Raw genomic sequence first — 175,958 nt, forward strand, 5'->3', positions numbered from 1 at the left:
GCATCCGCAGCCCGGCCCAGCCCACCCCGATGCGGCGCTGCGGCAGCCTGCCCGCGAGATAGGTGATCACCACGGGTGCCTCGGCGGGCTCCACGCGGCTGAGCAGCCGGGCCAGGGCGGCGACCTTCTCCGAGCGGGCGGAGGTGGCCGCGACCTCGCGGGAGGTACGCGCGACATCGGCCAGCAGCATGGCTTCAGCCTCGCTCTTCCCGCCCGTCACCGCACCCCGGCCGCGCACCCCGGCCGCGTGCGGTAAGCGCGGCCCCGCCATACATTGGGCATAAGCACGCGGCTCCTACCGCGGGCGCGGCGTGGCAGGGCACGAGCAGGGAGCAGGCCACGGGACAGCAGATCGACTACGAGGCTCTCTTCGAGGCCACTCCGAGTCCGAATCTGGTGGTGGGTCCCGATCTGGTCATCGTCGCGGTCAATCGGGCGTATCTGAAGGCCACCCGGACCCGGCGCGGTGACCTGCTGGGCCGCCATATCTTCGACGCCTTCCCCGACAACCCGGCGGACCCGCAGGCCACCGGGACCCGCAATCTGGGCGCCTCCCTCGAACGGGTCCTGGCGACCGGGGAGCGGGACAGCATGGCGCTCCAGAAGTACGACATCCCCGCACCCGGCGAAGAGGGCGGGGCCAGGCGGGGCGAGGGGCGGTTCGAGGAGCGGTACTGGAGCCCGATCAACATCCCCGTCCTCGGGCCGGACGGCTCGGTGCAGATGATCATCCACCGGGTGGAGGACGTGACGGACTTCGTCCAGGGGCGGGCGCAGGTGCCGTTCACGCACACCGAGGCGATGGACGCCGACCTCTACACCCGCGCGCAGGAGCTCCAGGAGCTGAACGAGCGGCTGCGGGAGGCCCATGCCCGGGAGCGGGCGACGGCGCTGGCCCTCCAGCAGGCCATGCTGCCCGCGCTGGTCCCCGGGCTGCATCTGCGGGTGGCGGTCCGCTACCGGCCCGCCGTCGGCTCGCTGAATGTGTGCGGCGACTGGTACGAGGTGTTCGAGCTGCCCGACGGCCGGATCGCGGCGGCGGTGGGTGATGTGGTGGGCCAGGGGCTGGAGGCCGCCTGTGTGATGGGGCAGCTGCGGAGCGCGCTGAGCGCGGCGATCCGGGTCGTGGAAGGACCCGCCAAGGCGCTGGAGGCGCTCGGTCTGTACGCGGGCTCCATCGAGGGGGCGCTGGCCGCGACCGCCGTGCAGGCCGTCATCGACCGGTCGAAGCGGACCATCGCCTACAGCTGCGCCGGCCATCCGCCGCCGCTGCTGCTGCGGGCCGAGGGGGATGTCGTACAGCTCGACCAGGCCACCGATCCGCCGCTGGGTGCCCGCCTCGAGCTCGAGCATGTGGAGCGGCCCGAGGCCGTTCTCCCGTACACCCCGGGCGGCATCCTGGTGCTCTACACCGACGGGCTGATCGAGCGCCGGGGCGAGGACATCGACGCCGGGATCGGCCGGCTCGCCGAGAGCCTGTCCCGGAACGGGAAGCTGGAGCCCGAGGCCCTGGCCGACGTGCTGCTGATCGACCTGGGGGTCATGGGCGGGACCGTGGCGGATGACACGGCGCTGGTCGTCATCGCCCTGTGACCCGCGGGCCCGGCCCTTACGGCTGTCCCTGAGGTCCCTGCGGCCCCTGAGCCTGCGGCCCCTGCGCCTGCGGGCCCGGCCCCTGCGGCCCCTGCTGTCCTTGCTGCCCCCATGACGACTGCGACTGTGCCTGTCCCTGCGGTCCCTGCGGTCCCTGCCGTCCTCCCCACATCTGTGCCTGTGCCGCCCGCTCGGCCGAGCTCGGCCCCGCGCACAGCGCCCAGATGACGAGGGCGTCCAGGATGAGCAGCGTCACGGCCCAGACCGGGTAGTAGGGCAGCCACAGGAAGTTGGCGATCAGACTGAGCCCCGCCAGCACCACGCCGGTCACCCGGGCCCACATGGCACCGGTGAACACGGCCGCACCGGCGATCACGGCGACGGCGCCGACGATCGCGTGGACCCAGCCCCACCCGGTGAGGTCGAACGCGAAGGCGTAGTGGTGCGTGACCACGAACACCTGGTCGTTGCGGATGGCCGAGATCCCCTGGCCGAGGGCCATCAGCCCCGCGAAGATCAACATGATGCCACCGAAGACGAGCCATCCGCTCGCCGCCGCCCGGTGGTGCGCACTGGGCGCGGCCTGCGGCTGAACTCCACCGACGTGACTGGCCATTGTTGGGCTCCTTCGTCCCTGCCGACGGTCGGCCGGATGGCCGATGATTTGCGGCATATGTAGCTATTTACCCCTTTTCAGGTTTGCATAGGCCGCCAGGGTCGGCACTTTCAGGGCGCGAGGTGGCTCGCCTTCCGGGAGGACGCGGTGTAGATGTAGGGGTATGGCCCGGTATATGGGCCGATCGTGGGCACTGGCTGCCCGCATGTCCCCCGGTCGGCGCCCACGGAGTCGGCGGCGTGAGCGCCCAGAGGCGGCAGGGCGGCGCCCTGGGTCCTGGCTGAGCGCGCGGAGCGTCGCCGGCCAGGTCTTTCTGCTGCAACTGGTGGTCGTCCTGCTGCTGGTCGCCGCCGCGTCCATCGCGCTGGTGCTCCAGGTCCGGCACGACGCCACCAACGAGGCCCGGCACCGCTCCCTCGCCGTCGCCGAGACATTCGCCGACTCACCCGGCATCGCCCCCGCGCTGCGCTCCTCCAACCCCACCGCGGTGCTCCAGCCGCGGGCCGAAGCGGCGCGCAAGGACGCCGACGTCGACTTCGTCGTGGTCCTGAACACGAAGGGGATCCGCTACACCCACCCCAACACCGCGAAGATCGGCCGGCACTTCCTCGGGAACTACCGCGCCGCCGTCCAGGGCCACACCATCACGGAGACGTACACCGGCACCCTCGGCCCCTCCGTACGGGCCGTGGTGCCCGTCACCGACAGCCACGGCAAGGTCATCGGCCTGGTGGCCTCGGGCATCACGGTCAGCAAGGTGAGCGGTCTGGCCAACCGGCAGATCCCGATCCTCGTCGGCGCGGCCGGCGCCTCGCTCGCCCTGGCCACCGGCGGCACGGCGCTGGTCAGCAGGCGGCTGCGGCGGCAGACGCGCGGCCTGGACCCGGGCGAGATGACGCGCATGTACGAGCACCACGACGCGGTGCTGCACTCCGTACGGGAGGGCGTGCTGATCGTCGACGGGGACGGCCGGCTGCTGCTGGCCAACGACGAGGCCCGCCGGCTGCTGGCCCTGCCCGAGCACCCGGAGGGCCGGCCCGTCACCGAGCTCGGGATGGAGCCGCAGATGGCCGAGGTGCTGGCGTCGGGACAGATCGTCTCCGACGAGGTGCTGGTGGCCGGGGACCGGCTGCTGGCGGTCAACAACCGCCCCACGGACCGGGACGGCGGCCCGCCCGGCAGCGTGACCACCCTGCGGGACTCCACCGAGCTGCGCGCGCTGTCGGGGCGGGCCGAGGAGGCCCAGATCCACCTCAAGCTGCTCTACGACGCCAGCGTGGAGATCGGCACCACGCTCGACGTGGGCCGGACCGCCGAGGAGCTGGCCCGGGTCGCGGTGGACCGCTTCGCCGACTTCGTCACCGTCGACCTGGCCGGGCCCGTGCTGCGCGGCGAGGAGCCGCTGGCGGTGGGCGGCATCGAGATGTCCCGCGCGGCGGTCCACGGCATCCGCGACGACCACCCCTTCTACCCGGTGGGCACCCGCTTCTCGTTCGTCGCCTCCACCCCGCAGGCCTGGGGGTTCGGCAGCGGGCAGGCGGTGGTCGAGCCGGACCTGCGGGAGGCCGACGGATGGCGGGCCCAGGACCCCGGGCGGACCGGTCTGGTCGTCGACTACGGCGTGAGGTCGCTGGTGACGGTGCCGCTGCGGGCCCGGGGCGTCATGCTGGGGATGGTCAGCTTCTGGCGCACGGAGAAGCGCGACCCCTTCGAGGAGGACGAGATCTCCCTCGCCGAGGAGCTGGCCGCCCACGCCGCCGTCTGCATCGACAACGCCCGCCGCTACACGCGCGAGCACACCATGGCGGTGACGCTCCAGCACAGCCTGCTGCCCCGCGCCCTGCCCGAGCAGAGCGCGCTGGACGTGGCGTACCGCTATCTGCCCGCGGAGTCTGGGGTGGGCGGTGACTGGTTCGATGTGATCCCGCTGCCAGGGGCGCGGGTGGCGCTGGTGGTGGGCGATGTGGTGGGGCACGGGCTGCACGCGGCGGCCACGATGGGGCGGCTGCGCACCGCGGTGCACAACTTCTCCACCCTCGACCTGCCGCCCGACGAGATCCTCTCCCACCTCGACGACCTGGTCGCCCGGATCGACCAGGACGAGGGCGACCCGCCCCCGGAGGGGAACGAGGGCGGCGGCGCGGGCATCACCGGGGCCTCCTGCCTGTACGCGATCTACGACCCGGTGACCCGGCGCTTCACCATGGCCCGGGCCGGACATCCGCCGCCCGCGGTGGTCTCCCCGGACGGCGTGGTGGAGTTCCCCGAGGTGCCCGCCGGGCCGCCGCTGGGCGTGGGCGGCCTGCCCTTCGAGACGGCCGAGCTGAAGCCGGCCGAGGGCAGCCAACTGGTGCTCTACACCGACGGGCTCATCGAGGACCGCAGCCGGGAGATCGACGCCGGGTTCGCACTGCTCCGTGACGCCCTCGCCCACCCCGGCCGCAGCCCCGACGAGACCTGCGCGGACGTACTGGACGCGGTGCTGCCCGCGCGCCCCACCGACGACATAGCGCTGATCGTGGCCCGCACCCGGGTGCTGGCCGCCGACCGGGTGGCGAGCTGGGACGTCCCGTGCGAGCCGGCGGCGGTGGCCGAGGTGCGCGCCGAGGTCATCCGCCGGCTGGCGGACTGGGGCCTGGAGGACGTGGCGTTCACGGCGGAGCTGGTGCTCAGCGAACTGATCACAAATGCGATCCGCTACGCCGCGGGCCCGATCCGGGTGCAGCTGCTGCGCGACCGCAATCTCATCTGCGAGGTCTCGGACACCAGCAGCACCTCGCCGCATCTGCGGTACGCGGCGACGACGGACGAGGGGGGCCGCGGGCTGTTCCTGGTCGCGCAGTTCGCGGAGCGCTGGGGCACCCGCTACACGGCCGACGGCAAGGTCATCTGGGCGGAACTGGCGCTGCCCTGACGGCCGCTTCGTCCTGACCGCGGGTCAGCCCGTCTCCGGGGCGAACTTCTCCACCAGGAGGTCAAGTCGTACCCCCTGGTACTCGGCCGGCATCCGCGCCCCGTGCACCAGGACGGCGATGCCGTGCAGCGAGCCCCAGAACACCTCGGCGTACAGCCCCTCGCCCTCGCGCGGCCCGACCACGGCGACGATCTCGGCGAAGGCGGCGCGCAGCGCGGAGGGCGTCTCGCTGCTGGCGAAGGGCAGGTCGGTCGGCATGATGAACATGGCCTCGTACAGCGCGGGCCGGTTGGCGGCGAAGTCGAGGTAGGCCCGGCCCACCGCGCGCAGCGCCTCCTTCGGGGAGATCTCGCCCAGCCGCGCCCGCCGCAGCTGGGCGGCGAGGTCGTCGAAGCCCTCGAGGGCCACCGCGCGGACGATGGCGTCCTTGCCCTTGAAATGGCTGTAGAGGACGGGCTGGCTGTACTCGACGCGCTCGGCCAGCCGGCGCGTGGTGACCGCGTCCCAGCCCTCGGCCTCGGCCAGCTCGCGGGCGGAGGTGATGATCAGTTGATGGCGGAGTGCTCGTTCGCGTTCGCGACGCTCGGTGGATGACATGCCCTGATTCTAGCAATGCTAGGTGCACTAGCGTCGGCAGGAACACGCCGTGGGGTGGACGTGCGGACCCGGAACGGCTCATTCTGGTTTGCGGCGTTCGGCGACGGTTCAGGGGTCGCCATGCGGGGGCCAACCGGGGTTTACTTCTCGGTGCTGACGGGATGTCAAGGTCCCGATTGGCGAACGGGCCGGTCAAAAGCGTGTGTGCGGTACTACGATGTGCCGCCCATGGCTTGAAACCGACCTCGTCCCTCGATCACGCCCCTGAGGACCTGAGAGATGTCAGCACATATATCCAGCCAACCCGTCAAAGGGCTCCCCATGACGCGGCAGGCCCTGACCGTACCGCTGCTGGCGGCCGTCGTTCTCGGAGGCATCGGGGCTTGGGTGACGGCCGAAGTGCCGACCGAGAGCCGGGCGTCCGTCGGACTGTTCTCCGCGGTGGTCGTCATCGTGTCCTGCGTGGCCGGCGCGCTCGCCGCCGCCCGCGCCCAGGACGTACGGCGACTCCGGGAACGCGTGGCGGCCGTGGAGGCCGAGGCCGCGCGGCGTACGGCGGTGATGGAGGCCGAGACCACCAGGCTCGCCGACGAAACGATTCCCCAGGCGGTGAACCGGCTGCGCGAAGGGGACACGATGGACACCGTGATCGCCTCGCTGGGCTCGCCCGCCAACCAGGCGCACGGCCGGGTCCTGAACACGCTGGTGCGGGAGGTGGCCACCGGAGAGCGCATGCGCGCCTCGGCCATGGCCGCCTGCGCCAACGCCGCCGGCCGGGTGCAGGCGCTGGCCACCAGCATGCTCGCCGACCTCCGCGAGATGGAGAACCGGCACGACGAGGCCGTCCTCGGCGACCTGCTGAAGCTCGATCACACCACGGCGCAGGCCGGGCGCATCGCGGACAGCATCGCGGTCCTCACCGGGGCCCGCTCCGGGCGCCGCTGGACCAAGCCGATCGTCATGGAGAGCGTGCTGCGCGGCGCGGTCGGCCGGATCAGCGCCTACCAGCGGGTCCGGATCCACTCGGCCAGCACCGCCGCGGTCGCCGGGTACGCGGCCGAGGGCGTCATGCACGCCCTCGCCGAACTCATGGACAACGCCGCCACGTTCTCGCCTCCCACCGAGGAGGTGCATGTGTACGTCCAGGAGACGCACACCGGCGTCGTGGTGACGATCGAGGACGGCGGTCTGGTCATGGGACCGGCCGCGCTGGCCCGCGCCGAGAAGGCCGTCTCCTCCGAGACCCTGGACCTGACCACGCTCTCCGGCACCCGGCTCGGGCTCGCGGTCGTCGGGCAGTTGGCCCGTAAGCACAACCTGACGGTCTCCTTCCGGCCCTCCTCGCGCGGCGGCACCGGCGTGGTCGTCCTGATCCCGCAGCAGCTGATCACCCACGCGAGCCAGGACTCCGTGACGGGCCGCACCGCGGGAGCCCGCCCGGCCGCCGCCCAGACCGCCACCCGGTCCGCGAGCCCCTCCGGCACCATCTCCTCCCCCCGCTCCACCCGGACCGCCGCCCCGGCCCGTAAGACCGCCCCGGCCGCCGCCCCGCGCGGCGCGAACGGCGGCACGGAAGGCGAGGCGACCGGTGAGGTGAACGGCGCGCTGCCCAAGCGCCGCCGCGGCGAGACGCTGGCCGCCGCCGCCCGGCCCACCCCCACCGAGGCGCCCAAGGAGCCCTGCGACCGGCCGCGCCCCGACGCCACCCGCTTCGGCGCCTTCCGCCAGGCCACCCGGGGCGGCTCCACCGCCACCCCCGCCTCCGACGCCTGCCCCCTCCCCGAAACGTCTCCCGAGAACGACCAGCCGTGACAGAAGGAACCCCGATGAACACCACAGATCGCAGCTTGGACTGGTTGCTGGAGAACCTGCTGAAGAAGACCCCCGGCGCCCGGCACGCGCTGGTGCTCTCCAGAGACGGTCTCAAGCTGTGTCTCACCTCCGGCCTGTCCCTCGACCAGGCCGACCAACTGGCGGCCATCGCCTCGGGTATCCAGAGCCTGTCCCACGGCGCCTCCATCGAGTTCGGTGACGGCAGCGGTGGCGTCCGGCAGTCGATGACGGAGTTCCACGGCGGAATCCTGTTCATCGTGGAGGCCGGCGAGGGCGCCCACCTCGCGGTCATCGCGGAGGACGAGGCCGACGTCGGCGTCATCGGCCACAACATGAACGAGCTGGTCGAGCAGATCGGCGACCATCTGCGCGCCGCGCCCCGCGTGGCCGCGAGCGGCAGCGGAGGGGCCACCGCATGATCCGAGGGGCCGTCGACAGCGAGGATCCGGACCGGCTGTACATCGTCACCGGCGGCCGCAGCCGCGTGGACGAGAGCGTGTTCGACATGGTCACGCTCATCGTCAGCGAGAGCGAGCCCAGCCCCGGCATGCAGTCGGAGCACGCCAGGATCCTCCGGATGTGCCACCGTCCGCTGGCGGTCGTGGAGATCTCCTCCTATCTGGGGCTGCCGGTCAGCGTCGTGAAGATCCTGCTCTGCGATCTGCTCGACATGGGAAAGATCACCGCTCGCCATCCTCAGGTGGTCCGCGCCGACACGCGGCTGCCCGAACCCGAGATGCTGAAGAAGGTGCTCGTTGCACTCCAGAACCTCTGACCGCCCCGAGGGCGCGCAGCCGGGCCAGGACGCACAGCTGAGCCAGAGCGCGAGCGACGGTCTCAAGATCGTGGTCGTCGGGGGCTTCGGAGTCGGCAAGACGACCATGGTCCGTTCGGTCAGCGAGATCCGCCCGCTGAGCACCGAGGAGACCATGACCCAGGCGGGCGTGGGGATCGACGACGCCTCGCAGGTGCGGGAGAAGACCACCACGACCGTCGCCTTCGACTTCGGCCGCATCAGCCTGGACGAGCAGATGGTGCTCTATCTGTTCGGCGCCCCCGGCCAGGAGCGGTTCTGGTTCCTGTGGGACCGGCTGTTCATGGGCACCCTGGGCGCGGTCGTGCTGGTGGACACCAACCGGGTGTCCGACTCCTGGTACGCCATCGACCGGCTGGAACACCACGGCACGCCGTTCATCGTGGCGCGCAACAACTTCGGCGAGCCGAAGCACACCCTGGAAGAGGTGCGGGCGGCCCTCGACCTGTCGCCCGACATCCCGATGGTCGACTGCGACGCCCGGGAGCGCGAGTCGAGCAAGGCCGTGCTGATCGCCCTGGTGCGCCATCTCTACTCCCTGTCCACCACCTCAGTTCCCCGGGAGAGCACCGCGTGACCACCCCGGACCCCACGCCCGTACCCGAGGACCCCTTCGCCGCCGGGCCGCCGCAGGGCTGGCCGGAGCAGCCGGACGCCGTGGTGCTGGACGCCGACGCCTTCCGGCACAGCCAGGACGATCTCTACCGGCGGCTCCGCCGGGACCACGGCCCCGTCGTACCCGTCCTGCTCGAGCGGCAGATCCCCGTCTGGCTGGTGCTCGGCTACCGGGAGATGGTGCGGGTCACCACCGACCCCAAAACCTTCGCCCGCGACTCGCGCCGCTGGCACTCCTGGGACAAGGTCCCGGACGACTGGGAGCTGATGACGTTCGTCGGCTACCGGCCCACCATGCTGTTCACCGAGGGCGCCGAGCACGAGCGGCGGGCCGAGGCGATCATCGACAGCATGGAGGTCGTGGACCCGTTCGAGCTGCGCGCGCTGTGCGAGCGCGTCGCGGACGATCTGATCGACGACTTCGCGGGCAGCGGCAGCGCCGACCTGATCGCCGACTACGCCTGCCGGATCCCGCTGCGCGTGCTGAGCCGCATGTACGGCCTGGACGGGGCCGAGTCCGAGGAACTCCAGCAGATCACGGTCGACCTGGTCAGCGGGGTCGGCGGACCGGCCGCGCACCAGAAGATGGTCGACCAGATGGTGGGCCTGCTGGCGCAGGCCCGCGCCAACCCGGACCGCAAGAACATCTCCACCGTCCTGGCGTTCCACCCGGCGGGGCTCACCGACGACGAGATCATCAACGACCTGCTGGGCAACGTCTACGCCGCCCACCAGCCCACCACCGACCTGATCGGCAACGCGCTGCGGCTGATGCTCACCGACGAGCGGTTCGCGGTCACCATGTCCGGCGGGCGGCGCAGCGTCGGCCAGGCGCTCAACGAGGTGCTCTGGGAGGCCACCCCGGTCCCCAACTGGATCGGCCGCTGGGCCGCCGAGGACACCATGCTCGGCAACCGCCGCATCAGGAAGGGCGACTGCCTGATGCTGGGCCTCGCCGCGGCCAACGCCGACCCCGACGTACGCCCCGACTTCCGGGCGGGCGCGGCCGGCAACCAGGCCCACATGGCCTTCAGCCACGGCACCCACGGCTGCCCCCCGGTCGCCCGTGAGCTGGCCGAGGCCATCGCCATGGCCGCGATCGAGGTCCTGATCGACCGGCTCCCGGATGTGTCCCTGAGTATCGCCCCCGAGGAACTGGAGTGGCGCTCCGGGCTGATGATGCGCGGCGTGTCCGCCATGCCGGTCGAGTTCAGCGCCACCTCCCACTGACCCGCTGACGAGTCGGGCCCGCGCGGCCCGCTTCCGTACCGCCGCCCCTCGCCTGGCCCGCGGGCCGGGCGAGGCGGCCGGCCCTGGCCGGCCTGAGGCGGGTCGGGGCGGGAGCGCGGGGCCGGGAGTCAGGAGGCGGCCTCCCAGGCGAATCCGTCCGGGTCGGTGAAGGGGCCGGCGGCGCAGCCGAGGACGACGCGGTGCGAGCCGGTGCCCTCGGCGGGCACACCGAGGTCCTTGGCCAGGCCGCGGCGCTTGTACAGCGCCAGCTTGACGGGGCTGGACTCGTCGGAGGCGAACTCGGCGTACTTGCCACCGAAGCTCTTGGCCACGGTCAGGCCCCGGCCGACGTAGAACTGCTTGCTGCCCTTCACGTCCTCGACGCCGAGCAGGAGGACCATCTCGTCGATCTCGCGGGTGGCCGGGCCGGTGTCCTTCTTCGCCGAGGTCGCGATCTTCCAGATCGTCCCGTCCGGGGCCTGGACGACGCCGCCGTAGCCCCACAGCGACTTCGCGGCGGGCTTCAGCACGGTGGCGCCGGCGTCCACGGCCGCGTCGACGAAGCCGTCGACGGTGGCCGGCCCGGACACCGTGAGAGCCAGGGTGAAGCCGCGGAATCCGGTGGAGTGGGCCTCGGACGCCCGCAGACGTATGCGCGTGTCCACTCCGAAGGCGGTGTAGAAGCGGCGGGCGGCCTCGGGGTCGGCCACCTCAAGGGTGACGGATGCGATGGATGTGACGGATGCGATGGATGCGGTGGAAGTGGTGTTCGTCATGACCATCACGCTACGGGGCTGCCCGGCGACGGGGCTTCTCGATTCCTGACCGGTCTTGTCCCCCCCTCGCGGGCAAGCGCAAGGCGCCCCTCCCGGGGGGAGGAGCGCCTCAAGAGGTGACGCGCGCGGGGCGCCCGAGAAGTGGGCTACGACACGGGTTTGGCGCCGCGCTTCTTCAGCATGTCGTTCATCAGCAGGATCTCCGACTGCTGGCCGTCGACCATGCCCTGCGCCAGGCGCTTGACCGTCGGGTCCTTCGCCAGCTTGACCGCTCCCTCGGCCATGTCGATCCCGCCCTTGTGATGGGCGATCATCAACCGCAGATACATCACCTCGGCGGTCTTCCCCTTGGCCTTCCTCAACTCGTCCAGCTGGGTGTTGGTGGCCATGCCGGGCATGAGGGACCCGTCGTGCGGCTTGTAGGCGCCGTCCTTGCCCATCGAGCCGTGGTCCATGGAGCCCATCGAGTCATGGTCCGTGGACCCGTCCGACGAGAGGTCCTTCATCCAGGTCATCGGGGGGTCTTCGGAGGTCTTGGAGAGCCCCCACAGATCCAGCCAGCCCAGCATCATCCCGCGCTGGTTGGCCTGGGTGTTGATGATGTCGTACGCGAGGCGGCGCACATCCTCGTCGTCGGTGCTGTCGCGCACGATGAACGACATCTCCACCGCCTGCTGGTGGTGGATGGACATGTCCCGGGCGAACCCCGCCTCCGCAGAGGTGTCGCCCGGCTTCGACGGTCCGGTCGTGCCGTCCGAGCGGTCCGCGGTGAGCCACAGGACGCCCACCGCCACCAGCACCAGCAGCGCGAGCGCGGCGGAGACGCCCGCGATCAGCGGCTGCCGTCCCGCGCGGCCGGTGGTCGTCACCTGGGCGGTGTCCGTCATTCCGACTTACCTCCGGTGCAGGCGGCGCCCGGCTCGGGGGTCTGCTTGCCCTGCACGTAGTCCTTGAAGAACTTCTCCACGCGCGGGTCGGTCGCCGAGTCGACGTGGAGCTGGGTGCCCCAGGCGGTGAGGATGATCGGGGCGTCCTGGTCCTGGTAGGGGCTCATCAGCGAGTACGGGGTCTGCTTCACGCGCTTCTCGAGTTCGGTGACGTCCTTGGCGGGCGCCTTGTCGGTGTAGGTGACCCACACGGAGCCGTGCTCCAGGGCGTGCACCGCGTTCTCGTTGGCTATCGGCTTCTCGTAGACGTCGCCGTTGCAGTTCTGCCAGACCTGGTTGTGGTTTCCGCCGGCCGGCGGCGACATCGCGTACTTGACGGAGCCCTCGACGTGCGTACGGCCGAGGTTCTTCCAGGTCTTCATGCCCTTGAAGGTCCCGGTCTTGACGGTCGACATCGTCACCGCCTGGGCCTTCTCTTCCTTCTCCTTGCTGGCGTCGATCATGAAGTAGCCGCCGACGACCAGCCCGACGACGATCACCGTGCACGAGACGATCGTGATGATGCGGTAGCGGCGGTCGCGCGCCTTCTCGGCGCGGCGCAACTCCTCGATCTTCTCGCGGCGCGCGGCCGCCGCGTTCTTCGTCTTCGATCCCTTGGAAGCCATGGCTTGTCCTTGTCCTTGCACTGGAGGAATGAGTGATGTGCGGATGTGGATACCGGCGGCCTAGGTGCGAAGCACTTGGAGCTGGTGGAGGCCGGGGGCGCGGATGGCGCGGTCGGGCGGGGCCCGGGTGGCATCCGTGTCGTGCGGGCGCTCGCGCGGCGGGAAGTCGGCGAGCGCGGGCGGGGGGACGGGCGCGGGCACCAGGCCCTGGCTCACCCCCCGGGGGCCGGCGACGCAGTTGTCGCCGGCGCCGCCCGCGCTGTGCGCCCCGGTCGGGGGTCCGAGGGAGGCGGGGTCCGGGCACGCGCGGCCGGGCGCGGCCACGGGGGCCGTCGCGGGGCGGGACTCGGGGCGGGACTCGGGGCCGGACGGGGGGTGTGCCGAGACGGAGGCGTGCCGCACGGCGGACGTGTGTTCCGCGGCCGGGTGGAGGAACGAGGGTGCCAGCCAGAACGCGATGGTGCACAGCAGGACGGCACGCCGAAGGACCGAGGGCACGGTGGCTCGCACCGTGCCGCCCGGTATTCGGACCGCGTCGCGCTGTCTACTCATCGCGCCAGATCGTAACCACTGGGCCTGCCGCGGCTGAATGGGCAAAGGCCCGGCGGGGTGCCGGTGCCTTCGCCCATCGCCCGTCGGCTGTGGGTCAGCCCGCGGGTCAGCCCTTGCCGAGGAGCTTGTTCATCTGCGTGATCTCCTCGTTCTGGGTCTTGATGATGGCGTCGGCCATCGTCTTGGCGGGTCCGTACGCGCCCTGCTTCTTCTCGGTGCGGGCCATGTCCACCGCGCCCTTGTGGTGTTCGACCATCATGGTCAGGAACGCGGTGTCGAAGGCCGCGCCGGAGGCCTTCTTGAGCTCCTCCATGTCCTTGGAGCTCATCATGCCGGGCATGCCCTCGTGCTGGGAGTGATCCATGCCGGGCATCGCCTCGGGGACCTTCTCGCCCCACGCCTCGAGCCAACCGGACATGGTGCGGATCTCCGGGTCCTGCGCCTTCTTGACCTCGGCGGCGAGCTCCTTGACCGCGCCGGAGGAGGCCCGGGTGGCGGCCAGGTCTGCCATCTCCACGGCCTGGCGGTGGTGGGGGATCATCCCCTGCGCGAAGCTCACATCGGCGTCGTTGTGCTTGCCGGACGGGGCGGACGCGCTCGCGCTCGCGGTGGTCTTGGTCGAGTCGTGGCCGGAGCCGGAGTGGTCCTTGCCGCCGCCGTCGCTGCCACAGGCGGTCAGGGTCAGGGACAGCGCGGCCGCGGCGGCGGCCGCGGCGAGGGCGGTACGGCGGGTGAGGGAACGCATGGGGGAACTCCTGAGGAATTTTTCGGTGGTCTTCGGGACATGCCGGGGTGAGGCGCCCGGCCCGCCCCGAGTGGGGGTGGGCGGCGCCGCGAGGGCGGGTCCTATATCCGCAGGAGCTGGAGCTCGGCCAGGCTGGGCGGCGCGCGCCCGTCGGCCGGGGAGGGGGCCGTGCCGCGCCGGGCCGCCGTGAGGTCGTGGCCGCAGACGGCGACGGGGGCCGCCGGGGGAGCGGACAGCGTGGGTCCGCCGCCGACCGCGGGTGAGGCACAGGTCGGATCGGCGTGGTGGAGGTGCGAGCCGCCGCACGCGCCGTCGCAGCCGCTGTGGGCCGTGGCGCTGGTCGCGACGGTCGTCATGGCGGTCATGGCCGTCGTCGAGGTGGCCGTCATCGTGGCGGCGGGGCGCTCATGCGTACGCGGCATCAGCCCGCCGGAGGGTCCGAGGGCGTGCATGCCCAGCAGCCCTGCCAGCACCCCCAGCACGAGCAGCGCGCGCCACCGCCACGCGGGCGGGGACGGACGGTACTCGGCGGTGCTCGGCACGGGCTCAGCTTACGAGAGCGCTCGGCCGGCCGCGGTGGGGGCTGCCTGATCCACTCCGACGAGAAACGGCCAACACGGCCAATGAGGCTGTTAGCGTGGGCCGTTGAGGGATGGGGGCGAAGGCGGCGGATGGCATCGGACACGTTTCGTATCGGCGGGGACCTGGAGGTAGGGCGGCTCGGGTTCGGGGCCATGCACCTGCCGAACGAGCCCGCCGCCGACCGCGAAGCCGCTCTCGCGGTCGCCCGACGAGCCGTCGAGCTCGGCGTCACGCTGATCGACACTGCCCATCTGTACGGCGGGGGCGCCAACGAAGAACTCCTCGCCGAGGCCCTGCACCCCTACCCCGCCGGGCTGCTCGTCACCACCAAGGTCGGCGTCGCGCGAACGGGTCCCGGCGGCGAGTGGAGGCTGGACGCACGTCCGGCCGTCCTGCGCGACCAGGTCGACCATGCCCTCCGCCGGCTGCGGGTCGAGCGGATCGAGCTGCTCCAGCTGCACCGCATCGACCCGGAGACGCCGCTCGCCGACCAGCTCGGCACGTTGCGGGAGCTCCAGTCCGAGGGCAAGGTCGGCCGGCTCGGGCTGTCCGAGGTCACCGTCGCCGAACTCGGCCGGGCGCGGGAGATCGTCGACGTCGTCAGCGTGCAGAACCGCTACAACCTGCTCGACCGCGAACACGAGCCGGTGCTCGAGGCCTGTGCGGCGGCGGGGATCGCGTTTCTGCCCTGGCGGCCCGTCGCGGCGGGGGCGTCGGGGGCGAGGGCGGAGATCGCCGCCGTCGCGGCCGAGCTGGGCGTCACCCCCACGCAGGTCTCGCTCGCGTGGCTGCTCGGCCACTCGCCCGTCGTCCTCCCGATCCCCGGCACCGCCCGGATCGAGCATCTGGAGGAGAACCTCGCCGCGGCCCGCCTCGCCCTGACCCCGGCTCACCGCGCCCGCCTCGACCGGCTGGCCGAGTAGCCGTAGGCCTCTTACGAGAGGGGCGGCGTACATCGACGTGGTGTCGGTGTACGCCGCTGCTGATGACCATCGGCAGCACCACCATCGGCACCGCCGTCTCCGTCTCCATGGACATGGCGGAGAACTGCCCGGTGACACCGATCGCGGCACGCACGGCCTGCGGGTCGGCGGTGAGGTCGTGGCCGCCGATGTGGGCCTGCCCGCCGTCGGCGGTGATGAGCGTGGAAAGGATCTTCACGGCGGTGGTCTTGCAGGCTCGGGTCAGAGGCTGCGGGCGGTGATGTCGCCGTAGGAGGTGGCGGCGCGGATGTCGAGTTCGGGGGTGCCGTCGTTCTTGAGGGCGTTGCTGATGCGGCCGTAGTCGGTGCCGGCGTCCAGGGCGGCCGAGACGCCGGCGGCGGCGCCGACCGTGATGTCACCGGACTGGGTACGGAGTGTGAGGGCGCCGCGTACGGCCTCGGTGATCCGGATGTCGCCCCTGGCGGTGCTGATCTCCGCGGGGCCGCTCAGCCGGCCGACCTCGACGTCACCGTCGAGCGCGGTGAGGCGGACGCTCGCGGCCTCGTCGATCTTGATCCGGCGGTATGCGCCTTCGAAGGCGACGTCGCCGAGGCGGCCCACGACGCGGAGCTCGGAGCCGGACGCCTTGGCCTCGACGCGGGAGCCGACGGGCAGCTGGACGGTGACCTCCAGGGATCCGGAACCGAGGAGCTGGTTCTTGGGCTCGGAGGTGCGGACCCGCAGGATGCCGTCGGCGTAGGCGACGGTGGTCTGCTCGGCGGTCTGGACGTCGCGGCTCTTGGCAGGGTTGGCGGGCCGGATCTCGACAGTGGTGTCGGCGCGGTCGGCGGCGATGAACTGGACGCGTCCGGCGGGGATGTCCAGGTCGACGGTGACCGGGGCGGGGGTGTCGAACTTCTGCATCGTGCGTTCCTTCGGCTCGTTGTTTCCGATGACCGAAACACTACGTTGCGTTCAGGGATCCAGCAACGGAATCGTTGCGCGTAATCTCCATCTGTGCAGGTAGAAGAGCAGGAATCGTTGCAACGGTCCAGAATCTAACGCAACAATCCCCCTCCGGATCGTTGCAATGAATGAAAGTGAACGCTATGTCGGGGGCGGGCTCACGCGGTCACCTTGTCGAAGAACGCCGCGACGTTCGCCACGGTCCGCGCGATCTTCTCCTCCAGGGTCAGCGACTCCTGGATCCGGCCGTCGGCGCCCGCGCTCTTCTTGCCCCGCACGTAAAGCGAGCAGGCGAGGTCGCTACAGATGTAGGTGCCGACCGAGTTGCCCTGCTGCCCGGCCTGCCGGGCCTTGGGCGCGACCATCAGGGAGACGCCGCCCGTGTGGGAGGTCAGGCATACCGAGCACATGCCGCGCCGGATCTGCCAGGAGGCCGGGCTGGGGCAGCGCAGTCGGAGGCCTTTCGGGCGGCCGTCCAGTGCGGTGACGAGGTAGGCGCGCTCGGGGGCCTGGGGGTCTCGCCAGCCGAGGAAGTCCAGGTCGTCCCAGGGTCGCTCGGCCAGGTCGCGGGGGACGGAGAGGCGCTTGGCCTCGCCCTTGGTGCAGTTCACGAAGGCGGTTCGGATCTCTTGCTCGGTCAGTGGCTTCATAAATCTGAGGCTAATTTGCCTAAACCTTTTAGGCAAACGCATAATAAGTACTGTCGAGGGAGAGGAAGGGCATGCCACACGCAGGGCTGACCACGGAGCGCCTGACCCGGGCGGGGGCGGAGCTGGCCGACGAGGTCGGCTTCGAGCAGGTGACCGTCTCGGAGCTGGCCAGGCGGTTCGACGTCAAGGTCGCGAGTCTCTACTCGCACCTGAAGAACTCCCAGGACCTCAAGACCAGGATCGCCCTGCTCGCCCTGGAGGAGCTCGCCGACCGGGCCGCCGACGCCCTGGCCGGACGGGCCGGCAAGGACGCCCTGGCCGCCTTCGCCAACGTCTACCGCGGCTACGCCCGGGAGCACCCCGGCCGCTACGCCGCGGCCCAGCTCAGGCTCGACCCGGAGACGGCGGCCGCCAGCGCGGGCGTCAGGCACGCGCAGATGACGCGGGCGATCCTGCGCGGCTACGACCTGCCGGAGCCGGACCAGACGCACGCGGTCCGGCTGCTCGGCAGCGTCTTCCACGGCTACGTCAGCCTGGAGCTGGGGGGCGGGTTCAGCCACAGCGCGCCCGATACGGAGGAGACCTGGGCGCGGATCCTGGACGCGCTCGACGCCCTGCTGCGGAACTGGCCCACGCCCTGACGGCCCCGATCCCCGCGCCGCCCGACCCGGCTCAACCGGCCCCGACGCGCGCCGCCTTGGCGAGCGCCGCCCGCGCGGGCAGCACGCTCGCCGCGAGCGCCGGCACCAGGCAGCCCGCGACCGCCGCCGCGACGGGCGTTACGGGCACGACCAGCCGGACCGGGACGCCGAGGGTGCCGCTGAGGCCGGCGCGGAGGCCGAGCAGGGAAGGGAGCGCGGTCAGGGCGCCGAGGACGGAGCCGAGGGCGACCACGAAGGCGGTCTCGGCCGCGACGGTCCACAGCACCTGACGGGGCGTCGCGCCGACCAGGCGCAGCAGGCGCAGGTCGGGCAGCCGGTCGGCGGTGGACATCAGGAGGGTGTTGGCGACCGCGACACCCGTGCATCCCGCCGACATGGCGACCAGCAGCAGCGTGAAGATCTCGACCAGCCGGTCCTCCTCGGCGTCCGCGCGGCCCGCGTAGGCGGCCACGCTCACCTCCTCCGCCCCGAGCCGCCGGAGCGCGGCGGGTGAGGGGGCCGGGCCGCCGGTGCGGTAGACGACGTCGGTGAGCGCGTTCGGGTCGTGGGCGCGGACCACCTCCCGGGGGAGCAGCAAGGCGTACGGGGCGGGGGCCGTACGGTCGGAGAGGACCGCCACGATCCGCAGCCTCTCCGTGCGGCCGTCCTCGAAGGTCACCCTCGTGGTGCCGTGCCCGCCCAGCGTGGCCAGCGCCGACTCGGTCACGGCCACTGTCCCGGGGCCGCGCAGCCGCGCGAGCGATCCGGAGACGGTCCGCAGCCGGTGGTGGACGTCGGCGAAGGCGGCGGGGTCGACGCCCGCGGCCCGCACGGGGGTCTTGGCCGCGCCCCCGTAGACGGTGGTGGCCAGCAGCCCCGTCCCCGGGACGGATCCGGCGGCGGCGTCGGACAGGCCCGGGGTGCCGTCGCGGGCGACGACCGCGGCCTCGGCCCGTACCGACACGGTGTCGCGGGTGGCGTAGGAGTGCACGGAGGTCTGGGTGTTGCCGGTGATCAGGACGACGAAGCCGACGGTCGCCAGGACCGGGGCGGTCGTCGACGCCGTACGCCGCACCGCCGTCAGCATTCCCTCGCGCACCAGCATGCCGAGCGCACCGCCGCGGCGGCCCAGCGGCCGGGAGACGGCGCGTACGAGCGGGGGGACCACGGCCGGGACGAGCAGGGTCACTCCGGTGACCAGCCCGACGGCCGTGCACAGGGCGAGGGTTGTCATATCGGCCGGGTCGGCGAAGGCCGTTCCGGCGGCGGCCGCGCAGCCCAGGGCGGTGAAGGCGATGCCGGTCAGCGCGCGGGCGCGGGTCATCGGGCGGTCGTCCGCGGCGGCCTCGCGCAGCGCCTCCAGCGGCCCGGCCCTCGCGGCCCGCCGGGAGGCGGACCACACGGCGGCCAGCGCGACCGCCAGTCCGGCGGCGAACGTCGCGGCGAGCACCCACGCCTGACGGTGGACCGCGAAGCCCGGCGGCAGGAAGCCCGCGTCGGTGAGCACCCCGCCCAGCGCGGGGGCCAGCGCCGCGCCGAGCAGGGCCCCGGCCGCCGCGCCTGCCGCGCCGACGGCGAGCGCCTGCCCGTACAGCAGGCGGCGCAGCTGGCGCCCGGTGGCGCCGACCGCGCGCAGCAGGCCGAGTTCGCGGCGGCCTCCGGCGACGCTGAGGGCGAACGTCGAGGCGACGACCAGGACCGTGGCGAAGGCCGAGAGCGCGCCCATGGCGGTCAGCACCTGGCCGCCGATCCAGCGCGTCTTGGCGTCCTGGGCGGGGGCGAGGCCGCTGCGCGCACCGCCGCTGAGCACCTCGCCCGCGCCGTTCACGGCCGAGCGGGCCGCCGTCGCGACCGCGCCGGGGTCCGCGCCCCGCTCGGTCAGCAGCCCGATGACGCGCACCCCGCCGGACAGGGCGGCCGCGCGCTCGTCGGTCAGGTAGTAGCCGGGCCCGTCGACCGTGCCGGAGACGGTGAACCGCCCGGCCCCGGCCGCGGTCAGCAGCGTGATCCGCTCGCCCGGCCGGGCCCCGAGTGCGCGGTCGAGGGCCACCTCGTCGGCCCGCTGCGGGGCGCGGCCCGCGGTGAGCCGGTACGGGGCGAGGGCCGCGGCGGACCAGCCGTGGCCCAGCCGGTCCCCCGCCCGCTGCCGGCCCACAGGCGCGCCGCCCGAGACCGCCTGCGCGGAGAAGGACCGGTCGGGCACGGCGCGCCGCACCCCGGGCAGGGCGTCCAGCGCCCGCGTCAACTCCTTCGTCCGGTGGGCGGACCAGGGGGCCCGCTCCAGGAACACCCCGTCGGGGCCGGTGCCGCCCTGCGCGCTCCGTACGAGCACGGGGGCGCCCGCGTACCGCCCGGGCACCCCGCCGTTCCCGGACAGCAGGATCAGCGCGCTCATGGTGAGGACCGCGACGCCCAGGCACAGCGCGGCGAACGAACCCGCGAAGGCCGTGCGGCGTGCCCGTACGGTGGCGAGGGCCAGGCCGAGCATGCCGCCCCCGCCCCCGCCCCCGCTCCTGCCCGCCGTCATGCCGCCGCCTCCAGCACCGACATCCGCGAGGCGATCGCCTCGGCCCCGGGCCGGTCCGCCATCTCGTCGGCGATCCGCCCGTCGGCCAGGAAGACGACCCGGTCCGCCCACGCCGCCGCGGCCGGGTCATGGGTGACCATGACCAGCGTCTGCCGATGGCGGTCGACCAGGCCGCGCAGCAGGCCCAGCACGGCGCGCGAGGTGGTGATGTCCAGCGCGCCGGTCGGCTCGTCGGCGAAGAGCACCGCGGGCCGGGCGATCAGCGCCCGCGCGATGGCAATGCGTTGCTGCTGGCCGCCGGAGAGCCGGTCCGGGCGGTGTCCGGCGCGGTCGGCCAGGCCGACCTCGGCGAGCGCGGCGGCCACCTGGGCGGGGTCGGGGCGGCGGCCCGCCAGGCGCAGCGGGAGGGCCACGTTCTGCTCGGCGGTCAGGGCGGAGACGAGGTTGAAGGACTGGAAGACGAAGCCGATCCGGTCCCGGCGCAGCAGGGTCAGGGCGGTCTCGTCCAGCTCCCCGGTCTCCGTGCCGCCGATGACGACGCGCCCCGAGGTCGGCCGGTCGAGCCCCGCCGCGCAGTGCAGCAGCGTGGACTTGCCGGAGCCGGAGGGGCCCATCACGGCGGTCATGGTGCCCTCGGCGAAGCCGAGCGTGACCCCGTCGAGGGCGGTGACGGCCCGCTCCCCCGTCCCGTACCGCCGGGAGACGGCGCGCAGTTCTATGGGGTGGGGGACGGGGTGGGCCAAGGACGTGGTGGTTGTGGGCATGGAGCCGAGTGAACCGGCGCGGGGCGGGGCGGCACACGGGTGGCCGGGCTAGTCCCGATACTCCACCTGGCACTACTGTCCGCGGCCCGCCGCGCGGCTACGGTCGAGCGGTGATCCCCCGAGACCCCCTGGAAGCGCTCACCCGCGGACCCGTCGGTTTCCTCCGCTCCTCCTGGCCCTGGCGGTCCGCCGGCTATCTGCTCGCGGGCGGGGTGCCGGGGGTCGCGTGCGGGGTCGCGGTGGCGGGCGTGGCCGCGTCCTGGGGGCGGATCGGCGCGGCGGCGGCCGTGGTGTGCGCGCTGCTGGTGCTGGGCTGCGCCACCGTAGCGACGCGCCCGTGGGAACGGCGGCGGCTGCGCCTGGTCGCCCCCCACACCACGCCGCACAGCAAGACGTACGCCAAGCCGTACGCGCGCGAGATCGGCCACGGCGCGCTGTCCGTGCTCGTGCTCGGCTGGGTCGATCTGGCCGTGGTGCTGGTGTCGTTGGGGATTCCGGGCGCGCTGCTGGCCGCGCCGCTTCAGCCCGAGGCCCCGCCGTGGGCCCGGCTCGGCGGCCCGCTCGCGGGCGCGCTGCTGCTGCCGGTGGCCGCGTACCCGATCGCCGCCTGGGCGGGGGCGCGGGCGGCGGTGTCGCTGGCCGTACTGGCCCTGGGCGACGCGGAGCTGACGGAGGTGCGGCGGTCCCGGGCGCGCCTGGTGGACGCGTACGAGGCGGAGCGGCGCCGCATCGAGCGGGATCTGCACGACGGGGCCCAGCAGCGCCTGGTCGCGCTGACCATGAAGCTGGGCCTGGCAGGGCTCGACCTGCCCGCCGGGTCGCGCGCCGCGCGCGAGGTGGCGGAGGCGCACCGGATGGCCAAGGACGCGCTCGCCGAGCTGCGCGAGCTGATCCGCGGGGTGCATCCGCAGGTGCTGACCGAGCGGGGGCTGCCCGCCGCGGTGCGGGACGTGACGACGCGTTCGCCCATGCCGGTGGACCTCGATGTCGACCTGGAGCGGCGGCTGCCGCCCGCCGTGGAGGCCGCGGGCTACTTCGCGGTGTGCGAGGCGCTGGCCAACGCGGCCCGGCACAGCGGCGCGGCCCGGCTGCGGGTCGGCGGGCGGCTGCGCGGCGGGGTGCTGGTGCTTGAGGTGGCCGACGACGGGCGCGGGGGCGCGGACCCGGCCGCCGGGACCGGGCTGACCGGGCTCGCCGACCGGGTGGCGGCGGTGGACGGCAGAATGCTGCTGTCCAGCCCGGCAGGCGGGCCGACCCGGCTGCGAGTGGAGATTCCGTGCGGCGACTGAGCGTGGTGATCGGGGAGGACGCCGTGCTGCTGCGCGCGGGCCTGGTGAGCCTGCTCGAGCGGTTCGGACACCGCGTCCCGGCGGCCGTCGGGGACGGTCCCTCGCTGGTCGCGGCCGCCCTGGAGCACGAGCCGGACGTCGTCATCGCCGATGTGCGGATGCCGCCCGGCTTCACCGACGAGGGGCTGCGCGCGGTGCGCGAACTCCAGGCGCTGCGGCCGTCCCTGGCGGTCCTGGTGGTCAGCCAGTACGTCGAGCAGACCTTCGCCGAGGAGCTGCTGGCGGCCCGTCGCGGCGCGGGCACCGGCTATCTGCTCAAGGACCGGGTCGGCGACGTCGCCGAGTTCACCGACTCGCTGGCGCGGGTGGCCGACGGCGGCACGGTGATCGACCCCGAAGTGGTGCGGCAGCTGCTGGCCCGCGGGCAGGACCCGCTGCGCCGGCTCACGCCGCGCGAGCGCGAGGTCCTGGCGCTGATGGCCGAGGGCCGTTCCAACTCCGCGGTGGCTCGGGCCCTGGTGGTCACCGAGGCGGCGGTGGCCAAGCACATCGCGAACATCCTGCTCAAGCTGGATCTGCCGCCCGCCCCCGACGACCACCGCCGGGTGCTGGCCGTCCTGGCGTACCTACGGGGCTGAGCCGGGGCCGACGCGGCATGGTTCAGCTGGTCCAGGGGACGGTGGGAACGGTGTGGAGCCGCCCCGCCCCGTGCCGGCCACGACCCGCCGGGAGCGTCACGACGGGCGCGCTCGCGGGGACGGCCGGGACCTCGCGCGCGGTGTCGGCGGGGTCCGGGGCCGGGTGCGTCTCCAGCGCCCGGAGCCGGTCCAGCATGACCCCTTCGCGCAGCGCCCAGGGGCAGACCCGCAGCTGCTCGATGCCCAGGACGTCCATCGCGGCCTCCGCGACGACGGCACCGGCCAGGGACTGGTGGGCGCGGGCGGCGGAGATGCCTTGCAGCCGGGAACGCTCGGCCGCGCTCCGGGCGGCCAGCCGGGGCACCCAGGCCGCCAGCCGGTCCCGGTCCAGGACCCGCTCCGCGTACGGGCCCGCCTTGGCCTTCGGCGCGCCGGTCAGCCTGGCCAGCTGGGCGAAGGTCCTGGAGGCGCCGACGTGGGTGCGCGGCGCGGGGCGGTCGCGCAGCCCCTCGGCCGTCTCGCCGATGACGGACCGTACGAACTGGCGCAGCGCCTTGACGTCCCGCTTCCGCACCGGCGCGGTCTCGGGCAGATGGTGGCGGGTGAGCCGGCCCGCGCCCAGCGGGACGGACAGGGCGACGGCGGGCTCGGCGCGGCCGCCGCAGGCGATCTCCAGGGAGCCGCCGCCGATGTCGAGCAGCAGCATCTCCCCGGCCGACCAGCCGTACCAGCCGCGCGCCGCGAGGAAGGTGAGCCGCGCCTCCTCCTCGCCGGTCATGAACGTCAGCCGGATGCCGGTCGCGTCCTCGACCTCGGCGACCACGACCGGCCGGTTGGCGGCGTCCCGGATCGCCGAGGTGGCGAACGGGACCAGGGTGTCGACGCCGTGGGCCTCGGCGGCCGCCGCGGCCTCGGTCGCGGCGGCGACCACCCGTTTGATCGCCTCCTGCTCGATCACGCCCTGCCGGTCGGTGGCCTCCGCCAGCCGCACCGCCCGTTTGAGCGAGGTCACCGGGACGGGGGCACCGCCCGGTGTGAGGTCGGCGATGTGGAGATGGGCCGACTGTGAACCGATATCGAGCACTCCGAGACGCATGGAAGCTGACTGTCCGTTTCCTGGAATTTCACTCATCGTCGCCTTCCCGTCGGAAAGTTACCGGCCAAGCGGCCCATCATGCCGGTTGTGGTGCGGGTCGGCCGGGAGGGATCAGCAGGGCGGGTGGTGCACGGCGACCCTGTTCAGGGGCCGGTGACGGCCCGTCGGACAGAACGTGGAGAGGCCGGTGTGCCGGTTGACAACGGATTCCGGCCCGGAACCAATGGGGGGATCGGGCCGGAATCACGCCGTCCCGCGACCGTCCACAGCGAGAGGCAGCGAGACACAGCCATGAGCGATTCGATTTCCCCGGGTGCCCTGGCCGTGCGCTACCTGGGAGGGCCCACGGCCACCCTCGACATCGGTGGCGTACGACTGCTCACCGACCCCACCTTCGACCCGCCCGGGGACTACCCCATCGGCGAGCGCAAGCTGGTGAAGACCGCGGGCCCGGCCGTCGCGACCTCCGGCCTCGGCCCCGTCGACGCGGTGCTGCTCTCGCACGACCAGCATCCGGACAACCTCGACCGCGCGGGCCGCGCCTACCTGGACCATGCGGACCTGGTGCTGTCCACGGCGTCCGCGCGGGAGCGGCTGGGCGCGACCGTGACGGCGCTGCCGAACTGGCAGTCCTTCGAGCTGTCGCGCCCGGGCGGCGGCACGCTGCGGATCACGGGCGTCCCGGCCCAGCACGGCCCGGACGGCACCGAGCACCTGGTCGGCGAGGTGACCGGCTTCGTGGTGTCGGGAGGCGGGCTGCCGACGGTCTACATCAGCGGCGACAACGCCTCGCTCGACGTGGTGCGCGCGATCGCCGCGCGGCTCGGGCCGGTGGACGTGGCCCTGCTGTTCGCGGGCGCCGCCTCGACCCCGCTGGTCCCCGGCGGCTTTCTGACCCTGGCCAGCGAGCAGGCGGCCCAGGCGGTGGAGATCCTGGGCGCGCGCCAGGTCGTCCCGCTGCACTTCGAGCACTGGGCGCACTTCACCCAGGGCGCCGACACGCTGGTCGACGCCTTCGAGGCGGCGGGTCTGACGGGGCGGCTGCACCTGCTGAAGCCGGGCGAGCGGATCGAGCTCCAGGACCTTTCCTGAGCCACCTGAGCTTTCCTGACCGGCGTTTTCACGCAACGTTTGCCGGACGGCAGGCTCAGGGCCCTTGTCGGTCCATATCTACGCGCGTATTTTTGGCCAGGATTCCAAGTCGTCGCATATTCCCCGCATTTCCCCCGCTTCTTCCTCGCACCGCCCCTCGCGCAAGAAAGAGTCCCATCGTGCCCGAACACATACCCGCGGCCCTGCGTGGCCGTGGTGCCAAGGTGGCCGTCCTCGTAGCGCTTCCCGTCGGTCTCGTCGGATCACTCATCGCCCTCCCCCTCACCGCCCAGGCCACGCCGTCCCCGGACGCCGTCATCTCCGAGGTCTACGGAGGCGGCGGCAACTCGGGCGCGTCCCTCACCCATGACTTCATCGAGCTGGGCAACTCCGGCACCGGGTCGTTCGACCTCAGCGGCTGGTCCGTCCAGTACCTCAGCGGTTCGCCCAGTTCCACCACCAAGTGGCAGGTGACCCCGCTCACCGGCAGCATCCCCGCGGGCGGCACCTACCTGGTCCAGGAGGCCAAGGGCACCGGCGGCGACACCGCCCTGCCGACCCCCGACGCCACCGGCACCATCGCCATGTCGGCGAGCAGCGGCACCGTGGCGCTGGTCCACTCGACCACCGCGCTCACCTGCCTGACCGCCGAGGACTGCGCGGCGGACGGCGCCATCAAGGACCTGGCCGGCTTCGGCACCGCCGCGGTCCGCGAGTCCGCCCCCGCCACCGGCGCGGGCAACACCACCTCCGTCGCGCGTGACGCCGGGTTCCACGACACCGACAACAACGCGGCCGACTTCACCGGCTCCGCCCCCAGCCCCCGCAACACCACGGGCACCGGCGGCACCCCGACGCCCGATCCCACCCCGGAGCCCACCGACACCAACCCCGGCCCGCTCCGCGTCCACGACATCCAGGGCACCACCCGGATCTCCCCGCAGAACGGCAAGACCGTCACCAATGTGCCCGGTGTGGTGACCGGCGTCCGCTCCACCGGCTCCAAGGGCTACTGGATCCAGGACCCCGAGGGCGACGGGAACGCGGCCACCAGCGAGGGCGTGTTCGTCTTCACCGGCTCCGCCACCCCGCAGGTCAAGGTGGGCGACTCGGTGCTGGTCTCGGCCAAGGTGACCGAGTACTACCCCGGCGGCAAGAACAGCGGCACGCAGTCCGTCACCGAACTGTCCGCGCCCACGGCCGTCGTGCTCTCCTCCGGCAACAAGCTGCCGGACGCGGAGGTCATCGACGCGGCCACGCTGCCCGAGGCCTACGCGCCGCAGGCGCAGGGCGGCAACATCGAGTCCCTGGAGCTGAAGCCCGATGCCTACGCGCTGGACTGGCTCGAGGCGCACGAGGGCATGCGGGTGCGGATCGGCGACTCCCGGGTGGTGGGCGCCACCAACACCTACGGCGAGACGTGGATCACCACCAAGCCGAAGCAGAACCCGACCCCGCGCGGCGGCACCGTCCTCACCGGCTACGACAACCCCAACTCCGGGCGCCTCCTGATCGCCTCGCTCACCGGCGACCAGCTCAAGGCCAACGTCGGCGACACCCTCACCGGCACCACCGAGGGCCCCGTGGACTACGCCAACTACGGCGGCTACAACGTCCAGGCGACGGCCCTCGGAAAGGTCACCTCCGGCGGCCTCACCCCGGAGGTGGCGAAGAAGGGCAAGGCCAACGAGGTCTCCGTCGCCACGTACAACGTCGAGAACCTCGACCCGACGGACCCGCAGAGCAAGTTCGACCGGCTCGCCGAGGGCGTCGTCAAGAACCTGGCCACCCCGGACATCGTGAGCCTGGAGGAGATCCAGGACAACAACGGCGCCAAGGACGACGGCACGGTCGCGGCCGACAAGACCATCGCCCAGTTCATCGACGCCATCAAGGCGGCCGGTGGGCCCACCTACGACTGGCGCTCCGTCGACCCGGTCAACGACCAGGACGGCGGCGAGCCTGGTGGCAACATCCGCAACGTCTTCCTCTTCAACCCGCAGCGCGTGAGCTTCGTGGACCGTCCGGGCGGCGACGCCACCACGGCCGTCGAGGCGGTCAAGGACGGCAACAAGGGCGCCAGGCTGTCGATCTCGCCGGGCCGGATCAACCCCACTTCCGACGCCTGGAAGAGCAGCCGCAAGCCGCTCGTCGGCGAGTTCACCTTCCGCGGGGAGAAGCTCTTCGTGGTCGGCAACCACTTCAACTCCAAGGGCGGCGACCAGCCGGGGCACGGCGCCTTCCAGCCCCCGACGCTCGGCTCCGAGACCCAGCGCACGGCCCAGGCCAAGGAGGTCAACACCTTCGTCTCCGGCCTGCTCGCCAAGGACCGGCAGGCCCGGGTCGTGGTCCTCGGTGACATGAACGACTTCCAGTTCTCCAAGCCGCTGGCCACGCTGACCGAGGGCGGGGTCCTCACCGACCTGATCAACACCCTTCCGGTCGGCGAGCGGTACAGCTACGTGTACGACGGCAACGCGCAGACGCTGGACCACATCCTGGTCTCGCCCGCCATCAAGAAGCCCGAGTACGACGTCGTCCACATCAACGCCGAGTTCTCCGACCAGACCAGCGACCACGACCCGCAGGTGGTCCGCTTCAAGTAACCGGCCCTGACCGGGTCGACGTTTCGTGTGGCGTGCACATCATGTGCACGCCACACGTGCGTTGTGGGCAGGGGACGGAGAACACCGCCTGCCTACCGCGTGTCGCAGTGGTGGCCGTTGAGCGCGAGGTCGGTGGGCGTGGCGTTTCCGGAGTCCCAGCTGCCGAGGAAGCCCACTTCGAGGGCCTCCCCGGCCCGGGCGGTCTCGTTGTACTCGGCCGGGGTGACGGTCACCTTGCTCCCACGCTGCTCGAATTCGCCGTTCCACATCTGCGTGACGCGCTGCCCGCTTTCGAACTCCCAGCTCAGCCGCCAGTTGTGGACCGTCTTGCGGGGCGTGAGCGTGACCTTGGCCTGGAAGCCGTCGGGCCACTCGTTGTCCAGGGTGTAGCGGGCCGTGCAGGTCGTCCCGGCGGTCTCGGGGTCCTTGGAGGGATGCTTCTTGGACGGCTTGTCCGGGGACGCGTCATCGTCCGGCGAGGGCTTCCCGGTCGTCGGCTTCGACGGGTTGGTCCGGTGCCCGATCTCGCTCGTACCGGACGAGGGCGGGGCATGGGAGTCGCTGGGGCCGCCCGGCGACGGAAGGTGCGTGGGGCCGACCGTCGGCAGCGCGCCGGGCCCCGAGTTCCCGTCGGGCGGAAGCCCGTCGTCCTGGTCGGCGTCGGTGTTGGTGTAGGCGATGATGGCGATCACGGAGACCGCGGCGGCCGCGGCCAGGATCCCCGCCGCCCTCGTCTTCCGGCCCTTCCTGGGCCTGCGCCGGCGGCCTCCGCCGCCCGCGCGCCGCCGGCCGGCCTCGCCGCGGGGGCGGATCACCCCGGTGGCGCCGTAGGCACTCGTGGTGCCCGCCGCACCCGTCAGATCCGCCGCGTCGAGCGTGCCGGTGGCGTCGAACGGGTCGGTGGCGCTGGTCGTGCCGAAGGGATCGAACGCGTCGAAGGGGTCGTACCCGTCGAACCCGTCAGTCGCATACCCCGTGTTCCTCGGCGCGGCCACCCTGCCGAACGCGTCGAACGTATGGCGCGCTTCGGCGGCCGTACGAGCAGCCGGCGCGGGCGTGCCGACGGGCGTGCTGGTGGGCGTGCCGGCGGGCGTCCCCGTGGGCGTGCCCGCAGGTGTCCTCGCGGTCGCCGCCGTGGCAGCCGCCGCACTGCCCGCGCGCCCCATGCGGAACCGGCCGCGCCCGCCCCGCATCCCCTTGACGCGCTCCCACAGCGGCGGCCCCACGCTGCGCGCGAGCGTGCCCAGGCGGCTGCCGCCGGTGTGCTCGGCCGCGACCCTGCGCCGCCGCTCCAGGTAGGGCAGCCCGCCCCAGCCGAGGACACCCCCGGCCAGCGCCCCGGGCAGCCCGCTGCCGTGCAGATACAGACAGGCGGCCGCCTCCTTGCAGTGCATGCAGCGGGCCAGGTGCTCCCACAGGTCCTCGGGCGCGGCGGCGTCCGGCGAGCGGGTCGCCGCGTCCAGCAGCCCGGAGTAGCTGCGGCACTCCTCGTCGGTGAGCGTGTCGACGTGGTTGCGCTGGCACAGCTCGCGGAAGCGGGCGCGGACCCGGCGGATCTCCTCGTCGGTGTACGCGTTGTCCCAGCCCAGCCGGCGGGCGACCGTGGTGAGGGAGTGCGACTCCACCTCGACGGACCACAGCAGCTCCGCGTCTCCCTCAGGGAGGTCCCATAAGCCGCGCAGCGCGAGCGGCTGCTCCCGGCGCGGGTTGGCGTAGCGTCTGGCCCGGTCGGAGGTCAGCCAGATGCGCAGCGCCGGGTCGAGCCGCTCACCGGCCTGTCTCGCCTGCCAGTCGGCCGCTGTCTTCCGTACGGAGCTCAGGAGCAGTGGGAGCCAGGGCAGGCGCGGCCCCCATGCCCGCGTCCGCGAGTTGCGGGTCTCCCGGATGCCGCGCCGGAACGCCTCGGTGGCCAGCCGCATTCCGTCCTGCGGGCTGATGGTGCACAGATTCGCGTAGTCGAGCACCGCGTCCCAGTATTCGGAGAGGAGAGCGGTCTCGGATATGGCGTCATGGGATGACTGGTGGGGCATGGAGGTGGTTTCCTCACTCACGAACAACGGCGCCCCCGCCGGGCAACACTCTTATCAGGCCGGGCAGCGGCTGGCCAAACAGCCAGCGTCTTTTCGGAGTTGGGGGATGTGCCTTTGTGGTACCGCCCGAGCCTTTCACGCTTTCGACACAAGTGGCAAGACAGCCAGTCAGGTGAGTTGAGCATCTCTCTACATCGTTCGGCGGCGGCATGCGGCGAATGTCCCGGAGGCGACGAAACCCCCGGCCAGGCCGGGGGTTGGTCTGTACCTGATGTGGCGTCAGGCGGCCCTTGAGGCTCTTGCCGGTGCCCTTGCCGGAGTGTGCGTCAGAGCGTCAGATCGACGTCGTACTGGCGCAGCCAGGCGTCCAGCCCGAGGACCACCTCGATCGGCTGCCGCGCGTCCTCACTCCCCTCCTCCGCCGCGTGCCGGGCGGCATCCGTGTCGAGCAGCGGGCGGACCGGGGCGTCCGGATCGGCCAGCAGCTCGCGCAGCTCGGCGCGCACGGCGTCGGAGTACCGGGGGTCCTGGGTGCTGGGGTACGGGCTCTTGACGCGCTGGGCGACGGAGTCGGGGAGGACATCGCGGGTGGCCGCGCGCAGCAGGGACTTCTCGCGGCCGTCGAAGGTCTTCAGCGACCAGGGCGTGTTGAAGACGTACTCGACCAGCCGGTGGTCGCAGAAGGGCACCCGCACCTCCAGGCCCACCGCCATGCTCGCGCGGTCCTTGCGGTCCAGCAGGAACTGCACGAACCGGGTCAGGTGCAGATAGCAGATCTCCCGCATCCGCCGCTCCGCCGCCGGGTCGCCCTCGCGGTACGGGACCTCGGACAGCGCCTCGCGGTAGCGGGCGGCCTGGTAGCCGTCGAGGTCCAGCTTGGCGAGCAGCCCCGGGTGCAGCAGCGCCTCGCGGCCGCCGGTGGGGCTGCCGGTGAAGCCGAAATCGCGGAACACCGAGAGCCAGGGGAAGGTGTCGGCGGCGACCGCCCGCGGGTCGTGGAACCAGGAGTAGCCGCCGAAGACCTCGTCGGCCGACTCCCCGGACAGGGCCACCGTGGAGCGGTCGCGGATCGCCTTGAAGAGCAGATACAGCGAGGTGTCGCTCTCGCCGGAGCCGAACGGCAGATCGCGGGCGGTCAGCGTGGCGCGGCGGTGGGCCGGGTTCATGAGGGCGGCGGTGTCCAGGACGATGTCCTGGTGGTCGGCGCCCACATGCTCGGCGAGCGCGTGGGCGTACGGGCTGTCGGGGGTGGCGCGCAGCGCGTCGGCCTTGAAGTGCTCCGTCTGGCCGACGAAGTCCACGGCGAAGGAGCGCACCGGGCCCCGCCCGGCGTCCTTCAGCCCGCGGGCGGCCAGCGCGGTGATCGCGGAGGAGTCGAGCCCGCCGGACAGCAGGGTGCACAGGGGCACGTCGGCGATCAGCTGGCGGGCCACGATGTCGTCCAGCAGCTCCCGCACCCGGTGGACGGTGGAGCTGGTGTCGTCGGTGTGGTCGCGGGCCTCCAGGGCCCAGTAGCGGTGTTCGGTCAGGCCCTGGCGGCGGACGCGGAGGACGTGGCCGGGGCGCAGCTCGTACATCCCCTTGTAGACGGCGTGGCCGGGGGTCTTGGTGAAGGCCAGCAGCTCGGCCAGGCCGTCGGCGTCGACGGCGGGGCGTACGGCGGGGTGGGCGAGGATGGCCTTCGGCTCGGAGCCGAAGAGCACGCCGTCGGGGGTGGGGTAGTAGTACAACGGCTTGATGCCCATGCGGTCGCGGACCAGCAGGAGCTGCTGTTCGCGGGGGTCCCACAGGGCGAACGCGTACATGCCGTTGAGGTGGTGGGTGAACCCCTCGCCCCACTCCAGGTAGGCGTGCAGGGCGACCTCGGTGTCGCTGCTGGTGCGGAAGGCGTGGCCGCGGTCGATCAGCTCGGCGCGCAGCTCGCGGTAGTTGTAGATCTCGCCGCTGTAGGTGGTCACCAGCACGGTGTGGCCGTCGCGCTCGACGGACATGGGCTGTTTGCCGCCCTCGATGTCGATCACGGCCAGCCGGCGGTGGCCGAGGGCGGCGTGGGTGTCCGTCCATCGGCCTGCCGCGTCGGGGCCGCGGCAGGCCATGGTCGCGGTCATGGCGTCGAGCGTGTCGCGCTCGGTGGCGCCGGTGAGGTCGTTGTCGTACGAGATCCATCCGGTGATGCCGCACATCGCGGTGTCGCTCCCTCCGGTCGGGTCGCCCCGGCGGCCGGGGCGCGGCTCTGCCCTGTGTTGGGTGCGTCATGTGCTGCTGATCGGGTCCCTTGACGAGTCTCAGATCAGCTCTGATCAGCTCTGATCACCGTACGCCGAAGTGATTGCATTCACCACCGGTAGCCTGGGGCAACGATAATTTCCGGCCAGTGCGGGCTGGCGGACCGCCTCAGCCCGCCCGGCTCTCGCGCCACTCCCGTACGACGCCGTCCACGTCGTACGGCACCAGATTCAGCGGCGGGCCCTCCGGCGGCCGGCGCAGCGCCTCGCGGATCCTGTCGTTGATGTCCGACAGAATCCGCCGCACCTCGCCCTCGGACCCGGCCCCCCGCGCCGCCGCCAGCGCGTCCTCCGCCTCCTTGCGCAGCACGAGCGACGGGGGCAGGAAGGACAGGCCCTCGCGGTGCATCTTGTCCTTGACCCACCACATCGCGTCGTACGGCCCGTCCAGGCCCCTGAGCGGCTTGCCTCTGCCGGGCAGATCGTCGAAGTCGCCCCGCGCCTCCGCCTCGCGGATCTGCCGGTCGGCCCACGTCTCGAAGCTGATGCCGGGCGGCTTGCGCTCGGTCACGGTGTGCTCCTCCCTCGGATGCCTGCGGTCACTCCCATGGTGCCTAATGTTGCGCCCCGGGTGGCATCGACCGGGACCGGAACACGTGGCGGTAAGTCTGCGGCGAGATGCTGGTCAGCCGCCGGAAGTGTTGACCTCCTCCATCGGCCTGACGGCCGAGGATTCTCCGTCTGACGGTGGCGTTTCGGAGTGAGAGGCCACCGGCTTCGGGCGGGTTCCTGCTTCCTCCCCACCTGGATGGGGGTTGTGCGCACTGCCAGGGCACCCCCTGGTCTTAACGGCGCTCCACAGGCGTTTACCCGTGCCGTTACCGGCGCAGGGCCCCAGGTCCTGGGGTGGGTGGTGCTGTCGTGTTGGCCGCGAGGATGCGACGGCCTTCATCGCGGACGTTCCGCCCGGCATTCCAGTCTCGATCGTGCCGCGTCCGGCACTGCGGGCATGTCCAGGTACGGACGTGCAATGCCTTGGGGCCATCCCGGTGTCCGCAGGCGGAACATATCTGGGAACTGGGGAAAGCCCGGGCCGCTTTGACGAAAGCCCGGCCTCGTCGGGTCGCCTTGTACTCGCAGAACATCACGAACTGGGACCAGCCCGCGTCGTGCACGCTCTTGGCCAGTCGGCCGCGTGCCAGTCCTCGCACATTCAGGGTCTCTGCGAAGACGGCTTGGTTCTCGCGCGTCAGCCTGTGAGACCACTGATGGTGGAAGTTCCGGCGCGCGTCCGCCACGGCGGCATGGGCGCGGGCGACCTTGATCCGGGCCTTGTCCCGGTTGTTGCTGCCTTTCTTCTTTCGCGACAACTCCCGCTGCCGCTTCTTCAGCTTCTTCTCCGCCCTCCGGAGATACTTCGGCGAGACGATGTGCGAGCCGTCGGCGAGCACGGCGAAGCGGGCCAGGCCCAGGTCGATGCCCTGGTCCCCATCGGTCGGCGGGAGGATGTCATCGGCCGGGTCGGTCTCCACGACGAAGGACACCCAGTACCGGCTGCAGCGGTCCTTGACCAGCGTCACCGAGCTGGGGTGCCGGTAAGAACCGTGTCACCAGCCGCAAACGGCGGTGATCTTCCGAGGGTGTCACCCGTGTGGGTGAGTCTCGGGCCGTACGGCTGCGGTGAGTGAGGCTCTGCGGGGACGATCAGCGATCGTGGCCCGTACTCCGTTGGACCTGGACGAGTTGGTCGAGCACTGGACGCTGCTGAAGGACGAGCAGGCGCTCGTGTCCGGCAAGCGCGGTGTGACGCGACTGGGCTTCGCTGTGCTGCTGAAGTTCTACACGCAGTACGGCCGGTTTCCCCGGAACCGGGCAGAGCTGCCCGGTGAGGCCGTGGAATTCGTCGCCCGGCAGGCGCAGGTTCCCGCCTCGGAGCTGGAGTCCTACGACTGGACGGGCCGTACGGTCGAGTACCACCGCGCGCAGATCCGGGGCCATCTCGGCTTCCGTGAGTGCAGCGTCGCGGACGCGGAGAAGCTGACGGCGTATCTGGCCGAGCACGTCGCGCTCAAGGAACGCAGGTCCGAGCAGGTACGGGTGGAACTGCTGGCGCGTTGCCGTGCTGAGAACATTGAGCCGCCCACGCCGGGCCGGTGCGACCGGATCGTCGCGGCTGCCCTGCGGGCGGCCGAGGAGTCGCTGACGGCCCGGATCTCCTCGCGGCTGACCGCGGAGAACGTGGAGCGGATCGTGGCTCTGGTGGCCGGCGGCGCCGACGAGGACGACGACGCCGGAACCGACGGTGGCGGCACGGAGGGCGTGGACGCGCCGCCGGTGCTGGGGAAGATCAAGGAAGCGCCGGGCAACGTGAGCCTGGAGACGATGCTTACCGAGATCGACAAGCTCCTGGCGGTGCGGGCGATCGGCCTGCCACGGGATCTGTTCATCGACGTCGCGCCGAAGGTCGTAGCCAGCTGGCAGGCACGGGCCGCGGTCGAGTCGCCTTCCCACCTGCGGACGCACCCGGTACCGCTGCGGGTGACCTTGCTGGCCGCTCTGCTGCACGAGCGGGAGCGGGAGATCACCGACACGCTGGTGGAGCTGCTGATCTCTACCGTGCACCGGATCGGGGCGCGGGCGGAGAAGAAGGTCACCGAGCAGCTCATCAACGCGTTCAAGAAGGTATCGGGCAAGGAGAACATCCTCTTCAAGCTCGCCGAGGCGTCGCTCGGCGCCCCGGAGGGGACGGTCCGCCAGGTCGTGTTCGCGGCGGTGTCCGGGGGCGAGGCGACGCTGCGGGAGCTGGTGCACGAGTTCAAGACCCGCGGGCCGATCTACCGGCGCACGGTGCAGACGACGCTGAAGGCGTCGTACACCAACCACTACCGGCGCGGGCTGATCAAGCTGCTGGACGTGCTGGAGTTCCGTTCCTCCAACCATGCCCACCGGCCCGTGATCGAGGCCCTGGCGCTGGTGGCGCGGTACGCGAACGCGGGGAACACGACGTACTACCCGCTGGGCGAGACGGTGCCGGTCCACAAGGCGATGGGCGGGGACTGGGCGGAAGTCGTGCACCGCACCGACAAGCGCGGCCGACGCCGGGTGGTGCGCATGGTCTACGAGGTCGTGGCCTTCCAGGCCCTGCGCGATCAGCTCAAGTGCAAGGAGATCTGGGTGGTCGGCGCCGACAAGTGGCGCAACCCCGATGAGGACCTGCCCCAGGACTTCGAGGCCCGGCGGGCGGAGAACTACCGGGAGCTGCGCAAGCCCCTGGACGCCGCGGTGTTCGTCGACGAGCTGCGCGAGCAGATGACGGCCGAGCTGACCCTGCTCAACGACAAAATGCCGAAGCTGTCCTGGCTGGACATCGCCGAGCGGAAGTCCGGGGCGATCCGGCTCACGACGGCCGAGTCCCAGCCCGAGCCGCGCAACCTGCGCAGAATCAAGGCCGAGGTACAGAGGCGTTGGGGCATCGTGCCGCTCGTCGACATGCTGAAGGAAGCGGTGCTGCACACCGGCTGCCTGGACGCGGTCACCTCCGTCTCCGGCGGCGGCAGCCTCTCGCCGGAAGTGCTGGCGGAGCGCCTGCTGCTGGTCATCTACGCGTACGGCACGAACACCGGGATCAAGGCCGTGGCGTCCGGCGGCCACGGCCACACCGAGGACGAACTCCGCTACGTACGCCGCCGCTACCTGTCCGCCGAAGCTGCCCGCGCCATCGCCGTCCAGATCGCGAACGCCACCTTCGCCGCCCGCAGCACCGAGCTGTGGGGCCAGGGCTCGACCGCGGTCGCCTCCGACTCCACCCACGTGCGCGCCTACGACCAGAACCTGTTCACCGAGTGGCACTCGCGCTACGGCGGCCGCGGGGTGCTCATCTACTGGCACGTGGAGAAGAAGTCCCTGGCCATCCACTCCCAGCTGATCAACTGCACCGCCTCCGAGGTCGCCGCGATGATCGAGGGCGCGATGCGGCACGGCACCACCATGGACGTGGAGGCCAACTACACGGACTCGCACGGCCAGTCGGAAATCGGGTTCGGCATCACGAGGCTGCTGAACTTCGACCTGCTACCGCGTATCAAGCGGATCAACAAGGTGAAGCTGTACCGGCCGGTGGCCGGCGAGCCGGACGCCTACCCGCAGCTGACCCCGGCGCTGACCCGCCCGATCCGCTGGGAACTCATCGCCCAGCAGTACGACCAGATGATCAAGTACGCCACGGCGATCCGTACCCGTACCGCGTCCACCGAGGCGATCCTGCGCCGCTTCACCCGCAACGCCTCCCACCCCACCTACGCGGCGATGATCGCCTACGGAAAGGGCGGGGAGATCGCCTCGAACCGGCGCGACGAGCAGGAGATGTTCGTTCTGTGCCTGCGGATTCTGCAATCGGCTCTGGTCTACGTAAACACCCTCATGCTCCAAGACGTCATGGACGAGCCGGAGTGGGCCGACCTGCTCACCCCCGCCGACCGGCGCGGACTGACCCCGCTGTTCTGGTCCCATGTGCGCCCGTACGGCGAGGTCAACCTGAACATGGCCGCCCGCCTCAACCTCGCCTCGGCCTCCGTGCCGGGCCCCCGCATTGCGGAAGCCGCCGGCCACGGGCTAGCCCACCAGACGGCATAGCCGGGGCTTGACGCAGCAGCACAGAGGCCACAGCTGCGGCCGGTCCAGCAGATCGTCCCGGGCCCGCGACGCCTGCGCGCACGCTCGCTGCATTGGCGAAACGCCAAGTACATCAAGTACGAGGGCGCTCCGCTGCTTATGACCGCACGCGGCGGGCGCCGGGCGATCCGGCGTGACCTTCGGAGCAGGCCGGGCCGTCAGTCCGCGGTGATGCTGTCCAGCACGTCAAGACGGGCGGCCCGGCGAGCCGGCCATTGGGCGGCGGCCAGGCCGACGAGAACGGCGGCCAGCAGCATCAGCAACAGCTTGGGGTAGGGCAAGACCGTGCGGAGCTCTGGCAGGGTCACGGTCATGGTGGTACCGGCCGCCCAGGCCAGGAAGACGCCGAAGGCCATGCCGATCGCCGCGCCGAAGACGGAGATCAACACCGATTCCAGCCGTACCATCCGCTTGACGCCGCCGCGGTCCAGGCCGATCGCCCGGAGCAGGCCGAGCTCGCGCCTGCGCTCGAACACGGCCATTGCCAGCGTATTGACCACTCCCAGGGCCGCGACCAGCAACGACATCCCGAGCAGTGCGTAGAGCAGGTTGAGGGCGAAGGTGATGGTGCGGTCGAACCCGTCCCTCAGGTCCTGCTTGTTCTCGACCTCGATCACAGGGCTTTTGCCGGTGGCGTCCTTGAGAGCCTGTTTGAAGGCAGGGGTTGCCCCGTTCGCGCCCTTGACCAGGATCTGCTGCGCCGGCGCGTACGGCTGGTGTGCGGCGACCACGCCGCCCGGCAGGAGCACGGGGGCGAGCATCCGGCTGGGTGCGAACACCCCGCCGACGGTGAGGCGGGCGCCGGTCCCGCGCGGGGCGCCACGGTCACGGTGGAGCCGACGGCCAGTCCGTGCCGGCCCGCGAAGTCGGAGTCCACCAGGATCTGACCTCGTTTCAGTGCCGTGGCCGCCCCCTGACTCATGCTCGGCCGGACCAGCTGATCGGCACTGTCGGCGTCTAGGCCCTTCGCCTCGGTCCGCACGCCGGCTATCCGCCACTCCACGTCGGTAACCGGGCTGGAGGCGACCACCCCGGGGGCCTGGGCGACCGATGTCGCGATGCTCGGGTCCAGGGTGCCGGTGAGCGTGGTGACGGCGTAGTCCGCCGCCATCTCGTTGGTCACGGCACGGTCGATCGCATCCGAGACCGAGGCGCCGATCACGGTCATCGCGGTGACCAGGGTGAGTCCGATGGTCAGGGCGGCGGCTGTACTCGCGGTGCGGCGCGGGTTTCGGATCGCGTTGAGTGCGGCGAGTGAGCCGGGGGTGCCGCAAAGGCGGGCGAGCGGCGGGCGGGCCAGGGCGATCACCGGGCGGGACAGCAGCGGCAGCAGCTGCACGACCCCGAGGACCGCGAGGAGCGCCCCCACCATGAGCGGCAAACGCGCCGTGGCGCCCCTCTCGGTGCTGCCCAACAGGACCAGGCCGAGGCCCCCGGCGGTGGTCAGGGAGCCGAGGACGTTGCGAAGAAACAGGCTTCGGTGGGTGGCGGGTTGCTCGCCGCTGCTCAGCGCGGCGACCGGGGGGATCCGGCAGGCGCGGAGGGCGGGCAGCGCGGCGGACAGGACAGTGACCAGGGTGCCGACGAGCAGGGTGATCAGCACGGTTGTCGGGGTGATGACCACGCCGGCTCTGGGGAGGTCCGCGTCCAGGGACTTCACTCCCGCCGCGAGACCGGCGCCGATGCCGATGCCGAGGAGCAGTCCGGCGGCGGAGCCGCTGAGACCGACAAGGAGCGCCTCGATCAGCACGGAGCGGGTGACCTGGCTGCGCCCGGCGCCGATGGCGCGGAGCAGTGCCAGCTGCCGGGTGCGCTGGGCCACCAGCATGGTGAAGGTGTTGGCGATGAGGAAGATGCCGATGAACAGCGAGATCCCGGCAGCGGTGGTCAGCATGGTGGCCAGGCTCCTGCCGCTCTGGGCCAGCATCTCGGCCTGCTGCGCGGCCAGCTGCGCGCCGGTCTCGGCTCGGAATTGGTTGCCGCCGGGGACCAGCGGAGTGACGGCGTGCAGCAGTGCGGTCTCGGAGGTGCCGGGGGCGGCGGTGACGTCGATGCTGCTGTACTGGTCCGGCGCCAGCGACAGCACCCGCCGGGCGCCCTGGGTGTCCAGCAGGGCCAGCGGGTTGCCGGACCGGACCGCAGGCGCGTCGGAGGAGAAGACGCCGGTCAGGGTGACGCTGATGGCAGGGCCGTTGGCGGCGATGCGGACGGTGTCACCGAGCCGGTAGCCTGCCTTCTCGACGGTGCCCCGGTCCAGGGCGACCTCGGTCGCGGTGTGCGGTCCTCGGCCCTGGAGCATCGGGTAGCGCGCATCGTTCCCGGCGGCATCCGGCACGAAGTTGGCGCCCGTGCTTCTCATGATGTCGCCGATCATGTTGCCGTTCTTGTCCGCGATGGCAGCGGTGCCGCTCACCACCGCGCGGGTCCCGGCGACTCCCGGCAGCGCGGCAATCCGACGGACGGTCGCCTCTGTGAGCCGGGCGGAGCTCTTGGTGCTGTTCTGCCTGGCGCTGGAGGGAAGTCCTGCGGTGTCGTCGGCAACCTGGACCGAGATGCCGGTGAAGTCCTTGCTGCGGCTGTTGTTCGCGGCTTGGTGGATACTGTCGGAGAAGATCATGGTGCCGGTCATGAAGCCGGTGCCGAGCAGCACGGCCAGGGTGGTCATCAGGAGCCGGCCGCGGTAGGCCAGGACATTGCGCAGTGCGGTACGGAACATGGGTGACAGCCCCCGTCAGCCGACGCGGTCGAGCCGGCGCATGCGGTCCAGCACACTGTCGGCGGTGGGCGATCGCAGTTCGTCGACGATGCGGCCGTCGGCGAGGAAGACCACCCGGTCCGCGTGGGAGGCGGCCACCGGGTCGTGGGTGACCATGACGACGCTCTGGCCGAAGTCGCGCACGCAGGATCCGAGGAGCGCCAGGACCTCCGCGCCGGCGTGCGAGTCGAGGTTCCCGGTGGGCTCGTCGGCGAAGATGATCTCGGGCTTTCCTGCCAGGGCGCGGGCGCAGGCCACGCGTTGCTGCTGTCCGCCGGACAGTTGGCCGGGGCGGTGCCTCAGCCGGTCGGCCAGGCCCACCGCGTCGACGACCCGTGCCAGCCAGTCCCTGTCGGGCCTGCGCCCGGCGATGTCCCCGGGCAGCGTGATGTTCTCCATGGCGGTGAGCGTGGGCATCAGATTGAAGGCCTGGAAGATGAACCCGATCCTGTCTCGGCGCAGCCGGGTCAGCTGTTTGTCCTTCAGGCCGGCCAGCTCCACATCGCCGATCGTCGCGGAGCCGGAGGTCACGCTGTCGAGCCCGGCCATGCAGTGCATCAGCGTGGACTTGCCGGATCCCGAGGGACCCATGATCGCGGCGAACTCGCCGCGCGGAAACTCCACGCTGACGTCGTCCAGCGCCAGGACCCGGGTCTCCCCCTCCCCGTAGACCTTGTGCAGCCCACGGGCTCGGGCAGCCGCCGCGTACGTGGTCGTCGTCATCGTCTCCATCACCATTGGAGTCCTCTCGGTGGAGCTCGGAACGCCGTCCACGCTCGCCCAAGCCGGGTCCTGGGGGCGTCCGGCCCTCAGCGGACCCGTTGGGTGGTCCGTAATGCCGCAGGCGTACGCCTGTAAGGCGACGCGGGGAGCCGGGTGCACGCCTACGCTCGGCCTGTGGAAGAGATCAAGCCCCGGCCGCCCCTGCTCGGACGCATCCCGCCAGGCGCCTGGCCGGTCCTCACCTGGTGCGCGGCTCTGCTGTTCGCACTGGCGCTGTGGCTGCTCGAGCAACAGGGCGGGCCCGAGGCCGCCCCCTTCCTGCGGGGCCCCTGGGCCGGCCTGGCGCTGGCCGTCGGCCTGGCGTTGCCGCTCGTAGCGGCCCGACGCCGACCACTGCCGGTCCTGGGCCTGGTCCTCACCGAATCCCTGGCGGCTGCGGCGCTCGCTCCCTGGGCGTGGGCTCTGCTGCTCCCGACGGCGGACGTGCTGCTGCTCTACATCGCCGCCACCGCCGACCGCAGCCGTCGCACCACTGCCATGGCGGCCGTCGCGGTCCTCACGGCGCAGATCAGCGGCTGGCGGATCACGAACGGAGGCTGGGCGCACGGTGTGACCGAGGCCGCGGTGCCGATCGCCTCGGTCGCCCTGGTCTCCTGGACGCTGGGCAGCTCGATCCGCCAGCGGCGCGAGTACGCCGAGCGGCTGCGTGAACAGGCCGCCGCCCAGGCGGTGCAGGCGGAGCGCCTGCGGATCGCCCGGGAGCTGCACGACACGGTCGCCCACAGCATCGGAGTGGTCGCCATCCAGGCCGGCGCGGCCAAGCGGGTCATCGAGACCCAGCCCGAGGGAGCCCGCAGAGCGCTCGACGCGATCGAGCTGACCAGCCGGGAGACCCTCGTGGGGCTCCGCCAAATGCTCGGCACGCTGCACCGGACCGAACCCGAACCGGTGACGGGCATGGCAGGCGTGGACCGGCTGACGCAGGGCACCGCCACGGCCGGACTCCACGTAAAGGTGCGCTGGCAGGGCACGAAACGTCCGCTGCCACCCGACACGGACCAATCGGCATTCCGCATCATCCAGGAGTCATTGACCAACGTGGTCCGCCACGCGAACGCCCGCCACTGCCAGGTGAACGTCGACTACCGCACCGCCGAGCTGGCCATCGAGGTCGTCGACGACGGCACCGGCGCGCCGCCCGATGCCGCGACCGACGGCACCGGCTACGGAATCACTGGAATGCGCGACCGAGCAGATCTGCTGGGCGGCGAGTTCAGCGCCGGGCCGCGCCCCGAGGGCGGCTTTCGGGTGACAGCCAGGCTGCCGGGATGACCGTACGCATCGTCCTCGCCGACGACCAGCCTCTCGTACGAGCCGGCCTTCGCATGGTCATCGCCGACGCCCCCGATCTGGAGATCGTGGGCGAGGCCGGAACCGGCACGGAGGCAGTCCGGCTGGTCAGGGAACTCCGGCCCGACGTCGTCGTGATGGACATCCGGATGCCCGGCATGGACGGCATCGAAGCCACCCGGATGATCACCGCCGATACCCCGGCACCGCGCGTGCTCATGCTCACCACCTTCGACGACGACAACAACGTCTACGCCGCGCTCCGGGCGGGGGCCAGCGGATTCCTGGTCAAGGACATGGCGCTGGACGACATCCTCACCGCCACCCGCGTCGTGGCCGCTGGAGACGCCCTCATCGCGCCGAGCGTCACCCGTCGCCTGATCGAGGAGTTCGCGAGCCGTCCCGCCCCGGCTGCCGTCCCGCCGCAGCGGCTCGACGGCATCACCGAGCGGGAACGCGAGGTGCTGACGCTCGTCGGGCGCGGCCTGTCCAACAGCGAGATCGCCGCCGAACTGTTCATCGGCCACGCCACCGCCAAGACCCATGTGGCGCGACTGCTGACCAAACTCGACGCTCGCGACCGTGTCCAGCTCGTGATCATCGCTTACAGAGCGGGCCTGGTGCCGTCCTCACCATGACCCGGCAGCAAGCAGGTCACCCCAGGTCTGCGATCTGGCCCATCGCCGCTTACGACAACGAGGACGCCTGCGGGCCTGGCTGTTCTCGATCGCCCCGGCCACCGGGGACCTCAACCAACGCACTGATGACCGCCGAAGCGTTCCCACTTTGCTGTGGCGTGCAGGAATCGACCGATTGATGAGCAAGATCGGTAAGCGGCGGCGCACAGTCGGATCGGCACCGGATCATGCCCATAAAACGGTGTCAGAAAGTCGATGTGCTCAAGAACTTGAGGAGCACCGATTTCTGTACGATCTGGCAGGTGCAGCCACCCCAGGACGACGACACCGCCGATCTCCTCGCACCCGTTCCGGCCGTACGGACCGGCAGCCTCGTGGGATACGCACGCGTGTCCACCAAGGGGCAGTTGCTCGACCGGCAGATCCACGCACTCACCGAAGCAGGGTGCATCCGGATCTTCTCCGACAAGAAGTCCGGCAAGAACGCCGAACGCGAGGAACTGTGGAAGGCCCTCGACTACCTGCGCGAGGGCGACACCCTCGTCGTCCCGTCGCTGGACCGGCTCGGCCGCTCTCTCCAGGACCTCATCGCCATCGTGTCCGGCCTGCGGAAGCGCGGCGTCGGCTTCACCTCGCTGCACGAGGCGCTCGACACGACGACGCCCGGCGGGCGCCTGGTCTTCCATGTCTTCGCGGCCCTGGCGGAGTTCATCCGCGAACTCATCGTCCAAGGCACCAACGAGGGCCTGGACGCCGCCCGCGCCCGAGGTGCCCGCCTCGGCCGCCCGCCGGCCATGACCGACGAACAGGTACGTCACGCCCGCGACCTGCTTGCCCGCCCGGAGAACACCGTCACCTCGATCGCCAAGCTCCTCGGGGTCTCCCGCAACACCATCTACAACTACGTGCCCGAACTGAAGGGCGGCCGTCTCGCGCTCGCCGAGTCGACCAACACGGCAGAACTGCCCCGACCCTCCAGGTCAAAGGACTGATCACCGCCGTTTGCGGCTGGTGACACGGTTCTTACCGGCACCCCGAGCTGGGCCCGGATGGCAGGTCGCGGGTCCAAGTGACCCGCACATCACCGATCTTGGGAAGGCGGAGCATGCCGTCTTCGAGGATCGACCAGCGGTCGGAACGGGTGAACCGTGCGGTCTGCCGGGTGTCCTTGCGGCTCTTGAACCTTGGCGTGGCCACCTTCGGTCCCTTGCGCTTGCCCGTCTTGGAGTCCTCGTGCGCCTTCCACGCCGCGTCCAGATCGCGGAGGGTCTGCTGCATCACGCCGACCGGACAATTCGAGAGGAACGCCCGATCCTCGGTCTTCTTCGCCACCGTGACCAGCGTCTTGCCCAGCTCGGCGTTCTTCGGGATCGACTGATACGGGCCCTCAGCGATCCGGTCCTTTGGAGGGCCGAGCCGTTTGTTCGACGCCTTGCGTTGCTTCTGCATCGCCAGCGCGTCGTTCCAGACCACGCGCCGACACCCGAACACCCGGGCAGCGCGGATGCGCTGCCCGGGTGTCAGGATGACGCGATACTGGAAACGAAGCTGCATGCCAGCATCGTACGAACGTTGCTTTTGGTCGAGTGCCGAGAGATCAGAACAGGCGTAAACTGCCCTTTCTTCTTCATATGCTTGGTTTTCGTTACGAAGTACAGGCACAACGCGTTCGCCGAACCAGTAAAAGCCGGGGTCAGGACAGCCTTGAGAAGCGATTCCCTACCAGGCTGAATCCTGGTACTCCCTCGCTAGATCTCGGTGGCGGAAACAGGCTGAACGCACCCAGCCGCCGGGCCCCCGGTGTCCCGCGTTCCGCTTGGCGGGTACGGTGCCGATCAACGGCCGGGAGACAGGCCGCTGCGACTGTTGCACGGGGGTAACTGCGCGTGGAGCTTGGAGACTTCATACCGGATGGCATCGAGGACTGGGTCGATGACCGGGTCGAGGATGTCGGTGGGGCGATCGACGAGGCGGGGGACTGGACGGCGGATCGGCTGGATGACGTCGGCTGGCAGAGCGGTGCGGACTGGGTCCGGGACAAGTCGGATTCGGCGGCGAACGCGCTGGGAGCGGCTGTCGATGAGATGCAGCTGGGTGAGAGCGAGGATGCGAAGAAGCTGATCCACGGCAGCCCGTCCAAGCTGCGGTCGACCGCGAGTCATCTGAGCGACTTCAAGACCGCGTTCAACAATGTGGGCAAGGGGTTGCGGGGGCTGGGTTCGGGGTCGTTGAAGGGGAAGGCGGCGGACGCGTTCCGGGAGAGTGTGTCGGTCGAGCCGAAGAAGTGGTTCGCAGCGGCGGATGCGTGTGAGAAGGCGTCGGGGGCGCTGGAGCGGTTCGCGGGGACGGTGGAGTGGGCGCAGGGTCAGGCGGAGGAGGCGATCCGGCGCTACAAGAAGGGCAAGAAGGCCTCGGACGACGCCCGCTCGGCGCACAACGACACCGTGTCCGCGTACAACAAGGCGGTGGACGCGTACAACGGCCTGCCTGCGGACAAGCGGGACCCGTCCTCGCTGCCGGACAAGCCGGGGGCGTTCCAGGATCCGGGGGCGGCGGAGGTGAAGGCCGCGCAGGAGTTGTTGGCGGAGGCGCGGCGGCAGCGGGATGAGGCGCATGGGGTGGCGAAGGCGGCGGTGGAGGGGGCGCGGGACGCCGCGCCGAAGAAGCCGTCGTACGCCCGGCAGGTGGGCGACGGGCTGGAAGGGCTGAACCTGGACGCGAGCCATTTCCTGGGTGGCGTGGTCAAGGGGACGGCGGGCCTGCTGAACTTCGTCCGGCAGGTGAACCCGCTGGACCTGTACAACATCACCCACCCCGCCGAATACGTCACCAACCTCAACAACACGGCTGCTGGTCTGCTGCGGATGGCCAATGATCCGGTTGCGGCGATCAAGGGCATGTGGGGCGCGTTCCAGCAGGATCCGTCCGAGGGGCTGGGCCGGTTGGTGCCGGAGCTGATCGGTACCAAGGGCCTGGGCGGTGCGAAGGCTGCCGTCACCGCTGCGGAGCGGCTGCCCGCCACCGTCGCCCGGGCTGAGAGGTCGGGGTTGCAGACGCTGGCCAAGGACGGCCCGGCGCCGCATGCGACGCCGGACGTTGCGAAGACCGCGGATGGTACGGATCCGGTGGACCTGGCGTCGGGGCGGATGTATCTGCCGCAGCGGGATGTGGTGCTGCCGGGGGCGTTGCCGCTGGTGTTCGTGCGCCGGGCGGAGTCGGGGTACCGGGCGGGCCGGTGGTTCGGCCCGTCATGGTCGAGCACCGCCGATCAGCGGCTGGAAATCGGCGCACGGGGCGTGGCGTTCGTCGCCGAGGACGGACTGCTGCTCTCGTACCCCCACCCGGCCCCCGGCCTGCCGACCCTGCCCGAACTCGGCCCGAGGTGGCCCCTGGAGCGCACGGCAGAAGGCGATTACACGCTCACCGATCCGGACACGGGTCACACCCGCTACTTCACCGGCCCGCAAGGCGGCGGCGACGGCGAGGCCCTGCTGGCGGAGCTCAGCGACCGTAACGGCCACCGCCTGACCTTCGAATACGACGCGCAGGGCGCCCCGACCAGCATCGTCCACAGCGGCGGCTACCACCTCAAAATCACCACCGAAGAGGGCCGCATCACCGCCCTTCACCTGACGGGCGCCGACCAGCAGCTCATCCGCTACGCGTACACGGACGGGAACCTCACCGAGGTGGTCAAGTCCTCCGGTCTGCCGCTGCGGTTCGAGTACGACACCGAACGCCGGGTGATCGCGTGGATCGACACCAACGAGCGCCGTTACGACTATGTCTACGACAACCGGGACCGCTGCATTGCAGAGGGCGGCACCGAGGGCCACATAGCGCTGCACATCGACTACGGCCCGGTCGATGAGCGCACGGGCCACCGGGTCACCACGGTCACCACCGCCGAGGGCCACACGACCCGTTATCTGGTGAACGACCGGTGCCAGGTCATCGCCGTGACGAACCCGCTCGGCCACACCACCCGCACCCGTCGCGACCGCTACGGCCGGATCCTGTCCCGCACCGACGCGCTGGGCCGGACCACCGCCTACACCTACGACACGGCCGGCCGGCTGACCTCCGTGACCACCCCCGACGGACACCGGCGCACCGCCACCTACAACACCCTGAACCTCCCCGTGGAGGTCACCCACGCGGATGGGGCCACCTGGCGCTACGCGTACGACGAGCGGGGCAACCGCACGACGGCAACTGACCCGTTGGGCCACACCACCCGCTACACCTACGACGACCACGGCCACCTGGCCACGGCCACCAACGCGCTCGGCGACGCCGCGCGTGTGCGCTGCGACGCGGCCGGGCTCCCCGTCGAGATCACCGACCCCTTGGGCGCGGCCACCACCTACCACCGTGACGCCTTCGGCCGCCCCACCATCATTACCGACCCCCTCGGCGCCACCACCCACCTGGAGTGGAGCGTCGAGGGCAGGTCGCTGCGGCACATCGCCCCGGACGGCACCGAGCAGACCTGGACCTACGACGGCGAAGGCAACCCCACCACCTACGTGGACGCGAGCGGCGGCCTGACCCGTTACGAGTACACCCACTTCGACCTGCTGGCTGCCCAGACCGGCCCGGACGGGGCCAGGCACGAGTTCACGTACGACACGAGGCTGCGCCTCACCGAGGTCACCAACGCCCAGGGCCAGACCTGGACCTACACCTACGACCCGGTCGGCCGGCTGCTCGCCGAGACGGACTTCGACAGCCGCAGCCTCACCTACGCCTACAACGCGACGGGCCAACTGGTCTCCCGCACCAACCCCCTGGGCCAGACCACCTCCCTTGAGCGCGACGAGTGCGGCCGAATCGTCAGCAAGAACGCCGACGGCCGGGTCACCACCTTCACCTACGATCCGGCCGGGCGGCTGGTGGAGGCCGTCGGCCCGGAGGTGGCGCTGACGTACCGGCGGGACCGGATGGGCCGCATCACCTCGGAGATCGTCGGCGACCGCGTCCTCACCCGCGCTTACGACGCACTGGGGCGCACCGTGCGCCGCACCACCCCATCCGGCGCGAAATCCAGGTTCACCTACGACGCGGCGGGCCGCCGCACCACACTGACCACCTGCGGCCACACCCTCGACTTCACGTATGACGCGGTAGGCCGGGAAACAGCCCGCCAACTTGGGCCTACCGCCAATCTCGCGCAGATCTGGGACCCGGCCGGGCGGCTGTCCGAGCAGACCCTGACCGGCCCGGAAGGCGGAAGCCTTCAGCACCGCGCCTACACCTACCGCCCCGACGGCCACCTGACGGCGGTTGACGATCAACTGCGCGGCCCCCGCACCTTCGACCTGGACGACGCGGGCCGGGTCACCACCGTCCGGGCCGAGGGCTGGACAGAGACCTACGCCTACGACGAGGCGGGCAACCAGACCCACGCCACCTGGCCACACGAACAGCCCACCCCGGAGGCCACCGGCCCGCGCACCTACACCGGCACCCGCATCACCCGCGCCGGACGCGTCCGCTACGAACACGACACCGCCGGCCGCCTCACCCTCCGCCAGAAAACCCGCCTGTCGAAGAAACCCGACACCTGGCACTACACCTGGGACACCGAAAACCACCTCACCACCCTCACCACCCCCGACGGCGCCCTCTGGCGCTACCTCTACGACCCCCTCGGCCGCCGCACCACCAAACAACGCCTAGCCGACGACGGCCAAACCGTCCTCGAACAGACGGACTTCACCTGGGACGGCCACACCCTCGTCGAACAGACCACCACCACACCCGACCTCCGCGACCCGACCACTCTCACCTGGGAACACGACGGCTTCCGCCCCCTGACCCAGACCGAGCGCACCACCGACGCCGCGACCCAGCGCGAGATCGACCGCCGCTTCTTTGCCATCGTCACCGACCACATCGGCACCCCCACCGAACTCATCGACGAAACCGGCGACATCGCCTGGCAAGGCCGCACCACCCTCTGGGGCACCACGACGGAAGAACGTACGGGGCAGACCCACACCCCCCTGCGCTTCCCGGGCCAGTACTTCGACCCCGAAAGCGGCCTCCACTACAACCACCACCGCTACTACGACCCCACCACCGCCCGCTACCTCACCCCCGACCCTCTCGGCCTCACCCCCGCCCCCAACCCGGTCACCTACGTCCCCAATCCGCACCGCTGGGTCGACCCCCTGGGGCTGGCCCCCTATGAGGACGGCATTGATTGGGACCAACCGCGGAGCACGCTGGGACCACGCCCTGACGGCGAGCTTGTATTCGCCGGTCATGGCGGGATCGAGACCGACCTTCCGACGTTCGAGGTGCCCGAGGGCACGAGGGTCGCCGTGTACGCGGACGACGGCGAGCCCCTGATGGGCTGGCAGGCGGATGCTGTCATCGACGGGGATCCGCGCATGGTGCCGGTGTGGACCTACGAGCCGGGAACCATGATGCCGGACTACATTTTGGGTCCGCTGGAGGACGGGATCCCCTACGGCACCGCCATCGTCACGGAGAAGAATCCGGTTCGTCTGTCGTTCATGCTGGATCCGCATATGGGCCGCGTGCACTGGGCGGCGTGCCTGAAATTCTTCCGCCCGGAATGAACGGCCGGAACGCGCACAAGGAGCACACGACATGACCGACCCCGTCGAGCTGGTCTGGCCGACCGCCCTGGACGAGGGGCTGCTGGCGAGGACGCACCGGATGATCCACGCCGTCACCGAGACCGGCGGGGCCATCGGCTACCTCACGCCGCCCGACCGGGCGGAGACCGACGCCTGGCTCCACGGGGTCCTGGCCGACGTACGGACCGGGGACGCGGCGCTCGCTCTGGCGACATCGGCGGACGGGTCGGACGAGGTGCTGGGCTGCGCGCTCTGGCGGCGGCGCGCCGCCGTGGCCAGCTACCGGCACAGCGCCGAGATCCAGCAGGTCATGACCCACCCCGCCGCCCGGGGCCGGGGCATCGGCCGCCTCCTGGTGTCCGCGCTGATCGACGACGTGCGCGCGGCCGGTCTGGAGTTGCTGATCCTCGGCGTCCGCGGCAACAACCATGGCGCGATCGCCCTGTACGAGGACCTGGGCTTCCGGGAGTGGGGTCGGCTGCCGAGCGGGATAGCCGTCGGCGACGAGCGCTTCGACGACGTCAAGATGTATCTGGAGCTGGGCCGCCCGGACGGCGTCGCGGTCCACGGCTCGGCGGCGGTCGGCGCGGGAGCCTCGGCGCGCCGCGCGTGAGCGGGGCGGCCGAGCCCCGTTATTGCTAGGGGATCCTCGGGCAGGGGATGGTCGGCCGGATCCGGTTCGCGCTGCATGCGACCACGTGGACGGAGGCGAACCCGGTCCCCCGCAGGTACCAGCCGCCGACGACATCCCCGCCCCAGCTGAGCCGGTCGTCGGCGGCCGCGAACCGTTCGGCTTGCCGGGTGGGGTTCTTGTCGTGGTCGGTCATGAAGGCGGGGGTCAGGTCGGTGACCTGGTCCCGGTACCAGGCTGAGGCTTTCTCCGGCTCCTGGAAGGTGGCTTTGATCATTCTGGCCGGGCGCAGCAGCCAGTGCGGTACCTCCAGGGGCGGCACCTCGCTGGCCATGAAGGCGGGGGCTGGCGGCTGTGATCTGTTTCCACTCGTGGGGCGTGATGTCGTGGACGACGAGGTGTGGTGGTCGGCGTGTGGACTCGTCGTCGTAGGTTCGGCGTTCTCCGGTCCAGCGGTAGCAGTGCCAGTGTGACGCAGTCATGAGGGTGGCTCCTGCGTGGTGGGAGCGGCCCCGCGGCGGGGGCGGGGCCGCCATTTGGCTAGTGCGCGTATTCGCGTCCGTCGTCGGAGTCGCCGGGTGTCTGGCCGCCGGGGGTCGGGGCGTCGGTGTCCGGCATGGTGTCGCCGCTTTCCGGGTCGTGGCGGGAGGCGTGCTGTAATCGCATGGGCTGCTCCTGTGTCCTCGCGCGGTTGCGCGGTGCTCGTCCCGGCCACTGGCCTGCAAGCGGGGGCCGGGGCGAGGCTTTGGGCGGGCGTACGCCGTCGAGGGCTGGATTTGTGGTGAGTTTGAGACGGCGACACGCCGTCGCTTCGGCGTGTCGCTGTCTCAAACTCACCACAAAGTCACTGGCAGAGGCCCGCCGGTCTAGGTGGCATCTGCCTTCAGGGCCTCGATGGGCGGGGTCTGGTGGCAGCCGCAGTCACAGCGGACGGTGAAGATGAGCGCGCCCCGGGTCGCGGGCGGTACGGGCGCCGCCCGGACTTCGCCCGGTCCCTTGCAGAATGCGTGGATCTCGGCGGGTGTGGTGTCGGGCTCGGCGGTGTACATGGCGCAGTACGGGGACAGACGCCGGCCGCCGGCCGGGGCGGTCATGTCGCCTGCCTGTCGCGCTGCAAGGTGATCAGCACCTCGTACAGGTCGGCGTCGGGGTGCGGCCGTCGGCGGTTGCAGTCCGGGCACAGGTGGCGCAGGCAGCCGGGCCCGGACGCCGACGCGCGCAGCACGGTGATCGGCTCGCGGGTGGACTTGTCGCAGCGGTAGCAGTACTCCGTCACCGGGCGGCCTCCTCGCGGGGCCCGAGCGCTTCGCGGGTCGCGGTCTGAAGCGCGGTGAGGAGGGCCGCCGGATCGGTCAGGTGGCAGTCGTATCGGGGCGGTACGCGCCAGTGGACGCCAGGCCCCGTCGTGCGAGCTGCGGGAGGTACCTCGATGTAGGCGGTCGCTCCCCACACCTGGACGGAGGGCAGCAGGCTCATGTCCCACTGGGCGGCGGCGCCCGGCTCGATGAGCCAGTACAGCATCCTGTCGATCGGGTTCTCGATGACCGCGCCCGTCGTCGCCCCCAGTAAGCCGAGGGTGCGTTTGCCGATGCCGATCGAGAGGGGAACGCGCACGACGTCCCACGATCGGCCGGCGGGCCGCAGCTCCGCGCTCTGCCCGCTGGGCGGCGTCCACGACAGGACACGGTGGTTGCTCGTCGTCTCCACAGGAGCCCCCGACGTCATCGGTGATCAGGTGATTACCGACCGTAAGAGCGCCGGGGGCGGGGAGGGGGCAGAGATTCTGCCCCTCGAACGCGGGTTCAGGTGGCCAGTACGCCGATCTTCACGGCCAGTGCGGCCGCACGACGGCGACGCTCAGGAGACTTCGCCTCCGTCTCTTCCAGGACGATGCGGCGCGCGTAGCCGTTGTAACGAATCGTCTCTGGGGCAGCCTCGTGCGCCTTGTCCAACGTTGCCAGCGCGGTCTCCGGCTGCCCGTCAAGCTGGTAGCCCCGGGCCTCCTCGATCCTGTGCCGGGCCAGCCGAGGTCGTGAAGGGATTGTCTCTGTGTCGGCCTTCGCGGCCTGCCGTACGGATTCCGGGCCCGCGTGCAACTCGACGGCGACCGTGACCGCGTGCGCCCCCATGATGGCCCGGGAGAACGACGTCATGAGGTGGTAGTAGTCGGCGGGGAGCCGCTTGGCCATCTTGCTTGCGGTGTCCCAGTAGCTCCACGCGGTGCCGGTGTCTCCGCGGCGTGCGGCGGTGTATCCGGTCTCGAACTGCAAGGCGCCCGCGATGGCGCGCACATCGTCCGGCGCGTCCGGCAGGAGAGGCATGAGGTAGCGCAGGGCCTCCAGGGTGACTGCGTCGGCTGCGTCGAAGTGGGCGGGACCGCTCTCGCGGTGGGCCTGGGCGGTGAGCCAGGCGGCTACACCGATGGCGTGCGGGTCCTCGCTCTCCTGGGCAGCGACCATCGCGCGGTCGACCACGCGCCAGTAGAGGGCGGAGTCCGGCTGGTACGCGATGAAGAACTGGCTGAGGCCGTAGACCTCGGCCAGCACCGCTTGAGCCGCTCGCCGGTCGGGGGCGCGGTCGGCCTGGCGTACGGCGAGCTGTGCGTCCCGGATGAGGTTCGGCAGGAGAGTGCCGATCACATCGCGGTGGTTGGGTGCGGAGTGGCGGGCTGACCAAGCGCGTTCGAGGCATGCCCTCAGGTGCGTGGCCGAAGGTGCTTCGCGATCGTCGGCGACGGGGAATGCGTCAATCGCGGCTCGCACCGCAGGCAGCTTGGCGTGACCGGGGCCGATGAAGAGATCGATGGGCATCGTCTGGTCGCCGGTGAGCTCAGCGAGGTTGCGGACGCGTAGGACCTCGGCGATGCGCAAGATCATGGGAAATCCGGGAGTGTGGAGAGCGCCGTTCTCCACCTGCTTCACCCAGCTCGGGGACTTGTCGAGAAGACCGGCGAGGACGGTACGGCTCATGCCCCGGCGTGTGCGGAGGACTTGCATCCGCTGGCCGAAGACCAGCGGGTGGTCCAGCGGGTTGGGGGTAGCGTCAGATGGCATGGCCTTGCCCCTCTCTGTCCAGCTCGTCGCTGCCAGGGTATGAGGCAAGGCCCCTCTGGTGTGAGGCCGTTCACTCCCAGGCATGGCGAACGCTGTGCCCCCGGGCCGTGGCCGGTGTCCGCTGTAGCATCCGGAGCCCGCTGAGCACATGACGAGGTGAACGCGATGACGACGATCGCCGTGACCGGGCACATGGACCTCACCGAGGACTCCGTGCCGCTGGTGCGCGAGGAACTGGACAGGATCCTCGCCGCGTATGAGCCCTCCGACCTGGTCGGTGTGTCGTGCATCGCGCGCGGCAGCGACAGCGTGTTCGCGGATGCGGTGCTGGCCGTGGGCGGGCGGCTGGTCGTGGTGGTTCCGTCGCGGGATTACCGGGAAGCGAAGGTGAAGCCGGACCACGCAGCGACCTTCGACCGGCTCAGGGACGCGGCGGACGAGGTGCTGGTGATGCCGCATGCCACGGCGAACCGCGCGGCGTACGAGGCGGCGAATGCCGTACTGCTGGAGCGTGCCGACCGCCTTGTGGCCGTGTGGAACGGGCAGCCGCCGACCGGCAAGGGCGGGGGCACGGCGGACGTGGTGTACGAGGCGCGCGACGCGGGGCTGCCCGTGGATGTCGTCTGGCCGGACGGAGCGTCCCGCCGGGTGTGACGAAAGCCGGACCGTGCGCGAGCGCGGCGGGCGAGCCTCCGCCGGACGCCTTCCGCGCTCGCCGGCCTCAGCCCGCGGCGCGTTCCGCGAGTGGGCGGCGACGCAAGGCGGTGTCGGTCAGTGAGCGCGGGGGGAAGGAAGTGCTGGGGTTGTACCGGTTCACCCCGGGCGGCACGATTTCGTCGATCCGGTCGAGGGTCGCATCGTCCAGGGTGAGCGCGGCGCCCTTGAGGAGATCCGCCAGCTGCCCCATGGTCCGCGGTCCGATGATCGCCGAGGTGACGGCTGGGTGGGCCACGGTGAAGGCCACGGCGAGCTGCGGGAGGGTGCAGCCGATGCTTGTCGCGAGTTCGATGAGCTGTTCGACGGCGTCGAGCTTGGCGGCGTTCTCGGCGATCGCGGGATCGAAGAATGCCGGGCGGAGCGCGGCACGGCCGGCTGCCAGGTCGATGGGCCGGCCCTTGCGGTGCTTGCCGGTGAGGAATCCGAAGGCGAGGGGGCTCCAGACCAGCACCCCCATCCCGTAGCGCTCGCAGACGGGCAGGAGCGAGGCCTCGATCCCGCGGGCCAGAATCGAGTAGGGCGGCTGGGCGGTGCGGAAGCGTCCGAGGCTGCGCCGCTCGGAGACGTGGTGTGCCTCGACGATCTCCTCGGCCGGGAAGTTCGAGCAACCGAAGGCGCGGATCTTTCCCTGGCGCACGAGGTCGCTGAGTACCGAGAGCGTCTCCTCGATGTCCGTGGTGTGGTCGGGGAGGTGGACCTGGTAGAGGTCGATCCAGTCGGTGTTCAGGCGCCTGAGGCTGTCCTCGACCGCCGTGAGGATCCAACGCCGCGAGTTGCCACTGCGGTTGCGGCCCTCGCCCATCTGGAAGTGGACCTTGGTGGCGAGTACGACGTCGTCACGGCGCCCCCGCAGCGCCTTTCCCACGATCTCCTCGGACTCGCCCTGTCCGTACATGTCGGCGGTGTCGACGAAGTTGATGCCCTGGTCGAGGGCGGCGTGGATGATGCGGACACAATCGTCGTGGTCGGAGTTGAAGCCGTCCTGGAACATCATGGTCCCGAGGCAGTGGACGCTGACCTCGATACCGGTTCTGCCGAGGGTGCGATAGCGCATGGTGATGCTCCCTAACTAGGTCAACCGATCACGCGGAGCGACAGAAGCGTCGATCGCACGAGGCACCCTAGGAACTAGACCCGGCTCTAGATCAAGCCCCCGTTACCCTGACCGGCATGGCTGAGATCACGGCGAATCTGAGTATCGGAGAGGTCGCCGAACACACCGGTTTGAGCGTTCACGCGCTGCGCTTCTACGAGCGCGAGGGCCTCTTCGTCAACGCCGTGCGACGCGGAGCCGGCGGGCGCCGCGTCTACAGCGAGGATGACGTGGACTGGCTGACCGTCTGCATCATTCTCCGCGCCTCGGGCATGCCCCTGCCCACGCTTCGCCGATATACCGATCTGGTCAGAGACGGCGCCGGTAACGAGGAAGAACGGCTGACGCTCATGCGCGAGCATCAGGAGAACGTCACCGCCCAGATCGGCAGGCTCAGTGAGTCCTTGGACCTGATCAGGTTCAAGGTCGGGGTGTATGAGGACCTTGTCGACCAAGGCAGCGCCGCCACCCGTCAATGTCACGCCCCATCCGCTTCGGCCTGAGTCCGTCAACGTGTGAGAGGCAAGAGATGGTGACACCGCTGCCCGATGGGCTGGCCACGCCGGCGCTCGTGGTCGATCCGGATGTGCTGGACAGAAATATCTCGCGGATGGCTGAGGCTTCGCGGGCTCAAGGGTTCGCCCTGCGTCCCCACGCCAAGAGCCACAAGTGCGCGCAGATCGCCGACCGTCAGCTGCGGTCCGGCGCACGCGGGCTGTCGGTGGCCACGATCGGCGAAGCCGAGGCATTCGCCGGGGTCGGCGTGGACGACCTGTTCATCGCTTATCCCGTGTGGCTCGATGCCGACAAGGCACAGCGGCTGCGCCGGTTGGCGGACGACGTGGCCCTGAGAGTCGGCGTCGAGTCGGTCGAAGGCGCGCGGCGGCTGGGGGAGGCCGTGCGCGGCAGCGCCCGGACGGTCGAGGTGCTCGTCGAGGTCGACAGCGGGAGCCATCGCACCGGAGTGCAGCCTCATGCCGCTGGTGAGGTCGGGAAGGCGGCCGCCGACGCGGGACTGAATGTTGTCGGCGTGTTCACGTTCCCGGGACACGGCTACGGGCACGACGCGCGGGCACGCGAGCGCGCCGCACGAGATGAGGAGCGCACGCTGGGCGAGGCCGCACAGGCGCTGCGGGACCTTGGGCTCGGCGCCCGTGTGGTCAGTGGCGGGTCGACTCCGACGGTGGGGCAGTGGCAGCCGGGTGCGGTGAACGAGTTGCGGCCGGGTGTCTACGTCTTCAATGACGCCACCCAGCTGGCCATCGGCACCTGCGGGGTGGAGGATCTCGCACTGGTCGCCGCGGCGACGGTGATCAGTGTTCCCGCCCCGGATCGCTTTGTGCTCGATGTCGGCAGCAAGGTCCTCGGCTCCGACCGGTCGTCCTGGGTGACGGGCCATGGCTACCTGCCCCAGTTCCCACAGGGATCCATCACCGGGTTGTGGGAGCACCACGCCGTGGTCCGGCTTCCGGAAGGGGTGCGGGGACCACGCCTCGGGGCGTTGGTGGCTGTCGTCCCCAACCACATCTGCACGCCGGTGAATCTCGCCGATGAGCTGCTGGTCGTCCGGGACCGCGAAGTGATCGACCGCTGGCAGGTAACAGCACGAGGTGCCAATGCCTGAGCGGACGTTCTTGAGGGCGTCGATCGGTGTGCGGCGCCCCCTGGCCCGGCGCGATCAGCAGGGCCAGGGGGCGGCGTGGGTGCGCGTCAGTCGCCCTGGCCGATGCCACCCATCGGGCCGACCTTCACCGAGGAGCCGGAACCGTCCGTGACGGGCAACGTGGCGGCGCCCGGCCAGTCGAGGGTGACCGACTTCGTCTCGTTCGGCGGGGTCACCACGAGCCCCGTGACGCGGACGCCGGAGCCGCCCGAGTCGTTGTCCGGGTAGGTGATGCCGAAGTACGTCGACTTTCCGTCCTTGAGGACGATCGGGTCGGCCTGCTCACCACTGCGCTCCGCGGACACCGTCCCCTCGCTGGTCTTCAGGTCGACGCCCGCGAACCCGGAGAGCGTGCAGTCCCGGCCGCCACCGTTCTTCAGCGTCACCGCGACGGTGCGCTCGCCGTCGCCGTCGATGGTGCGGTCCGCCGCCGTGATCTCCAGCTCGTCGGTGCGGCACTTGTCGGCCTTGCTGTTGTCGTCGGAGCCGCCCGAGCCCGAACCGCCGCCCGACGAAGACGCTGCGGACGAGGACGACGGCTTGCTCTGTCCCGTGCCGTCATCGTCGTTCTGGCAGGCCGTGAGCGAGAGACCCGCGACAACGGCCAAGGTGGCGAAGGTGAGTTTGGAGACGCGCATCGTTGTTCCTCAGTATCGGTGGGGGGTGTCGCTGCTCGGTACGAGTCGGTACGAGCGAGCGTTTCTGGGCACCAAGATTGGCCCCGCCGACAAGCTGTTCCGTCCAACCACCCGCTAATACATCCCTGTTACACACGCAGCCGGGCACACCCCGCCCGCACCCGCTGCTCCCGCACCCCTCCTCTGCCGCCATCCGGAGCGGGAAACAGGGCCCGAACACGGTGCGCCGCATGCGCCGCACCGCGCCAGGGCACGCCGCTGGAAGGCGGTCTCGGCCACGGTCCGTTGGGACAGACCCGTAACGTGGCGGATCTTGACCACAACCGGTGGCATGTGCCGATCAACCCGCCTGGCCCGCGCGCGCCCGGGGCCGGCCGCCCGGCGGATTGACAACGGCGACTTACCCGATGGCCTCCAGCACCGTCGCGTTGGCGAGCCCGCCCGCCTCGCACATGGTCTGGAGGGCGTACCGCGCGCCGCGCTCGCGCATGGCGCCGACCAGGGTGGTCATCAGCCGGGCGCCGCTGGCGCCGAGGGGGTGGCCGAGGGCGATGGCGCCGCCGTTGACGTTGACCTTGCCGGGGTCGGCGCCCGTCTCCTGCTGCCAGGCCAGCACCACGCTGGCGAACGCCTCGTTGACCTCGAACAGGTCGATGTCCGACAGCGCCAGCCCGGCCCGGCGCAGCACCTTCTCCGTGGCGGGGATGACGCCGGTGAGCATGAGCAGCGGATCGGAGCCGGTGACGGCGAAGCTGTGCAGCCGGGCCTTGGGGCGCAGGCCGAGCCGGGCCGCCGTCTCGCTGCTGGTGATCAGCAGCGCGGCGGCGCCGTCGTTGACCGGGCTGCTGTTGCCCGCGGTCACCGACCACTGGATCTGCGGGAACCGCTCGGCGAACCCGGGGTCGGCGAAGGCGGGCCGCAGCCCGGCCAGCACCTCGGGCGTGGTGCCGGGGCGGATGGACTCGTCGGTGTCCACCGTGCGGTCGTCCGCCCGTACCGGGGCGAGCTCGGTGGCGAACCGGCCCTCGGCGGTCGCGCGGGCCGCCTTCTGGTGGGACGCGGTGGCGAAATCGTCCATCTGCTCCCGCGTGAGGGACCACTTGGCGGCGATCAGCTCGGCGCTGATCCCCTGCGGCACCAGCCCCTCGGGGTAGCGGGCCGCGATGCCCGGCCCGAACGGATCGGCGCCCGCGGGCACGTTGGACCACATGGGGACCCGGCTCATGGACTCCACGCCACAGGCCACCACCAGGTCGTACGCCCCGGAGATCACTCCCTGCGCGGCGAAGTGCACGGCCTGCTGCGAGGAGCCGCACTGCCGGTCCACGGTCGTCGCCGGGACGGAGTCGGGGAATCCGGCGGAGAGCCATGCGTACCGGGTGGTGTTCATGGCCTGCTCGCCCACCTGGTCGACGCACCCGCCGATGACGTCGTCGACCAGGGCCGGATCCACCCCGCTCCGCTCGATGAGCGTGCCCAGCGTCTGGGCCAGCAGCTCCACGGGATGCACTCCGGCGAGCGCGCCGCCCGGTTTTCCCTTGCCGATGGGGGTGCGGACGGCTTCGACGATGACGGCGTCGCGCATGGCGATCGCCTCCTCTTCCAGCGAGTTCCAGCGAGGCGGGGTGAGTTTGTTTTTCCAACGCTCCTGGCTACTGAAGAGTAGCAAGGGGGGGCGGGCATCACAAGGCCACCGCCCCCTCGGGTGGGCGGTGTGGGGTGTGCGGTGTGTCGGCGAGGGGCGACAACCGGCCTGCCCGGCCGATTGGTTACGGTCGGGCAACGCGAGGGTGAGGCCCGGGGAAACCGGGGGAAGATGGTGGTGTGAGCGTGGCGCATCGGGCCATGGAGCGATTGCGGGACTGGCCGGACCTCGACGTGGGCCCGGCCTGCTGTGGCGCGGGCCGCGCGCTGCGTACGGCGGAGTGCGAGATCGTGCACTTCCACTCCGACCGGGACGCTGACCTGCACCTTACCGAACCGGCCATCCGGCACCTGGCCGTCCACCTGGGGCGGTCCACGGCGATCCGGCTGGTGCCGGACTCGCAGTGGGTGACCGTGCACCTGGACAACGAGCGGGACGCGGATGTGCTGCTGTGCCTGGTCAGTGTCGCGCTGAAGGCGCATGCGCGGTGTTCCGGGGCCCCGGCGCACCGCTGCAACCTCAACCGGGTGACGTTCCCGGACCGGAGAGACCACCAGATGTGCTGAGAGGCGGCCGTCGTCCGGCCGTCATCCGGTGGTCGTCCGGCCGCCGGTCCTGCTCCTCAGCGGATCTCGACCCTGCCGCCCTCGTCCGCCTTGTCCGCGCCGCCCTCGGGTGAACCCAGGCTCCGCCGTACCGAGTCCAGGATCGTCAGGCCCTGCCCGACCAGGCCCGCCGCGATCTCGCCCAGGCCGTCGGCGCCGTTGAGGACGTTGACGTTGGCCCCGGAGAGCCCGTTGGCTGCCTCCTTGACGATCTGCGGCAGCTGGTCGATGAGCATGCGGTCCAGCGCCACCCGGCCGTGCGAGGCCGCGGCCTCGGCCTGGATGCGCATCCGCTCCGCCTCGGCCAGCGCCAGCACCCTGATCCGCTCGGCCTCGGCCTCGGCGGGCTTCACGATCTCGGCGACCAGCTGCTGCTGGCGCAGGTCGGCCGCGCGCTGGGCCAGTTCGGTCCGCGCGGCGAGCACCTCCTGCTGCGCATGGGCGTCGGCCAGTGGTCCGGCCTGGGCGGCCTGGGCCTGGGCGCGCTCGACCTCCGCCGAGTACTCGGCCTGCACGATGGCGGTCTGCCGGGCGTATTCGGCCTGCTTACGCGCGGCCGCCTGCTCCGCCTCGGCCGAGGCCTGCGCGGCCTGGGCCTGGGCGATCTGGGCCTGGCGCTGGATGGCCGCCTTGTGCGGGGCGGACATCGCCGCGATGTAGCCGGTGTCGCCGTCGTCGATGGACTGGATCTGGAGGGAGTCCACGATCAGACCGATCTTCGCCATCTCGGTCTTGGAGGTGTCCAGGACCTCGGTGGCGAGCTTCTGCCGCTCGGTGATGATCTCCTCGACGGTCATCGAGCCGATGATCGCGCGCAGGTGTCCGGCGAAGATCCGGCCGGTCAGCACCGACATCTGGTCCTGGTCGGAGAGGAACCGCTGGCCCGCGTTGACGATGCTCTCGGTGTCGTTGCCGACCTTGAAGGCGATCACGGCACGGACCGTCAGGACGATGCCCTGCTTGGTGACACAGGTCTCGGCGACCTCCGACTCGCACATCGCCAGGGTCAGGAACCGGGTCTTGCGGAAGACGGGGATCACGAACTTGCCGTGGCCGGTCACCACCCGGAACGGCGCCCCACCCTGTCCACGCCTGCCGCCGGAGATGAGCATCGCCTGGTCCGGGGCGGGAACGCGGTAACCGAACATGTTTCGTCTCCTCAACCGGCGCTGCCGGCCTCGCCGGGCAGCGCGTTCAACGGATCAGCCCACTCGATGACGTCGACGTGGCGCGCGCCACGGCAATCGATCACGAGCACGGATGTTCCTTTGGGCAGGGGGACGTCGGACCAGGCGAGGAAGGTTTCGGAGCCGCCTCTGATCCGTACCAGGACCTCACCGGGGCCGGTGGATCCGCGGGTGCCGATGACCAGCACGCCGGTGCAGCCGCGTACGGCGTCGTCCGTCGCCATGGATGGCCACGCCCCCCTTGTCTCGCTGATGCCGAGGCTCGGACACTAATGCCACGGCGTCAACGTTTCGGACCGGGGTCGGTGGAGTCCGGGTCGTGTGGCCGGGTGCACAGGTCCACGAGCCGGGCGCGGTGTGCGGGGTGGGCCGAGAGCCAGCGGCCGAGCTGGTGGTCGGCGCCGTCCAGGACGAGCTTGGCGAACCGGGACTTCGTACGGAGGGCCTGCTCGATCCCGGCCGTGACCTCGGCCGGGATGATGTCGTCGCGTTCCGGGACGACGAGGACGGCGCGGCCGGTGAAGGCGCCGAGCACGTCGAAGACCGTGCTGGGGCGCCAGCTCTCGGGCCGGCGGATCAGCTCGGTGAACCCGTCGCCGAACGGCAGTGGCCATGCCTCGGGCGCGTACGCCGCCGGGGCGCACAGGCAGATCGCCGCGACCCGGCCGCCGAGGTGGGCGGCCAGATCGGCGACGGTCTGGCCGCTCATGCTGAAGCCGACCAGCGTGAGCGGGTCGCCGTCGGGGGCGAACGCCTCTATGACGTCGAGCGCCTGACGGTACCTCCGCTCCAGGCTCAGCTCCGCCGGCCGCCCCGAGCTGTCCCCGTGTCCGGAGAAGTCGAACGCGAGGGAGGGGTGGCCCGCGGCGGCGAAGTCGCGGGCGAGCGGGATGGACCGCTCCTTGCTGCCGACCCCGGCCCCGTGCATGATCACCACGCGGGTGCGGCCGGTGCCGGATGGCGCGGGTCCGGCGGTTTCGGCGGCGGGCTCGAAGGTGGCACAGCTCAGGGATTCGCCGTCGGCGTGGTGGATGAATTCCACGGGCACTCCCGCTGTGGTCGGATGTGGCGGCATCGCTGATTCGGCGAGAGCGTACTGGAACGCGAGCGGGCCCCGTCGACCGCGTTCGGTCGGCGGGGCCCGCTGGGGGAAGTCGGGGCTCAGGCCTTCGCGGCGCCCGCTTCCTTGACGAGGCGGGCGAGCACGTCGTTGAGCTGGCCGGTGACCTCGGCGTCGTTCTCCGGGTGCAGCTCGGCGAAGCGGGTCACGGAGCCGGGGATGGCGAGCTTGATGTCCTCGACGACGGTGCCGCCGGCGATGCCCACGGACTTACGGGCGTCGTCGTGGGCCCACACGCCGCCGTACTGGCCGAAGGCGGTGCCGACGACGGCCACCGGCTTGCCGCCGATGGCGCCGACGCCATACGGGCGGGACAGCCAGTCGATCGCGTTCTTCAGGACGCCCGGCATGGTGCCGTTGTACTCGGGCGAGAACAGCAGCAGGGCGTCGGCCGCGGCGGTCGCGGCACGCAGCTTGGCGGCGGCCTCGGGCACGGACCCCTCGACGTCGATGTCCTCGTTGTAGAACGGAATGTCGGCCAGGCCCTCGTGAATCTGGATCTCGACACCCTCGGGGGCGAGCTTCACGGCGGTCTCGGCGAGCTGACGGTTGTGCGAGCCGGCGCGGAGGCTGCCGACCAGGGCGAGGATACGAACAGACATTTCTTCTCCAAGATCGATAAGCGCCCGCGGTGCGGACCTCATTAGTTGAAGGTTATACCAGATAACCGGACCGCGGTCCACTTTAATCCAAGCGGACCGCGGTCCGCTAAGCTTGCTCATCATGACCTCGTCAGCGGCGTCCCAGCCCCCGCCCCCTCCCGCCTCGTCCTCCCAGGACGCGGCCGGGCGGTCGCTGCTGCCCCTGGCCGGCCAGGCGCCGCCCATGCGGGCCGACGCCGCGCGCAACCGGGCCCGGCTGCTGGAGGCCGCCGCGCGGCTGGTCGCCGAGCAGGGCGCGGACAACCTGACCATGGAGGCGGTCGCCTGCGCCGCGTCGGTCGGCAAGGGGACGGTCTTCCGGCGCTTCGGCGACCGCACCGGTCTGCTCCAGGCCCTGCTCGACCACTCCGAGCAGGCATACCAGCAGGCGTTTCTCACCGGCCCGCCCCCACTCGGGCCCGGCGCCCCGGCCGTCGAGCGGCTGGAGGCGTTCGGCGTGTCCACCCTCCGCCAGATGTCCGCGTATCTCGACCTCTACCTGGCCGGTGATCCGCCCGCCGACCGCCGCCTGGTCATCGCCCCGCGCCAGGTCCGGCTCACCCACATCACCATGCTGCTCCGCGAGGCGCGGGCCGACGGCGACGTGGAGCTGCTGGCGGAGACGCTGATGGGCTGGCTGGAGCCCGCCCTCATCCACCATCTGACCCGGCAGCGCGGCATGGCGCTGGAGCGGCTGGAGGCGGGCTGGCGCGACCTCGTCGCCCGTGCGGTCGGGCCCGCCACCGCCTGAGCCGCCCCGGACCTTCCCGCGGTGCAGATTTGCGGCTCCGCCGCGTGGGGGGCTTTGCCCCTGGACCCCGGGGTCTGGGGCAGCGCCCCAGTTTCGGGAAGGGGCGGGGTGGGGCAGTGTCCGAGCGGCGGTCGATTTGCGGCTCCGCCGCGCGGGGCTCCACCGCGTGGGCCCGCCGCAGGCGTCAAGATCCGCCGGACACGGCCTCGGGCCTGCGGACCCCGCGTCGCCGTCCGCCGCCGCCCGCCGCCCGCCGCCCGCCGCCGCCCGCTGTCGGCGACGCGCGAGTGAACCGTATGGCGCCACGGCCCGTCCTCCAGGGCGAGTTCGGGGTAACGGCTCGCCGCAGGGCCTAGCATGACGCGCTGTCGAATGTGCTGAACGTGCCGAAGGTGCAGGGAGTAGCCGTTGAATGGTTCGCCGGGCCGGGGAGGGTCGAGGTGGCTGGAGGGGGCACCTCCCGGCGGTCGATGGGGGAGCGACGAAGGGACTCATTCCGTGCAGCGCTGGTCGGCACGGCTGGCCCTGGCCACCGCCGCGCTGGCGGTGCTGCTGCCGCTGATCTTCGCCGGGTCCGCCAGCCTGGTGCTGGTCCTGGTCGGGCTGGTGGGCATGGCGGTCACCGCCGCCGCAGTCTGGTGGGTGCTGACCCGCCGCGGCGCGGTCCGGATCGCGGCGGCCGTGCTGGCCGTCGCGGCGCCGGCCACCGTGATCGGGTTCTACGACGCGCGGAATCTGCTCTGGGTGGTCATGGTCGCCCTGGGGCTGTGGGCGGTGGCGGTCTGGTCGGGGCGGGCCGCGATCCGCAGCACCGGCTTCGGCGCCATACCGGTGACGGAGCATCAGACGCCCGCCCCGGAGCGCCCCTTCCTGATCATGAACCCGCGCTCGGGCGGCGGGAAGGTGGCGCGGTTCGGGCTGAAGGAGAAGGCCGAGGGTCTGGGCGCGCGCGTGGTGCTGCTCGACCCGGACCATCCGCAGGACGTGGCCGCCCTGGCCCGCGAGGCGGCGGACGCGGGCGCCGATCTGCTGGGCGTGGCGGGCGGTGACGGCACCCAGGCGCTGGTCGCGGCGGTCGCGGCGGAGCGCGGCATCCCCTTCCTGGTGATCTCCGCGGGCACCCGCAACCACTTCGCCCTGGACCTCGGTCTTGACCGCGAGGACCCGTCGACCTGCCTGGACGCGCTCTCCGACGGCGTGGAGCTCTGGGTCGACCTGGGCTTCGCGAACGAGCACCCCTTCGTCAACAACGCGTCGTTCGGGGCGTACGCGGCGGTCGTCCAGAGCCCGGCGTACCGCGACGACAAGGTGCGCACCACCCTGGAGCTGCTGCCCGACCTGCTGACCCGGCAGCGCGGCCCCGTGCTGATGGCGCAGGCCGACGGAATCCGGATCCCCGCCCCCCAGGCCCTGCTGGTCAGCAACAACCCGTACCGCACGGGCGACCCGGCCGGGCTCGGCCGCCGCGAGCTGCTGAACTCGGGCCGGCTGGGTGTCCTCGGTGTCAAGGTCGACAACGCCGCCCAGGCCGCCGGGCTGCTGCGCGGCCGTAAGGCCGCGGGCCTGACGGTGCGCACCGCCCGCGAGGTGGTGGTGGACGCCGACCGCCCGGAGATAGAGGTCGGGGTGGACGGTGAGGCGATGGTGCTGTCGGTGCCCGTGCGCTGCCGTATCGCGCAGGGGGCGCTGCGGGTGCGGGTGCCCCGGGTCCGGCCCGGGGTTCCGGTGGTGAAGCCGCGCATGGACTGGCGGCGGCTGCGCAAGCTGGGGGCGGTCGTGGGCCGTACGGCGGTCGGCGGGCGCGGGTTCTGAGGGCTCGTACGCCTTCGGCGCCGCTGCCCCCGGCGGGCCGCCTCAAGCGCGAGGCCGGGGCGATCGCGGCGTCAAGGCGACTGGCTAACCTGACCCGGTGACCACCGAGCTGACCCTGCTGTCGCGGGTCTCGTGCCGAGGCCGCGAGATCAACGGGCCCCGGCTGCGCGGACTGCTCGCGCTCCTCGCGGGCGACCTGCGCACCGGCTGCGGCACCGCGCGCCTGGTGGACGGGCTCTGGCCGGAGGAACGGCCGGAGGAGCGGCCCGAGAACCCGACCAAGGCGCTCCAGATCCTGGTCTCCCGCGCCCGCTCCCAGCTCGGCGCCGACGTGATCGCCAGCACCCCCACCGGCTACCGTCTCGCCCTGCCCGAGGACCGGGTCGACAGCTCGGCCGTCCTGCTCAGCGCGGCCGAGAGCGCGCGCCACGCCCGCGCGGGCGACCACGCCGCCGCGCTCGCGCACGCCGAGGAGGGCCTCGCGCTGTGGGAGGGCGCCCCGGGCGGCGAGGCCGACGGCGCGGCGCGGGGCGCGGTGGCCGAGGACCCGGTGGCCGCCCTGCGCGCCGAGCGGGCCGTGACGTACCGGACGCTGGCGCGCGCCCGCGCGCTGGCGCTGTCCCGGCTCGGCCGCCGGGCCGAGGCGGCCGAGCCGCTGGCCGGCCTGGCCCGCGAGCGGCCACGGGACGAGGAGGTGCTGCTGGAGCTGTTGCGCTGCGAGGCGGCCACGCTCGGCCCGTCCGCGGCGCTGGCCAGGTACGACACCTACCGCCGGGCGCTGCGCGACGAACTCGGCACCGACCCCGGCCCCGCGCTCCAGGCCCTGCACGAGGAGCTGCTGCGGGGCGAGGAGCCGGCGGTGCGGCACGGCGTCCCGTACGAGCCCAACCCGCTGCTCGGCCGCGACGAGGACATCGCCGCGGTGGCCGGGCTGCTGGACGCCTCCCGGGTCGCTTCCGTCGTCGGCCCCGGCGGCCTGGGCAAGACGCGGCTGGCGCACGCCGTGAGCCGCCGGGCCGGGCGGCGCGCCGTGTACTTCGTCGGGCTCGCGGGCGTCACGTCCGACGACGACGTGGTCAGGGAGGTCGCGTCGGCGCTCGGCGTCGGCGAGGCCCCGCCCGGCGCGGTCGGCCATCTGGGTCTGCCGACGGATGTCCACAGCGGCATCCTGGCCGCGCTCGGCCCCGGGCCGGTGCTGCTGGTGCTGGACAACTGCGAGCACGTCATACGCGGCGCCGCCGAGCTGGTGCGCCATCTGGTGTCCCAGGCCCAGGACCTGCGGGTGCTCACCACGAGCCGGGCCCCGCTCGGCCTCTCCTCGGAGGCCGTGTATCCGCTGCCGGAGCTGAGCCTGGCGACGACGGTCGAGCTGTTCGGGCAGCGGGCGCGGGCCGTGCGCCCCGGCGCCGACCTGCCCGCGGACGCGGTGGAGGAGCTGTGCCGCCACCTGGACGGGCTGCCGCTCGCGGTGGAGCTGGCGGCCGCGCGGGTCCGGGTCATGTCGGTCGCGGAGATCGCCCGCCGCCTGGAGGACCGGTTCACCCTGCTGCGCGGCGGCGCACGGGACGCCCCGAGCCGCCACCGTACGCTGCACGCCGTCGTCGACTGGAGCTGGAACCTGCTGGATCCGGCCGGGCAGGCGGCGCTGCGCGCGCTGTCCGTGTTCCCCGGCGGATTCACGGCGGACGCCGCGTGCCACCTCCTCGGAGAGGAGGACGACGTCCTCGGGGTGCTCGCGGACCTGGCCGACCAGTCGCTGCTCAAGGTCGCCGACACCGCGTCGGGGGCACGCTTCCGGATGCTGGAGACCGTACGGGAGTTCAGCACCGCCCACCGTGAGGCGGCCGGGGAGACCGACCGTGTGATCGGCCGTTTCCTCGCGTGGGCCCGCGACTTCGGCGTGGCGCACCACGACTCGCCCCACGAACGCGACTTCTTCGCGCCCCTCGAGCGGATCCGGGCCGAGCAGGACAACCTCGTCCACGCGCTGCGGCACGGGCTGGCCCGCGCCGACGGCCCGGCGGTCGCGGCGACGGCCGCCGTGCTCGCGTCCTTGTGGACGGTCGAGGGCAACTACGCGCGCGTCGCCGCGCTGGCCGAGGAGACCAGCAGGCAGCTGTCGCACTTCCGGCCCGAGCGGGGGTCCGACCCCGCGCTCGTCGAGGTCACCCGGACCGCCGCGGCGCTGTTCACCGCGAACACCTTCACCGTCGTCGGGCTGCGCGCCGGCCGCCCGCTGGCCACCCTGCGCCGGCTGCCGCCCGCCCCGCCCGACACCCTCGTACGGGCCATCGCGACCGTGATGGCCGCCGCGCCCGAGGTGCTGGGGCCGGATCCCGCCCCGCTGCGCGCGCTGTGCGACAGCGACGAGCCGCTGCTGGCGGTCGTCGCCAACTCCCTCGCGAGCTATGCCCTGGAGCGGCAGGGCGACGTGGACGGCGCGATCCGGGCGGCCGAGGGGATGCTGGACGCGTTCCGGGGCCGGGGCGCCGACTGGGTCGAGGTTCTGGCCCGCACCCGGATCAGCGAACTGTCCCTTCAGGCCGAACGGGGCGAGGAGGGCCGGCGCCATCTGGCCGCGGCGCTGCGGCTGATGGAGGGGGGCATGCTGTGGGGGGACATCACCGGCATCAAGGCGGCCCTGGTCCTCGCCAATCTCCAACTCGGCGCCGTCGACGAGGCGGAGCGCTGGCTGCCGCTGACGACGCCCGAACGGCAGGCGGAGACGGAGACGGTCGGCGCGCTCGCCTTCGGCCTCGGCATGCGGGCTGAGCTGCTGCTCGCGCGCGGCGAGGCCGAGGCCGGCTGCCACGAGTGGCGGCGGGCCGTCAAGGCGCCGGAGAGCGGCGAGCGCGCGCTCTACCGCACCGATCCGCCCGGTCTGGAGCCCTGGACCCTGGAGATCGAGGCCGCGGCCGTGGTCGCCCACGCGCACCACGGCCGGCTCGGCCTGATCGAGGAGGCCGTCGGCGTACTTCCCCACAAGCTGTGGACGATGCTCAGCCACCCCGTGGAGAAGCCCCCGGCCTACCTGATGGACCTCCCGGTGTGCGGCGCGCTGCTGCTGGCCCTGGCCATGGTGGAACTCGACCGCGCGGAGCGCACCGCGGACGCGGCGGCCAGTACGACCGGCGCGCGGCTGATCGCCCTGGCGGAGCGGTTCCGCTTCCTGCGCGGCTTCCAGCCGACCATGTCCTCCGCCCGCGCCCGCCGCGCGGCCGAACAGGCCGACAGGGCGGCGTACGCGGACGCGGTGTCCTCGTACGCCGCCCTGGGGCGGGAAGAACTGCTGGCCACGGCCCTGACGACGATCGAGCCCCTGACGCCCGCCCCGCGCGAGTACGGCGGGCACGGCAGGCACGGCGAGCGCTGCCGGGCCCGTTAACGCCGGGGCTCCCGCTTGAACAGCGCCCGCGCCCAGAGGAAGCCGAGCAGCGTGAGCCCCACGCACCAGACCACCGCGATGACCCCGCTGTTCCCGATCTCCGTGCCCATCAGCAGCCCCCGCAGCGTCTCGATGATCGGGGTGTAGGGCTGGTACTCGGCGAACCAGCGCAGCGCGGTCGGCATCGAGTCCGTGGGGACGACCGCGCTGCCGAGGAGCGGCAGGAACTGGAGCGGCATGGGCGCGTTGCTGGCGGTCTCGGGGGTCTTGCACGCCATCCCCATGGCGGCCGCGAGCCAGGTGAGCGCGACGGTGACCAGTGCCAGGAGGCCGAGCACCGCGAGCCACTCGACGGGGGTGGCGTTCGGCCGGAACCCCATGAGCAGCGCGAGCCCGATGACCAGCGCGATGGCGATCAGCGTCTGGAGCACACAGCCGACGACGTGCCCGATCAGCACCGACGACCGCGAGATCGCCATGGTGCGGAACCGGTTGATGATGCCCGCGGTCATGTCGACGGAGATGGCCACCGCCATCGCCAGCGACCCGGAGGTCGCCGCCATCAGGATGATTCCGGGGGCGGCGTAGTCGATGTAGTCCGTGTCGCCGCCGCCCGCCCCGCCCATCGGGCCGACGCCGGTGCCCAGCGCGCCACCGAAGACGTACACGAACAGCAGCAGCATGACGATCGGCATCGCGACGACGGAGATCGTCATGGCGGGGAAGCGCAGCGCGTGCCGGAGGTTGCGCCGCAGCATCGTCATGGAGTCGGTCAGGGGACGGGACACGGCGCTGCTCATCACGCGTTCACCTTCTGTGCGGTGGTGGTCTGGTTGCCGGGCTTCTCGGTGAGGGCGAAGAACACGTCGTCGAGGTCGGGGGTGTGCACGGACAGCTCCTCGGCCTCGATCGACTCGGCGTCCAGCCAGTCGAGCAGGGACCTCAACTCCCGGACACTGCCGTCACTGGGCACCTGGAGGGTGAGCGCGTCGTCGTCGCGCGACACCTCGCCGAAGGCGCGGGCGGCCCGTTCGAGATCGCCCGGCACGGTGAACCGCAGCCGGACGTGCCCCCCGGGAATCCGCCGCTTCAGCTCCTCCGCGGTCCCCTCCGCGACCAGCTTCCCGCCGTTGAGCACCGCGATCCGGTCGGCGAGCTGATCGGCCTCGTCCAGGTACTGCGTGGTCAGGAACACCGTGACCCCGCCCGCCACCAGGTCCCGGATCAGCTGCCACATGGTGTGCCGGCTGCGCGGGTCGAGGCCGGTGGTCGGCTCGTCGAGGAAGATGATGCGCGGCTCGCCGACCAGCGTCATCGCGAGGTCGAGCCGCCGCTGCATCCCGCCCGAGTAGGTGGCGGGCGTCCTCTTCGCCGCCTCGACCAGGTCGAACCGCTCCAGCAGCTCGGCGGCCCGCCGCCGCCCCTCCCGGCGGCCCAGGTAGTTCAGGTCCGCCATCAGGAGCAGGTTCTCCTCGCCGGTGAGCAGATGGTCGACGGCCGAGAACTGCCCGGTCACCCCGATCGCGGCCCGCACCGCGTCGGGGTCCTCGGCCGGATCGTGCCCGGCGACGCGGATCTCGCCGCCGTCGGCGCCGATCAGCGTGGACAGGATCTGGACCATGGTGGTCTTGCCCGCGCCGTTCGGCCCGAGCAGCGAGAAGACCGTCCCCTCGGGGATGTCCAGATCGATGCCGTCGAGCACCACCTGCTCGCCGAACGCCTTGCGCAGCCCGGTCGCCGTGATGGCCCGGGGGGATCGGGAATTCGTCATGCCCCAGAGCGTGCGGGCGGCCGGGTTCACGGCGGTTTCACGGCGGTTTCATGCCGTCCGGGACAACGGCTACGGCGTATGGGCTAGCAGCTTTGGCCCGCTGCTTCCACGCCGATCACGATGGCTGCGAGGCGTCAGCGGAGAGGGATACCCATGGCAGGTGGCGATCACGTTGTTCGCGGCTACTTCGGTCTCGGCGACGAGGAGCACGTCGTTCGTGTGACCAGCAGTGCCGACTTTGTCCTGCACATCTGGGCGGCGAACATCGACACCTTTCCAGGTGGGGTGGAAGTCCTCACCCCGCCGAGCCAGTTTCGGGGACACGGGGCGACGGGGCCACAGGACGGCCTGACCCTCGACGTCCCCGCACAGACGTCCATGCATCTTGGATGCCTGGGGGCACAGGGCGGCGAGACCCTGGAACTCTCCAGTGCGTTTGGTGCCAGAGTCGTCGTCTTTCTCACGGTCACCACGGCCGAAGGGGCAACGGTGACGATGATCGGGGAATGAGCGGAACACCGGGCTGGGCTGATCAGCGTGGCGGGGCGGGCACTGCCCCGCCGTAGAGTTCGTCGACGCCGATGAGCAGCACACCGTCGCCGCCGCGTGCCGCCTCGCCGCGCAACGCATCGCTGAAGCCCGCGGCGCTGAAGCAGGCCAGCCGGCACTGTCCGGTGTCCATGCCCCGCCCGGCGAGGAGTTCCCGCGCCCGAGCGAGGCGCTCCAGGCGGACCGGGTCCGGTCGGCCACGGCCTGCCAGGCCTCGACCGGATGGTCTTCGACGTCAAGGGCGCGACGGGCAAGGTCGGCTACCACGTCGGATACACGGCGAAGTTCCGTCAGAGCGGCACCGGTGACCAGATCCCGGTCAAGGGCGGCGCCATCCTGGAGATCGTCGTCAACGCTCCGAGCTACAACCCGTCGAACCCGGCCCAGAAGACGTATGCCGGTAAGCCCGGAAAGACCCTGCCCGGTGTGGACGTCACCGGCTACAAGACGTTCCGGGACACCAAGTTCGGGTCGAGCATCGAGGGGCAGACCCAGGTCGGTCTGGGCGTCCGGACCAAGCTGCCGTTCCGGGTCCAGCAGTCCGGCGACAAGCTGATCGTGGACGTCGCCCACACCAGGTAGTCCAGCGCGGCACCCGCCCCGCCCCCATCAGAGAGGCGCAGTGCCTCCGGCGGGTGCCATGAGCGCGTCGGCCACCGCTGTGCGCGCGTACAGCACCGAACGGCCCGCCCGGTGTGCCGTCACCAGGCCCGCTCCGCGGAGCGCGGTGAGATGCTGCGACACTCCTGCCGCCGACATCCCGAAGTGCGCCGCGAGCCGCGTCGTCGACGCCGGTGTGTCCAGCTCCGCGAGCAGCAGCGTGCGGGACCGGCCCAGCACCGCCGCGACCGCGTCGATCGAGCCCGCGTCCCGTGGCTCCCACAGCGTGCCGATTCCCCGTGCGGGGTAGGCGAGTTGCGGAGGGTCGGGCGGTACGGACCGGGTGAGCACCCGCGGCCAGGCGAAGGCGGAGGGCACCAGCAGCAGCCCTGCCCCGGCCTCGGCCCGGCTCAGCCCGCAGTGCCGGCGCACCAGGCGCAGCGTGCCGTCGTCCCAGCGCACGGTTTCGTGCAGCTCGCCGAGGACGTGCCCGGCGCCGTGCTCGGCCACCTGCCGGGCCCGGTGGAACACATCCGCCTCCAGCAGCTGCCGGATCCGGTCCCAATACGGTGCGAGCGCCAGCTCCCAGTACGTCTCGATCTCGGCGGCGACCTTCCGCAGCGCCGCTTCAGGGGCCTCCCTGAGCAGCCGGATCCGTGGCTGCCGGCCCAGGTCCCGTTCGGCGCCGAGCATGTTCAGTTCGGTGCGTACGCGCTCCGCCGGGGTCTGCCGGATCGCGTCGAGTTCGGCGGCGAGCGTGGGGAAGGGGGTCACCGGGGTCGGGTTGAGGAAGTCCGCGAGATAGCCGCCCTCGGGAATCAACGCGGCCAGCCAGCCGCGGTCGAGCCCCGCCTCCGCGAGCCGCGGCCGTACCTGTGCCGCCCACCGCCGGTGGGGTGGAGGCTCGCCTTCGGCGCCGCGCAGCAGCCGAAAGCTGGTGACGACCTCCCACATCGGAGAGACCGCGAAGCGGGTCTGTGCCAGGTCCGCGGCGGAAAAGCTGAGCCCGGTCTCCATGCGATCTCCCTGCCGACGACGCTCACTGCCCCCATGGATTCGGTCTCACCTTAATCAATGGCAAGGGTGCTGGGTGACCGCGCACTCTTCCGGCATGCTCTCCACATTCCGCGGCCTGCCGCCCGTCGTCTGGACCGTCTTCGCCGGCACGATCGTCAACCGGCTCGGTTACCTCGTCACCCCCTTCCTGGTCTTCTTCCTGGCGGCGCGCGGCGTCACCGGAGCCGAGACCACCTATGTCCTGGGCGCCCTGGGCGCGGGCAACCTTGTCGGGCCGGCACTCGGCGGCCTGCTCGCCGACCGGATCGGCCGCCGCTCCACGATGCTGATCGGCCTCCTGGGCGCATCCGCCGCGCAGGGTGCCCTGTTCGCGGCGCCAGGGGCGCTGACGATGGCGGCCGCGGCCCTGCTGCTCAGCGCGGCGGGCGCGTTGATCAGCCCGGCCGCGTACGCGCTGCTGGCCGACTCCGTGGACGCGGACCGCCGGCAGCGCGCGTACGCGCTCTTCGGCTGGGGCGTCAACATCGGAACGGCCGCGGCCGGCGTTCTCGGCGGCTTCCTCGCCGCACACGGCTACTGGCTCCTGTTCACCGTCGATGTCGTCACCATGCTGGTCTACGCGGTGATCGTCGCCACCCGCCTGCGGGAGACGCGCCCCGCCGGGAAGGACAAGGCCACGACGGCGGACGGCATCGGCTACGGCGTCGTCCTGCGCGACCGTCTGCTACTCGCCCTGCTCCCGCTGTTCGGAGTCCAGCTTTTCGTCTACTCGCTGACCGAGGTCGCCCTGCCGCTGGCCATCCGCGACAGCGGGCTCTCACCTGCTGTCTACGGCGCGATGGCCGCGGTCAACGCGGTGTTCGTGGTCGTACTCCAGCCGGTCGCCACGGCCACTCTCGCCCGGCTTCCGCAGCTGCCCGTGCAGGCGGCGGGCAGTGTGCTGATCGCCGCGGGCGTGGCGCTGACCGGTGTGGCCGACAGCGTCGCCATGTACACCGTGTCCGTGGTCGTCTGGTCCCTCGGCGAGGTCGTGGTCGCGGGGATCGCCGCGTCGATGGTCGCCGGCCTCGCTCCGGCTCACGCCCGCGGCCGCTACCAGGGCGCCTTCCAATGGACCTGGGGAGTGGCCCGGTTCGGCGCCCTCACCGTGGGCGTCACCGTCTACTCGTCCCTGAGCCCCGCCGTCCTGTGGTGGAGCGCCCTCCTCGCCGGCGTTCTGACCTCGGCCGTGACCCTGGCGCTCCGGTCCCGGGTCGACCGGCGCATGGAGCACGACCTGGCCGCCTGATGCGGGCTTCAGGAGCGGTGTGTGGTGCCGCAGAAGCCTGCCTGATCACCGCGGTGTCACGGGCGCCGGGTCCAGGCGGGCCCGGCGAAGCGGGCCAGCGCGCGCTCGACTTGGGCGGCGGACTCCCGGAGGCCGGTGGCGGACGCTCCGCAGTGGGTGACGACCACGCCGCCGGACCAGGGGCGGAAACAGCCGCCCCAGCGCCATCGGGGAGGCACCTCGGCCCCGTCCAGCGGCGCCGAGCCCCCCTGGAACCAGCGACCTCAGCGAAACGAGCATAGCGAGCGACCTGGCGATCCGTCCTCTGTCGCGTCTTTTGCCAAGTCTTGTGCACCCGTTTCCCGCCGCGTGGCCGACGGAGCGGCGGGCGGTCATACGATCAGTCCGCCTCGGGAGGGGAACGCGCTCTCTGGCCGCGTTCGTCCGCATAGCGGGCGGTATTCGTGCTGCCGTTGTCCGGCCGCTTCTCCCTGTCCGGGTGCGAGTCGATCCTTCACCGACAGGAGACCCGAGTGTTCGCTGCCCAGAAGCGGGAGGGGCGGGGAAGGCGGGTGCGCAGAGCCCTTCCCGCCGCCGCCGTCGCGATCGCCGCCGGCTTCGCCGCCGCCCTTCCCCTCGCGCCCGCCCATGCCTCGCCCGCGCCGGTGACGACGGGCCGCGACGCGGTCCCCTCGCACACCGAGCTCCTGGCCCGTATCAAGGGCGCGCTGAGCGCTGATCAGGGGCAGGCGTCGACGGAGTCCAAGCCGTCCGCGGGCGCGGCGTCTTCGTCGAGCGCGAAGCCCTCGGCGGGCGCCACCTCGCCGTCCGGCACCGTCGATCCCAAGATCATCGGCGGTACGGAGACCAGCATCACCACGGCCCCGTGGATGGCCCAGCTGTGGTACTCCGACGACAAGGGCACCGCCGACACCTCGGACGACATCGGCTTCTTCTGCGGCGGCACGGTCGTGTCCCCCACGAAGATCCTGACCGCCGCGCACTGCGTCAAGGGCTACGACTGGAACGCCAACGGCGCCGTCATCACCGGCACCGCCCAGCAGCCGACGGACAACAGCGACGGCTCGGTCGATGTGCACGGAGGCACCGTCTCCGGCGTCTGGCGGCAGTGGAACCACCCGTCGTACAGCGCGACCACCATCGACAACGACCTCGCGGTGTTGACGCTGCCCAGCCCCGTCACCGCCAAGCCCGCCCCCATCACCACCTCCAACGACACCGCGTCGTACGCCGCGGGCACCGAGGCCACCCTCTACGGCTGGGGCCGCACAAGCTCCACCAGCCAGGACATCTCCGAGACGCTACGCACGGCGACCCTGCCGATGGTCTCGGACACCACCTGCGCCACCACCTACGGCAGTCAGTTCATCAAGGGCCACATGGTCTGCGCGGGCCAGCCGGCGACTGGCTCGGACACCGGCACCGTCTCCGCCTGCAACGGGGATTCGGGCGGGCCGCTGATCGTCGGCGGCAAGGTCGTCGGCGTGGTCTCCTGGGGCGCGACCGACTGCGTGGCCGAGGGGTCGTACAGCGTGTTCACCAAGGTGAGCACGTACGTCGGGGCGGCCTATCCGCGGATCGACGACACCAACCTGAACGGCGACGCCAGGGCCGACCTGTTCGTGCGCCGCTCCTCGGACAACACGGGCTACGAGTACGACTCCAAGGGCACGTCGTTCGCCACCAGGGTGTCCTGGGGCTCGTACAGCGACAAGAACCTCGTCCTCCAGACCGACCTCAACCGGGACGGCTACCAGGACCAGATCATCCGCCGGGCCTCCACCGGCGCGGTCTACTGGCGGCACTACGTCCCGGCCAGCGGCAGCTGGGCCACCACCCTGGTCTTCGGCAACTGGTCCACCCGCACCAAGGTCGTCGCCCCGGGTGACGTGACCGGCGACCAGCTGCCGGACCTGCTGTCGGTGACCGCGAGCGGCACGCTGTACATCTACCCGGGCAAGGGCGACGGCACCTTCGCCTCCCCGGTCGCGGTCGGCAGCGGCTGGAACCAGTACAACCGGCTGCTCGGGCACGGCGACTTCACCGGCGACGGCAAGCCCGACCTGATCGCCCGGAGCAGCAGCAACTCGTACGTCTATCTCTACCCGGGCACCGGCAAGTCCGGCTCCGGGGCGTTCGGCACCCGCATCCACGTCCGTACCTGGAGCCAGTACGACGCCTTCGCCACGGTCGGCGACATCACGGGTGACGGCAAGGCCGATCTGGCCGCCCGCACCCCCGCCGGCATGCTCTACCTCTACCCGGGCACCGGCAAGGCCACGTCCGACCTCTTCGGCACGCCGGTCACGATCGGCACCGGCTGGCAGCAGTACAACCTCTTCGGCTGACCCTGGGTCGGCCGAAGAGGGCGCTACGCGGGAGCGTCCGGCGGGTCGGCCGCCTCCGCGTGGGCGGGCAGGGTGACCGTCACGGTCAGGCCGCCGCCCTCGCGGGGGCGGGCCGTGACGTCGCCGCCGTGGGCGCGGGCGATGGAGCGGACGATGGACAGGCCGAGGCCCGCGCCCTTGGCGGTGACCAGGCGGTCGGTGCCGAGGCGGCGGAAGGGCTCGAAGAGCGCGGGCAGCTCGTAACGGGGCACGGCCGGGCCGGTGTTGCGCACCTCGACCTCGACCCGGCCGTCGTCGCGGGCGCGGCAGGCGACCCGCACCCAGCCGCCCCCGTCCGGGGTGTTGTGGCGGATGCCGTTCTCGACGAGGTTGTGCACCAGCCGCTCCAGCAGCAGCGCGTCGCCGGTGGTGGGCGCCGGGGCGGTCTCCTGCTCCACCGTGATCCCGGCCCCTGCCGCCTCCGCCGCGGTCTGTCCGGCCACGTGGTCCACGATGTCGGACAGATCGACCGGCAGCCGCTCGGTGATCTCGTTCTCCGAACTGGCGAGCAGCAGCAGCCCGGTGATCAGCCGCTCATGGCGGGCGTTGATCTCCAGCAGGTTCTCGCCGAGTTGCTTGACGTCCTCGGAGGCGGTTCTGCGGTGCATGGCCACCTCGACCAGGGCCCGCCCGAGGGTGAGCGGGGTGCGCAGCTCGTGCGAGGCGTTGGCGACGAAGCGGCGCTGGCCGTCGAAGGACCGGTCGAGCCGTTCGACCATCGTGTCGAAGGTGTCGGCGAGGTCCTTGACCTCGTCGTCGGGCCCGCGCAGGGCGATCCGCTCATGCAGGCCGCGATCGGCGGCCGGGGCGCTCGCGATGCGGCGGGCGGTGTCGGTGACCCGGTGCAGCGGGGCCAGCACCCGGCCGGCGGCCAGCCAGCCGAAGCCGGCCGCCGCGCCGCCGACGACCAGGAGGGCGAGCCCGCCCTGGGTGATGAGCGAGGTGGTGGCGGCGGCGTTCACCCGGTCGCGTTCGTCCTTCATCCACTTCTGCGCCGACTTGTCGGTGAGGACTTCGCCGTCCCCGGTGATCACCTGATTCCGGGGCGGGCCCGAGGCGGGGCCGTCGGTCTGCACGCTGCGGGCGTAGATCTTCAGGCCGCCGCCGGCGAGCTGCTGGTTGAACAGCGCGTACGTGACGCCGAGCAGCACCACGCCGGCGGCGAGGAACAGCCCTCCGTAGATCAGGGTGAGCCGGGCCCGCAGGCTGATCCGGCGCGGCAGGAACCGGCGCGGCGGGAATCTCAGGCGGCGCTTCATGCGATCCGGTACCCCACGCCCGTGACGGTCTCGACGACCGGCGGCCCGCCGAGCTTGCGGCGCAGCTTCAGCACGGCCAGCCGTACCGCCCCGGTGAACGGGTCGGCGTGCTCGTCCCAGGCCTTCTCCAGCAGCTGTTCGGCGGAGACCGCGCTCCCGTCGGCCCGCAGCAGCTCGGTCAGCACGGCGAACTCCTTCTTCGACAGCGGTACGTAGCGCCCGTCCCGGAACACCTCGCGGCGGGCCGGGTCCAGGGTGATCCCGGCCCGGCGCAGCACCGGCGGCGCCGCCGGGCGGCTGCGGCGGCCCAGGGCCTGGACGCGGGCGGCGAGTTCGGCGAAGGCGAAGGGCTTGGTGAGGTAGTCGTCGGCGCCGAGGGTGAGCCCGGCGACGCGGTCGGCGACCTCTGCGGCGGCGGTGAGCATCAGCACCCGCGCCGTCGCCCCGGCCCCGGCCAGCTCACGGCAGACGTCGTCGCCGTGCACCCCGGGGAGGTCCCGGTCCAGGACCACCACGTCGTAGTCGTTGACGGTCAGCCGCTCCAGCGCGGCGGTGCCGTCGTACGCGACGTCGACCGCGTGCGGCTCGTCGCGCAGCCACTCCGTGATCGCGTCGGCGAGCAGGGGTTCGTCCTCGACCACCAGCACCCGCATCCGTCCCCTCCCCTTCCTGCCGGCAGCCCCCTGCGGGCGAGGCCATCGTGCCCGGTCCGGTGTTTCCGCGCCGTTAGGGGCCACCGGCCGCCGCCGGAAACGTGGGGGAAACGCGGCCTGCTCTTGCATCCCTCTCGTACGTACCGATCGAGCAGAAGGAGACGACGCCATGAGCAGGCGGATCCTCGGCATGGCGGCGGCCGTGCCACTGGCGCTGACCCTCGCCCTGTCCCTGACCGGATGCGGCTCCGGCAGCGGCGGCGACGACAAGGTGGCCTCGGCCGACGGCGCGAAGAAGGACGGTGGCGGCAGCTCGGCCCCGAGCATGGACCCGCAGGAGATGGGGGCCAAGTTCGCGCAGTGCATGCGCGAGCACGGCATCGACATGGAGGACCCGGAGCCCGGCCAGGGGATCAGGATCGAGATCCCGCCCGGCACCCCGAAGGGGACGGTGGAGAAGGCCCAGGAGGCCTGCCGCGAGTACGACCCGGTGCAGAACGGGGGCGGCCGCAAGCCGGACGCGAAGGCGCAGGAGAACATGCGCAAGTACGCCAAGTGCATGCGTGAGCAGGGCGTGGAGAACTTCCCCGACCCGCAGACGGGGGGCGGACTCCGGGTCGACGGCTCGGTCATGGACGACCCCGACTTCTCCAAGGCGGAGAAGGCCTGCAACAAGTACATCGGTGGCGGCGGCACTCTGAACCGGAACGACGGCTGATGGGGGACATCGCCGTGGACAGCGTGCGGGGCCAGGACTCGGACCAGGAGTCGGACCGGGAGTCGGAGGCGGCGCGCACCTCGGTCCCGGAGCCCGCGCCCCGCCGCCGCAAGGGCCGCCGCCGCGGCATGAAGGCCGCCCTCGCCGTCCTGGTGCTGGTGGCGGGCGGCGCCGTCGCCGTCGCCACCCTCGGCCCGGTCGGCCGCGGCTCGGGCGACAAGGCCGCGACCGAACTGCCGCCGAGCACCGTCGAGGTGACCCGCCGGACGCTCCAGGACACCCAGAGCGTCGACGGACAGCTCGGCTTCGGCCCGGCGACCACCCTGTCCGCCCGGCGGCCCGGCACGGTCACCGAGGCGCCCGAGGCGGGGGACCGGATCACCCGCGGCAAGGCGCTGTACGAGGCGGACGGGCGCCCCGTGACGCTGATGTACGGTTCGACGCCCGCGTACCGCGCCCTGAAGACGGGGAGTGAGGGCGCGGACGTACGGCAGCTGGAGCGGAACCTCAGGGCACTCGGCTACTCGGGTTTCACGGTCGACGACGAGTACACGGCCACCACGGCCGAGGCGGTCCGCGCCTGGCAGGAGGACCTGGGCCTGCCGGAGACCGGGACCGTGGAGCTGGGGAGCGTGGTGTTCGCGCCCGGCGCGGTCCGCGTGGACAGCGTGGCGGCGCGCAAGGGCGACACGGTCGCCCCCGGCGGCAAGGTGCTGTCGTACACCGGCACCGACCAGGCCGTCACCGCCGAGCTCGACCCCGCCGACCAGCAGTTGGCGAAGGAGGGGAGGGACGTCGAGGTCGTGCTGCCGGGCGACCGGACCGTCAAGGGCACCGTCAAGGACGTCTCCACGGTGATCGAGCCGGGCAACGGGCAGGGGGAGGAGGCGAAGACGAAGATCGAGGTGGTCGTCGCGCTGGGGGACGCGGCGGCCCGGAAGGCCGCCGAGGCCTACGCGCTGGCCGCCGTCCACGTCGACTTCACCTCCGAAACCCGTAAGGACGTGCTCACCGTGCCGGTCGGCGCCCTGCTGGCGCTCGCCGAGGGCGGCTTCGGCGTGGAGGTCGTCAAGGGCTCGACCAGCACGTACGTCCCGGTCACCACCGGCCTGTTCGCCGACGGCCGGGTGGAGATCTCGGGCAAGGGCATCTCCGAGGGCACGAAGGTGGGGGCGCCGAAGTGATCTCCCTGACGGATGTCACCAAGACCCACCCGGGCGGGGTCACCGCGCTGGACGGCGTCAGCCTGGACATCGGGCACGGCGAACTCGTGGGCATCGTGGGCCCGTCCGGCTCCGGCAAGTCGACGATGCTCAACATCCTCGGCACCCTCGACCGGCCCACCAGCGGAAGCGTGCTCATCGACGGATACGACATCGGCGCCCTCTCCGACGCCAAGGTCTCCGCGCTGCGGGCGACCCGCATCGGCTTCGTCTTCCAGCACTTCCACCTCGCCACCGGCACCTCGGCGCTGGACAACGTCGCCGACGGGCTCCTGTACTCCGGGCTGGCGGCCGGCGAACGGCGCCGCCGGGCCGCGCTGATGCTGAACCGGGTCGGCCTCGGCCACCGGGTGCACCACCATCCGCACGAGCTGTCCGGCGGCGAGCGCCAGCGCGTCGCCATCGCCCGCGCGGTGGTCGGCGAGCCCGCGCTGCTGCTGGCCGACGAGCCGACCGGGGCGCTCGACTCCCACTCCGGGGCCGAGGTGATGCGGCTGCTGCGGGAGCTGCACGCCGCGGGCACCACCGTGGTGATCATCACCCATGACGGGGAGATCGCGGACAGCCTGCCCCGGCAGGTGCGGATGCGCGACGGGCGGACGGTGTCGGACTGATGGCCACGGACACACACCCCGGCCGTACGGACCGCCCTGGCCGTACGGACCGCCCTGGCCGTACGGACCGCCCTGGCCGTACGGACCGCCCCGGCCGTACGGACCGCCCCGGCCGTACGGACCGGCGGCGCGCCGACGCCCTCCGCCCCGCCCGGCTGCGCCCCCGCGATGTGGTCAAGGTCGGCGCGGTGGGCCTGCGCACCCGCCCCATGCGGGCCTTCCTCTCCGCGCTGGGCATCGCCATCGGCATCGCGGCGATGGTCGCGGTGGTCGGCATCTCGTCCTCCTCCCGCGCCGATCTCGACCGCACCCTCGCCGCGCTGGGCACCAACCTGCTCACCGCCTCGCCCGGTTCGACGATGTCCGGCGGCCAGGCCCGGCTCCCGGAGACCGCGGAGCAGATGGTGGCGCGGATCGGCCCGGTGCACTCGGTGTCGGCCGTCGGCAAGCTCCCCGGCGCGAAGGTCTACCGCACCGACAAGATCCCCGAGGCCGAGACCAACGGCATCGCCACCTACGCCGCCCGTACCAGCCTGCGCGCCGCCATCGGCGCCGAGCTGCGCAGCGGCACCTGGCTCAACGCCGCCACCAGCCGCTACCCGGCCGTCGTCCTCGGCGCCACCGCCGCGGAACGGCTGGGGATCGGGCAGGTCGGCCCCGACACCCAGGTCCTGATCGGCGGCCGGTGGTTCACCGTCGTCGGCGTCCTCGAACCCGCCCCGCTCGCCCCCGAGCTGGACACCGCGGCCCTCGTCGGCTGGGCCGAGGCCGAGGCCGATCTGTACTTCGACGGACGCCCCACCACGATCTACACCCGCTCCGAGGAGTCCGCGGTGGAGTCCGTGGCCTCCGTTCTGGGCGCCACCGCCAACCCCGAGGCGCCCGGCGAGGTCGAGGTCTCCCGCCCCTCCGACGCCCTCGCCGCCCAGCAGGCGGCGGGCGAGGCGTTCACCGGGCTGCTCCTCGGCCTCGGCGCGGTGGCGCTCCTCGTCGGCGGCGTCGGGGTGGCCAACACGATGGTCATCTCCGTGCTGGAACGCCGCGCGGAGATCGGGCTGCGCCGCTCCCTGGGCGCGACCCGGGGCCAGATCCGCGGCCAGTTCCTCGCGGAGTCCCTGCTCCTGTCCGCCCTGGGCGGAGCGGGCGGGGCGCTCCTGGGCGCCGGGGTCACGGCCGGCTACGCGCTGTCGCAGGGCTGGCCCGTCGAGGTCCCGCCGTGGGCGCTGCTCGTCGGCCTGGCCGCGACCCTCGCCATCGGCGGCCTGGCCGGCCTCTACCCGGCGATCCGCGCCTCCCGGCTCTCCCCGACGGAGGCCCTGGCCACGCCCTGAACGGACATGCCGTGAACGGGCCGAGCCGCCCGCCCGGTGCCCACGTGGGGCCGGGCTGGCGGCTCGCGGCCGTGTCGGTCCGGCATGGTTGGATGGCCGACTGGACGAGGTCCGGGGCAAGGAGGGGGCATTGAACCTGTCACGGCGCTCGTACGCGCTGATCGCGGCGCTGGTCGTGGGCGTGCTCACCCTGGTGTACATGGGCACCCGCGCCTCAGAGGACGCGGCCGGAGAAGGCGTACCGTGGCGCGCCGACGACCCCTGCATGAAGGACGCGCCACACCCCTCGGTCTGGGATGAGAAGGAGCCGCGGCTGGTCACGCTCAGCCACGGATACTCCTCGAAGTCCCCGATGGGTGGCGGCGACATGCACTTCACCATCGGGGCGAGCATCAACGTGGGCCGTAACCCGCTCGTCCTCCACACGCCCCTCGCACGCGGCGGGGTGTCGGTCCGCTTCTGTGCTCCGCACGGGAAGGGCCTGATGGCGGAGGCCAAGGGGCTGTCGCCGAAGTCCGTCGAGACACCCGCCGCCAAGGACGGCGCGATACGCGTCACCCGCGAGGAGCCGCTGCACTTCATGGTCGAGCTGCCGCCCTCGGCGCTGCGGAACGGCTACTCGATGTCCGACCTCATGAACTCCAGCCCACCCCGCAGCAACGACGCGGCCGACTATCCGGTCCTCGTGCTGACCGTCTCCGACCCCGGCCTTGACGCCCCGCTGGTGGCGGTCTCCTTCAAGCCGGACCCCACGCCCACCGCCCAGGCGCTCGGCGCGCCGCCGGCCGTACGGAGGCAGATGGCCGCGCGGCGGCCGGGGTGACCCCGGCCGGACGCGCGGGGAAGCCTCAGGACTTGGCGTCCTCGGGCTCCGCCTTCTCGGGCTTGGTGTCCTCGGGTTCGGCCTTCTCGGGCTTGGCGTCCTCAGGCTCGGCCTTCTCGGGCTCGGCCTTCTCGGGCTTGGCGTCCTCGAAGTAGGCGTCCAGAACTGCGTCGAGTTCCGTCGTCCACTCCTTGAGCACCTTCTTGGACGACGCCGCGACATCGGCCGTGTACCAGCGGCGGGCGGTCGTGTAGACGGTGACGGAGAACCGGCGTCCGAACCGCGGGGTGTCGATCTCGACCGCGCCGATCTCGCTCCAGTCGAACTCGGCCGTCTCGCCGTCCAGCCGGAGGGTGACGCCGCCGCGGCGTGCGACGATCGAGCCGCGGTGGTCGGCGGCCTCGAAGACGGGGCCGCCGTCCTCGTCCTCATCCTCGCCGGCCGTCTCTTCGGCCGCGTCCGCGGCCTCGGCCTCCGCTTCGGCTTCCGCGTCGGCTTCGGCTTCAGGTTCCGCGTCGGCTTCTGTCCCAGCCTCGGTTTCGGCGTCCTCGAGCGGCTCTTCTGCCTTCTCCGCCTTTTCCTTCGGGGGTTCCTCCTCCGCTGGGCGTGGGGCCGTGAGGCCGGGGATGTACGCCGGATCGAACCCGGCGGCGGGCACGGGCGGGGTGCTCGGTCCTATGCGCTGCTCCACGGCGGGCAGTATGGCCGATAAACCTGTGCCGGGAACAGCCTCACCGGCCGTGCCCGGACAACGAAACGGACAAGATGACGCGGAGAGCCGCGGTAAGGGAGCGGGGATGAAGCTGCGCTGTGCGGTGCTCGACGACTTCCAGGGGGTGGCCCTGACCAGTGCAGACTGGGCCCCCGTCCTGGACCGGGTGGAGGTCGTGAGCTTCACCCGGCACTTCGGCACCGAGGACGAGCTGGCCGCGGCTCTGGCCGACTTCGACTTCGTCGTCACCCTTCGGGAGCGCGTCGCCTTCCCCGGCTCGCTGTTCGCCCGGCTGCCGAGGCTGAAGCTGCTGATCGCCTCCGGCATGCGGAACTCGGTCATCGACTACGCGGCGGCCGAGCGCCACGGCGTGACGGTCTGCGGCACGGCCAGCTCCCAGGCCCCGCCGGTCGAGCTGACCTGGGCGCTGATCCTCGGCCTGGCCCGGGGCCTGGTCGCCGAGAACACCGCGCTGCGCACGGGCGGGCCCTGGCAGAGCACGGTCGGCGCGGATCTGCACGGCCGTCGGCTGGGACTGCTGGGCCTGGGGAAGATCGGCAGCCGGGTGGCCGCGATCGGGCTGGCCTTCGGGATGGAGGTGACGGCCTGGAGCCAGAATCTGACGAGGCAGCGGGCCGATGAGGTCGGGGTGGCGCTCGCCGGTTCCAAGGAGGAGCTGCTGGCCTCCAGCGACGTGGTCTCCGTCCACCTCGCGCTGAGCGACCGCACCCGCGGTCTGCTGGGCGCGCCCGAACTGGCCCTGCTCAAGCCGACCGCGTACCTCGTCAACACGTCCCGGGCCGCCATCGTCGACCAGGAAGCGCTGATCGACGCCCTGCGGCGGGGCGCGTTCGCCGGGGCGGGGGTCGATGTCTTCGACGTCGAGCCGCTCCCGGCGGACCACCCCATGCGCACCCTGCCCCGGCTGCTGGCCACCCCGCACCTGGGCTATGTCTCCCAGGACAACTACCGCAGGTACTACGGCGAGGCCGTCGAGGACATTCAGGCCTTCCTCGCCGGCTCCCCCGTACGCGTCCTGGGCTAGGCCGTGTCCGGCGGATCTTGACGCCTGCGGCGGGCCCTCCCCGCCCCTACCCCGGGGGGGGCTGGGGCGAAGCCCCAGTCTCGGGAAGGGGCGGGGTGGGGGCTGCGTCGATTTGCTGCCCCCCTGGGCGCCACCAGCCCACTCCGCGCCCACCCGCCCCCGTCACGCGTCGCGGAAGCGCAGCGCCGCCCAGCCCAGGGCCACCGCCGCCCCCGCCCAGGCGGCGAGGACGCCGAGGCCCGTCCAGGGGGCGAGGGGGGCGGTGCCGGTGCCCGGGAGGGTGGTCTGGACGGCGAGCCCGGCGCTCATCGGCGAGACCTTCTGGACCACATGGAGGGCGTGCGTGGACATCGGGACGACCTTCGTGGCCAGAAACGGCCCGTACAGCAGCGCCGCCGTGGCCCCGACGGCCACCCCGCCGTGCCGGAGCACCGCGGCCACCCCGGCGCCCAGCAGCGCGACCAGCGCCAGATAGAGCAGGGTGCCGGCGGCCGCCCGCCACACCGCCGGGTCGGACAGGGCGGCCGCGGCGTGGCCCTGCCCGGCCGACACGGCCCGCCCGGCCAGCAGCGACCCCAGCACCCCGGGGACGCCGGCGCCGAGCACCGCCGCGGCCACGACGGCGGCCTTCGCGGCGAGGACGCCGGTCCGTCCGGGGTGCGCGGCCAGCGTCGTACGGATCACCCTCGGCTGGTACTCGGAGGCGACCAGCGCCACCCCGACCGCGACGGCGGCGAGTTGCGCGAAGTAGACGCCCGACAGGGCGAGCGCCGCCGGGTCCGCCGGGGTGTCCCGGGGGCGCCCCTGGCCCGCGGCGGTGAGCGCGGTCACGCCCGCCATGACCGCGGTCAGGGCCGCCAGCGTCCACAGCTGGGACGGCACCGTGCACAGCTTGGTCCACTCGGCGCGCAGGGCCCGCCCCGCGCGCCGCGCCTCACGCATCGCGCCTGCCCTGCACCCAGAACGCGGCGCCGAGCGCCACCGCCGTGTATCCGCACAGGACGGCGAAGCCGCCCCAGGGGCTGGTCGAGTCGCCGAGCAGGTGCATGGTCTGGCGGATGGCCAGCCCCGCGATCGGCGTGGCCCGGTTGACCCAGTTGTTGACGTCGACCGAGCTGACCTGGGCGACGATCGGCACCACCAGGAACACCCCGAAGAGCAGGATCACCGCCCCCGCCGTACGCCGCAGCAGCACGCCGACGCCGAGCGAGAGCAGCGCGACCAGCGCCAGCGTGGCCGCCGTGCCGACGACCGCGCGCAGCACCGTGGGGTCGCTGAGGGAGGGGTCGGGGTGGACCGGCGGGCCCATGCCGTTGCGGCGCTGGATCGGCCGGGTGAGGAGGAGGGTGGTGACGGCCGCGGCGAGGCCCATGGGGAAGACGGTGCCCGCCAGCACGACGGCCTTGGCGGCCAGCACCCGGGCGCGGCGCGGGGAGGCGCCGAACGTCGTACGGATCGTGCCGGTCCGGTACTCGGAGGTCATGGCGAGCACGCCCAGCGCGATCGCCGCGATCATCCCGAACTGCGCCCCGGAGAGGCTGTCCTTGACCCGGTCGAAGCCGTGGAGTTCGCTGCCGACGCCCGCGATCCCGATGCGGCCGAGGTCGCCGCTCCCGGTGACGGTGAAGGTGCCCCCGGCGCGCCGCAGGGTGCCGGGGCTCTCGGACGCGGTGCGGATCTCGGCGGGCGGGCCATGGGTCACGGGTGCCTCGGCCACGTCCGTCAACGTCCAGTCGTCCGGCGCGGAAGCCCCCGCCGGGGCCAGGGTGACGTGGTCGAACACGGCCTGGCCTGTGGTGGGGCGGAAGCCGCCCACGATCTCGCCGGGGCCCACCAGACGCTCGTGCAGGCGCCCGTGGGAGGCCACGAACAGCCCCGCCTGGGCCCGCGCCGGCAGCGCGCGGGCGGTGAGCGTGCCGACCTTCCGCCAGGCGCGGCCGTCGGCGGACGCGTACCCGGTGATCTCGCGCCCCGCGCGGGTCAGCCGCAGCCAGACCGGTGCGGCCGTGTCGCCCTCGCCGGTGGCCTCGGTCTTCGCGTCGGCCAGCATCCGTACGCCGTGGTCGGGGGTGACCATCAGGGCGACGTACGAGGAGCCGCTGGCCGTCGACGCCTTGATGACGACGCCGGACTTGGCCCAGGGGGCGCTGTCCTTCTGTTGTGCGACGCGCGCGGTGACGCTTCCGTCGCCGCTGAGTTCGCGGTGCACGAAGCTGAAGTGGTCGACGGTCCGCGGAGCGTCGTTGGCGTTGCCGTGGCCGCCCTGCGCGGAGAGATAGCCGATGAGCACGGTGAAGGAGAAGACGGCGAGCAGGGCGACGGCGGTGCTGCGCACCGACATCAGCTTGGTCCACTCGGCGCGGATCGCGCGTATCACGAACCCTCCCGCGCGCGGAACTCCCCGGCATCCCGGGTCAGTTCGAGATAGGCCTCCTCCAATGAGGCGCGATGAGCCGCCACCTCAGAGAACGGCACCCCGCCCGCGCCCAGCAGGGCCACCACCCGCTCGGCGGGCAGCCCGTCCACGGTGAGCCGGTCGGGCCCCAGGACCGCCACCTCGGCCCCGGCCCCGGCCAGTGCCGTCACCGCTTCCGCGCGGCGCGGGGTGCGCAGCGTGACGCGGCCCTTGGACGCGGCGGCCAGCAGCGTCGCCACATCGGTGTCCGCGAGCAGCCGGCCGCGGCCTATGACGATCAGGTGGTCGGCGGTGTCCTCCAGCTCGCTCATCAGGTGGCTGGAGACCAGCACGGTGCGCCCCTCGGCGGCCAGCGAGCGCAGAAAGCCGCGGATCCACTGGATGCCCTCCGGGTCGAGCCCGTTGACCGGCTCGTCCAGGATCAGCACCGGCGGATCGCCCAGCAGCGCCGCCGCGATGCCGAGCCGCTGCCGCATGCCGAGCGAGAAGCCCCCGGCCCGGCGTCGCGCGGCGGAGGCGAGGCCGACCAGCTCCAGCACCTCGTCGACGCGCCGGGCGGGCAGGCCGTTGTACCGGGCCAGCCACAGCAGATGGCTGCGCGCCCGGCGGCCGGGGTGGACGGCCTCGGCGTCCAGAAGTGCCCCGACGACCTTCAGGGGCTCGCGCAGCGAGGCGTACGGGCGGCCGCCGACCAGGGCGGTGCCTCCGTCCGGGGCGTCGAGCCCCATCACCATCCGCATGGTCGTCGACTTCCCCGCGCCGTTGGGCCCGACGAACCCGGTGACCAGCCCGGGCCGCACCGCGAACGTCAGCCCGTCCACGGCCGCCGTGGGCCCGTAACGCTTCCGCAGATCGTGGGCCTCGATCGAGAGGCCCGTCATGGTTTTCGCCATGCCCAGGGACGCTACGCAGCGCTGCCCGGCAGGCCGTCACGCCGGTGGGGAATCTTTCCGGCCCGGGTGTCCCCCGCACGGGGGACGGCAGGGCGCGCCGGCCGCCGCATAATGACCGGCGTGAGGTGGAGAAGGCCCCGGGCCGGTGCGGCCGGTGCGGCCGGTGCGGCCGGTGCGGCCGGTGCGGCCGGTGCGGCCGGTTCGGCGGGTGCGGCCGGTGCGGCGCGTGCCGCGGCCGGGCGCGGGGCGGCGGCGGTACGGCGGCTCGGCCGCGCCCCGGATCTGCCGCTCGTGGCGGCCGCGGCGCTGTGTGCCGCCGGGCTGCTCCAGGCCGTCGCGGAGATCGACGAACGCAACCGCGCCGACATCCCGCTCACCCTGGCCCTGGTCCTCGGCTCGACCGCGCCGCTCGCCTTCGCCCGCACCCATCTGCTGCCCGCGGCCACGGCGGTGACGGCCGCGGTCCTGCTGACCCCGCTGAGCGACCGGCTGCCCTGTGTGGCCGCGCTGCCCGCCCTGGCCGCACTGCTCCATCTGACCGGGTTGCGCGGCTCGCCCCGCACCACGCTGCTGTTCGCCGTCCCCTTCGTGGCGTACGCGGTGGGCCCGGCCGCCTCGGCGGCCGGCGGCAAGCCGCTCGGCGTGGCGCTGCTGGCGGGCGCCGCGGCCGCGCTCGCGGCCGGGGCGGCGCGGCGGGCCGGCGGGGAGGCGGCCGCCCGGTCCGCGGCCGACTGGGAGTACGCGCACACCGTGCTGGAGCACGCGGCGCGCGGCGAGCGGGCCCGGATCGCCCGGGAGCTCCACGACGTCGTCGCCCACCACATCTCCACCCTGTCCGTGCAGGCCGAGACCGCCCGGCTGACCACCCCCGGGCTGCCGCCGTTGGGTGCCGAGCGGCTGCTGGCGATCGGCGACACGGCCCGGCAGGCGCTCACCGAAATGCGCCGTCTGCTGGGCGTGTTGCGCGACGACGCGTCGTCCGGCCCGCCCACCCGCCGGCCGCAGCCCGGCCTCGACCAGCTGCTCACCCTGGTCGACGAGGCCCGCGACGCCGCGGGCGGCGGCGTCCGGCTCGTCGTACGCGGCCGGATCGCCCCCCTGGAGCCCGGCCTGGAGCTCACCGCCTACCGCATCGTCCAGGAGGCCCTGACCAACGCCCGGCGGCACGCCCCCGGCGCGCCGGTCGACGTCGAACTCCACTACGCCGAGGGCGCGCTGCGCGTCACCGTACGCGACATCGGCCCCGTCACCGGCCCCATGAGCCCCGGCCCGGCCCCCGGCGGCGGCCACGGCCTGCTCGGCATGCGCGAGCGCGTCGCCATGGCCGGCGGCACCCTGCGCACCGGGCACGGCCCGGCGGGCGGCTTCGTCGTCGCGGCCGAACTGCCGCTGCGGGCGGCGGCGGCCGCATGACCGTACGCATCGTCATCGCCGACGACCAGGACGTGGTGCGCGCCGGGTTCGGCGCGCTGCTGGACACCCAGCCCGACCTGACCGTCGTCGGCAGCGCGGCGGACGGCGCGGCGGCGGTCGGGATCTGCCGCGAGACGCGCCCCGACGTCGTCCTCATGGATGTGCGCATGCCGGTCCTGGACGGCATCGAGGCCACCCGCCGCATCGTCGCCGGGGCGGGAGTCGGTGGCGGCCCGCGCATCGTCATGCTGACCACCTTCGACCTCGACGAGTACGTCTACGACGCCCTGGCCGCCGGCGCCAGCGGCTTCCTCCTCAAGGACATGGCCGCCGAGCGGCTCTTCGAGGCCGTGCGCGTGGTCGCCGCCGGGGAGGCCCTGCTCGCCCCGACCGTCACCCGCCGCCTCATCGGCGAGTTCGTCCGGCTCCGCCCCCACACCGCCGAGCCCACCCCGCTCGCCCTCCTGACCCCGCGCGAGACCGAGGTGCTCCGCCTCATCGCGGAGGGCCTGGCCAACGCCGAGATCGCCGCCCGCCTCACGGTGAGCGCCGAGACCGTCAAGACCCACGTCAGCCGGGTCCTGGCCAAACTCGGCGCCCGCGACCGCGCCCAAGCGGTGATGCTGGCGTATGAGTTCGGTCTTGTCGTGCCGCGTTCGGGCGGGCCACGCATCTGAGACGGCGCCGCTACTTCGCCACGAACTGCGTCAGGATCGCCTGCACCTCGTAGATGTCGACACCCTTGGTGAAGGTCTTCTCGATCGGGGTGGCGTTGCTCGAGATCCAGATCTTGAGCTCCGCGTCGAGGTCGAAGTGGCCGGCGGTCTCCACCGCGAAGTGGGTGATGCTCTTGTACGGGACCGAGTGGTACTCCACCTTCTTGCCGGTGATTCCCTGCTTGTCGACGAAGATCAGCCGGCGGTCGGTGAAGAGGATGGTGTCCCGTATCAGCTGGTACGCGGCCTGTATCTGCTCGCCCTGCCCCAGCAGCTTCGCGTAGTCCCGCTGCGCCGACGCCGGGTCGACGGTGTGTGCGTTGCCGAAAAGTGCCATGACAGCCCCCATTTGTCGTCGTTGTGCGATCTCCGTATGTATATCGCCTACTGGGCGGGGAGCGAAGTAAGCGGACTGAGATACTCCGGCCATGGATGCCGGGATGACGGGATGACGGGGAACGGGACGCGACCGGACACCGCGGTGCGCTGGGCGCTGCGCTCCGCGGCGATGGCGGACGTCGAGGCCGTCGCGGAGTTGCGGGCCGCGGTCATGCGGGCGGATCTGGAACGGCTCGGACGCTACGACGAGCACCGGGTGCGGCAGCGGCTGCGGGACTCGTTCTCCACGGAGTACACGTCGATCATCATGGTCGGCCGTGAGCTCGCGGGATGCGTCACGCTCCGGCCCGCCGACGGCAGGCAGTGGCTGGAGCACTTCTACCTGGCGCCGCACCAGCAGGGCCGCGGGCTCGGCTCCGCCGTCCTGCGCACCGTGCTGGAGCGGACCGACGCGCAGGGTGCGGCCGTGGCGCTGAAGGTCCTCCAGGGCAGTGCCGCCCGTCGGCTCTACGAGCGTCACGGATTCGTCATGGAAGCCCAGGACCCGATCGACGTCCTCATGGTGCGCCCGCCGTCCGAGCGGAGACGATAAAGGACCCGGCAGGGGGGCGTCCCCCTGCCGGGTCAGTGGGTCAGCCGCACTTGCGGCCGCTGTTGATGCAGCTCACGGCCTGCTTCATCAGCTTCTGCGACATCACGTTGATGAAGTCGCCATGGTCCGTGACCGGCTTGTGCAACTGCTCGGGGAAGCTGTCCACGGCGAAGTTCGAGGCGCCGGGGGCGAGCTTGTAGGTGATCCGCTGGACCAGCTGCGGAATGGCCTTGAACCCCTTCTGGCACGAGCCGTCGGCGGCGGCGAAGGCCACATGCGTACGGTGGTTCGCGCTGTCCGCGTTCTTGCCGTCCCAGCAGCTCTGGAAGTTGAACGTCCGCACCACGTTGCTGCCCTTCGGGCAGATCGGGTACTTGTCCTTCAGCTGGCGGTTCTCGAAACCGGTGCAGCTCCAGGACGCGTTGGCGTTGGCCGTGCCGTTGGTGAACGCCTTGGCGTCACCGGTGATGATGCGCAGGAACTTGGGCATCTCCACGACCTTGGAGACCGGGCTGCCCTTGAAGGTGAGCTGTACGGAGGTGGGCCGCAGGATGCGTCCCACGTTGCCCTCCGTGCCGCCGCCCGGGGCGCCCGCGTCGAACTCCTTCGTGCCGTCCTGGAGCCGCAGGACGGGCCAGTAGTGGGTGGACCGGTCGCCGTTGGTGCAGGTGGTCCCGGCGGACTCGAGGGTCTGGTTGGACGCGAAGGCGTCGGTCTTCTTGTTGCCGACGTAGTCGTGCATGTGGTGGGCGCCGTTGCTCACGCCGGGGGCCACGATGACGTTGTCGGAGTTGAAGTGCTTGTTCTCGTTGCGCCCGCAGCGCGAGGAGAAGGTGCCCTTGGAGCCCTTGCCCTGCACGCGGGGGGCCTTGACGTTGGGCTTGACCTTGCGGATGTCCACGAAGTCCGCCCGCTGGGGGCCGGACTGCTGCTGAGCGCCCGCGGCCGGGGTCGCGCCCCCCGCCGCGGGGGTGCCCGGCGCCGCGGTCTGGGCGCCGGCGGCGGCCACGGCGGCCGCTTCGTCCTGCTTGACCGTGCAGGACGCCAGCGAGTCCAGGCCGGACGGGCGGGGCTTGACCTTCTCGATCTCCGTGGCGATGCGGTCCAGGGTCTGCCGCCGCTCGGAGTTCAGCGGGTCCAGCACGCGGGTGCGCACCGACTCCTGGTCGGTCTTGCCGCCCTGGTCCACGAGCCGCTGGTAGGCGGTCGCGACCTGGCTGTCCATCTTGGCCAGCTGGTCGTTCACGGCGGGCCGCGCCTGCTGTGGCACGTCCGACAGGCCGGTCGCGACATCGGGGCACTTGATGGTCATCCCGGCTCGCGCGGCGGCCTGCTGCGCGGGGGTCTCCTTGGCGGCCGACGCGTTGTTGTCGGTCATCAGGAGCGCTCCGCCCCCGACGGCCAACGCCGTCGCACCGACCACGGACATCGCGATCACTCGGGACCGCTTATGTCTCTTCCTGTTTTTCACCGGGCCGCCCCTCATCGGTTGTCGTCGCATACCGAAGAGATACGTAAGCGGGGGCGGTTCTTCTCAGTGGGCGTCCGCGTCCCGCCGTCCACCGGGGCTGACCAGCCCGGTTTCATAGGCGACGACCACGGCCTGGACACGGTCGCGGAGCCCGAGTTTGGCGAGGATGCGGGCGACATGGGTCTTGACGGTCGCCTCCGACAGATGGAGTCGGGCGGCGAGTTCGGCGTTGCTGAGCCCCTGGGCCAGCAGCCGCAGGACCTCCGCCTCGCGCGGGGTCAGCGCGGCCAGGTCGCGGTGGAGCGCGGCGGTGTCGGGGTCCCGGCGGGCGTAGCGCTCCACGAGGCGGCGGGTGATCGCCGGGGCCAGCAGCGCGTCGCCGGAGCGGACCATGCGGACGGCGGCGACCAGATGCTCGGGGGTGACGTCCTTGAGGAGGAAGCCGCTGGCCCCGGCGGACAGCGCCGCGTAGACGAAGTGGTCGAGGTCGAACGTGGTGAGGATGATCACGCGGGGCTCGCCGGGGGAGCCGCTCAGGATGCGCCGGGTGGCCTCCAGGCCGTCCATCTCCGGCATCCGGATGTCCATCAGCACCACATCGGGCCGGGTGCGCCGGACGGCCTCGACGGCCTCGCCCCCGTCCGCCACCGCGGCGACCACATCGATGCCGTCGGCCGCCAGGATCATGGTGAAGCCCGTACGGACGAGCGCCTGATCGTCGGCGACCACCACGCGCAGCGGCCCGGTCACATCTCCTCCAGGGGGCATGTCTTTTCCAGGGGGATCTCTGCCTCGACGCGGTAGCCGCCACCGGGGCGCGGCCCGGTGTGGAGGGTCCCACCGTAGACGGACAGCCGCTCGCGCAGGCCGATCAGCCCGCGCCCGCCGCCGGTCGCCGCGGACGCGCCGGGCGTGCCGCCGGTGTCGGTGACCTCCACCCGCAGCCTGTCGTCGCCGTACGCGACGGTGACCGCCGCCGTCGATCCGGCGGCGTGCTTCACGGTGTTGGTCAGCGCCTCCTGCACCACGCGGTACGCGGCCAGGCCGACCCCGGACGGGACGGGGCGCGGCGTCCCGGACACGGTCAGCTCGACCGGCAGCCCGGCCTCCCGCACCCGAGCGACCAGCGCGTCCAGCTGGCCCAGGCCCGGCTGCGGTGCGAGGTCCGGGGTGGCGGCTCCGCCGGTGCCGGTGGTGTCTTCGTCCATCGTCAGCAGGCCCATCGCGTGACGCAGTTCGGCCATCGCCGCCCGGCCGCTCGCCTCCACCGCGAGCAGCGCCTCGCGGGCCCGGTCGGGGGTGGTCGCCATGACCTTGCGGGCGGCCCCGGCCTGGATGACCATCACGCTGACGTTGTGCGTCACCACGTCGTGCAACTCGCGGGCGATACGGGCGCGTTCCTGCTCGGCGGCGCGGCGCAGCTCCTCGGCCCGCTCCCGTTCCAGCGCGGACATCCGCGCGTCGCTCTCGCCCGCCCGCAGCTTCCAGGTGCGCAGCCCGTTGGCCGCCACCACGATCGGCACCAGGATCAGCAACGGGATGTACTCGTTCTGGACGACGGGCAGCGTGCCGTCGGCGAGCCTGCTCAGCGCGAACACCGCCACCGGCAGACTCGCCAGCGTGGCCACCCGGTAAGGGCTGTACGCCGCGGCGCCGTAGGCGGCGATCACGCAGGCGTACGAGGTGATCCTGGGCGCGCTCGTCGGCGTCAGCGAGACCGCGACCGTCACGATCCACAGCACGGCGAGCGGATACCGGCGGCGCAGCGCGAGCGGCGCCGAGGCGGCGACCGCCAAGGCCACCGGGAGGAGCCAGCCCGCCAGCCAGCCCGGGCCCGGGGGCGGCCCGTCCGGGAGCGGCGGCGGCACAGGTGGGGGCGCGGGTTCGGACGGCTCGGCAGGGACCCACGGTTCGACCACGCCGTCGACGGCCGTCTGGACCCGCCCGTCCCAGTGCTCCACGGCGTACTGGACGCTGGCGATACCCAGGGCCAGCGCCAGCGCCACGTCGAAGACCATGCCTCGGCGGGTGGGGAGGGGCAGCGGGCCGGTCGCGCGCTTCAGCAACTCGGTCAGTTCGCGCAGCCGGGCCGGCAACGGCACGTTCATCACCGGCTCATTCTCGCCACCGGACCAGGCCCGGAACATCCTCCCGCCGGTCTTCGGGGCGCCCGCCCCTACATCGCTCGCCTACATCGTTGGGATGACACCGGCCGCCCTCATCCCGGAGCGGTACCGGAAATGCCCCGGCCGGGCGACGTGCCCCGGAGACGTCCGCGCCTAGCGTCCAACCGCGTCACACGCATGGACCTAGGGAGACGAGCATGACCACGCCGGTGATCGAACTGCGGGATGTGAGCCGCGGATACGACGGGGGGCCGCCCGCGCTGGACGACGTGTCGCTGACCGTGCGGCCCGGGGAGGCCGTCGCGATCCTCGGGCCGTCCGGCAGTGGCAAGTCCACGCTGCTCAACCTGGTCGCGGGCCTGGACCGGCCGGACGCCGGAACCGTCACCGTCGACGGCGTGCGCGTGGACACCCTGGGCGAGGCGGCGTCGGCGCGTTTCCGGCGCGCGAAGATCGGCATGGTCTTCCAGTTCTTCAACCTGCTCGACGACCTGACCGTCGCCGACAACGTCGCCCTGCCCGCCCGGATGGCGGGGCGGTCGCGCGGCGCCGCCCAGCGCCGCGCGGCCGAACTGCTCCAGTCGCTCGGCGTCGACCGGCACGCCGACGCCTACCCGGGGCGGCTGTCCGGCGGCGAGCGGCAGCGCGTCGCGGTGGCCCGGGCCCTGGTCAACCGGCCCGCGCTGCTGCTGGCCGACGAGCCGACCGGCGCGCTGGACACCGCCGCGGGCGAGGCCGTCCGCGAGCTGCTCACCGAGCTGAACGCCGCCGGGCAGACGGTGGTTCTGGTGACCCATGACCTCGCGCTGGCGCGGTCCTGCACGACGCGTACGGTCCGGCTGGTCGATGGCCGCATCGCGGCGGAGGGGCACACCGTCATGGCGGAGGAGGCCCGATGAGCGCCCTGGGCCGGGTCGTGCGCTCGGGGGTGCGCCGCCGCCGGGTGCAGAACGCCGTGATCGGGCTGGCCACCACGATGGCGGTGACCGCCGCCGTCCTGTGCGCCTCGCTGCTCGTGGCCTCCAGCGCGCCGTTCGCCGACGCCTTCGCCAAGCAGCGCGGCGCGCATCTGTCGGTGCGGTACGACGCGGCCAAGGCCACGGCCGCGCAGCTGGCCGGGTCCGCGGACGCGCGCGGGGTCACGGCGGCGGCCGGGCCCTTCCCGACCGCGTCGGTCACCCCGAGCCTCGACGGCGAGCAGCTGGTGCCGATGTCGGTCGTCGGCCGCGCCGATCCCGGCCGCGATCCGGTCGACCGCGTCACCCTGACCGAGGGGGTCTGGGCCACCCGGCCCGGCCAGATCGTGCTGTCGCCCGGGGCCGGCGCTCCCCCCGTGTTGGGCCTGAAGCTCAGCTTCCCCGATCTGCCCGGCGACCCGACGCTGACCGTGGTCGGCGTGGCCCGCTCGGTCAGCCGTACCGCCGACGCCTGGGTGGCCCCCTCCCAGATCGCCTCGCTGACCGCGCCCGGGGCGCGGGCGGGCTATCAGATGCTCTACCGCTTCGCCGACGCGGACACCGGCGCCCGGATCGCCGCGGGGCGGGCGGCGGTGAAGGCGGCGGTGCCGGCCGGGGCGCGGGTCGGCGACCAGTCCTGGCTTTCCGTCAAACGGGAGGCCGAGCAGGAGACCGCGGTGTTCGTGCCGTTCCTCGTCGCCTTCGGCGTGCTCGGGCTGGTCATGGCCGTGCTGATCGTGGGCAATGTGGTGGCGGGCGCGGTCGGCGGCGGGCTGCGGCGGATCGGCGTCCTCAAGGCGCTCGGGTTCACCCCCGCCCAGGTCGTACGGGCCTATATGGCCCAGGCCCTGATCCCGGCGGCGTTCGGCACCGTGGTCGGCGTCGTCGCGGGCACCCTCCTGACCCGTCCGGTCCTGTCCGAGGCCGAAGAGGCCTACGGGACCGCCGGGTTGATCATCGCCCCGTGGGTCGTGGCCGCGGTGGCCGCCGGGGCGCTCGGCCTGGTGGCGGCGGTCGCGTGGGCGAGCGCGGCGCGGGCCGGGCGGCTGCGGGCCGTCGACGCGCTCGCCGTCGGCCGCTCCGCGCGCCCCGGCCGCGGCCGGGCGGTGGTCCGGCTGACCGGGCGGCTCCCGCTGTCCCGGCCGCTGGGCCTCGGCCTGGCCCGCCCGTTCGCCCGCCCCGCCCGCGCCGCCGCGATGGTCGCGGCCGTCGCCTTCGGGGCCACCGCCGTCACCTTCGCCGTGGGCCTGGCCGCCTCGCTGAACCGGGTGCAGGACGCCAGGGAGCACGACAGGGCCGATGTCACCGTCGACCCCAAGGCGGCGGCCCTCGGACCGGACGGAGGACCGGACGGAGGACCGGACGGAGGGCCGGACGGAGGGCTCGGCCCGCACCGCAGGGGCCCGGGCGGCCCGCCGCGGATCACGGCCGACCCCGCCGCGATCACCGCGGCGATCAAGGCCCAGCCGGGGACCCGCGCGTACTACGCCACCGCCGCCACCCAGGTGACCATCGCCGGGCTGACCGGCTCCACCGAGCTCCACACCTTCGCCGGGGACGCCACCTGGGCCAACTACCGGAAGGTCTCCGGCAGATGGTTCGCGGAGCCCGGCGAGGCCGTCGTGCCGTCCCAGTTCCTCGCCGCCACCGGCACCCGGCTCGGGGACACCGTCGCCCTGAACCACGCCGGCAAGACGGTCCGGGTCCGGATCGTGGGAGAGGTCTTCGACCCCCGGAACCAGGGCATGAACGTCCTCACCGACGCCGCGACGCTCGCCCCCGCGAGCCCGCCGGCCGACAGCTACCGCATCACCCTCAAGCCCGGCACGGACGCGGCCGCTTACGTCACCGCCCTGAACTCCGCGCTCGGCTCGCTGGACGTCACCGCGCGCACCGGCCCCTCCGGGGGCGAGAGCGAGGTGATCCTCGTCCTCGACGCGCTGGCCGCCCTCCTCACCCTGATGCTCGTCGCCGTTGCGGGGCTTGGCGTGCTCAACGCGGTCGTCCTCGACACCCGCGAACGCGTCCACGACCTCGGCGTCCACAAGGCGCTCGGCATGACCCCGCGGCAGACCGTCGCGATGGTCCTCGCCTCGGTCGTCGTGGTGGGGGTTGCGGGCGGCGCCCTCGGCGTCCCGGCGGGCCTGGCCCTGCACGCGGCGATCGTCCCCGCCATGGGCGAGAGCGCCGGACTCACCCTCCCCACCGCGGCCATCGACGTCTACACCCCGCCCGAGCTGCTCCTGCTCGGCCTCGGCGGCCTGCTGATCGCCGTCACCGGCGCCCTCCTCCCCGCGGGCTGGGCCGCCCGGACCCGCACGGCCACGGCGCTGCGCACGGAGTAAGAGGGGGAGAGGAGAGAGGGCGGGGCGGGCGCGGCGGGGCGTCCGCCCCGCCTGCTTCGCCCCGCTATCGCTTCTGGGCCCGGTAGCGCTTGAGCAGCGCGGTGATCTTCGTCTGGTCCGCGTCGCCGTTCAGCTCGTCGAGCAGCTCGTCCGGGCAGAGTTCGTAGTGGTCGCCCCACCACCGGCGCGCCCGGTTGTCCCAGACGCGGTAGCCGCCCGGCACGCCTCGGGCGACGTACCGCCGTCTACTCACGCGGGGAGCTGGTCGTCGGGGACGTCGGGCCGTTCGGGCTGTCCGCCGAGCTGTTGTCGGTCGAGAACCAGGCGATGCCGATCAGGACCGCGGCGATGAAGGCCACGGCACCGGCGATCGCGCTGGCCACCCTCGGCCGACGCCGGATGAGCGCGCGGGCGCCGGGCCGCTGGGCGGGGGCCTGCCGGCGGCCACGGTCCGGGCGCGGGGCGGAGGTGGGGGCGGGGGCGGCCTGCGGCAGGCGGTACGTGGCGACGGAGGGCGGCTCGGGTGTGCTGGGCGCTCCGGGCCGCGCGGCCGCCGCACCGGCGGCCGACGTGGTCCCGAAGACCTGGGCGCGCGGGGGCGGGCCCTGCATGGGCGCGGGCGCGGGCGCCGGGGTCGGCTCCGGCATGGGCTCCGGGTGGCCCTGCCAGGCACCCGAGCCGAACCAGTCGGCCACCTGCTGGGCGGCGGGGCGGTCCTCGGGCTGCTTCGCGAGCATCCCGAGCAGAAAGTTCTCGAACGCGGGCGGCAGCTGGAAGCCCCGGCTGCGCGGCGGCACCGGCGCGGCGTCGATGTGCTGGGCGAGCGTGGCGGCGGAGGTGTCGGCCTGGAACGGCGGGGCGCCGGTGAGCAGCTGATAGAGCAGACAGCCCAGCGAGTACACGTCGGAGGCCGGGCTCGCGGGCCGCCCCAGGGCCCGCTCGGGGGCCAGGTAGAGGCTGGTGCCGATGATCTGCCCCGCCGTGGTGAGCGCGGTGGCGGGGTCGTCGACGAACCGGGCGATCCCGAAGTCGCCGATCTTGACCGTGCCGTCGGCGTCGGACATCAGGTTGCCCGGCTTGATGTCCCGGTGGACGATCCCCGTACGGTGCGCGGACGCCAGCCCGGCGGCCGCCTGGGCGGCGATGACGGCCACCCGCTCGGCGCGGAGCGCGCCCTGGGAGGTCAGCTCCTGGGCCAGGCTCTGGCCTTCGACCAGCTCCATCACCAGATAGAAGCGGCCGTCGCGGGCCCCGAAGTCGAACACCCCCACGATGTTGGGGTGGCTCAGCCGGGCCGCCGTCTGGGCCTCCAGCCTGAAGCGGGCCGCCGCCTGCGAGCCGGGGTCGTCACCGAGCAGCAGCTTGACGGCCACCGTCCGTCTCAGCACCTCGTCGGTGGCTCGCCAGACCTCGCCCATACCGCCGCGGCCAATGGGTGTCTCCAACCGGTACCGATCCGCCACCAGCACGTGTGCACAACCTCGATCCTGATCGACCCTGAGCAATCCAAGACGCCGACGGACAGCAGCACCGTACGAGGAGGTAGGTGGTGGGGGGACCGCGACAGATTCAGGGTACCGACGCGGATAGCCTCCTGGTATGCGAGCGGTGGACAGAACGGACCTGACGGGGCGGGCGCGGCTGCGGGAGGCGGCGCTCGAACTCTTCGCGGAGCGTGGGTTCGAGGCGACGTCCACGCGGGCGGTGGCGGCCGCCGCCGGGCTCTCCCCGGCGCTGGTGACCCGCCACTTCGGCTCGAAGCAGGGGCTGCGTGCGGCGGTGGACGAGTATGTGCTCGGCCGGATCGGCGAGGCGCTGGGCGGCCTCGACGCGGAGGGTGCCGACGGCGGTGCGCTGATGGCCTCGCTGGGTGAGGTCTCGGCGCGGCTGTTCGGGGCCGATCCGGTGCTGCGCGGCTATCTGCGGCAGGCGCTGCTGGAGGACAGCGAGGCGAGCGCGGTGCTGTTCGGGCGGCTGCTGCGGGGGGCGCGGCGGGAGCTGGAGCGGCTGCGGGAGGCGTCCGGCGGGGCCACGGACCCGCGGGCGGACGAGGAGTGGGCGCCGTTCCAGCTGCTGTGCCTGATCCTCGGGCCCCTGCTGCTGGAGCGGGTCATGCAACCGAACGTCAGCGACCCGATGTTCGCCCCCGAGGTGCTGGCCCGCCGCAGCGCCGCCAACCAACGCCTGTTGCTCCACGGCCTGTTCGGCCCCGACGGCACATAGGCCCTGGCCGTCGGGGGCTGGCCCGAAGGCCGATACGGGGGACAGCCCTACCGCGCGAGTGTGCACGTGTACACCATTCTCAACACATGAACACCAAGCCTTCTGTTCCACCCTCCCGGCTCGCCTGGCTGGACAACCTCCGTATCGCCGTGACCGTCCTCGTCGTGGTCCACCACGCCGCCCAGGCGTACGGCCCCGACGACTGGTGGTACGTCGAGGGGCGGCCGCGCTCGGGGGCGCTGGCCGCGCTGTCGGCGCTGGACGGGACGTTCGCGATGAGCCTGTTCTTCTTCGTCTCCGCCTACTTCGTGCCCACGTCGTACGAACGCCACGGCGCCCGCGCGTTCCTGACCTCCCGGCTGCGGCGGCTCGGCATCCCGCTGGTCGTCGGGGCGCTGACGATCGTCCCGGGGCTGATGTACACGTACTACGTCCACTACCGCGGCTACGCCCCGATCTCCTTCCCCCGCTACTTCACCGACGTGTATCTGGGGCTGGGCGAGAAGCCGGCCGGCTGGAGCGGCCCGTCCTGGCCGGATCTCCAGTTCGCGCACCTGTGGTTCATCCAGAACCTGCTGGCCTACAGCGCCCTGTATCTGCTGTGCCGGCAGGCCGCCCGGCTGCTGCGCCGACGGCGGCGTGAGGACCAGAACCCCGCGCGGGTGCCGGGGCACGGCGCGCTGGCGCTGCTGACCGTCGGGCTCGCGGCGGCCACCTACGCCGTGCGGCTGCGCTACCCGCTCGACTCCTGGGTGCCCTTTCTGGACTTCCTCCAGGTGGAGCCCGCCCGGCTGCCGCTCCAGGCGAGCTTCTTCGTGCTCGGCGCGGTGGCCCACCGCTACGGCTGGCCGGCGCGCTTCCCCGCCCGGACCGGCCTGATCTGGCTGGCGGGCGGGGTCGGCGGGGCGGCCCTGCTGTTCGCCGTCGGCCCGGACGCCGACTGGTTCGCGCCGGGCGGCGCCGGGTGGCGGTCCGCGCTGTGGTCGCTGTACGAGAGCGGCCTGTGCGTGGCGCTGTGCGTCGGGCTGCTCACGCTGTTCCGCGAGCGGTGCGCGGGCTCGGGGCGGCTGCGCCGCGAGCTGGCGGCCGGTTCGTACGCCGTCTACATCATCCATCTGCCGATCGTCGTGGCCGTGCAGTTCGCCCTGGGGAGAGATGCCCTGCCCGCGCTCGTCGCCTGGGTCCTGACGGCCGTTCTCGCGCTGGGCGCGGCGTTCCCGGCTGCCGCCGGACTGCGCCGGCTGCCGGGGTTCCGCTCGGTGCTTTGAATCCTCCCCTCCCTGAAGGGAGGGGATTCCTGGCTCAGGCCGCCTCCTGGAGCAGCGCTCCGGGAGGTCTTCTGCCATCGGCACCAGCCGGGTTGAGACCAGCCCGGACGAGCATCACGTGTGCGGAGTTCTTGTCCCGTGGGGACATGGTTCCGCATGCGGTGCAGGTGATAGGTGCGCTCACCCAGCGGCAGGCGATGCTTGGCTCTCGCATCGCACTGCGCGCAGTCCATCGTGGTGTGCGCGGGGTGGACGAGGCGGATGTCCCGCCCGTGCTTGCGGCCCATCTCGATCAGGGCGGCCTTGGTGGCGCCGAGAGCGGCGTCAGCGGCCTTGCGGGCCATGGTGGTCTTGGCGAGGAACTTCGGGCGGAAGTCCTCGACAGCGATGGCGTCGTGGTCGCGATCTCCTTCACGCCCCGGTCGACACCGAGTACGCGGCCGGTCCCAGGCAGGGGCGCAACCTGGGCGGGTACGACGAACGAGCAATACCAGTGCCCGAGGCTGTCCTGATACACGCGCACTGAGGACGGCTCAGCCGGCAGTTCCCGCGACCACACCACCGTCACGACGATGCCCCCGGCCAGGCGCAGATGCCCGTCCTGCAACCGGAACCCGCGCCGGGTGTAGTTGAGGCTCGGCAGCGCCTCGCGCCTGGTCTTCCACTTCGGCATCCCGGCCCGCCGCCGTATCGGCAAGCGTGTTGTGATGTCCTTCTGTGCCTTGGCGCGGGAGCGGCCGAAGTCGCGGATGATCTGCTGCTGAGGGACCGACGAGCCCTCACGCAGCCATGGTGTCGTCTTCCGCGCCTCGGTCAGCATCCTGTCGAGCTGAGCCGGGCCGCACGTGGCCCTCTGGCCGGTGGCCTTGTTGCGCAGGTACACGGCCCTGGACTTGGCGACGCACTCGTTCCACACCCACTGGCAGCGGTCCCACTCCGCCGCCAGGGCGGTACGGGCGGTGGACGACACGCGAACCCGGTAGGTGTACCGAGCATGCCCGGCCTCCGCAGCCGCCCTCACCTGTGCCATCCCCCTCACAGTCCCCGGCCGGGACGCCATGCCCCGACTCTCCGAAAGACCATACGCACGGCCGCCGTACACACGTGCCCCGATCCCGCCACCATCACCCCGTCCAGCGATCACTGGCGCACGCGTTCGCATCACGCTGGCGATGCCGACACGGCAGTGGGCCTCGCGCACTGAAGCGGATACGGGGATGCTCCGCGTCGCAACACGGATGCGATTCCTTCCAGGGGCAAACGGGGGGAGCCTCCTCGCAAGACATCAGGTGACGCCGCCCCCCAGGCGGCCCGTCTGCCCGCCGTTCGCCCCCTCCACCCCGTAAGATCAACTCAGTTGAAGGGTGAACGGCGGGCAGCGCAGAGTTGGAACGTGACATGGCGGACCAGACCGTCGCACTCAAGGTGCGCACCCTCGCGGAGCGCTCCCGCCGGGTTGTCGACTCGCGCTGGTTCGGGGTGCTGGTCTTCGGCGTCATCATGGCCAACGCCGCCGTCCTCGGCGTCGAGACGTACGGCGGCGCCGTCGAGCGCTGGCACACCGAGCTGAAGGCCCTGGAACACGTCTTCCTGGCCTTCTTCACCGCCGAGATCCTGTTACGGGCGGCCGCCCATGCCGACCGGCCCCGGGACTTCCTCCGCGACCCGTGGAACCTGTTCGACGTGGTGGTCGTGGTGCTCGCGTTCCTGCCCATCGCGCGCGAGAACGCGACCGTGCTGCGGCTGCTGAGGCTGGCCCGGGTGCTGCGGGCCGCGCGGTTCCTGCCGCAGGTGCGGATTGTGATCACGGCCGTCGGCAAGAGCCTCCCGGGCACGCTGAGCTTTCTGCTGGTCGGCACCCTGCTGCTGTATGTGTACGCCATGGTCGGCTGGGTGTTCTTCGCCGACGACGACCCGGAGCACTACGGCTCGATCGGGCGGTCCGGGCTGACCCTGTTCCTGCTCATCACCCTGGACGGGCTGGGCGACGCGGTGCGCGCGGGGCTCGAGATCTCCCGCTGGACCATCGTCTACTTCGCGTCGTTCGTGCTGCTGGGGTCCTTTGTGCTGGTGAACCTGCTCATCGGCGTGGTGATCAACTCCCTTGAGGAGGCCCGCGCGATGGAGGAGGAGCAGCCGAACGGGCGGCACGCGGCCGCGCAGCCCGCCGTGCCACCGGAGGGGGATGCGCTGCGGGAGCGGATCGCGGCCGCCCGCCGGGCGCTCGACGATCTGGAAGCCGGCCTGGAGGCCGACCGGGGAAGCCGGGACGGGGTCAGCGCGGAGCGGTGCCGCCATTGACGTTGTGGTGAGTTTGAGACGGCGACACGCCGAAGCGACGGCGTGTCGCCGTCTCAAACTCACCACAAGTCCATGCCGGGTCATGGCCCCAGGGCAGCGGCTGCGTCCTGATGTCCTCGCGTATGAGGAACGTGAGCGGCAGCGGCGGCGGGAACTCCGGCAGGAGCGCGAGGCTCGACAGGAACGGGGTCCCGTGCCGATGCTGGCCCTCGGTGGCATCGACACCGTGCCCGTGTGGGTGGCGCGGTGAGGGCGATGTTCGGCCTGCGGCTGCTGCCGTGGTCCGGCCCCGATGGCAAGCCGTGCTATCTGGCGACGGACGACGGCAACAGCCTTCTGAGCCGCAGAGCGGACGAGATCGAGGCGCTCCAGGTGTCGATGGGGAGGGAACTCCTCGCCCACGCCCGCGCGCTGCTCGCGGACCGTGAGGCGGGCGCTGGGGAACTCCGCTTCCTGGCGGCTCGGTTGTGTGAGGCGCTGTGCGACGTGCTGCGGGTGGCCGAGAGCAGAGGCGGGCGCCTGCCCGCACCCGACGAGGACGGCGTGCATGGGCTGGACCCTGAGCGTGCCCGGGAGTTGTCATGACCGGCTGGCGGATCTGGCCCGTTCCCGGGTGGGGCCTGCGCCGTACGCACGAGGGGGAGCTCGCGCTGCCACTCCAGATCAGCAGCGGCGGGCAGCATCGTGCCATCGCCGAACTGGAGCTGACACCCGTTGAGGCGGAACATCTGCACGCGGCCTTGTGCTACGCGCTCGACGGGCGGCATCCGCCCGTCGGCGCCCCCGAATGCTGTCAGCCGGTCCGCTACCCGGGCGGGCGGCAGCGGTACTGAAAACGGCCGCCCGCCTCGGGTCAGCGCGGAGCGGTGCCGCTGCCGGGGTCGTTCTCCGTCCGGGATTTGATGACGTCGCCGGGCTCGGCGCGGATGACACGGTTGCCGGATCCGTCCTGGGTGACGGACGGCGCCTCGTCGGACTTCATCGCCTTGGCCTCGCTCTTGAGGATGCGGGCCGACTTGCCCATGGAGCGGACCAGGTCCGGGAGTTTCTTGGCCCCGAGGACGACGATGACGACGATCAGGAGCAGTGACAGTTCGCTTATGCCGAGCATCGGTGCCTGCTTTCTCTGTGGGGTGGTGGGCTTGCGCTGGGGTGCGGGTGGCCGCCGCCGTCAGTCTTCCCCCGATGAGCGTCGCACGGAGAAGTCCGGGCTCGCATAGTCGGGGCTGGAGAAGTCAGGGCTCGCGTAGTCGGGTTTGGCGCGATCGGGATGCGCTCGGTCGGGGGTCGCGTAGTCCGGGCTGGCGTAGTCGGGGCTGGCGTAATCGGGGGCCGCGAAGTCCGGGCTGGAGTAGCCGAGGCGCGGGCGGCGGGCGGGTTCCGGGGGCCGCGTGGGGCCGTTCCGGGGCAGTCGCTCGCGCAGATACGGCAGCACGCCGCGTTCGAGGAGGGCCCGCCGCCAGGCGCCGCGCGCCGCGGCCACCCGTTCGTACTGCCGCTCGGGTGGCGTGGTGCGGTGCCGTGCGGCGGTGGTGAACAGCCAGACGACGCCGGAGACGGTGGTGACGGCCGCGATGACGGCGGTGGTCCAGGCGGCGGTCAGCAGGGTGTCGGCGAGCCGCTCCTGGGAGTCGCTGAGCCCCATGAGGTAGCCGAGAAGCAGGAAGACCGCGGTCGCGGTGGTGGCCAGCACCGGCGTCAGAACGGCCAGCGCGGGCAGCAGCCCACGCCCGCCCGGCCCGTTCCCGGTGGTCGCCTCGGAGGTTTCTTCAGAGAGTGCCGAGGGGCGGGCCGCCGCGCGCAGCTGGACGTAGTCGCGGTACTCGGCCGCGGCCGCCGCCGCGATGGAGGCGGCGTCCGCCAGGGCCTGGGAGTGCAGCTCTTCGAGGCCCGGGCCCTCGGCGGAGCCGTTCCGCAGGGCCGCGCGGATCTCCGCGGCGTTCAGCGCCTGGCGCAGCACCTCCTCGAAGTCGGATCTGTCCTCCCGCTGCAAGGCCTGCGTCGCGTTCGGGCCGGTCATGTCCGTCCCCTCGATGAGTTGGAGCCAGCCGGTGGCGCCGCTGCCGGGCCGGGGCACCCGAGGGCCCGGCCCGGCAGCGGCGGCGGTGCCGGCGGCAAGGCCGGCGGCAGGGGCCGTGTCAGATGCTCACGCCGAAGTCGGAGGCGATGCCCGCCAGGCCCGAGGCGTAGCCCTGCCCGACGGCGCGGAACTTCCACTCCGCGCCGTGGCGGTAGAGCTCGCCGAAGACCATGGCGGTCTCGGTCGCCGCGTCCTCGCTCAGGTCGTAGCGGGCGAGTTCGGCGCCGTCGGCCTGGTTCACCACGCGGATGAACGCGTTGCGGACCTGGCCGAAGCTCTGGCCGCGGGACTCGGCGTCGTGGATGGAGACCGGGAAGACGATCTTGGAGACATCGGCGGGCACGCCGGCCAGGTTGACCTTGATGCTCTCGTCGTCGCCGTCGCCCTCACCGGTGAGGTTGTCACCGGTGTGCTCGACCGAACCGTCGGGGCTGGTGAGGTTGTTGTAGAAGACGAAGTGCTGGTTGGAGGGGACCTTTCCGGACTCGTCGACGAGCAGGGCGCTGGCGTCCAGGTCGTAGTCGGTGCCCGTCGTCGTCCGAACGTCCCAGCCGAGGCCGACCAGGACCGCGGTCAGACCCGGTGCCTCCTTGCTGAGCGAGACGTTGCCGCCTTTGGACAGGGAAACTCCCACGATCTCCTCCTGTGTTTCGGTTGGCCCGGAGCCGGGCCCGGACTCAAAATCTACAACACTGTAGAAGAATCGTGGGGGGCTGTTCGAAGCCGCCGAGGATGTACGGTCCTGTGGCGGCGCAGCGGAGAGAGGAGACGGTGTGAGGGACGACCCCTTGAACCCGGACGAGCACGGCCCCCGCCAGCGTTCTCGGCGGCGCGGGCAGGGCGAGCTGGAGGCGCAGGTCCTGGACGTGCTGTGCCGGGCGGGCGGCCCGGTCACGGCGGCCTGGGTGCAGGAGCGGCTCGAGGGCGACCTGGCGTACACGACGGTGATGACGATCCTGTCCCGGCTGCACACCAAACAGGCCGTGGCGCGGGAGCGGGTGGGCCGGGCGTTCGTCTGGCGGGCCGAGGCGGACGAGGCGGGCCTGGCCGCGCTGCGGATGCGCCGGGTGCTGGACGGCCAGGACGACCGGGAGGCCGTGCTGGCGAGTTTTGTGACGGGGTTGTCGGCGGACGACGAGCGGCTGCTGCGGGACCTGCTGAGCGAGGCCGCGGAGGAGCCGGAGAACTGACCCATGGGCTTGTTCGTCTTCCTCCCCCTGATGCTGCCGCTGACGGCGCTGCCGATCGCGCGCCTGGCCGAGCAGCATCTGCATCCGCGGGCCGCCACCCGACTGCTGTCGCTGGTCGGGGGCGTGCTCGCGCTGTGCTCCACGCTGTGCCTGGTGCTGCTGGTCGTCGTCGGCACGGCCCAGCTGCCGGGCAATCCGCTCCCGGACGGCTGGTCCGACCCCGAGGTGCGGGCCGCCGTGCCGTACGACGAGGTGGCCGGGAAGGCCGCGATCGGCGCGCTGGCCGTGGTGGCCGCCGGCTGCACGGGCACCCTGGTGCGGCATGTGACGGTGCGGCGGCGGGCCCAGGCCGCGCTGGCCGGTATGCCGGAGTCGCCGGTCGCGGTGCTGCCCGACGGCAAGGCGTACGCGTATGCCCTGCCCGGCGGGCCCGGCGCGTGCCGCGACCGGGGGCGGGTCGTGGTGTCCACCGCGATGCTGGACTGTCTGAACGCGCGCGAGCGCAAGGCGCTGATCGCCCATGAGCGGGCCCATCTGACCGGACGGCACCATCGCTACCTTCTGGTGGCCCAGCTGGCGGCGCGGGCGAACCCCCTGCTGTACGCGCTCCAGGCCGCGGTGGCCTACTGCGCGGAGCGGTGGGCGGACGAGGAAGCGGCCGGGGCGGTGGGGGACCGCAGGGTGATGGCGCGGGCGGTCGGCAAGGCGGCGCTGGTCTCGCAGGGCACGCCCGCCCCCACGCTGGCCGGATTCGCCGCCCCCGGGCCGGTGCCCCGGCGGGTGGCGGCGCTGCTCGGCCCGGTGCCGCCCGCCCGGTGGTGGCCGCCGGTGGCCACCGCGGCGGGGCTGGCCGCCTGGATCGCGGCCGCCGGGACCGCCGCGTCCGCGCTGTCCTCGGCGAACGCGGCGGTGGCGCTGTTCCTCGTCCTCCATGCGGCCACCCCGCTGTGACCGGCGGGCCGCCTGTGGCGCTTACCGGTCGAATTACAGGTCGAACTCGGCCGGCGGCAGCTCCAGGGCGAAACAGGCCTCACGGACGACGGCCTGCTCGGTCTTGTCGAAGTCGCCGTCCGCGCCGCCGATGACGATGCCGATCTGGATGACGGCCCGTGCCTCGGCGGGCTTCTTCTTCGCCTTGGCGACCTCCTGGAGGAGGCTCACCTTGCCGAAGTCGAAGTCGGCCATGAGCTTGTTGAGGTAGTCGTTGAAGCGGCGCTGGAGGTCGTCCGCGGGGAAGTTCTGCAACACCTCGTTGGTGGCGATGAGCTGGGCGACGCGCTGCCGCTCGGACGGGTCGACGCTGCCGTCGGCCGCCGCGACCAGGGCGCACATCGCCATGCTCGCGTCGCGGAACGCCCCGCTCTTCAGGTCGTTCTTCTTCGCGACGAGCTGGGTCTGCATCGTCTGGGCGGAATCCTTGATGCGATCCCACAGGGCCATGAGAACTCCGTACGTGTGTTGTCTCTACAGTGTTGTAAAAGCTAGCAGGGGTGTTTGGCGTGGGTTGTGGCGGCCGGTCCGGCCGTGGACTCAGTCTTCCTCTTCGTCCTCGAAAGCGTCACCGATCTCGTCGACGACCTCGGCCGCGACCATGCCGCCGACGATGCCGACCGCGACCCCCGCCGCGACGCCCGCGACCACGGCGCCGGTGCTGGGGCCGGAGCGGCGGTGGCCGTCGTGCCCGTGGCTGTCGTGCCCGTGCTCGCCGTGTCCGTAACCCCCGTGACCCCCGTGACCGTGTCCGTACCCGTCCTGGTGGCCGTAACCCTGTCCGTAGGGTGCGCCGTGCGCGCCGCGGCTGTCGACCATCTGCCGCACCCAGGCGTCGACCTCGGCCGTCCAGTCGCGGTGCTCGGCCCCCTCGTGGCCGACGGTGAAGCGGTTGAGGGCGTCATGGCCGCCGGAGAACAGCCCGCCGCGCTTGTCGGCCTCCAGGACGACCTCCATGCCGCCGGGGTGGGCGAGGAAAGTGACCTCGATCTCGTTGACCGCGTGGGCGTACTGCGGGGCGGGGGTGAGCTCGATCTCCTGGTAGAACGGCAGCGTCTGGCCGGTGCCGCCGATGTGCCCCAGCTCCAGATCCGCCGACTTGAAGCCGAAGCCGAGCTGCCCGAACGCCTCCAGGATGGCCTCCTGCGCGGGCAGCGGGCCCACGGTCAGCTGGTCCAGGTCGCCCTTGTCCTTCGCGCCGGCCACCGCGAGCTCGGTGCGCACGCCCATGATGATGCCCAGCGGCTGCCCGTACAGCTCGGTGACGGGCGTCTCCCACGGGATGTGGACGGAGAAGGGCACGCTCATGTGCTCCCCCTCGGCGAGCCGGAACCCGCCGCCGACCGTGAAGCGGTCGAAGGCGACGACGCCCTCGCTCTCCCCGTCCTCGTGCTCGGCCTCGACCCGGGCCACCAGTTCCAGGGTGATCTGCTCGATCTGGAAGTCCGAGGACCCACCCTTGAGGTGGACCTGCCCGCTCAGCACGCCACCGGGACGGACCGGCCCGCCCTCGAGGACCGTGTCCACGGTGGGGCCGCCGACACCGAGCGAGCCGAGCAGTCGTTTGAACACCATCGCGGCGTTCACTCCTTCACAAGTATTCTGGTCCCCGTCGTTTTTCTACACGCATGTAGAAGCATAGAGCGGGCGCCGCCCCCCGGGAATGCTTTACCATCTCTTTACGCTGAATGAGGGACGATCCCTCCCCGAACCATGAGGGCCTACCCGGCCCACCGAGCGAAGAAAAGGAGCGGCGGACCCGCCATGGGTGAACCTCCCAGTACCGGCCGTGCCATACCCCTGCGGCATTCGAGCGACGCGCGGGGGGTGGCACGGTGACCGAGGTCCTGCTGCTCCTCCTGGCCCTGCTCCTCACCCTGGCCTGCGCGGTCTTCGTGGCCGCCGAGTTCTCGCTGACCACCGTCGAGCGCGGTGAGCTGGAGCGCGCCGTCGAGGCGGGCGAGCGCGGCGCCGAGGGCGCGCTGGCGGCGGTGCGCCGGCTGACCTTCCAGCTGTCCGGTGCCCAGCTGGGCATCACCGTCACCTCCCTGGTGATCGGCATGCTCGCCGAGCCGTCCCTGGCCGCGCTGCTGCGCGGTCCGCTGAGCGCCGCCGGCCTGGGCGGGGCCGCCTCCTCGGTGGCCACCGTGCTGGGCGTGGCCCTGTCCACCGTGGTGCTGATGGTGGTCGGCGAGCTGGTCCCCAAGAACTGGGCCATCTCCCGCCCGCTGGCCGTGGCCAAGGTCGTGGCCGGCCCCCAGCGCGGCTTCACCGCCGCCTTCTCGCCGTTCATCCGCCACCTCAACAACGCCGCCAACCGGTTCGTACGCCGTCTCGGCCTGGAGCCCGCGGAGGAGCTGGCCGGCGCCCGCACCCCGGAGGAGCTGGTGGCCCTGGCCCGCCATTCCGCCGCGCAGGGGGCCATCGAGCCGGACTCGGCCGAGCTGTTCGTCCGCACGCTCCACCTGGGTGAGCTGACCGCGGAGAACGTGATGACCCCGCGCGTGGACGTCCGGGCCCTGGAGGCCCACGCCACGGCCGCCGACGCCGCCAACCTCACCTTCGCCACCGGCCTGTCCCGCTTCCCCGTCTACCGCGACAGCCTCGACGAGGTCATCGGCACCGTCCACATCCGCGACGTCCTCGCCCTGGACGCCGCCAAGCGCGCCGCCACCCCCGTCACCGACCTGATCACCCCGCCGCTGCTGGTGCCCGACACCCTGCCCGTCGGCACGCTGCTCCAGCGCCTGCGCGCCGAGCGCGTCATGGCGGTGGTCATCGACGAGTACGGCGGGACCGCCGGGGTGGCCACCGTCGAGGACATCGTCGAGGAGGTCATCGGCGAGGTCCGCGACGAGCACGACCCCCTCAACCCGCCCGACCTGCTGCCCGCGCCGCCCACCGACGACGGCCGCGCCGTCTGGGAGGCCGACGGCGGCGTCCGCCTCGACGAGCTCGCCGCCATCGGCCTCGCCGCGCCCGACGGCCCGTACGAGACCCTGGCCGGGCTGCTCGCCACCCGCCTGGCGCGCATCCCCGCCGAAGGCGACACCGTCCACCTGGACGGCTGGGAGCTGACCGTCCTCGACGTCGACCACCACCGCGCCGACCGCGTCACCATCACCGCCCCGGCGACCCCCGCCACCGAGCTCGCCACGGACGAGGTCACCGACAGGGGCACAGACAAGATCACAGTCAAGGAGGAGGCCCGATGACCGTCCTACAGCTGGCCATCGGCGCCTTCACCCTGCTCACCAACGCCTTCTTCGTCGGCGCCGAGTTCGCCCTGATCTCCGTGCGCCGCAGCCAGATCGAACCCGCCGCGCAGGCGGGCGGGCGGCGCGCCCGCACCGTGCTGTGGGCGCTGGAGCACCTGTCCGCCCTGCTGGCCACCGCCCAGCTGGGCATCACCATCTCCTCGCTGGTCCTGGGCGCGGTCGCCGAACCGGCCATCGCGCATCTGCTGGAGCCCGGCTTCGACGCGGTGCACGTCCCACAGGGCCTGGTGCACCCGATCGCCTTCGTGGTCGCCCTGACCGCGGCCACCTATGCGCACATGCTCATCGGCGAGATGGTCCCCAAGAACATCGCCCTCGCCGCGCCCGAGCGCACCGCGCTGCTGCTCGGCCCGCCCCTGGTGGCCGTCACCCGCGCGCTGCGCCCCGTCGTCTTCGGCATCAACGCCTTCGCCAACACGCTGCTGCGGCTGCTGAAGGTCGAGCCCAAGGACGAGGTCGAGTCCGTCTTCACCGACGCCGAGCTGATCCGGCTGGTCCGCGACTCCAGCGACGCGGGCCTGCTGGACCCCACCGGCAGCGAGCGGCTGCGCGACGCCCTGGAGCTGGGCACCCGCCGGGTCGGCGACATCCTGGTGCCGCTGGACGAGATGGTCACCGTCGGCCCCGAGGTCACCCCCGACCAGCTGGAGCGCGCCGCAGCCGCCTCCGGCTACTCCCGGCTGCCGGTCCTCGCCCCGGCCGGGGCGGTGCTCGGCTATCTGCACATCAAGGACACCCTCGGGGCGACCGACCGCGACAAACCCTTCCCGGGCACCGCGCTGCACGCCGTCACCCGGGTGCGCGCCGACACCCCGCTGGACGACACCCTCACCGCGATGCGCGCCGCGGGCACCCACCTGGCGGCGGTCACCGGCGACGGCGGGGCCGTGCTCGGCTTCGTCACGATGACGGATGTCCTGGACGAGCTGGTGGGCCCCGAGCCGTCCGCCGTCTAAACGCGGGAGCCGTCTAAGTATGTGGACACTGTCTTGCATACGAGACAGCGAGTCTGGAGGATGAGCCGACGGCACACGCGGGCATGGGCGGCAGGAGCGGGGAACTGGAGATGGGAATCGGCTCCTCGGCACTGCTGGTGTCGGCCGGCGTGGCCTCGGGGCTCGCCGGCTCGATCGCCGGTCTGGCCTCGCTGTTCAGCTACCCGGCGCTGCTCGCGGCGGGGCTGCCGCCGGTGGCGGCCAATGTGACCAACACGGTCGCGCTGTTCTCCAACACGGTGGGCACCGCGGCCGGGTCCCGGACCGAACTGCGCGGTCAGCGCGACCGTCTGCTGCGGCTCGCGGTCCTCTCCGCGCTCGGCGGCGCGGTGGGGGCCGCGCTGCTGCTCTCCACCCCGTCCTCGGCCTTCGAGGCCGTCGTGCCGTGGCTCATCGCGCTCGGCTCGGTGCTGATCCTGGTCCGCGACCCGCTGCGCCGCCTGGTGACCTCGCGGGCGCACGCCCTCGGCTCCGCCGCCCGCCCCACGCTCCCCATCGCCGCCGCGGTCCTGCTGGTCGGCCTGTACGGCGGCTACTTCGGCGCGGCCTCCGGCGTGCTGATGCTGGCGGTGCTCTCGCTCACCGCCGCCGCGGGCGAGCCGCTCCCGGTCACCAACGCCGTCAAGAACATCGCCACCGGCGCGGCCAACATCACCGCCGCGGTGGCCTACGCCTTCGTCGCGCCCGTGCACTGGGGCGCCGCCGTGGCGCTCGGCGTCGGCGCCCTCCTGGGCAGCTGGGTGGGCCCCGTGATCGTACGGCGGCTGCCCGAGACCCCGCTGCGCATCGCCATAGCCCTGGCCGGCCTCGGCCTCGCGGTCAGCCTCTGGTACCAGGGGTAGGCGAGTCCGAGGCCTCACTCGAGGGCTCACCCGACGAGGGCTGGGCCGACAGCCGGGCCGAGGGCCGGTCCGCGCGCACGGAGAACGCCGTGTACCCGGCCGTGGCCACGATCTCGTCCTTGACGAGCATCACGCTCGGCGGGACGGCCACACCCCCGACCCCGACGTCGTTCAGCGCCGTGATGCGCCACGCCTCCGCCCCGGTCCTGGTGTTCAGCGCCAGCAACCGGCCGAAGCGGTTGGAGAAGTACAGCTGTCCGTACTTCTCGGACCTCACCGGCGCGGACAGGCTCTCGACGTCCGTCGACCTCCGCCACAGCCTCCGGCCGGTGTCCGCGGACACGGCGCTGACCGCCCCGTTGTCCTGGACGAAGTAGACGACGCCGTTCAGCACGGTGGCCGAGCCGTACATGGTGTGGGACAGTGCGGTCCGCTCGGTCTCGCCGGTGCGCGGGTCCACGCGGATCAGGGCGTTGTACGGCCGCACGTACCCCTCGTCGTACACGTCTTTCGCGGTCTGCGGTACGAGGAACACGGGCTGGTCGCGGAAGGCGCCGAGGAGCAGCGACTTCTTGGGGAGGGTGGCGAGTTCGTGCGGGGTGCCGTCAGCGGGGTCGAGGCGCAGCAGGGTGTACGGGCCCTCGACGGCCAGGCCGGAATCGTCGATGGGTGAGCAGAGGGCGTACGGGACGCCGCCCAGCACCGTCGGATCGCAGAACTTCCCCGCGAGCGCCGGCGACCGCCACAGCTGCCGACCCGACGTCCCGTACGCGATGAACTCCTGTTCCCCGTCCGCCAGCGTCAGCACCCCGCCGGGGAACAGGACCGCCGATCCGGACCCGCTCATCTGCTGTGTCCACCGCTGTTTCTTGGTGTCGGCGTCCAGCGCCACCACCTGCCGGCCCCGCCCCCCAGACTCCCGGTAGGCGTAGACGACCCCGTCCCGCACCCCGATCGGCCGCGCCTGCTGCGGGGAGTTTCCCCACCGCCACCGGACGCGACCGGTGGCGGCGTCCACCGCGGCGATGGTGAAGCCCGTTCCGCCGCAGTACAGGGTGGTGGCGTCGGACACACACCCGGACTTCTGGTAGCCCATCTGGGGGCCGGACGTGGTGACGCTCAGCGACGTGCGCCAGGGTTGCCAGCCCTTGGGCAGCGCCGCGGATGGCGTGGACGCGGTGGGCTGCGTCGTGTCCGGCGAGGGCGAGTCCGTCGCGAACATCACCGCCGCGACGGTCAGCCCGGCGAGGGCCAGGGTCGCGCCGATGACCGTGAGGATCAGCCGTCGGCGCCGCCGCCCGGCGGCGGGCTTGCCGGGGAGCGGGGGCGGTGGCGGCGGGGCCTGGAGGGCGCCTTCGGCGTCCGGGCCCTCGGCGTTCGGCCTTTTGACGGTCGAGCGGTCCGCGGCGGGGAAGTCGGGCAGCGCGTCGAGCATGCGGTGCAGCTCGGTCAGATCGGGCCGCTTCGCCGGGTCCTTGTCCAGGCAGCGCTCGGCGATCGCCGCGAGCGGCCTGGGGACCCCGGCCAGCGTCGGGTGCTCGTACATCACCTGATAGCCCGACACGTACGGGCTGTCGGAGTCGAACGGCGCGGTGCCCGTGACCGCGTACACCAGCAGCGACCCCAGCGAGAACACGTCCGAGGCTGCCGTGACGCCCCGGGGTGTGCGCAGTTGCTCGGGCGACATGAAGGGCGGGGTGCCCAGCACCCTCCCGACGGTGACGGTGAGCGTCTGGTTGTCGGCGGCGCGCGAGATGCCGAAATCGATGACGCGCGGACCGTCCCCGGCCATCAGGATGTTGGAGGGCTTCAGGTCCCGGTGCACCACCCCGACCTTGTGGATGTCGCGCAGCGCCTCGACGAGACCCAGCCCCAGCCGCCGCAGATCCCGCCCGCCCAGCGGGCCTTTCTCGCGTACGACCTCGCTCAGGGTGGGGCCGGGCACGTACAGCGTGGCCATCCAGGGCCGCGCGGCGTCCGGATCGGCGTCCACCACCGGGGCGGTGAACGCCCCGCTCACCTTGCGGGCCGCCGCGACCTCCTGCCGGAAGCGGGTCCGGAACTCCTCGTCCTGCGCGTACTGTTCGTGCACGAGCTTGACCGCGACCTGCCGCCCCGAGTCCGAGCGCCCGAGATAGACGACGCCCATGCCGCCCGCGCCGAGCCGGTCGGTCAGGGTGTAGCCGCTTATGGATTCAGGGTCCCCGGCGCTCAGCGGCATCGCTCGCCCATCCTCTTTCTCCCGTTTCGTCCCGCCCGAACGGCTTTGCCAGGCAACCAGGTTAGGGCCGGCGGGCCCGCGTGACCGGTCGGCCACGCCCGAACCGCCGACGTGCCGCGTCAGTGAGGCGTTAGTGAGACGTTAGCCCACTGCGCTCGGCCGGGGGTCACCCCCTGTTCGGACAGACTCCCCGCCGAGACCTCCGGTGCCGCGCCGACCCCACCCACCCCACGAAACGGCTGGTGGCGCACGTTAAGGTAAGCCTTACCTAATGCGAGGAGGGGTTTGTTGTGCGTGTGCGCAGAGCCGGGGCCAGGGCCCTGCCGGCCGTGGCCGTGACCATGGCCGTGACCGTCGTGGGCGGACTGCTGGCCGGGTGCTCCACGGGCGGTGGCGGCGCGGACGGCACCGACAAGGGATCCCGCAACCTGGTGGCGGGCGCGTCGACCGGCCCGACGGCCGCCCCCAGCCGACTGGCCCCCGGCATGGGCGCCGAGGAGCCGGACGGCACCTTCCCGCGCACCGTCAAGCACGTCGTCGGCACCACCGAGGTCAAGAAGGCCCCCGCCCGGATCGCCGTCCTGAGCACCGGGCAGCTGGACGACCTGCTGACCCTCGGCGTCACCCCGACCGCCGCCACCCGCGCCGAGAACGGCGGGCTGGTCCCCGGCTATCTGCGGACCGCGTTCCCGGACCGGCGCGAGCGGCTGGCCGAGATGACCGACGTCGGCACGCGCAACGCGCCGAACCTGGAGGCCCTCTCCGCGGCCCGCCCGGATCTGATCCTGGCCAACGCCAGCCTCAAGGCGCTCTATCCGAAGCTGTCGAAGATCGCCCCCACCGTGCTGACCCAGGGCCAGGGCATCAACTGGAAGCGCGACCTGCTGCTGGTCGGCGCGGCCGTCGGCAAGGGCGAGCGGGCGCGGAAAGTCCTGGACGCCTACGAGAAGAAGGCCGCCGCGGACGGTGTGTCCGGCGCGGCCGGCGTATCCATGGTTCGCTTCACCGCCGACCGGACCCGGATGTTCGGCGTCTCCTCCTTCACCGGATCCATCGCCGTGGACATGGGCCTGTCCCGGCCCGCGTCCCAGCGGTTCCGGGCGATCTCACAGGACATCAGCGCCGAGCGGATCGACATCGCCGACGGCGGCTGGATCTTCTATTCGGTCCAGGGCGACCCGGCGAAGACGGACGCCGGCAGCGTGCTGGCCGGGCCGCTGTGGAAGTCGCTCAAGGCGGTCAAGGCCGGACACGCGGTCCGGGTCGACGACGACGCCTGGTACCTCAACGCCGGTCCCACCGCCGCCCGTCTGGTCGCCGACGAACTGGCCGACTCGCTCGGCGGCACGTCCGAGTAGCGCCCAGTGGCCCCTCCTCTCCGTACCCGGCCCGTGCGTGCCCGGCCCGTCCGTACCCGCCTCGGGTGGCTGCTCGCCGCGGGCGCGCTCACCCTCGCCGCGGTCACCGCCAGCATCGCCGTCGGCACCCGCCCGATCCCCCCGGCCACCGTCTGGGACGCCCTGCTGCACGGCGGCGCCACCCCCGACGCGCTGGTCGTACGGACCCTGCGGGTGCCGCGCGCCGCGGTCGGGGTCACCGCCGGGGCCGCGCTCGGCCTGGCGGGCGCCGCGCTCCAGGCCATCACCCGCAACCCGCTCGCCGACCCGGGCATCCTCGGGCTCAGCCAGGGCGCCTCGGCCGGGGTCGTGCTGGCCATCGTGTCCGGGCTGGCCGGCGGCTTCAACGGCTATGTCTGGTACGCCTTCGGCGGAGCGATCGCCGCCGCCTGCCTGGTGTACCTGGTGGCGCTGCGCAGCCGGGGCGGGGCCACGCCCGTCAAGCTGGCGCTCGCCGGGACGGCGCTGTCCGCGATGGTGGCCGGCGCCACCTCCGTCCTGCTGACCGCGGACTCCGCGACCCTGGACCAGTACCGCTTCTGGCAGGTGGGTTCCCTCAGCGGGCGCGACAGCGGGACCGTCACCCAGATGCTGCCGTTCCTGGCCGTCGGCGCGTTGATCGTCGTCGCCCGCGCCCGCGGCCTGGACGCGCTCCTCCTCGGCGACGAGACCGCCCGCGCGCAGGGCCACCGCGTGGGGCTGATCCGCGTCACGGCGGCGCTCGGCGCGGCCCTGCTGACGGCCGCCGCCGTGGCCGCCGCGGGCCCGGTCGCCTTCGTCGGCCTGGCCGCGCCCCATCTCGCCCGCCGCCTCGCCCGGGGCAGCGGCGGCGGCTACGGCTTCGTCCTCCCGCTGTCCGCGCTGCTCGGCGCGAGCCTGCTGCTGGCCGCCGATGTCGCGGGCCGCGTGGTGCTCGCCCCGGCGGAGGTCCCGGCCGGGGTGATGACGGCGCTGGTGGGGGCGCCGGTGCTGGTGGCGCTCGTACGACGCAGGGGCGTGGCGGGGTGAGCGGGGAGAGCGGGGTGAGCGCGGCACCGGGGACGCGCCGCGACCCGGGGCCAGGCCGGGCGAGCGGAACGCTCGTGCTGCGCCGCGGCCCGTACTCGATCACCCTGCACCGCCGCTCGCTGCTGGTCGCCGCCATCCTGCTGGTGCTGCTTGCGGGCGCGCTGGTCGCGGCGGCCTGCGTCGGTCAGCCGTTCGTCCCGCCCGGCGAGGTCTGGCGGATCCTGCGCGGCGAACCCAGCCGGGACGCGCTCGTGGTCGGCGAACTCCGCGTCCCCCGGGCCGTGCTGGGCGCCCTGGTCGGCGCCGCGCTCGGGCTGTCCGGAGCGCTCATCCAGAGCGTCACCCGCAACCCGCTGGCCAGCCCCGACGTCATCGGCGTCAGCCACGGCGCGGCGGCCGCCAACGTGACCGCGCTCGCCACCGGCCTGGTCACCTCGCCCGGCGCCCTCCCGCTGGTCTCCGCCGTCGGCGGGCTCGCCGCGGCCGCCCTCGTCTACGTACTCGCCTGGCGCGGGGGAACGGCGCACTCGGGCCGGTTCGTGCTGACCGGGACGGGGATCGGGGTGGCGCTCTCCGCGGTCGTGCAGCTGTACGCGAGCGAGAGCGAGCCGTCCCAGGCCGAGCAGGTCAAGCTCTGGCTGACCGGCAGTCTCAACGGCCGTGGCTGGGCGGAGGCCGAGCCGCTCGCGCTGGCCCTGCTGCTGGCGCTGCCCGCGCTGGTGGTCGCCGCCCGCGCGCTGCGGGTGACCGGGCTCGACCCCGACACGGCCGCCGGGCTCGGCGTCCCGGTGGCCCGCGTCCGCCTCGGGCTCACCGCCCTCGGCGCCCTGCTCGCCGCGGCGGCCGTGGCGGCGGCGGGCCCGATCGGCTTCATCGCCCTCACCGCCCCCCAGCTCTCCCGCCGCCTCACCCGCACCCCCCACCTTCCCCTCGCCACCTCGGCCCTGACCGGCTCCGTCACCCTCGTCCTCGCCGACCTGGCCGCCCGCACCGCGCTGCCCCCGCTGGAGATCCCGGCGGGCGCCCTGACCGCGGCGGTCGGGGGCCCGTACTTCCTATGGCTCCTGACCCGCCGCTGAACGGCAGAAGCGGCAGCCGTCCCAGTACGGCAGGGCGCTCAGCACCCGGTGCGGTACGCACGAGGCGACCGCGGCTCCGTCCGGCCCGGGGAAGACACCGCCATGGCCGCGTACGGCGTCGGCCGGGTCGAACGCCTCGACCATGGCCCTGAACCGCCGCAGATACCCCTCCGCGAACGGCGGCTCGTACCCCAGCTCGTCCCAGCGGTGCCGGCGCAGCGCGAGGTCGACGACGCGCCCCACGAAGTCCTTGGCCCGGGCCCGCTCGGCGCGGGTCGCCCCCCAGTCGATCTCCTCCAGGTCGAATCCGACGGCGCCCCGCCCCATGACGTTCTGGTCCTGAAGGGTCAGGAGGGCGGCGAAGCGGAAGTCCCACGGGTCGCGCGCGAGATCGGAGACGGCGAGTGTCAGGACGTCGAGGAAGACATCCGTCCCCCCGTTGGACAGCGAGAGCCCGCCGCCACCGCCGCCCCCGAACCCCCCGAACACGTTGCCCACCCGCGCCACGGTACGCGGCGCTCAGGGGTGCATACGGGCCCCCTTGAGCACCTTGTCGACCGCGTTGCGCGGCCCGTACACGGCGAGCCCCACCAGATCCAGCTGGTCCTTCGGCACCGCCCGCACCGCCGCGCGGTTGTCCCGGTCGTTGCCGGTGGCGAAGAGGTCGGAGGTGAACACGGCCCGGGGGAGCGCGCGGGACAGGGCGCGGGTGTGCGCCGCGGTCAGCGTCTCCTTCGTCCCCTCGAAGACCAGGACGGGCTGGCGGAACATCGGCAGGTAGGCGGTGCCGTCGGCGTCGGCGTACGGCTCGCCGATCACTTCGGGCAGCTCCGAGCCGAGGCCGCTGACCAGGAACGCGGTCACATTCAGCCGCTGCCAGGTCGGCAGGTCCTCCCGCAGCACCACGGCGATCTTGGTGTCGAATCGTACGGGCGTGGTCTCAGTCGTCATGGTCGTCATGCTTGTCGTGCTCGTCATGCTCCGAGGCTGCCGAGCACCCCGCCGTACCGTCTTGTACGTTTCTTGCATGGTGTCCCGGCACGAGGTGTCCGCGTGGCGCCCGCGGGTGCCGGGCGTCGTGGAGGTCTTCCACGCCCACTTCACCGAGCACGCGTACCCGATGCACGTCCACGACGTGTGGACGCTGCTGATCGTCGACAATGGCGCGGTCCGCTACGACCTGAACCGCCGCGAGTGCGGCACCCCGCACGACACGGTGTCCCTGCTGCCCCCGCAGGTCCCGCACAACGGCTCGCCCGCCACCCCGCAGGGTTTCCGTAAACGCGTCCTCTACCTGGACCTGTCCCAGCTGGACGAGGGCCTCATCGGCCCGGCGGTGGACCACCCCGACATCGTCGACCCGCTCCTGCGCCGCCGCATCGGGCAGCTGCACGCGGCGTTGACGCGGCCCGGCGACGAACTGGAGGCGGCCAGCCGTCTCGCCCTGATCGGCGAGCGGCTGCGCGGACACCTGCTGCCCCGGCTCGCCGCCACCCCGCCCGACTCCGACCCGGGCGTGGCCCACAGCCTGCGGGAACTCCTCGACGAGCGGCTGTTCGACGGCATGACCCTGGACGAGGCGGCCACGCTGGTGCCCGCCCACCCCACCCATCTGGTCCGGGCGTTCAGCACGGCCTTCGGGATCGCCCCGCACCAGTACCTGATGTCCCGGCGCGTCGACCACGCCCGACGGCTGCTCCTCGACGGCCGACCGCCCGCGGAGGTGGCCACCGCGGTGGGCTTCTACGATCAGTCGCACCTGACCAGGCACTTCAAGCGGTTTGTGGGCGTCACCCCGGGCCGCTACGCCCGGAACGCCGTCGTCACGACGGTCATCCGCTGACCGTCAGGCTGGAGTTCCCACTGCTCTGATAGCCCTCCGTCGCGAGGATCATGTAGTACTTGAACGTGCCGAGGCCCATTCCGGAACGGGCCCATGCGTCGAAGTGGTTGCCCGTGGTGATGGTCCCGCCCGTGCGCTTCGACTGCCGGACGCTCCAGTACTGGTTGAAGGTCCGAGTGCCCTCGACGGAGGGCGCGTTGTAGCGCGTCGTCTGGTAGATGTCGTACGTACCGCCGTCACTGGTGACCGCGCCCTTGTACGTGCCCGTGGGCCGATAAGTGCCCCAGCTGTCGACGACGTAATACTCCACGAGCGGATTCGAGGTCCACCCGTAGAGCGCTAAATATCCATTGCCGGACGGATTGAAGCTGCCCGAGTAGCTCACATTCCTGCGTCCGCCGGTGCTCCAGCCCTTACCGCAGACAAAATTGGAGCAGTTGGTCCACGAGGTCCGGTAACTGCCGCCGGACGCCAGGGTCATGGAGACCGAGCCACCGCCGTCGGTCCAGAACGAATAGTAGAAGCCGTTGTTGGTGCCGGTCTGGTTGGTGGTGATCGTCGTGTCGGCGCGCGCGGTGCCCGGGACCATCAACCCGGAGGTGACCAGTGCCAGGGCGCCGGCCCGGCCGATGAAGCCTCTGCGGCTGGTCGGGCGGGCGGGGGCGTCGTCCTCGTGCATGATGCTCCTCCTCATGAAGCTGACGGGCCGTTGATGCCGACAGTGTTGAACCGGCTCCATGGGGTGTCAACAGTTTCCGCAAGGGTTCCGGAAGGCCGGACTTGATCAGGGATCTTCTGAAAAAGCATTTCACCTGGTGGCGGGGTCGACACATTGATCAATTCAAGACGAATAACGAAAACCCCAGTGCCGTGGGCCAGGATTCGAGCCGATATACCGAAAACTTTTCGGAGATATTCCGGATCACGCTGTCCGATCACAACGGGGCGGAGTCCCTGCCCCAGACGAAGACCTCGGAGCTCGGCTGACGTTCCGAGAACCGGCCCGCCGGGGAGGCCGCCCCCAGCAGTCCGCGCAGGTCCGCCTCGAACGCATCACGGCGCGTGCCGAACAGATGCGGAGCCGAGAAGGACATCGAGAACACCCCCGCGACGACATCGTCCGGCGTGCGTTCCAGCGCCTGCCCGCCGGGAACGACCACGCGCCGGGGACCGGAGAACCCCGCCCGCGCGAGCACCGCCGCCTCGCCACCCGGCGTTCCCTGCGGCAGCACCCCCCGGCCGGCCCGTCGGACCGGCCCCAGATAGCGCCTGACCAGTTCGTCGATCGCCGCATAGGGCACCGCGGGATACGGGAGACCGTCCACGCTGCGGATCTCCGTCTTCAAGTCCGAGACATGCACCAGCGCCCCGCCCGGCCGGAGCATGCCCCTGACGGTCGCCGCCACCAGGTCGCGATCCATCCAGTGGAAGGACTGCGCGAAGGTGGCCACGGTGAAGGAGCCGAGATCCGCGGGCAGATCCTCGGCCCGGATCCGCACCCACCGCGCCTTTCCGGCCACCCCCGCCTCGGCGGCCCCGCGCCCGGCTTCGTCGATCATCCCGCGGTCCGGGTCCACCCCGACCACCTCATGGAACACCTGCGCCAGACTCAGGGCCAGGGTGCCCGGCCCGCATCCCACGTCGATGAGGCGCCCCCGCCCGTCGAGCCGCAGCACCTCGGCGAGCACGTCCGCCAGCCCGGGGGCGTACGGGAGCCTCCCGCGCCGGTAGTAGGCCGCCGTGCCCGAGAACAAGGTGTCGTCCCACTCCCAGCCGTCCATCACGTCCATCACATCTGAGGGGCGTGCCGAGCCTGGTAGGCCGGAAATCGCACGAGGTCGGTGAAGTCCTGGTCGGCGTCGGGCCAACGGCCGCGCAGCAGGGCGGCGATGCGCTGGAGCCAGGCGGTGAGGTGGGGCAGGGCGCGGTGGCTTCGAGGGTGGCGACGAGCTGGGGGCGGCTGCGGTCGCCCGGTGGGCGGGCGTCCAGCAGGGCGAACCGCTCCAGGCGGAGGCGGGCGTCGGCCGGGCCGGAGGCATGCAGAAGGACGTTGTTGGCTTCCGCGTCCCCATTGCCGAGGGCGAGAAACGGCCCCGGGGCGGCCAGCTCATCCACCACCGCGCCGATCTCGGTGGCGGGTCCGGCCTCCAGCGGCACCCCGAGTCCCACGGCGTGCTCGATCCCCCTGTCGCGGTACGGGGCGAGCCGCCCGGCCCGGTCGGCCGCGGGGTCGACCGGCCCCAGCCCGGCCCGGCGCGCGTAGTAGTCCTCGGCCCGCCCGGCGGTGGCCGCGCCCAGCTCACCGAGGGCACGGGCGAAGGCGGCCAGCCGGTCGCCGTGGGCCGCCGCTCCGTCGCGCCGCAGCAGCCGGTCCAGGGTGGTGCGCGGCGCGAGGTCTTCCAGGACCACGAACCCGGCCGCCGCGTCGGCGGCGATGACGCGAGGGGCGAGGGCGATCCCGACGTCGTCCCGGAGAAACCGGAGCGCGGCCACCTCGGTACGCAACCGCCACCCGGCGTCACGCCCCTGGACGGGTCCGCCCTCGGCCCACTTGACGACAACGGAAGGCGCCACATCCGCACCTCGAACCCGCACCCGGGCCACGGCCCAGGGCTCCAGCCGCTCCCAGCGCTCGACGCCCAGCAGCTCCCTCAGGGCTGCGGCGCGGGCGCTGTCGCTCTCGCTCTCGCTGGGCTCGGGCATCCGCTCAACCTATGCACCGGCATCGCCGAACGCGACCGAATTAGCGGCGCGTTAGCCGGGCGGCAGTAGATCGTCAGCGCCGCCGAACAGGCTTGTTGTCACGGCCCCTGAAGGACGGGGATGAAGCCCGCGACAACAGGGGGACACATGTCATGCCATGCCGAACTCCGCCACCTCCGTAAGGTCGCCGCCGCCGCGGTGGTCGCCACCGTGGCAGCGTTCGCGCTGGCGGCATGCCAGGACACCGCGACCGCCAACGACGCGGCGCCCTCCGCCATCACGGTCGACGCCGTCGGCGGGGGCAAGTAGCGGGCGCGATGGCCACCGATGGAGATCTGGCCCGCGACCTGGACACGGCACCCCCGGCAGACTGCTTCCAGTGCTGCCGTTCTTTGAGGAGTTGCCATGCAGGTCGCCGTGGTCACCTTTGACGGGTTCAACGAGCTCGACAGCTTCATCGCCTCCGCGTTGATCAACCGCTGCCGCTCGACCCTTCGCGACAGCTGATCGGCGCGCAGTGCTCGGGCGCGCTGGTGCTCGCCCGGCTCGGGTTGCTGGACACCATGCCCGCCTGCACGGACATCAAGAGCCGGCCCTATGTCGAGGCTTGCGACGTCACCGTGCTGGACGCGCCGTTTCACGCCGAGGGGAACATCGCCACGGCGGGCGGCTGCCCGTCGTCCCAGTATCTCGCCGCGTGGGTGATCACCCGCACCCTCGGGGAGGCCGCCGCGCGCGACGTCATCGACTACGTGGCTCCGGTCGGCGAAAACCAGGAGACCGTCGAGCGCGCCATGCGGGCCCTGTCCGGCGGGCTCGTCACCGCCGGACAGGGCCGCATCCGCTCAACGCTCTGATTGCGGGTTACTGGTCGGTTCCGCCGTCGTAGGGGACGGCGTCCGCCGCGTCGGTGTGCCAGTTGGTGACGATGGGCTTGTCGACGGTGATGGTGTCGACGGGCAGGGAGACGGGGTTGGGGTCCTTGGCGCCGATGGCGACGATGATGCTGTTGAGTTCCTTGCCGCCGTTTTCGTTGGTGGTCTTGGGGTTGACCCCGGCGTAGGCGGTGGTTCCCTTGCCGAGGGTGACCGCTTCGCCTACGGCTTGTTCGGCGGGGCCGGCTTCGGTGCCGTCCGATCCGAAGGCCACGGTGGGGAGTTCGGCGGGCAGGACGCAGGTGATCCCGGGCTTGGCCTTCGCGATGATCAGGATGTATCCGCCGGCCTGCGTCTCGGACCTGGTGCTCCAGGAAATGTCGTTGGCCCCGCACTCCTGCCCGACTGCGGCCTTCTCGCCGTTGCCGACGTCGGCGCCGGAGCCGTCGCCCTTCGTGCCGGAGGACTTGCCGTTGCTGTCGCTGTTGCTGTTGCCTGCGGTCGATGAGCCGGAGGCGGTGTCCTTGCCGGCCTCGGCCTCGGCCTTGGCGGAGGAAGACGAGTCACCCGACTGACCACTCGCGTCGTCCGAGTTCTGACAAGCGGTGGCGAGCATCGCGGCAGCCACCAGCAGACTGGCACCGGCGAACGTACGGACTCGGGTGCGCGTGGTACGCATGGGAAGACTTCCTTGTCATGAGTGGAACGGTGCGCCCGGCGACGTTTCGCTCGGTCTGGTAGTCAGCTTGCCGACGGCCGCTATCGTTTCGTTGGCGTGCCGCTAACGCAGCGCTGCCGCGGTGGCAACGGGCGTACCTTCATGATCATAAGGCGGAGCGATGGTGCTCTGAGCGGGGCTGCCGCGGTGGTCAGGTGAGGCGGCGGAGCGCGTCGGGGGTCAGGTCGGCGAGGGTGGGGTAGCCGTCGACGGCCATGAGCAGGTCGGCCTCGGCCAGCAGGGAACGCAGGACGTGGACGACGCCGTCGGTGCCGGCGAGAGCCAGGCCGTAGAGATAGGGGCGGCCGACGCCGACCGCGGTGGCACCCAGGGCGAGGGCCTTGATGACGTCCGCCCCGGTGCGGACGCCGGAGTCGAACAGGACCGGCAGACCGTCGGCGGCCTCGACCACCTCCGGCAGCGCGTTGAGCGCGGGCAGGCCGCCGTTGGCCTGGCGTCCGCCGTGGTTGGAGCAGTAGACGCCGTCCACGCCGCCGTCCTTGGCGCGACGGACGTCGTCGGGGTGGCAGATGCCCTTGAGGATCAGCGGCAGGTTGGTGATCGACCGCAGCCAGGGCAGGTCGTCCCAGGTGAGGGGGTTGCCGAAGATCGTCGCCCAGTGCATCACGGTCGCGGTCGGGTCGTCCTCGGGAGCCTTGGCGAGCCGGGAGCGGAAGACCGGGTCGCTGGTGTAGTTGGCCAGGCAGTGGCCGCGGAGCTGGGGGAAGTTGCTGGCTGCCAGGTCACGGGGCCGCCAGCCGGGGATCCAGGTGTCGAGGGTGACCACGATGGCCTTGAAGCCCGCGGCCTCGGCCCGGTGGACCAGGCTCTCGGCCACCTCCCGGTCGGAGGGGGTGTAGAGCTGGAAGAAGCCGGGCGTGTCGCCGAACTCGGCGGCGACTTGCTCCATCGGATCGACGGTCAGGGTGGAGGCGATCATCGGCACGCCGCTACGGGCGGCGGCGCGGGCGGTGGCGAGGTCACCGTGGCCGTCCTGCGCGCACAGACCGACCACGCCGACCGGGGCCATGAGCAGCGGTGTGGGCAGGTGCATCCCGAACAGGTCGACGGACAGGTCGCGCTGGGTGGGGCTGACCATCATGCGGGGGATGAGGCCCCACTGCTCGAACGCGGTGACGTTGGCCCGCTGGGTGTATTCATTGCCCGCGCCGCCGGCCACGTAGGAGCGCACCGCGGGCGGCATGGCCGCCTCGGCCAGCGGCTCCAGATCGTCGGAGGTCATGGGCAGGTTCGGCAGCACCCCGCGCAGCCCGTCGAGGTAGATCTCGTTCTGGTAGTCGGCGAAAGCCATGATCCCGTCCTCCTGCACGCCCGCCGGGTGCGGGCTCTCGAAGTCCACAAGGGGAGAGTGACGCACGAGGGCAGCGCAACGCGGGTTTCTGGCTCAGATCTGAGAGGAAGACCCTGGTGGACCACTCGAGATGTCGCCCTGTTTGTTCGCATTTAGGGTGAGTCTCGTGATGCGAATACACAAGATCATCCCGTTACTGACGGTTGTCGTCTTTGTGTTGTTGCATGTCTTCGCCTATCCAGGCACACGCTTCTCCAATGACTCATACCGCTACGCCCGCTCAGCGTACGAGTTCTTGGGCGACCCCTACCGGAAAGCCCAGGACAAAGCGTTGCGGGCCTACTGCGCGGACACGGCGGCCATGCTTCAGCGAAACCGCATGCTGCATCAGATCGAGTTCCGGGCCCCGGTGCGCAGCTATGAGTTCCAGGATTGCCTCACTGAGCACGCGGATGGCCTCAACCCCAGCAATCCGCGGTACGAGGCGCTCTTCCATGCTCGCCTCGCCTATCCACTGGTGGCCGCGCCGTTCGTCCGGCTCTTGGGGGCCAAGGCGGGGCTGACGGCGGTTGCCCTGGGTTTCACGGCGCTCGGAGGGCTGCTGGTCCTGGTGCTCCTGCGCGCGCTGCGTGCACCGCCTCCGGTGGCATGGCTCGGTCAGTGCCTGTACTACGTCACGCCGATAGGGCTGTGGGGCAGCCGGCCCATGACGGAGGGGCCGATGATCGCCCTCATGGTGGCCATGCTGCTCGGCGCGGTGTGGCTGTGCCAGGGGCGGCGGGTGGCGGGGGCTCTGCTGTCCGTGGCGGCCTTCGCGCTGGGTTTCGCGGTCAAGTACTCAAGCTTCGCCCTGGTGGGGCCATGCCTGGTGGCGGCGAGCGCGTTGGCGCTGATGTTCGTTCCACAGGCCCGGCACAAGGGCACGCGCTGCCTGCTCATCGTCTCGCTCTTCGAGTCCCTGGTCGCCTTTGCGATGAGCCGGGCGCTCCGGTTGCCCGGATTGGAGGATTCGCTCCAGGACACCTTCTCCCTCCACTGGACGTATGCCGAAGTCGCCGACCCATGGCGCCGACTGGCCCGGCTCGATGTCAACTACTGGTGGCAGTGGCTACAGGGAGAGGCGTTGGCTCCCTCCCTGCTCTTCCTCCTGGCATTGGGCGTCTGGGGCGCGATGAGCCGCTCGGTGCCCATCGCGCTCTGCCTGATCGCCGTGGGCGGTACGGGCCTGCTGACGTCCGTTGCCCACCCGGTGGCGATGGAGGGCGACAGGCTCTACGTGCAGGTGTGGCTGATAGTCGTCGTCGGGCTGCCCCTCCTGGTCGAGCGGCTGCGCAGGAGCGGCGGGGCCCCCGGCGCGCCGCCTGTGCGAAGTGATCCTCTGCTGAAGAGCAACGGGCGTCGGCGAAGAACGGCTCGTCTCGAGCGACTGCCCCCGACCTCCCGACTGGAGGGGGTCGACATGCGCCCCGATACGCATCCCGGCTGAGGTGCGCACGCTTCGGCGCCGCCCACCCGATGAGGGCCGGGCGGCGCCGGTTGTGGTCAGGAGCAGGGCTTGTAGAACTTGGCCCAGCCGTTGCTGGGCATGGACGGCGGCTCGCCGGTGGACCCGAACGCGCCGTACTTCGTCTTCAGCTCGTAGTCGAAGTCCCCTGGGCCGCTGTTCGGGTCCGTCAGGCGCACGTCCCGATCCAGTTGCCCGTCACCGTTGTTGTTGAGGATCGCGAGGTCCGGGTAGGCGTCGCCGCCGTAGTTGGCGATCCGAAGCTGCTGGACCTCGCCGTGGTCGCCGATGTCGGAGTGCCGGGCGTGGGCGGAGCTCAGGTTCGCCCGCTTGAGCGGGCCGGGGCGGTATTGCGCGACGCGCGCTGTCGAGGGGTCGTCGATGCCGGACGGCTTGACGATGTTGACGACCATGTCCAGGGTGCCGTCCTTCTGGAAGTCGGCGACCGCGGCGGACGCGACCTCCCCCGTCTTCGCGCCCAGGAGTTTGCTGACGGCGTGCTTCGTTCCGAACGAACCGTCCGCGGTCCCCCACTGGATCGTCATCTTGGTTCCGGTGTGCCCCGGATTCGTGATCTTGTCCGGGCGACCGTCACCGTCGAGATCGCCGACCAGCGTCGTGGCGCCGGCCAGGCACGGGCCCGTCGCCTTGGCGGCCATGCCGGCCCGCTCTGCGCCGCCCGAGGGCGACGACCCGGCCGCAGCGGCCTGGTAACCGGCGACGGTCAGGGACAAGGCGACCGCCGCGATCGGGGCGGCGATCAGAAGTGAGCGTTTGCGAGGCATGTACGAACTCCTAACGTTGTTGCTGCGAGGGAGATGCTGGTAACGCCGGCTGAACGAAGCCTGAAGCGCTCATGGGCAGCTACGGCAGCTGTCGTTGGGTTACTGGTCGGTTCCGCCGTCGTAGGGGACGGCGTCTGCTGCGGAGGTGTGCCAGTTGGTGACGATGGGCTTGTCGACGGTGATGGTGTCGACGGGCAGGGAGACGGGGTTGGGGTCCTTGGCGCCGATGGCGATGATGATGCTGTTGAGTTCCTTGCCGCCGTTTTCGTTGGTGGTCTTGGGGTTGACTCCGGCGTAGGCGGTGGTTCCCTTGCCGAGGGTGACCGCTTCGCCTACGGCCTGTTCGGCGGGGCCGGCTTCGGTGCCGTCCGATCCGAAGGCCACGGTGGGGAGTTCGGCGGGCAGGACGCAGGTGATCCCGGGCTTGGCCTTCGCGATGATCAGGATGTATCCGCCGGCCTGTGACTCGGACCTGGTGCTCCAGGAAATGTCGTTGGCCCCGCACTCCTGCCCGACGTTGCCACGCTCGCCGTCGCCGACGTGGGCGCCGACACCATCCTGGGTTCCTGTGTCCTGCGCGACGAAGGTCTTGATCGATGCGCCAGAGCCGGTGTCCTGGTCAGCCGCAACCGCAACCGCAGCCACGGCGGAGGCCGACGAGTCACCGGACTGACCACTCGCGTCGTCGGAGGACTGCCAAGCGGTGGCGAGCATCGCGGCAGTCATCAGCAGCCCGGCACCGGCGAACATACGGACTCGGGGGCGGGCGATCAGCATGGGAGGACCTTCTTCGTCATCAGCGGAGTAGTGCACACAGCGACGTATCGCCCGGTGTGGCACTCACCTTGCCGGTGGCGGCTACCGTCCCATTAACGCGCCACTAACGAAGCGTTGGCGCTCCCGCGTGGGCCGACTCGGTGGGGGTCTGGTTCGCATCCATCGGTCGTTTACCGGCGCCACGTACGGTGACAGCTTCACTCGCGTAACCATGGTCGGGGGACGGCATGGCGCTGCGTATTCAATTCAGGTGCTCGGCGGCTTCGCGCCTGCTAGTCGCAGGGGCAGGCTAGATGGAGAGAGCCTGTCCATACTCGGTCGCATGGATGAGACAGCGCACGGCAAATCCCTCCTCGGTGAGTTCCTGTCCCGGCGCCGGGCTCAGTTGAAGCCGGCGGACGTGGGGTTGCCGGACTACGGCGACCGGCGGCGGGTGCCGGGGCTGCGGCGTGAGGAACTGGCCCAGTTGGCCGGCGTCAGCGTGGCCTACTACATCCGGCTGGAACAGGGGCTGTCGCTCAACGCCTCGCCGCAGGTCCTCGACGCGCTGGCCACGGCTCTGCGGCTGGATGACGCGGAGCGGCGCCACCTGCACACCTTGTCCGGTGACGTCCGGCAGAGCCGTCGCCGGCTCCCCGCCGAGCGTGTCACCGCGGCGATACGCCAACTGGTGGATGCCTTCGGGGACTCACCCGTGGTGGTCCTCGGCCAGCGCTCGGACGTCCTGACGTGGAACCGCACCGGGCATGCGTTGTTCGCCGGGCATCTGGCCCCGGACAGCCCGGATCAAGCGGCCACGCGACCCAACACCGCCCGGATGGTATTCCTGGACGCCCACACGCGGGACCTGTACGTGGACTGGCCCAGGAAAGCACGGGATGTGGTGGGCAAACTGCGGCAGGCGGTCGGCAAGTATCCGGACGATCCGCATCTGGCCTCCCTCGTCGGCGAGCTGACGATGCGCAGCCCGCATTTCGCCACGCTGTGGGCTCAGCACCGGGTGCGCGCCTGGGGCTTGAACGAGTACCGGATGCGCCATCCGATGGTCGGGGAGCTGGACGTGTGTCAGCACTCGCTCCCGGTGCCCCGGGGGCAAGGGATCCGGCTGGTGGTGGTGACGGCGGCGCCCGGCTCCGCCGACCAGGCGGCACTGCGATTGCTCAACCAGACCCTCCAGCCCGCCGCGGACATGTCGGCGACCGCCCGCCCTGCCGCCGGCACCCCCGCACACATCGTTCCTGCCGTACACCCCTGATCCGGCCGTATCCGGTCATCTGGCCGTCACAAAGCCACAGTCCGCCCGACATCACCCGACAGCCTCCGGCCCGAGGCTGTCGGGGAGCGCCCCGGGGGCCTCGTCACGCACGCTTTCCGGCCGCCGATGACACTGCCGCCCCTCTTTCCTCTCCCCTGTGTCCCCGCCCGCCGGCATCACGCATTCGGCGCTCGCACGCGATGGGCGGACACACGCCGACATTGATCTTGGGCGGGGCGCGTAGCCGGCTCCCCCCTTCCATCGCGGAGAACATCCGCAGAGGCCCGCACAGTCACCCTTTGACCCCTCCTGGAGGTTCCCCATGTCCACCACACCCGTCACGGCTTTCGCCGGGGTCATCGACACCATCGCCCACCTGGTCGAGGCCGTGGAGGAGGAGCAGTGGAGCGCGCCCACGCCCTGCACCGACTGGAACGTCCAGCAGATGGTCGACCATCTGCTGTTGGGCCAGCACACGTTCGCCGTCGTGATGGGGGCGCAGCCGCCCCGGCCGGCGCTCGACCCCGCTCCGGAAGCGCTCAAGAAGGCGTTCCGGACATCGGCCGCCGCCCTGGTGGCCGCCTTCGAGCGGCCGGGAGCGCTGGAGCGCACGGTGCGGGCCCCGATCGGTGAGGTGCCCGGCGCTGTGGCACTGCATCTGCAGACCATCGAGCACCTGGTGCACGGCTGGGATCTGGCCCGGGCCATCGGCCAGAAGGCCCTGTTCGACGAGGCCACGGTCGAGCGGGAGACCGAGTTCGCCCGCGGCCTCACGGCACAGATGCCGTCTGGACCGGGCGCTCCGTTCGCGCCGTCCCGGACCGCTCCGGAAGACGCCCCCGCACTCGACCGGCTGGCCGCACTGCTCGGACGCGACATCACCGAGTGACCCTCACGCAGGTCACCGCAGTACACGCCGGCCGCAACCCTCTCGAGGAACAAGGACAACAATGAAGAAGACGAAGCTGAACATCGCCATCGCGAGCGCAGCACTTGTCGCTGCCGTGGCCACCGGAACGGCGTTGGCCGCGAACGGTTCGTCTGCCGGATCCGGCTCCACATCCGGCGCCGAGCAGACCCGGGCCGAGCAGGCCGAGCAGAAGAAGCCCAGCGCCATCAAGGCCGACGGCTCGAACGTGTTCCCGCACTCGCTGGACTTCGACGCGCGGTCGAACACGTTCCTCGCCGGGTCGCTGAAGCGCGGCACGGTCTCCGCCGTCAGTCCTGACGGAAAGGTGCGCACCCTCATCGACGACCCGGAAATGGTGTCGGCGCAGGCCGTCCTCGTCGACCGCGAACGGGACCGCATCCTGGTCAGCAATGTGGACTACGGCACTGCCGACCGTTCCAGGAAGAACGCCCCCTTCCGCGTCGCCGGTGTGGGCAGCTACGACCTGGAGAGCGGGAAGCAGGACTGGTGCGTCGATCTGACCGCGGTCACCCTGGACGGCAAGCAGCACCTGATCTCCGACGTGACGGTGGCGCCCGACGGCACCGCGTACGCCGTCGACGAGCTGACCCCGACGGTGTTCCGCATCGACCGCAAGGGCCGCGCCTCGGTATTTCTGCAGAACGACCTGCTCAAGGGCACGCTTGACATTCCCGACTTCCTGAACGATGTGGGCATGACAGCGGTGGAGTGGGTGGAAGGAAACCACCTGATCATCGCCATGGCCGACGGCTCCCTGGTACGGGTGCCCGTCAAACATCCCGAAAAGGCGCAGGAGGTGAAGCTCTCCGCGCCCCTGGGGTCCCCCACGGCCGGCATGCGGCTCCTGAAGGACGGCTCGATCGCGGCGGTCAGCAGCGGTCTGCTGACCGGCAAGCCCGCCCAGATCCAGCGTGTGGAGCCCCGTGACGGCTGGAAGAAGGCCACGGTGAAGGTCACCGACACCGTCGAGGATCCCGTCACCAGCGACGTGACCGCGGGACCGGACGGGACGACGTACGCGCTCAGCGGCGGGCTGGCCGACCTCCTTGCGGGCAAGCCCAACGACGGGTTCAGCCTGACCCCCGTCAAGACCGATTGAGCCGGCAGCCGTTCCCCCGGACGACCTGCGGTCGCCACTCCCACGACCTGCGGTATCAGGACTTCCGCGTCGGATGCGAGACGGTGCCATGCGGCGTCGTTGCGGGGCGAGAAGATCGGCATCACACGGTCATCACCGCGTGATGGCCGCGCGGCGTACTCCGTCTCCCCACCACAGCAGGAAAGTACGCAACGGAGCGATAGTGCTCTGAGCGGCGGCTTGTTCAACTGCGCGGTCGAGGTGCTCGACGAAGGAACGCAACTGGGCGGGGGCGATCTGGGCAACCGCTGCCCGGAGTGCTGCCGGAGGGAGCGCCGGCATGGGGCTCAGGGGCCCGTCGGGGGCAGGGGGCTGCTCGGTCATCGGAACGTCTCCTGGCGGGTGGTCTACGTGGTCATCGTGAGCCTGGCCGTTGGTACGGACGCTGGGCTGGGCCTACGCCCGCGCCTCGTTCGCCACACAACGCCCGACGCGTCTCGATCGCTCTGGCCCAAGCGTGATCGCGTTGGGGTGGGTTCTGGTGCGTTGTCGCGAGTCGCCAGAGGGGCCAGCGGCCCCGAGCAACGGCAGAGCCCCGGGCCGATGGCCTGGGGCTCTGCCGTGTGTGGAGCGGGTGACGGGAATCCAACCCGCGCTCTGAGCTTGGGAATCACGGGGCCGTCAGCACGGATTATGCCGTTGACCAGCGCGAATGGGCGCTGTGGGCAAGCGGCCACGCCTGCCGCAGTACCCGGCATTGACCGCTGTTTACCGCTCCATCTGGTGCGCTTCTGGTGCGGAACCTGGCGCACTGCCGATCAGTCCGCGCTGGGGTCCAGTCCCTCGAAGCGAGATCTGTTCACCCGCTAAAGATCGGAGAATGGGGGGATCACTCGCGTGATCGCGATGAGGCGCAGACGGGGGAGGGGCAGCGCGTAGAACCAGCCGTCGACGAGCAGGGGGATGCGCCGCACTCCGCCTGGCACACCCCGTCGCGGTCCTTGACCGAGATCCGTGACGTCAACGCCGACGTCGGCCAGTGCAACCATCTCTCCCGCGAGGCGCTCAACCTCGGCGACCACCTGCGGGGGCAGGCCCGACACGATCTCGGCGTCCGGGTCATACTCCCAACGCCATTGGTCCCGGTCGCTCACGCTGCTCCCTGCTCCTGGTCGATGCCGGCTTCAGCGCATGCTGTGTCAAGGATGCGACCGATCTCCGCCGCAAGTTCGCGAGCCTCGTGGATATCGTCGGTCTCGGCCGCACGGGCTTCCAGCGCCCGCAGGCGGGCGGCTCGGGCCGGGTGGCGCTCGACGGCCACGTAGACGGCCCACTGCCCGACGAAGCGACGCATGGGTGCCGCGCTCACCTGCTCTCGGGACTGCCGGAGTGCCGCGGCGCGCTCGGCATCAAATGTCGGCAGTGCGTCCGGGGCGATCAGCGCAAGAGCAGCGCGCAGTTCCTCAGGCGTGCTGGCCGGCTGGGCGATGCGGTGAGCTTCCGGATCACTGTCGGCGATGTCGTGCATCGGATGTTCGGGCTGCGTGGTCATCGCGGTCTCCAGTGAGGATCGGCAGGTCCGCTGTGCGCCCTACGGTACGTGTTCGTCCCTCTCGTGCGCATGGAGATGGTCCGCTTCAGCTCACTCGGCGGGCTGCTGACCGCCGCCACTTTAACGGCGGCAAGCCGTCTTGGCTGAGAGGGGGAGGAGTCGGCCCGGCAAGGCGACCGGTCGGCATGCCTAGCGCCTGATCTGGCACGCAACGGGCACGGGGGCTACAGAGAGGTCTAGACAACAAGCAAGGCCCGGGTCGCTGACCTGGGCCTTCGTCGTGGAGCGGGTGACGGGAATCGAACCCGCGCTCTGAGCTTGGGAATCACTGGGTGATCAGCCCTAAGCACGTCGCTGACCTGCGTAATCTGGTGCCGTCGGCTGTTCGGTAGGCCCACCAGGCACCCGTAATTGACCGCTGTTGACCGCCGTATCTGGTGCGCATCTGGTGCGGCGGACGCTTTCCCGGCCGGGCTGCGCCGCACCTGCCCTGGCTCGCCTTGCGGCAGCCAAAGGCCGATCGCATGCAGGCTTGTGCCGTAGCGACTGATCAGCCGAGCCATGTGACGCGAGTGATCACAACCAGCTCGAGGCGTTCCAGCGCCATGAACATGAAGAAGCCACGTCCTCCGAAGATGTCCTGTGTCCGCAGACCTCCGCCGTGCGCATTTCCGCGGCCGACATCGACTGCGTCGCGGCCCAGGACCGTCAGCTGCTCAGCCAAACGCTCTACCTCGGCCACGACTTCGTGAGGCAGGCCGCCTACGACATGCTCAGCATCGGGGTCGTAGTCCCAGGTCCAGGTATCGCTCACGCGGAGATCTCGTGGTGGGCCAGGTCTGTGATCTGGTGGATCTCGGAGAGTGCGGAGCGAAGGGTCTCGCGGTCGGTGGCTTCTTGCGCTACGGCCTCCAGCTCGCGAAGGCGTGCGGCGCGGGCCGGGTAGCGCTGAATGGCGACGAACTCGCCCCACCACTGCAAGAAGGTGCGCAGCGGAGCGATGGTGCTCTGGGCGGCGGCTTGTTCGACCGCGCGGTCGAGGTGCTCGACGAAAGACGGCAGCTGGGCGGGGGCGATCTGGGCGACCGCTGCGCGGAGTGCTGCTGGAGTGAGCGCTGGCATGGGGATCAGGGGCCCGTCGGGGGCAGAAGGCTGTTCGGTCATCGAAACGTCTCCTGGGCGGCGGTCTGCGTGATCATCATGAGCCTGGCCGTTGTTGCGGTCGCTGGGTTGAGCCTACGCCCGCGCCTCGTCCGCCACACAACACCCGACGCGTCTCGATCGCTTTGGCCCAAGTGTGACCGCGTTGCGCCTGGATCGAACCCGCGCTCTGAGCTTGGGAATCAATGACACTCTCCGGGGCTGTGGTGCGGCTGACCAGGGAAAACGTGGCCAAAAGGGCGTGTGCGCGGGGCTTGGTTGCGCCGTTTTTGACCGCTGCTGACTGCTGCTAAGGGCATGGATAGGGCACGAGGCCAGCGGATGCGCAGAAGGTTCTTCGTTTCCGTCGGTTCAGCGGGATGCATCGCCTGCAAGCCCACCCGGCCCGAGGCCGGCCTTGCAGAGGCAAACCCGAGCGCCGCGTCCAGCTGCCGTGGCTGTCTCCGCGCCTGGGTGCCCAGGGGCGAACGCTCCGGTAGCCGCTGAGACCAACGCTGGGGGCCGAAGCAGCGTCGGGGCGGGTGCGGTGGGGTGGGGCGAGGCCGCGATGAGCCCCTGTGGGGGCGTGGCGTCGGGCCACCACGCCCCGCCCGCGGAGCCAGGGGGGAACCTGCTGGTCATGCTTACACCGTGACGAGATGGTCGGCGGTGCCGCCGCACCACTCGATCAGGAGGAGCGTCGCGTCGTCGGTGGTGACCCCGCCGCGTTCTCGCATCAGGGTGTGGGACAGGCCGCGTACCATTTCCTGTACGCCTTCGCCCACGCACCCCGCGCGGTCCACGAAGTCGAGCAGTCGCTCCTCGCCGAACTGCTCTTCGCCGGTGCGGTGCTCCTCAATGAGACCGTCAGTGAAGAAGAGGATCCGGTCGCCGCGGGACAGCGCCTGGTCGCTGATCTGCGGGATGGCGCCGCCGAAGCCGACGGGCAGGGTGCCCGGGCTCTCCAGCGCCTGGACGACGTGGTGGTCACGGATCAGCAGGGGTGCCGGGTGCCCGGCGTTGACCCATTGCAGGTGGCCGGTTCCGATATCGAGGCGCAGCATCTGCGCCGTGACGAAGTGGTCGGGCCCGAACTGCTTGTCGATGGCCGTGTCCATGAACATGTACAGGTCGGCGAGGCCGACGTCGGTGCGTCTGGCGTGCCGGTAGGCGCCGATGGCGACGGTGGCCAGCACGGCGGCGTCCAGCCCGTGACCCATGGCATCGATGATGGCCACGTGCAGGATGTTGTCGTTCAGGGCGTAGTCGAAACTGTCACCCGCGACGTCGTAGGCGGGCTCGAGGATTCCGGCCACCGCGACCTGCGGGGTGACCATGGTCAGCGGGGGCAGCAGCGACCATTGGATCTCCGCGGCCAGGCTCATCGGCTCACGGCGCCGGGCCTGGAAGAACTGATCGGTATAGCTGTTCTTGGTGACCAACATGTCGGCGACCAGGCCGGCCAGGCGCCGCAGCAACCGCCGGTCGTCGTCATCGACGGTGCTCAGGGTGACGGCCAGCACCCCCACCACGTCGCTGCCGTCCAGGAGCGGCAGGAACATCCGTACGCCATCGGCCTGCGGCTGTTCCACCATCGCCGCGCTGAGAAAAGCCCTGCCGGCCTGAGAATCGTCGATCCGCTCGGGCTCCCCGACCACGAGTCTCATGCCCGGCAGGGGAGCCAGCATCAGCTGGTCGTAGTCCTGAAGGAGGATCGAGACGTCCCGCCCGCCGATCCTGCCCACTTCCTCCGCGACCAGCGGGGCGATCAGCTGGGGCGGCATCTCGTGAGCCCGGTCCAGCAGCACACCCAGCAGCCGCTCACCGAATCCCTCTGACCGATCCACGGTGACTTTACGGAAGTCCCGTTCACCTTCCGTCATAGCGACCTCGTTTCGCCGCAGCGCCTCACACAGAGGCGAGCCTCAGCGCTGTTCGCCGCATTTCGGTCCTGCTGCCTCCTCCACCCCCAGCATCGCGCACATGAGGGTCTGCGACACCTGCCGCCAGGTCGCCGTAGCGCGACCGGTGCCTGAGGCGGCCGAAGAGCAATGCGCGCGCCCCGCCGGAGGCGCCTTGCCGTGGTTACCGCATCAGCCCAGCGACGCACTCTGAAGATCGCCGTGAGCTGCACAGCCATCGGCACCGTGTCCTGTTCCTTGGCCTGTAGAGGTGCTCGCACCGTCGAGGCGCAGGCAGAGCGAGGATCACCTCGTGGATATTGCCCTGCTCCCTGCCGTCGCGCCGGCGGCGACACAACGGCCCCGGCGTAAACACACCGGGGCCGCCCTTTCGGGACGGTTGCACGTGAGAGTGCACCGGCCCACTCACCATGTTATGCCTGGGGTGTTTTTCCGGCATCGCAGACTTTTTGGGTAATGCGGCGCCTGGGCGGAAGGCCCCCCGCCCCCGTCAGCCACGTTCCTCCTCCTCTTCGCCCTCCATCAGCCGGATCCCCTGGTGCGTCAGTGTGGCCATCGCGGGTGTATTTCCTCGTGCCCAGTCGACTGTGATGAGCCCCTCGCCCGCCAGGTATGCGCAGGCGGCCGCCAGATCCTGCTCAGGGACCTGGAGCTCGTCGCGCAGCTTCGCCCCGGTGATGCCGAGGAGGCGATTGCCTTCCACGGCCTCGTACAGAGCCTTCATGATCGCTTCGCGGTAGTTCTTCCGCTCGCGCAGTGTTGCCATGGTTGCCGTCCACACGTGCAGGGCACCGACGAGGAGTGCGAGGAGTGCATGGACACGGGGCGGCGGTGCCCTGCCCGCACCCGTTGAGGGGCATCGCTTCAGACTTCATCCGTCTGCGTGCGGTCTTGTCCGGAGGACTGACTTGCTAGCAGCCAGGACCGCGCCGGCCCTGCCGTGTGCCTGGTGTCCACGGTGAGATGGAGCCGGGTTCCGCCGTCGGCGCCGGCAGGGTAGCTGCGCTGCTCGGCGCCGGCGAAGCAACGACGGAGTACCTCGGCGACCTGACGGGCGGCCTCGGGGGACGCGGAGACGATACGCACCTCGGCGCGCCCTGGCGAGGGTGATTCGGGTGGCTGCATGGTGACCTCGTTTCATCAGGAGGACCTGGCGGTGGGCGTGGGGCCACGCTTCGCACCCACCGGCCCAGGCCAGGAAAAGGTCATGCATCTTGCGCGGCCCCGTCGCGGTGTTCGAGGTGAGGCGGTGACGACGGGTGATCCGGCGGGCTTGCCGGCTGTCGGCTCTTCCGGCTCCGTGTAGTGGAATGCTGCCATCCGCTCGTTGTGCCGGTCATTGAGCAGATGGATCGGCCGCACTCCTCTGACGGTCATGGCAGTGATCACGGACCCGCTGAAGACGGTCTCCACGTCCTCACCTCCCTTCGGCGGAACTCAGGAGTCCGGTCGGGTTCGGCTGCCGGCCGCCATAGGGGCGGGCCCGCCATCGGTCTCCCACTCCTCCTCCCGGGTGCGGGTCTCCCGGGCGTCACGGGTGGCGGTTTCGTTCGCCATCAGACCGCTGGCGGTGAGGAGGCTGCCCGGGGTGGCTGCGGCGGCCATCAGCCGGGCGGCGGCGGCCGCACTCGTCTCCGGCGGGATCACCAGAAGGTCCCAGCGGCCTGCGGTGTAGGAGAGCAGAATCAACTTGTGCGGGTCCTGCTCGTCAGTGAACCAGCCCACGTGCACCGTGTGCCCGGTCACAGGCACCTCGCGCGGGATCACGGGCCAATGGGCCGGGTTCACGGACACGCGAGTGATACGGCCCCAGCGTGCGTCCAGCACGTCCGTCAGGGCGGGCAGCTCACGGAGGAGATCCCGGGAGCGAGGCCACCACGCACCGTCCAGAAGACCTGGAACCGGGCTCACCGGAGTCAGGGACAGGCGGGCCGGTGGCGAGGGCGCGCGCTCATGGTTGGTCGTACGGTCGATGGTCACGGTCATGGCGCGGACCTGTCCCCGGGCGCATCTTCAACGTCCCGGTGTTGTTGCTCGCCGAGAACGACACCCGCGCGTGTAAGCCGGTGTACGAAGTGCTCCCGGTGTTTTCACTGTACTCCGGGCGTTGGGCCGCTGAGCCCCCGTGTGATCAGCGACTTCTTCAGGAACCCGGGTCTGTGTCCGCAGGGCGTGGGTGAGCCTGGGCGTGCGCTCGGAGTACGGTGAAACCGGCGGCCCACCGAACCTCGCAGAGGGTGAACAGACCATGTCCGACGCAGGCTCTGAGCCAGATGCGGATGCCTGACTATGAGACCTGCATCGAGGTCCCCAAGTCCTCGATCACGGCCCTACTGGAGGAGAACAGTGGACCTGATCAGCCCAGCGTGACGAGCTGTTCAACAGCTTCGAGCGCGACGCCTTCCACCTGGAGCTGAGGGACGACTACGGGTCTCCCATCGAAGACACGCCCTATGCACGGTGGCAGAGGGGCGAGCCCGATGACTAGGCATGGCTCAACCCCTGGATGACCCTCATGAAGCGTGTCACGGGTGAGGGAAAGACCGTCAGGCGCGTGCGTGTCGTCACGGAGCCTCACTCCCAGTACGTCGGCTGGGAGCACTCATTGACCCACCTCAACCTGGAAGCCGCCGAGGACATCCGATGGCTTCCTCGGCACCAGTTGCCGCAGGAAGTGACCTTCCCGGTCGACGGCAACGACTGGTGGTTGTACGACGATCGCCTTCTTGCCGTCGGCCACTTCGACCCGGAGGGCCGAGTGCTGGGGTCGGAAATCATCGAAGATCTGGACATCGTGGCCGACTGCATCCGCGTGCGTGACCTTCTCTGGTCCGCCGCCATCCCCCACGCCGAGTACAAGCCCTGACCCATCAGTGAGCAACCAGGCACAAGAAGCACGACAAGCGCTGGGCGCCCGGCTCCGCGGTTTCCGCAAGGATGCGGGATTCGCGAGCGGCCGGGCGCTCGCCCGCGCGCTCGGCTGGCAGGAATCGAAGGTCTCACGACTCGAAAACGGAAAGCAGAACGCCAGCGAGGACGACATCAGACTCTGGTGTACGGCGACAGGGCGGCAAGACCACATTGATGACCTAATCGCGACCGTGCGCCACATCGACGAACTCTGGCAGGAATGGCGCCGACTACTCCAGACAGGCGCGGAGAAGCGACAGAGCCAGGGCCTTCAGGTCTACGCCAAGACCAAGGTCTTCCGTATCTGGCATCCCACAGTCGTGTGGGGGACGCTCCAGACAGCCGACTACGCCGCAGAGACCTTCAGACAGGTTGTCGACTACTACGAGATCCCCGACGACGCGGAAGCCGCCACGGCCAAGCGGCTTGAACGACAGCAGTACCTGTATCAGGGGAGTCGGATCTTCAACGTGTTGCTCGGCGAACAGGCTCTCTACAGCAACCTTGGCGGCCCGGAGGTGATGAAGGGGCAGCTCGACCGCCTGCTGGCTGTGATGCGGCTAGCTGCGGCCGCCGCCGCCCACGACCGGCACCATCGTGTACGGCTCAAGCCACGACTCCGGCAATGCCCAGAGCAGCGTTCTCTACCTCAGGTGCGTCTGAGAATGGCTCTTGTGCACGGGCGCCAGTCCGCCAGCGCCCGTGCACAATGCCCGAATGAACCCTGCTGAGGCCAACGCCACCCACTGGTCACTGTCCAAGGAGGCAACCGGTCGGCTCATCACCGCGGCCGATCAGAGTGCCGGCCTGCGAGACGAGCAGCAAGAACGCTTCGCGGCCTGGGAGATCGATGCGCCAACAGGCCGGGCCCTCACGGAGACCCTCATCCCCAGCCGCTGTTGTGGCCGGGGGAGGCCAGGCCAAGGACCTCTTCGGCGGTGTCGAGGGCCCGCTCGCAGGCTCGGAGGTCGCCAAGGCCCGCGTATGCCTCGGCCTGCACGGCGGCTACCCAGTGGCGGGCTGGCAGCAGACCATGGACGACGCCCTGAACTCCTGACGCGTCCGTACGCCCTCGCCTGAAAGGATCCGGCCGGTGCCGGACAGGACGGGTTGTGGAATCCATGACGGAAGAGGAGTCGCGCCAGAGGCGGCAGGCGCGCTTCGAAAGATTGGCGCACGTGGTGGTGGAACCGTTGCACCGGTATCTGTTGCGACGGACGAGCGCCGACATGGTCGACGACATCCTGGCGGAGGCGATGCTGGTGCTGTGGCGCCGTATTGACGACGCCCCCGGCCTGGGGCCGGCGCCAGGTTCCCTGCCCGACCCCGATGACGTGCTGCCGTGGTGCTACGGGGTGGCGCGGGGCTGCTTGGCGAATGCCCGCCGTGCCGACGGGCGCCGACTCCGGCTGGTGGAGCGGTTGATCCGGACGCAGGAACAGCAGCTGGCTGGGGTCGCCGACCACAGCGGTCTGCACGCCGCGCTCGCCGCCCTCGGGGCGCTGGACCGCGAGGTGGTGCGGCTGTGGGCGTGGGAGGAGCTGGCACCCCGGCAGATCGCGGAGGCGACCGGGCTGACGCCCAACGCGGTGAGCATCCGGCTACACCGGGCGAAAAAGAAACTCGCCGATCAGTTGGGGCGAAAGCATGACGAACCATCCGGACACAAGAGGGATGAAGGAAGGAGCGGTCAGTGAATGACGACGAGTTGCTGGCCCGGCTGAAGTCCGCGGACCCGGCGCTGACCCCGCATGCTCCGCTGCCCGACATCGACCGACTTGTGGAGGACATCTTGACCACCGACACCGCGCTCCAGACCGGCAATACGGCCCCCGCGAAGACCGCTGCGCGACGGAGCCGCCGTCAGCTCTTCGGACTCGCGGCAGCTGCCGGTCTGCTTCTGCTCGGCGGCGGCATCGCCGGAGGAGTCATGGCGAACAACGACAACGGGCACTCGGACTCGGCCGGCCCATTGACACTCACCACCCACAGCGGCTTCGGCAGCCAGAAGTGTGTGACACCCAGTCCCGACACCCTGCGCGGGTACCCGACCCTCTTCGTGGGAACGGTCACCTCCATCAAGGGCTCCACGGTCACCTTCCGCGTCGACTACTGGTTGAAGGGCGGCGACACGGCGACGGTCGTGCTCGACAGCGACGCGAGCCGGCCGGAGGCGCTGACGTTCTCGAAGGGTGAGCGCTACATCGTGGCTGCCGAGAACGGCGTCGTCCCGGTGTGTGGCGCGAACGGGGCCTCGGATGAGACCGTCGACGAGTTCCGCCAGGTATTCGGGAAGTAACGGAAAGCAGCTGCACGGACGATCCGAGCCCACCGACGGTCGCGGTGGGCTCGGGCCGGTTCGGGAAGTCGGATCGAGAGCTGATCTACCCCACCTGCCGCGCTACTCGTCATCGACTTCCAGCTCGTGGAGCCGCTCCGTGATGTCGTCGGCCCACGACTGTGCCCATCTGCGCAGTTCGGCGGTGGCTGCTTCGTCGAGGCCGTACGCGGCGAACTCGGCGTCGTCGATCCAGTCGATGCCGGTGAGCCGGGCCTGGAGGTCGTCGAGGTCGAAGGTGTCGCGGGCATGGCGTCGGCCGAGTGTCTCCAGTTCAGTATTACTCCAACGGTCCGCCGCAGCTCGGACATCAATCAGGTCGCGGGCGAGCCCGCGGTCGGCCAATGCGCGCACCTTGGTACCGACCACGTCTTCGAGGGAGAGCACCAGACCGTGTTCTGTCTTCACAGGCGGGCGCCAGAGTGCTTCTTTGAGGATGTCGACCTCACACTCTTCGCCGCTGCCGACATCAGTGACGATCAGCCGCGCGGACAGTGGATCGGTTTCCAACGCCCGGACGTGCCAACCGCGTTCTTCCAGTCCCGCGCGTACCGTCCGAGCGATGTTTGTCCATCCGTTCCGGATTCTCTGTAGCGACGTCCAGATCCTGGCTGAGCCGGTCGACCAACCCATGCGCTTGCACCGCGTAGCCGCCGGTGAGGACGAGCGGGTAGGCACCTCCCACGGCAAGCACATCTGAGAGCAGTCGACGGTGCAGGTCTGTGAGGTTCACGCGACGGCCTGGGCATGGTGAGCCAGCTCGGGAAAGGTGCTCTCCCAGGCGTCGCGGATGTCGCGACTGATCAAAGTGCGGAGGACGGGCCACATGCTGACCAGCAGGTCCTGGTTGAGGTACTGCACCAGATCGTCGTGCATCCCCTCGGCCAAGGCGATCCGGTAGAAGCTCATCCTCAGCCGGGGCTGGTCAAGATCGAAGTGAGTTAGCCCCGACCATGCCATGTGCAGCGGGAGGCCGACGATGCCATGGGCCGGGCCTGCGAGCGCCGAGAGCTCGGCGGGGAGCCGCCGAGTGAACTTGCCGCGGTGGGCCTCGGAGGCGCTGGGCGTTGATGCCATGTCTCGATTATTCCGCAGGGCAAAGCCGCTGGGGGCCTGCTGGAGAGAAGGGCTTGGTCAACAAACAAGGCCCGGGTCGCTGACCTGGGCCTTCGTCGTGGAGCGGGTGACGGGAATCGAACCCGCGCTCTGAGCTTGGGAATCACCGGCCAAAACGATCAGGATGTGTGCCTGACCTGCACGAACGCCTCCTCGGCCGGTTGCTCCGCGAGCTTTGTCATGGCCGCTGTTGTCCGTGGTTCCCCGAGCGTTCTGGCACGCATCTGGCACGGTCATGCTCCGGCTGAGCTCTGGGGTGGTTCCCGCACGGGTTGGTCGATGACTGCCGCGGAATGGGCGCCCAGCGGCTACGTGGCAGGGTCCATGTTGGTCGCGTACAATGCAATGTACATCACCAACATCGCGGGAGGTGCGGCATGTCCGTGACGCAAATCGATATCGATGATGACGCTCTGCAGCGGGCTATGGAGCTTTCCAAGGTGAGAACAAAGAAAGAAGCCGTCAACCTCGCACTCCACTTCTACGCCGAGCAACAGGAACGGGCGGCCCGTATCACTCGGCACTTCGAGCGGGCGCGTGAGTGGGGTGCCGTCGACGATGCAGAGGCGCTGCATGAGGCGGAGAAGCACAGTCGATGATGTATCTCCTCGATACGTCGGGTCTCGTCCGGCTGCTCCGTGAGCCAAAACTGCAGTCGGCCTGGTACGACGCGATCGATGCCGGGACCATTGCGTCCTGTTATCCCCAGCGTGCGGAGTTCTTGTACAGCGCCCGGAACATGCGGGAGTACAACGAGATCACGGAGATGTTCACCGACCTCTACCCTGACGTGTCGGTGCCAAAGAACGCGGGGCGCTGGATCGGCGCGGTACAGCATCGCATGGCCCAGGCCGGGGAACACCGCAGCGCCTCACCGGTGGACCTGATGATCGCCGCTACGGCAGCTCACCATGGTTTGGTCGTCCTGCATGACGATGCTGACTACCGCGTTGTCGCACGGCACGCATCGGATTTCGACGAGCACAGCATCCTGGGAACGGTATGACGTGGGCTTACCGTGGACTTGTTGTTGACGACAGGCCGCAGGCAGGTCGCGACCACTGAGCAGACCGGCGGGCGAGCACCGTCGGCGGCGGTGAGGAAGTGTTGGCGCGTAGCCGTACCGTCGGCGAGAAGCGCCGCGCAGCAGAGTGCCGGGATGAGCTTCGGGGTCACCCCTTACCTGACGGGATGTGGCCGGCTCTAGCCGATCTCAAAATCAGGGAGTGCAAGTGAGCACGGTCAGTTGGGAGGAGACCAGGCGCAAGGCACGCGAGCGGCGCGAGGCTGCCGGGCTGCCGGTGCGATCGGCGCAGGAAAAGCAGGCAGCGATGGACCGGCTGAACCGCAGAGGTACGCGCTCACAAGCTCGCAGAGGTCCGGCGTGAGCAGGCGCTGACTCAGCGCCAAGTTGCCGCGCCCCTGGGAGTCTCCACGTCCCGGGTGTCGAGGCGCTGGGCGGTCGGCTTCGTGTGGCCGCGGACTTCGGGGATGCCGAGTACACCGTGGCCGGAGAACGCGTCGGCCCCGGGCATCCGTGTACAGAGACGTGAGTCGGCTCCAGCGGCACGGGAACGCAACGGGCACGAGACGCTTGGCGAGGTCTAGACAACAAACAAGGCCCGGGTCGTTGACCTGGGCCTTCGTCGTGGAGCGGGTGACGGGAATCGAACCCGCGCTCTGAGCTTGGGAATCACAGGGCCTGGCGCGGCGCCAAACCTGTTCTGACCTGCTGGAACGGGCCATCTGGCCTGCCACGCGGGGCTCATCTTCGCCCGTGATTGACCCTGGTTCACCGCCCCATCGGGCACACAACGGGCACGCCGGGGGGTCACGCCCTGGATGCGGAGGACACGGCGGTATGGACACGTCCGAGCGTCATGGCTGGTGTCGGCGCGAAGCTTGCCGGGGCGGCGTCGGCGTGGTCCGCGGCGGGAGCGGATGGCGGGTATCCCGCAGATCAGTGGCTTGAGGGCGAGGCTGTCGTAGGTGTTCGCTGCGGACACGGCGACGGCCAGCGGGATGCCCTGGGCCTCGGACAGCACGTGCAGTTTGCTGCCCTTCTTGCCGCGATAGACCGGATTCGGCCCGGTCAGCGAGCCCCCTTTTCGCCCGCACCGACGCCGCGTCGACGATCGCGGAGGTCCAGTCCAGCTCGCCCCGGGCGCCGAGTTCGTCCAGGACCGCCCGGTGCAGCCGCCGCCACAGCCCTGCTCTCGTCCACACAATGAACCGGTGGTGCGCGGTGGCGGGCGAGACGCCGAACGTCTCCGGCAGATGCCGCCAGGAACACCCGCTGGTCAGGACGTACACCACCGCCGTGAGCACAGCCCGCTCGTCTCGCGGAGCAGTCCCGCCGCCTTGCGGACGGGACTTGAACGACGGCCCCACCGCCGGGGTCGCCCGTCCAACCACCCGTCAGGTTGGAAACGGCTCCTTGTATGTGCAGAGATGCGAGAGACAGCCAACACGCAACGGGGACTGGCAATAGTCTCGGCCCATGGCGACCTTCAACCAGCAGAACCAGACCGTTTACGGCGGCCAGAACAACGCCGAGACCATCAATCAGGTCCAGTACAGGACAGAAGGCATCACTCTGGAAGCAGCTCGTGAACAGCTGGACGAGGTCATCGATGTCGCGTGCGCAGAGGACTCCCAGCTTGACCAACTAGGGCGAGACGAGCTAATTGCGGCCCGTCAAGACCTGGAGACAGGCGACACCGCTACCGCAAGGCGGCGCCTTGAGCGTGCACGTGCTTGGCTCGCAGATTCTGTTGGGTTGGCGACACTGGCAGCAACCGTCGGCCAGATTGCCGGGGGCTTGAGTGGCTGAAGCAAGTTTCAATCAGAGCCGACAAAGCGTCACAGGAAACCAGTACAACGCTGAGCATATTGTTTTCGGGGCGACGGGCGGGCTGGATAGAGTCCGCCATGAGCTGGTCCTTGATATATACGCAGAGGGGAATACCCTACTGGACGACTTCTGTCGCACCGTGAGAGAGGTGCCGTTTCTGCATCTCGCCGACTGGTCAAAGAAAGTCGAATACCCTAAAGAATTCGAGTCGCGGTGCGATTCACTGCTGCGCCTACTACTGAAGGCCAAGGCGCTCGGCGTTCAGACACGCGACTCCCCGCTAGATGATGTCCTCTCGATCCTACTCACCTGGATCAGGAGTATAAGAGAATTTATCGCTGGTGACCCGACGATTCAGCGAGCAACCGCAATGGAGGCGATCTTGGCGTACATGTATTCTTCGGAACATGAAGAAGATGCGCCTACAACCGGGGATCTAGTGGAATTGATGGCGGGGGACAAGATTCTATTGGGGTATAGCAATGTGGTACTCAGGAAATCAGTAACAGACGCCCTAGACATGCTGCGACATGCTGAATTTGGCGTCTGGTGACGCCATCGCAGACCTGACGACGGGCCGGCCGGTACATCGAGATGGCGTCGCGCCCCCGAACCGGCCCTGCTCGATCTCGCCGCGCTCGCGATCTATGGGTGGGTGAAGCGGTAGGCAGCGGTTGTCAGTGCCGTATGGGATGGTGCGCTTCAGACCTGACTACTGGGAGGGGCCATGAGTACTTCGGACCGTCGTTCATACATAAGAGGATGTCTCACGTGGGCGTTCGCTGATACGGCATGATGTTGGATCGTGGGGGCTGATCTGTCGCGTCGGCTTGTGCCGGACGAGCTGTGGGAGCTGACCGCTCCGTTGTTGCCGAGATTCATGACGACGCGCTCTGTCGGCGGCAGAGATCTTCCTCCCCAGGCTGGATCCGATGTCGGCGACAACCGCTTTAGGAGTTCGGTCCGGCGGGCTTAGGGGTCGGCTGGTACGGCGTCTGACCTGTTCTCCTGGGTCGTCTGGATTCGCTGGCGTCCGGTCTCGTTGATGTCAGCCGTTGATGTCAGTAGCGGCCCGACGGCTCAAGGACGCCTACTCCGTTACACCACGCGGATCCGCAGGCCGGTTCCGTCACTTCCGACCGAGACGGCTTGGTGGGGTCCGCTTGCAACCGTACCTGTGGCGACGGTCGCCCATGCATCGCGAAGTCGGTGAGCCCTTCGCAGGTAGGCACTCATTCTGCCCTCACGAAGATTTTCGTACATCCCCTTTTCGACGCCTCTGAAAATTTCAAGTGAGGCCCCATTGGGGAGTGGCATGGAATACTTGAGGCCAACGAACGGGTGTGAATCGATTCTAAACTCGGATCCTACAGTGAAACTCTGCCAGTCCGGGGCCGGATCGTCTAAGGGTAAGCGCTGGTAATCTTCGGCTCGTGGGGAGGTGAATTGCGATGCAGAAGTATTGTCGCCCGCGAACCGCAGAACAGAGTGGGCTGCGCTTCTCGCTAGAATTCGGAATAGCCACTCTTTCCCACTCTCGGGCACCTGGAAAATAGTGGGAAGTTCCTCCAGGCTTGCCTCGTACGCGGTGTGCGCGGTCGCCAATTCGGCATCACTAGGCTCGAATTCTCCAACTCCGAGAAGTTCTCGCTGCCGTGCATGGAACTGTTCGAAGGTGGGCTTTCCTGACGTCCACTGCTGAGGGCCAGGGTCCTCGGACAGTAACGCATCGAGTTCTGCAGGTTCTCCCTCCCATAGGTCGTCATTTCCAGGCGGATCGAGTACGTCAATGGAGACGCCTGATGTGGACAGGCGAGATGCTACGATTAGGCTTGGCAGGGTTCGAGCCGCTACCTCAACGGAACCTACTTGAAGAGAAGCTGTGGCCAACTGCTTCCTAGAATGGTAGGAATTACCGTGCGTGCCTTTGCACTCCAAGACGTACACCTTGCACCCTGAATTTCCGCCTCCGGCGCGACGGCCGACTAGGAAATAATCTGGGCGCATTGTTGCTTTGTTCTTCTGTCTGACTAAGCCTACTCCTTCAATAAAGCCAGCTGCGAGGGCGACGTCCACGTCAACGCCCGAAAACAGCCATCCGGGGTGTTTTCGCTCAAGGATTCTTTTCGCCACTACAAGAGCCAAGCCAACCCCGAGTTGTTCCGACTGTGCCACCTTGTGATGGTGGACTATGTCGGAGCCTGCCTGAGTTAGGGACAAGATCTGCTTTTGATTGCTCACAAGAGTGGCGCAGTAGCGTACGTGTGCCCAGTGGCGCGCTATGTCGGCGAAAGGTGAAGCAGTAATGAATGTAGTGGCCAACCCTAATTCGCGCAGTACTTCCGCCGGGCTTGATTCGATCCCGGTAAATAACTTGGACGGGATTGCGTACACTGGCTTCCGATAGAGGCTGGAAGCACCGCGCTTTGGACCGACGCGTTCCCGGGCTTCTTTTTCGACCTCTTCCGCTAATTCCGGTGTGGAGCTCACAATGAGCTTGGAAGGCGTTCCCAGCGCGCGCACTAAGGCGCTAAAGTCAAGTTGCACGCTTCCCCCTAGTGCGTAGCACTACTTGGCAGATCGACGGTAGATGCACAGACAGGCCGGCACAAGACCACCTGCCGCGACGCAAGCATGGTGTGTGCTGGAGCCGGGGGCCGTGTTGATGGTCGTCCGCTTCCAGTGGGCCTCGGTGCGCTGAGATACGCCCGGCCCGCTGAGGTGACCGCGGATCTAGCCCTGCTGTTCAGCCACTTGACGGGGTGTTCGCTGAGGTCGCCTGTTGCCGTGAGGCATATCCGTGAACAGCAGACTTGCAACCCGACATCCCTCACAATGGGTTCATGGACGTCAAAGATCTGCGGCTCCCGGACCGATTTGAGCGACTTCGCGACCTTGGTGATGAAACGCTGACCTCGATCATCGTCCCGGTCGAACCGATGCTCGAGGAGCTGGACGAGCGTTTCATGGACATGCGTGCTGCCGATCGGGGGTCGCTCATGATCCTCCGAGGCACGTCCGGGGCAGGGAAGTCCACCTTTCTCGACACCGTCGGCTTCTTTCGTCAGCGTGTCTCAACTCGCCGAGTTGCCCGGGATGTAGATGTCGCCCAAGCTCTCCGTGAATCCTTAAGTGCAGATAATACCGTTATCGTACTTGAGGGCCGTGAGGCCCTAAGGGATGTCTCCGGGGCTGAGATTGAATCCGCCATGCATGAGATCAATCAATTCGTTAGGTCGGAGGCGGGGAAGCGTTCTCTCGTTGTCTGGCCGACTAACCGCGATGATCTCGCCGAGTTGCTAGTCGGCATTGGGGAGAGTCTGGGGCGAGAGGCCCTTTTCGGTATTTCGAACCCTGTTACTTCTTTTAAAGGGCCACCTAAAACAGAGTTTGCAAGGATTGCCCAGCAGACCGTCTCTGTTCTGAATGAGGGTGCGTCGCTCGACGCTTTGGGTATTTCTGTGGACTTGGCCAACAATCTTGCAGAGCAGTCCGATACCATCGGCAGCTATCTCGCCAGGATTCGAATGGCTGCGGTCCGTGCTGGTGCTCGGGTCGAGAAGCTTCTTGCAAAGGAGCGTTATCGAATGTGGACTCTAACCGTATCTGGGAATGACGTGGAGGGCGACGTTGCGGCGCTGACTCGAGGAGGATTCTCCGCCGCTGACGTTGATCGGCTTTTGAGTTCCACTGGCGCTAATGTCGTTAGTGATCTTAAGAAGCATCCAGAACAGACGGGTATTCTCGGCACTGTCCTTGATGCGCGCATCGTGAACATGGATATGGTTTGCATGCTCGCTGCGACCAGAACATACGGCAGCCCTGAGCTACATAAGGTCATGCAATCCAAAGACATGATCACGGCGCGAGATGGTAGCGCCGCGCGTCGGCTCCTTGAGAGTGATCTAGGCATCCTGCTGCAAGATAATCCCTTGGGGACGCGAAAGCGTGGTCCCAAGCCGGGTTCTAATACCAAGGATGCGTTCGCGAAGCTGGTGGAGATCTCCAGGACTAATGATGGGCTTCTGAACGATGCGCTAGGGCGGGGTTTGGTTGAAACGGGGCTCATCGACAGCTACGAAACTGAGCGGAATCTCGGAACAGACCTCGTCTTCAACAGTGACATCTACTGCCTTAAAAACGGAGCGCCGATTCGCCTGGAGTTGATGTGGCGAGCGAAGACGGGCCGAGCGACCATCGCGAACTACGTACTTGGAAAGATCAACAACTACGGGAAGGCGATCGGAGTTATCAAGTAGCGGCGGCTCCGAAGCGAGGTCGGTGGAGCGGCTTTGGGGTGGCGCTGCTTTGGCGCGAGTGATCATGGCCCCGTAAGCTTCCGGCGCGTCGGGCAGTCTGTGGACCTGCCCGGTAAAGCACGACGTTGGGGCCATGATCTTCGAGGCTCGCGCCAAAGTGGCTCCGTAAAGCCGTGGAGCCGACCGCCCCAGCCACTACGCACCCCTTCTCTGACATCAGCGGCTGATTGCTGTGCGCGCGGCACGGGCGGCGGCCGGGCTGGAGCGGGGCGGAGACAGGAGCGCAGGCCCGGCCGGGGGCCGGGCCGCGCGCGGCGAGCGGATGCGAGCCGACTTGAACCCGTAGAGAAGGTTGTAACTCACTGCTTGCGCTTGGCGTTGTCCGATCCCGGTAGATGCTTGGCGCGTTCGTGCTCGATGTACTTCATGACGAACTGGGCGCCCTCAATGATCCGTTGAAGCTTGTCGAGCACGTCTTCGCGGGCCGTCTGCATGAGTTGTTCCGGTGATGGGGTGCCCTCGCTGGTGTCGGCTGGGGTCCAGAAGGTCTTGTGACTGCGGTCGCGGACGATCTGCTGACACGTGCGGATGACCCAGTTCATCGCCACGGTGATCTCGTCACGGTGGAGCTGGTCCATCTCCCAGCCGTCGTTGCGGCCCGAGGTCGGTGGGGTGGTCATCCGGCCCCTCCTTGTGGGGCGAGTGCGGTTGGGGTGAGGAGTTCGGCTGTGACTGTGCGGCCGTGTTCGTCGCCCGTGATGCCGAGGTGGTTGGCGAGGGCCATGACGATGCTCAGGCCCCGGCCGTGGGTGGCGTCCTGGTCCGGCTCGATCGGGTGAGGCTTCCCCGGCTGGCCTCCGGCGTCGGTCACGGAGATCGCGACGACTTGTGCGGACAGGGCGAGTGCGACGTGGAAGGTCCCTGTGGGCTTGCCGCTGGCGGTGTGGGTCACGGCGTTGGTGCTCAGTTCGCTGACGATGAGCGTTGCCATCTTGGCGCATGGGTGGTCGCTGAGGATGTCGCGGGTCCAGCGGCGGGCGCGGCCGATCTCTTCTGGGAATCCTGGGCAAGTCAGTCCCCAGGCACGAACGCTACTCATATACTCGTGCATACAAGTTCCTCTATGCTGGTAGGGGCCATAGGCCATGGGTCATGGGTTCGTGCTAGATGAGTCGAACGCCGTCGTGGGCGCGGACGGCCGGCGGGGTCGTGTGGTCGAGCGCGTCCAGGACGCGGATCGCGTACGCCTCGTCGGCCAGCTCGATGACCTCTTCGCGGGTGGCCCAGCGAAGTGCCCGGGTCTCCGCTCCGGTGGTCGGGGTGCCGTCGATCGCCTCGCAGCGGAAGACCATGGAGACGATCAGGCGGGCCATGTTCTTGTAGACGCCAGTGAGGGTCGCGGGGAGCGCGATCTTGATGCCGGTCTCCTCGAGGACTTCGCGCTGAAGTGCGTCGGGGATGGTTTCTCCGGGTTCTAGCACTCCACCGGGCGGTTCCCACTTACCGTTGTCCCGTCGCTTGATCAGCAACGCGCGGCCAGCGTCGTCGACGATGACTCCGGCGACGCTCACGGAGTGCGGGCGATCAGTGCTCACGTTCCTCTGCCCTCCCGGCTGGCTAGGCTCTCCACCGTAGCAACCAGGGTCAGCCGCTCGTCTAGACACCTAAAGGAGTAGAAACACATGCCTTCTCTGACTTCCGTCCTGGGCGCGCTGGACCCGACCAGCGATCGGGCCGTGTTCCGGCAGATCGCCGACCGGCTGCGCGAAGCGATCGACAAGGGCCGCTTCAAGGAGGGCGACAAGCTGCCCTCGGAAACTGAGCTCGTCGAGCACTTCGGCGTCTCACGGATGACCGTCCGCAACGCGCTGGCCCTGCTCCAGCAAGAAGGGCTCGCCGTCTCCGAGCACGGCAAGGGTGTCTTCGTCCGGCCCCGGCCGCCCGTGCGGCGCCTGGCCTCGGACCGTTTTGCGCGGCGTCATCGTGATCAGGGCAAGTCGGCGTTCACGGTGGAGGCGGAAGCCGCGGGAAGCCGCCCCGAGGTGGACAGCCTGGAGGTCAAGGAGGAGCGGCCCTCGCAGGACATCGCCGCCCGGCTCGGCTCGCCACGGAAGGTGCTCGCCCGTCGGCGCCGGTATCTGCTCGATGGGCGGCCGGTGGAGTTCGCCACCTCGTACCTGCCGCTCGATCTCGCCCGGGACACCCCGATCGCCCAGCCCAACCCCGGCCCCGGCGGCATCTACGCCCGGCTGGAAGAGATGGGCCACCACCTGGACCACTTCGACGAGGAGATCCGCGCCCGGATGCCCTCCCCGCAGGAAGTCCGCACGCTGCACCTCGCCTCGGGCGTACCGGTGATCCACCTGATCCGCACGGCCTACGACTCAGAGGGGCGGGCCGTGGAGGTCTGCGACACCGTGATGGCCGCTGACGCTTACGTCCTCTCCTACCAGCTGCCCGCCACCTGACAGGCGGGCCGGATGGCGCGCTCGGCGGCTGCGGTGGGCCGCTTCTCTCGACTCGTACACACCAAGACACATACTCGTATAGACGAGTGGGCAAGTTGTGTGGCATGGTGGTCCCCGTTCCCCGCCCGTTCGGGTCGGAGGGCAGCAACTCATCTAGATGACTAGATGGTTGAAGTGTGAGAGAAGGAGAAGCAGTTGCGTTCCATCCGTGTTGACGTGTCTTCCGCGACGATCCTGCTGACTGAGGCACCTGAGCCGAAGGTGAAGGACCGGCAGACCGGCGAGATCGCAAAGGATGCCCAGAGCGGTGAGGCCCTGATGCGCTTGGGAGTTGTCTACATCGACGGCGGGGAGTCCTCCCTGCTTCAGGTGACCGTGCCGGAGAGCGGGGTGACGGACGGGCTGGCGCTTGGTTCGCCGGTCACGCTGATCGGGTTGATTGCGCGGCCGTGGGAGAGCGTGTTCAACGGGCAGCAGCGGCACGGCATCGCCTTCCGGGCCGACGCCATCGCCCCGGCCGTCATACCGGTCGGTGCGGGGGCCTGAGCCTGATGACCGATGTGACGACGCTGCTGGAGGTGGGTGGTCCCGTTGCCGCGACGGTCGGCGGGGCCGCCTACCTCCGGGCCAAGCATCCGGCCGCGTACTGGTCGACGGTCGGTCTGCCGGTCTCCACGGTGAAGCTGCTCGGGTCGTACGGGGCGGTGATGGACGCTTGCGGGCTGACCGTGCCGCCGTCCCGGCTCCGGGCCTGGGCCATACAGGCACTCACCCGCCGGGAGGTCCGGCCGGTCCCGCCGCGACGCGGGATCATCCGGCCGACATCGACCGGGCTGCGGGTCCGCCTGCGGCTGGCCCCGGGACAAGAACCCGCCGACGTGGCGGCCTCGGCCGAACGGCTCCGGCACGCCTGGGGCGTCCACGGCGTATACGTCGAGGAGATCAAGCCGGGCGTCGTGGAGCTGAGGCTGATCGGCTTCGATGTCCTGCGGAAGGTCCGGATGCCCCGTAAGACGGTGGGCGGCTTCCTCAAGGTGCCGGTGGCGCTGCGGGAGGACGCCACGCCGTTCGTACGGGACTACCGGGCCATCCCACACCAACTCACCCTCGGCGCCACGTTGTCGGGGAAGTCGATGTTCCTGCGGCACCTGATCACCGGCCTGGCGCGGCAACCGGTCGCGCTGGTCGGGATCGACTGCAAACGGGGTGTGGAACTGGCGCCGTTCGCCCCGCGACTGTCGGCGCTGGCCACCGATCCTGTGCAGGCGGCCGAGCTGCTGCCGGTGCTCGTTGAGTTGATGGAGGACCGGTACGACCTGATCAAGGCCCGGCAGGGCATCGCCCCGAGCACTCCGGACGAGGAGATCACCTCCGACATCTGGGGGCTTCCGGAGGATGAGCGGCCGGTGCCGGTGGTGCTGCTCGTGGACGAGGTGGCCGAACTCTTCCTCGTCGCCACGCGGAAAGACGAGGAGAGGCGGGACGAGATGGTCACCCAGCTCATCCGGCTCGCCCAACTCGGCCGCGCGGCGGGCATCTACCTGGAGGTGTGCGGGCAGAGGTTCGGCGCCGAGCTGGGCAAGGGCGCCACCATGCTGCGGGCTCAGCTCACGGGTCGGGTCTGCCACCGCGTGAACGATGAAGCCTCCGCCAAGATGGCGCTCGGCGACATCGCCCCCGAAGCGGTCGGCGCGGCCTGTGCCATCGCGCCCGAACGGCCCGGCCTCGCGGTCGCCGGGGACACCTCCGGCGGCTGGTCCCGCATCCGCACCCCCTACCTGTCACTCGCAGACGCTGCCGCCACCTGCCGCGACAACGCGCACCTGGTGCCCGACCTGCCCGCGCTCGAACCATTCCGGCTCGCCGTGCCGGCCGTCCCGGCGAGCGCTCCGACGCTGGTCAAGCCCGTTCCGGCTACCGAGTAACCCCTTCATCCCACGGTCGGCGTGACCGTATCGCGCCAAGTCCCTACCCCCGCCATGCCTGAACCCGGAAGGAATCGACCATGTCCCGACCCTCGATCTCCGAGGTCTCCGCCCTCATCGCTGACCTGGCCAACTACCGCAAACACAGAGTCGGCGACCTCGCTGACCTGATGAGCCGCAAGGCAGACCTGTTGGAACGCATCGCCGCCGACAGCCCTGGTGACACCGAGGCTGCTGAGGTCGCCGCCATTGCCCGCGACAGGGCCGACGCGCTCAAGGGCGCCGACTGAGCGGGAGGGAAGACTATGCGTGCTCATCTGGCGCGTGTTGACGCGGTGCTCGTACAAGCGGTCATCGCCGCCGCGCTGTCCTTCGCTCACCTGCACGACCTGGCCTCGGCGGCCGGACAGGACGGGTGGAAGGCGTGGGCCTATCCGGTGTCCGTGGATCTGCTGCTCGTGGCGGCTTGGCGGCGGTTGCGGTCCGGGGCGTCCAAGGCGGCGGGCTGGTGCTGGTTCGTCGTCGCCCTGGCTGCGTCGCTCGGGGCGAACGTCGCCACCGCCGGGCTGCTCGACCTGGCCGACGTACCGGCCTGGCTGCGCATCCTCGTCGCCGGATGGCCCGCCGTCGCCTTCCTCGGCGGGACCCTGCTCGCCCACACCGCGCCCGCTGCCGAACCCGCGCCGGTGGCTGTCGAGCGGGAAACCGCGGGTCCACCCGCCGAACCCGAGAAGCCGCAGCTGCCTGTCCCGCATGTTCCGGCCGCGCTCGTCACCCACGCGCGCAAGCTCGCCGACGAACACCACGCCCGCACCGGCTCACCCATCGGCCCCGACACCCTGCGCGCCCGCCTCGGCGTGCCCGCGCCGCTCGCCGACGCCATCGCCGCCCGTCTCTGAGAGGAGTCCCCATGTCGCTCCGCCGCTTCCGCAACATCGCTCGCATCGGCCCTGTCCGGGTCGGTACCGCCTACGACCAGCGGGGCCGCGAGAAGCACACCGCCGTATGCACCGCACCGCGCTGCGACTTCTCCGCTGACTACGACACTCGGGCCGCCGCCGAGCTGGCCGCCCGTACGCACCGCTGCCCTGTCCGCTGAAAGGAGATCCCCGTGATCGTTAGCCTGCCTCTGATCTTCGTCCTCGGAGCCATCACCTGGTTCGCGATCAAGTTCCTCGGCGTCCGAGTCTGGGTCGTCGTCGTGATCGCTCTGTTCGGCTTCTGGCTCTCCCACACCGTTCTCGCCCCGGTCATTGAATCCGGCACGCGCTCCGGCGTGGACGTCGTCAACCGCTAACACCACTCACCTAGACGAGTAGCTGAGAGGAGATGCATCGTGTTCCGACCCAAGTTCCCCGAGGCCCCCGCCCTGCCCTCCACCCACGTGATCAGCCCGAGCGTCCCGGCCGTCCAGCACGGGCACGCCCCGGCCTGCTCCTGCCAGCACACCGCCCCCGCGCCTGCGCCCGCTCATCGGATGGTGCCCGGGTTCAGCGCTGGGACCGTCGCCGCCGTGGTCACGGTCGGCATCGTCCTGACGGCTCTGCTCGCTGCTGTCGCCGTCACGGCTATCTCCGTCGCGGTCGCTGCCGTCGTCATGCGCTCACTGCTCGGCAACCAGCGGCGCCGCTGAACCGCAACACGACTGCCGGGGCGGCCTCGATACCGCCAAGCATCCGCCGCCCCGGCAGCCCAACCCCTCCCGACCAGAGTCGAAAGAGGAGAAACCCATCATCACCCGCACCACCCCGCCACCGCTGCCCGAACTCGGCAGCCTGGCAGCACTCGGCACCATGCCCGCCCTGCTGCGCCAACTCTCCGGCCTTGGCGGCTGCACGCACCCCATCCGCCTCGACGGCCACCGCACCGAGCACGAGGTGAACCGGGGCACCGGCGAGATTGGGCGCGTCCTCCGCCACCTGGACTCCGCCGAGCTGCCCGCCGGGCATCTGCTGGTCCGCTGCAACAACCGCCGTGTCACCCGCTGTCCGGCCTGCGCTGAGGTCTACCGCCGCGACACCTTCCACCTGATCACCGCCGGACTACGCGGCGGCAAAGGCACCCCTGAGGAGGTAGCCACGCACCCGCGCGTCTTCGCCACCTTCACCGCCCCCAGCTTCGGCCCGGTCCACAACCGGCCCACCGGCCCCGTCCGGCGCTGTCGCTGCGGCGTCTGCCACGACCAGGACGACGATGCGCTTGGCGCTCCACTGAACCCGGACACGTACGACTACGAATCCGCGGTGCTCTGGAACACCCGCGCCGGGCCCCTGTGGCGACGGTTCTCGATCTACCTGCGGCGGGAGGTCGCCAAGCGGGCCGGACTCACGCAACGGGCCTTCCGGGACCACGCCCGGCTGTCCTTCGCCAAGGTCGCCGAGTATCAAAAGCGCGGGGCTGTGCACTTCCATGCTGTGATCCGGCTCGATGGCCCGGAAGGCGGTGACACCCTCCCGCCGGCCTGGGCCACAACCGAGCTGCTGGCTGATTCGATTCGCGCTGCGGCAGCAAAGGCAGAGGTGAAAGGGCCGATGATCGACGGCCGGGCTCACCGCTTCGTCTTCGGCCGCCAGCTCGACGTACGGCCCATCCGTGGGCCCGAACTCGACGGCGGAACGGCGCTGACCGATCGAGCTGTCGCCGCGTACATCGCCAAGTACGCCACCAAAGGCGCCGAGACGGCGACCGGCGCTCTCGACCGGCCGATACGGCTCATCGCCGAACTCGCTCAGATCGACGTTCCCGAACACACCCGCCGCCTGATCCGCACTGCCTGGGCCCTCGGCGCTCGCAAGGATCTGGAACCTCTCCGGCTCCGTGCCTGGGCTCACATGCTCGGCTTTCGGGGCCACTTCTCTACCAAGTCGCGTCGGTACTCAACGACTCTCGGGGCTCTTCGTGAGGCCCGCGCCGCATGGCGACGGGTCCAAGTCGCCGCCGAGCTGGAGCAGGAAGACACCACGCTCGTCCTCGCCCACTGGGTCTATGCCGGAACGGGCCTGACCCCTGCCGAGGAATGGCTCGCCGCCACCATCACCCCCGCCCCCGGTACGGAAGGAGAACCGACACATGCGTGACCGGTACCTCAGCGTCAGAGAGGTCGCCGAGCTGCTGGGCACCACCGATCGCTTCCCTCGGCGCTTGGTCGCCGAGCGGCGCATCGCCTACGTCAAGGTCGGTCGCCACGTCCGTATCCCGGCGAGCGTCATTCAGGAGTACATCGACGCCAACACCGTGCGGCCGGTACAGCCTCGGCGGCGTCGCCTCGGGAGGGCTGCCTGATGGGGAACAAGAAGGGCAACCGGCGCCGCTTCGGCTCGGTCCGTCAGTACCGCTCGGGGCGCTGGACAGCGAGCTACCTGGCGCCGGACGGGCAAGAGCAGCGTTCGCCGGAGACGTTCGACACCAAGAAGGATGCTGAGGTGTGGCTGTCTCAAGTTGAGGCGGACCTGACGCGCGGGGACTGGCAGGACCCCGACGCGGGCGCCGTCAACTTCGAGGAGTACGCCTTGCGGTGGGTGAAGGAGCGTGGGCTTTCTCCCACCACCGAGGAGTTGTACCGGCGACTGCTGCGGCTGCATATCCTGCCGACCTTCCACGTCTGGGACCTGGGCGAGATAACGCCTCCACGCGTCCGCACCTGGCGCGCTGAGCGTCTGGAGACGATCGGGGCCACGACTGTCGCGAAGTCGTACCGGCTGCTGAAAGCCATCCTGGAAACGGCCGTTGAGGACGAGCTGATCCGTCGCAACCCGTGCCGGATACGCGGTGCGGGCAAGGAATCCGCCAGCGAACGACCCATAGCCACCGTTGAGCAGGTGGACGCCCTGGCGGACGCGATTGGGCCCCGGTGGCGGCTCATGGTCTACATCGCCGCGTACGGCCCTGCTCGCCCCGAGGAGCAAGCCGAGCTGCGGCGGCCGGACGTGGACCTCGATGCGGTCGGGGTGTGGGTGCGCCGGGCCGCGCCTGAGCTGACAACCGGTCGGCGGGTGGTGGGCGATACGAAGTCCGAGGCGGGGAAGCGGTTCATCGTGTTGCCCGGCTTCATGCGCAAGGACCTGGAGCGGCATCTGAAGTGGTTCGCCGAGAAGGAGCCCAACGGGCTGCTCTTCGTCGGGGAGAAGGGGGCGCCGTTCCGTCGGTCTTCCTTCGGGCGGAAGTGGCGACGGGCGCGGGCGAAAGTCGGACTTCCCGACGACTTCCGTTTCTACGATCTTCGTCACACCGGGCACACCCTCTCGACCCAGTCAGGCGCGACGCTCAAGGACGCCATGGTCCGCGCCGGGCAGTCCTCCGAGCGCGCCGCGTTGATCTATCAGCACTCGACCACAGAGCGGCAGAAGGAGGTGGCCGCCGGGATCGATGCCCGGGTGCGGGCCGACCGGCAGAAGGCCGCCGAGGCGGCATCTGGTGCGGATCTGGTGCGCGACGCTTAGAAAGCGCTAAATAGGTCTAGACAACAAGCAAGGCCCGGGTCTGTGACCTGGGCCTTCGTCGTGGAGCGGGTGACGGGAATCGAACCCGCGCTCTGAGCTTGGGAAGCTCATGTTCTACCATTAAACTACACCCGCGAGAGACACTGTCCGTCCGTGTCGCATCGTCGCACACTGTACCCCATGCCTGACCCCCGGCGCATTCGCCGTGGGGTTTTCGCGTTGTTCGGGAGAGTTTGCCCGTTGGGCGTGGGTGTGGGGTGGGGGTGGGGAAGCGGCTAGGGGGGTGGGGGAGTTGGGGCGTACGGTGGGGCGGAGTGCCGCGTGGAGTGGTGGGTGGTTGATCCCCTAATGTGGCTTTTGTCGTCCACGTTCATGGGGAAGGGACTCAATGGAGCGCACCGTCGTCCGTTGTGCCGAAGGGCACGTGTTCAGCACCGCTTCGTTCCCGATGCAGCACCTCACCGTCGACCGGATCGGTCCCGGTCGGTTGCTGCGCTGTCCGCGTTGTGCGCGGTTGCGGCAGGCGGTGCCGGTGGGTGCCGGCGGGAAGCGTTAGGGCTGTGACCGCGTCCTGACTGTCGCGACGGGGGCCCGGTCCGATTGGGCCGGGCCCGGAGCACGGGGTTCGTTTGCGTATCCTCGTTGCGTGCTTCTCTCAGACAAGGACATCCGGACCGAGATCGACGCCGGACGGGTACGGATTGATCCGTTCGATCCGGTGATGGTGCAGCCGTCGAGCATCGATGTGCGGCTGGACCGCTTCTTCCGGGTGTTCGAGAACCACCGTTATCCGCACATCGACCCGGCGGTGGAGCAGCCGGATCTGACGCGGCTGGTGGAGCCGGAGGAGGATGACGCGTTCATCCTGCACCCCGGGGAGTTCGTGCTCGCCTCGACATACGAGGTGATCTCGCTGCCGGACGACATCGCCTCGCGGCTGGAGGGGAAGTCGAGCCTGGGGCGGCTGGGGCTGCTGACGCACTCGACGGCCGGTTTCATCGACCCGGGGTTCTCGGGGCATGTGACCCTGGAACTGTCGAACGTGGCGACGTTGCCGATCAAGCTGTGGCCGGGAATGAAGATCGGGCAGCTGTGCATGTTCCGGCTGACCTCGCCGGCCGAGCATCCGTACGGATCGGCGCATTACGGCTCCCGCTACCAGGGGCAGCGCGGGCCGACGCCGTCGCGGTCGTACCAGAACTTCCACCGGACGAAGGTGTGAGCCGGGGTGAGTGACCAGCGGGAGAACCTGACGTACGAGCGCTTCGGCACCGCGGTGCGGGAGCTGGCGCAGACGATCGCGGACGACGGGTACGAGCCGGACATCGTGCTGTCCATAGCGCGGGGCGGGGTGTTCGTCGCGGGTGGGCTGGCGTATGCGCTGGACTGCAAGAACATCCACCTGGTGAATGTGGAGTTCTATACCGGCGTGGGGACCACCCTCGATATGCCGGTGATGCTGGCGCCCGTGCCCAACGCGATCGACTTCTCCGACAAGAAGGTGCTGATCGCGGACGATGTCGCGGACACCGGCAAGACGCTGAAGCTCGTCCGCGATTTCTGCGCCGACACGGTCGCCGAGGTGCGCAGCGCGGTGATCTACGAGAAGTCGCAGAGTCTCGTCAAGTGTGAGTATGTGTGGAAGCGCACGGATGACTGGGTGAACTTCCCCTGGAGCGTCGCGCCGCCCGTCGTGCGGCGCGGTGGGCAGGTGCTTGACGCCTGACGACCCCGCCGGGGAGGCGGAAAGGTGGAGGGGCCCTGGTGGGCCCCTCTCGGCGTCTTACAGCGTGCCCAGCTTCAGCAGCGACAGCAGCGCGATCAGCTGGATCGCCGACGCGCCCAGCGCCTTCTGCCAGGGCAGGTCGTGCGACTTGCTCACCATCGAGGTGAACAGCGCGCCCGCCGCGAGCCAGGTCGCCCACCCGAGCACCTGCACCGTCGGGCTGTCCCCGCCCAGGAACAGGGCGAACAGCAGGCGCGGCGCGTCCGTGATGGACATGATCAGCATCGACAGGCCGATGGTCGGGGCGTACGAGCCGTCGCCGCCGAGCTGGCGGGCCAGGGTGTGGGTGACCGCGCCCAGGATCAGGCCGCTGATCACGACCGCGACGCCGGTGACGAGGATCCACGGGATGCTGTTGCCCATCGAGGCGTTCAGCACGTCCGCGCGGGCCTGGTCGAAGCCGAAGACCACGAGCAGGCCGTAGACGAACGTCACGATCAGGGCGGGGCCCCACATCGCGTAGTCGCGCATCTGCCAGAAGGTGGCCGAGGGGCGCAGCACGATGCCGCTCAGCAGCTGCTTCCAGGGCAGGCGCGGGCCGGCGGGCGGGGCGGTGGAGGCGCCGGCGCGGTAGGTGTTGCCGTAGCCGTCGTCGTACGAGCCGGGGCCGGGGCCGTAGCCGGGGTCCTGGCCGTACGGGTCGTAGGCGTCGGGCGCCTCGCCGACGCTGAACTGCTGGGTATGGCCCGGATTGTTGTTGCTGTACGAGCCGCCGCCGCCCTGGCCCTGATGCGGGTCGTAGTACGGGTCCTGGCCGCCGAAGTACTCCGGCTCGCCGTGTGAGGCGGGCTGCTGCCACTGCGGCGGCTGCCCGCCGTGCGGCGGCGGCTGCCGGCCGTACGGCTGCTGCTGCGGTGGTTGCTGCTGCCCTTGTTGCGCGGACCGGGAGTCCCGTCCGCGTCCGATCCTGAATCCAGCCACGAATCGAACGTACCCGGTCGTCGGGACTGGGGTGCCGGACCTCTCATATCAGGTCCGGCATTGCGGCCGAGCTGTGACATCCCTTAGGGGGACCCTGGGGGGTTTTCCCCCGCAGGGGGCGGGGGCCAGCCGGTCAGTGGGTGTCAGTCGGTGTCGGCGGCGAAGGGCTTGTCGCTGAACGCGGTCTTGTCGGCGGTGCCGTCGGTGATCCACCACCACTCCGGCCGGTCACCGTACAGGGCGAACACGGGGTCGCGGCCCCAGGCCAGGACGGCCTCGTCCTTGCCGTCGTGGTCGTAGTCCCCGGCGCCGTGGAGCCGGGCGGCGCGTCGGTCCTTGCGGATCTTCTCGCCGTCCACGCGGGCGGGGGCGGTACGGGTCAGGGTGTGGCGGCGCGCGATGTCGCCCGGGGAGTCCGGCCGGACGGTGATGATCTCGACGCCGCCCGCTTCGAGCGCGACGGCCAGCTCGTCGGTGCCGTCGCCGTCGGTGTCCGCGGCGGCCAGGCCGCCCGCCATGTTCGCGATCTTGATGGGTATGTTCTTGAAGGTCTTCTTCGTGTAGACCGTCAGTGTGTGGTCCACGTCCGGCGCCTCCGTCTCGTAGCCCGGCTCGTTGTTGCGGGTGCCGCTGTCGCCGACCGCCACATCCCGCAGACCGTCCCCGTCGAAGTCGCCGAAGGCGATCGCGTTGCCCTCGCGCAGCTTGTGACCGGTGCGGGCGAGGCCGCCCGGGCCCGCGGCCAGCAGGACGGAGGCGGACTGATCGTCGTCGTTCATGGCGTGCACCACCAGATCGGTGGGCCGGTCGCCGTCGACGGTGTCCGCGATCAGCTCGCTGATGTCGCCGCCGCTGTCGCCGCTGCCGAGCGGGGTCTCGTACGGCACCGCCCTGGCGGCCTTGCCGTCCCGGCCGAACGGCCCGTACAGCACGAGGAAGGACCCGCGGTCCGCGCGCACCAGCGCCAGGTCGTGGTGGCCGTCCCCGTCGAAGTCGCCCACCGCCGGCCGCCGCGCGTCCACGCTGTCGTCGGGGCCGGTCAGCGTGGCGCGGGTGGCCTTGGCGCCGCGCCGCGGGCCGTCGGCGTCGCCCCAGGTGATGTACGGGACGGTCCGTACGGTGGTGTGGAGGCGGTCGGAATCGGCCTCGCCGAGCCGCTCGTTCACCGGGGTGACCAGGTCGGCGTAGCCGTCGCCGTCGAGGTCGGCCGTGGCGACGTCGGTCGGGGGCACGGCCGGCGTGTCCGCGTCGCGGGCGGGCAGGCCGAGGTCCTCGGGGGTGAGCACGGTGCGGGTGGCGGGGTTGAGGCCGCCCGGCGAGCCGTGGACGAAGGCGAGGAGGGTGGGACCGGTGTCCTCCTCGTTCGCGAAGAGCGGGAGCGCGAGCTCGGGATAGCCGTCGCCGTTGAGGTCGTCGGGCAGTTCGCTGCCCTTGCCCCGGGGGACGGGCGCGGTCGCGGTGGGGGTGATGACCGGGGCGCCGGTGCGGGCGCCGCCGGGTGCCGAGGTCTGCCCGTTCTTCGACGCCTTCTTCGACGCCTTCTCGTCCTTCGGGTCGCCCCCGCCGTCGCCGCCCGCACCGCACGCGGTGAGCAGCGCCAGCGCCGCGGCGCAGGCCAGCGTCGCGGAGCGGCGGCGGGGGAGGGGCGAGGGAGATCGGCCATGGTGGCTGTGCATGTGGCGGCTGTGCACGTGGGGGCTCCCAGGGCGGGTTTCGGGGTGTCAGGGGTGCCAGGGGTGTCAATGGGGGGTGTGGGCGCCGGGCCCGTCCCACGGGCCCGGCAAGCCCCGGTCAGCCGCCCAGCACCGACCCGAACTCGTTGTTCGTGTACGTGAAGCCGAACTTCGGCGCGCTGAAGGACGTGGCCCCCGTCGTCGTGATCCCGCCCCGCGCCCCGCGCAGCGACCACACCGCGCCGTCCGCCGTCGCCCCGGGGGTGACGTCCTCGCCCCTCGCGCTGATGGCCAGGTCCGCCCTGCCGTCGCCATTGATGTCGGCGGCGCCGAGGGCCGAGCCGAAGTGGTCGTCCTTCTCGCCGACGCCCGGGACGCCCGCGGTGTCCTGGTGCACGGCCTGGGCGCCGGTGCCGGTCAACCCGCTCGCGCCGCCCTTGAGCAGCACCACGGACCCGACCCCGGCCACCCCGTCGACCTCCTCGCCGGGCAGGCCGACCGCGAGGTCCGCGTAGCCGTCGCCGGTCACATCGCCGGCCGCGAGGGAGGCGCCGAAGTGGTCCACGTACTCGTTCACCCCGGGCACGCCCGCCGTGCCCTGGTGGATGAGTACGGGGCGGCGGCCGCTGCCGAGGCCGTTCTGGGCGCCGTAGTAGACGGTGATCTGGCCGGCGGACTCGGACGGGTCGTTCACCGAGTCGGGGCAGCAGTTGGTGCCCGAGCCGGTGACCAGGTCCGCGCGGCCGTCCTTGTCGAAGTCGCCGACCGCGGCCGACTCGGGCACGGCCGAGGCGCCGTCGGCCAGTTCACGCTGGAACTCGACCCCGGCGGGGCCGCCGCTGTAGACGGCGGTCCAGGCGCCGCTGGTCTCGTCCGTGTCCTGCGAGCCGTAGACGACGATGTCGCTGCTGCCCGATCCGGTGAAGTCGCCCGTGGCCAGGGCGTGGGGGTTCTCCCGGATGGAGTCGGTGACGGGCATGGCGGCAGAGGGCGCGGTACGGGTGAAGCCGTCCGCGTACGGGACGAGGCTGCCGCCGGTGAGCACGATGAGGTTCTGGCCCTGGTCGCCGTCGATGTCGGCCACGGCGACGTCGATGCCGAACGGGTCGCCGACCGGAACGCCCGCCCGGTCCGCGGGGACCGCGGTGCCGCCGTTCTTCAGGCCGTTCCGGCCGCCCCAGATGACGGTGACCGAGCCGGTCCGGGTGGTGGTGCCGTCGGTGGTCTTCTCGCCGCTGGAGGCGACCACGAGGTCGTCGTAGCCGTCGCCGTCCAGGTCGCCGCTCGCCACGTCGGAGCCGAAGGCGTCGCCCGCCTCGGGGGTGCCGGGGACGCCGGCCGTGGCCTGGGTGAGGGTGGTGGAGCGGGACGGGGCGACGCCGTTCGCCGAGCCGTAGAGCACCACGACGCTGCCGGCGCCGGCCCGGCCGTTGACGGGGGCCTTGGGGGTGGCGGTGACGAGGTCGTCGTAGCCGTCGCCGTTGAAGTCGTGCTGCGCGGAGGCCGCGGCGGCGCGTGCGCCGGACGCGCTCGCGCTCGCCGTGGGCGAGACGGAGTCGGCGGGTGCCGCGGGGGCGGCCTGGGCGCCGAAGGTGCCGGCAGCGACGGCCGCGACGGCGATGGCGAGGTTCCGTAGACGCGAGGTCGGCACAAGAGCTCCAAGGGTGGGGCGGGACGGTGGGGTGGAGCAGGGAGCTCCCGCCGGTGTGACTCGCGGGGCGTGCGGAGGGTTGCGCGTTCATGCTGCGGGGGTGTTGTGAAGGTGAACGGACGGGGGACGTGGGTCAGTTGTCGTTGTGTCGGGTCGGGGAGAGTGGGGTCCGGGCGCCCTTTGGCTCAAAGGCGCGGTATTCATGTATCAGCACCTTCCAGGGCATTTCAGTTTCGGAACATCTGCTTGGCTGTAGAGATGACTTATGGTGCGGAAGGGCTGTTCAGGACATTCCTGTGCAGAGGTTTGGGGCATGATCCTGTAGAGATCCGCAACCTTGTTGTGAGAAGCGTCATTTCGCGGTCAGGATCGAGTCATGTTCGGAGCGGTTGAGGCGGGGGCGGCCATGGTCGTACTGCACGGCATGCGGGTGGTTGTTGATTCGAAGAAACGTTCATGGGGGGAGGGGGTGGGTGGAGCGTAGTCAGATGTCCGATGCAAGTGGTCGGCCGGCCGCGGCGGATGCCGCTCGCCCGCCGGAGGACGAGAGCGGCGGAAGCGGCGACGGCGGCGGAAGCGGCGACAGCGGCGGAAGCGGCGACAGCGGCAGACGCGGAAGCACGGCCAGATCGTTCGGTCTGTCCCGGGTTCCGTCGGCCCGCTCGCTGAGCGACCGGCAACGGTCGGCGGAGCCACAGCCGTTACCGCCGCCCGGCGGCCCTGAGCCGGCCTCAGCGCCCACGGGCCGCACCCGCGAAAGCCACGAGTCCGGCCCTGACTCCGGCCGTGAGTCCCAAGGCCGCGCCGCCCGGACCGCGCCCACCGCCCGGCCCACCGGGCCGGTCCGGCCCAACCGGCCCACCCAGCCGGCCCGGTCCGCCCGATCCGTACGGCGCGCCGTGCTGCGCCTCACCCGTACGGTCGCCAGCCAGGTGTTCTTCCTCCAGGTGGCGGTCGTGCTGCTGCTCGCCGTCGCCGCCGGGGCGGCCCTCGTACTCCAGTCCCGGCACGACACCGACCAGGAGGCCCGCCGCCGCTCGCTCGCCGTCGCCGAGTCCTTCGCGAACGCCCCGGGCATGGTCGAGGCGCTGCGCTCCCCCGACCCGACCGCGATCCTCCAGCCGCGCACCGAGCGCGCCCGCCACCGGGCCGGCGTCGACTTCATCGTCGTCCTGACCACGGACGGCATCCGCTACACGCACCCCGAGAGGGAGCAGATCGGCCTGCACTTCCTCGGGAGCTACCGCGCCGCCGCGGAGGGCGGCACGGTCACCGAGACGTCCACGGGCGTCCTCGGCCCCTCCGTACGGGCCGTGGTGCCCGTCACCGACAGCCGGGGCAAGATCGTCGGCCTGGTCGCCGCCGGGATCACCGTGGAGAAGGTGAGCGGCGCGGTCGACAAGCAGCTGCCGATCCTCCTCGGCGGCGTCGCCGCCGCGCTCATCCTGGCCACGGGCGGCACGGCGCTGGTCAGCAGGCGGCTGCGGCGGCAGACCCACGGCCTGGACCCGGGCGAGATGACGCGCATGTACGAGCACCACGACGCGGTGCTGCACTCCGTACGGGAGGGCGTGCTGATCGTCGACGGGGACGGCCGGCTGCTGCTGGCCAACGACGAGGCGCGCCGGCTGTTCGACCTGCCCCCGGACGCCGAGGGCCACCCGGTCACCGAGCTCGGCTTCGACCCGAGCACCGCCGAGCTGCTGGTGTCGGGCCGCCCCGCCACCGACGAGGTGCACAAGGCGGGGGAGCGGCTGCTGACCGTCAGCCACCGGCCGACCGACCGCAACGGCGGGCCGCCCGGCAGCGTCGCCACGCTCCGCGACACCACCGAGCTGCGCACCCTGTCCGGCAAGGTCGACGTGGCGCGCAAGCGGCTTCGGCTGCTGTACGACGCGGGGGTGCGGGTCGGCACCACGCTGGACGTGGTGCGCACGGCCCAGGAGCTGACCGAATACGCGGTGGAACGGTTCGCCGACTACGTCGCGGTGGATCTGGTGGACCCGGTGCTGCGCGGCGAGGAGCCGACCGGCGCGGCCACGGGCAGCGGTGCCACCGCGCGCACCTCGCTGCGCCGCACCGCCCTCAGCGGCATCCGCGAGGACGTAGGGCTGTATCCGCTGGGCGGGCTGATCCGCTACGGCCCGTTCACGCCGCAGGCCAGGGGGTTCGCCAGCGGTGAGACGACCGTGGAGGCCGTGCTCGGCGACTTCTCCGGATGGCAGGAGCACGACCCGGACCGGGCGCAGCGGATCGTCGCGGGCGGCATCCACTCCATGATCGCGGTCCCGCTGCGGGCCCGGGGCGTCATCCTGGGCATCGCCACGTTCATGCGCTCGGAGAAGCCCGAGCCCTTCGAGATGGACGATGTGTCCCTCGCGGAGGAGCTGGTCACCCGGGCCGCGGTGTCCATCGACAACGCCCGGCGGTACACGCGCGAGCACACCATGGCGGTGACGCTCCAGCGCAGCCTGCTGCCGCAGGTGCTGCCCGAGCAGAGCGCGCTGGATGTGGCGTACCGCTATCTGCCCGCGGAGTCGGGGGTGGGCGGTGACTGGTTCGATGTGATTCCGCTGCCGGGGGCTCGGGTGGCGCTGGTGGTGGGCGATGTGGTGGGGCACGGGCTGCATGCCGCGGCCACGATGGGGCGGCTGCGTACCGCGGTGCACAACTTCTCCACCCTCGACCTGCCGCCCGACGAGATCCTCTCCCACCTCGACGATCTGATCGACCGGATCGACCAGGACGAGCGCTCGGAGAGCCTGGCGGGCGGCGGCGTGATCACCGGCGCCACCTGTCTGTACGCGATCTACGACCCGGTGTCCCGGCGCTGCACCATGGCCCGGGCCGGACATCCGCCGCCCGCGGTGGTGTCCCCGGACGGCTCGGTGGAGTTCTCCGAGGTGCCGGCCGGGCCGCCGCTCGGCCTGGGCGGGCTGCCCTTCGAGACGGTGGAGCTTCAGTTGCCCGAGGGCAGCCACCTCGTCCTCTACACCGACGGCCTGGTCGAGAAGCGCGACCGGGACATCGAGGAGGGCCTGGAGCTGCTGCGCGCGTCCCTCTCCCACGCCGGGCGGACGCCGGAGGAGACCTGCACGGCGGTGCTCGGCGAGATGCTGCCGGACACCCCCAGCGACGACATCGCGCTGATCGTCGCCTGTACGCGGGTGCTGGAGCCGGAGCGGATCGCGGACTGGGAGGTGCCGTCCGACCCGGCCCTGGTCTCCGCGGTGCGCGCCGCGGTGGCGGCGCGGCTGGCCGAGTGGGACCTGGGCGACGTGGCGTTCACCACCGAGCTGATCCTCAGCGAGCTGATCACCAACGCGATCCGCTACGCGACCGGGCCGATCCGGGTGCGGCTGCTGTGCGACCGCAGCCTGATCTGCGAGGTGTCCGACACCAGCAGCACCTCGCCGCATCTTCGGTACGCGGCGACGGAGGACGAGGGCGGGCGCGGGCTGTTCCTCGTCTCGCGGTTCGCCGACCGGTGGGGGACGAGGTACACGGCGGAGGGCAAGGTCATCTGGACCGAGCAGACGCTGCCGCAGCGCGGTAAGCGGCGCTACTAGGCCCCGGCCCCGCGCCGAACGCGAAGACGGGCCTGATCCGGTCGGTCGGCCGGATCAGGCCCGTCGGGATGACGAAGGGGACGTTGGCGCTACTTCACCGGCTCCGGCTCGGGCTCGGGTGCCGTCTCGCCGTCGTCCTCCGGCTCGGCGGGCGTCTTGACGGAGTCGAGCAGCAGCTGCGCCACGTCCACGACCTGGAGCGACTCCTTCGCCTTCCCTTCGTTCTTCTTGCCGTTGACGGAGTCGGTCAGCATGACGAGGCAGAACGGGCAGGCGGTGGAGACGATGTCCGGGTTGAGGGACAGCGCCTCGTCCACGCGCTCGTCGTTGATGCGCTTGCCGATGCGCTCTTCCATCCACATGCGGGCGCCGCCGGCACCGCAGCAGAAGCCGCGCTCCTTGTGGCGGTGCATCTCCTCGTTCCTGAGCCCCGGCACCTTGGCGATGATCTCGCGCGGCGGGGTGTAGACCTTGTTGTGGCGGCCCAGGTAGCAGGGGTCGTGGTAGGTGATGAGCCCCTCGACCGGGGTGACCGGGACCAGCTTGCCCTCGTCGACGAGGTGCTGGAGCAGCTGGGTGTGGTGGATGACCTCGTAGTGGCCGCCGAGCTGCGGGTATTCGTTCGCGATGGTGTTGAAGCAGTGCGGGCAGGTCGCGACGATCTTCTTCTTGGACTTCTCGACGACGACGCCTTCCTCCCCCTCTTCACCTTCGGCGGACTCGCCGAATGCCATGTTCAGCATCTCGACGTTCTGCTGGCCGAGCTGCTGGAAGAGGAACTCGTTGCCCAGACGGCGGGGCGAGTCGCCGGTGCAGGACTCGTCGCCGCCCATGATCGCGAACTTGACGCCCGCGATGTGCAGCAGTTCCGCGAAGGCCTTGGTGGTCTTCTTGGCGCGGTCCTCCAGGGCGCCCGCGCAGCCGACCCAGTAGAGGTAGTCGACCTCGGTGAGGTCCTCGACGTCCTTGCCGACGACCGGCACCTCGAAGTCGACTTCCTTCGTCCAGGCGAGCCGCTGCTTCTTGGCCAGCCCCCAGGGGTTGCCCTTCTTCTCCAGGTTCTTGAGCATCGTCCCGGCCTCGGAGGGGAAGCTGGACTCGATCATGACCTGGTAGCGGCGCATGTCCACGATGTGGTCGACGTGTTCGATGTCGACGGGGCACTGCTCGACGCAGGCGCCGCAGGTGGTGCAGGACCACAGCACGTCCGGGTCGATGACGCCGTTCGCCTCCAGCGTGCCGATCAGCGGCCGCTCGGCCTCGGCCAGCGCCGACGCCGGGACGTCCTTCAACGCCTCGGCGGACGCCTTCTCCTCCCCCTCCGGCCCCGCGGCGGCAGCCGCTGATGTCACAGCGCCGCCGCCCGCGAGCAGATACGGCGCCTTGGCGTGCGAGTGGTCGCGCAGCGACATGATCAGCAGCTTCGGCGAGAGCGGCTTGCCGGTGTTCCAGGCGGGGCACTGCGACTGGCAGCGGCCGCACTCGGTGCAGGTGGAGAAGTCGAGCAGGCCCTTCCAGGAGAAGTGCTCGATCTGGGAGACGCCGAAGACGTCGTCGTCGCCCGGGTCCTCGAAGTCGATCGGCTTGCCGCCCGACGTCATCGGCTGAAGCGCGCCGAGCGCCACCTCTCCGCTCGACTCGCGCTTGAACCAGATGTTGGGGAAGGCGAGGAAGCGGTGCCAGGCGATGCTCATGTCGATGTTCACGGAGACCGTGATCATCCAGACCATCGTCGTGCCGAGCTTGATCATCGCGAACAGGTAGGTCAGGTTCTGCACCGCGCCGATGCTGAGGCTCTTGAAGAGCAGCACCAGCGGATACGAGGCGAAGTACTCCGGCTCGTAGGAGTCCACATGGTGCAGCGCGCCCTCCGTGCCGCGCAGCACCATGATCGCGATGCCGATGATGAGGATGACGTACTCGACGAAGTACGCCTGCCAGGCCGTGGAGCCGGCGAACCGCGACTTGCGGCCGGCCCGGCTGGGCAGGTTCAGCAGCCGGATCACGATCAGGGTCGCGATGCCGAGCGTGGTCATGGTGCCGATGAACTCGATGTACAGCTCGTAGGGGAGGAAGCCGCCGAGGACCGGCAGCGTCCAGTCCGCCTGGAAGAGCTGGCCGTAGGCGTTGATGATGGTCGGCGGCAGGGTCAGGAAGCCGATCGCGACGAACCAGTGGGCGACGCCGACGATGCCCCACTTGTTCATCCGGGTGTGCGCGAGGAACTCCCGGACCAGCGTCACACTGCGCTGGTAGGGGTTGTCGGTCCGGGCGCCCGCCGGCACCGGCGTGCCGAGCTTGAAGAAGCGCACGAACTGCGCGATGGCGCGGCCGAGCAGGGCAACGCCGACCGCGGTGAGGACCAGCGACACGATGATCGCGGCGAGTTGCATGGGGGCTCCTCGAACCTGCGAGAGCGGAAGTACGCGGAAGTACGTGGATTACTAAGCAGTAACTTATCTGGTCTTGACCGAGATTACCCGGGGAGCCGGTGGCTCATGTAGCCGACCGGCCGGTGATCTGTGTCGCTCGGTGGTACCACCTCGCGCGCCCTCCCGTCGCCTTGTCCGTGTCCTGTAAATAAGAGCTGCATAAAAGTTGAGTCGGTCCGGCTCAGGTCTGTTGACACGGCGGATTCGGTCGGGCACTCTTGAGCCTGTTCCACTCAATGCTGTGTAGCTGGAGGATTGCGAAATGGCTCGTGCGGTCGGCATCGACCTGGGTACGACGAACTCCGTCGTCAGTGTGCTCGAAGGCGGTGAGCCCACCGTCATCACCAACGCCGAGGGCGCCAGGACCACGCCGTCCGTCGTCGCCTTCGCCAAGAACGGCGAGGTCCTGGTCGGTGAGGTCGCCAAGCGCCAGGCGGTGACCAACGTGGACCGGACCATCCGGTCGGTCAAGCGCCACATGGGCACCGGCTGGAAGATCAACATCGACAACAAGGACTTCAACCCGCAGCAGATGAGCGCCTTCATCCTGCAGAAGCTCAAGCGGGACGCCGAGGCCTACCTGGGCGAGAAGGTCGCGGACGCGGTCATCACCGTCCCGGCGTACTTCAACGACGCCGAGCGCCAGGCCACCAAGGAGGCCGGTGAGATCGCGGGCCTCAACGTTCTGCGTATCGTCAACGAGCCTACCGCTGCCGCCCTCGCCTACGGGCTGGAGAAGGACGACCAGACCATCCTGGTCTTCGACCTCGGCGGCGGCACCTTCGACGTCTCGCTGCTGGAGATCGGCGACGGCGTGGTGGAGGTCAAGGCCACCAACGGTGACAACCACCTCGGTGGTGACGACTGGGACCAGCGCGTCGTCGACTACCTGGTCAAGCAGTTCAACAACGGCCACGGCGTCGACCTGTCCAAGGACAAGATGGCCCTCCAGCGCCTCCGCGAGGCCGCTGAGAAGGCGAAGATCGAGCTCTCCAGCTCCACCGAGACCACGATCAACCTGCCCTACATCACGGCCTCCGCCGAGGGCCCGCTGCACCTGGACGAGAAGCTCACCCGCGCCCAGTTCCAGCAGCTGACCAGCGACCTGCTCGAGCGCTGCAAGGTCCCCTTCCACAACGTGATCAAGGACGCGGGCATCGCCCTCTCCGAGATCGACCACGTGGTCCTGGTCGGCGGCTCGACCCGGATGCCGGCCGTCGCCGAGCTCGTCAAGGAGCTGACCGGCGGCAAGGAGGCCAACAAGGGCGTCAACCCGGACGAGGTCGTCGCCATCGGCGCCTCGCTCCAGGCCGGTGTCCTCAAGGGCGAGGTCAAGGACGTCCTCCTGCTGGACGTCACCCCGCTGTCCCTCGGTATCGAGACCAAGGGCGGCATCATGACCAAGCTGATCGAGCGCAACACGACGATTCCGACCAAGCGCTCGGAGATCTTCACCACGGCCGAGGACAACCAGCCGTCCGTGCAGATCCAGGTCTACCAGGGCGAGCGCGAGATCGCGGCGTACAACAAGAAGCTCGGCATGTTCGAGCTGACCGGCCTGCCGCCGGCCCCGCGCGGCGTGCCGCAGATCGAGGTCACCTTCGACATCGACGCCAACGGGATCATGCACGTCGGTGCCAAGGACCTCGGCACCGGCAAGGAGCAGAAGATGACCGTCACCGGCGGCTCCGCGCTGCCGAAGGACGACATCGACCGCATGATGCGCGAGGCCGAGCAGTACGCGGAGGAGGACCACAAGCGCCGCGAGTCCGCCGAGACCCGCAACCAGGCCGAGCAGCTGGTCTACCAGACCGAGAAGTTCCTCAAGGACAACGAGGACAAGGTCCCCGGCGACGTCAAGACCGAGGTCGAGACCGCGCTCGGCGAGCTGAAGGAAAAGCTCAAGGGCGACGACACCGCCGAGATCCGCACCTCCACCGAGAAGGTCGCGGCCGTCAGCCAGAAGCTGGGCCAGGCGCTGTACGCCAACGCCCAGGCGGACGGCGCGGGCGCGCCCGGTGCCGCGGGCGCGGCCGCCGGTGACGGCCAGGCCAAGGCCGACGACGACGTCGTGGACGCCGAGATCGTGGACGACGAGAAGAGCGACAAGGGTCGGGGTGGTGCCGCGTGACGGAGGAGACCCCGGGCTTCGAGGAGCAGCCCGACGTCCCCTCCGAGGCCGCACAGACCCCTGACGATGCGGCCAAGGGTGCCGCCGGGTCCGCCGACAAGGCGGGCCCGGAGGCCCAGGCAGGGGACCTCGAGCAGGTGGCCATCCAGGCCCAGCTGGACCAGGTCCGTACGGCGCTCAACGAGCGCACGGCAGACCTCCAGCGGCTCCAGGCGGAGTACCAGAACTATCGACGCCGGGTCGAGCGGGACCGGGTGACGGTCAAGGAGATCGCCGTGGCGAACCTCCTGACCGAGCTGCTGCCCGTGCTCGACGACATCGGCCGCGCTCGTGACCACGGCGAGCTCGTCGGCGGCTTCAAGTCCGTCGCCGAGTCGCTGGAGACGACCGCGTCCAAGATGGGCCTTCAGCAGTTCGGCGCGGAGGGCGAGCCCTTCGACCCGCTGGTGCACGAGGCGCTGATGCACTCGTATGCGCCGGACGTCACCGAAACCACGTGCGTGCAGATTCTGCAGCCGGGGTATCGAATCGGCGAGCGTACGATCCGCCCGGCGCGGGTCGCGGTCGCCGAGCCCCAGCCGGGCGCCCAGCCCAAGGGGGACGAGACGCCGGACGAGGAGAGCGGTGGCCCGGAAGAGGGCTGACGTGACAGCGGTGGCAGGAGAGGAGGGACGTCGAGGATGAGCACCAAGGACTTCGTCGAGAAGGACTACTACAAAGTCCTCGGCGTCCCCAAGGACGCGACCGAGGCGGAGATCAAGAAGGCGTACCGGAAACTCGCCCGCGAGTTCCACCCGGACGCCAACAAGGGCGACGCCAAGGCCGAGGAGCGCTTCAAGGAGATCTCCGAGGCGAACGACGTCCTGGGCGACCCCAAGCGCCGCAAGGAGTACGACGAGGCGCGCGCCCTGTTCGGCAACGGCGGCTTCCGCCCCGGGCCGGGCGCGGGCGGCACCGGCAACTTCAACTTCGATCTGGGCGACCTCTTCGGCGGCGCCCAGCCCGGGGGCGGCGCCGGTGGCGCGGGCGGCTTCGGCGGCGGCCTCGGGGACGTCTTCGGTGGCCTCTTCAACCGTGGCACCTCCACCCGTGCCCAGCCGCGCCGCGGCCAGGACATCGAGTCCGAGGTGACGCTGAGCTTCACCGAGGCAGTGGAGGGGGCCACGGTCCCGCTGCGGATGTCCAGTCAGGCCCCGTGCAAGGCGTGCTCGGGCACCGGCGACAAGAACGGCACCCCGCGGGTGTGCCCGACCTGCGTCGGCACCGGGCAGGTCAGCCGCGGCGGCGGGGGCGGCTTCTCGCTCACCGACCCGTGCGTGGACTGCCGGGGCCGCGGCCTGATAGCGCAGAACCCCTGCGAGACCTGCAAGGGCAGCGGCCGTGCCCGCAGCGCCCGCACCATGCAGGTCCGGATCCCCGCGGGCGTCAGCGACGGCCAGCGGATCCGGCTGCGCGGCAAGGGCGCCCCGGGCGAGACCGGCGGGCCGGCCGGCGATCTGTATGTGGTGGTCCATGTCGACCCCCACCCGGTCTTCGGCCGCAAGGGCGACAACCTCACCGTCACCGTGCCCGTCACCCTCCCGGAGGCGGCGCTCGGCGGCGAGATCAAGGTCCCGACGCTCGGCGGCCCCCCGGTCACCCTGAAGCTGCCGGCCGGCACGCCCAACGGCCGCACGATGCGCGCCCGCGGCAAGGGCGCGGTGCGCAAGGACGGCACCCGCGGCGACCTGCTGGTCACCGTCGAGGTCACCGTCCCCAAGGACCTCAGCGACAAGGCGCGCGAGGCGCTGGAGTCGTACCGGGAGGCGACCGCGGGGGAGGACCCGCGGGCGGAGCTGTTCCAGTCCGCGAAGGGAGCGTGACCCCATGGAGACGTCTGGGCTCGGAGGCAGGAGCCGCAACCCGTACGAGCTGACCGACGAGTCGCCGGTGTACGTCATCTCGGTCGCCGCTCAGCTCTCCGGGCTGCACCCCCAGACCCTGCGCCAGTACGACCGGCTGGGCCTGGTCTCCCCCGACCGCACGGCCGGCCGCGGGCGCCGCTACTCGGCCCGCGACATCCAGCTGCTCCGCCAGGTGCAGCAGCTCTCCCAGGACGAGGGCATCAACCTCGCCGGCATCAAGCGCATCATCGAACTGGAGAACCAGGTCGCCGCCCTCCAGGAGCGCGTCGCCGAACTCCAGTCCGCGGTCGAGGGCGCGGCCGCGGCGATGCAGCAGCGCGAGGCCGCGGTCCACGCCTCCTACCGCCGCGACCTGGTCCCCTACGACCAGGTCCGGCAGACCAGCGCGCTGGTGGTGTGGCGTCCCAAGCCCAAGCGGTCGGAGTAGCGGCCGCGCGTTGCGCGCCGGCCTCACCCCATCGAGTGGCCCGGTGACCGATCCGTCGGTCACCGGGCCGCTTTCTGTCGGCGTGAGGGCGTTGTCCTCGGCTACTTCGGGTCGCGGTTGAAGGTGGCCTGGGACCAGCGGTAGCCGAGGGCTGTCAGGGCCAGGCACCAGGTGATGCTGATCCACCAGTTGTTGCCGATGTCGGTGCCGAGGAGGAGGCCGCGGACGGTTTCGATGGTGGGGGTGAAGGGCTGGTATTCGGCGATCGGCTGGAACCAGCCGGGCATGGCGTCGATGGGGACGAAGGTGCTGGAGATGAGGGGGAGGAAGATCAGTGGCATGGCGTTGTTGCTGGCGGCTTCCGGGCTGGGGCTGACCATGCCCATGCCGACGGCGATCCAGGTGAGTGCCAGGGCGAAGAGTGCGAGGAGTCCGAAGGCTGCGAGCCAGTCGAGGGCGGTGGCGTCGGTGGAGCGGAAGCCGATGGCCACGCCGACGGCGCCGACGAGGATCACGCTGGCGATGGCTTGGAGGACGCTGCCGATGACGTGGCCGATGAGTATGGAGCCGCGGTGGATGGCCATGGTGCGGAAGCGGGCGATGATGCCCTCGGTCATGTCCATGGAGACGGAGACGGCGGTGCCGATGGTGGTGCTGCCGATGGTCATCAGCAGGAGCCCGGGGACGAGATATTTGAGGTACTCGGAGCGGTCGGCGCCGCCACCCCCGATGCCCGCGCTCATGGTGTCGCCGAAGATGTAGACGAACAGCAGCAGCAGCATGATCGGCGTCAGCAGCAGATTCAGGGTCATCGACGGGTAGCGCCGCGCGTGCAGGAGGTTGCGCCGCAGCATCGTCGACGAGTCGCGGACGGCGAGGGAGAGGGAGCTCATCGGACAGCCTCCTTGGGCTGGTTCGGCTGGGTGGTGCTGGTGAGGGCGAAGAAGACGTCGTCGAGGTCGGGGGTGTGGACGGTGAGTTCGTCGGCTTCGATGCCGGCGGTGTCGAGCCAGTCGAGGATGGAGCGCAGTTCGCGTTGGCTGCCGTCGCTGGGGATCTGGAGGGCGAGGGATTCG

The 175,958-nt window shown here is 70.9% G+C and carries 173 protein-coding genes, 1 tRNA gene and 6 pseudogenes (1 of these 180 running past the window's edge); 90 read left to right on the plus strand and 90 right to left on the minus strand.

The annotated features are described in order from the left end of the window. On the minus strand, positions 1-190 hold the beginning of the coding sequence (locus ACH4S9_RS35775) for an ATP-dependent DNA ligase (protein ID WP_361191220.1). It extends 1,349 nt beyond the left edge of the window; only the first 190 of its 1,539 coding nucleotides appear in the window; it begins with the start codon at positions 188-190; the stop codon falls past the left edge of the window. A gap of 209 nt (positions 191-399) precedes the next feature. Between ACH4S9_RS35775 and ACH4S9_RS35780 the strand changes: the two genes are divergently transcribed. Further along, positions 400-1,593 (plus strand): PP2C family protein-serine/threonine phosphatase, encoded by a 1,194-nt coding sequence (locus ACH4S9_RS35780; protein ID WP_398375716.1) that lies wholly within the window; start codon positions 400-402, stop codon positions 1,591-1,593. A gap of 16 nt (positions 1,594-1,609) precedes the next feature. Here the strand turns inward: ACH4S9_RS35780 and ACH4S9_RS35785 are convergent, their stop codons facing one another. Then, positions 1,610-2,209 (minus strand): hypothetical protein, encoded by a 600-nt coding sequence (locus tag ACH4S9_RS35785; RefSeq protein ID WP_311728599.1) that lies wholly within the window; start codon positions 2,207-2,209, stop codon positions 1,610-1,612. A 163-nt stretch (positions 2,210-2,372) separates the two neighbouring features. Between ACH4S9_RS35785 and ACH4S9_RS35790 the strand changes: the two genes are divergently transcribed. Then, entirely contained in the window at positions 2,373-5,123 is a 2,751-nt protein-coding gene (locus ACH4S9_RS35790; RefSeq protein ID WP_398375718.1) for a SpoIIE family protein phosphatase, read from the plus strand. Positions 5,124-5,147: 24 nt separating this feature from the next. On the opposite strand, the gene ACH4S9_RS35795 is transcribed toward ACH4S9_RS35790, so the two are convergent. After that, on the minus strand, positions 5,148-5,720 hold the full coding sequence (locus ACH4S9_RS35795; RefSeq protein ID WP_398375720.1) for a TetR/AcrR family transcriptional regulator: 573 nt from the start codon (positions 5,718-5,720) through the stop codon (positions 5,148-5,150). A gap of 321 nt (positions 5,721-6,041) precedes the next feature. On the opposite strand from ACH4S9_RS35795, the gene ACH4S9_RS35800 reads away from it, so the two are divergent. From ACH4S9_RS35800 to ACH4S9_RS35820, 5 genes are read left to right on the plus strand one after another with little or no spacing between them, the layout of a single operon-like run. Then, the gene (locus ACH4S9_RS35800; RefSeq protein WP_385346659.1) at positions 6,042-7,532 is read left to right on the plus strand and encodes an ATP-binding protein; all 1,491 of its coding nucleotides are present in this window, start codon (positions 6,042-6,044) and stop codon (positions 7,530-7,532) included. A 14-nt stretch (positions 7,533-7,546) separates the two neighbouring features. Continuing rightward, positions 7,547-7,972 carry a roadblock/LC7 domain-containing protein gene (locus ACH4S9_RS35805; RefSeq protein ID WP_311728594.1) on the plus strand — a complete coding sequence of 142 codons (426 nt, stop codon included), beginning with the start codon at positions 7,547-7,549 and terminating at the stop codon, positions 7,970-7,972. Then, positions 7,969-8,328 (plus strand): DUF742 domain-containing protein, encoded by a 360-nt coding sequence (locus tag ACH4S9_RS35810; RefSeq protein WP_311728592.1) that lies wholly within the window; start codon positions 7,969-7,971, stop codon positions 8,326-8,328. The genes ACH4S9_RS35805 and ACH4S9_RS35810 overlap by 4 nt, the downstream gene beginning before the upstream one ends. After that, positions 8,309-8,944, plus strand: coding sequence for an ATP/GTP-binding protein (locus ACH4S9_RS35815; RefSeq protein ID WP_311728591.1), 636 nt, complete (start codon positions 8,309-8,311; stop codon positions 8,942-8,944). The genes ACH4S9_RS35810 and ACH4S9_RS35815 overlap by 20 nt, the downstream gene beginning before the upstream one ends. Then, positions 8,941-10,212, plus strand: coding sequence for a cytochrome P450 (locus ACH4S9_RS35820; RefSeq protein WP_398375722.1), 1,272 nt, complete (start codon positions 8,941-8,943; stop codon positions 10,210-10,212). The genes ACH4S9_RS35815 and ACH4S9_RS35820 overlap by 4 nt, the downstream gene beginning before the upstream one ends. Positions 10,213-10,340: 128 nt before the next feature. On the opposite strand, the gene ACH4S9_RS35825 is transcribed toward ACH4S9_RS35820, so the two are convergent. The 6 genes from ACH4S9_RS35825 to ACH4S9_RS35850 form a co-directional block, all read right to left on the minus strand. Then, a complete protein-coding gene (locus tag ACH4S9_RS35825) occupies positions 10,341-10,994 on the minus strand; it encodes a glyoxalase (RefSeq protein ID WP_398375917.1) in 654 nt (217 codons plus the stop codon). A 140-nt stretch (positions 10,995-11,134) separates the two neighbouring features. Then, a complete protein-coding gene (locus ACH4S9_RS35830; protein ID WP_311728588.1) occupies positions 11,135-11,875 on the minus strand; it encodes a DUF305 domain-containing protein in 741 nt (246 codons plus the stop codon). Then, positions 11,872-12,540 carry a DUF3105 domain-containing protein gene (locus ACH4S9_RS35835; RefSeq protein ID WP_385346651.1) on the minus strand — a complete coding sequence of 223 codons (669 nt, stop codon included), beginning with the start codon at positions 12,538-12,540 and terminating at the stop codon, positions 11,872-11,874. Before ACH4S9_RS35835 ends, ACH4S9_RS35830 begins: the two co-directional genes overlap by 4 nt. 60 nt (positions 12,541-12,600) lie before the next feature. Next, positions 12,601-13,092, minus strand: coding sequence for a hypothetical protein (locus ACH4S9_RS35840; protein ID WP_398375724.1), 492 nt, complete (start codon positions 13,090-13,092; stop codon positions 12,601-12,603). A 106-nt stretch (positions 13,093-13,198) separates the two neighbouring features. Then, on the minus strand, positions 13,199-13,837 hold the full coding sequence (locus tag ACH4S9_RS35845; RefSeq protein WP_398375725.1) for a DUF305 domain-containing protein: 639 nt from the start codon (positions 13,835-13,837) through the stop codon (positions 13,199-13,201). Between the two features lie 101 nt (positions 13,838-13,938). Continuing rightward, complete coding sequence (locus ACH4S9_RS35850; protein WP_398375727.1) at positions 13,939-14,379, minus strand: DUF6153 family protein; 441 nt, start codon at positions 14,377-14,379, stop codon at positions 13,939-13,941. A 129-nt stretch (positions 14,380-14,508) separates the two neighbouring features. Here ACH4S9_RS35850 and ACH4S9_RS35855 point away from each other — a divergent pair, with 129 nt between their 5' ends. Further along, positions 14,509-15,342, plus strand: coding sequence for an aldo/keto reductase (locus ACH4S9_RS35855; protein ID WP_398375728.1), 834 nt, complete (start codon positions 14,509-14,511; stop codon positions 15,340-15,342). A 112-nt stretch (positions 15,343-15,454) separates the two neighbouring features. On the opposite strand, the pseudogene ACH4S9_RS35860 reads toward ACH4S9_RS35855, so the two are convergent. The 3 genes and pseudogenes from ACH4S9_RS35860 to ACH4S9_RS35870 all read right to left on the minus strand — a co-directional run. Beyond that, positions 15,455-15,598, minus strand: a pseudogene (locus ACH4S9_RS35860) (ABC transporter); the annotation flags it as partial. A gap of 5 nt (positions 15,599-15,603) precedes the next feature. After that, a complete protein-coding gene (locus ACH4S9_RS35865; RefSeq protein ID WP_311728580.1) occupies positions 15,604-16,266 on the minus strand; it encodes a DUF4097 family beta strand repeat-containing protein in 663 nt (220 codons plus the stop codon). A gap of 200 nt (positions 16,267-16,466) precedes the next feature. Further along, positions 16,467-16,958, minus strand: a complete 492-nt coding sequence (locus ACH4S9_RS35870) for an FBP domain-containing protein (protein ID WP_398375729.1) — start codon at positions 16,956-16,958, stop codon at positions 16,467-16,469. A 71-nt stretch (positions 16,959-17,029) separates the two neighbouring features. On the opposite strand from ACH4S9_RS35870, the gene ACH4S9_RS35875 reads away from it, so the two are divergent. Continuing rightward, complete coding sequence (locus tag ACH4S9_RS35875; RefSeq protein ID WP_311728577.1) at positions 17,030-17,599, plus strand: WHG domain-containing protein; 570 nt, start codon at positions 17,030-17,032, stop codon at positions 17,597-17,599. A gap of 31 nt (positions 17,600-17,630) precedes the next feature. On the opposite strand, the gene ACH4S9_RS35880 is transcribed toward ACH4S9_RS35875, so the two are convergent. Together ACH4S9_RS35880 and ACH4S9_RS35885 are read right to left on the minus strand one after the other, a co-directional pair. Beyond that, on the minus strand, positions 17,631-20,126 hold the full coding sequence (locus tag ACH4S9_RS35880) for an FtsX-like permease family protein (protein WP_398375731.1): 2,496 nt from the start codon (positions 20,124-20,126) through the stop codon (positions 17,631-17,633). Continuing rightward, the gene (locus tag ACH4S9_RS35885; protein ID WP_398375732.1) at positions 20,123-20,890 is read right to left on the minus strand and encodes an ABC transporter ATP-binding protein; all 768 of its coding nucleotides are present in this window, start codon (positions 20,888-20,890) and stop codon (positions 20,123-20,125) included. Before ACH4S9_RS35885 ends, ACH4S9_RS35880 begins: the two co-directional genes overlap by 4 nt. A 110-nt stretch (positions 20,891-21,000) precedes the next feature. On the opposite strand from ACH4S9_RS35885, the gene ACH4S9_RS35890 reads away from it, so the two are divergent. After that, complete coding sequence (locus ACH4S9_RS35890; RefSeq protein ID WP_398375734.1) at positions 21,001-22,179, plus strand: sensor histidine kinase; 1,179 nt, start codon at positions 21,001-21,003, stop codon at positions 22,177-22,179. Between the two features lie 5 nt (positions 22,180-22,184). Continuing rightward, a complete protein-coding gene (locus ACH4S9_RS35895) occupies positions 22,185-22,817 on the plus strand; it encodes a response regulator (RefSeq protein ID WP_385346686.1) in 633 nt (210 codons plus the stop codon). 22 nt (positions 22,818-22,839) lie between these two features. On the opposite strand, the gene ACH4S9_RS35900 is transcribed toward ACH4S9_RS35895, so the two are convergent. Continuing rightward, entirely contained in the window at positions 22,840-23,913 is a 1,074-nt protein-coding gene (locus tag ACH4S9_RS35900; protein WP_361191202.1) for a hypothetical protein, read from the minus strand. A gap of 291 nt (positions 23,914-24,204) precedes the next feature. Between ACH4S9_RS35900 and ACH4S9_RS35905 the strand changes: the two genes are divergently transcribed. Both ACH4S9_RS35905 and ACH4S9_RS35910 read left to right on the plus strand, forming a co-directional pair. Continuing rightward, on the plus strand, positions 24,205-25,005 hold the full coding sequence (locus ACH4S9_RS35905; RefSeq protein WP_311728570.1) for an MBL fold metallo-hydrolase: 801 nt from the start codon (positions 24,205-24,207) through the stop codon (positions 25,003-25,005). Positions 25,006-25,184: 179 nt separating this feature from the next. Continuing rightward, a complete protein-coding gene (locus ACH4S9_RS35910) occupies positions 25,185-27,611 on the plus strand; it encodes a lamin tail domain-containing protein (RefSeq protein ID WP_398375735.1) in 2,427 nt (808 codons plus the stop codon). A gap of 92 nt (positions 27,612-27,703) precedes the next feature. On the opposite strand, the gene ACH4S9_RS35915 is transcribed toward ACH4S9_RS35910, so the two are convergent. The 4 genes from ACH4S9_RS35915 to ACH4S9_RS35930 all read right to left on the minus strand — a co-directional run bounded on the left by ACH4S9_RS35915 (position 27,704) and on the right by ACH4S9_RS35930 (position 33,446). Continuing rightward, complete coding sequence (locus ACH4S9_RS35915) at positions 27,704-29,641, minus strand: cellulose binding domain-containing protein (RefSeq protein WP_398375737.1); 1,938 nt, start codon at positions 29,639-29,641, stop codon at positions 27,704-27,706. 326 nt (positions 29,642-29,967) lie between these two features. Continuing rightward, a complete protein-coding gene (asnB, locus tag ACH4S9_RS35920; protein ID WP_398375738.1) occupies positions 29,968-31,824 on the minus strand; it encodes an asparagine synthase (glutamine-hydrolyzing) in 1,857 nt (618 codons plus the stop codon). Positions 31,825-32,035: 211 nt separating this feature from the next. Further along, positions 32,036-32,437 (minus strand): DUF1992 domain-containing protein, encoded by a 402-nt coding sequence (locus ACH4S9_RS35925; RefSeq protein WP_398375739.1) that lies wholly within the window; start codon positions 32,435-32,437, stop codon positions 32,036-32,038. A gap of 307 nt (positions 32,438-32,744) precedes the next feature. Then, complete coding sequence (locus ACH4S9_RS35930; protein WP_398375740.1) at positions 32,745-33,446, minus strand: RNA-guided endonuclease TnpB family protein; 702 nt, start codon at positions 33,444-33,446, stop codon at positions 32,745-32,747. A 133-nt stretch (positions 33,447-33,579) separates the two neighbouring features. Between ACH4S9_RS35930 and ACH4S9_RS35935 the strand changes: the two genes are divergently transcribed. Then, positions 33,580-36,498, plus strand: coding sequence for a Tn3 family transposase (locus ACH4S9_RS35935; RefSeq protein WP_398375741.1), 2,919 nt, complete (start codon positions 33,580-33,582; stop codon positions 36,496-36,498). Between the two features lie 197 nt (positions 36,499-36,695). Here the strand turns inward: ACH4S9_RS35935 and ACH4S9_RS35940 are convergent, their stop codons facing one another. From ACH4S9_RS35940 to ACH4S9_RS35950, 3 genes are read right to left on the minus strand one after another with little or no spacing between them, the layout of a single operon-like run. Next, positions 36,696-37,154, minus strand: coding sequence for an ABC transporter permease (locus ACH4S9_RS35940; RefSeq protein ID WP_398375743.1), 459 nt, complete (start codon positions 37,152-37,154; stop codon positions 36,696-36,698). After that, positions 37,151-39,253 (minus strand): FtsX-like permease family protein, encoded by a 2,103-nt coding sequence (locus ACH4S9_RS35945; RefSeq protein WP_398375744.1) that lies wholly within the window; start codon positions 39,251-39,253, stop codon positions 37,151-37,153. The genes ACH4S9_RS35940 and ACH4S9_RS35945 overlap by 4 nt, the downstream gene beginning before the upstream one ends. A gap of 15 nt (positions 39,254-39,268) precedes the next feature. After that, complete coding sequence (locus ACH4S9_RS35950; RefSeq protein ID WP_311723404.1) at positions 39,269-40,024, minus strand: ABC transporter ATP-binding protein; 756 nt, start codon at positions 40,022-40,024, stop codon at positions 39,269-39,271. A 165-nt stretch (positions 40,025-40,189) separates the two neighbouring features. Here ACH4S9_RS35950 and ACH4S9_RS35955 point away from each other — a divergent pair, with 165 nt between their 5' ends. From ACH4S9_RS35955 to ACH4S9_RS35965, 3 genes are all read left to right on the plus strand, one after another. Then, entirely contained in the window at positions 40,190-41,347 is a 1,158-nt protein-coding gene (locus ACH4S9_RS35955; protein ID WP_311723407.1) for a sensor histidine kinase, read from the plus strand. Beyond that, entirely contained in the window at positions 41,344-42,003 is a 660-nt protein-coding gene (locus ACH4S9_RS35960) for a response regulator transcription factor (RefSeq protein ID WP_311723408.1), read from the plus strand. The genes ACH4S9_RS35955 and ACH4S9_RS35960 overlap by 4 nt, the downstream gene beginning before the upstream one ends. Positions 42,004-42,377: 374 nt before the next feature. Next, a complete protein-coding gene (locus ACH4S9_RS35965; RefSeq protein WP_311723851.1) occupies positions 42,378-42,995 on the plus strand; it encodes a recombinase family protein in 618 nt (205 codons plus the stop codon). Positions 42,996-43,026: 31 nt separating this feature from the next. Here the strand turns inward: ACH4S9_RS35965 and ACH4S9_RS35970 are convergent, their stop codons facing one another. Continuing rightward, positions 43,027-43,557 (minus strand): helix-turn-helix domain-containing protein, encoded by a 531-nt coding sequence (locus ACH4S9_RS35970; protein WP_398375746.1) that lies wholly within the window; start codon positions 43,555-43,557, stop codon positions 43,027-43,029. Between the two features lie 332 nt (positions 43,558-43,889). On the opposite strand from ACH4S9_RS35970, the gene ACH4S9_RS35975 reads away from it, so the two are divergent. Continuing rightward, entirely contained in the window at positions 43,890-48,593 is a 4,704-nt protein-coding gene (locus tag ACH4S9_RS35975; protein ID WP_398375748.1) for a putative T7SS-secreted protein, read from the plus strand. A 31-nt stretch (positions 48,594-48,624) separates the two neighbouring features. Further along, positions 48,625-49,227: a GNAT family N-acetyltransferase gene (locus tag ACH4S9_RS35980; protein WP_311728563.1), complete on the plus strand. Its 603-nt coding sequence runs from the start codon at positions 48,625-48,627 to the stop codon at positions 49,225-49,227. A gap of 25 nt (positions 49,228-49,252) precedes the next feature. Here the strand turns inward: ACH4S9_RS35980 and ACH4S9_RS35985 are convergent, their stop codons facing one another. The 6 genes from ACH4S9_RS35985 to ACH4S9_RS36010 form a co-directional block, all read right to left on the minus strand. Beyond that, positions 49,253-49,579, minus strand: coding sequence for a hypothetical protein (locus ACH4S9_RS35985; protein WP_398375750.1), 327 nt, complete (start codon positions 49,577-49,579; stop codon positions 49,253-49,255). A 206-nt stretch (positions 49,580-49,785) separates the two neighbouring features. Next, on the minus strand, positions 49,786-49,911 hold the full coding sequence (locus ACH4S9_RS35990) for a hypothetical protein (RefSeq protein ID WP_398375752.1): 126 nt from the start codon (positions 49,909-49,911) through the stop codon (positions 49,786-49,788). Between the two features lie 200 nt (positions 49,912-50,111). Further along, positions 50,112-50,339 (minus strand): hypothetical protein, encoded by a 228-nt coding sequence (locus tag ACH4S9_RS35995; RefSeq protein ID WP_385350297.1) that lies wholly within the window; start codon positions 50,337-50,339, stop codon positions 50,112-50,114. Next, positions 50,336-50,521, minus strand: a complete 186-nt coding sequence (locus tag ACH4S9_RS36000) for a hypothetical protein (RefSeq protein WP_385350301.1) — start codon at positions 50,519-50,521, stop codon at positions 50,336-50,338. The genes ACH4S9_RS35995 and ACH4S9_RS36000 overlap by 4 nt, the downstream gene beginning before the upstream one ends. Then, positions 50,518-50,952, minus strand: a complete 435-nt coding sequence (locus ACH4S9_RS36005; RefSeq protein ID WP_398375753.1) for a hypothetical protein — start codon at positions 50,950-50,952, stop codon at positions 50,518-50,520. Before ACH4S9_RS36005 ends, ACH4S9_RS36000 begins: the two co-directional genes overlap by 4 nt. A gap of 95 nt (positions 50,953-51,047) precedes the next feature. Beyond that, positions 51,048-52,298, minus strand: a complete 1,251-nt coding sequence (locus ACH4S9_RS36010) for a helix-turn-helix domain-containing protein (RefSeq protein WP_398375754.1) — start codon at positions 52,296-52,298, stop codon at positions 51,048-51,050. 165 nt (positions 52,299-52,463) lie between these two features. Between ACH4S9_RS36010 and ACH4S9_RS36015 the strand changes: the two genes are divergently transcribed. After that, positions 52,464-52,952, plus strand: coding sequence for a hypothetical protein (locus ACH4S9_RS36015; RefSeq protein ID WP_385350310.1), 489 nt, complete (start codon positions 52,464-52,466; stop codon positions 52,950-52,952). A 67-nt stretch (positions 52,953-53,019) separates the two neighbouring features. Here the strand turns inward: ACH4S9_RS36015 and ACH4S9_RS36020 are convergent, their stop codons facing one another. Beyond that, positions 53,020-54,069, minus strand: coding sequence for an aldo/keto reductase (locus ACH4S9_RS36020; RefSeq protein ID WP_311728559.1), 1,050 nt, complete (start codon positions 54,067-54,069; stop codon positions 53,020-53,022). A gap of 116 nt (positions 54,070-54,185) precedes the next feature. On the opposite strand from ACH4S9_RS36020, the gene ACH4S9_RS36025 reads away from it, so the two are divergent. Both ACH4S9_RS36025 and ACH4S9_RS36030 read left to right on the plus strand, forming a co-directional pair. Next, positions 54,186-54,611, plus strand: a complete 426-nt coding sequence (locus ACH4S9_RS36025) for a MerR family transcriptional regulator (RefSeq protein ID WP_398375757.1) — start codon at positions 54,186-54,188, stop codon at positions 54,609-54,611. Between the two features lie 26 nt (positions 54,612-54,637). Beyond that, the gene (locus tag ACH4S9_RS36030) at positions 54,638-55,732 is read left to right on the plus strand and encodes an alanine racemase (RefSeq protein WP_398375759.1); all 1,095 of its coding nucleotides are present in this window, start codon (positions 54,638-54,640) and stop codon (positions 55,730-55,732) included. Between the two features lie 86 nt (positions 55,733-55,818). Here ACH4S9_RS36030 and ACH4S9_RS36035 read toward each other — a convergent pair whose 3' ends face one another. Then, positions 55,819-56,409: a DUF4232 domain-containing protein gene (locus ACH4S9_RS36035; RefSeq protein ID WP_311728556.1), complete on the minus strand. Its 591-nt coding sequence runs from the start codon at positions 56,407-56,409 to the stop codon at positions 55,819-55,821. Positions 56,410-56,809: 400 nt separating this feature from the next. Beyond that, the gene (locus ACH4S9_RS36040; RefSeq protein WP_311728555.1) at positions 56,810-57,994 is read right to left on the minus strand and encodes a thiolase family protein; all 1,185 of its coding nucleotides are present in this window, start codon (positions 57,992-57,994) and stop codon (positions 56,810-56,812) included. A gap of 239 nt (positions 57,995-58,233) precedes the next feature. Between ACH4S9_RS36040 and ACH4S9_RS36045 the strand changes: the two genes are divergently transcribed. After that, the gene (locus ACH4S9_RS36045; RefSeq protein ID WP_311728554.1) at positions 58,234-58,620 is read left to right on the plus strand and encodes a luciferase family protein; all 387 of its coding nucleotides are present in this window, start codon (positions 58,234-58,236) and stop codon (positions 58,618-58,620) included. Between the two features lie 56 nt (positions 58,621-58,676). Here ACH4S9_RS36045 and ACH4S9_RS36050 read toward each other — a convergent pair whose 3' ends face one another. From ACH4S9_RS36050 to ACH4S9_RS36065, 4 genes are all read right to left on the minus strand, one after another. Further along, positions 58,677-59,807: an SPFH domain-containing protein gene (locus ACH4S9_RS36050; RefSeq protein ID WP_311728553.1), complete on the minus strand. Its 1,131-nt coding sequence runs from the start codon at positions 59,805-59,807 to the stop codon at positions 58,677-58,679. Positions 59,808-59,818: 11 nt separating this feature from the next. Further along, positions 59,819-60,070, minus strand: a complete 252-nt coding sequence (locus ACH4S9_RS36055; protein ID WP_311728552.1) for a hypothetical protein — start codon at positions 60,068-60,070, stop codon at positions 59,819-59,821. A 59-nt stretch (positions 60,071-60,129) separates the two neighbouring features. Next, complete coding sequence (locus ACH4S9_RS36060; RefSeq protein ID WP_398375763.1) at positions 60,130-60,888, minus strand: alpha/beta hydrolase; 759 nt, start codon at positions 60,886-60,888, stop codon at positions 60,130-60,132. A gap of 119 nt (positions 60,889-61,007) precedes the next feature. Continuing rightward, positions 61,008-61,568: an NAD(P)H-dependent oxidoreductase gene (locus ACH4S9_RS36065; protein ID WP_398375765.1), complete on the minus strand. Its 561-nt coding sequence runs from the start codon at positions 61,566-61,568 to the stop codon at positions 61,008-61,010. Positions 61,569-61,689: 121 nt separating this feature from the next. Between ACH4S9_RS36065 and ACH4S9_RS36070 the strand changes: the two genes are divergently transcribed. The 3 genes from ACH4S9_RS36070 to ACH4S9_RS36080 all read left to right on the plus strand — a co-directional run bounded on the left by ACH4S9_RS36070 (position 61,690) and on the right by ACH4S9_RS36080 (position 67,555). Beyond that, positions 61,690-62,358, plus strand: a complete 669-nt coding sequence (locus tag ACH4S9_RS36070) for a TetR/AcrR family transcriptional regulator (RefSeq protein WP_398375767.1) — start codon at positions 61,690-61,692, stop codon at positions 62,356-62,358. A 498-nt stretch (positions 62,359-62,856) separates the two neighbouring features. Further along, complete coding sequence (locus tag ACH4S9_RS36075) at positions 62,857-64,170, plus strand: diacylglycerol/lipid kinase family protein (protein WP_398375769.1); 1,314 nt, start codon at positions 62,857-62,859, stop codon at positions 64,168-64,170. 97 nt (positions 64,171-64,267) lie between these two features. Continuing rightward, positions 64,268-67,555, plus strand: a complete 3,288-nt coding sequence (locus ACH4S9_RS36080) for an ATP-binding protein (protein ID WP_398375771.1) — start codon at positions 64,268-64,270, stop codon at positions 67,553-67,555. Here ACH4S9_RS36080 and ACH4S9_RS36085 read toward each other — a convergent pair. Together ACH4S9_RS36085 and ACH4S9_RS36090 are read right to left on the minus strand one after the other, a co-directional pair. Continuing rightward, positions 67,552-68,355, minus strand: coding sequence for an ABC transporter permease (locus ACH4S9_RS36085; protein ID WP_311728546.1), 804 nt, complete (start codon positions 68,353-68,355; stop codon positions 67,552-67,554). The two genes, ACH4S9_RS36080 and ACH4S9_RS36085, sit on opposite strands and share 4 nt — an antisense overlap. Continuing rightward, positions 68,355-69,326, minus strand: coding sequence for an ATP-binding cassette domain-containing protein (locus ACH4S9_RS36090; protein ID WP_311728545.1), 972 nt, complete (start codon positions 69,324-69,326; stop codon positions 68,355-68,357). The genes ACH4S9_RS36085 and ACH4S9_RS36090 overlap by 1 nt, the downstream gene beginning before the upstream one ends. Before the next feature lie 153 nt (positions 69,327-69,479). Here ACH4S9_RS36090 and ACH4S9_RS36095 point away from each other — a divergent pair, with 153 nt between their 5' ends. Beyond that, positions 69,480-69,836 carry a hypothetical protein gene (locus ACH4S9_RS36095; RefSeq protein ID WP_398375774.1) on the plus strand — a complete coding sequence of 119 codons (357 nt, stop codon included), beginning with the start codon at positions 69,480-69,482 and terminating at the stop codon, positions 69,834-69,836. Positions 69,837-69,858: 22 nt separating this feature from the next. Here ACH4S9_RS36095 and ACH4S9_RS36100 read toward each other — a convergent pair whose 3' ends face one another. Next, entirely contained in the window at positions 69,859-70,008 is a 150-nt protein-coding gene (locus ACH4S9_RS36100; RefSeq protein ID WP_398375776.1) for a hypothetical protein, read from the minus strand. 89 nt (positions 70,009-70,097) lie between these two features. Here ACH4S9_RS36100 and ACH4S9_RS36105 point away from each other — a divergent pair, with 89 nt between their 5' ends. Continuing rightward, complete coding sequence (locus tag ACH4S9_RS36105; protein ID WP_311728542.1) at positions 70,098-70,457, plus strand: hypothetical protein; 360 nt, start codon at positions 70,098-70,100, stop codon at positions 70,455-70,457. 27 nt (positions 70,458-70,484) lie between these two features. Here ACH4S9_RS36105 and ACH4S9_RS36110 read toward each other — a convergent pair whose 3' ends face one another. Next, positions 70,485-71,492 carry a DUF5937 family protein gene (locus ACH4S9_RS36110; RefSeq protein WP_361190587.1) on the minus strand — a complete coding sequence of 336 codons (1,008 nt, stop codon included), beginning with the start codon at positions 71,490-71,492 and terminating at the stop codon, positions 70,485-70,487. A gap of 94 nt (positions 71,493-71,586) precedes the next feature. Here ACH4S9_RS36110 and ACH4S9_RS36115 point away from each other — a divergent pair, with 94 nt between their 5' ends. Continuing rightward, positions 71,587-72,780, plus strand: coding sequence for an MFS transporter (locus tag ACH4S9_RS36115; protein WP_311728540.1), 1,194 nt, complete (start codon positions 71,587-71,589; stop codon positions 72,778-72,780). A gap of 56 nt (positions 72,781-72,836) precedes the next feature. On the opposite strand, the gene ACH4S9_RS36120 is transcribed toward ACH4S9_RS36115, so the two are convergent. Next, positions 72,837-72,998, minus strand: a complete 162-nt coding sequence (locus tag ACH4S9_RS36120; protein ID WP_311728539.1) for a hypothetical protein — start codon at positions 72,996-72,998, stop codon at positions 72,837-72,839. 333 nt (positions 72,999-73,331) lie between these two features. On the opposite strand from ACH4S9_RS36120, the gene ACH4S9_RS36125 reads away from it, so the two are divergent. Next, the gene (locus ACH4S9_RS36125; RefSeq protein ID WP_385350348.1) at positions 73,332-75,128 is read left to right on the plus strand and encodes a trypsin-like serine protease; all 1,797 of its coding nucleotides are present in this window, start codon (positions 73,332-73,334) and stop codon (positions 75,126-75,128) included. Positions 75,129-75,151: 23 nt separating this feature from the next. On the opposite strand, the gene ACH4S9_RS36130 is transcribed toward ACH4S9_RS36125, so the two are convergent. Both ACH4S9_RS36130 and ACH4S9_RS36135 read right to left on the minus strand, forming a co-directional pair. Continuing rightward, positions 75,152-76,426: a sensor histidine kinase gene (locus tag ACH4S9_RS36130; protein WP_398375779.1), complete on the minus strand. Its 1,275-nt coding sequence runs from the start codon at positions 76,424-76,426 to the stop codon at positions 75,152-75,154. Beyond that, a complete protein-coding gene (locus tag ACH4S9_RS36135) occupies positions 76,423-77,079 on the minus strand; it encodes a response regulator transcription factor (protein ID WP_385350354.1) in 657 nt (218 codons plus the stop codon). The genes ACH4S9_RS36130 and ACH4S9_RS36135 overlap by 4 nt, the downstream gene beginning before the upstream one ends. 169 nt (positions 77,080-77,248) lie before the next feature. On the opposite strand from ACH4S9_RS36135, the gene ACH4S9_RS36140 reads away from it, so the two are divergent. The 5 genes from ACH4S9_RS36140 (at position 77,249) to ACH4S9_RS36160 (ending at position 81,788) form a co-directional block, all read left to right on the plus strand. Then, positions 77,249-77,797 carry a hypothetical protein gene (locus tag ACH4S9_RS36140; RefSeq protein ID WP_361190578.1) on the plus strand — a complete coding sequence of 183 codons (549 nt, stop codon included), beginning with the start codon at positions 77,249-77,251 and terminating at the stop codon, positions 77,795-77,797. Further along, positions 77,797-78,981, plus strand: coding sequence for an efflux RND transporter periplasmic adaptor subunit (locus ACH4S9_RS36145; RefSeq protein WP_398375781.1), 1,185 nt, complete (start codon positions 77,797-77,799; stop codon positions 78,979-78,981). The genes ACH4S9_RS36140 and ACH4S9_RS36145 overlap by 1 nt, the downstream gene beginning before the upstream one ends. Continuing rightward, complete coding sequence (locus ACH4S9_RS36150; protein ID WP_398375783.1) at positions 78,978-79,634, plus strand: ABC transporter ATP-binding protein; 657 nt, start codon at positions 78,978-78,980, stop codon at positions 79,632-79,634. Before ACH4S9_RS36145 ends, ACH4S9_RS36150 begins: the two co-directional genes overlap by 4 nt. Next, entirely contained in the window at positions 79,634-80,965 is a 1,332-nt protein-coding gene (locus ACH4S9_RS36155; RefSeq protein ID WP_398375785.1) for an ABC transporter permease, read from the plus strand. The genes ACH4S9_RS36150 and ACH4S9_RS36155 overlap by 1 nt, the downstream gene beginning before the upstream one ends. Positions 80,966-81,095: 130 nt before the next feature. Continuing rightward, the gene (locus ACH4S9_RS36160) at positions 81,096-81,788 is read left to right on the plus strand and encodes a hypothetical protein (protein WP_311728530.1); all 693 of its coding nucleotides are present in this window, start codon (positions 81,096-81,098) and stop codon (positions 81,786-81,788) included. A 25-nt stretch (positions 81,789-81,813) separates the two neighbouring features. On the opposite strand, the gene ACH4S9_RS36165 is transcribed toward ACH4S9_RS36160, so the two are convergent. After that, positions 81,814-82,479, minus strand: a complete 666-nt coding sequence (locus ACH4S9_RS36165; protein ID WP_398375787.1) for a hypothetical protein — start codon at positions 82,477-82,479, stop codon at positions 81,814-81,816. 106 nt (positions 82,480-82,585) lie between these two features. Here ACH4S9_RS36165 and ACH4S9_RS36170 point away from each other — a divergent pair, with 106 nt between their 5' ends. Further along, positions 82,586-83,545, plus strand: a complete 960-nt coding sequence (locus tag ACH4S9_RS36170; protein ID WP_398375789.1) for a D-2-hydroxyacid dehydrogenase family protein — start codon at positions 82,586-82,588, stop codon at positions 83,543-83,545. Positions 83,546-83,707: 162 nt separating this feature from the next. On the opposite strand, the gene ACH4S9_RS36175 is transcribed toward ACH4S9_RS36170, so the two are convergent. Genes ACH4S9_RS36175 through ACH4S9_RS36185 form a run of 3 tightly spaced genes read right to left on the minus strand, consistent with a single transcriptional unit; the run spans position 83,708 to position 86,842 of the window. Next, positions 83,708-84,487 (minus strand): hypothetical protein, encoded by a 780-nt coding sequence (locus tag ACH4S9_RS36175; RefSeq protein WP_311728527.1) that lies wholly within the window; start codon positions 84,485-84,487, stop codon positions 83,708-83,710. Continuing rightward, positions 84,480-85,922, minus strand: coding sequence for an ABC transporter permease subunit (locus ACH4S9_RS36180; RefSeq protein ID WP_398375791.1), 1,443 nt, complete (start codon positions 85,920-85,922; stop codon positions 84,480-84,482). The genes ACH4S9_RS36175 and ACH4S9_RS36180 overlap by 8 nt, the downstream gene beginning before the upstream one ends. After that, on the minus strand, positions 85,919-86,842 hold the full coding sequence (locus tag ACH4S9_RS36185) for an ABC transporter ATP-binding protein (RefSeq protein WP_398375921.1): 924 nt from the start codon (positions 86,840-86,842) through the stop codon (positions 85,919-85,921). Before ACH4S9_RS36185 ends, ACH4S9_RS36180 begins: the two co-directional genes overlap by 4 nt. A gap of 132 nt (positions 86,843-86,974) precedes the next feature. On the opposite strand from ACH4S9_RS36185, the gene ACH4S9_RS36190 reads away from it, so the two are divergent. Together ACH4S9_RS36190 and ACH4S9_RS36195 are read left to right on the plus strand one after the other, a co-directional pair. Further along, positions 86,975-88,267 carry a sensor histidine kinase gene (locus tag ACH4S9_RS36190; protein WP_398375793.1) on the plus strand — a complete coding sequence of 431 codons (1,293 nt, stop codon included), beginning with the start codon at positions 86,975-86,977 and terminating at the stop codon, positions 88,265-88,267. Continuing rightward, complete coding sequence (locus ACH4S9_RS36195) at positions 88,264-88,944, plus strand: response regulator (protein WP_398375795.1); 681 nt, start codon at positions 88,264-88,266, stop codon at positions 88,942-88,944. Before ACH4S9_RS36190 ends, ACH4S9_RS36195 begins: the two co-directional genes overlap by 4 nt. A 10-nt stretch (positions 88,945-88,954) precedes the next feature. Here the strand turns inward: ACH4S9_RS36195 and ACH4S9_RS36200 are convergent, their stop codons facing one another. Further along, positions 88,955-89,320 (minus strand): PH domain-containing protein, encoded by a 366-nt coding sequence (locus ACH4S9_RS36200; RefSeq protein WP_311728523.1) that lies wholly within the window; start codon positions 89,318-89,320, stop codon positions 88,955-88,957. A gap of 111 nt (positions 89,321-89,431) precedes the next feature. Between ACH4S9_RS36200 and ACH4S9_RS36205 the strand changes: the two genes are divergently transcribed. Then, positions 89,432-89,914 carry a GNAT family N-acetyltransferase gene (locus tag ACH4S9_RS36205; RefSeq protein ID WP_311728522.1) on the plus strand — a complete coding sequence of 161 codons (483 nt, stop codon included), beginning with the start codon at positions 89,432-89,434 and terminating at the stop codon, positions 89,912-89,914. Between the two features lie 40 nt (positions 89,915-89,954). Here the strand turns inward: ACH4S9_RS36205 and ACH4S9_RS36210 are convergent, their stop codons facing one another. The 3 genes from ACH4S9_RS36210 to ACH4S9_RS36220 are packed head-to-tail and all read right to left on the minus strand — an operon-like array spanning position 89,955 to position 93,493. After that, on the minus strand, positions 89,955-91,400 hold the full coding sequence (locus ACH4S9_RS36210) for a DUF1996 domain-containing protein (RefSeq protein ID WP_398375923.1): 1,446 nt from the start codon (positions 91,398-91,400) through the stop codon (positions 89,955-89,957). Positions 91,401-91,448: 48 nt separating this feature from the next. Beyond that, positions 91,449-92,135: a response regulator transcription factor gene (locus tag ACH4S9_RS36215; RefSeq protein WP_311728629.1), complete on the minus strand. Its 687-nt coding sequence runs from the start codon at positions 92,133-92,135 to the stop codon at positions 91,449-91,451. Further along, positions 92,132-93,493 carry a sensor histidine kinase gene (locus ACH4S9_RS36220; RefSeq protein ID WP_398375798.1) on the minus strand — a complete coding sequence of 454 codons (1,362 nt, stop codon included), beginning with the start codon at positions 93,491-93,493 and terminating at the stop codon, positions 92,132-92,134. The genes ACH4S9_RS36215 and ACH4S9_RS36220 overlap by 4 nt, the downstream gene beginning before the upstream one ends. A gap of 215 nt (positions 93,494-93,708) precedes the next feature. On the opposite strand from ACH4S9_RS36220, the gene ACH4S9_RS36225 reads away from it, so the two are divergent. Then, on the plus strand, positions 93,709-94,410 hold the full coding sequence (locus ACH4S9_RS36225) for an ABC transporter ATP-binding protein (protein ID WP_311728520.1): 702 nt from the start codon (positions 93,709-93,711) through the stop codon (positions 94,408-94,410). After that, positions 94,407-96,812 (plus strand): FtsX-like permease family protein, encoded by a 2,406-nt coding sequence (locus ACH4S9_RS36230; RefSeq protein WP_398375800.1) that lies wholly within the window; start codon positions 94,407-94,409, stop codon positions 96,810-96,812. Before ACH4S9_RS36225 ends, ACH4S9_RS36230 begins: the two co-directional genes overlap by 4 nt. A gap of 64 nt (positions 96,813-96,876) precedes the next feature. On the opposite strand, the gene ACH4S9_RS36235 is transcribed toward ACH4S9_RS36230, so the two are convergent. Together ACH4S9_RS36235 and ACH4S9_RS36240 are read right to left on the minus strand one after the other, a co-directional pair. Next, a complete protein-coding gene (locus ACH4S9_RS36235) occupies positions 96,877-97,065 on the minus strand; it encodes a hypothetical protein (protein ID WP_398375802.1) in 189 nt (62 codons plus the stop codon). Further along, positions 97,058-98,257, minus strand: a complete 1,200-nt coding sequence (locus ACH4S9_RS36240) for a serine/threonine-protein kinase (RefSeq protein WP_398375803.1) — start codon at positions 98,255-98,257, stop codon at positions 97,058-97,060. The genes ACH4S9_RS36235 and ACH4S9_RS36240 overlap by 8 nt, the downstream gene beginning before the upstream one ends. A 154-nt stretch (positions 98,258-98,411) precedes the next feature. Between ACH4S9_RS36240 and ACH4S9_RS36245 the strand changes: the two genes are divergently transcribed. Beyond that, positions 98,412-99,035 carry a TetR/AcrR family transcriptional regulator gene (locus ACH4S9_RS36245; RefSeq protein WP_398375805.1) on the plus strand — a complete coding sequence of 208 codons (624 nt, stop codon included), beginning with the start codon at positions 98,412-98,414 and terminating at the stop codon, positions 99,033-99,035. 86 nt (positions 99,036-99,121) lie between these two features. Further along, a complete protein-coding gene (locus ACH4S9_RS36250) occupies positions 99,122-100,303 on the plus strand; it encodes an acyltransferase (RefSeq protein ID WP_398375806.1) in 1,182 nt (393 codons plus the stop codon). A 34-nt stretch (positions 100,304-100,337) separates the two neighbouring features. On the opposite strand, the pseudogene ACH4S9_RS36255 reads toward ACH4S9_RS36250, so the two are convergent. Beyond that, a pseudogene (locus ACH4S9_RS36255) lies at positions 100,338-101,333 on the minus strand (RNA-guided endonuclease InsQ/TnpB family protein). Positions 101,334-101,701: 368 nt separating this feature from the next. Here ACH4S9_RS36255 and ACH4S9_RS36260 point away from each other — a divergent pair. From ACH4S9_RS36260 to ACH4S9_RS36270, 3 genes are all read left to right on the plus strand, one after another. Continuing rightward, positions 101,702-102,604, plus strand: a complete 903-nt coding sequence (locus ACH4S9_RS36260; RefSeq protein WP_398375808.1) for an ion transporter — start codon at positions 101,702-101,704, stop codon at positions 102,602-102,604. Between the two features lie 255 nt (positions 102,605-102,859). Next, positions 102,860-103,189, plus strand: coding sequence for a hypothetical protein (locus tag ACH4S9_RS36265; protein WP_398375927.1), 330 nt, complete (start codon positions 102,860-102,862; stop codon positions 103,187-103,189). Further along, complete coding sequence (locus ACH4S9_RS36270) at positions 103,186-103,437, plus strand: hypothetical protein (RefSeq protein WP_398375810.1); 252 nt, start codon at positions 103,186-103,188, stop codon at positions 103,435-103,437. Before ACH4S9_RS36265 ends, ACH4S9_RS36270 begins: the two co-directional genes overlap by 4 nt. Positions 103,438-103,457: 20 nt before the next feature. Here ACH4S9_RS36270 and ACH4S9_RS36275 read toward each other — a convergent pair whose 3' ends face one another. The 3 genes from ACH4S9_RS36275 to ACH4S9_RS36285 form a co-directional block, all read right to left on the minus strand. Continuing rightward, positions 103,458-103,715 (minus strand): twin-arginine translocase TatA/TatE family subunit, encoded by a 258-nt coding sequence (locus ACH4S9_RS36275; protein WP_311728511.1) that lies wholly within the window; start codon positions 103,713-103,715, stop codon positions 103,458-103,460. Positions 103,716-103,775: 60 nt separating this feature from the next. Next, positions 103,776-104,624 carry a hypothetical protein gene (locus ACH4S9_RS36280; RefSeq protein ID WP_398375812.1) on the minus strand — a complete coding sequence of 283 codons (849 nt, stop codon included), beginning with the start codon at positions 104,622-104,624 and terminating at the stop codon, positions 103,776-103,778. Between the two features lie 118 nt (positions 104,625-104,742). Then, entirely contained in the window at positions 104,743-105,318 is a 576-nt protein-coding gene (locus ACH4S9_RS36285; RefSeq protein ID WP_311728509.1) for a TerD family protein, read from the minus strand. Positions 105,319-105,457: 139 nt separating this feature from the next. Here ACH4S9_RS36285 and ACH4S9_RS36290 point away from each other — a divergent pair, with 139 nt between their 5' ends. Together ACH4S9_RS36290 and ACH4S9_RS36295 are read left to right on the plus strand one after the other, a co-directional pair. Beyond that, a complete protein-coding gene (locus ACH4S9_RS36290; protein ID WP_385347293.1) occupies positions 105,458-105,874 on the plus strand; it encodes a BlaI/MecI/CopY family transcriptional regulator in 417 nt (138 codons plus the stop codon). A gap of 3 nt (positions 105,875-105,877) precedes the next feature. Next, entirely contained in the window at positions 105,878-106,825 is a 948-nt protein-coding gene (locus ACH4S9_RS36295; protein ID WP_385347295.1) for a M56 family metallopeptidase, read from the plus strand. Between the two features lie 33 nt (positions 106,826-106,858). Here ACH4S9_RS36295 and ACH4S9_RS36300 read toward each other — a convergent pair whose 3' ends face one another. Both ACH4S9_RS36300 and ACH4S9_RS36305 read right to left on the minus strand, forming a co-directional pair. Then, complete coding sequence (locus tag ACH4S9_RS36300; protein ID WP_311728507.1) at positions 106,859-107,314, minus strand: TerB family tellurite resistance protein; 456 nt, start codon at positions 107,312-107,314, stop codon at positions 106,859-106,861. A 90-nt stretch (positions 107,315-107,404) separates the two neighbouring features. Then, positions 107,405-108,439 carry a sporulation protein gene (locus tag ACH4S9_RS36305; protein WP_398375815.1) on the minus strand — a complete coding sequence of 345 codons (1,035 nt, stop codon included), beginning with the start codon at positions 108,437-108,439 and terminating at the stop codon, positions 107,405-107,407. Positions 108,440-108,699: 260 nt separating this feature from the next. On the opposite strand from ACH4S9_RS36305, the gene ACH4S9_RS36310 reads away from it, so the two are divergent. The 3 genes from ACH4S9_RS36310 to ACH4S9_RS36320 all read left to right on the plus strand — a co-directional run bounded on the left by ACH4S9_RS36310 (position 108,700) and on the right by ACH4S9_RS36320 (position 111,979). Beyond that, the gene (locus ACH4S9_RS36310) at positions 108,700-110,079 is read left to right on the plus strand and encodes a hemolysin family protein (protein WP_398375817.1); all 1,380 of its coding nucleotides are present in this window, start codon (positions 108,700-108,702) and stop codon (positions 110,077-110,079) included. Continuing rightward, complete coding sequence (locus ACH4S9_RS36315; protein ID WP_398375819.1) at positions 110,076-111,098, plus strand: hemolysin family protein; 1,023 nt, start codon at positions 110,076-110,078, stop codon at positions 111,096-111,098. Before ACH4S9_RS36310 ends, ACH4S9_RS36315 begins: the two co-directional genes overlap by 4 nt. A 110-nt stretch (positions 111,099-111,208) precedes the next feature. Continuing rightward, a complete protein-coding gene (locus tag ACH4S9_RS36320) occupies positions 111,209-111,979 on the plus strand; it encodes a sulfite exporter TauE/SafE family protein (protein WP_311728503.1) in 771 nt (256 codons plus the stop codon). Here the strand turns inward: ACH4S9_RS36320 and ACH4S9_RS36325 are convergent. Beyond that, on the minus strand, positions 111,957-114,200 hold the full coding sequence (locus tag ACH4S9_RS36325; protein WP_398375821.1) for a PQQ-binding-like beta-propeller repeat protein: 2,244 nt from the start codon (positions 114,198-114,200) through the stop codon (positions 111,957-111,959). The genes ACH4S9_RS36320 and ACH4S9_RS36325 overlap by 23 nt on opposite strands. A 290-nt stretch (positions 114,201-114,490) precedes the next feature. Between ACH4S9_RS36325 and ACH4S9_RS36330 the strand changes: the two genes are divergently transcribed. The 3 genes from ACH4S9_RS36330 to ACH4S9_RS36340 are packed head-to-tail and all read left to right on the plus strand — an operon-like array spanning position 114,491 to position 117,684. After that, positions 114,491-115,558 (plus strand): ABC transporter substrate-binding protein, encoded by a 1,068-nt coding sequence (locus tag ACH4S9_RS36330; RefSeq protein WP_398375823.1) that lies wholly within the window; start codon positions 114,491-114,493, stop codon positions 115,556-115,558. Positions 115,559-115,591: 33 nt separating this feature from the next. After that, positions 115,592-116,605 (plus strand): FecCD family ABC transporter permease, encoded by a 1,014-nt coding sequence (locus tag ACH4S9_RS36335; protein ID WP_398375824.1) that lies wholly within the window; start codon positions 115,592-115,594, stop codon positions 116,603-116,605. 14 nt (positions 116,606-116,619) lie between these two features. Further along, positions 116,620-117,684 (plus strand): FecCD family ABC transporter permease, encoded by a 1,065-nt coding sequence (locus ACH4S9_RS36340; RefSeq protein WP_398375825.1) that lies wholly within the window; start codon positions 116,620-116,622, stop codon positions 117,682-117,684. Here the strand turns inward: ACH4S9_RS36340 and ACH4S9_RS36345 are convergent. After that, on the minus strand, positions 117,661-118,182 hold the full coding sequence (locus ACH4S9_RS36345) for a hypothetical protein (protein ID WP_398375827.1): 522 nt from the start codon (positions 118,180-118,182) through the stop codon (positions 117,661-117,663). The two genes, ACH4S9_RS36340 and ACH4S9_RS36345, sit on opposite strands and share 24 nt — an antisense overlap. A gap of 21 nt (positions 118,183-118,203) precedes the next feature. Then, positions 118,204-118,635: a DUF2000 family protein gene (locus ACH4S9_RS36350; protein WP_398375829.1), complete on the minus strand. Its 432-nt coding sequence runs from the start codon at positions 118,633-118,635 to the stop codon at positions 118,204-118,206. Positions 118,636-118,711: 76 nt separating this feature from the next. Between ACH4S9_RS36350 and ACH4S9_RS36355 the strand changes: the two genes are divergently transcribed. Further along, positions 118,712-119,527 (plus strand): AraC family transcriptional regulator, encoded by an 816-nt coding sequence (locus ACH4S9_RS36355; RefSeq protein ID WP_398375831.1) that lies wholly within the window; start codon positions 118,712-118,714, stop codon positions 119,525-119,527. Here the strand turns inward: ACH4S9_RS36355 and ACH4S9_RS36360 are convergent. Then, positions 119,517-120,206: a glycoside hydrolase family 11 protein gene (locus tag ACH4S9_RS36360; protein ID WP_311728496.1), complete on the minus strand. Its 690-nt coding sequence runs from the start codon at positions 120,204-120,206 to the stop codon at positions 119,517-119,519. The genes ACH4S9_RS36355 and ACH4S9_RS36360 overlap by 11 nt on opposite strands. Positions 120,207-120,462: 256 nt before the next feature. Continuing rightward, positions 120,463-121,317 carry a class I SAM-dependent methyltransferase gene (locus ACH4S9_RS36365; RefSeq protein ID WP_398375833.1) on the minus strand — a complete coding sequence of 285 codons (855 nt, stop codon included), beginning with the start codon at positions 121,315-121,317 and terminating at the stop codon, positions 120,463-120,465. A 247-nt stretch (positions 121,318-121,564) separates the two neighbouring features. Between ACH4S9_RS36365 and ACH4S9_RS36370 the strand changes: the two genes are divergently transcribed. The 3 genes and pseudogenes from ACH4S9_RS36370 (at position 121,565) to ACH4S9_RS36380 (ending at position 123,087) form a co-directional block, all read left to right on the plus strand. After that, positions 121,565-122,299: a hypothetical protein gene (locus ACH4S9_RS36370; RefSeq protein WP_398375835.1), complete on the plus strand. Its 735-nt coding sequence runs from the start codon at positions 121,565-121,567 to the stop codon at positions 122,297-122,299. A 78-nt stretch (positions 122,300-122,377) separates the two neighbouring features. Beyond that, complete coding sequence (locus tag ACH4S9_RS36375) at positions 122,378-122,539, plus strand: hypothetical protein (protein ID WP_385347319.1); 162 nt, start codon at positions 122,378-122,380, stop codon at positions 122,537-122,539. Positions 122,540-122,635: 96 nt separating this feature from the next. After that, positions 122,636-123,087: pseudogene (locus tag ACH4S9_RS36380) on the plus strand (hypothetical protein). Between the two features lie 7 nt (positions 123,088-123,094). Here ACH4S9_RS36380 and ACH4S9_RS36385 read toward each other — a convergent pair. Both ACH4S9_RS36385 and ACH4S9_RS36390 read right to left on the minus strand, forming a co-directional pair. Then, complete coding sequence (locus tag ACH4S9_RS36385) at positions 123,095-123,784, minus strand: DUF4232 domain-containing protein (protein WP_398375836.1); 690 nt, start codon at positions 123,782-123,784, stop codon at positions 123,095-123,097. A 190-nt stretch (positions 123,785-123,974) separates the two neighbouring features. Further along, entirely contained in the window at positions 123,975-125,135 is a 1,161-nt protein-coding gene (locus ACH4S9_RS36390; RefSeq protein WP_398375929.1) for a lactate 2-monooxygenase, read from the minus strand. 166 nt (positions 125,136-125,301) lie between these two features. Between ACH4S9_RS36390 and ACH4S9_RS36395 the strand changes: the two genes are divergently transcribed. Next, positions 125,302-126,621, plus strand: coding sequence for a hypothetical protein (locus ACH4S9_RS36395; RefSeq protein ID WP_385347323.1), 1,320 nt, complete (start codon positions 125,302-125,304; stop codon positions 126,619-126,621). Positions 126,622-126,677: 56 nt separating this feature from the next. Here the strand turns inward: ACH4S9_RS36395 and ACH4S9_RS36400 are convergent, their stop codons facing one another. Both ACH4S9_RS36400 and ACH4S9_RS36405 read right to left on the minus strand, forming a co-directional pair. Beyond that, positions 126,678-127,424, minus strand: a complete 747-nt coding sequence (locus ACH4S9_RS36400; RefSeq protein WP_385347325.1) for an FG-GAP repeat domain-containing protein — start codon at positions 127,422-127,424, stop codon at positions 126,678-126,680. A 99-nt stretch (positions 127,425-127,523) separates the two neighbouring features. Next, a complete protein-coding gene (locus ACH4S9_RS36405; RefSeq protein ID WP_398375837.1) occupies positions 127,524-128,201 on the minus strand; it encodes a DUF4232 domain-containing protein in 678 nt (225 codons plus the stop codon). 322 nt (positions 128,202-128,523) lie between these two features. Here ACH4S9_RS36405 and ACH4S9_RS36410 point away from each other — a divergent pair, with 322 nt between their 5' ends. From ACH4S9_RS36410 to ACH4S9_RS36420, 3 genes are all read left to right on the plus strand, one after another. Then, positions 128,524-129,456 (plus strand): helix-turn-helix transcriptional regulator, encoded by a 933-nt coding sequence (locus ACH4S9_RS36410; RefSeq protein ID WP_311728487.1) that lies wholly within the window; start codon positions 128,524-128,526, stop codon positions 129,454-129,456. A gap of 322 nt (positions 129,457-129,778) precedes the next feature. Beyond that, positions 129,779-130,345: a TIGR03086 family metal-binding protein gene (locus tag ACH4S9_RS36415; protein ID WP_398375839.1), complete on the plus strand. Its 567-nt coding sequence runs from the start codon at positions 129,779-129,781 to the stop codon at positions 130,343-130,345. A gap of 61 nt (positions 130,346-130,406) precedes the next feature. Beyond that, complete coding sequence (locus ACH4S9_RS36420; RefSeq protein ID WP_398375841.1) at positions 130,407-131,486, plus strand: hypothetical protein; 1,080 nt, start codon at positions 130,407-130,409, stop codon at positions 131,484-131,486. A gap of 845 nt (positions 131,487-132,331) precedes the next feature. Here ACH4S9_RS36420 and ACH4S9_RS36425 read toward each other — a convergent pair. From ACH4S9_RS36425 to ACH4S9_RS36460, 8 genes are all read right to left on the minus strand, one after another. Beyond that, complete coding sequence (locus tag ACH4S9_RS36425; protein WP_398375842.1) at positions 132,332-132,619, minus strand: hypothetical protein; 288 nt, start codon at positions 132,617-132,619, stop codon at positions 132,332-132,334. After that, the gene (locus tag ACH4S9_RS36430; RefSeq protein WP_385347349.1) at positions 132,616-133,017 is read right to left on the minus strand and encodes a DUF6247 family protein; all 402 of its coding nucleotides are present in this window, start codon (positions 133,015-133,017) and stop codon (positions 132,616-132,618) included. The genes ACH4S9_RS36425 and ACH4S9_RS36430 overlap by 4 nt, the downstream gene beginning before the upstream one ends. Positions 133,018-133,567: 550 nt before the next feature. Continuing rightward, positions 133,568-133,831: a hypothetical protein gene (locus tag ACH4S9_RS36435; protein ID WP_398375844.1), complete on the minus strand. Its 264-nt coding sequence runs from the start codon at positions 133,829-133,831 to the stop codon at positions 133,568-133,570. Continuing rightward, positions 133,828-134,181, minus strand: a complete 354-nt coding sequence (locus ACH4S9_RS36440; RefSeq protein WP_398375846.1) for a DUF6247 family protein — start codon at positions 134,179-134,181, stop codon at positions 133,828-133,830. Before ACH4S9_RS36440 ends, ACH4S9_RS36435 begins: the two co-directional genes overlap by 4 nt. A gap of 620 nt (positions 134,182-134,801) precedes the next feature. Next, positions 134,802-136,040, minus strand: coding sequence for a PP2C family protein-serine/threonine phosphatase (locus ACH4S9_RS36445; protein ID WP_398375847.1), 1,239 nt, complete (start codon positions 136,038-136,040; stop codon positions 134,802-134,804). A gap of 529 nt (positions 136,041-136,569) precedes the next feature. Continuing rightward, a complete protein-coding gene (locus ACH4S9_RS36450; RefSeq protein ID WP_014178208.1) occupies positions 136,570-136,845 on the minus strand; it encodes a hypothetical protein in 276 nt (91 codons plus the stop codon). Between the two features lie 98 nt (positions 136,846-136,943). Beyond that, the gene (locus ACH4S9_RS36455; RefSeq protein WP_385347333.1) at positions 136,944-137,204 is read right to left on the minus strand and encodes a hypothetical protein; all 261 of its coding nucleotides are present in this window, start codon (positions 137,202-137,204) and stop codon (positions 136,944-136,946) included. Positions 137,205-137,516: 312 nt separating this feature from the next. Further along, on the minus strand, positions 137,517-138,065 hold the full coding sequence (locus ACH4S9_RS36460) for a DUF5994 family protein (RefSeq protein WP_398375850.1): 549 nt from the start codon (positions 138,063-138,065) through the stop codon (positions 137,517-137,519). A gap of 427 nt (positions 138,066-138,492) precedes the next feature. Here ACH4S9_RS36460 and ACH4S9_RS36465 point away from each other — a divergent pair. From ACH4S9_RS36465 to ACH4S9_RS36485, 5 genes and pseudogenes are all read left to right on the plus strand, one after another. Then, a pseudogene (locus ACH4S9_RS36465) lies at positions 138,493-138,945 on the plus strand (DUF6879 family protein). Positions 138,946-138,952: 7 nt separating this feature from the next. Continuing rightward, positions 138,953-139,720, plus strand: a complete 768-nt coding sequence (locus ACH4S9_RS36470) for a Scr1 family TA system antitoxin-like transcriptional regulator (RefSeq protein ID WP_398375851.1) — start codon at positions 138,953-138,955, stop codon at positions 139,718-139,720. A 170-nt stretch (positions 139,721-139,890) separates the two neighbouring features. Next, entirely contained in the window at positions 139,891-140,046 is a 156-nt protein-coding gene (locus ACH4S9_RS36475) for a hypothetical protein (protein WP_385347339.1), read from the plus strand. Between the two features lie 64 nt (positions 140,047-140,110). Further along, positions 140,111-140,686 (plus strand): RNA polymerase sigma factor, encoded by a 576-nt coding sequence (locus ACH4S9_RS36480; RefSeq protein ID WP_385347393.1) that lies wholly within the window; start codon positions 140,111-140,113, stop codon positions 140,684-140,686. Then, a complete protein-coding gene (locus tag ACH4S9_RS36485; RefSeq protein ID WP_398375853.1) occupies positions 140,683-141,288 on the plus strand; it encodes a hypothetical protein in 606 nt (201 codons plus the stop codon). The genes ACH4S9_RS36480 and ACH4S9_RS36485 overlap by 4 nt, the downstream gene beginning before the upstream one ends. A 102-nt stretch (positions 141,289-141,390) precedes the next feature. Here ACH4S9_RS36485 and ACH4S9_RS36490 read toward each other — a convergent pair. Continuing rightward, positions 141,391-142,060, minus strand: a pseudogene (locus ACH4S9_RS36490) (nucleotidyl transferase AbiEii/AbiGii toxin family protein). After that, positions 142,057-142,404, minus strand: coding sequence for a transcriptional regulator (locus tag ACH4S9_RS36495; protein ID WP_385347343.1), 348 nt, complete (start codon positions 142,402-142,404; stop codon positions 142,057-142,059). Before ACH4S9_RS36495 ends, ACH4S9_RS36490 begins: the two are co-directional and overlap by 4 nt. Positions 142,405-142,820: 416 nt before the next feature. Here ACH4S9_RS36495 and ACH4S9_RS36500 point away from each other — a divergent pair, with 416 nt between their 5' ends. Next, positions 142,821-143,042 (plus strand): type II toxin-antitoxin system VapB family antitoxin, encoded by a 222-nt coding sequence (locus ACH4S9_RS36500; protein ID WP_311728473.1) that lies wholly within the window; start codon positions 142,821-142,823, stop codon positions 143,040-143,042. Then, complete coding sequence (locus ACH4S9_RS36505; RefSeq protein WP_385347345.1) at positions 143,039-143,449, plus strand: PIN domain-containing protein; 411 nt, start codon at positions 143,039-143,041, stop codon at positions 143,447-143,449. The genes ACH4S9_RS36500 and ACH4S9_RS36505 overlap by 4 nt, the downstream gene beginning before the upstream one ends. Before the next feature lie 872 nt (positions 143,450-144,321). On the opposite strand, the gene ACH4S9_RS36510 is transcribed toward ACH4S9_RS36505, so the two are convergent. Further along, entirely contained in the window at positions 144,322-144,858 is a 537-nt protein-coding gene (locus tag ACH4S9_RS36510; RefSeq protein WP_398375856.1) for a transposase, read from the minus strand. An 85-nt stretch (positions 144,859-144,943) separates the two neighbouring features. Here ACH4S9_RS36510 and ACH4S9_RS36515 point away from each other — a divergent pair, with 85 nt between their 5' ends. Together ACH4S9_RS36515 and ACH4S9_RS36520 are read left to right on the plus strand one after the other, a co-directional pair. After that, positions 144,944-145,276, plus strand: coding sequence for a hypothetical protein (locus tag ACH4S9_RS36515; protein WP_398375858.1), 333 nt, complete (start codon positions 144,944-144,946; stop codon positions 145,274-145,276). Beyond that, the gene (locus ACH4S9_RS36520) at positions 145,269-145,850 is read left to right on the plus strand and encodes a hypothetical protein (protein WP_398375860.1); all 582 of its coding nucleotides are present in this window, start codon (positions 145,269-145,271) and stop codon (positions 145,848-145,850) included. The genes ACH4S9_RS36515 and ACH4S9_RS36520 overlap by 8 nt, the downstream gene beginning before the upstream one ends. A 545-nt stretch (positions 145,851-146,395) precedes the next feature. Here ACH4S9_RS36520 and ACH4S9_RS36525 read toward each other — a convergent pair. Next, a complete protein-coding gene (locus ACH4S9_RS36525) occupies positions 146,396-147,472 on the minus strand; it encodes a hypothetical protein (protein WP_398375862.1) in 1,077 nt (358 codons plus the stop codon). 668 nt (positions 147,473-148,140) lie between these two features. On the opposite strand from ACH4S9_RS36525, the gene ACH4S9_RS36530 reads away from it, so the two are divergent. Then, the gene (locus tag ACH4S9_RS36530) at positions 148,141-149,556 is read left to right on the plus strand and encodes a hypothetical protein (protein ID WP_398375864.1); all 1,416 of its coding nucleotides are present in this window, start codon (positions 148,141-148,143) and stop codon (positions 149,554-149,556) included. Positions 149,557-149,915: 359 nt separating this feature from the next. On the opposite strand, the gene ACH4S9_RS36535 is transcribed toward ACH4S9_RS36530, so the two are convergent. From ACH4S9_RS36535 to ACH4S9_RS36545, 3 genes are read right to left on the minus strand one after another with little or no spacing between them, the layout of a single operon-like run. Next, a complete protein-coding gene (locus ACH4S9_RS36535) occupies positions 149,916-150,236 on the minus strand; it encodes a hypothetical protein (protein ID WP_398375866.1) in 321 nt (106 codons plus the stop codon). Next, positions 150,233-150,703: an ATP-binding protein gene (locus tag ACH4S9_RS36540; protein ID WP_398375868.1), complete on the minus strand. Its 471-nt coding sequence runs from the start codon at positions 150,701-150,703 to the stop codon at positions 150,233-150,235. The genes ACH4S9_RS36535 and ACH4S9_RS36540 overlap by 4 nt, the downstream gene beginning before the upstream one ends. A 16-nt stretch (positions 150,704-150,719) precedes the next feature. Further along, positions 150,720-151,127 (minus strand): NUDIX hydrolase, encoded by a 408-nt coding sequence (locus ACH4S9_RS36545; RefSeq protein ID WP_398375932.1) that lies wholly within the window; start codon positions 151,125-151,127, stop codon positions 150,720-150,722. 111 nt (positions 151,128-151,238) lie between these two features. Here ACH4S9_RS36545 and ACH4S9_RS36550 point away from each other — a divergent pair, with 111 nt between their 5' ends. The 11 genes from ACH4S9_RS36550 to ACH4S9_RS36600 all read left to right on the plus strand — a co-directional run bounded on the left by ACH4S9_RS36550 (position 151,239) and on the right by ACH4S9_RS36600 (position 158,388). Next, positions 151,239-152,024 carry a GntR family transcriptional regulator gene (locus ACH4S9_RS36550; protein ID WP_398375870.1) on the plus strand — a complete coding sequence of 262 codons (786 nt, stop codon included), beginning with the start codon at positions 151,239-151,241 and terminating at the stop codon, positions 152,022-152,024. A 195-nt stretch (positions 152,025-152,219) separates the two neighbouring features. After that, complete coding sequence (locus ACH4S9_RS36555) at positions 152,220-152,570, plus strand: hypothetical protein (RefSeq protein ID WP_398375873.1); 351 nt, start codon at positions 152,220-152,222, stop codon at positions 152,568-152,570. Between the two features lie 5 nt (positions 152,571-152,575). After that, the gene (locus ACH4S9_RS36560; protein WP_398375875.1) at positions 152,576-153,949 is read left to right on the plus strand and encodes an FtsK/SpoIIIE domain-containing protein; all 1,374 of its coding nucleotides are present in this window, start codon (positions 152,576-152,578) and stop codon (positions 153,947-153,949) included. An 80-nt stretch (positions 153,950-154,029) separates the two neighbouring features. After that, entirely contained in the window at positions 154,030-154,239 is a 210-nt protein-coding gene (locus ACH4S9_RS36565) for a hypothetical protein (protein ID WP_398375877.1), read from the plus strand. Between the two features lie 15 nt (positions 154,240-154,254). Beyond that, positions 154,255-154,848 (plus strand): DUF2637 domain-containing protein, encoded by a 594-nt coding sequence (locus ACH4S9_RS36570; RefSeq protein ID WP_398375879.1) that lies wholly within the window; start codon positions 154,255-154,257, stop codon positions 154,846-154,848. A gap of 11 nt (positions 154,849-154,859) precedes the next feature. Continuing rightward, positions 154,860-155,048 (plus strand): mobile element transfer protein, encoded by a 189-nt coding sequence (locus tag ACH4S9_RS36575; RefSeq protein WP_014177726.1) that lies wholly within the window; start codon positions 154,860-154,862, stop codon positions 155,046-155,048. Positions 155,049-155,060: 12 nt separating this feature from the next. Further along, positions 155,061-155,246: a hypothetical protein gene (locus ACH4S9_RS36580; protein WP_398375882.1), complete on the plus strand. Its 186-nt coding sequence runs from the start codon at positions 155,061-155,063 to the stop codon at positions 155,244-155,246. Between the two features lie 39 nt (positions 155,247-155,285). After that, the gene (locus ACH4S9_RS36585) at positions 155,286-155,582 is read left to right on the plus strand and encodes a hypothetical protein (RefSeq protein ID WP_398375885.1); all 297 of its coding nucleotides are present in this window, start codon (positions 155,286-155,288) and stop codon (positions 155,580-155,582) included. Positions 155,583-155,742: 160 nt separating this feature from the next. Further along, positions 155,743-157,026 (plus strand): replication initiator, encoded by a 1,284-nt coding sequence (locus tag ACH4S9_RS36590; protein WP_398375889.1) that lies wholly within the window; start codon positions 155,743-155,745, stop codon positions 157,024-157,026. Then, positions 157,019-157,231: an excisionase family DNA-binding protein gene (locus tag ACH4S9_RS36595; RefSeq protein ID WP_361192641.1), complete on the plus strand. Its 213-nt coding sequence runs from the start codon at positions 157,019-157,021 to the stop codon at positions 157,229-157,231. The genes ACH4S9_RS36590 and ACH4S9_RS36595 overlap by 8 nt, the downstream gene beginning before the upstream one ends. Then, entirely contained in the window at positions 157,231-158,388 is a 1,158-nt protein-coding gene (locus ACH4S9_RS36600) for a tyrosine-type recombinase/integrase (protein WP_398375892.1), read from the plus strand. The genes ACH4S9_RS36595 and ACH4S9_RS36600 overlap by 1 nt, the downstream gene beginning before the upstream one ends. 61 nt (positions 158,389-158,449) lie before the next feature. Here ACH4S9_RS36600 and ACH4S9_RS36605 read toward each other — a convergent pair. Next, a tRNA-Gly gene (locus tag ACH4S9_RS36605) sits at positions 158,450-158,523 on the minus strand. A 511-nt stretch (positions 158,524-159,034) separates the two neighbouring features. Here ACH4S9_RS36605 and dcd point away from each other — a divergent pair. Together dcd and ACH4S9_RS36615 are read left to right on the plus strand one after the other, a co-directional pair. After that, positions 159,035-159,610 carry a dCTP deaminase gene (gene dcd / locus ACH4S9_RS36610; RefSeq protein ID WP_385347375.1) on the plus strand — a complete coding sequence of 192 codons (576 nt, stop codon included), beginning with the start codon at positions 159,035-159,037 and terminating at the stop codon, positions 159,608-159,610. Between the two features lie 6 nt (positions 159,611-159,616). Beyond that, entirely contained in the window at positions 159,617-160,114 is a 498-nt protein-coding gene (locus ACH4S9_RS36615; protein WP_311729184.1) for a phosphoribosyltransferase, read from the plus strand. 57 nt (positions 160,115-160,171) lie between these two features. Here ACH4S9_RS36615 and ACH4S9_RS36620 read toward each other — a convergent pair whose 3' ends face one another. From ACH4S9_RS36620 to ACH4S9_RS36630, 3 genes are all read right to left on the minus strand, one after another. Further along, entirely contained in the window at positions 160,172-161,095 is a 924-nt protein-coding gene (locus ACH4S9_RS36620) for a Yip1 family protein (RefSeq protein WP_398375897.1), read from the minus strand. A gap of 143 nt (positions 161,096-161,238) precedes the next feature. Further along, entirely contained in the window at positions 161,239-162,771 is a 1,533-nt protein-coding gene (locus tag ACH4S9_RS36625; RefSeq protein WP_385347379.1) for an FG-GAP repeat domain-containing protein, read from the minus strand. A 115-nt stretch (positions 162,772-162,886) separates the two neighbouring features. Then, a complete protein-coding gene (locus ACH4S9_RS36630) occupies positions 162,887-164,419 on the minus strand; it encodes an FG-GAP repeat protein (protein WP_398375899.1) in 1,533 nt (510 codons plus the stop codon). A 488-nt stretch (positions 164,420-164,907) separates the two neighbouring features. On the opposite strand from ACH4S9_RS36630, the gene ACH4S9_RS36635 reads away from it, so the two are divergent. Next, on the plus strand, positions 164,908-167,988 hold the full coding sequence (locus tag ACH4S9_RS36635) for a SpoIIE family protein phosphatase (protein WP_398375901.1): 3,081 nt from the start codon (positions 164,908-164,910) through the stop codon (positions 167,986-167,988). An 89-nt stretch (positions 167,989-168,077) separates the two neighbouring features. Here ACH4S9_RS36635 and ACH4S9_RS36640 read toward each other — a convergent pair whose 3' ends face one another. Then, positions 168,078-170,381, minus strand: a complete 2,304-nt coding sequence (locus tag ACH4S9_RS36640; RefSeq protein WP_398375903.1) for a (Fe-S)-binding protein — start codon at positions 170,379-170,381, stop codon at positions 168,078-168,080. Positions 170,382-170,682: 301 nt separating this feature from the next. On the opposite strand from ACH4S9_RS36640, the gene dnaK reads away from it, so the two are divergent. From dnaK to ACH4S9_RS36660, 4 genes are read left to right on the plus strand one after another with little or no spacing between them, the layout of a single operon-like run. Continuing rightward, positions 170,683-172,551: a molecular chaperone DnaK gene (gene dnaK / locus ACH4S9_RS36645; RefSeq protein WP_311729178.1), complete on the plus strand. Its 1,869-nt coding sequence runs from the start codon at positions 170,683-170,685 to the stop codon at positions 172,549-172,551. Beyond that, positions 172,548-173,195, plus strand: a complete 648-nt coding sequence (grpE, locus tag ACH4S9_RS36650) for a nucleotide exchange factor GrpE (RefSeq protein WP_311729177.1) — start codon at positions 172,548-172,550, stop codon at positions 173,193-173,195. The genes dnaK and grpE overlap by 4 nt, the downstream gene beginning before the upstream one ends. Positions 173,196-173,231: 36 nt before the next feature. Beyond that, on the plus strand, positions 173,232-174,413 hold the full coding sequence (gene dnaJ / locus ACH4S9_RS36655; RefSeq protein ID WP_311729176.1) for a molecular chaperone DnaJ: 1,182 nt from the start codon (positions 173,232-173,234) through the stop codon (positions 174,411-174,413). A gap of 4 nt (positions 174,414-174,417) precedes the next feature. Then, entirely contained in the window at positions 174,418-174,882 is a 465-nt protein-coding gene (locus ACH4S9_RS36660; RefSeq protein WP_311729175.1) for a heat shock protein transcriptional repressor HspR, read from the plus strand. A gap of 101 nt (positions 174,883-174,983) precedes the next feature. Here the strand turns inward: ACH4S9_RS36660 and ACH4S9_RS36665 are convergent, their stop codons facing one another. Together ACH4S9_RS36665 and ACH4S9_RS36670 are read right to left on the minus strand one after the other, a co-directional pair. Beyond that, positions 174,984-175,775: an ABC transporter permease gene (locus ACH4S9_RS36665; protein ID WP_311729174.1), complete on the minus strand. Its 792-nt coding sequence runs from the start codon at positions 175,773-175,775 to the stop codon at positions 174,984-174,986. Beyond that, a pseudogene (locus ACH4S9_RS36670) lies at positions 175,772-175,958 on the minus strand (ABC transporter); the annotation flags it as partial. The pseudogene ACH4S9_RS36670 and the gene ACH4S9_RS36665, both read right to left, overlap by 4 nt.

Origin of the sequence: Streptomyces sp. NPDC021225, assembly GCF_044332865.1 — a bacterium.
In the GTDB taxonomy this organism is placed as follows: Bacteria; Actinomycetota; Actinomycetes; order Streptomycetales; family Streptomycetaceae; genus Streptomyces.

What these genes read in the sequence shown, in the direction of transcription:
- ACH4S9_RS35785 (WP_311728599.1), bottom strand. Translation starts at nt 2,209, where the DNA reads ATGGCCAGTCACGTCGGTGGAGTTCAGCCGCAGGCCGCGCCCAGTGCG.
- ACH4S9_RS35790 (WP_398375718.1), top strand. Translation starts at nt 2,373, where the DNA reads ATGGCCCGGTATATGGGCCGATCGTGGGCACTGGCTGCCCGCATGTCC.
- ACH4S9_RS35795 (WP_398375720.1), bottom strand. Translation starts at nt 5,720, where the DNA reads ATGTCATCCACCGAGCGTCGCGAACGCGAACGAGCACTCCGCCATCAA.
- ACH4S9_RS35800 (WP_385346659.1), top strand. Translation starts at nt 6,042, where the DNA reads ATGACGCGGCAGGCCCTGACCGTACCGCTGCTGGCGGCCGTCGTTCTC.
- ACH4S9_RS35805 (WP_311728594.1), top strand. Translation starts at nt 7,547, where the DNA reads ATGAACACCACAGATCGCAGCTTGGACTGGTTGCTGGAGAACCTGCTG.
- ACH4S9_RS35810 (WP_311728592.1), top strand. Translation starts at nt 7,969, where the DNA reads ATGATCCGAGGGGCCGTCGACAGCGAGGATCCGGACCGGCTGTACATC.
- ACH4S9_RS35825 (WP_398375917.1), bottom strand. Translation starts at nt 10,994, where the DNA reads ATGGTCATGACGAACACCACTTCCACCGCATCCATCGCATCCGTCACA.
- ACH4S9_RS35830 (WP_311728588.1), bottom strand. Translation starts at nt 11,875, where the DNA reads ATGACGGACACCGCCCAGGTGACGACCACCGGCCGCGCGGGACGGCAG.
- ACH4S9_RS35835 (WP_385346651.1), bottom strand. Translation starts at nt 12,540, where the DNA reads ATGGCTTCCAAGGGATCGAAGACGAAGAACGCGGCGGCCGCGCGCCGC.
- ACH4S9_RS35840 (WP_398375724.1), bottom strand. Translation starts at nt 13,092, where the DNA reads ATGAGTAGACAGCGCGACGCGGTCCGAATACCGGGCGGCACGGTGCGA.
- ACH4S9_RS35845 (WP_398375725.1), bottom strand. Translation starts at nt 13,837, where the DNA reads ATGCGTTCCCTCACCCGCCGTACCGCCCTCGCCGCGGCCGCCGCCGCG.
- ACH4S9_RS35855 (WP_398375728.1), top strand. Translation starts at nt 14,509, where the DNA reads ATGGCATCGGACACGTTTCGTATCGGCGGGGACCTGGAGGTAGGGCGG.
- ACH4S9_RS35865 (WP_311728580.1), bottom strand. Translation starts at nt 16,266, where the DNA reads ATGCAGAAGTTCGACACCCCCGCCCCGGTCACCGTCGACCTGGACATC.
- ACH4S9_RS35870 (WP_398375729.1), bottom strand. Translation starts at nt 16,958, where the DNA reads ATGAAGCCACTGACCGAGCAAGAGATCCGAACCGCCTTCGTGAACTGC.
- ACH4S9_RS35875 (WP_311728577.1), top strand. Translation starts at nt 17,030, where the DNA reads ATGCCACACGCAGGGCTGACCACGGAGCGCCTGACCCGGGCGGGGGCG.
- ACH4S9_RS35880 (WP_398375731.1), bottom strand. Translation starts at nt 20,126, where the DNA reads ATGACGGCGGGCAGGAGCGGGGGCGGGGGCGGGGGCGGCATGCTCGGC.
- ACH4S9_RS35885 (WP_398375732.1), bottom strand. Translation starts at nt 20,890, where the DNA reads ATGCCCACAACCACCACGTCCTTGGCCCACCCCGTCCCCCACCCCATA.
- ACH4S9_RS35900 (WP_361191202.1), bottom strand. Translation starts at nt 23,913, where the DNA reads ATGCGTCTCGGAGTGCTCGATATCGGTTCACAGTCGGCCCATCTCCAC.
- ACH4S9_RS35905 (WP_311728570.1), top strand. Translation starts at nt 24,205, where the DNA reads ATGAGCGATTCGATTTCCCCGGGTGCCCTGGCCGTGCGCTACCTGGGA.
- ACH4S9_RS35915 (WP_398375737.1), bottom strand. Translation starts at nt 29,641, where the DNA reads ATGCCCCACCAGTCATCCCATGACGCCATATCCGAGACCGCTCTCCTC.
- asnB (WP_398375738.1), bottom strand. Translation starts at nt 31,824, where the DNA reads ATGTGCGGCATCACCGGATGGATCTCGTACGACAACGACCTCACCGGC.
- ACH4S9_RS35945 (WP_398375744.1), bottom strand. Translation starts at nt 39,253, where the DNA reads ATGTTCCGTACCGCACTGCGCAATGTCCTGGCCTACCGCGGCCGGCTC.
- ACH4S9_RS35950 (WP_311723404.1), bottom strand. Translation starts at nt 40,024, where the DNA reads ATGGAGACGATGACGACGACCACGTACGCGGCGGCTGCCCGAGCCCGT.
- ACH4S9_RS35960 (WP_311723408.1), top strand. Translation starts at nt 41,344, where the DNA reads ATGACCGTACGCATCGTCCTCGCCGACGACCAGCCTCTCGTACGAGCC.
- ACH4S9_RS35970 (WP_398375746.1), bottom strand. Translation starts at nt 43,557, where the DNA reads ATGCAGCTTCGTTTCCAGTATCGCGTCATCCTGACACCCGGGCAGCGC.
- ACH4S9_RS35980 (WP_311728563.1), top strand. Translation starts at nt 48,625, where the DNA reads ATGACCGACCCCGTCGAGCTGGTCTGGCCGACCGCCCTGGACGAGGGG.
- ACH4S9_RS35985 (WP_398375750.1), bottom strand. Translation starts at nt 49,579, where the DNA reads ATGGCCAGCGAGGTGCCGCCCCTGGAGGTACCGCACTGGCTGCTGCGC.
- ACH4S9_RS35990 (WP_398375752.1), bottom strand. Translation starts at nt 49,911, where the DNA reads ATGCGATTACAGCACGCCTCCCGCCACGACCCGGAAAGCGGCGACACC.
- ACH4S9_RS35995 (WP_385350297.1), bottom strand. Translation starts at nt 50,339, where the DNA reads ATGACCGCCCCGGCCGGCGGCCGGCGTCTGTCCCCGTACTGCGCCATG.
- ACH4S9_RS36010 (WP_398375754.1), bottom strand. Translation starts at nt 52,298, where the DNA reads ATGCCATCTGACGCTACCCCCAACCCGCTGGACCACCCGCTGGTCTTC.
- ACH4S9_RS36015 (WP_385350310.1), top strand. Translation starts at nt 52,464, where the DNA reads ATGACGACGATCGCCGTGACCGGGCACATGGACCTCACCGAGGACTCC.
- ACH4S9_RS36020 (WP_311728559.1), bottom strand. Translation starts at nt 54,069, where the DNA reads ATGCGCTATCGCACCCTCGGCAGAACCGGTATCGAGGTCAGCGTCCAC.
- ACH4S9_RS36025 (WP_398375757.1), top strand. Translation starts at nt 54,186, where the DNA reads ATGGCTGAGATCACGGCGAATCTGAGTATCGGAGAGGTCGCCGAACAC.
- ACH4S9_RS36030 (WP_398375759.1), top strand. Translation starts at nt 54,638, where the DNA reads ATGGTGACACCGCTGCCCGATGGGCTGGCCACGCCGGCGCTCGTGGTC.
- ACH4S9_RS36035 (WP_311728556.1), bottom strand. Translation starts at nt 56,409, where the DNA reads ATGCGCGTCTCCAAACTCACCTTCGCCACCTTGGCCGTTGTCGCGGGT.
- ACH4S9_RS36040 (WP_311728555.1), bottom strand. Translation starts at nt 57,994, where the DNA reads ATGCGCGACGCCGTCATCGTCGAAGCCGTCCGCACCCCCATCGGCAAG.
- ACH4S9_RS36050 (WP_311728553.1), bottom strand. Translation starts at nt 59,807, where the DNA reads ATGTTCGGTTACCGCGTTCCCGCCCCGGACCAGGCGATGCTCATCTCC.
- ACH4S9_RS36055 (WP_311728552.1), bottom strand. Translation starts at nt 60,070, where the DNA reads ATGGCGACGGACGACGCCGTACGCGGCTGCACCGGCGTGCTGGTCATC.
- ACH4S9_RS36065 (WP_398375765.1), bottom strand. Translation starts at nt 61,568, where the DNA reads ATGTCTGTTCGTATCCTCGCCCTGGTCGGCAGCCTCCGCGCCGGCTCG.
- ACH4S9_RS36070 (WP_398375767.1), top strand. Translation starts at nt 61,690, where the DNA reads ATGACCTCGTCAGCGGCGTCCCAGCCCCCGCCCCCTCCCGCCTCGTCC.
- ACH4S9_RS36085 (WP_311728546.1), bottom strand. Translation starts at nt 68,355, where the DNA reads ATGAGCAGCGCCGTGTCCCGTCCCCTGACCGACTCCATGACGATGCTG.
- ACH4S9_RS36090 (WP_311728545.1), bottom strand. Translation starts at nt 69,326, where the DNA reads ATGACGAATTCCCGATCCCCCCGGGCCATCACGGCGACCGGGCTGCGC.
- ACH4S9_RS36095 (WP_398375774.1), top strand. Translation starts at nt 69,480, where the DNA reads ATGGCAGGTGGCGATCACGTTGTTCGCGGCTACTTCGGTCTCGGCGAC.
- ACH4S9_RS36100 (WP_398375776.1), bottom strand. Translation starts at nt 70,008, where the DNA reads ATGGACACCGGACAGTGCCGGCTGGCCTGCTTCAGCGCCGCGGGCTTC.
- ACH4S9_RS36105 (WP_311728542.1), top strand. Translation starts at nt 70,098, where the DNA reads ATGGTCTTCGACGTCAAGGGCGCGACGGGCAAGGTCGGCTACCACGTC.
- ACH4S9_RS36110 (WP_361190587.1), bottom strand. Translation starts at nt 71,492, where the DNA reads ATGGAGACCGGGCTCAGCTTTTCCGCCGCGGACCTGGCACAGACCCGC.
- ACH4S9_RS36115 (WP_311728540.1), top strand. Translation starts at nt 71,587, where the DNA reads ATGCTCTCCACATTCCGCGGCCTGCCGCCCGTCGTCTGGACCGTCTTC.
- ACH4S9_RS36130 (WP_398375779.1), bottom strand. Translation starts at nt 76,426, where the DNA reads ATGAAGCGCCGCCTGAGATTCCCGCCGCGCCGGTTCCTGCCGCGCCGG.
- ACH4S9_RS36135 (WP_385350354.1), bottom strand. Translation starts at nt 77,079, where the DNA reads ATGCGGGTGCTGGTGGTCGAGGACGAACCCCTGCTCGCCGACGCGATC.
- ACH4S9_RS36140 (WP_361190578.1), top strand. Translation starts at nt 77,249, where the DNA reads ATGAGCAGGCGGATCCTCGGCATGGCGGCGGCCGTGCCACTGGCGCTG.
- ACH4S9_RS36145 (WP_398375781.1), top strand. Translation starts at nt 77,797, where the DNA reads ATGGGGGACATCGCCGTGGACAGCGTGCGGGGCCAGGACTCGGACCAG.
- ACH4S9_RS36155 (WP_398375785.1), top strand. Translation starts at nt 79,634, where the DNA reads ATGGCCACGGACACACACCCCGGCCGTACGGACCGCCCTGGCCGTACG.
- ACH4S9_RS36170 (WP_398375789.1), top strand. Translation starts at nt 82,586, where the DNA reads ATGAAGCTGCGCTGTGCGGTGCTCGACGACTTCCAGGGGGTGGCCCTG.
- ACH4S9_RS36175 (WP_311728527.1), bottom strand. Translation starts at nt 84,487, where the DNA reads ATGCGTGAGGCGCGGCGCGCGGGGCGGGCCCTGCGCGCCGAGTGGACC.
- ACH4S9_RS36185 (WP_398375921.1), bottom strand. Translation starts at nt 86,842, where the DNA reads ATGACGGGCCTCTCGATCGAGGCCCACGATCTGCGGAAGCGTTACGGG.
- ACH4S9_RS36195 (WP_398375795.1), top strand. Translation starts at nt 88,264, where the DNA reads ATGACCGTACGCATCGTCATCGCCGACGACCAGGACGTGGTGCGCGCC.
- ACH4S9_RS36200 (WP_311728523.1), bottom strand. Translation starts at nt 89,320, where the DNA reads ATGGCACTTTTCGGCAACGCACACACCGTCGACCCGGCGTCGGCGCAG.
- ACH4S9_RS36205 (WP_311728522.1), top strand. Translation starts at nt 89,432, where the DNA reads ATGACGGGGAACGGGACGCGACCGGACACCGCGGTGCGCTGGGCGCTG.
- ACH4S9_RS36210 (WP_398375923.1), bottom strand. Translation starts at nt 91,400, where the DNA reads ATGAGGGGCGGCCCGGTGAAAAACAGGAAGAGACATAAGCGGTCCCGA.
- ACH4S9_RS36220 (WP_398375798.1), bottom strand. Translation starts at nt 93,493, where the DNA reads ATGAACGTGCCGTTGCCGGCCCGGCTGCGCGAACTGACCGAGTTGCTG.
- ACH4S9_RS36225 (WP_311728520.1), top strand. Translation starts at nt 93,709, where the DNA reads ATGACCACGCCGGTGATCGAACTGCGGGATGTGAGCCGCGGATACGAC.
- ACH4S9_RS36230 (WP_398375800.1), top strand. Translation starts at nt 94,407, where the DNA reads ATGAGCGCCCTGGGCCGGGTCGTGCGCTCGGGGGTGCGCCGCCGCCGG.
- ACH4S9_RS36245 (WP_398375805.1), top strand. Translation starts at nt 98,412, where the DNA reads ATGCGAGCGGTGGACAGAACGGACCTGACGGGGCGGGCGCGGCTGCGG.
- ACH4S9_RS36250 (WP_398375806.1), top strand. Translation starts at nt 99,122, where the DNA reads ATGAACACCAAGCCTTCTGTTCCACCCTCCCGGCTCGCCTGGCTGGAC.
- ACH4S9_RS36260 (WP_398375808.1), top strand. Translation starts at nt 101,702, where the DNA reads ATGGCGGACCAGACCGTCGCACTCAAGGTGCGCACCCTCGCGGAGCGC.
- ACH4S9_RS36265 (WP_398375927.1), top strand. Translation starts at nt 102,860, where the DNA reads ATGTTCGGCCTGCGGCTGCTGCCGTGGTCCGGCCCCGATGGCAAGCCG.
- ACH4S9_RS36270 (WP_398375810.1), top strand. Translation starts at nt 103,186, where the DNA reads ATGACCGGCTGGCGGATCTGGCCCGTTCCCGGGTGGGGCCTGCGCCGT.
- ACH4S9_RS36275 (WP_311728511.1), bottom strand. Translation starts at nt 103,715, where the DNA reads ATGCTCGGCATAAGCGAACTGTCACTGCTCCTGATCGTCGTCATCGTC.
- ACH4S9_RS36280 (WP_398375812.1), bottom strand. Translation starts at nt 104,624, where the DNA reads ATGACCGGCCCGAACGCGACGCAGGCCTTGCAGCGGGAGGACAGATCC.
- ACH4S9_RS36295 (WP_385347295.1), top strand. Translation starts at nt 105,878, where the DNA reads ATGGGCTTGTTCGTCTTCCTCCCCCTGATGCTGCCGCTGACGGCGCTG.
- ACH4S9_RS36300 (WP_311728507.1), bottom strand. Translation starts at nt 107,314, where the DNA reads ATGGCCCTGTGGGATCGCATCAAGGATTCCGCCCAGACGATGCAGACC.
- ACH4S9_RS36305 (WP_398375815.1), bottom strand. Translation starts at nt 108,439, where the DNA reads ATGGTGTTCAAACGACTGCTCGGCTCGCTCGGTGTCGGCGGCCCCACC.
- ACH4S9_RS36315 (WP_398375819.1), top strand. Translation starts at nt 110,076, where the DNA reads ATGACCGTCCTACAGCTGGCCATCGGCGCCTTCACCCTGCTCACCAAC.
- ACH4S9_RS36320 (WP_311728503.1), top strand. Translation starts at nt 111,209, where the DNA reads ATGGGAATCGGCTCCTCGGCACTGCTGGTGTCGGCCGGCGTGGCCTCG.
- ACH4S9_RS36325 (WP_398375821.1), bottom strand. Translation starts at nt 114,200, where the DNA reads ATGCCGCTGAGCGCCGGGGACCCTGAATCCATAAGCGGCTACACCCTG.
- ACH4S9_RS36350 (WP_398375829.1), bottom strand. Translation starts at nt 118,635, where the DNA reads ATGACGACTGAGACCACGCCCGTACGATTCGACACCAAGATCGCCGTG.
- ACH4S9_RS36355 (WP_398375831.1), top strand. Translation starts at nt 118,712, where the DNA reads ATGGTGTCCCGGCACGAGGTGTCCGCGTGGCGCCCGCGGGTGCCGGGC.
- ACH4S9_RS36360 (WP_311728496.1), bottom strand. Translation starts at nt 120,206, where the DNA reads ATGCACGAGGACGACGCCCCCGCCCGCCCGACCAGCCGCAGAGGCTTC.
- ACH4S9_RS36365 (WP_398375833.1), bottom strand. Translation starts at nt 121,317, where the DNA reads ATGGACGTGATGGACGGCTGGGAGTGGGACGACACCTTGTTCTCGGGC.
- ACH4S9_RS36370 (WP_398375835.1), top strand. Translation starts at nt 121,565, where the DNA reads ATGCAGAAGGACGTTGTTGGCTTCCGCGTCCCCATTGCCGAGGGCGAG.
- ACH4S9_RS36375 (WP_385347319.1), top strand. Translation starts at nt 122,378, where the DNA reads ATGTCATGCCATGCCGAACTCCGCCACCTCCGTAAGGTCGCCGCCGCC.
- ACH4S9_RS36385 (WP_398375836.1), bottom strand. Translation starts at nt 123,784, where the DNA reads ATGCGTACCACGCGCACCCGAGTCCGTACGTTCGCCGGTGCCAGTCTG.
- ACH4S9_RS36390 (WP_398375929.1), bottom strand. Translation starts at nt 125,135, where the DNA reads ATGGCTTTCGCCGACTACCAGAACGAGATCTACCTCGACGGGCTGCGC.
- ACH4S9_RS36400 (WP_385347325.1), bottom strand. Translation starts at nt 127,424, where the DNA reads ATGCCTCGCAAACGCTCACTTCTGATCGCCGCCCCGATCGCGGCGGTC.
- ACH4S9_RS36405 (WP_398375837.1), bottom strand. Translation starts at nt 128,201, where the DNA reads ATGCTGATCGCCCGCCCCCGAGTCCGTATGTTCGCCGGTGCCGGGCTG.
- ACH4S9_RS36410 (WP_311728487.1), top strand. Translation starts at nt 128,524, where the DNA reads ATGGATGAGACAGCGCACGGCAAATCCCTCCTCGGTGAGTTCCTGTCC.
- ACH4S9_RS36415 (WP_398375839.1), top strand. Translation starts at nt 129,779, where the DNA reads ATGTCCACCACACCCGTCACGGCTTTCGCCGGGGTCATCGACACCATC.
- ACH4S9_RS36420 (WP_398375841.1), top strand. Translation starts at nt 130,407, where the DNA reads ATGAAGAAGACGAAGCTGAACATCGCCATCGCGAGCGCAGCACTTGTC.
- ACH4S9_RS36430 (WP_385347349.1), bottom strand. Translation starts at nt 133,017, where the DNA reads ATGACCACGCAGCCCGAACATCCGATGCACGACATCGCCGACAGTGAT.
- ACH4S9_RS36440 (WP_398375846.1), bottom strand. Translation starts at nt 134,181, where the DNA reads ATGACCGAACAGCCTTCTGCCCCCGACGGGCCCCTGATCCCCATGCCA.
- ACH4S9_RS36445 (WP_398375847.1), bottom strand. Translation starts at nt 136,040, where the DNA reads ATGACGGAAGGTGAACGGGACTTCCGTAAAGTCACCGTGGATCGGTCA.
- ACH4S9_RS36450 (WP_014178208.1), bottom strand. Translation starts at nt 136,845, where the DNA reads ATGGCAACACTGCGCGAGCGGAAGAACTACCGCGAAGCGATCATGAAG.
- ACH4S9_RS36455 (WP_385347333.1), bottom strand. Translation starts at nt 137,204, where the DNA reads ATGCAGCCACCCGAATCACCCTCGCCAGGGCGCGCCGAGGTGCGTATC.
- ACH4S9_RS36460 (WP_398375850.1), bottom strand. Translation starts at nt 138,065, where the DNA reads ATGACCGTGACCATCGACCGTACGACCAACCATGAGCGCGCGCCCTCG.
- ACH4S9_RS36480 (WP_385347393.1), top strand. Translation starts at nt 140,111, where the DNA reads ATGACGGAAGAGGAGTCGCGCCAGAGGCGGCAGGCGCGCTTCGAAAGA.
- ACH4S9_RS36495 (WP_385347343.1), bottom strand. Translation starts at nt 142,404, where the DNA reads ATGGCATCAACGCCCAGCGCCTCCGAGGCCCACCGCGGCAAGTTCACT.
- ACH4S9_RS36500 (WP_311728473.1), top strand. Translation starts at nt 142,821, where the DNA reads ATGTCCGTGACGCAAATCGATATCGATGATGACGCTCTGCAGCGGGCT.
- ACH4S9_RS36505 (WP_385347345.1), top strand. Translation starts at nt 143,039, where the DNA reads ATGATGTATCTCCTCGATACGTCGGGTCTCGTCCGGCTGCTCCGTGAG.
- ACH4S9_RS36515 (WP_398375858.1), top strand. Translation starts at nt 144,944, where the DNA reads ATGGCGACCTTCAACCAGCAGAACCAGACCGTTTACGGCGGCCAGAAC.
- ACH4S9_RS36530 (WP_398375864.1), top strand. Translation starts at nt 148,141, where the DNA reads ATGGACGTCAAAGATCTGCGGCTCCCGGACCGATTTGAGCGACTTCGC.
- ACH4S9_RS36535 (WP_398375866.1), bottom strand. Translation starts at nt 150,236, where the DNA reads ATGACCACCCCACCGACCTCGGGCCGCAACGACGGCTGGGAGATGGAC.
- ACH4S9_RS36540 (WP_398375868.1), bottom strand. Translation starts at nt 150,703, where the DNA reads ATGGCCTATGGCCCCTACCAGCATAGAGGAACTTGTATGCACGAGTAT.
- ACH4S9_RS36550 (WP_398375870.1), top strand. Translation starts at nt 151,239, where the DNA reads ATGCCTTCTCTGACTTCCGTCCTGGGCGCGCTGGACCCGACCAGCGAT.
- ACH4S9_RS36560 (WP_398375875.1), top strand. Translation starts at nt 152,576, where the DNA reads ATGACCGATGTGACGACGCTGCTGGAGGTGGGTGGTCCCGTTGCCGCG.
- ACH4S9_RS36565 (WP_398375877.1), top strand. Translation starts at nt 154,030, where the DNA reads ATGTCCCGACCCTCGATCTCCGAGGTCTCCGCCCTCATCGCTGACCTG.
- ACH4S9_RS36570 (WP_398375879.1), top strand. Translation starts at nt 154,255, where the DNA reads ATGCGTGCTCATCTGGCGCGTGTTGACGCGGTGCTCGTACAAGCGGTC.
- ACH4S9_RS36575 (WP_014177726.1), top strand. Translation starts at nt 154,860, where the DNA reads ATGTCGCTCCGCCGCTTCCGCAACATCGCTCGCATCGGCCCTGTCCGG.
- ACH4S9_RS36590 (WP_398375889.1), top strand. Translation starts at nt 155,743, where the DNA reads ATGCCCGCCCTGCTGCGCCAACTCTCCGGCCTTGGCGGCTGCACGCAC.
- ACH4S9_RS36595 (WP_361192641.1), top strand. Translation starts at nt 157,019, where the DNA reads ATGCGTGACCGGTACCTCAGCGTCAGAGAGGTCGCCGAGCTGCTGGGC.
- ACH4S9_RS36600 (WP_398375892.1), top strand. Translation starts at nt 157,231, where the DNA reads ATGGGGAACAAGAAGGGCAACCGGCGCCGCTTCGGCTCGGTCCGTCAG.
- ACH4S9_RS36625 (WP_385347379.1), bottom strand. Translation starts at nt 162,771, where the DNA reads ATGCACAGCCACCATGGCCGATCTCCCTCGCCCCTCCCCCGCCGCCGC.
- ACH4S9_RS36635 (WP_398375901.1), top strand. Translation starts at nt 164,908, where the DNA reads ATGTCCGATGCAAGTGGTCGGCCGGCCGCGGCGGATGCCGCTCGCCCG.
- ACH4S9_RS36640 (WP_398375903.1), bottom strand. Translation starts at nt 170,381, where the DNA reads ATGCAACTCGCCGCGATCATCGTGTCGCTGGTCCTCACCGCGGTCGGC.
- dnaK (WP_311729178.1), top strand. Translation starts at nt 170,683, where the DNA reads ATGGCTCGTGCGGTCGGCATCGACCTGGGTACGACGAACTCCGTCGTC.
- dnaJ (WP_311729176.1), top strand. Translation starts at nt 173,232, where the DNA reads ATGAGCACCAAGGACTTCGTCGAGAAGGACTACTACAAAGTCCTCGGC.
- ACH4S9_RS36660 (WP_311729175.1), top strand. Translation starts at nt 174,418, where the DNA reads ATGGAGACGTCTGGGCTCGGAGGCAGGAGCCGCAACCCGTACGAGCTG.
- ACH4S9_RS36665 (WP_311729174.1), bottom strand. Translation starts at nt 175,775, where the DNA reads ATGAGCTCCCTCTCCCTCGCCGTCCGCGACTCGTCGACGATGCTGCGG.